We start from the raw sequence: 230,686 nt of genomic DNA, 5'->3' as shown, positions 1-230,686 counted from the left end.
TCTTGGTTATTTCATTGCGGGCAAAAGCAAAGGTTGCTCCGGCATAATACTCGATGTTTGTTTTTATTTGATCCCGGTATTGAAGTGACACCTCAACTCCTTTATTTACTACTTCGCCGCTATTGGTGCTTCTAAGGTCAAAACCTGTATAGGCAGGCACACCAACCGGTGCTTCTAAAATGCCTGTACGTTTTTCCCTGAATACATCGATCGTAGCATTCAGCTTTTTCAGGAGGGTTAATTCAACACCGATATTGGCTGTTTGCTTTTCCTCCCAGGTAAAGTCGGCATTGGGATAAGCGCCTTCGCTACGTCCGCCAACTCCGGCATTATTGGTTCCGAGGATAATACCGGGAGCGGTGATGCCCCATCTTTCAAATAAGAAACGGAAGTCTTCATTGGTGTTGGCTGTTATGCCATAAGAAGCTCTTACTTTCAGGAAGTCGATCACTTTGTTGTTCTTCAGGAAGTCTTCCTTGCTGGCTATCCAGCCCAATCCCAAGGCAGGGAATATACCGTAACGATCACCTTCCTGGAAATCGCCTGAACCTGCATAGGAGAAGGAAAGATCAGCTACGTACTTCTGATCATAGTCGTACGTAAACGCTCCGCGTACTCCCTGCTGAACCACTGCGTATGTCTGACCATCATGGTTGTAGCTGGAGCGGTTTACCTGCAACATACCGGTGAAAGTATGTTTGTCGAAGGTCCTATCGTAATTGAAGCCCAGCTGGATGCTATTCCTGTTCCAGTGTGTGTTACCGCCGTCGTTGATACTCTGACCTACCGCTCCTAATACTTTGTACACCACATTTCCATTGGCGTCAAGTACCGGATTATCAAAGGCGTCTTTCGTTACTTCATTGGAAGGTACCGTAAACCGCTTTTCATACACACCTATGTAGAGGTTGCTGTAGGAAATACCACCATTCAGTGATAAACCTTTAACAAGGGCATCCAATCGTTGGTTAAAGCTCACGTTGGTCTGCAAACTTCTCGTGTGGGAGTTGTAGATACCGTTTTGTCTTAACAGCTGTACGGGGTTGAAATTGTATACCGCATTATTTCCCCAGGTACCATTCAAATTTTTCACTGCAAATGCTGCTGCCGGTATGCGTAGCAGATTGGAAAAAAGTGATGAAGCAGTAAAGCCTGCCGGAGTGCTACGGTCTTCGGAAATACCGGAGACTGTTGCTTTGATGGACAGGTTCTTCGTTGCCTGCACATTTACATTGGCTCTCAGGTTAAGCCTTCTGTACTTGGCGTTGGTACCAAAATCAAGGTCTATCGCATCGGCATCTTTGTAGGCGCCGGCAAAATCCGTGTATCCGCCCAGTACAAAAAAGCGGGCTTTGTTGTTACCTCCGCGGAAGGAGATGCTATAATCCTGTGTGGTAGAGCTATTGTTCAATACTTTATCATACCAGTTTACATTGGGATGAAAAGGATCGTCTTTGGCTTTGTACAATTCCGGGTTGTAATACTTAATGGGTAATCCATCATTCTGCAATGCTTTGTTGTAAGCGGTCACATAGCCATAGGCATCCATTACTTTGGGCATGGAAATAGGCCGCAGGTTTCCGTAGCGTGCATTCACTTCGATCTTCGTTTTACCAGTCAATGTACCTTCTTTGGTACGAACGCTCAATACACCCGTGCCACCGTCGAATCCATAAATAGCCAATGCGGCGGCATCTTTCAACAGGGAGATCGTTTCAATCTCGAAGGGTGAAAGGGCCTGCAGGGCATTCAGGTCTACCTGGAATCCGTCCAGGTAAATAGCGATGGCGTTACCAGCTACGTTCCAGCTGCTTTGTCCACGCATGTATAAAGTTGGGTTATCATACCCGGGCTCACCAGAACCTGTAGCTACTGTTAAGCCCGGTATTCTTCCCTGTAAAGTATTCAGCAGGTTACCGGCATTCGTCCTCGCCAACTCTTCTCCGGTGATCGTAAATATGGCGCCGGTAGTTCTCCAGCTTTGCTCTGACCTAAGCCCCTGGTCAATGAGGTTGCCAGTAGGTTTCGTGGGTACAACGATCGTATCAGGTAAGCTGGCACTGGTTGATTGTGCCTGGGTTACCGTGAACCCACACAAATACACCAAGCAAGCAAGACTTATATTTTTATATTTCATTGTTTTCGGGTTAATCTTTCAAATAAGCAGTTATTACCATGAAGGGTTTTGACCATCCCAGTCTTTTCCACCGAGGTATTTCATACTCACTTCGCTATAAGGGAAGGGTACATAGTAATACTTGACGGGGAATGTTCTGTTACCATAAGAAACGAGGGTCCAGTTCAGGAATGGATTGGTTGGTTTTGGTGTAACGCCGTTTGTGGAAGCTGTTACTGCAAATCCATTGAGCGGCTTATTCAGCACCACGTGTGCAGTGAGCCAACGGTGCAGATCGTTGTAACGATGATCTTCAAAAGCCAGTTCTATCGAGCGCTCATTTTGAATAGCGGTTCTGAAAGCAACCTGGTCGGGCAGCATGGATGCATCTTTATTGGGCATACCTGCGCGTTGCCTGATCATGTTCAGGTAATTGAATGATTCAGCCGTAGGTCCTTCGTATTCGTTCAGTGCTTCTGCATAGCTCAAATAGAACTCTGCCAAACGGAATACGGGCCATGCGAAGTGTCCGTCGTTGTTGTTGTCGACACGGGCAATAAACTTGGCGCACTCAACAGCGCTACCGGTGTTGTCACCAGCATTGGTATCATCTGCCAATCTGCCTTTCGCATAAGAAGCAGGGTTATCTGTAGAGGCTTTATAATAAGCCAGGAATGTTTTACCGCCATTGTACCATTGACCACCCCAAGCCAGTGATTGATAAGCGCGGGGATCGAGGTTCAGGCCTTCGAAATAGGCTTTGAAATCGTTTCCGGAAGGTGTGGCAGTCCATTTGGTACCGTCTCTTTTCTCATACATCTGCAGGAACTCAACGGGCACATTGTTTTTAGCGCCCCACTCCTGCATACGAACTTTGGAGGAGTTGTACCTGCCCCAGTCGGCCCATCCATCACGGTTAGGGTCGTTCTGGTGGTAAGTATTTACGAGGATCATTTCGGGATTGCCATAGGTGCCGGCAGTACCGAATACGTTGTTGAACACCGCTTCGTAATCTCCCAAACCAGCATAGTTGTCTGTTCTGACGGTAGTGGTCGGCTTACCTGTATTGTACAGCTGAACGCCTGAGGCTCCTGCCCCATCGATCACTGCTTTGATAGCTTCGGCAGCTCTCTTCCAACGTTCTTTGCTGTAAGAAGCATAGGCTAATAGAGTATCTCTGCCATCTCCATAGCGAGCGGCCGCTATGGAAGCTTTCATACTTTCAGGCGTATTGTACAACGGGCTGGCTGCATATAATAATATCCTTGCCTTCAATGCCAGCGCAGCGAGGCTGGTGACCCTGCCATAATCGTTGGTTGGTCTGGTAGGAGGCAACATAGTGGCAGCCACATCGCACCATTTAACCAGCGTATCTACCAGTGATTGAATGGAGGCGCGGGGAATATCGATCTTTCCCTCGCCCGATAATACCTCAGATACGATGGGGATGCCACCGTATAAACGGAAGGCGCTGTAATGGGCCATAGCACGACAGAACATCGCCTGCCCTTTTACATCGGTCTTCCATTCGGTTGGCGCATCTATCACCTTGTCGATGTTCTTCAGGACAAGGTTGGATTTCCGGATGGCTTTATACCAATTTACAAACGCTACAGCAGCGGTGTTGCCACGCTGGGTAATTGGTCCGCGGTCAATGCTTGACGAGGGTCCCATACCACCTGCGATGTAATATTGGTAGTTTAAGTTACCTGCTACCCAGTTGGCGCCGGGCAACAACAGGTGTACCTGATCAGTAAGCACATCTTCGCGGCTATCGGCGGAGTTGTTCATTACAAAACCTGTAGGTATGCTCCAGCCGTACATATCAGCCACTGCATATTGTGCCTGCATCATCGTATGAAAAATGGTGTCTACGGTAACGTCACCACCTTTCGGTTTTTCAAGGAAATCTTTTTTACAACTTGTCATTATGCCAGCCGTCATTAATCCGGCAATCAGCATAAGAGGTATATATGATCTTTTCATTGTTTTTCTTTTTTCTGTTCAGCAATTAAAATCCAACATTGATACCGGCATTGAACGTGCGGGTAAGCGGATATCCCATGAAGCCCATGTTCTCGGGATCGCCCCAAATCTTGTTCTTGTTCCAGGTATACAGGTTGAATCCGTTGGCATACACGCGAACGCTGCTGGCGCCGATCTTGCCGAGGATACCGCGTTGGAAAGTATACCCTACTTCCACGTTCTTTAAACGCACGTAAGAGGTATTCAGGTTGAAGAAGGTATTTGCATATGCCTGGCGATTGTAGGCGGCAATGGGGAAGTTGATATCTTCACCGGCAGCATAACGCTCGGGCGTGAAGCGCGTCCAGTCTACTTCAAACAATGCTTCGGTGGTACCGTTGAAGTGCAGGTTGGTAGCGGGCATAGGATTGGCCGATACGCCTGAAGCTCCCTGGAACAATACCGACATATCAAATCCTTTGTAGCTGAAGCCTGCTGATATACCGTAGGTCAATCTTGGAATAGCGGTGTAACCGGATCTTTGGTAATCCCTGTTATCGATCACGCCATCGTAGTTGATATCTTTTAACTTAATATCACCGGGTTGCAAAGGCACACCGTTGAAGGTGAGGTCTTTTTGATAAACATCCTGACCACCGGCATTTTTATAAGCCTTACCATCAGCACCCTGGGCCAGTACTGGTTTAGATAAAATAGGATTGTTGTTGGCATCTACTTCATACAATTGAGCCCAGGAAGTGTAGAGTCCATCTGCTTGTAAAAAGTTGCCCTGCCTGATCGGCTTACCGGTTTGGGCCTGGTATTCCAGTCCTGTGAGGATGGCTTCATCCTGGAAGACAACTTTGTTCTGGTTGGCGCCATAATTGGCCTTTACCCAGAAGTTAAAGTTCTTGCCGATCTTATCGCGGAAAGTAAGGTCCAGTTCAGTACCCCAGTTCCTTACTTTACCTAAGTTATAGAAGGGCAGATCAGCCGCCACGATACCAGGTACTGTTCCTTTTCTGCTGAAGATACCTGACCTGTCTTCATTCCATATGTCGAACTCTGCCGTGATCTTATCTTTCCAGAAATTAGCCACGACAGCCAGGTTGGCTTTCTGGGCGGTTTCCCAGGTTACCATGCTGTTGCCCAACCTGCTTTCATAAGCTGCCCGCACATTCGTACGGTTGGAGCCGTACTGACCAAAATAATAACCCTGCATTACGGCGCCGCTATAAGCCCACACGTCGGGCAAATACAGGAAGCGGGCGTTGCCGATCACATCATTACCTACTTTACCAATCGATCCTCTTATTTTCAGGAAAGTAACAACATCATTCTCTGGCCAGAAATCTTCTTTGCTGGCTATCCAGCCCAATGACCATGCGGGGAACCATGCAAAGCGCATCCCTTCCGGGAAGTTCTCAGAGCCGTTGTAACCTACGTTAAACTCGGCAAGGTATCTTCCTTTATAAGCGTATGTAGCACGACCTACAAGACTTTGGTAAGCGTGGGGAAGGCTAAACTGGTAGCCTGGATCAAATCGCTTACTGAGGTTGCCCATGGCCAGTGCTGTGAAGGCATGATCGCCAAAGGTGCGGTTGTAGTTGAGTGCGGCTTCTGCATACCAGGTACGCCACTTACCGGAATTCCAGTTGGCCCAACGTTGAGAAGGGGCTTCATTGTTGAGCTGCACGAGGATCGGGTTGAGCTTATCTCCATTGGGATTCTCACGCGCGGCATACATTACCGGGTACGACTGACCACCAGCGGTGTTGGAGAAATAGCTGTCGTAAGAACCTTTTACGTTGAACGTAAGGCCTTTTGTAACGAAATCGAGCTTATGAATAATGTTGAGCGCAGAGTTGAGCGTACTGTTATTATTAATATTATATGCATTGCGCATAGCCAGGCTGTACAATGGGTTGAACTGCTCGGCGGTGCGCTGCCAGATAAATACAAACTTACCATCGATGTAACCGGGAGAGCCCATGGGGTTGGTCCACATCAGGTTCTTCTCATAGTTGTATCCATCGTTGTTCATACCGGATACCTGTACGAACTGGGTACCAATATCTACAGACACTTTAAGGTTATCGTTTACCTGGAAGTCGAAGTTGCCTCTCAGGTTATAGCGATCTTTTCTGTAGTCCATCTCTTTGGAGAAAGGCATGTAATCGGTTTTGAACAAACCTCTTTGCGATAAGTAACCAGCTGAGATGAAGTACTTCAACCCTTTGGTGCCACCCGTAACGTTGACGTTGGCCTGGGTTTGAGGTGCAAAGTTTTTATAGATCTGCTCCTGCCAATCCTGGTCTGGATGGAAATAAGGATCATAATAAGGATTGACAGAACCATCGGCCAGTTTAGGCGTATGGGCATTCTGAAAGTATTTCAGGTCTTCATCGGAGTACTGTGGTACGTAGCCTGTTTGTCTTTTCTGCACGAATGTTGCCCAGCCATTGGCCAACCCTACTACATCGGGATCGTTGGCATGTTGCTGCCAGTAGGTTTCAAAGATCTGCTCATTACGCAGGGTGGCGTATTGATGCGAGTTTACATAGTTAGGCAGTCTGGTAAACTGGTTGAAGGCGCTTTGAACTGTAGCACTGATCTTGGGCGTACCTTCTTTACCACGTTTGGTAGTGATGAGGATCACCCCGTTGGCGCCACGTACCCCAAACACCGCCGTAGCAGAGGCGTCTTTTAGGATACTGATGGTCTCCACTTCGTTGGGGTCGATATCGTTGTAGGTATCACGAACGATACCATCGATCATGATAAGGGGCGCCGTGTTGGTGCCGTACGTACCAATACCCCGGATGTACAGGGTAGAAGCATCTGAACCTGGTTTACCAGTGCCTTGTAAGGAGGTCAAACCTGGTAAACGGCCAGCCAGCGAGTTACTGATATTGGCAACAGGAGACTGTACAATTTCCTTCGCGCTGATCGTACTGATGGCAGCGGTTACGGAAGCCTTCTTCTGCTGACCATAGGCCACCACGATCACGTCTGTCATGTTATCCACATCGCTTTTTTGAAGGGTAACTGAAAAGACAGATTTGTTGCCTATCGTTATTTGCTGTGCCGCAAAGCCCAGATTGGTTATTATTAATATCTTATGGGAAGCATCAACGGTTAATGAGAAACTCCCCCTGGAATCTGTAGTTGTTCCAATGGTAGTGTTTCCGATCAATACGGAAGCATCGGCAACAGGAGCTCCCTGCTCATCTTTAACGGAGCCGCTGATTTTTCTTGTTTGAGCAATACTTTCCTGTTGAACGACAATCGCCAGAAGCAATAGTAGCAGCCGGCACAAAAGTTGTCTTTTGTTCATAAAGCGCATTGGGGGTTGTTTTGGTGATAAATGAAATTCTTACTGTAAGGCTTCGCGTTAAACCGTAAAATCGTGTGTAGAAAGAATAGTCCTATGAAGGAGGCCGGAGGTGCTCCGGAATAAGTTTGTGTAGATTACAAGCATTTCGTTAGCGATTTAGCAAGTGTTAAAAAATAATGATACTGGCGCTGAAATGCATTGCAAGGCATCACAGCTGTTGAGTAACAGCTGTAAAAAACTCATAAGCATTCTAAGCAGCCGATGGGCAATTAAACGTTATGCAATTTTGCATTAGTATGAGAGATAGCCAAAATCAGGGGTACGTCAAAACCTCTACACCACTAAAAAGAATAATTGATATTCAATCACTTGCGTTAATTCACTCATAAAATGGGTACTTCGAAAGCTACGATTGGCAGAATAATGCCCCATTACATACCACTGATCTTGTTTATTTCTACTGTAGTTGTGTTTGATGGATTTAAGCAGTTATCAAACCGTTTTGTTTTAATTTGCAGCAAAAGCGAATTACCTGCGCATTGAATGATCAGCAATTACATGTAGACTCTCCCGTGCCGTCTGAAGATCTTTATAATCGCATTGCCACCGGAGATGAGCAAGCCTTCAGGCAAGCGCACGACTTGTTCAAAGCGCGGCTTTTTTATTATGCGAAACGATTCCGGCTGGAATGGGAAGAGGTAAAAGATGTGGTGGCGGAGGCTTTTCTGCATCTGTGGAATGGCCGGGCTCAGCTTCAATCCAACGAACACCTTAAGAACTTCCTCTATTTTGCCGTAAGAAATCAGGCGCTTAAAACCTTAGACGCCCGGGACCGGCAACAATCTTATCTTCATAAACTTCCTGCACCGGAAGAAATTTCAGCGGGCAACGAGCTTATCAGCCACCGGATCGTGGAGGCTGAGATGGGCCAGTTACTGGCTGATGCTATTGCTCAACTGGCACCTGATTACCGCCAGATCTTCGAGCTTTCTTATTATGAGGGCAAAAATCCCCGGGAAATCGCTGTCATGCTGGGCATGAACCCTGCCACCGTCAGGAGCCAAAAGCGCCGGGCTATCGAAATGCTTCGCACCTGGATACGCAAAAGGTCTTTCCTCCTTTTCCTACTGACTTACATTTTTAGCGCCGACCTGGCTCTCCTAAAAAAAATATTGACTGTTTTGGCACGAAAGGGGTAGCCGGCGGTAATACTATATACCGTATTATATATTATGCCTTATTCAGAAACTTATATAGCACACCTGTTGCTGAAACAGGCCGGTGGTGAATTGACACCGGAAGAATTGCTTGCCCTGCAGGAATGGCGCGCCCTTTCTGTTGAAAATGCGCAGTTGTATGATAGCCTACTTCAACCTGGCGCCTGGCAAACGCATCTCCGGGAGTTTGAAGAGGCGGCGGCTCAGGCTGCATTGGTTCAGCCGCCCACTATACATGTGGCCGAACCCGCAGTGGAGCACAAGCGTGTCTTTTTACTCCGTCGTTCCTGGTTGCGCTATGCGGCTGTCTTGTTTATTGTGCTAAGTGCGGGGCTTTTGTTATGGACCACCTTGCGAAAAACAGGATCAGGGGAAGTGGGTAACACGCCTGCAACGACAGAGATCGCAGCTGCCGGTCAGAAGGCCACGCTCATATTGGGTGATGGCTCCGTCATCTCACTTGACAGCAGCACTGGCGGCGGGACCATTGCAGAACAGGGCAATTCATCCGTGGTTAAAACACCGGATGGAGAGATCCGCTACGAAAAGAAGGGTTCGGCGGATAATGCCGTGCTGATGAATACCATGCGGACGCCTAAAGGTGGACAATACCGACTGACCTTACCGGACGGGACAAGGGTTTGGCTGAACACAGCCAGCTCTGTGACATATCCTACTGTTTTTGCAGGCAACTCCAGGCGTATCACCATGACCGGCGAAGCCTATTTTGAAGTGGTAAAGGATAAGGCGAAGCCTTTCTTTGTTGATATCAATGGTGAAGGCGCCGTGGAAGTATTGGGTACGGAGTTCAACATCAACGCTTATAAGGATCACGGCACTATCAAAACAACGTTGGTTACGGGTAAACTCCGCGCTGTTGGCAAGGCTTCCAACACACAAACGGGTACCGGCGGTGTAGTGTTATCGCCCGGACAGCAGGCTATCCAGGATACGGAAGCAGGCAAAACGCCCGGCAACAACGGTTCTTCGGTTTCGATAGCGGACAACGTAAATATGGCGCAGGTGCTGGCCTGGAAGAATGGCATTTTCGATTTCACCGGCGCCAACTTTCAAACGCTTATGAAGGAAGTGGAGAGATGGTATGATGTAGATGTGCGGTATGAAGGTGCTGTACCGGATATCAGGTTCAAAGGTAAAATGGACAGGGCAGTGAAATTATCAGGGCTCATTCGCTTTCTGCATGATTATGGTGTGGAGGCTCAACTGGATGGACGAACCCTGGTTATTAAATGAGATTAAACTAATCAATGCTTATATAGAGATAGACAAACTATTTATCCAACAAAAAAGCCAGTAATGCTACGAACATCACTGGCTGTATAGCTGGATAATGTAACAACAAGTCTTCGCGGACTGCTTTTTCATCACCCAAACAGCAACAAAAGTATGCTAAAAACTGCTCATTGCAGATGGCCGGCTCGTGGGAGCAACTGTCGCATCACCAAAACTTTGTTAGTTATGAGGCTAACGATCTTTTTCCTTTTAGCGGCGTGTTTATCTGTGAGCGCCAAAGGTCTATCGCAAAGTGTCACTTTTTCAGGAAGGAATGTGTCTCTTGAAACGGTAATATCAATTGTAGAGCGGCAGACCGGTTATGTATTTCTTTATCCGGAAAATGCTTTATCGGTCGCAAAGCCAGTGACGATCCAGGCAAAGGATAAACCTTTGTTACAGTTCCTCGAAGAAGTTTTTGCCCGCCAACCTTTCCGCTATTCCATCGAAAGCAAGACTATCAATATTACCACGGTTGTGACACCGGGACTGCCGGGCAGGAAACCTGCTTATGAAATTCAACCGGTTGCTCCTCCCCCACCGATCACAGGGCGCGTGACCGACTCTTTGGGCAAACCTATTGCCGGCGTTACTATTTCCGTGGTTTCACCGGGCAGGGGTACTTATGCGGCCACTACTACCGACAGTAAAGGCAACTTCGAGATCATTGCGGCCAAAGGGGACAGGCTCACTTTTTCTTTCGTGGGCTATCAACCGGTCACTGTTACAGCAGGTAATCAAACGGAGTTCAACATAACGTTGAAAATGAAAGCGGCCGAGCTCGATGAAATTGTCGTTACGCCTGTCAACACCGGCTATCAGCGTATCCGTCCGGAACAAAGTACCGGCGCCGTTTCGCAGATCAGTACGAAAGAGTATGAGTCGCGGGTCAGTACCAATTTTCTTGATGGATTGGTAAACAGGCTACCCGGCCTGATGATCAACAACAATGTATCTTTTACAAGCATCACGCCCAACGGCTCTTCCAGCAGGCCATTATTCAACATCCGTGGCATCAGCACCATGTCTGCCAATCAAAATCCCCTGATCGTTGTGGATGGCTATCCTACCGAGCTCACGCTCGACATGATCGATCCCAACGAGATCAAATCGGTTACTATTCTGAAAGATGCCGCTGCCGCTACTGTATATGGGGTACGTGCATCGAACGGCGTGATCGTGATAGAAAGAAAACAAGCCTCGCAGGGTCAACCCAAATTTGCTTTCCGGGCTACTACCGGCATCACGCCGAAAGAAAACTATAGCCGCTACCGATGGGCCGATAATGCGTCTTCTATCGTTAGCAACTATTATAAAACGCTTTATGGCAGCAGCATCAACGATGCTACCTGGGGGCAACTGGCAACTGCCAGCGCCGGCACCGTAGCGCGCAATCCCGTATATTATATACTTGCCCAATCGGCCGCCAAGATGATCACGCCCGAACAAACTGCCCAATCTTTTGCCGATCTGGAAAACTATGACAACATCGACGACTACAGCCGCCTGTTCCTCCGGTCGGCCCTCACTCAATCTTACAATCTAAATGTATCGGGTGGCAGCGGCAACGCGCTGTATTATATCACGGCTAATCATACACGCAATAATAGCAACTCGGTAAGGAACGACAACAACAGGACCTTACTTTCCGCCCGTAGCACGTTGAAATTTTCAAAGAGGCTTTCTTTGGAACTGACCACTGACTACCAGGAGCAACGCTCCAACTGGACGCCAGTGCCAGGCCCCACTTCTACCTCGCCTTACGAACGGTTTCAGGATGTGAACGGAAATGCAGTGCCTGTTATCAGCAATAGTATTTCGCCTTACTATAATACCGTGCTCATGTCTCAGGGCCTGTACAACATGCTCTATTATCCGCTGGTAGACCTAAACGAGATCAAAGAAAAAAACCGGACCGTGAACAACCGATTCACCGGCAACTTTAATTTTATCATTGGTGGCGGGTTCGACCTTTCTTTTGGCGGCATTTATGAAACATCACGTTTGGAGACACGCTATCTTGCTTCTGAGAACTCCTCCGTTGCCCGGCGCAATGTGAACAGTTATGTAACTATCAATACCGATGGAACGCTCAAGTATAATGTTCCCCGGGGTGGCTACCTGCGCCAGGAAAGTGACAATATCTCCAGTTATACAGGCCGGGCGCAGTTGAACTACAACAAGCGGATCGCTGGTGCACATTCTATCAATGCCATACTGGGTGCCGAGATCAGGAATGTGATCACCAATGCCAACTTCGCTTCTTACTTTGGTTACAACGATGAGACCTTGTTGCATCAGCCTGTTGATTTCGCCTCTATCAACACTTCTGCCATCAGGGGTTCTTTCGGACTCTCTCAGCCGTTTGCGAATGCTTTTACCAATTACTTCACGCAGTTGTATGCGGAGGATAGATTTTTATCCGGCTACTCTAACATCGTGTATTCGTTTAAAAATATCTATTCGCTTACTGGTAGTGTACGCATCGATCAATCGAATCTGTTTGGCACCAATCCAAAGTATAAATACAAGCCGCTCTGGTCGGTTGGCGCTGCCTGGAACATCCATAAAGAAAGTTTTGTACAGGATATCGACTGGATCAAACTGCTTAAGTTGCGTTTGGCCTATGGTTTCAATGGCAACGTAGCTAAAATGTCTCTTCCGCAGGTTATTGCCCAGGCAGGTATGAACCCCTATACTTCACCTGCCAGCCCTTCTTTGCGCCTGTTCTCTTATGCCAACAGCAGCCTGCGCTGGGAACAAACGAAGAACTTAAACATTGGTCTGGATTATCATATTTTCAAGCATATCTCCGGCACGGTCGACTTTTATCAGAAAAGAAGTACGGACTTGCTGGGTAATGCACAAATCGATCCCACCATCGGCGTTAGTCCTTCGCTGGTCAACAGGGCTACTATCAATAATCGTGGTATAGAGATCGGCCTGCATGCGGACTGGATAGCCACGGCCAAACTGAACTGGAATACAGGGCTTGTAGTTGCCCGCAACACCAGCAAGGTGCTGGAAGTATACCGTAAAGGTGATTTCAATCCGCAAACGTTGAATGAACTGGGTTATGTAAAGGACTTTCCTGTCGGCGCTCTGTTTGCTTTCAATTATCGCGGGCTCGATAGTACCGGCCATCCTCTTGTATACAATTCGAAAGGACAGGTTTATCATACCGATAAAACCGGCTCTACTACTCCCGGCGCTATTGCCATGAAAAGTGATACTTCCGGTCTTACCCGCTATATGGGTTCTTCCATTCCTACCATCAATGCAGGATTGAGCAACCGCGTCGATATCGGTAATTTCTATTTCTTCTGCATGGTCAACTATTATGGTGGATTTAAGGTGAGGGTACCACGGCCCAATCCCGCTGCGTCGAGACCACTGGAAGGGGCCGGCAATTACTGGAGGGCCAAAGGTGATGAGCTGACTACGGATGTGATGGCGCTGGCTGGTTATAATAATTACAACGCCGTGAATCCTTACAACTTTGCCGACAAGTATGTGGTGAATGGTGATTACATCACGCTGGCTGACGTGACTGTTTCTTATAGTCTTGATAACACACCATTTATTAAAAAAGCTGGTTTTACGCATTTTGAAGTGAAGTGCCAGGCTTCTAATGTATGGACCGTTGGGCTCAACAAATACAACTATAGTATGGCTACCAACAGTTATCAGAAATCGTATCTGACGCCTACTTACACCATCGGCATTTTTACCAACTTTTAAATTGTACGCAAGTGAAACTTCATCAATATTCTTTCATCGGGTTGCTCGTTTGTGGTGTCCTTTTCACCGGATGCGACAAATACCTGGACGTTACGCCCAAAGGAAAAAAGTTATTGTCCACCGTGGCCGATTATGACCAATGGCTGAATGACGAAACGCTTATATTGGGTTATGGGCAACCTTTTTGCTGGGCCAACTTCCTCAGCGATAATGCTGATGCACCCAATATTCCTGTTCCTCCCACACAGCTCTCCGAACTGATCTATACATGGGCGCCACAATTCTCTACCGATCTTGGTGCTGCTCCTACATTCTGGGGTGAACATTATGCAAAAATCAATTTGTTCAATACCGTACTGGCAGGGATCGATAATGCTACGGCCGGTACCGTTACTCAGAAACGTGGTCTTAAAGCTGAAGCTTTGCTGGGTCGTGCGCTGGAATACTTCTACCTAGTCAATGAATATGGTAAACCATATGACTCAACTACCGCCAATCAGGACCTGGCAGTTCCTTTTGTTATCTCCAATGATGTGACGCAGGAGGTACCCGGCCGCAGCACCATATCGGAAATCTACAAGCGGATCATCGACGATCTGAATGCAGCTATTCCCGACCTGCCGGCTGATAACAGCGCCAACCGCTTTCGCGGTTCTGTTGCCGCTGGTTATAGCGTACTGGCCAGGGTATACTTTTATGCCCGTAATTATGCAGATGCACAAAAGTATGCGGCTCTTGCTTTGGTGCATGGCAAGGCAACGATGATCGACTTCAATGGTACGCTTCCTTCTACCAATTTATTGGGCACGCATCCCGATGTAATCTATGGCAGAATGGTGCTTGGACAGACAGCTGCTACGTTGGACTTTATGCGTTCTTTTGCCAGCAATGATCTTCGTGTGAGAAAGCTGTATTACAGTACCGACAGTTATAAATTCACTACCCGGGGTGCTACGCTTTACTTTCCCCCGGCTATCAATCCGATCTTGTATTATACCAACACGGGCACTTCCGTACAGGAAATGAAGTTGATCGTAGCTGAATGTGCAGCACGCGGCAATAATCTATCTCTTGCGCTGGAACAACTGGATGAAGTGCGCAAGAACAGGTTTGCAACTGCCAGTTATGTACGTTATCAATCCGGTGTCCGAGAAGAAGTGCTGCAGGAAGTTTTTACGGAAAGGAATCACGAGCTGGGTTTCTGCGGGCTACGCTGGTTCGACATGCGCCGTTTGGACAAAGAAAACAGGATGGATACCGTGCGCAGGTATAATGCGCAGGGAAGCGTGATTGCTACTTTGCCACCGCACAGTGATCGTTACACTTTGCAAATACCGGTGCAGGTTATCAGTTTTCACCCGGATATGCAACAGAATCCATAACACTAAATTCTTCTCCATGCGTACTATTTATATTGGACTATTTTATTGTTTTATCCAGGCATTAACTGCCTGTAGTAAAGATGATGCACCGCCTGCATTACCTGAGAACAGTATATCGTTTCAACTTGCTGCCGGAAAGGATACTGTTGAAATGCCTCTTTCTATATTGAAGGATTCGACCATTACACTGGGTTTACGGGCAGCCTTATCCGGCGACGCCGCTTCTCACGATCATTGGATAGGCTTCAGTGTCGATACGAACAAACTACTTGCATTCCGCGCGCAATATGGTAATGCTTCTTTATTGCCTGTTACTTCTTATTTGTTTTACAGGTCAATGGCGCGTATTTCCGCCGGCGCTACGTTATCCGATTCTGCCATTATCAACATCGGGCAACAGACCAAACTCAAAGAGTATACAACATACGTGCTGCCACTGGTGATCCAATCTGTGGATGGAAAGGTGGATGGTACTGCCAGCAACCGGGTAGTATATTTTGTGTTCAAGACCGGCAAACCATTGTTCATCAATAAAACGGGGTGGACCATTGCCGGCTTCTCTTCTGTAAATGGCACTTCAGCTGCTACTACTTTGCTGGACGACAATAATACTACTACATTCTGGGCCAGCAATATTCAGCAAAATATGCCGCAGTGGGTATCTATCAACTTCAACAGGGAGGTCATTTTTACTGCGCTCAATTATTACCTGCCAACAGCGTTGAGGTACCCTACCCTGGGGGGCTATCCTACTTCTATCAAAATAGAAACGAGTATGGATGGAACCAACTGGATTGACAAAGGAACGTTTGCCGGCAATATCATCAACAATATGCAGACCATCGATATTGGGCAAACTACTGCGAAATACCTACGTTTCACATCACTGGCTGTTGTTAAATACAATGCTGCTTATGACGCGGTATTTATCAGTGGCATATCACTCGTACCCTAAACATTTTTCCCATTTATTAAATAACATAACGAAATAAAAGATGACAAAGAACATTATCCTGGCAGTGGCCTGCTGCCTCCCTGTATCTTTATTGGCCCAAAATGGCTTTACCATCAATGGCAAAATCGGGTCGGTCGACGCACCCGCCATCGCTTATCTCAGCTACAACAAGGATGGTCAAAACGTGAAGGACTCTGTTGTAATGCGTAAGGGAAGCTTCACTTTCACCGGCAAACTCGACGGACCTACCATGGCTGTCATTTCCCTGAAGCATGATACCGTTACCAGGGCAAAGAACGGCCGTGTCGATGCGCTGTATTTTTATATTGAAAACTCCAATATTACCGTTACCGCCAAAGACTCCGTGCAACACGGCATTGTCAAGGGCTCTACAGCATATGATGATGACAAGGCGCTCAGAGTATTGCAGAAACCTTACCGCGATAGTGCCAAAGAGCTCATGGCTGTTTACAATGCCAAGACACCAGAAGAACGCAAAGACAGTGTATACCTGAAGTCTGTCAGAAAAGTAATGGCTACCACGCAGGCAGGGTATGACAGTGTGAACCGTGCTTTCATTGCTGCACACCCCAATTCTTATATTTCCCTCGTCACTTTTCAAGAAGTGGAACTCGCTTATAACTTCAATCCGGATACGGCAGCATTCAAGTTTGCAAAGTTATCTCCTGACTTGCGTGCGTCTTACGCCGGGAAAAAAGTAGTAGACGTTATCGAGACGGCCAGGAAGACCATGACAGGTGTCATGGCCATGGACTTTACGCAAAATGACACTACCGGTAAGCCTGTCAAGCTTTCTGATTTCCGCGGACAATATGTACTCGTAGACTTCTGGGCTTCGTGGTGTAAGCCCTGCCGTGCTGAAAATCCTAACCTGCTGGCAGCGTATAAAAAGTATAAGGACAAAAAGTTCACCATACTGGGTGTTTCTCTTGACGAGGAGGATGGCAGAAGGGCGTGGCTCGGCGCTGTCAAAAAAGATGATTTGCCCTGGACGCAGGTTTCCGAACTGAATGGGTTTAAAAGCAAGGCTGCTGTTATGTACGGGGTTAGTGCTATTCCCACCAACTTCCTGGTAGATCCCAGTGGCAAAATAATCGCGCGAAATCTTCGTGGTCCGGACCTGGAGAAAAAACTGGCAGAATTATTCTCCCTATAGAAAGCGTGTGTCAACAGTGATGAAATGCCTCCAAAGGTTCAATACTTTTGGGGGCATTTCTCTGTATACCGGTCATATATGTACTTAATGTCCCCGCCGCTGATATACCAATGGAGAGACACCCATCTGCTGCCTGAATTGGCGGTTGAAGTAAGAAATATTGTTGAAGCCACATTCAAAACATATTTGTAACACACTCATTTCGCGTTGTTGCAACAAACGGCAGGCATAGCTGATGCGCAGCTCGTTCACAAACTCCGATAATGTTTTACGGGTGTGCTTCCGGAAGTAGCGGCAAAAGGCTGATGGGGAGAGATGGGCCACTGCTGCTATCTCATCGAGACCGATCTCTCTTTTGAAATGATCGAGCAGGTAATGATATATGCGGTTCATACGCTCTGTATCTTTTTGAATGCTCGCTGCCGGCTTCTCCTGCATGGATAATAATTCGTAATCATCGGACCTCGACAACAGGTTCAGCAAGCTGAGTAAAGACGCCGTCGCTTCTACTTCATCGGCATTCGCCATCGCTTTCATGATACCTGCGGCCTCTTCACGAACGGCGCCACTGAAAGCCATGCCGTGCAGCGAACGCTCCAACATCAACTTGATGCGTTTGAAGGGTCGCTTATCGAAAAAACCTTCGCCCAGGCAATCTTCACTGAACTGGATAACGACCTGGTGCACCTCCCGGTCGCCGGGTAAATGCTTATTATAAAATGTATGTGGCAGCTGTGGACCGAAAAGGCAAAGATCGCCTGCAAAAAAGTTGGCGATGTGGTCGCCCACGTAGCGCTTGCCGCTGCTTTTCATGACGAGGATCAGCTCATATTCCGGATGGATATGCAGGGGGAAGTCATTGTAAGGAAAGGTTTCTTCCTTCACCACAAACAACCTGTCGCCGGCAATGATCTTTTCCTCGAAAATCTTCATATAGTCAAATTTGTACAAGAAATGGGCAAACTGGTGCCAGAAGTTACTGGATTAATGGCTCATTTTTGACAAAATAACACATAGTTTGCATACTTGCTGCCCAATCTATCATATGACCTTACGTATCCTTTTGCCCATCGTGCTACTGCCGTTGCTTGTTCAGGCCCGTCAATCTTCCATCACTATCGATGCTTCGCGGGTGCTCAACCGTATTCCCGAAAAGCTGTATGGAGCCTGTATAGAAGATGTTAATCATGAAATTTATGGTGGCTTATATGATCAACGCCTATATGGTGAAAGCTTCGAAGAACCCCGGACCAGTGCTTCTTTTGCCGGGTGGAAAGTACTTGGCGGCCAATGGCAGCCGGCAGGCAAGGGTGTACAAGTAAATGCCGGACCGGGCTACAAACTGGTGTTTGAAAAAGCGCTTGCGCCAGCAGCTACCATACAGGTGCAGATCAGCTTTGGTGCTTCCCAAACAAATGCCGGTCTGCTTACGCATGTCAATCATGAACGCACCGGCACCGATAACTTTTGGGGATATGAGATCAGCCTCGATCCCAACAGGCAGGTGCTGGTATTGGGCAAACACCGGAACAACTGGGCTTTGCTGAAAGAAACCAAGGTCAGTTTTGTGCCGTCGGAATGGAATACGCTGAAAGTAACTACTACAAGTGCACGCCTGCAGATATGGCTCAACAATGTTGCCGTACTGGATTATACTGATACCAACGATCCGTTACCTGCCGGCAAAACAGCGTTGCGTACTTACAATACTGCTGCTTCTTTTCAACACATACTCATCCGGCAGGGGCAACAGCAGTTGACACCCGGTTTTATACCTACACCGGTGCAAAATGTCAGTAGTATGTGGACCGGCATCAATACCACAAAAGCCGGTGGCTTTGCACTTGATACAAGCGCTGCTTTCAATGGCAGGCAGGCGCAGGTCATTGTACACGATGGCAGCGCTGGTATTATTGGTGTTGCCAACAGCGGCCTCAACCGCTGGGGCATTGCGGTACGCCGGCAACAACAACTGGCAGGCAGCATCTGGCTGAAAGGTGAAGGATTGCAAGGGCCGGTTACCGTGGCATTGCAAAGCGCCGATGGCAGTAAGGTCTATGCTTCTCAACAACTCAATGGCATTACGCAACAATGGGAGAAATATAGTTTCCGTCTTACGTCAACTGCTACTGATCCCAAAGCCCGTTTTGTATTTTATCTTTCCAAGGGAGGAAAGCTCCGGGCCGATCAGGCGACACTGCTATCGACAGGTGAAGACCGATTTAAAGAATTGCCGCTGCGTGCCGACATTGCTCATACAATGCAGGAGCAGGGGCTCAACTTCCTGCGTTATGGCGGCACCATGGTCAATGCGCCCGGCTATCGCTGGAAGAAAATGATTGGTGAACGTGATCGCCGACCTCCTTATACCGGACACTGGTACCCCTGGTCTACCAATGGCTTTGGCATCGAGGATTTTCTGCAATATTGTGAAGCTGCCGGTTTTGAAGCTGCCTTCGCCGTCAACATCGAAGAGACACCACAAGACATGGCAGATATGGTGGAATATCTTAAAGGTGATACAACTACTTATTGGGGAAAGCAACGGGCAAAGAACGGCCACCCAGCTCCTTACAAAGTGAAATACTTCGAGATCGGCAATGAAGAAGTGTTGTTCAATGGCGATGTTGCTGCAGAGTATGATCATTATATAGAACGATTCAACCTACTGCATGCAGCCATGCGTGCAAAAGATACTTCTATCCAATTCATCAACTCCGTTTGGTGGCGGCCCAACTCACCCAACTCCGAAAAACTTTTCCGCGCACTGAATGGCAAGGCTGATTATTGGGACTTGCATACGGATGCCGATGATCCACGCGCAGGCATTAAAGTAGACAGTATTCTTACCCGCATGCGGGAACTGTTCCTGCAATGGGACCCCAACACGCGCATGCAATGCGCCATCTTCGAAGAGAATGGCGGCCTTCACAATCTTGCCAGAGCGCTGGGGCATGCTACCACGCTCAACGCCGTGCGCCGGCATGGTGCGTTTGTTATTACTTCCTGTGCGGCCAATGCGCTGCAACCGCTCGGCCAGAACGACAATGGCTGGGACCAGGGGCAAATTTTCTTTACTCCTTCCCAGGTGTGGGGCATGCCGCCTTTCTATGCACAACAGATGGCCGCACATCATCATCAGCCTTTGCGGGTGGCAGCTTCTGCAACTCATGTACTGGACATCACTGCTACGCGCAGTGAAGATGGAAAGGTGTTGGTGCTGCATGTGATCAACGCTTCCGGAACAGCCGAAGCTACCTCATTAACGATAGAAGGATTTATAGGCAGAAAGCCTGCTGTAAAGGCAACCACACTATCGGGTGAGCTGCGCGCCATCAATACGCCTGAACAACCTGAGCGGATCAGATCTGTCGAAACGAAACAAGTACTGAATGGCGAAAAGCCTTTATATACATTCCCTGCTTACTCTTATACCATTCTTCAATTTGAAAGATAAAAACCTGTATGCTTAAAACTGCCTTATCATTAATTATAGTGAATGCTTTGTTGATGGGAAGCGCATTGGCGCAAACATCAGCTACCTTGACGCCATTGAAACTGGAATCGGTGAAAGTGAAAGATGCTTTCTGGTCACCGAAGCTGGCCATCTGGAACACTAAAACTGTATATGATGTATTGAACAAACTGGAGGGACATTATCAACCAGACCGTGAAGACCTCATCAAAGAAAAAGCAGAACGTGGCCGCACACGCAACGCCTTTCTCAATTTCGACCTGGTGGCACAGGGAAAACAAAACACCGGCACCAGTGATGGCCCGCCCTGGTATGATGGATTGGTATATGAAACCATCCGCGGTGCCGCTGATCTACTGATCGCTCATCCTGATGCAGCGTTGGAAAAGAAGCTCGATGTTTATATCGATCGCATCGTGGCGGCACAGGCTATAGACCCTGATGGTTATATTAATACCTGGACCACTTTGAACAAACCAGGTCAACGATGGGGACTGAACGGTGGCAATGACCGCTGGCAACACGATGTGTACAATGCGGGTATGTTGATAGAAGCAGGTGTACATTATTATAAAGCCACCGGCAAAACGAAACTATTGGAAGCGGCTGTGAAAATGACCAATTATATGTGTCGCCTCATGGGGCCTGCTCCGAAAAAGAATATTGTACCGGCTCATGCAGGGCCGGAAGAAGCGTTGCTTAAAATGTATCAGCTGTTTAAAAATGAACCGGCGTTGAAGCAACGCATCAGCGCGCCAGTACAGGAAGAAAACTACTACAGCCTTGTCAAGTTCTGGATAGAGCAACGTGGCCATTATGCCAATGGTGATGGCACCAACCGCCACAGCGATGGAAGTTACAACCAGGACCATCAGCCAGTCTTTGAACAACAAACCATAGAGGGTCATGCCGTGCGGGCCACCTTGCTGGGCACCGCTGTTGCGGCTATGGCTGTGCACAATCATGATCCACGCTACAGTAATGCAGCCAACCAGTATTGGAATAACATGATCGGTCGCCGGCTCTTTATTACCGGTGGGCAGGGCGCCATTCCTGAAGATGAAAAATTTGGCAAGGATTATTACCTGCCCGAATCGGCTTACCTCGAAACCTGTGCATCGTTGGGAGCTGCTTTCTTCAGCGAACGCATGAACGAGCTACAGGCCGATGGTAAATATGTAGATGAACTGGAGCGCGTGTTGTACAACAACATGCTGTCGAGCGTGGCACAGGACGGACAGCATTATCATTATGAAAACCCTTTAGTAGCTACGCAGCACAAACGATGGGAATGGCATAGCTGTCCTTGCTGCCCGCCCATGTTCCTGAAAATGATTGGCGCGCTGCCGGGATTTATCTATGCGCAAACGGATAAGGATGTATATGTCAATCTGTTCATAGGCAGTGAAGCACGGGTAGCATTGCAGCATAATTCAGTGTTGTTGAAGCAGGAAACACAATACCCGTGGAAAGGAAAAGTGCAGGTTACGGTAACGCCTGAACAGGCATCTTCTTTTACTATACACATGCGTATTCCCGGCTGGGCTACAGGAAAAGAAAATCCTTTTGATCTCTACACGTCAACTGTGAAGGGTAAACCTGTTATAAAAGTAAACGGAAAGACTGTTCCGGTAAATGTGGTGAACGGATATATTGCGCTGAACAGGCCATGGAAAAAAGGCGACCGGATAGAATTGGACCTACCTATTGAACCGCGATGGGTGGCGCCAGCTGCTGCCGTGGAAACCATCGCAGGAAAACGGGCGCTTGCTGCCGGTCCACTGGTGTATGCCGTAGAAGGCATCGACAATCCGGATATGAACAGTTACAAAGTTGATGAAACCACTTCTTTACAAGTAGTGAACCAGCCGGCCATTGCAGGTGGCGTAAACGTTATTACAGGTGTCCTACAAAGCGGTAACAAAACAGTCTCTTTCCGGGCACTACCCTTCTACGCCATCGGCAACCGGGGTGTATATCCTTATATGGTGTGGATGAAATGATCGCTTATTCTTCTTTTAAACTTTTTACAGGATTCATGAGTGCCGCACGTATCGACTGAAAGCTGACTGTTGCAACACAGATCACTAAAGCTGTTATCGTTACCCCCACAAATACGCCAGGTTCCAGATCAACGCGGTAACTATACCCGGCAAGCCAATCCTTTAAAAACCAGGTGGCGACGGGAATGGCAATCATTGCGCTAAGTCCTACCAGCAGCATAAACTCTTCTGACAACATCAACCAAAGTTGAAATACGGATGCTCCCAGTACCTTGCGAATCCCAATTTCTTTGGTACGTTGTTCAGCAGTAAATGCGGCAAGTCCGAACAATCCGAGACAGGATATAAAAACGGCGAGAATGGCGAATATGGCTGCTAATTTTCCTACCAGCACTTCGGACTTGAATTTGGCTGCGTATTCCTGATCTACGAATTTATAGAGGTAGGGGTAAGCAGGATTGTATTTAGCAAAGATCGGCGCCAACCCCTGCAATCCTTCCTGTGTACTTACGGCCGGGGAAATCCGGTAGCTGATAAAGTTTGCCCAATTGGGATCATAGGCAAAGAGCATTGGTCTTGCATCACCAAAGGGTGAACCCATGATGGCATTTTTAACAACCCCAACGATCCGCGACTGCACAATTCCATTCCAGGTGATCAACTGATTCAAGGGTTCTTTCAACCCCATCTGTCTTACAGCTTCTTCATTAACGACTACATTCGATGAATCTCCGGCTCCTTCGAATCCCCTGCCTTTGAATAGTTGCATACCCATGGTGGTAAAATAGTCCTTGTCTGTTACACCGACCGTTGCAATCATGAATGCTTTATCTTCTTGTTGGCCGGGCCAACGATCCATGCTGGTGAAGCTCCAGTTGTCCGTAATAGGACTGGATGATTTGGTGACGGAAGTAACCAGGCCACTGGCGAGCAGGTCATGCTTGAGCGGTTCATAGTTCCTCTTCAGGTCCTTGCTTGCATCCGTCATGATAAGTGCTTTGGGATCGTATCCTGACGGTCTGTTTTGCGCATGTTTTACCTGCTGGTAGACAACCACCGTTCCGATGATCAATGCAATGGAGCAAACGAATTGAAGCGTTACCAGCGTCTTCCGTGGAAGCCCGGCACTTTTGCCCAGGTTCAATCGTCCTTTCAATACTTTAACGGGCTTGAAGGATGACAAATAAAAAGCGGGCCTGCTGCCCGCCAGGAAGCCTGTAAACAAAACATACCCCAACATGATCAGCCAGAATGAAAGCGATTGGTAAGGTAATACGATAGGCGCATCCACCACTTTTCCAAATGCCGGCAATGCAATAACGACGATGAACAGCGATAAGGTAAATGCGCAAAACGACATCAGCATGGCCTCCATCATAAACTGCATAATCAAAGATATTCGTGAGGAACCGATGGCTTTTCTGACTCCTACTTCTTTGGCGCGCTTTTCGGACCTTGCGGTAGACAGGTTCACAAAGTTGATACAGGCAATTACCAATACCAGCACGCCAATCAGCGCAAACAGGCTGACATAGGTGATGAAGCCGTTGGCTCTCTTTCCATTTTTAAATTCGCCATACAGGTGCCAGTCTGTCAATGGCTGGAGGATAGTCTCGGTTTTGTCGGAGGCGTACTCCCGTGGATGATATTTGGCGAAGATCTTCTCCAGGGCAGGTTGCACCTGCTTGTAAGTAACATTTTTGTCGAGTGCCAGGTATATATTCGATGTAACCTGATCCCAATTGACTGCTGCGTTTTTGAAGCCTTCATTATTGATTATACTATATGCTAAAGGCACTACATAATTGAATTGGAGTGTTGAGTTGGCCGGTACATTTTTCATGATCCCTGTTACCTTCAGGTCATGGCTGTTATCGAAGCGGACCATCTTTCCTATGGGATCTTCCGTTCCAAAGAGTGCCGCGGCTGTGGTTTCATTCAATACGATCGAATAAGGGTCCTGTAACACCTGGCCTTTGTCTCCGCGCAGCAACGGGTATTGAAAAATGTTGAGGAAATCACTGCCCGCTATAGCACCGTTTATATAAAGTTGTTTTTCGCCCACTACCAGTCCGTGCGACCTCAGCCAATCGGTGGCAGCCACATATTTTACACCCGGAACTTCTTTTTTGATTGCTTCTGCCAGTGGCAGCGGCGTAACCATCGACACCCGTTTTTCACCATCTTGCGTAACTCGCTTGCCAACCTTATATACTTGTTTATTGTCCGGCAGAAACTGGTCGAATGAAACCTGGTACTGCACCCACAAGCCAATTAACAACGCTACTGCCATTCCTGCTGCCAGGCCCACAATATTCAGTAAGCTATATGCTTTGTTGTTTACCAGGCTTCGCCATGCGGTTTTGAAGAAGTTGCGGAACATACACTTGTTTTAAATGATTCGGGTTAAATATTCAATCGATGTGCCGCCCACACATAAAACTGATAATCAACAGGTTAATATTCACCCTTATCAATAGTGCTGTCCGGTAGCGATACAACAGGCTGCTCTTTGTACGCTGGTGATACAGGAAATCATGGTGAGGGGCTACGACATATCTCTCCCATATATCCCTCATATCTGCTCCCTGTCAATCTAACGTTTCCTTAAGGTATTGAGCGTACCATAAGCGTATCAGGAGCGTATGTCGAGCGTACTTTAAGCGTAGGTAAAAGTGGGAAACCGGGACCGTCCGGACAAGTTGGAGTATGCAATGTTACTAACGTGGAGCTTGTACAACATTCTACACTGCGTTTTATTGGTAGCTTTTTTCAACGGGTTCAAATACTTTGCGTACAGTCCCATATTAACATTGATAACCTTACAATTGTTTGCTTATGAAAAAAAGTCTTCTTTTTTTCCTGGGAGTCTTATGTGCTCTCGGGTATTCTTCCTGCGCTAAAAATGCCGTTGCTGAACCAGACCTGCTTGTTGATGTAGATGGCCGTGGACGGCCTCCTGTTTGTGAATGTGTTCAGCCCGAAGGCAGCACTATCTTCGATCCTACCTGTCTTGTTTCTCCCCATGCTCATGGAAAATTAGACACCATTCAAAAAGGTTTTAGTTTCACGGAAGGTCCCGCTGTTGACAAACGGGGCAATGTATTTTTTACCGACCAGCCTAATGACCGTATTTATCGTTGGGATGCCTACTCTGGTAAGGTGACTTTGTTTTTACAAGGTACCGGCCGTTCAAATGGTATGGCATTCGACAAGCAAGGCAATCTTATTTCCTGTGCGGATATGCATGGTGAACTATTGCGTATCGACAAGTATGGCAATCGTAAAGTACTTGCTAAAAATTACAATGGCAAATTGTTGAATGGCCCGAACGATGTTTGGATCAATCCCGTAACCGGTGGCATGTACATTACCGATCCCATCTTCCCACGCGACTATTGGGATGCTTCTGATCCCCGCAAACAAGGATGGCCACCCACTCACTCAGAACAAGCTGCCACCGGCAAGGGTGGTTATGTTTATTACCTGGCGCCTGGCACCAACAAGCTGGTAAGGGTAACGACTGAAAGCATGGGATGGGACGCAGACGGATGGCCCAATGGCATTGTTGGCACCCCAGATGGAAAGAAGCTGTATGTCAATAAATGGGCGCCCGATAACCTGGGTGGCACCTGGGTGTTTGATATCAAACCCAATGGCACACTCAGCAATATGAAGAAGTTTATCGATATGGGTGGTGATGGTATGTCGATGGATGAGAAGAGAAATATTTACATCAGTAATAGTGAGGGTGTGACTGCTTTCGACCCCAAAGGCAAGAGGATATTCAATGTTCCTACGAATGGGGCCACCAACAATGTTTTTGCCGGCAAGGATAATAAGCTCTTATTCATTACCGGTGCAGTTGACAGGATTACTTCGCTTAAAATGAATGTAGAAGGTGTTGAAAGATTTGATAGCCCGGGTGGACATCGTTAGTCACCTAAAACAACCAGCAGTTTCATCAAAGAAGCCCGGGCCGTCGCCCCGGGCTTCTTTAGTTCGTCGCAATCTGCCTCTTAGAAAGCCGCAAATGCCCTACCCCATTGTGGGGCAGGCATGGTAATTTTAGGTTGCTTAACCGATCACTTAAATCAATTTGTTATGGTAAATCAGCAACGTTTTACGCATTGCCTTTGGTATGATGACCAGGCTGAAGAAGCAGCAAAGTTCTATACTTCTATTTTTCCCGACTCCAGCATTGGCGACATCACCCGGTATGGTGCGGCAGGCTATGAAACGCATAAGCGTCCGGAAGGCTCAGTGATGACGGTAGAATTCAACATCAGCAACCTGCAACTCCTGGGATTGAACGGTGGTCCTATATTTAAACCCAATCCTTCTATCTCGTACTTCGTGGTATGCGAAACGGCGGAAGAGACAGACGCGCTCTGGCAAAAGCTGTCTGAAGGTGGCATGGTGATGATGGCGCTCGACAAATATGACTGGAGCGAAAAATATGGTTTCCTTACAGACAAATACGGCCTTTCCTGGCAAATCTCGAAAGGAAAGCTGTCCGACACCAATGGTCAAAAGATCACGCCTTCTCTCCTCTTTGTTGGTGACCAGGCTGGCCGGGCAGAAGAAGCACTCAACCTATATACTTCAATTTTTGACAACTCAGCGATCAGGGGCATCCTGAAGAACGGTCCGGGTGCACAGGACCCGGAAGGCACGGTGATGCATGCACAGTTCAATATTGCCGGGCAGGAGTTTATGGTCATGGATAGTTTTGCTGCGCACAAATTTGCTTTTAATGAAGCGATATCATTCGTTATTCCCTGCCACTCACAGGACGAGATCGATTACTACTGGAACAAACTGACAGCAAACGGTGGCGAAGAAAGTATGTGTGGATGGCTGAAGGATAAGTTCGGGGTATCCTGGCAGGTAGAGCCAGTGCAGCTGGGCCAAATGCTAAAGAGCAAAGACAAAGCAAAAGTAGAAAGGGTGACGAAGGCCTTTTTGCGTATGAGGAAGTTTGATCTTAAAAAGCTGGAAGCAGCGTTTGCTGAGTAAGTTCAGAGTCTGGAGTTCAGAGTAAAGAGTCAAGGCAACGAGGCAGCAAGGCATTAAGGCAACGAGGTTTCGTTGACTTCTTCCTGCCTACTACATTGCCAAGGATGGCTCTATACTAAGGCCTTCAATAAGTTGATGGCAACGACACCAGCTGTTTTAATATTATCAGTCAGGTAAGCGAGTTTATTATCCATGTCGGTATCTGCTTCTACCTGCTCCATCAACTTTACAAAAGCTTCTTTGTCTTTTTTGGTGGGTAATATCTCATTGATGGAATCGCGGCTAAAGCTGCTGACAGCGGCGATTTCAGTAGCCAGTTCTTTATTGGTAGCTTCCCTTGCCGCTTTTGCAGCTGGAGTAAAACGGTTTGGCATATTGTTGTTTTTAAATTATTAAGGTTACTGTTATTTGAATGCGTCTTTGAAGGCAGAGATCACTCCTTCACCATCTTTCAGTTTTTTAACAGCAGTATTAGCTGCTCCCAATCCTTTGTTGACCTTGTTAGTAATATCCGTCATTTTATCTACCAGCTCCTTGGGCACCTGGCCAACTCCCAGTTTGTTGAGTAACTCATCCTGTTGTTTGCTACGCCTTGCAGCAGCTTCCAGCCTTCCGGTGATCGTGCTCTGTCCCCTGATCAGTTCAGCATAAGCTTCACTCAGGGAAGCAACAGCTTCGGCACGAGCCTGCTCGATGGGCGCCAGCATTTCTTTTCTTTGGGCCAGCATCTCTTCGTGAGCAGCTTCTGTGAACTCCATGATAATGCGTGCAGGCTCGTCCGTACCCAACAGTGAGCTGATGTGTATAACAGCTGCGTCGAGTTTATTATTCTCTACAAATTTGGTAAGCACTGTTCGTACAAGGCCATCTTCTCCTTTTCTCGTTTCAGTGAGTTTGGCCACCAGTTCTTTGGTTGCCCGCTCCGCTTCGCTCGTATCTGTCAAATACCTTGCAATGCCACTCTTGATGGACCTTCTTCCTCTATCGTCGATCTTTGACACATTTTGCAGCATATCCAACACTTGTGAAGTGCCCAGGAAGTTTTTCAGGAACTGTGGCTCCCAGGTGTTGGTGAGAAAATCTTCTACCTTCTGCTTCTCCATATCGAAGTATTTCTGAATGGCCAGCTGATGGATCTTCTCCATCTCACTTAACCGCTCTCCTACCTGTGCAGAAAGCTGTACAGTTGATGGCTTAATGGATACGCAACCAATAGCGAGGGAAATAAAAAAGAAGCCTGCGAGGAGACGCAGCACTCCGCTTATGGAGAAGATTGATTGTTTCATACAATGGGTTATTAATTATGCAAGGACAAGTTACTGATAGTTTAGTCTTCAACAGCGCGGAAGCCACTGAAATTTTACCGTGTTGCAACAATAGTGTATTCAACACGCTTTATTATTACCACATAAGGGTATTGGCTATGTCAGCCGAATGATGTATGCAAAATGTAAGAGGGTGTCATCACTGGTTGTGCACACCAGGAGACACCCTCATTATGTCAGGACCTTGTACCCTTTTACTTAGCGGCCTTTCTGCATGGCATCTGAAAGCCGCTGATGGAGGCCTTCGAGATGGGCTTTCATCAGTTCATCCTGACTCGTCGTAGCTGCCTTTTTACTGAGCGCCATCAGTTCGCGGGCCTGTTGCCTGATCGCTGCCCCGGCATCGAGGTACAGGTTGGTTTGCAATGCCATCAAAGCTACCAGCTCGTTGGCATACGCATTCTGTACAAAACGCCTGTTGGCTGTGATGGCCTTACCGGTGCGCAGTTCAGCGAAAATGCCCGTAGCCATACCGTTTAGCAAGTCAGTTACTGTATAAGCATTCGAAGCGTCGGCCAACTCCTGCGAACGCAGTTTTGCAAATACTTTGGGGTCCAGCAATTGTTTGATCGCATTACGCTGGATATTTTCGATAATACTGAAATCGGTCTTTGTATTGCGATAGATGAATTCATCACCAAGCCAGGTGGGTGTACTAAACAACTCCGTATTGAGGAAGCCAATAGCTCTTTGTTCTTTTTCTTTCGAGAAGTAGCTATATACTGCTCCCGGCTGCTCTATTGTTTTGGGTGTAAAATACTCGCCACCGATATTGGCGGTTACATGTTTAACGTACCATTCGTATTGACTTACCAGGCTTTTGTAGGTATCCTCCAGCCTGTCATAATTTTCACCCGGCACCTGCACCCATTTCACGAGGTTGTTTTTTATACGCTGCAGGTTTTTAATGCCGTACGTCCCTGCCAGCATCGCATCATCACCCATATCCTCGCGCTGGTTGTCGGGATATTTGGCAGATGGATCGTCTCCAATACCAAAACGGTAGCGATCGCTTTTGTTGAGCTTATCGATAATCCATTGGTTCAGAGCTGTCTTTTCGGTAGCAGCACTGGCATCCCGTGGCAATAGCTTATAACCCCATTCAATGGCCCATTGATCATAATCGCCAATGCGGGGAAATATACCAACGCGGTCGATATGATCTTCCGGCTGCGCTACATAGTTGAAACGCGCATAGTCCATGATAGAAGGCGTATGACCGTGTTCTTCTACCCACTGTTTGTTGCGCAACATTTCAACGGGTGAGGTGGAAGATGAACCCCAGTTGTGGCGCAATCCTATGGCGTGGCCTACTTCATGGGATGAAACAAACCGGATCAGCTGTCCCATCAGTTCATCGGAAAACTGAGGTTTCTGTGCTCCTGTGTCAATAGCGCCCGCCTGTGTAAAATACCATTTATACAGTATCTCCATCACGCTGTGGTGCCATTGTATGTGCGACTCGATGATCTCGCCGCTGCGTGGATCTTGCAGCGTATGCCCCATGGCATTGCCGATGGCGGATGCTTTATAGACTACTACGTTGTGGCGAGCGTCATTGATATCGAACGTAGAATCGGAAGGGTCTACTTCTTTTGCCAGCACTGCGTTTTTAAAGCCGGCTTTCTCAAAGGCTTTCTGCCAATCGTTCACACCGGCTATGAGATAAGGCACCCATTTTTTAGGTGTGGCCGGGTCGATATAAAACACAATGGGCTTTGCAGGCTCCACCAATTCACCCCGGTAATATTTATCGAGGTCTTCGGGCTTCGGCTCCACGCGAAAGCGCCAGATGTTGGCTTTGGGCAATATGCCACCATTGGCATCGAGCTGCTTATACTCGGAATACACTACAGCCAGGTAACCTACGCGCGGATCGAAGTTGCGCCCCTTCATAGGTTCCTTCGGCAACAGGATGATAGAACTGTTGTAAACGGCCGTGAGTGTAGCAGCTCCTGCTGCATAGGTACGTGTAGAAGCTACTTCCACATTCATCGGGTAAGCGCGGACACTGTTGATAAAAGAACGATCAGGAGCAAAGGTACCGGGCATGGCAAGCGCTCTCAGTTCAGCCAGGTAGCCAAACACCGGGTTATCACTGTTGAAATAATCCGTCATATCGATCACCGCCGACAGCCTGTCTTTTCCATACGCTTTGACCGGAAAGGCTGCATATACCGGTGAAAGGTTGTTCTGCACCATTGCGTCATAAACTCCTTCCTCACCCGTATCGCTCCGCTCGGTAGTGCTTATCACTTGCAACATCAGTTTATCGCCTTCTTCTTTGGTGAAGCGAAAGAGCGACTGACCAATCCAGTCGTTGCCATAGCTACAGAGTCCGCCAAACGGATGACGCCAATCCTGTGGCGATTGTGTAATACGGTTTACCGTAAACAGGTCACGGTTCAGTACACTGTCGGGCAGCTCCAGCAGATACCGGTTGTTCACTTTGTGCACGGTAATAAATCCTTTTGAAGTAGCTGCACTGGCCGGCACTACTGTTTCATAAGGCTTCACAGAGTCTTTACCTGCGGCCAGCCCGGGAAACTGCCGGGTGGCGCCGGCCATTGCGGCTTGCGGCACAACTAATAAGCTATACGCTGTCAGCAACAGGGCGAGTGGCACCACTGTCTTTGTTATTTTGATCTTGTTCATGGCCATGTGATTAATTTTTCTTTGCAGTGGATGCGTTTTTATAAATACCTGTATACAGGCGCTCATATAGCATGCTTACGTGGGCCTGGTTGATGCCTGTGTACAATACCTGTTTTTGTTTCAACAGGCTCAGTAATTTCCGGGCATGGGCACCCAGCACAGCAGGCAGGTCATTATCGGCTTTGGCGAATGCATCTGTCAGCGCGATCAAACGCGTGATGTATTCCTGTTGCAGTTCACGACGCGGCAGACTCACAGGCTGGTTGTTGTTCACCTCCGAAAAGATGCCGGCACTCAGGTCATTCAGGAATGTCATGGGCGTATAGGCAGCGGCAGGATCATTCAGGACTACGACTTGTAATTTCGTCAACACGCCACGGCTCAATACTTCACCCAACAGAGCACGCTGAATACTCAGCACGGAATCAAAACGCCAGGTGGTGCGGCTGTATACATTTTTATCGGCCAGCCAGGACGGTGTTTCAAAAACCTGCTGATGCAGAAACAGCAGGGACTTTTTTTGCACCGCCTGCGGCACGAAAGAAAATACATGGCCCGGCTGGTCACTGTTGCGCACATTGGTATATACGCCACCAAGCTGATTCAGCACATAGCGGGTGTAGGCTGTATATTGATTTAGCAATGCTTCATACATATCACCGGCGCGTTCATTACCGGTTGCTGGTTCACTGGTCCATTCTACCAGGTGTGGCACTATCTTTTTCAGGTTGTTGATACCCAGTGTGGCTGCCTGTATAGCATCATTGCCAAGATCGCCCAACTGGTTGCGTGGGTCTGCTACCAGGGTCAGGTTCAACGGGGCATCGCCGATATAGGGTTCGGCAGTCTTTACAGGAAACTCTTTGATCCATTTATTCAGTGATGTGCTTTCATTACCTGGCATTACACGATATCCCCAGTTGAGCATCCATTCATCTGTTGCAGAGATACGGGGCAACAGGTTTTGTACCTCCACTTTATCCGTTGGCTGTACCACATAGTTCACCAATACAGGATCGGTGGCAGAACCATTAAAGGCATGATCCGACAACCAGCTATTACTCCGGAGGTCTGCAATCTTATTACCAAAGGAAGCACCGGCATTGGCTTTCAACCCCAACAGCCGACCCATTGTTTGCATGGCATAGGCTTCTACCAGCCTGCCCATGAGCGCATCATCAAACACCGGCTTATTAGCTGCTTTATCAAGCGCACCGGCCTGTATAAAATATTGCTTGTATAAAGTATCAAGTGTGCTGAGGTAAAAATTAAGCTGCACCTGTAGAATCTCGCCACTGCGGGGATCAACTACCATGCTGCCTGGATTTTTACCGTCACCCGGCATGAATACAACTACGCTGCGTTGCGCATTGTCGAGGAAGGAAACGCCTGTTGATGCAGGGGCTTGTATAACCTCGATGGCATTTTTAAATCCTGCTTTTTCAAATGCTTTGTTCCATGCTTCTATCCCTGCTTTTATAGCTGGCTTCCATTTGGCCGGCATAGCAGGATCGATGTACATCCTGATGGGTTGTGCCGGCGCAGTGAGTTTGCCGGAGAGATAAGCTTCCTTATCGGAAGGCTCCAAGCGCCAGCGTACGATCACTTCTTTATTGACAACACCAATAGGATTGTTGTCGAAGTCGATGTAAGAAATGTCCTGCCAGCCTGTGCGCTTATCAGCAAAACGGGCAGTCATCGGCACAGCAGGCAACAGGATCATGCCTGTACGTAGCTGGAAGGTATAGGGCTGTGGCTGCGATCCTAACCCCCGCACCCTGTTGTAGGTACGCATGAAAGTAAACGCAAGATTATCCTGGTAGCTTTTTACGCTGTCGAGGAACGACCTGTCGGATAATACCATTTGCAGTCCGGTTACATTCTTTGCCGTTGCAGAAAAGCCAAACAGGTTATTATCCTGACCCAGCAGGTCGGTAATTTCAATCACCGACGTATGGGTACTATCATTGACTGCTCTCACTACGAAGCTGTTGACGATCGGCTCCATGTTGTTCCGTTCCAGGGAACGCGCCAGGCCATTGGCCGAACTATCCATTGCCCGCTCTCTGTAGCTTTTGGTGCGGATGAACAACCGGTTGCCATCTCCTTTTGCAAAGTGGAATACCTGCTGCCCGATAATATCGCCTGCATAACCGATGGGTGTAGTGGCACTCCGGAAATCGGCCGGGGCCACACCAATGCGGTTGATGACCAGTATTTCGCGGCCCAGCATAGCATCGGGTACTTCCATGAAATACTTTTCGTCGATCTTGTGCACGGTCAGGAAGCTCTTGTACGATACTGCCTTGGCAGTGATCACTTCCTTGTAGGGTTTAGGCCCGTCATTACGTGCATTCAGGAGGGCAGTTGCTGCTCTCATGGCAGCGCTGTTGTCTTTTTTCTGGCTGGTATCGCGAACAACCGGTTGGGTATTGTTGCGCCTGCGATCTCGTTGTTGGGCTATCGTGCCGGTATGGACACAGCAAATCATAGCCACAAGCATGCCTCCGGAGAGGAGCTTCTGTACTTTTTTTGACATGGTTTTACTTTAATAAGCCGGCCTTCCGGACGGCGGCCGGCTGTTTGCTATGAATGATGAATTGTGATGAGATTTAGAATTTGAATGCGATGTCTTTTATTTTTCCAAATTGCTCGTATACTGCTGCAGGCTGGGCCTGTAAAGTACCGGAGGTTACATTGGCTTGTAACATGTATACTTTGCCCATGCCTGTACTGTTGTTGTAAGTACCTACCATCAGGTATTTGTCTACTGCATTTTCCGATAAGTTCCTGCCAGGATGTGGACAGGTTTTTATACAGGTGATCTCTTCGCCCACAGGGATATGAGGCCATGCATCGATGCTTTGAGACGCTGTTCCTGTAGAAAGATCAAACACGATCTGGTAAATCTTGTTGCCTGCTGCATAGTACATCAGCTGGCCACGCATACCCAGGGCAAATAGTTTTGCTTCTGTGATCCTGTCGAAAGCAGAAATATCCATGATATACTTCGCGGTGGAAGTGGCAAAGTCCATTACATAGATATAGCGTGCACCATCGTCGCCAGGATTTTTAAAGAAGCCATAACCCATTGCTATGCTTCCATAACCATATCCCAACCAGATGAGGTCTTTACCAATGTTATTGAAATTGAAAGGTGGTGTGCCGGCTGTTGAACTGGAATATGCGCTCAACGTAGTGCCTAAAGGACTGGCCTGCAGGAATCCCCTGCTCTGTTCATCAAATACCACAATCCTTCCGGGAGCGAACATAGTGTAAGGCGATGCTTTATAACTGCCTGAAGCTTTTGTCAGCAGGGAATAAGCTGATTCACGGCCAAAGGCAAATAACACCATATTAGCATAGAATTGCCCGTTATTTACCAGGAACTCATACCCGGCACTGGTTTCGTAGTTATTGGTATTAAATCCAAGTGGCGCAAAATATCCTTGCGGCTTTTGAGCATTGGGTGGCAGGAAAAACAGGTCTTTAAATTTCTTATTGATAACCATATCAGCCGGAGAAACAGCAACGCCATCATTGCTGCTAAACAGGCTAATGTATTGTACACTTCCTGATTTGAAAGCATTGATCCCTATTGCTTCACCTGTCAAAGGCATAGTAGGATTAGCTAAGGAATACAGATTTCTCACCACTTCATCCGCAGGCAACAACCCTTCCAGCAACTTCGTTTTAATGAGATCGCAATCCACCTGGTTATTTTTCTCATACAATACCAGCAAGCCCGCTCCGATGCTTTCTACATTCATCGTATACCTTGCAGCGGCACGGCGTCCGGTAACAGGATCGGTAGCTGTAAATTCCAGGTAATACTTTTCCGGGAAAAGTGGAATGGGAACAGACAGGTCTTCAGTGGTAGACAGCGTATCTGCTTTATTACCGTTGAGGCTCGGTTGAACCAGGTAAGCACTCCAACTGTATTTCAATTTAGAGCGATCGCCTGCATACACCAGGCCCGATTTCAATTTCAGTGTATCGAACTGGCCTACAATAAACTCCTTCCCCACCTTTATGGAATCCACATAAAATTGCTCCAGTTCATTGTAGTCATAATTTCCTTTATCCTTGTAACAGGCAGCCAACATCAATGTGCCGGCGCATACAAGGCAGGTGATCAGTATTATATCGACTGTATATTTTTTCATGATCGTTTAAGCATAAGTGATTTAAATTGTCAGCGGAGTACCGTTGTCATCGAGATAAGGCCAACCCTCCGGTCTTCCTGCGTTGGCAGGATTTTCATTGTATTCTTTCAGTGCATTTCTAAGCGCCGCCTGTACTGCCAACAGGATATTGAAATTGCCCTGGTACCTGGTAAACTCCGTGACACCCAATACATCAATAATGAAACGGTACTTGGCCTGGGAGAAATTGCCTACCTGAGGTTGAATGACAAACCAGGAGGCCGGTTGCGCCAGGAAATCGTACCATACTATGCGAAACATATTCCTCGTTGGTTCTCCCTGCAGGAAATGTTCATTGGGTACAAAGCGAAATACCAGTTTGGCTCTTTCCTTTTTCAGGTTCAGTCCCGGTACATTCTTCTTTACGATAACCGGTATTTGTGCGGTAAAAGAATTAGCCGGCATGATGGTGGCCCCGATCGTATAATCAGCAGCGGTGACATTGGTGCTGTCTTTTACTACTTCCAATGTAAACGGACGATCTGCAGGCGCCGTTTTACCAGTAACATTGGCTACTACGTATAGCGTATCGAATTGAGCAGTGGCAGGTTTTAGCATGAAAGATGTTACAACAGAATCCCTCGTGTAGGTAATATTGCCTTCCACCACCTTTTGTCCCAGCCAAATGCGGGTAGAGACATCCTGGTACAGGTATTCCTGCTTATCACATCCCGGCAGCAGGCTAACCACCAGGACCGTGAACAATATGATTAATTTTCTCATTGTCGAATAATTTTAGTCGATGCGGTTAGCGGAATTGTGTTTCATCAACCGGGATGGGCAACACATATTTCTGTTTATCAAACACAGCGGGTCCCCACTCCATCCTGCTGGCATCGATCCGCTTATAGTAATAAAATAATATTCCTTCGCAAACAAACTCCCGGCGATACTCCAGCAACAGTTCATTGCGGAGAGCCGTAGCAGCTGTACCTGCAGGTATGTCCACTTCAAAGCCCCTGTTGCGACGTAGTGTGTTGATGCGGCCACGTGCTTTTTCAGGGTCCGTATCGAAAGCTGCTTCTGCAGAGATGAGGTACAACTCCGGCAGGCGAATCAGCGGCAGGCGACGGGCCAGGTTAATGGGTATCCCTTCGGGTTGCCGCAGCTTCAGGTTATACCGGTCGGGCTGTGCACTGGAGCGCTCGGGCGACCAGAAATACAATTTGCGCCAATCGTTGGCAAACGAATACAGGGTGTTGATATCTGCACTACGGAAATACAACGACACAGAAGAAGCGGTGTTGAATACCGATTCCTGCAAGCGGTCGATGATATTGTTCGATAGCTGTGCCACGTCCAATACAAACACCTGCTCAGCGGTGAACGATCTGTCCCTTTTCGATTCATCCAATACGGCGATGGCATCCAGTTTTGTCCAGGTAAACTGTGTGGCGGTAATGATCTCGTCAGCACACAAGGCAGCATTGGCCACATCGCCTTTGTATAAATACACCCTTGCCATTGCCGCTTTTACTGCGAAATAGTTCAGGCGATAATTACGGTTCAACAAGTAGCCATCATCGACATTGGCAGAGATCACCCGGCCTGTTTTGATGGGATCAGATTGTTGCAACAACTCTGCAGCCGCTTTCAGATCGGATAACACACTGTCCAGTACAACACCCACTGTGGAAATGGGCGTAGGGTTAAAACTATACTTCACCACATAGGGAATGCCCGGTGCTGCTGCATTGGCTTTAAACGATGGAGCAAACAGGCGCAGCATATCGAAATGTAAAAAGGCACGCAGCCCCAATGCTTCTCCTTTGATCACATTGTAGTTGTCGGTCTTGAACATGTTCCTGTCGGCCGTATTTAAATGGCTGATCAGATTATTGAGATTAGCGAGGGTCTTATAGGTGTTGGTCCACATCGCAGTGATCAGCGGCTCCACCTGTATATTCGTATAATCATTGTTGCGCACCTGCTGGTAAAAAGAACCAGTATTCGGGTATACGTTTCCTACCGCATCTACAAAACCAAAGGTCATTTCCCGGCCATACAGGTTGGCTGATGCCATGGTTACATACGCTCCATACAATACATCTTTGAATCCCGACTCACGATCATACATCACATCGGCATCCACCTGGGTCTTGGGTTTTACGTCCAGCCACTTGTTGCATCCTGTGAATGCCAACAAGACCGGCATCAGTATAAGGAGATAGTTGTTTTTTCTCATAACGTTCATTTTTTAGGTTAGAACATGGCTGTCAAACTGAAAGAAACAGTGCGGGCAAAGGGATACGAAGTCCCCCGCTCGATCTCTACCGTAGACACACGAGCTACATCGTTCATATTGACACCCAGCCTTAAACGGCTAATACGTTTGCTTTTGAAAAAGGCAAGCCTGTTGAGGTCATAAAACATGCTCACCGAAGAAATCTGCCATTCGTCCTGGTCTTCCACAAAACGTTGTGTGGCACGTGTGGTAGCCCTGTCGGCAATATTCTTGAAGCGGGATACATCACCAGGTTTTACCCAACGGTCGGAGAAAACGCGACGGTCTACGTTGTAGCGCAGGTCGGCATTTTCTACTTTATCCACGAGCGTCTGGTTATAGATCTGTCCTCCAAACCGGTACAGCATACCTGCATTCAGACTAAACCCATTGAATTCGAAATTGAATCCTACGTTTCCTTTGAACGTTGGCTCTGTATTACCTACTACTGCCAGGTCATTGGCATTCCAGGCATGCACGATCGTTCCATCCTGCCTAACGAATATCTCACGACCGCTCGCTGGGTCGATACCATAAGAAGGAACTGCCCAGATAGCGGTGAGCGATTGCCCTTCGGTATAGCGAACCACTGGCCTGTTGGTGATCGTAGCTGTTTGCTCTTTATTGAATGTCTCCAGGGAGTTGGATATCTTTCTCACCTTATTCTTGTTTTGCGTGCCGGCAACATAGAAGCTGAAGTAATTGCCTGGTCGCTTCTTGTCGGCCCACACCCTATAGTTCAACTGAAACTCTACACCCGTATTCTGTACTTCACCCAGGTTCTCTTTGTAAGAGGTGAAACCTGTAGAGAGCGGCACAGATACATCCGTCAACAGGTCATCCGTATTGGAGATATAATAATCGAAACGGAAGTTCAACCTGTTGTTCAGCATCGCCAGGTTCAAACCAATATTCTGATCGAACTTGCGCTGCCATTGGAGTGATGTGTTTTCCAGGCCCAGCAAAAAGGCGCCGAAGTTGCCCAGGTAATCATCCGTGGAATTGTAATTGAACGTTGCCCTTGATTGATAAGAGTTGAATTGTTGTGAACCGGTATACCCTACCGATCCCCTCACCCTCAGCTGATCGATGAACTTAATATGGTCCATAAACCGCTCCTTGTGCAGGTTCCACCCCAGGCCAAAAGACCAGAAGGGCCCCCAGCGCTTGTCTCTGCCAAATTGGGAAGAAGCGTTGGCGCGGAAAGAAGCATCCATCAGGTAGCGATCGGCAAAGGAATAGTTGGCAGCAACGGAACCACCCAGATCGCGTGTCGTATTCTCTGAACCTGTAGGACGTCCGTTCAACGCATACTGACGTGCAAAGATGATGTCCTCCATGTAATCATTGGGAAATCCTTCTGCTGTGAAATCAGTATTGCGGTTCATTTGTTCACTGATATTCCAGAGCAGGTTGAGGCTCACGAAATGATCACCAAACATTTTGTTGTACGAGCCGATCAGGTCGGCAGCAAATTTGGTGATCCTGCCGTCCCTGTACACATACTGCCCTTTACGGCGTATCAGCTCAGGCGTTGTGTAGCTGAGAAAGGTAGTATGGCTGGCAGGATAAAATACCTCGTTATTATTTTCTTCCGAGCTGATGCCCACACGCCCTGTGATCCTTAACTCTGGTATAGGCATAAAATCAGCCTGGAAGTTGTTGTTGATCTGTGCGTATTGTAAAAAGTCTTTCGTATTGATCGTAGCATTCCACATCGGGTTGCCTACCGGCGATCCGATGATGATATTCTCTCCGGCAATTTTCGTAACATTCCCGTTTTCATCCGTAGGTCTGAAGTAGGGATTCATGCGCGTGTAATCGGAGAAGTTGCCCCAGGGAGAGTTGGTGCCCTTGTTGAATACTACATCGAGGATATTGCGCACCATCCATTTTTGTGTACGATAAGAAAGGTTCACGCCACCTGAAATAGTGGTACGGTCAGAACCCTTCATCGCACCGGGCACTGTATTGTATTGAAAGTCGACTCCATACCGGAGCTGATCGCTGCCACCCTCAGCATACAGCGTATGCTTTTGACCAACGGCTGATCTCACCGGTTTGGCTTTCCAATCAGTATTTACGCCACGCAGCACTTCTTCCAATATGCGGTTGTACTCCTGGTCGTATGCATATTGCTGGTCGGCATAAAACACACTACTATTACCTTGCGCTTTGTAAAGCCCTGCATTTTTTTCTACGGTGAGTTTTTCCGCAGCGTTCGTGAGGTTGTAACTGTCTAGATCGGGAAAGGCTGCGTTCACGTTGCCGGTATAGGTGATCTGTATTTTACCGGCTTTGGGACGTTGGGTCTCAATGACCACTACCCCATTGGCTGCTTTGGAACCATAAATGGCTTTCGCAGCCGCATCTTTCAACAGTGTGATGCTGGCCACCCGCGTCATATCGAGATCGATCACCCGCGTGAGCGATACTTCAAATCCATCGAGAATAAATAAAGGCTGGTTGGGATTGGTCTGGTACTCGCCCCGCAGATCAGGAAAGCCTGACTGGCCACGCAATTGAATTTCGGGCAATGCATTGGGGTTGGAACCTACAGCCAGATTATCCACCAGCGCAAAAGTAGGATCAAGGTTCTTGAGACTTTGGATCACATTGACATTGCCTACTTTCATCAACTCATCGCGCGTGTAGGTTTGTGCAGCACCGGTAAAACTTTCAGCCCGGCGATTGAAGATACCGGTCACCACCACATCGTTCAGCTTTGAAGAAGCTGTTTTCATTTCGATGGTGATGTTGCCTGGTTTTATATCTACTTCTTTGGTCTCAAACCCTACATAACTGATCTGTAATTTTCCGCCCAGCGGGATCAGTGCGAATATAAAATTACCTCCCTGGTTGGTGGTGACACCCCTGGCTGTGCCTTTCAACATAACGGAAGCGCCCACAATGCCTCCTCCTTTTTCGTCTACTACTTTTCCGTATACGGAAACCAGCACTTTCGGCGTATCGGCTGGCGCCGGCGCCGGTCTGTGCTCAATCACAATAGGCACTGGCTTTCGCGACAGGATGATAGTCTTTCCTTCGATCAGGTAGCCTACCGGTTGATCTTTGAATGCCAGCTGGAGGAAATTGTTCAGGGGCATATCTTTAGTAGAAAGCGTGACGGGTTTAATATTGGTCAGTACTTCCTTGTTAGCAAACACGAAATAGCCTGTTTGCTTCTTGATGACCTGAAACACTTTGGTAAGCGGAACATTTTCTCCCGAAAACGTAATGCTTTGTGATATGCCTGTAGCATATACATTCAGAAAGACAGTTGAGAGGAATACCGCAGTTAGGTTGATTTTCATCAGCATTCTCCTTTTTAAAGTTGGGTCCGGGCCTACAGCGATCAGGCCCGCTACTACTTGTTTGGTGCTGTTTAAAAAGACCCTGTACCACCAGCGTTCCGCACATGCGGAACCCTTACGGGACCAGGGCCCATAAGCAGTTTTTTGCATAAATTGCATTGTTTGGTTGTAAAAAAACGGTATCGAGTAAACCTGTTTTGGCTCAACTGAACATCCCCGGAAGTGTTAGCGCACTTCCGGTTCTGTTTTGTGGGGATTGTGTTTGCTTGCTATTTAATCATATTTTATTATACCTGTTTTTGACTGTTTAGGGTTCTACAACTAATCGCCTGTTTTCTACAATACGAAAATGGACATTGGTAGCATCGAGCGCCTTGAGTACCCCTGCAAGGGTCATGTCCCTGCTCATCTCTCCGAAAAACTGGATATTGGGAATACCTTTTTCATACACCACCTCGATATCGTACCAGCGGGCCAGCTGACGCATTACTTCCTGCAGGCTGGCATCCTCAAAGTTGAAGGCGCCATATCGCCAGGCCATCACCTTATCGATATCTGCCTGTTTTAAAGTCGATGTGGTTACTGCATCATTTGCGATCTGCGCCTGTTGACCAGGTTTCAACACAACGCTGCGTTCCGCCTGTCCTGCCTGTTGCTTGCTGCTGTTGCGTACCTGTACACTGCCTTCCAGCAGCGTTGTGCTGATATTTGGTTCATCGCCGTAACCATTGACATTGAAACTTGTACCCAATACTTGTACTTCCGCCTGGTCATTTATTTTTACGAAGAATGGCTTCGTTTTGTCTTTCGTCACTTCAAAATAGGCCTCGCCTGTCAACTGAACGCGGCGCTCATTCCCGGTAAACGCTGTAGGAAAAGTGATGGAGCTGGCAGCATTGAGCCACACGCGTGTACCATCCGGCAGGGTTACATTGAACTGCCTGCCTTTGGGTGTGTACATGGTATTCCACTGTTGCTCCGCATCGCCTTTGCCAGCTGCCGCTTCATACTTCAGCTGCCCATTGTTCAGCACTACCTCAGTTCCGTTCTGGTTAGCGATGGTGCCATTGCCCAGGCTGTCGAGAGTAATTTTTCTACCATCTGCCAGCGTAAGGATAGCACCATCGCGGCCCGGCGCCACATCCGTGCCAACCTGGGATAACGGGGAATCCCGGTCAGCAGGGGATAAATAAGATCGCCAGATATAAGCACCGGCCGAAAGCATCACCAGAATTGCGGCAGCCCAACCCCATTTGCGCAGGAACGGGAGCCTGCGTACGGGGGCCTGCCCAGTCATTTCAGGTTTATCTGCCAGAGGCGCCCGCTGCAACAAGGGCAGCAGGGTTTCATCTGCTTCTTCCGAAGCATACACATCCCCTCCCAATGTTTCGAAGGCAGCCAATACGTTAGGATAATGTTCAGCATCGTTCAGCAGCACATGGAATTCCTGCTGTTCTTCTACGGTCAGTTGGTTGTTCATGAACTGCCCAACCAGGTAATGTAATCGTTGTTGATTCATAAGATTGTATAAAAGATGCGCGACACAACAGGAGTGTCATGTCCGTGGAAACAATTTTTTAATAAATAATTAAAATTTAGTTGGCAGGAGGATGGATAATAATACATAAGGCAGCGGGCCGAGGTGGTCGCGAATGCTTTTGAGCGTGGCGCTCAGCGTGTTGCGCACATGACCATGAGAAAGGTTGAGCCTTTCGGCAATCTCTTTGGCCGAAAGCCCTTCCACCCGGTTGAGCTCATAGATCATCCTTCGTTGCTCGGGCATATCCCTGATAAAGTCCCGGATCTTCTGTTGCAGCTCTTTGAAGCCAATGGTTTGGGAAACGTTCTCTTCTTCAGCATGAGGTAATACGAGGTCAGCCAGCCGTTTGTCGTAAACTGCATTTTTGCGCAGGTACATCAGCGATTCGTTCAATGTCACCTTCTTCAGCCAAGCCGGCAGGTATTGAATATTCGGCAATTCTTCGCGATGGAGCCAGAGCTTGATAAATACTTCCTGCATCACATCCTGCCGGGCCGCCTCATCCTGCAATACCTTATTGGCCAGTATACCCATAGAAAAGGAGTAACGCCTGAAAAGCGCGGTAAATGCCTGTTCATCGCCCGTCGCGATGCGCAGGATCAATTCCTTTTCCTGGACTATGCCGTCCCCGTCAATCTCCGGCATGCAAGTGATTTTGGTAAAGTTTCAATGTTACCACAATATTACCGCAAACAGTGCAAAAAGGTCTACTTGAATTTTGCAGCATGCTGCTGCAAAATTACCTGATTCATAGGTGAATAGGATATCTTTGCCCTTGCTGGTAAAGAATTTGTAGCATTAACCGTAAAACCAATTATATGTCAAAGCTTAATCTTAATATACCACACGAACTTCCCAAAGCAGAAGCGCTGGACAGGATCAAAAAATTGTTGACTAATCTGAAGGAAGAGCAGAAAGGCACCATCTCGAATGTGAAAGAACAGTGGCAGGGTGATGGAGGTAATTTCAGTTTCAGTGCCAAAGGGTTTGACCTCGCGGGTGATATCAAAGTGAACGACTCGAATGTAGAGATCAATTCAGACTTACCTTTCGCCGTATCTTTTTTCAAAGGCATGATCAGCTCCGTGATCACAGAAAAAGCGCAGGAGTTGTTGAAGAAATAAGGTTTTACTTATCGATCCCGAACTCAAATACGGTTTTTGAGGTATAAGGCTCGTCCGGGCGCACAATGGTATTGGGGAAATGGGCTTGGTTCACGCTGTCGGGATAACCTTGTGTTTCCAACGCCACAGCACCATGTTGCTGATATACTATCCCCTGCTCACCACTGCTGGCGGCATCCCAAAAGTTGGCGGTATATACCTGCATGGCTGGTTTGTCTGTATACACTGTTAGCGTGCGACCTGTTGTTGGCTCACTGAGCACAGCTGCTTTTACAAGCCATTTGCCCTCTTGCCTGTTCAAAACAAAACAGTGATCATAGCCCCTGTCTGCCACGAAGCTGCCAATACCCCGGCCTATTGGCGCAGGCTTTGTAAAATCCAGCGCCGTGCCATTCACGCTTAGCAGCTTGCCAGACGGAACATTGTTACCATTCTTTTCGAGGTACTGGTCGCCATATACCTGCAGTTCATGTTGCAGGATAGTGCTTTGCTCAAAACCAGTTAAGTTGAAATAACTGTGATTGGTAAGATTGACTGGCGTGCTTTTATCGGTCACTGCCTTATAAGTGATCGTAAGCCTGTTGTGATTGTCCAATACATATTGTACCCTCACCTGCAGATTACCAGGGTATCCTTCTTCACCATCAGGGCTATCATAGGAAAATACAACACCGCACTCTTCCTCTTTTTCAATAGTGGCTTCCAGCTTCCATATCTTATGGCTCAGCCCCTGCCAGCCACCATGTAAGTGATTGGGCGGATTGTTGGTACCCAGCTGATAACGTTTTCCTTCCAGTGTAAAGGCGCCATTGCTGATGCGGTTGGCATAGCGCCCCACCACACAACCAAAATAATCTTTGTTTACTTTATACTGTTCCGGGTCTTTAAACCCCGCTACGATATTCTTTTTTTTATTGTTCCTGTCGGGTGTACGAATGGCAGCAATAGCGCAACCAATATTGGTGAGCTCTACTGTGACAGCCCCATTATTCAGTACAATAGTATAGATCGTTTCATTTGCCTTATCTGTATACGACGATACGGCAACCTTCAATATCCCTTGTCTTGTCAATTCCATAATCCTGTTTTAATTAACCCACTGCAACATTACCAGCAAAGAAGGGCGCCATGTTCAAATGTATGGCTGCGCCCTGGTGGTTGACCTCCATGGTCAATACATCCCGTAGCAAAGTCAATGCCCTCGCTTCATTGCCCAGCCCCAGGTGGCCCAATGCCACAAGGTACATGCAATGTATTTTATTGCGCCGGTTAAGGTCGATGTCAAACACCAGCATATCGGGCAGGGAAACAGCAAAGTAGTCGATGCGGATCTGATCGTTCATATGCTGCTCACCAAAAGCAATAAACTTCTTAAAGATAACATCCGCTTTCGCGGGCTCACCCAGCTTGCGCCATGCCAGCGCCTGGTACACGATCTTATCGGGTTGCGGATCGTTATAATAGATAGCCTGCACCGGTTCACTGATGCCTACTGTTGCCTGCCTAAAGTATTCGTTGGCTTTTGCATCCTGCTGCAAGCCTTCATAAGCACAACCCAACAGGTAATGAATATCGTTTTCCTGCGCACCGTACAACTTTCCTTCGCCAAGGTTTTCAGGATACTGTTCCAGCGCCTTCAGCAGGTCAATAGTTTTTTGATAATCCCCTTGCAACAAAGCCAGCTTCGCCAGTTCGAGGTGGCACAACAGGAACTGCCCTACCACTTTTCCTTCACCGCCTTCCCAGGGATGAAAACGACGTGCGGCCAACAATGCTTTTGCATTTTCAAATCGTCCCAGGCTATTGAGTAAAGTTATCCGTTCCAGATATAGGTCATCCCGTTGTTCTACCAGGTGCGGAAACTGATCCAGCAGGGCAATTCGTTGCTCAAAGGAACGTCCGGATAGCTTGTACAACTGGTCCAGTTCCATCAGTACCCGCGCATCGGCGGTATCGAGTGCAAATGCTTTTTCCAATAAAGCCAATGCTTTGCGCTTATCCTGCAGCTTGTTGTAATAAGCCAGCGACAGATTACGATGAACAGTTGGGAAAGTATCATTTGCCTTTGCTGATTGTTCCCAGCATTCAACAGCCTCAGCATACTGCCGCTTATCGTACCAGAAATTGCCCAGCGCGTAAGCAGCTACCGCATCGGCAGGGTTCATGGCCAAAGCAGCCTGCAATACCAGTACCTCTTCAATTTTATTGGGGAAACAACCATCCGCCTTTTGCCGGCTGGCCGTTGCAAAAAGATCGGTGGCAATGGCGGGTAGTTTATCCTGCAAAGCATACCAGCCTTTGTAATAATATACCAGCGGCGAAATGGCGCCGTTGCTGTTGATGAACAGGGAAAGTAGTTCGGCCGCTTCGGCATACAAGCCTGCATGTGCATAATCCAGCGACAGCTCGATGTAATTATTGCGATCGTTGCGCAACAGGCGTTGCACTTGTTGCAGGGTATTCGTTGCTTCCTGCTGATCGCCCAGTTGTTTAAGGATTAGGTATCGTTCGTAATAACAACCGTTGTTGAACGGATCGATGGCAATGGATTCAGCAATTACCTGCAAAGCATCCTGTGGCCTGTTCAGCTTACGTAGCAAAGCAGCCTTTACGTGGCGGGCTGTATGACTATGGTAATTCCTGATCAATGCTTTGTTGATGTGTGTTAATGCCAACTCATATCGTTGCTGCTTTGCAGCGATGCGTGCCAACATCAGGAAACCACTGTGTTGCCAGGCATCGTTCCAGGTGGCTTTGAAAAAAGCTTCATACGCATCGTTGAGCTTGTCCTGCATCAGCAGCGACCAACCAAGATTGTAGTAAGGCTCTCCATCGTAAGGGTTCGGATTCCTTGACGTAAGTGTGGCGATTGCTTTCCTGAAATAAGGTTCTGCATTTTCGAATTGCCCCCGACGTAGCAGCAACAAGCCCATGGCATTGTTGCAACGCACATCACCCGGACTCCTTCTCAATGCTTCTTCATAATAATCGATGGGGTTAAAAGTAGCATGTCGATATTGCTCCAGGTGCAGGCCGTTCAGGAACAGTTCTTCTACCTGCTCAATCTCGGAAGGCAGCTTCGCCGCTGTAGCAGCAGCCGGTATTTCTTTTTTCTCAGTCGTTGCTTCAGGTTGCCAGCTTACCAGTTCATGACCACTGCTGTCGGTGACAGACAACTTCCATTCTGTAATATTCACCGGGGCTCCTGTAGCATACTCCTCCATAAATACCTGTGCAGGCGAAATATCCGTCGTATACTTTTTTACTTCCTTGCCATCCCGATACAACGTGATCTGTGCATTCTTATACAGGGCAGTAGCATATACTTTCACCTGAAGCGTATTGCCTTCCACTTCAAGGTTCAGCATGGCTTCCTTCGTAGCGTTCTTCACCGCGCCCACCAAAGCATAGGGCATGAAGTATTGCTCAAAACTTTTTACTTCATTAGGTTGCAGCCAGCTGAAGTCGGGCTGATTATCGGTAAACACGCCCGTCATCAATTCGATGTAAGGACCATCCTCATCAGTCAGGTTCCTGTCCCACGCAAATCCAAAGTCTCCATTGCCCCAGGTCCATTGTTTTTTGCCGGGCGATACATGGTGATCAGCCACGTGCAGCATTCCGGCCTGCGTATCGTGTTCATAACAGCCCATGAAATCATAACCCGAACGAATGGCCATGTAAGAAGTAGGTACCGGGATCGTGCTATATCTTGAAATGTCGGTGCCTGGTGCATAATCTACTTTGTAATAAGTACCAGTAGCAATGGGGAAGTCTGACACATCGCGCTTGCCATGATCGAACACGGCATATACATCCGGTGGAAATACCGATTGGTAGTGTTCATTCACTTTCACGGCGGGGTTGGCCCACCACAGGAAAGTTTGTGTAAAAGGCGAACGGTTAAACAACCGGCCTTTGATCTCCAGGTAAGCCTTGCCCGGGTACAGGGTAAAGCCGGCCATACCTTTGGTACGGAACATCAGTTCCGTTTCATTGACCCACACGGTTTTGGTACCGTCTTCCTGTTCTTCTATCGTATAGTCTACCGGACTGAATGTGCTGGGACGGTGGTGCTGCGGCCAGTTGAATTCGATGCCGCCGGATATCCAGGGGCCTGCCAATCCTACCAATGCCGGCTTCACCACCTGGTTATAATATACAAAATCACGTTTGCGTACTTTGTCGTAAGCCCGCTGAATGCGGCCACCCAGTTCGGGCAGCACCATGATCAGCAGGTATTCATTTTCAAGGAACACAGCCGTATACTCCTGGTTGTGTTTTTCGTCAGCGATCTTCTCGATCACCGGGTGGGGATATACCACGCCACTGCTGCCCTGGTACACGCGTTTCTCTAAAAACATCGGATTCTTTTCCGGCTCGCCAATTCCGTAAGTAGGTAAGGTTATCTTTTCAACCCATGCTTTTACACTCATAACACTATTATTGATTAGGAACAAGTTTGATCATCACTGCATCTTTCACCGGTACTTCGATCGTAAAGGAGGTTTGTCCTTTGCTGACCTTCCCCACTTCCTTCCCGGTTAACAGATCCTGCAATACATATTCTTTATCCGGCCATTGTAGCGCCGCCTGTTGAAACGTTTCTTTAAAAGGTTGCTCGCTATCAAAATTGAAAGCAGCCACCAGTATTGTATCGTCGGGCAGGTAAAAACTCAACCGCTGGTTCTGTGCATTACCTACCGGGAAGCGCAGTGGCGTAAAAGCCTTCGGCTTGCTGAAGAATTCACATACAGCAGGATTGTTCAGGTATTTCTTTGCCCGCTCTGCCACTTCTTTATTCCGGTAATCACTACCATCACCAAAGATGCTGCCGAATACCATCATGGAGAATATCCGCACTTTCACGTCCTGCTCTGAGATATCTTTGTTCTTCTGAAAGTTCTTCATCACCACCACATCCATATTGGTGTAGGGCCACAGACTACCTTGCGTCCACCAGAAATGCGTGGCGCTCACCATCGAGGCTGACGTGCTGCCATAATGCGGGAAACCTTGCTGATCATTCCGCAAATGAGAATACACATCTGTAGAGAGGAACCGTGTATGTGCATATTGATGCGGGAATAAAGGAGAGATGGCTTGGGTAATGAACACATCAGGTCCCATGATGGAATCCACCAGGTGTTTCAACATCTTCATGCCATAGTCGTATGCCTGGATGCCCGAGCGAATAGCAGGATTGTAGCGCCTGTTCGATTCGAGCGCCCCAGCCGACAGGAAATCTATTTTGATAAAGCTGGCATCGATGGCCTTTGCTTTCTTCAATTGCCCAATGATATAATCCCGGGTATAAGGGTGCGTGGGATCGATGGGAAAAGCGCCCCAATCTCCATCTTTGTACGGAATATAATTGCGCTTCTCATCCAGCAGGATCACCTCACTCAATGGGTGATCCGTATTGGTGAGTTTTGAATTATTGATATTGTTCTTCCAGGTCCACAACGCGAAGGGAATAAAATAAAAGCCCATCTGCTGTCCTTTCTTCTTGCCATATCGGCTGATCGACTTCAACACTTCCGTTGAATAAATGCCCTGATCGTAAGAGTCGACACTCAGTACCGGTTGCGTGGTCTTATTGAAGTTGTCCAGCGAGTGAATGAAGTCTGACACCTTCGCCACATCCAATGGCATCATCACCTTTTCGTAGCCCAACACACCTTCCACACCAAAGCTGTTCCAGTAAAAAGGAGCAGGTTTCTTCCAGCTCAGGCTGCCAGCCACTTTCTTCACCGTACTGCCAAATCCGGTAAGATCATTGCGTATATCTGAAGAAGCAGACAAATAGATCAGCGGTGCATACACCGACTCTCCTGCCTGCGTGCCATGCGCCACGTAATCATGCGTACCATCTTTACCGCCATAGGAATCAGGCAGTGCCGGATTGTCTTTGGTGGCAGCACCGCCATACACGATGAAAGAATCTATTCTACTGCTGGTTGTTCCGGTGGCATAGCGGATACCTGTTTTCCAGAAATCATGTACCAGGCTACCTACTGCAAAACCATTACGGGTGTTCTCGTCGTAAGCAGATGCCAGCTCGTAACTAATACCATCAACACCTTTCTGATCAGCAGGCCAGCGGCGGGATATTACATCCACCCAGTTGTCATTATCAAACGGGTAATCGGTAAAGAGCGCTCCACTGCCGGGCAACATGATCTTTCCTTGCTGGGCTGGCAGCACTGTCAGCGGAGAAATATTCCTCGTTTCTATCACACTTCCTTTCTCCCGGCCCGATGCCTCCACCGTCAACAGCAGGAAGGGTTGCGATTCATAAATGGTAATGTATTGTACCAGCTTCACCGGCTTATCGGCGGCCTCATGCACAAGATTAATACAAATGCCTTTCCCCAGCGGGTCGTTGATATTATCGGTCGTAAAGCTGTGCCTGGAAAGGCTGGTGGAGCTAAAGTATCCTGCTTTCACCTCTTCCACGTATGCAGTAGTGTTTTCAAACTGCGTACCGGAAGCAAACCGGTAATGCACAACACCCGAATGCAGGTTGGCCACGACCCGAACATGCTGGTTGCTCACCACCAGGCTATCGCCCGCCACCTGCGTTTGCTGGGAGGAGACAGTTTCCGTTCCAATGATGAAGCACAGTATAAAAAATAACGTTCTATTCAATGTAAGATTTTTATTGGCGAGTGGTAAGTGGCGAGTAGCCAGTAGTGAACAGCAGTCCTATTACTTGCCACTTACTACTCTCCACTTGCCTGCTATTAAAATCCCGGATTCTGATCGCCTGGTTTCAGCGCACGGTTCAACTCAAACTCACGGGCCGAAATGGGATACAACGCATTCTTCTCTGCTATATAAGGCGCCGCATCGGGATTGTTGGCCTTTGTTTGCGTGATCAGCTTACCGGTCCTTTTAAGATCGAACCAGCGCCATCCTTCAAAGCCCAGTTCACGCATGCGCTCTTTCAACAACTCGTCGCGCAGCTCCTGCTGCGTGGGCGTATGTCCCAACTTCGTTTCCCAGTTCACCAGTTTGGCCCGGTTACGAATTTTGTTCAGGTAAGTAAGTGCCTCCGATGTAGCATTCTGTTCATTCAACACCTCAGCATACATCAGTACCGCATCCGCATAACGCAGGAAGTACAGGTTACGAGAAGAAAGGCCACCGTTCAAAGACTTGCCATCCGTAATATCATACTTCTTCACGTGAGGCTTGGTCACGTCCGCCCACCACCAATAGTCTACTACATTGCCATTGGCATCATAAAACTTGTAGCGGATAGAAGCATCTTTACGGGCGTCGCCATCTTCAAAACTGTTGGCATAATAATCAGTAGGAATTACCACGTGTCCGCCACCACCGGAGTCGGTGTTGGAGATATGCCAGCCACCCAGGGTATTGGCCTGCGCGTTGGTATTACCATTCTCATTAGTGTACTGTATCTCAAACAGCGATTCGATATTGTTCTCATTTACTTCCTTGAACAGGTCAGCATAATTGGCCATCAGCGCCGTAGCGGTGGTGTTCATCAAAGGTTGCAAAGCAGCTTTGGCATTGGTATAATCCTTTTGCGTGAGGTATACCTTGCCCAGCAAAGTTTGCGCAGCTTCCTTGTTCACCCGGCCCACTTCAGCAATGCTTTTGCTGTCGAGATTACTGGCAGCGAAGGTGAGGTCGGCAATGATCAATGCATAAACAGCATCCACCGCACTGCGTGGTTTACCACCATTGGCATCCGCCTGTGGGTCTTCCACTTCCGTAGGCAGGGGCACACCACCAAAGAACTGCACCAACTTAAAATAAAAGACAGCCCGTAAAAATTTCGCTTCACCCGTCAGCCTGTCTTTCACTTTCTGTGAAGCACTGGAAGTAGGAATGTATTTGATAGCCGTATTGGCATTAATGATACCCTTGTACAAAGAATTCCAGGTGCCCTGTACCAGTTGGTTCTGTGCACTCAACAAGCTGTTGTAACTGTTGATGCCATCATAGTGTTGCCAGTAGCCACCCCAGGTAGGCACGAACGAACTTGTTTTACCTTCATCAGTACCCACTATGCCCATGAAATAATAATCACCATTATTAAATTCCATCATCTTCCGGTAAACACCCGTCACCCCGGCAATGGCGCCCTGCTCATCTTTATACAGGTCTTCGGGAGAGACGAAGGTCTCGGGCGTGATCTCCAGTTTCTTGTTGCAACCGGTAGCCAGCACTGCTGTCAGCAGTAAGGCAGGCATCAATCGTTGTTTTAAAAAATGTATGTTGGCAAGCATAGCAATGCTGTTTAATAGATTATAAACTTAATTGTAAACCAAAGAGGAATGTGCGATAGCGGGGATACACATCGTATTGCCCCACGCTGATCTCAGGATCGATGCCTTTGTATTTCGTAAACAGGAAAGGCTCTACTGCCTGCACATATACCCTCAGGGAATTGATCTTTGCTTTCGTCAATAATGAAGAAGGAATATCATAACCCAGGGTAATATTCCTGATGCGGATGAAATCACCCTTCTGCACCATGAAGCTGGAAGTGCCGGATTGCAATGCCCTTAAAGAACGGCCAAACTGGTTGGGACGCGGCACATCGGTATTCGTATTCTCAGGCGTCCAGTAATTCAATCCATCCTTGATGGTACGCGTAGCTGTTTTGCTCGAATAGTACAGGTAATCCTGGTAAGCCTTGTTGCTGATCATATGCCCGTAGGTATAGTTGGCAAAGGCAGTCATAGAGAATTGTTTATAACGAACGTAGGTCCAGATACCACCCCATCCTTTGGGAACAGTGCGGCCAATGATCGTACGGTCATACTGGTTGATGCTACCGCTCTTGTCAAGGTCTTTCACGCGAATATCACCAGGTCTTGCATCAGGGTTCAGAGAGACATCGTCGCCCTCCTGGTACAATCCATCATACACATAATCCACGATCAGGCTGTTGGGCGCTTCGCCTACTTTGAGGTAAGGACTTAAAGAATCCACGCCCGGCAGCAAGCTGGTGATCTTCGATTTGAACTTAGACCAGTTGATGTCCATCTGCCAATCGAAGTTGCGGGTCTTGATGATATGCAACTTCAATCCGATATCGATACCACGGGTATTCATTTCAGATATATTGATCCATTTGCTGTCGAAACCCTGAGAGGGCGCCAGCGGATTGTTCATCAGCAGGTCGCGGATATTCTTATTGTAATAATCAAAAGTGAGGCGGATGTGGGAATCAACAACAGCGAGGTCGAAGCCAACGTTCAGCTGGTGCTGGCTCTCCCATTTGAGTCCGGGGTTACCTTCTGTACCAGTATTGAGCTGGAAGCCGGAAGTTTGCTGATTGCCATTATAAGGATAAGCGCCGGGACTCATTTGTGTGTAGATAGCGGGGATGGGAATTTCCTGGTTACCCACCACACCATAACCAACGCGGATCTTGGCGTCATTGATCACCGACCTTGTTTTCAAACCAATGAAAGGCTCGTCGATCAGGCGCCATGCAGCACTCACAGAGGGGAAGTAACCATAACGGTTCTCGCTACCAAACCTGGACGAACCATCACGGCGTATCGTTCCATTGATGATATAGCGGTCTTTAAACTTATAGATCACACGGCCCAGCAGTGAACCTACCGACCAGTTGAAGTAATCACTGGCAATTACATCGCGGTTGCTGGCCAGTCCCATATTCTTGTATGTCAATTCATCGGTAGGGAAACCGGAACCTTCTTCATAATTCCATTCCTGCCTTCTGCGCTGGTAGGTAGCACCCGCCAGGAAGTCGAACACGTGATCGGCAGAAGGAGAATAATTATAAGCGAGTGTGTTTTCCCACAGGTAATCGCGCCAGCCGAAGTTCTGGATCTTCGCTACACCCTTCTTGGCAAAGCCGGCACTGGTGGTGCGGGGATAATATTCGAAACGTTGATTCTTGTATACGTCCAGGCCAAAGCTGCTCCGGAAAGTCATTCCTTTTATGATCCGGTACTCGGCAAAAAGGTTTCCGATGAAGCGATCATCCACATTATGCTGCGGCGTTTGCGTAAGCGTAACCGGGTTGTTGAACAACAGGTTGCCGCTGGAAGGATCGATGTTCGCAGAAGGCTTGCCCAGCGAATCATAGATCGACATGAGCGGACTGATGGTTACCGCATTATAGAATACTTCATTACTGACTACATCATTGGTGATATGAGAAAGGTTGGTATTGACGCCTACTTTCAATTTGGCGCTTACTTCCGATTCCATATTGGCTTTTACAGAATAGCGCTCGAAATTGGAACCCTTGATAATACCATCCTGGTTGAGGTAGTTGCCACTGAGGTAAAACTTATTCTTACCAAAACCATTGGAGATGCTGATGGTATGACTTTGCTGAGGAGCAGTTTGTGTAACAGCGCCTACCCAGTCTGTCCACCGGCCAGCCGCCATGTTGCGCCGCTCATCGCCGTTGAACAACAGCGTATCGATGCCGGGACCATAAGGCCAGGCCACCGGATCTTCATCACTTAACCCGCGACGGCGCAGGTTTACATAATCAGTAATATTATCTACAAAATCATACGTCTTGATCATTTTCTGTAACCCGTAGTAAGCATCATAGTTTACGGTAGTGCGGCCGCTGCTGGCACGTTTGGTGGTGATGATCACTACACCTTCTGCTGCACGGGAACCATAAATGGCTGCGGCAGAAGCGTCTTTCAACACATCGATCGACTCGATATCGTTGGGGTTGATCTCCCGGATATCATAACTCACCACTACCCCATCTACTACATAAATAGGACCACTGCCCTGCGTAATGGTATTGATACCCCTGATGCGCACGTTGGTGCCGGCGCCAGGTTGGTGACCAGCCGTTACGACCTGCATACCGGGAATGCGCGCCTGCAATGCCTGGTTGACGTTGGTGACGGGCAACTCTTTCAGCTCTTTACCCGAAATGCTGGAGATGGCGCTGGTAATGTCTTTCTTTTGTTGCTTACCATAACCAATTACCACCACTTCACCCATGGCTTCGGAGCTGGGTTGCAGCAATACATTGATGAAGGTATCAGCTTCGGCCACATTCAGGCTTTGCGTTTTGTAGCCTACAAAGCTGATAACGAGGATCACTTTTCCCTGTACAGAAAGGGAGAATTCGCCGTCTGCGCCTGTCTTCTGCGCAGCGGCATTGCCAATGGTGGTCACTGACGCACCGGCCAGCGCGAGCTTCGTGTCCGCATCGGTCACTTTGCCCTTCAGCACCCTTGTCTGTGCCTGAATACCCATAAAAGCAATAAGGGAAAATAAAAGGAGAGTCGACTTTTTCATTGCAATCGTTTTAGGCTTTTTTGTTGGTAACCGGGGAGCAAGAAATACCGGTACCTAACTTGTCATCAAAATTCGTATTCCCCTTTTGCACAGGAAATAGGTTATTTTCTGAAAAAGATGGACTTTTATACGGTCATCTCAAATAGCTTAAAACAGGAATATGGCCCGGCAATCATCCAGGAAAAAAGAAGGCTTTGAAGGTCAGAAGCTCATTGTACTGCCACAAAAAATACATTCAGGCTTCCTGATGAAGGATGCTATTACGCGTCAGATATACATTACCGACATTGGCTATTATCCCAAAGCCAACCAGCATTACATCGAGCGGCCCAATGGCGTGAACCAGCATATTATCATCTATTGCGTGGAAGGTCGCGGATGGGTTACCATCAATAAAAAACGGATGGACATTTCACCTTCTCACTTCATTGTAATACCTGCCCGCACACCTCATCGTTATGGAGCACTGGAAGGCGATCCATGGACTATTTACTGGGTGCATTTTAAAGGGGATATTGCTACCTATGTGGTAAACCTCATCACCAACAATTCACAGAACTATCTGCCGTATCTTTCTTACAATGAAAACCGTATCAAGCTTTTTGAAGAAATATGTTACAACCTGGAGCGGGGTTACAGTGCCGACAACCTACGCTATGTAAATATGATCTTCTATCACTTCCTTTCATCCCTGTTGTACGAAGAGAAGTACAACCGTGCGGGGAATACGCAGGATAAAGATGCCATCGCACTAACCATCGAAATGATGCAGCAGAAGATACACAGCAACCCCACGCTGAATGATTTCGCTGCTTTCTCTCATTTATCCGTGTCCCATTTCTCCAGCATGTTTCGCACAAGAACAGGCTTTTCGCCGGTTGAATATTTCAACCACCTGAAAGTGCAGCATGCCTGCCAGGCATTGGCCTTCACCCCCAAGGCCATCAAAGAGATTGCGGACGACCTGGGCTTCTCGGATCAATATTATTTCTCGCGGATATTCTCCCGCTTCATGGGCATGTCGCCATCAGAATACCGCCACCGCAACAAGACTGCTTCCGGAAGTTAAATAACCAGCGGACGGATGGCAGTGTGACGAAATTGTCCTAAATTATATATCAGATGCACCATACATGAGACGCTACAAAAAGATACTATCGATTGCCGCCTTTGTCCTAACTGCACTCACCGTTGCCGCCAACGATGTTCCTTTACGCTCCCTCGGCATCGAAGATGGACTGAGCAATAATGCCGTGACTTGCATTTACCAGGATTACCGGGGCTTCCTGTGGTTTGGCACTTACGATGGATTGAACCGCTACGACGGATATGAGTTCAAAGTATATCGCAACCGGTTTGGCGATGCCCGCTCATTGATCACCAACAGTGTATATACTATTGAAGGGGATGAACAACACAATCTTTGGATAGGCGGACAAAAAGGGGCCTGCATCTTCGATCCTGCACAAGCCGCTTTTACCACGCTCACCTTTCTGCCTTCCGCACAACGCACAGCAAAACCTTTGCAGGACAATGTACATGTGATCAAGGCCATCAATAAAGGAGCCGTATTGATAGGCACCAATCATACTGGTTTGTTGCTGTTCGAAAACAATGCCCTTACCGGCACACAAATATTATTACCACAAGGGTATCCCAACCGCGATAGCTACGATGTTACAGCCATAGAAACCAACACCGATGCTTCATCGATATGGATCTTTGTGCAGCAGGCTGGTTTATTCCTCTACAACAGGCATGACAAAAGCCTGCGATTGGTAAACAAGGATATCGGGCAGGCCAATTGCCTCCGGATGACGAAAGCAGGCAAAATGTGGCTGGGCAATGAAAAGGGACTGTTTGCTTATGATGTACAACAAAACAAGTATTCCGACAATCACCTGACCCGAAACTACAAGGTGGTCAACATCTGCGAAGACAGAAATGCCGCATTGTGGATCGCTACAGATGGAGGCGGTTTGTTGGTGCAGCAGCCAGGCGAAGCAGTGGCCCAGCCTTTTACCGGAAGGGATGGTCATTCACTGGTCAACAGCAATGCTGTCTATTCCATTTATGAAGACAAGGAGGCGCGGAAATGGATTGGTACTTTGCGCGGCGGCATCAACATCATTGAAGTACGGGGCACTGCATTCCGGCAAGTAAAACATCCCGACAAAGGACAGAGCAGCCCTGCCAACAATTTCATTCTCTCTTTCTGTGAAGACAACCAACACAACCTGTGGGTAGGCACCGATGGCGCCGGCCTGCGCTATTGGGACCGCAACAATAACACCTTCACCGAGTACCGGCATGAGCAGGGCCGTGACAATACCATCAGTAGCAACTTTATCACCAGCATTGTACGCGATGCAGCCAACCGCACCTGGATATCTACCTGGTTTGGCGGCATCAACCGCTTCAACCCTGCCACCAATAGTTTTGAACATTACACCTGCTACAATCCAGTTACCCGCTCTGCGGAGAACAATGTGTGGTGCCTGTATGAAGATGCGCAGAAAACCTTGTGGGCAAGTGCTACCAACGACGGCTCATTGTACCGTTTCAATCCGGCCAGCAATTCATTTGAATTATTTGATGAGCATATTCAGAATCTGCAATGCATGACCGAGGATAAGCAAGGCGATCTGTGGGGTGGCAACTACACATCACTTATCCGCATCGACCGGCTACACAAACAACACCAGGTATACCCCATTGGTTATACCATTCGCAGCATTCATGAGGATCGCTACAACAACCTGTGGGTAGGCACGCAGGAAGGAGGACTATTATTATTCGACCGCAAGACTGGTCAATACCAACGTTACAGTACCAATGAGGGATTGCCCAACAATACGATCCTGCGTATGCTGGAAGACAACAAGGGGCATCTTTGGCTGAGTACTTTCAATGGTCTTTCGAAATTTAACCTGCGCGATAAAACCTTCCGCAACTTTTCACAGCTGGATGGCCTGCAAAGCAACCAGTTTAGTTTCAATGCAGCACTCATGCTGTCTAACGGAGAATTTGCCTTTGGTGGCATCAAAGGCTTCAACATCTTTTATCCTGATAGTGTGCAGGACCTAAAAGCCATGCCCGCTGTTTTCCTCACCGGCCTCTCCATCGACAGCAAACCTGCCGCTGCCTCTGCACAATACATTACCAACCGCCAGCTCGAAACTATCCGCGAAATAGAAGTACCATTCGATAGAGCCGTTTTATCACTCGACTTCCTTGCACTTGCTTATACTGGTGCCGATAAGATCAGTTATGCTTATAATCTTGAAGGATGGGACAAGAGCTGGAACTATGTCAACAACATTCGAACAGCCAACTACTCCAGGCTGCAGGAAGGGCAATATGCCTTCCGTGTGAAAGTGAAGAATCCCGATGGACAGTGGAGTGAGCCACACTTACTGTTGAACATTGTGGTGCTGCCCCCATGGTACCGCACCTGGTGGGCTTATGCTTTATACATCATGGCTTCGCTGCTGCTTATTTATTTGTATCTCCGTTATTCAAGACGGCAGGAACGCCTGCGGTATGAAATAAAACTGGCTCACATCGAACATGAAAAAGACAAAGAACTTGCAGAAAAGCAACTAAGCTTCTTTACCAATATATCTCATGAGTTCAGGGCGCCGCTTTCGCTCATCATCAATCCGCTGAAAGAGATCGTACAGAAGAATACGGCGCAGGATGAGCGTGGGCTGAACATCGTATACCGCAACGCCCGTCGGCTACTCAGCCTGGTGGATCAATTGTTACTGTTCCGCAAAGCCGATAGTGGCGCCGATGTTTTGAAGATATCGAAGCTGGACATTGTTCACCTTTGCAATGAAGTATTCCAATGCTTTGCCCAGCAGGCAAAGGCTAAGAATATTCATTACCATTTCACGGCACCCAGTGAACCAATAGATATTTATGCCGACCATGAAAAGCTGGAGATCGTATTGTTCAACCTCCTGTCGAATGCTTTTAAGTTTACACCCGATGGTGGCACTATCGAGTGCAACATCCATCAGACAGCCGATACAGTTGTAGCCACCATCAGCGATACAGGTTGTGGTATAGAATCGGCTGCCATTAACCGCATCTTCGAAAAGTTCCAGCAGGCCCGCACGCAGAAGACCGGTTTTGGTATCGGTTTATACCTGTCTAAATATTATATAGACAGTCACAAAGGCGCCATCACGGTAACCAGTGAGCCGCAAAAAGGTGCCGCCTTTACCATCACCCTGCAAAAAGGCATCGCCCACCTGCCACACAATATTATCAGGGAAGAGGCCAACACTACCCACCAATTGCTGGATGAGCTGATTGAAGAAGAAACACCAGCTACTGCCGATCAAAAACAATTGGTACCTGTGACCGAAGGAAGAACTGCCGGGGAAATGATCACCGATAAGAAAACGATCCTGGTAGTAGATGACAATCCCGAGATCAGGAATTACCTCGAACTGATTTTCCAGGAGCAGTACTTCTTATTCATGGCACAGAATGGATTGGAAGGATTGGAACTGGCCAAACAACACCTACCGGACATCATCATCAGTGATATCAATATGGATGGTCTCGACGGCCTGGAGCTCTGCCGTAAGATAAAACAGTCGGAGACGCTGGGCCATATCCCTGTGATCCTGCTCACCGCCGCTTCGTCTGCCGACACCCAACTAAAAGGCATTGAAGGTGGCGCCGACGACTACATCACCAAGCCGTTCGACACCCAGTTGTTGCTGGCGCGGGTGAGCACCATGCTCAAGAACCGAAACCTGTTGCAGCGTTACTTCTTTGACAACATCACCTTGCAGGAGTCGGCGGTGAAGGTGCCGGCCGAGTATCGTGAGTTCCTGAAAAAATGTATTCAGGTAGTAGAAGAAAACCTGGACGCCGAACATTTTACCATCCAGCAGTTTGCCAAAGCAATGGGCATGAGCCGGTCGGCCTTGTATAATAAAGTGAAACATATCTCCGGGCAGTCGCTCAATGCCTTTGTACGGTCTATCCGCTTACGCCGGGCAGCTGTACTGATGATCAGGGAACAAATGAACGTGAACCAGGCCGCCTTCCAGGTGGGCATCGGTGACGTGCGCTACTTCCGCGAACAGTTCGTCAAGCTCTTCGGCATGACGCCGTCGGATTATATAAAGAAGTACCGGCAGTCGTTTAATGGGGATTTGAATTTGTTGAAAAAGGAAGAATAGCGTTTACAAATTAAGAATCACTATAAATAATTATTTATTCAAAGTTTAACTTTTCCGCACAACAACTGCTACTCAAAGCAACATTTACTATAGTCGGATAGCATCCGACCCGGTTTATATTTTTAATTGATCCCTTCAAAGGATTCGACTCATTAAATCCAGCACCTATCATTTCTTCGGCTGAAAAATCCATCGAAAATCCTTTAATTGAACCCCAATATAAACTACTCCTAAAAGAGAGATGCGACGAAAAAACAGGATACCCTGCTATCTGAATTTTACTGGTTGCAGCCCAGGGAATAAAGGGCTTAAAATCATTTGAAAATCTGTAAGGGTAATCGATGAACATCTTTCCATTAAAGAAACTGCCAACATAGTAACCATTGGCACTTGTTAGCTTTGATTTAAATTCGTTAATAGTCGACGCAGAGCTTGAGAAGCTGCTTATCGCATTTCCCACATTCTTTTGATCAATAATATTACTTCGACAAATTAACTCCACATTTGATTTCGAATAATATTCCAAATTCATTAATGAGTCTTTTTTATCCTTAACGTTTTCAAATGAAGTAATGGGAGTACTGGCTTTAGCAATCTGCTGAAACTCAATATTCCTCTTTTTAATTTTCGCTCCTAAAAATGAGTCATTTTTAGAAACATTCATGTTCACATCACTTGTGACTTTCAGTTCATTTTCTACAAACGCCGGACCTATATTTGGTTGTACTGAACTATGTAAATCTCTTCCATGAGAATCTGAAAAATACTCTTTAACAGGCATCCAAACCAATATCAAGACTGCAACTGCTATAACAAATCTCTTCACCCAACTATAATTAGATGGACAGATGTTAATCACTTTACCTGGTAAGATTTTATCCTCTTCCTCCCTTGAAATACAAAATCCTTCATAGGCAGCAGCATTAAATTTTGAAGCCGCAAGAAAGCGTTTGAACTCCCTGCATTCATCAGGAGCCATCTTATTAGCATAATATTGCTCAAAATCTATTGTTGAGTATTCCATAAGAAGATAATTTTATTTAATTAGTATAGATTTCATTTTTTTAATTGCAGACTGCAATTGTCCGCGAACAGTTGAAGCTGGGACACTTAATTCCTCTGCTATTGCTTTAATTCTCATTTTCTTAAAGAATCGCAATTCCACTATTTTCTTTTTAAGCGAATCCATTTCGCTAATTATAATTACAATTCTATAACTCGTTTCATCCCAGTAAGCCTCACATTCTTCACTCCACACTTCTACAACTTCATTATAAATATCTTCCATAACAGGAAATGAACGGGGCAAATTTTTTACTTGCTTTATAGCATCGAAAGCACAATGTTTTGTAACTACAAATAGCCAACTCTCGATATTTCCTATTTCGGAAAATGATTTCTTTTGAGAATACTTTACTATTTTATAAGCAACATTTGACCTTACGTCCTTTGCAAGCTCTATTTTATTGGGGTGTTCCTTCAGCCACTTTATAGCGTTATAATAAATTGCTTCACTATACTTTTTATACAATTCTGAAGCTGAAAATTCTGTGTTTCCATTATCCCCGCCGTTGGAGCCTTGATTAGGCAGACTGATTCCATCCACGCATTTAGACATAGAAATAGTGTTTAATGATTATTCAAATAAGATTTGAATTTTCTCATCAGCGGTTATAGTAATTGACTTGAGAAAGTGAAAAATGACACAACAATCTCAAAAAAAATGAAAACTATTAGAGGCTTAACACGTGAGGGTAGCGGGAGATATTGGAATGGGTTCAGAATGAATAACCTATCTCCAATTATTATATCGAAGAATATTATTCGTGAAAAATTAAAACGTCAATGAATCGAAATCGTTATGCCGTTCATCCCTTTCGTTTGTTAGGAGATTGTTAAATAGAGATTTGGCTTATTCCTGTCTTTTTTACTTATGACTTTAATCAACGATCTGGGTTTAAAAAGATTATTACAATAGAAGCTATTCGACATTATTTACAATCATTCCAAAAAAGAGGGCAATATCTTCTGTCATTTCGAATCATATCCACTCTATATAATATGCGCATCGATATAAAATTCAAAAAATAAAACTCCTATTTTATGTACTACATAGATAAAATCATAGAAGTTATAAAGCTATTGTTCACTACTATTAAAATTAGAAAAGTGAAAATTAGCATTGCATCTATAGACATGGTATTTAACACCATTAATTCTGATAAAAAAGATGGTACACTTTTAAACATAGTATTAAAACGTGCTAATGATATGGTAATCGCTGAACGTAGAAGGATCAGTGGTTATTGGGCTGTTCATTCTTCAAACAGTGTCGCTTTGCCTGTTATGGGCACTCATTATAAGAATGAAATTGGTGGATCTGTATTACGGTTTACGATTTCACCATATGGAAATGAAAAATGGGAATTTGATTATACTCTAATTATCAAATGGTCCGATGGATCTATGACACAAAAAGAGTTCACTTACAATGTTCTCACGCGGAATAATCCGGATTTAACCGTAGCAATCCTTTAACCAGATCTGCATACTATGGCTACATGATTGATCAGGCAAAAGCCAACAGTTTTATTAACCGTATCTGGCATAATCATATACCATAAAATTGATACATATTCATAATTTGAGACCTGACAGCTTTACTCTGCTCTATGCCCGGCAAAAACCTGTCAGGTCTTTTATTATTGATTATCAACACTAATCATAGGGGACAATTTCTAAAATAGCAATTTACCCCCCTCATTTTAGCTGTTCATCCACCATCCATCCCCTCCGCTCGCTTTTACCTTTAGTCTCGCCAACAGGCCATCGTATGTATGGACCTGTTTCGGCACTTCGACTTATTACAATATCTAAAACCTGCTTGTTTTTATGAGACGATCTTTGCCATGTCCTCCGCATGCGGGTGCCCTGACCGGCTACCGCAGGACCCTACAACTGTTCCTCACTTGCCTCTTCTCTTTTATCAGTTTTTCCGTTTTGGCCCAGCAACGCGTGAGTGGCGTTGTTCAATCGGGCGGCGCACCGGTGGCGGGAGTCACCGTTACGGTGAAAGGCACCACCACGGTGAGCACCACCGATGATCAGGGTAAGTTTTCCATCGCTGCCCCCGACAGGGCTACCCTGGTGTTTACCCACGTAAACTATACTACCAGAGAGCAAATCGTTGACGGTACCGACCTCAACGTGCAGCTGGAACTGCTAAACGGCAGTCTCGGTGAAGTAGTGGTGGTAGGTTACAACACCCAAAAGAAGGCCACCGTAACAGGTTCCGTTTCAGTGGTCAAAGGATCTGACCTGGTCAAGAGCCCGCAACCTAATATTTCCAACTCGCTGGCAGGCCGCTTCTCCGGTATCGTGATCAACAACCGCAGCGGTGAGCCGGGTTATGACGGTTCTTCCTTCACCATCCGTGGTCTGGCCACTACCGGCAACAATGATGTGCTGATAGTAGTAGATGGAGTGCCCGGACAAATTGGTGGCCTCGAAAGGCTGAACCCGAATGATATTGAAAGCATCTCTGTGCTGAAAGATGCCTCCGCTGCTATTTACGGAAGCCGCGCTGCCAACGGTGTTATACTCGTTACTACCCGGCGTGGTAAGAGTGGCAAGCCAACCATCAGCGCCAGCTTCAACCAGGGTTTCTCCTCTCCCACCCGCCTGCCTAAAATGGCGAATGCTGCTACCTATGCTACCATCGCCAATGAAATTGCTTATTATAATAACAGGGCCGGTGGTTTGAACCAGCAATACTCGGCAGAAGAGATCACCAAGTTTGGCAACGGAAGCGATCCACTGAATTATCCCAATACCGACTGGACAGACGAAACATTGAAGAAAAGCGCCTTGCAAAACCAGGCCAACATCTCCATCGCGGGTGGCTCGGACAATGTGCGTTATTATGTATCTGCCGGCACTGTTTACCAGGATGGCCTTTACAAAGATGGCGCTACCAAGTACAAACAATACAGCTTCCGTTCCAATGTAGATGCCAATATTACCAAAGACTTTAAGGTAGGCTTATACCTCTCGGGCCGTGAAGAAAACCGTCAGTTCCCGATCAGTGGCGCAGGCGATATCTTCCGCTCTATTTACAGGGCTTATTCCACACTGCCTGCACGTTATCCCAACGGACTCCCCTCAAACGGTATCGAGGGCAACAACCCGGTGATGATGGCTACCAGCATAGGCGGCATCAATAAAAATCCCACGCAGGTATTCAACGGCATCCTTAAAGGCAGCTACAACATTGCCGCTGTTAAAGGATTGTCCATCGATGGATTTGCAGCTTTCGACAGATCATGGTCATTCGCAAAAGCCTTCAGCACACCTTATTTATTGTACAATTACAATAAGAGCACCGGCGCCTATGAAACAAGGATCGTTGGAGGCTCCAACAACGCCGCTACACTGAACGAAAGTCAGCAAAACATGTCGCAGGCTACCTACAATATCAAGCTCAACTATCAACGGGCCTTCGGTAACCACAACATCAACGCCTTCGTAGGTTATGAGCAAAGCAAGATCAACCGCGAGACCTTCGGTGCTTCACGCATCAACTTCCTCAGCGTGCTGACGCCGGAACTTTCACAAGGCGGTACGGCTGCCACCGACCGCGACAACAGCGGCAGCAGCTACAGCTTCACGCGTAAAAGTTATATCGGCAAGATCGCTTATGACTTCAACGAGAAATACCTCGCAGAAGTACAGATGCGTATCGATGGCTCGTCTACTTTCCCGAAAGGCAACCAGTATGGTTACTTCCCCTCTGTATCAGCAGGCTGGCGTATTTCAAAAGAAGCCTTTTTCAGCAATGTCTCTTTTGTCAACGATCTGAAACTACGCGCTTCTTATGGAGCATTGGGTAATGACAACGTGGGTCTGTTCCAGTATTTCACCAACTACTCGCTCAAGAACCAGTACGTGGTACAAACGAGCAATGGGCCAGTGATCGTGCCTGGTCTTGACCTTACCAAAATTGCCAACGAAAACATCCACTGGGAAGATGCCCGCAAACTGGACATAGGCCTCGAGGGTGTTATCATGAACGATATCTCTTTTGAGTTGATCTACTTCAGGCAACAACGTTCCAATATCCTTGCCGTGCGTAATGCATCCATTCCTTTTGTATCTGGTATCGTGAATCCGTTCTCCGGCGACCCGCTGGTGCCTTCTGAGAACATTGGTAAAGTAGACAACAAAGGCATTGAAGCTACCGTGGGTTACAATAATCGGAAAGGCAAACTGCATTATGGTATTAGCGGCAACTTCACGTATGCCAAGAGCAATATCGTGTTCATCGATGAAGCACCCGGCGTATTGCCTTACCAACGCCAAACAGGTCACCCGCTCAACTCCTACCTGCTGTACAATGCCATCGGTATTTACCGCACACAGGATGAGATCGATAAGACGCCTCACCTGCCCAACACACAACCCGGCGACCTGATCTACCAGGATTACAATGGCGACAACAAGATCACAGCCGACGACCAGGTGAGAACGAAGTATGGCAACATTCCGCAGATCATGTATGGCGCGGTATTCTCGCTCGACTATTCCAACTTCGATCTGTCGATGGTGTTTTCCGGACAGGCGCAGGTAAGTCAATATGTGCTACCTGAGTCAGGAACGGTGGGCAACTTCTACAGCAGCTGGGCCGATAACCGGTGGAGCCCTACCAACATCAACGGCAGCTATCCCCGCGTAGATACCCGTACATCCTCCTCCATCAACGGTGGTTTGTACAACAACACCTTCTGGCTGAATGATGCTTCTTTCCTGCGACTGAAAAACGTGGAGCTGGGGTACAACCTCACCGGCAACCTGCTATCCCGTGTACACATGCAGTCGGCCCGCATCTACGTAAACGCCTTCAACCTCTTCACCATTACCAAGGTGAAGGATTATGATCCGGAAGGCAACAGTGGCAGCGGCCAGTTCTACCCGCAGCAACGCATCATCAACGTAGGTGTAAACGTCAGGTTCTAATTCTAAAAATGCAAACAATGAAAACCAAACATATTTTTTCTCTCCTTTGTGCAACAACACTGGCAGCCGGTATGGCTTCCTGCAAAAAAGATTTCCTGGAGATCACGCCCACCGATAAGATTGCTGAGACCGCCGTACTGGCCGACTCCGTGGTGTTTGAAGCATTTGTAGTGAACCGCTATATCGGCGCCAGACTACAGGACAAAGAAGGCGATGGTACCGATCCTGGTTTTGGAAGAGGTTTCGAGTACAGCATGTGGAGCTCCATCACCGATGAATCTATTTATAACAACGACGACAATACCTGGCTCATCCAACGTGGTCAGCTTGCACCGGAAAACCTCGGCATGGCCGGCACCATCTGGCCACGCAGCTACCGCAGCATCCGTGAATGCAACTTTGCCCTCAATGGTTTGGATGGTATGAAGATGAGTGACGCCCGCAAAGCAAGGCTAAGAGCTGAGCTGAAGTTCATTCGCGCTTTCCGTTATCATGACCTCATCCGCAATTATGGCGGTGTAGTACTGATGGGCGATAAAGTATACTCATTGAGCGATAACCTGCAGGATGATGCACTGTTCCAACGCGCCTCACTGAAAGCAAGCATCGACTACGCCGTGGCGCAGCTGGATGAAGCAGCAGCGGGATTGCCAACAGACAACAACGACAGCTGGCCGCTGGGCCGCGCCACCAAAGGCGCTGCGCTGGCTTTGAAAGCAAGGTTGTTGTTGTACGCTGCCAGCCCACTGTATAATGTAGGCACCTGGGCAGCAGCCGCTACTGCAGCACAAGCTGTGATCGGCATGAACAAATACAATCTTTACCAGGGTGGTTATGGCAACTTGTTCCTTGGCACAGATAATACGGAATTGATCTTTGCACGTCTCTATACCAGGAACGCCGGCCACACGCACCTTGAAATCGCCAACGGTCCCAACGGCTATGGTGGCTGGGGTGGCAACCTGCCCTTGCAGAACCTGGTGGATGACTACCGCATGATGGACGGTAAACCCATTACTGACCCTACTTCCACTTACAATCCCGCTACTCCTTATGTAGGTCGTGATCCACGTTTCGCTGCCACCATTCTCTACAATGGCGCGAGCTATCGTGGTGGCACAGTTGATCTGTATGTACCCGGTGGCAAGGATAGTAAAGATGGTCCTGATAACTGGAATACTTCCAAAACGGGCTACAACCTGAAGAAGTTTATGAACGATGCTTATCCATTACAGAACCCCTGGGGTAATGCAGGCTTTCAGCCGTGGTACTATGTGCGCTATGCCGAAGTGCTGCTCAACTATGCAGAAGCAGCCAACGAAGCGTACGGTCCCGATGTGCTACCAGCAGGTGCTACAATGACAGCCCGTGCCGCAGTTAACCTGGTACGTGCCCGCACAGGCGTGAACATGCCCGCTGTGGCTGCCGGAGTTTCACAGGCTAACCTGCGCGATGTGGTACGATATGAGCGAAGAGTAGAGCTGGCTTTTGAAGAACACCGTTATTACGATGTAAGAAGATGGCAGATAGCGGATGTTACCGAAAACAAACCGGCGACAGGCATCATCGTTACCAAAACAGGCAATACCTATACTTATACACCGAAAGTAGCATTGGACGGACGTCATTTTGAAACCAAACATTACTGGCTGCCCATTCCAAGAGCGGAAATACTTTCATCAAACAACAAACTGAAGCAGAACGATAATTATTAAAATAGTTTAACTGTCAGGTTGAGCCTGTCGAAACCCTTCGACAAGCTCAGGGTGACACTCTATATCATTTGCCATTAATTATTAAACCATCCTAAAACGATTGCTATGAAGCATGCAAGCTCGTATGCCATTGCCCTGCTATTGCTGGCGGGCTGTACCAAAAACATCAAAGAACAAACGCCGGGTGATCAACCGCAGCCTGCAGCGGCTGCGGTAGCACCCCTCGCAGTGACCAGTACCGCCAGTTTCAAAGGATTGAACTGGGCCGACCCGGATGATAATTTCGAAGATGGCTGGGTAGTGATCAGCGGACTGAATTCTGCTGACAACTATGCCACCACCAAGTCAAAAGCAGGCAATATCATCAATGCATTTCAGCAACGGGGCGCCAATACGGTGCGGCTGCCCATCAACCCATCCACTGTGCTGGAATCGTGGTGGAATGCTTACACCGGCGCCATCGATACCATTGCCGGCAAAGGCATGAATGTGATCCTTGCCTACTGGGAAGGCGCCAGTTCGAGAGATGGATTGGTAGACAATACCACGCAGTTCTGGAACATGTGGCAGGCGGTGGTTAATAAATACGGCAACAACAGCCGGGTGTATTTTGAAGTGTTCAATGAGCCACATGGTTACAGCACTACCGATCTGAACAACCTGTATGCCACCTGGCTCAACAATTATCCATCTGTGCCCGATGAACGCGTGTTGCTGGATGGCCAGGGATATGCACAAAACGTGAATGTGGTGGGTGCCGATAGTCGTTTGGTCAATTGCATTTTGTCGTACCATAATTATACCTGGTTCGATAACAACAAGACCACTGTGGGCGATTGGGAAGCAGCTATTGAGTCGATTGCTTATCCGACACGCACCATCGTTACAGAGTTTGGTATACCCATGACCAATGGGAAGAATTATATCAACGCTGCTGGTACCGACAGGGAGATCGCTTACTTTCAGGGCATCACCAACCGGGTGCGGGCAAAAGGCATAGGATGTGTATACTGGCCGGGGCTGCGCAATGGCGACAGCTACAGCTTGCTCACGTTGAGTGGTACCACGCTTACCACCAACAATGCGTCGGGCTTGTCGCGCCTGCAGTATGCCTGGAACAATACCACGGTTACACTGCCAGCGGGCAGTTTCAACAGCAGCGCATGGTATAAAATCATATGCCGTCAAAGCAACAAGTCGCTCGATGTGAACGGATCATCCACCGCCAATGGCGGCACGATCATCCAGTGGGATTATTGGGGTGGCAACAACCAGCAGTGGAAGATCACGAGCCTGGGCAATGGCTACTTCAGTATTATCAACCGCAACAGCAACAAAGCGCTGGACGTAAATGGCAGTGCTACCACAGGCGGGGCCGGCATTGTGCAGTGGGATTACTGGGGCGGCAACAACCAGCAATGGCAGATACTGGATCAGGGCTTTGGTTATTTTGAAGTGATCAACCGCAACAGCGGGCAATCGCTCGACGTAAATGGAGCCTCTACCACCAATGGTGCAGGCATCATACAATGGCCGTGGAATGGCGGACGCAATCAGCAGTGGCAGATAGTTCAACTATAATTCATAATATACAGGTTAATTCACCACGGCTCATGATGATAAAACATTATTTAAAAGGAGTATTAGCAACAGGAATGTTCCTGGGCAGTGGCCAAGCAGGTGCACAATCAACCACGGCTCCCCTTACCCTGACCATCGACACCCGTACCACTTTCCAGACCATCGACAACTTCAGTGCCTCAGATGCATGGGCAGGCCAGTTCGTTGGCTTATGGCCGGATGCGCAGAAAGACAGTATTGCCGATTGGCTATTCAGCCTCGACACGCTGGCCGATGGCAGCCCCAAAGGCATTGGTCTTTCCATGTGGCGGTTCAACCTCGGCGGCGGCAGCACGCAGCAAGGCGATTCCAGCGGCATACGTGATGAATGGCGCCGCGCTGAATCATTTACCGGTACAGATGGGCAATTTGATTTCAACCGGCAGGCCGGTCAGCAGTGGTTCCTCAAAGCGGCGAAGCAAAGAGGCGTACCACAGTTCCTCATTTTCCTGAATAGCCCGCCCGTACAATACACCAATAACCAAAAAGCCTATACGCAGGGCAGCATATGCAATATTGAACCTGCTGTGTATGGCAAGGTGTCCGACTATATCGTTCAATCAATAGAAGGATTACAAAAAAAGAATGGCATACGTATTCAATACATCAGTCCGGTCAATGAACCACAATGGGATTGGAGTGATGGCGGACAGGAAGGTAATCCTTATAACAACACGCAGATCGCCGGGCTGGTAAGGACATTGAATGATGCCCTTGTCAGCCGCCGGTTGTCTGCTAAAATACTCGTCTCCGAAGCAGGCCATCTTAAATACCTGTTGCGCGATGATGACAAACCCGGCAAGGGCAACCAGGTGCAGGACTTAATGGATCCGGCAGGCGCCAATTACATTGGTGGCCTTCCGACGGTGAGCAAAACCATTGCAGGACATAGTTACTTCAGCACCTCCCCTTTTCGCGATGCCATCACGCTTCGCCAGGAACTGGCCAACCGTGTTGCTTCCGTAAAAGGACTTTCCTTCTGGCAATCGGAGTATTGCATACTGGGCGATAACGGTGGAGAGATCAACGGCAGCAGGCGCGATACCGGCATGCGGTCTGCCCTCTACGTAGCACGCACCATCCATACCGATCTGGCTATTGCCAATGCCACTGCCTGGCAATGGTGGTTGTCTATTTCGCCATACAACTACAAAGATGGATTGGTGTATATCGACAAAAGTAAAACCGGTGGTCACTACCAGGATAGTAAACTGATGTGGGTGCTCGGCAACTACAGCCGCTTCATCAGGCCCGGTATGCAAAGAGTCGCCACCACCTTATTGTCCCCTGACAGCACCTGCCTGGCCACCGCTTACAAAGATGTGAAGACAGGCACCGTAGTAGCCGTGCTGATCAACACGGCCAGGACCACACAAACCGTGCAACTAAATGAACACACTGGAAAAACATTTACGCGTGTACGCGCTTATGTAACCAGCCCCAACAAAAAACTGCAACCACAATCCGTCAACAATCCCCTTTTGCTGGAACCCGAAAGCGTTACCACACTTGTGATCGCCGCACCACGCAAAAAGTAATACATAAAATACCCTACAGGATCATGATCTACAAAAAACGAATAGTCACAAAGCAAGCTGTTGGATGGATAATAGCGACCTTGTTGTTAGTATCCCCTTTATTTACCACGGCGCAAAGCAAACATCAGTTCGGTTATGACGACAATAACTTCCTGCTCGATGGTAAGCCCATGCAGATGATCTCGGCTGAGATACATTACCCGCGTGTGCCCAAAGAAGCCTGGCGCCAACGAATGAAGATGGCCAAGGCCATGGGTATCAATACCATTGGTACTTATGTGTTCTGGAACCTGCACGAACCACAAAAAGGTGTGTTCGACTTCTCGGGCAACAATGATATTGCTGCTTTTGTAAAAATTGCACAGGAAGAAGGTCTTTGGGTAGTGCTAAGGCCCAGCCCTTATGTATGCGCCGAGTGGGAGTTTGGCGGATATCCTTATTGGTTACAGAATGAAAAAGGCCTGATCGTTCGCAGTAAAGAACCACAATACCTGAAAGAATATAAAACTTACATAATGGAAGTAGGCAAGCGCCTCGCGCCCTACCTCGTTACCCACGGTGGTAATATCCTGATGGTACAAATTGAAAACGAATATGGCTCTTATGACTCCGACAGGGAATACCTCGATCTCAATAGAAAAATGTTTATCGAAGCCGGATTCGATTGCCACCTGTATACCTGTGATCCGGTAAAAGACCTGTCCAAAGGTTATCTGCCCGGACTGTTGCCTGCCGTGAATGGCATCGACGATCCGGAAAAAATTAAATCACTCGTTCGCCAATACAACAATGGCAAAGGTCCCTTCTATGTATCGGAGTGGTACCCTGCCTGGTTCGATTGGTGGGGAGAGAAACACCACACAGTGCCCGCCCAACATTATGCCGACAGGCTCAACAAAGTATTGGCAGGCGGCGTCTCCATCAACATGTACATGTTTCATGGCGGCACCACACGCGGCTTCATGAATGGCGCTAACTGTTATGATACCGGCTTCTATGAACCGCAGACCAGCAGCTACGATTACGACGCCCCATTGGACGAAGCAGGTAATGCCACACCCAAGTTCATGTTATTTCGCGAGGCCATTCAAAAGAACCTGCCTGCCGGACAAACACTGCCGGAAGTACCTGCCACGAAGCCTACGATTGTATTACCCGCTATTACATTCAGCAAGCCAACCGGTATCTTCTCTATACTGCCTGCTCCCAAAGAATCCACTACGCCACTCTCCTTCGAGAAGCTGAACCAGGCTTATGGCTTTGTTGTGTACCGTACAAAACAAACCGGTGGACAATCAGGTATGTTGTCAATCAAAGAACTGCGCGACTTCGGCATCGTGTTCGTCAACGGCAAAAGAGTGGGTGTGCTCGACAGACGTCTGAAACAAGACAGCCTGCAGGTTGATCTGCCCGCCGGCACCGTTACCATCGACATATTGGTAGAAAACATGGGACGCATCAACTTTGGTCCCAACCTGCTGAAAAACAACAAAGGCATTACGGAAAGAGTAACCTTCAACGGCAAGGAGTGGAAAGGCTGGCAACAATATTCGCTCCCCTTCGACAACATCAATAAAGTATCCGGCACTCCCAAAGCAGCGGTGGCCAATGAGCCGGTATTGCAGAAGGCGACGTTTGAGTTGAAAGAAACAGGCGACACCTACCTCGATATGCGCAGCTGGGGCAAAGGTTGTGCATGGATCAATGGCCACCACCTTGGTCGCTACTGGTCCATCGGTCCGCAGCAAACGATATATGTGCCTGTTGAATGGCTTAAGAAAGGGAAGAATGAAATAGTAGTGTTGGAGCTGTTGAAACCGGAACAAAATGAATTGAAGAGTTTACATAAGCCGATATTGGATCAATTGAATGTGGGTAATCAATAATTTTTTATCCCCCTCGCTCGCCTTCCCGCCGGAAGGCGGGATGAGGGTATTACAAGCGGCTGGCTTGTCGACGCAAGCCGGAGGCTTGCCAATACCCGTCACCAGCGAGACGCTGGCGACTGTAAAACGTAGAACATTAATGCCCCGTAAAAATATTCTCCATATCCTCCAGTGATTTCCCTTTGGTTTCTTTGACCTTGCGCCACACAAACCAGAAGCCCAGTAAACAAATAACAGCATAGATATAAAAGGGAGTAAAGGCGCCCATCTTGCGCGCCAGTATCGGGAAGGTAAATACAAGTAATGCATACGCCAGCCACAACGAGATCACTGCTACTGAAGTAGCCACACCACGCACTTTATCAGGAAATATTTCAGAGATCAATACCCAGGTTACCGGCGCCAGCGACATGGCATAGGTGGCAATGGCTGCCAGCAAAGGCCACGCTGCAGCAGGAGACTTTTGCTGCAACATAAAGCCACTCACGACATACAATAAAGCCAACGCTGCCGCACCAAACAACATCAGCGGTTTCCGACCTATCTTATCCACCTGCCACATGGCCAGGAAAGTAAAAGCCAGGTTGATCACCCCTACAAACACTGTTTGCTTCAACTGATCGTCCTGGTTGAAACCCACACTTTCAAAAATGGTAGTGGTAAAGTTGAACACTACATTGATGCCACAGAATTGTTGGAACACTGCCAGACCAATACCAATGATCACAGCTGGTAAAACCGACTTCTCCAACACAGAAGCATAATTCACTTTTGTAATGCTCTTCACTGTATTGGCAATAGAAGCCATCGTATCTTTTGCATATTCACTGCCGCCAATCTTCGACAGGATGGTAGCTGCTTTCGAATGATGTCCCATCGTCAACAGCCAGCGCGGGCTTTCCGGCAACCAGGCCACACCTATCAGAAAGAGCAACGAAGGAACTGCCCCAAGCCCTACCATCCAACGCCAGGCATCTACCCCATAATTGCGCAAGGAATAGTTGACAAGGTTGGTAACCAATATACCGATCACGATGGTCAGCTGGTTGATGGCCACCATCCTGCCACGGATCTTTGCCGGTGCTATCTCGGCAATGTACAGGGGTGATAACATAGACGCCATGCCCACGCCGATACCAGCCACAAAACGTGCGCCGATGAATAAACCTCTTGTAGCAGAAAAAGCCATGGCAAGGGAAGAAACAAAAAAGATAGCGGCAGCTATCATCAATCCCGGCCTGCGACCATATTTATCAGCAACATTGCCTGCCACCAGGCAACCAAGCACACAGCCCAATGCCAGTGAAGCAGTGGCAAAGCCTTCCCAGTATTCATTAAAAGCAAATTGTTCTTTCAAAAAAGGAAGTGCACCGGAGATAACGGCAAAGTCGAAACCAAACAGATAGCCACCCAAAGCGGAGATAAAAGAGATGGCCAGAATATATCCGTGCTTAAACGCGTATCGTGTTTCCATAACAGCAAGCAGTTGAATAACAAAAATCAGCGTATTCAATCCAAACGACAATGGACAAAAAGCGGCAAAAGATGGACATTATTACGGAATTCTGCAAATATTATAGCCATCCCGCACTTCACTATTGCAGGCAAATTAAAAATAACGACCATATCAGTAGAGCGTAAATAAGAATAACTACGCGGAAAAACAGGTGTTTTAACGGTACTATACACTTAGTTCATAATCTACTTTGCGCTTACCTAAATACTCAAAATACAAACCAAACATCATGACTGTAAATAACACAAGTGCAACGATAATCATCATTGCTGCATTAGGAATTGGAATTGGTGCAGGGATTGGAATTAAAACACTCCTGGACACAAAAAAAACTAATCCAGTTATCGTCGCACTAAATGAAAAAAAATCAAATACACTCCCTTTTGTTAGAGCACAATACATTAAACAAAAGTATGAAGATGAACGGAGAGCACAACGACGAATACAATTAGAACGACAAATATCAGACATGCCAAAGAGGCCCGAGACAGAGTGTATTGTACATAACATTGATGACTTTGTCGCATACGCTAAAAAATTAGAAACCTTCTTTAGAGACTATGAAGACAGCATACAAAAAAATAAAAAGCAGGAATTCCCCACTAAATTCAAGCCAGGGGTGGCATTATACTTTTCCAAAACCTATGACTACAATTATATGCAAATAAACTCAAAGGATACAAATTTCCTATTAAGAGATAAGTACACAATTTTCATGGCCCCTGTACATTTCTCCGAAGTACGCCAAGAAATACCCTTTCATGAAATATCAAATGGAGACGACTATTGGCAAGGAGATGACGGCAAAAATTTAAAGGTATTAATACTCGATTCGTTAATATCGCCATTTAATAAAAATGCGGGTATAACACAAACTTATTTCTATAAAAAGGCATTTAAATTTTTCAACGAAGATCCCGGAGCTTTCGACTTATCCCACACCAAACCATGACGATATTAGGTTTTATAACATTATCAACAGAAGTGGTGGCCTGCATCACTTCTGTTATTTTATTCAGGTCATTACCTGGGAAATGGGTTTTGTGGATACCCTTTCTTGTTTATACCTGTATTACAGAAATATGGGCAACCAGCATTGCCTACTCTGCCCTGGAGTCCTACAATGCCTGGTTGTACAATCCATACATTATTATTTCTTTCACTTTCTATGCGTGGTTCCTTGTCTACATTTCAATTTTATCGTCTAAATACAAATCACGAATATATTATACCATATTCTTCCTGGGAGTTCTGATCATGATCTGGTATCTGATATGGGGTGACAGAGATAACCTCATTAACATTACGCTCAATATTGGCTCTTTCCTCATTTGCCTGTTGTGCCTGCTATTCTTTTATACCCATATCAGGAATCCGTCCCACCACCAATCCCTCCCCAAAGTGCCAGGATTCTGGATAGTGGCAGGTCTACTCATTTTCTATACCGGTTTTTCTTTGTGTGCTGCCGCGTATGATTTTTTAGCAAAAAGCAAGATACTTGTTATCAACTCAACGATTCAAAACATCATCTCGCAGGTATTATCCTTATTTTTATACAGCAGTATAACGATCTCAATCATTCAATGCAGATCTCAGTCAAAGATATCATCAGCATCCTGATTACGGGTTCCGCATTCCTAATCTTGCTGGCAGGATTTATTCTCCTGCTGGTGAAACTATTCGACAAAGCGAAGAAAAACTTCGCGCTGGAAAAAGAAAACATCAGCCGGGAATACGAAACACAGATACTGCACACCCAACTGGAAATACAGGAACAAACACTGGAAAAAATCAGTCAGGAGATCCACGATAATATCGGGCAGACATTGAGCTTTGTAAAGCTCAACATCAATACCATCGACCTGAACAAGCTAACAGAAACAGAAAGAAAGCTGGATGAATCAAAAAACCTGATCACCAAAGTGATCCAGGACCTTCGCAACCTTTCCAAAATACTCAACACCAGTTTTATTAATAATGTAGGACTTGCCACCAGTGTCCAATACCAGCTCGATTACCTGCAAAAAACGGGTGTGTATGAAACCACCTTTATAACATCGGATAATATACCCAATCTTCCTGCAGATGTGGAAATGGTGCTTTTCCGTATTGTACAGGAACTGCTCAATAATATTGTGAAGCATGCAGCTGCCAGCAAAATAGAACTGGAACTCACCTACACAGAGAATAAACTGGCGATCAAAGTACAGGATAATGGTAAAGGATTCGATAAATCACTGCTGGCCGACAAAGCCAATACCAAAGGGCTTGGATTATCCAATATGAAAAAAAGACTTGATCCCATCGGCGCAGTGATCAACATCGACAGCGAAATGGCCGTAGGTACCTGCGTGATAATTACTCTTCCCATACAGTCATCCCATCCGGAACAGGCAACTGTATAAAATAACCTTGTTAAGGAACGAAACTGACGACCGTGTTAGGACCAGGACGCTGCTTGATGATCTCAGTTCGTTGCACAGGTGTCCAGGGCATTTTACCAAACTGCCCAAAGTCGGGATAAGCACCCAACTGATAGAACTGTATAAATTCAAAAGGTACTCCTTCCGCTCCCAGCGGTGAGTTGGCGTTGGCAATATGAAAGTGAAGATGTGGTCCGGTAGTTTGTCCGGTAAAACCAAGCGCAGCAATTACATCTCCCTGGTTTACCCGCTGTCCCGGCTTCACCCGGATGCTGCCGGGTTTCAGGTGTTCATAGAAAGCAAAGTAACCGTTGCCCATGTCGATAGAAATATAATTGCCCGTTGCTTTATCAGCAGCGTAAGCAGGATGTCCCGATAAAGTGGGGCTTTCCGGAAAGTCATCACGCACAGATGCCACTACGCCATTGGCCACCGCTTTTACAGCTGCTCCATATCCAAACCAGTTTTTTATGGAGTCTTCTGCACCTGCGGCATAGCGACCTGACGAATCGAGCAATATAAAGTCGATGGCAAACCGCCCGGGAATACGCTCTTTCCCATCAACCGCGTATACCACGCGCCGGTGCCCACGCTTCCAGGAAGGATCATACACCGCCGCCCATGCGCCACCACTTAGCGGCGCACCGATCAACACAGGCGTTAATGGCAAATGACCAACACTACCACCGTAAGCAGTTGCCGTCTTTTCTTTTTTGGGATGTATCGTTGTGTAAGTAAGCCGGTGGTTTAAACCAGCAGGCACAATGTGCAGGTCGGCCTCTATGTAAACGAGGCCGGTTTCATGCGGGGGCAATACGGCTGTTCCGGCTTGCGATATATCTCTGCTGAATCTTTTGCTTAATTCATCACCGCTCATTGACTCTACCAGCACTTTGTCCTCAGTAAGTATATCCAGTTTTTGCAGGACAAGAGAATCTTTGCTGTTGTTGGTGAGCTTAAGTTCGTAATACACGGTTAGCCAACCGTCGATCATAACTACTTTGGGATCATACAATACCTGCATGCCCACCAGTTCCTTCGACTGCTGACCGAATGTAGTTGAGAGACCAGTGATACAACCCACGGTCAACAAGAGCCATACTTTTATCCGCTTCATAACTGATAAATGTACCTTCTTTGAACTATACCGGCAAAACACATGGACACCCCGGCATTTTGATCTCCTGTTGCAGAAAAATCTTCCGCCGTCAATGATGAACCCCGCCAGCGGATTTCGTAAATTCAAACACCACCACCAGTCAGGCCGCTCCAGGCGGCCAGACCCAATTTGGATTGAAAATCCGACAGTTATGAAATTAAGGGATTTACTTCCTGACAACTCCTGCCACCGATCAGCCCCACTTGGCTGATACCCTTATCGAGACCTTACCGAGACCTTACCGAGACCTTGTCGAGACCTTATCGAGACTTTATCGAGACCCAATTCTTCAGCAATTCCTACTCAATCCCCTACCAATCCCCTGTCAGACCTATTCCACATCTATCCACGTTCTCCTCCTTCTTATCAGTTCAGTAATCTTATTGCCAGAACTGGCATACTGACGATTCAGCCTCTATTGACCAACAACAAAAAGCCCCTCCCGGTAATCCGGAAGGGGCGTATAAATTAAAATGTCTTAGTGCCCGATTAAACTACCTTTTTCCACAAGGTATTGAAGCCACCCGTCATGTTGTAAGGCAGGATCTCGGCAATCTGGCAATCCAGTGATTGCAGGGCCTTCACTCGCTTGGTGACGAGGGAGAAGGGGAATACATCTTCCACAAAATTGGTCTTGCTGAAGCGTATGATCTTAAACTGGTTGGCGGCAGCCAGTTTTTCCAGGTCTTTTTGGGTAAAGAATTGCACGTGGTCGAGGTTATCAGCCTGAGACTGTACAGTAGTGCCTTTATAACCCAACATCCGCTTTATCTTATTGATGAAGTTTTGCAGACCGGGGTTCTTGCGGGCACGCAGCATCGGCTTTGTCACCAATGCCTCACGTGGTCCTTTGCCGTTGGGCACTGTTACCACAAGCGTACCGTCATCTTTCAATGACCTGTATAATGTCTTCAGTAAAATTTCGGGCTGGTGAAGATGCTCCAACACTTCGCTGCAGATCACTGCATCGAATTGCTTACCCTGGGCAATCAGGTCTTCGGCGCTGATCACATCAAACCGCACATTGGGCAGCTTGTTCTTGCTGCGGGCTACTTCGATCGTCTTCTGGCTGATGTCGATACCCAGCACATTGTAGCCAAACTGGCCTAAGTGCCTGCTGATCACACCATTACCACAACCTACATCGAGGATGTTGCCACCTGCGGGAATTGCCTTTGCAAGGCTGTCTACAATGAATTTTAAGCGTTTAATATCGGTAATACGCTCGTACTCATAAGTGATTGCTGACTGCTCCATACAGCAAAGTAACGACGGAGAATAAAGATATGCAACTGCTAAATGATTTTTTTCTTAAAATACTGAAAATCACTTAACAGCGAGCTGTGGAATAAATAACCGTAAGATAATACCGCGATACCCAAAGACCCTATTTTTCGACGGGTCGGGGATTGTATTTTGCTGTGAAGTATTGGGCTTCTTCCTGTAGCAGCTGTAATACATCGGGAGGAATATTGTCGTTGTATTGACTACTTACAAACTTGTACAGACTGTTGAAATCGTGATGTGCTGTTCTTACATCGGCGATGGCTTTCATACGTGCTGAAGTTTGAGGAGTGGCTCCTTCCAGGAAACTCTTTACTTCACTATTGGTAATTAAACTCATAGGGATAAGCGTTATGCAGTGAAATTACAACAAACAACCTTATGAGCAACAAGTCAACGAAGTATATAGTAAAATACCGTATTTCTCCCGTACTGTTACCCCGTAAAAAGGTCCAACGCTTATCCCCGTGAGATTTTTTTATTGTTTAATGAACCTGATCGCACTGTTTTTGTTACCGTCATACCACACTGCCTGATATATGCCTGCCGGCAGTTGGTGCACATCGATGGTTCGCACCTGGTTGCCAGGTTGTAGTTGCCATTGTATCCGGGTCATCAATTTGCCGGTAGCATCATAAATGATCATCGGTATTGATTTACTGACGGGTGAATAGATCGTAAAGATGGCCTGACTGCCCGTCACCGGATTGGGTGTTAACTGTATGCTGACTGATTGTCCTTGGCCACGATCCAGCAGGATGATGTTGGAATAAGTAACATTCCCACCCGCCTCTTTCATTTGTAAGCGATACCAGGCTTTGCCCTGTGGCGGTTGTTGATCGGCAAACTGGAAAGGATTCCCGCAATCAACTACAGTAGCTGACACCACACCTATCTGACCGAAATGGATCCCATCGGTACTGCGCTCGATGATGAAATCTGTTTTCTCTGTACAGGAAGCTTTCCAATGCAGCCTGCTTACCGACGCCTCTATCACTCCTTTAAAATACTCCAACTTCACAGGCAGCGCCGAATAGGCTTCACTGGCAACATAAAAAGTAGAGAAAGAGCTTACCTGCGCGGTATATACATAATCCAATCCCCAGGTAGTAACAGTAGATGTCAGTGGAGCAGCCTTATATACTATTGCCTCTCCGCAAGCTTCGCTGTTTTTAAAGAGCGTAAGATCGCTCACGTTGATGATCCCTGAACCGGGTGTATTTTTCAATGACTCAAATTCTGCTTTGCGAATGTAGAAGCGAACACTCACCGGCGTGGCAGGCTGATTATCTACTTTGATAGTGATATTACGATCCAGGTATAGACGGCCTGCTTCATCTTTACGTGTAGTGCCATTGTGTGTATAGAATTGTACCTGCACATTGCCGAGCACATTACCATTGGCATTGATCTCCAGCACCGCGTTGCCGCCTTCATCTGTAAAAGGCACCCACTGGCTGGCATTGGCCGCATTGATAGGCGTTGTACCAATATCCGTGCAGGAGCCCGGTGTGCCACGCGCTACCAACGCCGGCACTGTTATAAGTTGCGTAGTCAGCGGCTCGCGCCCCTCCAGCGAAGTGAAATTGGTTGGTTCACTGAAAGTATTCGATACAAGATCATACTCGAATAAAGTGCCACCATAAGCAGCACCACCATTCGTCATAGTTCCATACAGCTTGTTGTTGTACAATAGCATAGTGCCTTGCGTATAGGACCCTCCGGGAGACAGGAACTGATGTTTTTCGGTATAGGTATTGGTCGCCAGGTTGTACTCAAACAGCACCCCATCTATTCCCTGAAACATATCAGGATTGGTAGTGCCATACAATTTATTATTGTACACAACCATGCCGGCGTTATACACCTCTCCTGCGCCGGGCAAAAAATCGTATCGCTTGATAAATCCATTACCGGCAGGTATATACTCAAACAAAGTGCCGTTATTATTAGCTCCACCTTCGGTAGTAGTGCCATACAGCCTTCCATTGTGCAGGGTTAATGCTGCACGTGGGTATCCACCAAAAGATCCGCCGAACGTAACCCGTACAGCGTAGGTATTCGTGGCCAGGTCATACTCATATAAAACACCCTGACCATTATTGCCACCGCCAATAGTGATCCCATAGAGTTTATTATTGTATTGCACGGGAGCGCCTTCAGGGAGGTAACCAGTAGCCTGACTGAAATGGTGCTTCACCGTATAATTATCGTTCAGGGGATCAAATTCATACAATGCTCCACCAATAACAGTACTACCTTTCGCAACGCCATATAGTTTATTATTATACAGCATCATTCCACCCAGGTCACTGTCAATGGTACCCACATAACCAGTAGCAGCTGTCATGTGCTGACGCACTGCATAGGTGCCAGTAGCCAGATCGTAAGAGAAGATCACTCCTTTGTCATCGCTGCCGCCGTTTTCAGTAATACCATACAATTTACCGCTGTAATAAGTGAGCTTTCCTTTGGGAACGTGGCCTGTAGCAGAAGTGGAGAGGTCAATCTTTTTGGTTATTCCGTTAATGAGCGGATTGTATTCAAACAAAGCGCCCAAGCTGGCAGATCCTCCATCATAAGTAACGCTATAGAATCTGTCGTTCAGTAATAGCAGCGGAGAACTTGGATGTGAGCCCATCGTCGGGCCATTGAAGTTTACCTTCTTCAGGTAGGTGTTGGTAGCTGGATCATATTCGAACAGGACGCCTTCATCGTTTGTGCCACCATAAGCAGTAAGACCATAGAGTTTATTATTGTACAGCAGGAAGGGGCTGTAGAACGCATTACCATTTGCCGCCGACATATCAACCTTTTTGACGAATGTGTTTTGCACAATATCGTATTCGAAGATCGCGCCCTCATCATTGACACCTCCCCGCCAGGTGCCGCCATATAGTTTGTTATTGATCCTTACCAATCCACCAGCCGGTGACTCCGCGCCGATGGTGCTCATATCAGCTTTTTTGGTGATGATATTATTGGCCGGATTAAACTCAAACAAAGTACCCTTACTATTCAACCCTCCATTGGAAGACACTCCATACAACCGGTTATTGTAAAGCAGCAACGGGCCTTCTGACGTAAACCCAACCGTACTGTTGAACTCAGCCAGCTTTGCATATACATTATTCACCGGGTCATAAGAAAAGAGTACTTCATCAAAAGTAGTTCCATACAATTTATTGTTGTATACCACTAATCCCACGTTCGGACTTGTGCCGGAGCCGTCCTGGAAAATATGCTTGGCAGATAACGTATTGGCAACAGGATCATATTCATACAAAACACCATTAAGATCGTCCGTAGTGCCGGAAGTAACGCCATACAACCGGTTTTGAAATATCACCATGCTGCCATTTGGATATCTGGCGCCGATCCTGTAAAAGTCGATCAGCTTGGTATACGTATTGGTAGCAGGATTGTATTCATAGATAATGCCTGCATTGCGTTCGCCCGCACCAGACATTACACCCAACAGCCGGCCATTATAATTCACCAGCCCCTTATCTCTCGGTGAGTTGCCGGGCACGCTTAATTCAAATGCTTTATGCGGCCTCACACCAGTGCCATCATACTTGGAAGAGAACAAAACGCCCTGTCCATCAGTACCTCCAACCTCTGTAGTGCCCCAGAACTGGTAGATACCCTGTGCATGGCTATGCAGGGTGCCACACAACAGGAGGAATAAGGCTGTGTATATTTTTTTCATATCAAGTGTGTTTTAAGGAGCCACCAAATTAGGTTGCGTGGCGAGGCGCCAAAAGACACGCTTAACGGATGAGGAGTTTGGATTAACGGAAGTGGAATCGGGAATTATGTCAGAATATAACACGCACAGGTTAACTCATTATTATGCTTTACCTTGTATGGCATCGCGCAAAAGCTACCTGCACGGAAGTAGATATATTACACCCCATAAAAAAATTTGTACATGGATACAAGAAGGGAATTCCTGCGCAAAGCAGCCTTGCTCTCTGGCGGCACTGCTTTCTTTAATACGTTACCACCTGTTATTCAAAAAGCACTGGCCATCGACCCCGATGCCGGCACTACTTTCTATGATGCTGAACACATCGTTTTCCTGATGCAGGAAAACCGCTCTTTCGATCACCAGCTGGGTATGCTGCAGGGCGTTCGCGGCTTCAATGATCCACGCGCCATTCAGTTGCCCAATAAAAACCCCGTATGGTTGCAAACCAACAAAAATGGTGATACCTATGGTCCGTTCCACCTCAATGTAAAAGATACCAAAGTGGCCTGGATGGGCTCACTGCCGCATGGCTGGACCGATCAGACCGATGCCATGAACAATGGTAAATATGACCAGTGGCTGGAAGCAAAACGCGCCCGTAACAAAGCGTTTGGTGATATGCCATTGACGATGGGTTATTGCGATCGTAAAGATTTCCCATTTTATTATTCATTGGCTGATGCCTTTACCGTATGTGATCATAACTTCTGCTCCAGCATTACAGGCACGCACCCCAACCGTCATTATTGGATGACCGGCACCGTAAGGGAGCGTAATGAAGCGGCTGCTGTTGCCCACCTGTGGAACGTGAGTAACTATGAATACCCCGAACTGGATTGGAAAACATATCCCGAGCGTCTCGAAGAAAATGGTATTTCCTGGAAGGTATACCAGAATGAACTGACGATGGGTTATACGCTGAAGAGTGAAGAAGGTTCCTGGCTGAGCAACTTCGGCACCAACATCCTCGAATATTTCAAGCAGTACAATGTTCGTCTGCATGCCGGTGGCATTGCCAACCTGCAAACGAAGAAAGAGAATATCCTGAAACAGATCGCCGACCTCGAAAAGCAAACTGGCGATGAAAGAACTGCTACACGACTGGCTGCCGCTAAGAAAGTGCTGGAACGCATTGAAGTGGCGCAGCAGAAGTTCACAGCTGAGAGCTATGACAAGTTGACCAAGGAGTTGAAGGCTCTGAATGAAAAAGCATTCAGCACCAATACCAATGATCCCTTCTTCCATGAGATCACTTCGATGAAATATGCTGACAATGGCACAGAAAGAACGGTGAACGTTCCGAAGGGTGATATCTTCCACCAGTTCCGTGAAGATGTAAAGAATGGTACACTGCCTACTGTATCCTGGCTGATGTCTCCCGCCAACTTCTCCGATCACCCCGGCAACCCCTGGTATGGCTCCTGGTATGTGAGCGAAGCGATGGAAATATTGTTGCAGAATCCCGAAGTATGGAAGAAGACCATTTTCATTTTGACCTATGATGAGAATGATGGGTATTTCGATCACATGGCGCCTTATGTAGTGCCCAATCCTTATAAAGAAAACACCGGTAAAGTTTCAGCAGGCATCGACCCAAAACTTGACTTTGCTACCAAAGACCAGCAAACAAATCCTTCTGCTAATCCTGCCAGCATCCGTGAAGGCTCCATCGGCTTGGGGTATCGCGTGCCAATGATCATTGCTTCTCCGTGGACAAGAGGCGGCTTTGTAAACTCAGAGGTATTTGACCACACTTCTTCTTTGCAGTTCCTCGAAAACTTTTTGGCAAAGAAGTTCAACAAGCAGGTTAAAGAAGAAAACATCACTGAATGGCGCCGTACCATTTGTGGTGACCTTACTTCCGTCTTCCGCCCTTACAATGGAGAAAAGACAGAGCGTCCTGCCTTCCTGGAAAGAGATGCTTTCATAGAAAGCATTCACCAGGCACAATACAAGGAGATGCCTGCCAACTATAAGAAGCTGTCTGCTGCAGAACTGGAAGCAGTGCAAAACAATCCCCTCAGCTCTTCCTTTATACCCAAGCAGGAAAAGGGTGTGCGGGCAGCTTGTGCCCTCCCGTATGAGATGTATACCGACGGGCAATTTGATAAAGCTACCGGGCAATTTGCAGTAAGCTTTACTGCGGGCAATAAAGTGTTTGGCAACAAAGCTGCTGGCTCGCCTTTCCGGGTGTATGCTGTGAATGCTTATGAGCAGGAAGTGATGCGCGCCTGGGATTATTCGGTGAAAGCCGGTGACCGCTTGCAGGACGAATGGAAGTTGAGCAGCTTCAATAATGGATTGTATCACCTGCGCGTGTACGCTCCCAATGGCTTCTTCCGAGAGTTCAAGGGCAACAATGGCAACCCGCTGCTGAAAGTGGCTTGCACTTACGAGCAGGGAAGCAATCAAAAGCTCACCGGTAACATCGTGATCACCATCATCAACAACGATACCAAAGCGCATACCATTACGCTCAACGACAACCATTACAAAACCGGCAAGCAGGTAAAGACGATCGCTCCGGGCGCTAAAGTAGCTGTGCCCGTGAAGCTTACTACCTCCTTCCACTGGTACGACGTCAGTGTATCAGTGAAGGGTTATGACCAGTTTGAAGAGCGCTTCGCCGGTCACGTGGAAACCGGTGTTGTTTCCAAGACCGACCCGCTGATGGGAGGCGTAGTATAAATAAATACCCACTAAGTAGTATAGTAAAGGGCCTTGCAAATCAATATTTTGCAGGGCCTTTTGTTTTTATGTAATTTTTCAGGCGTGTTTACTACTAACTGTATAAATTAGTTACCTTTCTCCAATTAAAACAACTTCATATGGGACTGTTTGATTTTATCAGGAATGAGTTTATCGAGGTCATTGAATGGGTAGATGATACCACTGATACCGTGATCTACAAGTTTCCGGACAAGGGTAATAAGATCATGAACGGTGCGCAACTTACCGTACGGGAATCGCAGGTGGCCGTGCTGATGAATGAAGGTGAGTTTGGCGATGTGTACATCCCCGGCCGGCACGAACTGAGCACGAAAAACATGCCCATCACCACTACATTGAAGTCGTGGAAATACCTGTTCGACTCTCCTTTCAAAGTTGATGTATATTATGTAAACACCAAGCAGTTTACTAACCTGAAGTGGGGTACTTCCAATCCCATCATCGTACGCGACCCTGAGTTCAAGCAAGTACGCCTTCGATCTTTTGGTACGTACACCATGCGGGTGATCGATCCCAAGAAGTTCATCAAGGAGTTTGCCGGCACCAATCCCTGGGTGCGCATCGAGGGCGTAAGTGAGCAACTGCGTAATACCATCGTGAGCAAGCTGGCCGAAGGCCTGGCTGAAGCCGGTGTTTCTGTGCTTGACCTTGCCGCCAACTTTACCGAGATCGGTGAGAAACTGAAACCTGTATTCCAGAAGGAGTTTGATATATGGGGCATCAAGCTGGGCAAGTTCTACATCGAGAATGTAACGCTTCCCGAAGAAGTGGAGAAGATGCTCGACAAGACCACGCAGTTGAATATGTTGTCTGACAAGCTAAACCAGTTCAACCAGATGCAGGGTGGTATTGCGATAGAGAATCTGTCCAACAATCCCGGTGCGGCAAGCACTGCAGGTATCGGCGCAGGTGTGATATTGACCAACCTGTTGCAGCCTCAGCAGCAACAAGGTAATAACACTGCTCCGGCCAATGATCCGCAGGAAAAGCAAAAGCTGGTAGACCTGCTGAAGCAGCTGGGCGAACTGAAAGCGCAGGGCATTTTAACGGAAGATGAATTCAATCAAAAGAAAGCAGAAATACTCGGCAAGTTATAATAACCAGGGTGAGCCGTCCCGACTAAAGTACGGGACGACCCACTCTGTATGAGACCATTCCATGGAAACAGCAACCCAAGAACCTCTTTTATTATTCCCGTGCCCGGGATGTAATTCACAGTTGTATTTCAGTCCCAAATTGCAGCAACTGGAATGTGAACACTGCGGCACCAAGGTAGCCATCGATAAAGCCACTGATCTTATCAAAGAAAACCTTTTGCGTCAGCAAATGGCAGGCACCACCGACCCTGCCGTTACGGTAGAGCAATTGGTGTATAAATGTGAGCGTTGTGGTTCTCAGTCTGTCTTCACTACCGAAACGCCGACTTTCACCTGTAGCTTTTGCAACTTCGAAGCCGTCAATCCCGTAGCTTATAAAACCCGCATCATCCAGCCATCCGGTATGGTGCCTTTCAAGGTCGACAAGCAGCAATCTATCGATGTTTTCAAAACCTGGGTAGGCAAAGGCTGGTGGGCGCCCGGCGACCTGAAGCAATTTGCCCGCCACGATGCACTGCACGGCATATACCTCCCCTTCTGGACCTACGACGCACAGACCAACAGTGAATGGAGTGGTTATGGCGGCCGTTATTATTACGAAACTGAATACTATACCGATAGTGAAGGCAAACGGCAATCGAGGCAGGTGCAGCGTACGGAATGGATATACCGCAGCGGCTCGTTCGATCATTTCTTTGACGATATACTGATCGGCGGCGCTACGGAATTATCCCAAAACGAATATGAAAGCATTTTCCCTTATCAACTGCAAGAGCTGGTGAACTTCGACGCGAAGTACCTGTCTGGCTGGAAAGCCGATGTATATGATATCGCTGTAAATGATGGGTATGACAAGGCGGAAGCCATCATGAAAGATGCCATCTATGAAGCCTGCGCCGACCGCTGCCGTATCGACACTTACCGCAACCTGAATGTGGATACTGTTTATTCCAGCCAGACTTACAAGCATATTCTTTTACCGCTCTGGATATGTACGTATGCTTACAAGAGCAAAACCTATCACTTCCTGATCAATGGACAAACCGGCAAGATCCATGGTAAAAAACCGGTATCAGCCTCAAAAGTAGTGTTGGTGATACTGCTCGCGTTGCTGGTCATTGCTGCGATCGTACTGTTGTCGCAGCAGGGATAGAAGTGAGACGTGAGAGACGTTTACTTCGACAACAGGTAGTAGCAGGCTTCTTAATAAAAGAACTGTTCCAGCACAATCTTCCCATCTTTTACTTCATACATCATGATCTGGTGGATCTTTATCCTGCCATGTGGCCGCACTGTAAGTTCTTTCTCTCTTACCACTGCAAAATGATTACCGGTAACAAGTGGTTCGCTGGTATATAAACTGTGAACAGCCTCTATGCGGGTTACAAACTCCTGTCCTTTTTTACCAACATCGGTCTTACCTTCTGCATACCCAAAATAGGGTGAGTTGGCTGGCTCTACGCTTTTAACGTTCTCTGCAAAGAACTCTTCCTGTATTTCAAACCATTTTTCCTGTTGGGCGAGTTCATGGAAGCGGGCTGCCACTTCCTGCGTGGTCATTGTTTTTTGGCTTTGTGTTGTCATTGTTTTCGTTTTTATTTTCTTATATTGTTATTGACAGAACAAAAGTATTGTCCAGATTCATCTTTGGCAGGGTGGTAAATGGACTTTGCAGGAGGGAGATTTGGACAACGTATCTTTTTAACAATACAACGTATTATAGCCTGTATGCTTAAGTGGAGTTTTATATTACTGATCCCGGTACTCTTGATGGCGGATAACCTTCAGAAAGATGGCATTGACGTTAAGGCTGAAGCCCCTGCTCCTTGTAAATCTTATTATAATAGTACGCTTAAGAAGCAAGTGTACACACAAGTGGAGATTGAACCCGAATATGGTGGAGGTACAGCTGCCTATCAACGATTTCTCAACAAGAATATGCAGTATCCGCAGGAAGGGATTGATGAGCATAACCCACAAGATAGAATAGAAATGAAATTCATTGTAGATACCGATGGAAGCATCATTCAGCCACGCATAAATGATAAAACTGACACTACCGATTTCACACCTTTCGAAAAAGAAATGGTGAGGGTACTTAAACTGACGGGTAAATGGCAACCCGGCATCTGCCAGGGCAAGAAGGTGGCTGCAGAAAAAAAGGCATCTATGGTCGTATGCTTTAGTACAGAATAAGAACACACACCTCTTCTCTCGTCTCGTTTGAGGTTTCAAATTGAAACCTCAAAAGCTCGTCTAAGGTTGCAATTTGCAACCTTAAAGAATCTGCTCATTCACTATCAATCCTTTACAGCTTCTTCAATCGCCTTTAATAATGATTTAGGTTGGTCGGATGGGATATCCTGTGTGAGTTCCCAAACCATGACGCCTTTGAAACCTTTTCGTTTGGCGTAACTGGTTTTCTCTTTGATCAGGTCGGGGCCATTGAAGACAACAAGGTTGTGTTCATTGACAGCTGGTGTAAGAAAAGGGAACCAACTTGCAATGTCTTTATACGGTACCTGGTCGGCGAGGCCACCGGCATCGCTCTTGAATTTATATCCGTAGAATGGAAGGCCGATCACCATCTGGGATGACTTGGTATAGCCCTTGCGCTTCCAGAAATCAACGGCATCCAACACATGCTGAAAAGTGGCGTGATTACCATAAGGACTGGCAGCCCAGGCGCCAGCCTGATCATAGGCCATGAGTTGTATCCAATCGGCATACTTCAACGCACGCGCGGTATAAAACTCACCGCCCCATCCGTGGGCTACGGTGGCTACCAGTAGTAATTGTTGCAGATGTAACTTTTCGGATAATACTTTCATCAATGCTTCATAGTTGGCAGCATTGGTATTGTCTCTTATTTGTTCCCAATCCATATCCACGCCCTGCAGGTCATGGTCTTTACAGAATTGAACGCAAGCGGCAGCAAACTTTTCGCGTGCTGCTTCTGTGGCGGCCATTACTGGCAAAGTTTGATCACTGCCACCACCGAGGCTGATAAATCTTTTCTTACCAGCGGAGCGGGTCTTGAATGTGTTGAAAGCTGCCTGCTCTTCGGGTGTGAAGGCAAGGAAACTCCCGTCGGGGTTTGCTTTGATGAATGCAAAGAATATATGGGTCAGTTTGCTGTAGTCGATGGCGGAACCGTCCTTCCATGATGGCACATAGCCGCCCACCATGAACTCCTGCTTCTGTGCCGTGCTTTTGGTGCAGGTAAACAGAAGCAGGAAGGCCAATAAATAGGTATTCTTCATTGATTCATTTAATTCAATGCTCTGAAGGCAGTACGGAATAATGACTTGGTGCTGTCGGCAGCATCGGCGTCCATGTACCAGCCATACATTCCTTTGTAGTTAGTTGTTTTAATATGGTCGGCTTTCGCTTTGATCAAAGGAACGCCGTTGTAATAGATGCCTTTGGAGGAGTTCACGAACTCTTTAACATTGGCAGCAGCATCCAGTGTCAATATGTTTTTGTAGGTGGTGTAATCATAAGCACCCCAGCTGGCACAATTGCCGTTTGCATCCAGCTCGTTGTAGCGCAGGCCAAATGCAGGGAACCCTACTACGATCTTTTCTGCAGGCACATGGAACTGGCGCCATAGGTCGGCTGCTGTTTTCATAAAGTCGAGGGAAGAGGCCTGACCTACCGGTGCGCCCGGCCCTACGTGTACCCCATCTTCAAATGCACGCACATTCACCCAGTCTACAGGTGTGAGATCGGGATACTCCCAATGCTGCCAACCTGTACCTGCTGAAATGGTAATGATGCTATTGGCAGGCAACGCTGTTCTCAACTCTTTAATAAAGAGGCCCAGCGCTGCAAGGTTTGCACTATAATTTGGCGAACCATTGAAGTCGGTCATCATTACTTCCACGCCATCCATCTTCGTAGCGGCCAGGTAATTCTTAACCTGTGTTACCAGACCAGCGCGAAGTGATGCGTTACGCAAGGCTGGTCCCATGTCATCGCTTTCATAGAAAGCCCAGCCATCTACAGGAGTCAATCTACCAAAGAGAGCCAGCAATACAGGTATACCACGGATATGCCCTCTCGCCACCAATTCATCAGCAAGCTGATTAGCATTGCCTCTCGTGATATCCAATGCTCCATCGGAACTTACTCTTCCGATCTGTGCGGCCAGGTGGGTAATGAATGGCCACTTAACATCGGTTCCAAGACCATCATAGCTCAGATACCCCATGACCACTTTATTGAAATTCTTTCGCGTATAGGTAGCAGGTTTTACCACTACCTGTGAACTGCGGGTTGATATCAGGCCATTGAGCTCTACTTCCAGCTTGATGTTGTACTCACCGCCTGCGGTGGGCACAAAAGCAAAGCTGGTATCGTTCGACTTTACCTGATCGTTCACTTTCCAGCTGATCTTTACTTTGCCGGCCGGTGAATAGGTGATGCCGCCATATTTAGCTGTATCGTTCTGATTGATGATGATGGCTTGTGGAAAATTGCCTTGGGCATAAAAGATCCTCGGGTAATCGCCTTCGCCGAATTCGGGATCTTCAGCTATATCCTTTTTACAGGCATACAGTAGTGTGATACCAGTTATCACAACTGCTATGCGGGTGAGGAGGGAATATATTTTACGATTGATAAGTTGCATACTGTGTTGATTGATGTTGTTCATAAATGTGAACCGGTGCTACTTCAGGATGAGCCGTCCCGACTAAAGTACGGGACGCCCCACATTCTTGCATTACGGCATATCCCACCATACCCGGCTGTTCCAGTCATCTTTACCACCCATGCGGGTAATGGCCTCGCCGGCATGTTTTGCATTGAGTGATTTTTCTGAAATGGGGTATTCCATGCGTCTTGGCATCTGGGTGGCATCTGAATAACCAGACTTGAATCCTGACGGCAACACGGGGAACCCGCTTCTGCGTATGTTGGCATAGGCTTCGGGGCCATTCATGAACAGGGCAATCCACAACTGTGTGTTGATCTGTTGCAACTCTCTGCCGGGCTGCAAAGCATTATCGGAAATGAACTTGGTGATATCGGCATCGCTGATGGCAGGTGCGTTGGGATAAATGGCCAACTGGCGGCAGGCTGCTGCCAATCCATTTTTATAATGTTCTTCGGCTGTAGCGCCCAATTGCATGTTGAACCTTATGGAAGCGTCTGCCAGCAGGAATTCGGTTTCTGCATATCCGAGGTGAAGGAAAGGTGCGCCTGGGGCAATCAAGTAATTAGATACTTGTATGAACTGCTCGTTATTGGTAACGGGTACGCCTTGCGCATCAGGTGTATTCACATAAATAGTGTTCTGCCAGTTGTCCCAGATGAAGTCGGCAGGACGCACACCAAATGAACCTACCTGTGCTTTTACCTGTTCGGTGATATCCACCCGCTCGAAGGGTTTGAATGGTTTATCGAGGTAGTTGCGCGCCATCACGTAGAGGCGGGGATCGTTGGAGTTTTGTAACTGGGTGATGAAGGTGCTCGTCATCCTGTAACCAATCAGATCACCCTGATTGAGGGCTGCCGATAAGCCATTACCACGGAGATCACTGTAATCATTCTGCACATTATCATGGCGCATCAGGCAGTTGTCGTCCTGTGATGCAATGACTCCTGCGTTGAATGCTTTCTGTACTTCTTCTTTTGCTTTGGTGGGGTTTCGCTTTGCAATGCGCAGCGCAAGACGCAGGCGCAAGGAGGCGGTAAACTTTTTCCATTTAGCAGTGCTGCCTTTGTAAAAGGCGTCATTGCTCACAAGGTCCTGTCCTTCATTGAATTTAGTAACAGCCGTATCCAGCTGTTTGAAGAAGTCGTTGTAGATATCTTCCTGCTTGTCGTACGCTGGCGCCGGTTTGCTTTTGCTGTAAGCGGCCGAGGCATCTGTATAGGGTATATCGCCATACAGATCGGTGAGGCGGGCAAAGAGATACACTTTCATCACGCGGCACATGCCATTGAGGTTTTTAGCCGTATTGTTGTTGCGGCTCCGCTCTTCCGCATCGATTATGTTCTTGATCTCGTTCACATAATTGTCTTCCCACAGCAGTGAGGCGTAACGTTCCTGTTTTACATAGAACTGGCCGTATTGGTTGGCCCATGCTCCGCCGATATGGCCTACCAGTGGCATCGTGAGTATCACGCCCAGACGCTCCTGCACATTGAGGTCGCCGGAGAACTTTTGTTGTGCGTAGCCCAACTGGATAGCGGGGTCAAGGTTGGAAGATTTTGTAGGATCGATATTGGTGTCGCCAAATTTCTTACAGGCTGTTGCCAGCATCCCGGTAAGTAATATGAGGCATATATATTTTTTCATAACAGTTTGTGTTGGTATTAAAACTTTATGTTCAGGTTGATACCCCAGCTTCTTCTGCCGGGCAATGAACCGTATTCGAGGCCCTGTCCGTTGCCATTGTTGTAATTGGAGTCCGGATCGATGTTGGGCACTTTCTTATGAATGATGAAAGGGTTGCGGCTCACTGCTGACAATGAAATGGACTGGGCATTGATCTTCTTCGATAAGCGCGCAGGTAGTGAATACGACACTACGATCTCGCGCATCTTGATGTAGCTGGCATCGTAAATGAATGGCGGTGCAATTCCTTTATCATCGCCATAGTACAGGGGCCAATACACGTTGGGATCCACAGGTTTTGTATTGGCAGTGTAAACGGGTTTACCATCCGGATCGGTGCCTGTTTGTACTACACCCTGTGGCACATATCCTTTTGCATTGCCGGAGGCCATCCACGCTTCGAGGGTTTGCCCTGCTGCCAGCCTTGCTTCTTCTGATTGTATCCATTCTTTGCGACCGGCCAGTGTCATCTTATGTTGTCCGCGTGTTACGGCGAAGAGGTTCGTCATAGAAAATAAATCGGCGCCGGTTTTTATATCGATCACTGCTGTCAATGAAATGTTCTTGTAGCGGAAGGTGTTGGTGAGGCCGCCTGTCCAATCCCAGGTACCCTTTCCTACTGGTACGCGGTTGTCACCAGCCAACGGTTGTAGGGTAATGGGGTCGAGAATGAATTGTCCGGCGGGTGCACGCTGGTAATCGTATCCCAGTATCGTACCGTAAGGCATGTTGGGTTCTGCAATCACGGAGATACCCAGCCATCTTGCATCGGAGAGGGTAATGTAGGCAACGCCTTCTGCCAGCGACTTGACTGTATTTTTATTGTGTGCAGCATTGGCGGCGATGTCCCAGCTGAAGTTTTTGGTCACTACCGGTTTACCCGTCACTAATATTTCCACGCCGGTGTTGGTGATGTTGCCTGCGTTGATGATCTGTGTGGCAAATCCGCCGGAGAAAGGAATATTAATAAGGTTGATCTGGTCTCTTGAGTTTTGGGTGTACCAGGTAAACTCCAGCCCGAGCCTGTTGTTCAGGAACTTTGCATCTACGCCTGCTTCAAAGCTGCGGGTACGGGTTGGTTTCAGGTTAGGGTTGGGGTTGGCCGCGTTGGCAATGGCTCCGATAACCGTATTGGAAGGCTGTAATGGATTGAGTTGATAGTTCAGGTTGAGTTGGTAAGGATCGGTATCATTACCTACTTCTGCTGCCGAAGCGCGCACCTTCAGGTAATTCAGGAAACTGCTCTTGATATCAAACGCATCCGATACGATAAAGGATGTACCGAGCGAAGGATACCAATAGCTATTGTTGGCAGTGGGGAGAGAAGAAGAAATATCGCGCCGTATAGTGGCATCCAGGAACAGGTAGCCTTTGTATCCGAGGCTGAGGGTGGAATAGAATGAATTATTCCTTTTCCTGATATTGGTTTCTGTAACGGTGTTTGTTTTGAAACTGTTGAAGGCAACGGCATCTGTTACCACCATGTTGGTGCCGAGCTTGGCCGTGCCACGGTTGCGATAGAACTCCATGCTACCACCAATGTTGACTGATCCATCAAAGCTGCCCACTTGCTTCTTCATGGTGATCAACATGTCTGCCGAAGTATAAGAGAAGCGGGTGTCGGTGCCATCCAGGCGACCGGTCAATGCGCCGGGTGTGGTAGGTGGACTGAATTTCTCAAAGCCCAGGAAGGTAAAGTCGTTGTTGATCCTTCCTTGCAGGGACAACCAATAGGTGGGGTTGTAATTGAGCTGTATGATGCTCATGAGCCTGTCTTTACGGGTAGTGTTGCTCATGCGGTTGATAACCCAATAGGGATTCAGGTGGTATTGGCCTCCACCCCACTCTACGTATTGGCCAAACTGATCCTGGTATCCTTTTTCAAATACTTGTTGGTCTACGTTGTTGGCAAGGCCCACAAAGTTGAACCCGATGTTGCTGGGATCGTCGGCAAGACCGGGCCTGTTCTTTACGTATTCGTTCATGTATGTGGCCCGCACGTCGATGCTCAGTTGTGAACCTATTTTGCTGGTACCGCGTAAAGTAAATGTGTTACGATTGAGGTAGCTTTTAGGAACAATGTCATTGTTGTACAGGTTGCTGTAGGAGAAACGGAAGCTGCTGATCTCATTACCACCTGTAAGTGCAATGTTGTTGGCAAAGGTGGTGCCTGTGCGGAAGAAATTTTCGATGTTGTTCTTGACAAGGCCATAAGATGCCGTACCGCCATCGAAGGATGGTATCTTAAGATTTGGATCGAGTCTTGCGCCGAAGTTGGAGAATAGGGTGTTGCGGGATATCAACTGACTGGTAGGAATGTTTCCATTCATGCCTTGCCCGTATTCATATTGGTTATCATCGGCACGGGTGAGTAATGTTTCGAAGGTGGCAGTTGAGTTCACTTCTATGCCCAGGCTTTTGCGTGCTGTGCCTTTTTTGGTAGTGATCATGATGACACCGTGACCAGCGCGGCTGCCGTAGAGCGCAGAGGCTGCCGGGCCTTTGAGGATAGAAATGGTTTCGACATCATTGGGGTCGATGGCTGAGATGGCATCGCCCAGGTCAAATCCTGAAGCATACTTATCATTGCTGGATGCACCGTAATTGGAATTGTCCATGGGCACGCCATCTACCACATATAGGGGTTGGTTATTACCGGTAATATCTGTGTTGCCCCTGATGAGCACTTTGGCTGCTCCACCGGGGCCACCTGCTGTATTGCTGATGATGAGGCCGGGCACCCTGCCTGCCAGTGTGTTGATGACGTTGGGCTCGCGGGCTTTGTCGATGGCCTCGCCTTTTACTTCGCCTACCGCATAGCTAAGGGCTTTTTTCTCGCGCTTGATACCAAGGCCGGTAACGACTACCTCACTCAGGTTCTTAGCGGAAGAAGTGAGTGCGATCGTCAATGGCTGCGTCAGTGATTCCACCTGCATCATTTTGTCTTCATAACCAATGCAGGTAAACACCAGGCGCGTCCTTGGCTCGGCAGGGATTTCAAAGGCGCCTTCTTTATCGGACACCACGGTGACTTTCAATTTGGCGTTGTAGATGCTTACTGATGGTAGTGGATCGCCTGTATCGGTAACTACTTTGCCTTTCAATGCCGTGTTGACTTCTGTTGCGTCTGTGCTAATTGTCTTTACTGTTACCGTGTTGTTCTTCAACTGGTAGGTAAGTCCGCCCAGGGCACATACTTTATCCAGCAGGTCTTTCAATTTGTAACTGGCGGTGGGGAGTGTAATTTTTTTGGTGAGGTTTACTTTGCCTGCATCGTAGGCAAATCGAACGCCTGCTTTTTGGGTGATCTCTCTGAATACTTTTTCCATGGGTGCATCTGTGAATCCTATCTGCACCGTTTGGTTTTCCTGGGCAATGCCCTGCAAGGGAAGTAGTGAGAACAACAGCAAGACGGTACTGATGAGCAAAGTGGTGACTTTGCCCACAGCGTTGGTTGTGTAGGTCATAAGCAGTTTTGTTTAAGCGGCCTGGTTAAAAGGCGATGTTGACGGTTTGGTTTTGGATCGTGTATTTTAAATCATAGGTAAATTCCAGGGACGATAAGATGGATTCCAACTGATCGGCCTTGAACTCTCCTGTGAAACTGATATCCTTTGGATTGCTGGTAGTAATGACGAGCTTCTTGTCGAAATATTCTTCTATGATACTTTTTACCTGTTCCCAATTGGCCTTTTTGAATATGACCAATCCTTTTGTCCAGTTTACGAGCGCGTCGTTATCGAATGTTGACTTTACCAGTTCTTCTTTCTGTTGGTAGCTGGCCTTTTCGTAGGGCACGAGGTGTACGGATGACTGACCTTTTACATCTACTCTTACTTTGCCGGTAAGGAGTGACACCGTGGTAGGGGCTGCATTGGACGACTGGTGTATGTAAAAGGAGGTACCCAATGCTGTTGTACTCACTGATCCGCTAATCACCGTAAACGGTTTGTCGGGATTCTTCGCTACCTGGAAAAAGGCTGTTCCAATGAGCTGTACTTCTCTTTTTGTTTTGTTGAAGCCGGGCGCAAGGTTAATGGATGAGTTACCATTTAATATTACTTCACTGCCATCGGGCAGGGTAAAGCGCTGGATATTGTTTTGTGTGGCTGCGAAGGCCATGAAACTCTTATCGGGTGTAGCGGATTCGATGTGTGAGGGATAGAAATACCAGGTAGCGGCTGCGATGATAAGAACTGCCGCAGCGGCTGGCCAGGCATAGCGGAGGAATGAACGCTTGCGACGGCCTTCACCCTGCATGGTGATTACAGGCGTTGCTGCGGCGCCAATCAATTGCTGCAGCTTTGCCAACTCCTCCGCTTTATTAGCACTGACTGACTTTTGCTGCTCTTTTAGGGCAAAAAACAGCTGGGTAGCCTGCGCCAATATTGCCGGGTCCAACTGGCCGGTTTCTTTCCTGCTTTTCCACTGCGCTACGTCTGCTTCATTCTGCTGAAGCAGGTAGTTCACGAAGGACTCGTCGGCCAGGTAATCTTCTATGGTGTAATTATTATAGTCAGGCATACAATGGGTTACAGGGGTAAAACGCTGTGCCTGTGCCGGCAAATCATGACCCTGTATTATATAAGATACATTGAGAGGGGAAGTTTTACCGTCTGGATGGGAACTTTTTTTGAAAAAGCTGTGAGTTGTGAGACGTTTTCTTCGATAGCAGATTTCTCACTCCGCCGCCATTACCTGCTTTCAAGAGTCCCTAATGGCTCCGTTCGAAATGACAGAAGGGGGATACGTAATTATTGCCCGAAAACCTTTTTGAGGGTCTTGATGCTTTCGTGGATGCTGTTGTAGACGGTGCGGACGGAGATGTCGAGGTGGAGGGCGATCTTCTCGTAGCTCATTTCTTCTATGAAGCGGAGTCTGATCAGTTCCTGCTGGCGGGGGGTGAGCTGGCTCAAAATCTGTGCAGCCCGTTGTTTAAGCTGTTCCTGCTCCTGTAGTTCGATGTGCATTTCTTCTACGGAGGCGGTGGAAACAAGGCTTTCGGCAGCCGTATCGATGGGCACTAACTTATGTTGCTGTTTCTGCAGGGTGCGCAGCATCCTGTTCTTAAAGCAGGTGAAGAGGTAGGCTTTGGGATGGGTGACCTGGGGCAATTGCTGGCGGTTGGTCCACAGGCTGGCAAATACAAGGTTGATGGCATCTTTACTGTCGTGGGTGTTGGCGCAAAGCCTTAGGCCATATTGCAGTAATTCATCATAATATAGTTGGTACAAGGCATATAATGCTTTTTCATCCCCATGGCGTAGCTGATCCCATAAAGCAGTGTTTGTTGATGATGTCATATTACAGGCCTACGCCTAAAGTAATAAATCTTTTTAGTTCTGCATCATGCAATCTTTATAAGCGCGGGGGGTAATGCCTTCGGTCTTTTTGAAGAGGCGGATGAAATAGTTGACATCATTGAAGCCACATTGTATACTTACCGAGTTGACGCTGTTCTGAGGATTGCCCAGTAATTGCTTGGCCAGCTTGATGCGTTCGTTGTTGATATAATCCAGCGGGGTGATACCTACCTGCTCCTTGAACCATTTGAAGAAAAGGTTGCGGCTTAAGTAGGCTTTTCTGCTCAGGGCATCCACTGCTATTTTTTCTGTCAGGTGTTCATGTATGTAATGAAGGATGTAGTGCATCCTGTCTTTGTTCTTCTGTGTATCGCTTTCGATGGCCACCTGCTGCATGTGCTGGCTTTGCACCAGCCTGATCAATAATTCTTTCAAGGTGAGATCAGCGAATACATCTTTTGCTTTATCGCTGCTGCTGCAAACACGGATGAGTTTATTGATCAATCCTGTTACTTCGGTATCGTTGGCAAAATGGTATTGGTTGAACTGCAGTTTCCACTCGCGCATTTCTTCTTTGTGGTTGTAATAATGGTTCATGTAGGACATCGTCTCGGCAACATACTCAGCATCCACTGCCAGGGCAATGCATTGGGTAGGATTGTCTTGTTGCGCCTCGGGGAAATCAATCACCATTGTTTCGTGTGCAGGCACAATCACTGTTTCGCCGGGCAGGTAATCAAACGCCGGTTTATCGAACAGGTGCATTATTTTTTTACCTCTCACCATACTGGTGATCACAAAATCGTTAAATGTCAGCGGGATATGAAAGGCATCCTGGTAGGTCTCGAAGATGTTCAGTTCACAATTCTGCAGGTTGAAAACGCGCCGGTTCTCCACCAATGTCTGTAAATATTTAGGATGCGTCAGGTCTACTGTACGCAAGAGATTTTTGGATGGCATGCGCAATCTTTTACTACCTACAATTTAAACAATAATGCCGCCCTTTACAAAAAGAAAAGTACGATCGTCCTATTTTAAAAGACGATCGTGTGTGCCTTCTGCCGCTGTAAGGTGTGAAATTCAGTGTCTAATTTTCTAACGATAAATCTTCCATTATGAGTACTGCAACAGCGTCTGCACCAAAAGGCAATGTGGCCGCCCGGCCATCATTCAAAGAAAAATATGATCACTATATTGGGGGACAATGGGTTGCCCCTTCCAGCGGTGAATATTTCGATAATGTATCTCCTATCGATGGGAAGGTTTTTACCCAGGCTGCCCGGGGTAATGCCAAGGACATCGATCTGGCGATCGATGCGGCTACCGAGGCTTTCAAAACCTGGAGTAAGACTGCCGCAAGTCATCGCAGTAACCTGCTGCTGAAAATTGCGCAGGTGATCGAGGATAATCTTGAATACCTGGCTATTGTGGAAACTATCGACAATGGCAAGGCCATTCGTGAAACAAGGGCGGCTGATCTTCCGCTGGTTATCGATCATTTCCGCTATTTCGCCGGTGTGATCCGGAGTGAAGAAGGAACTATCAGCGAACATGATGAAACTACTGTGAGTATCAACTTGCATGAACCAATTGGCGTAGTAGGTCAGATCATTCCCTGGAACTTCCCGCTACTAATGGCTACGTGGAAAATAGCGCCAGCCCTGGCAGCAGGATGTACAGTGGTTGTGAAGCCTGCCGAACAAACGCCTACCAGTATTATGGTGTTGATGGAACTGGTTGGCGATATTCTTCCTAAAGGGGTGTTGAATATTGTAACTGGTTTTGGCGTAGAGGCTGGCAAACCACTCGCTTCTTCTCCACGGGTAAACAAGGTAGCGTTCACCGGTGAAACTACTACCGGCCGCCTGATCATGCAATATGCTTCTGAAAACCTGATCCCTGTGACGATGGAACTGGGTGGTAAGAGCCCTAATATCTTCTTCGAGTCTGTTGCGGATGCCGATGATGAGTTTTTCGATAAGGCTGTTGAGGGTGCTGTGATGTTTGCGTTGAACCAGGGTGAGGTTTGTACCTGTCCGTCAAGGATATTGGTGCATGAAAATATTTATGACAAGTTCATGAGTAAGGTAATTCAACGCACTAAGGCTATTAAAATGGGTAACCCACTTGATGGCACCGTGATGATGGGTGCGCAGGCGAGTGAAGACCAGTATAATAAAATCTTAAGTTATCTCGATATCGGCAAGCAGGAAGGTGCTGAAGTGCTGTGTGGTGGTGAAGCTTTTCACCAGAACAGCGGCCTTGAACATGGCTATTATATCAAGCCTACTATTTTCAGGGGCAACAATAAGATGCGTGTTTTCCAGGAAGAAATATTCGGGCCTGTTACCTCTGTAACCACTTTCAAAACAACGGAAGAAGCTATTGCGATCGCCAATGATACGCTGTATGGTTTGGGCGCCGGTGTGTGGACCAGGGATGCGCATGAAATGTACCAGGTGCCAAGGTCTATACAGGCTGGCCGCGTGTGGGTGAATTGTTATCATGCTTATCCTGCGCATGCTCCTTTTGGCGGTTATAAGAAATCAGGTTTTGGCCGTGAGACGCACAAGATGATGCTGAATCATTACCGTCAAACCAAGAATATGCTGATCTCCTACAGCAAACAGAAATTAGGATTCTTTTAAGTGTCAGGGATGTAAAGATCAGAGGCTGATACGGCGGCGCGTGGCGCTGCCGTATTCTTTTATTTAAATGTATGTTATGGCTATACCAAGAATACTATCAACTGATAAGGCTAATGAACTGATTGACCGGCTGAGGGCTCAAAATGGGCCTTTAATGTTTCACCAAAGTGGCGGATGCTGTGACGGGAGTCAACCCATGTGCTTTCCTGTGGGAGAATTTAAAACCGGTGGCAGTGATGTTTGCCTGGGTGAAGTGTATGGCTGTAAATTCTTCATGGGCGCGGATCAGTTTGAATACTGGAAGCACACGCAACTGATCCTCGACGTTACGCCGGGCAGGGGCAGCAGTTTCTCTTTAGAGATCCCCCTGGGTGTACGGTTCTATATTCAGTCAAAGCTTTTTACTGAGGCGGAGCTGGAAGACCTGGAGCCGTTGTTGGAGGTTGCTGCTACCAGTTAACCAAGGTGACCTACCTTTTGAAAACCCTTCGACAAGCTCAGGGTGACAGCATTCGGCTTCGGCAGGCTCAGGGTGACAAAGAAATCTATCCGCCATTCTTCATGATGATGAGGTTGGCGACGAGGCCTGTCCAACCGGTTTGGTGGGAAGCACCGAGGCCTTTGCCGCTATCGCCATGGAAGTATTCGTGAAACAACACATAGTCTTTGAAATGGGGATCGGTTTGCATTTTTTCATGATCACCGAATATCGCTCTCCTGCCTTTCTCATCGCGGAGGAATATTTTTAGCAGACGATTGGCAATAGCAGTACCCACTTCTTTCAGGGTAAGGTAATGCCCTGAAGCGGTTGGGTACTCTATTTTAAAATCATCGCTGTAATAGAAGTGGTATTTGCGGAGGCTTTCGATGATGAGGAAGTTCATTGGCATCCATACCGGCCCCCTCCAGTTGGAGTTGCCGCCGTATATATTGCTGTCGCTTTCTCCGGGAACGTATTGTACTCTCAACTCCCCGCCGTTGATGTGTATGCTATAGGGTTGTTCGCCATATCTTTTAGACATAGACCGTATGCCGTAATCGCTGAGGAATTCTGTTTCATCCAGCATGCGGCTCAGTAATCGCTTCATGCGGTGGCCGCGCAGCAAGCCCAACAGGTGTACATCGCGTTTTCCTTCTTCGAACCAGCGTGATACCAGCAACGCGAGATCGGGCCGGTGCCTCAGGAACCATTGCATGCGCTCGGCAAAAACCGGATTGTTCTTCAGCGTTTCTTCGGTGATCACTTCCACAGCAAACAAGGGTATCAGTCCCACCATGCTCTTCACTTTCAGCTTTACAATGCTCCGGTCTTGTGCTCGTACCTGGTCGTAGAAGAATTCATCTTCTTCATCCCAGAGTCCGGTATGTTCTTTACCCATGCTGGCCATGGCTCCTGCGATGTAGAGGAAGTGTTCAAAGAATTTGGTGGCCATGCCGGTATATGCTTTATTGCGCGTGGCCAGCTCCAGTGAAATGTGGAGCATGTTGAGCGCATAGATCGCCATCCAGCTCGTGGCATCTGCCTGCTCGATCGTGGCGCCGTCGGGCAAAGGGGCACTTCTGTCGAATACGCCAATGTTATCCAACCCCAGGAAGCCGCCTTCGAAGATATTGCTGCCCATCCTGTCTTTTCGGTTTACCCACCAGGTGAAGTTGATGAGTAGTTTGTGGAACACTGATTCGAGGAAATCATAATCCTTGGTTCCTTTAGCTCTTGCGTCCTGGCGGAACACCCGGTACACTGCACCGGCATGTATCGGAGGGTTGGCATCCCCCAACGACCACTCATAGGCGGGCAGCATGCCGGATGGATGCATGTACCACTCTTCTGTCAATAACTGCAACTGGTATTTGGCAAAGTCGGGATCTACCATACCAATGGTTACGCAATGAAAGCCGAGGTCCCAGGCGGCATACCAGGGAAACTCCCATTTATCGGGTACTGACAGAATGTGTTCGTTGTTGACCTGCCGCCAATCGGCATTGCGTCCTTTCAATCGCTGGGGCGGTGGTGTGGGCATGGCCGGGTCGCCATCCAACCATTGTTGTACTTTATAGGAATAGAATTGTTTATTCCACAGCATGCCGGCGATTGCCTGCCGGTGGACTAATTTCTCATCTTCGTTCTCAATGGTATGTTGCAGGTGGTCAAAGAAATTATTGGCTTCTGTTATTCTTTTCGCAAAGATGGTATCGAAGTGATCAAATTCTCCCTTTTCCTTATGATCGCACAGCCTTAAACGGATGGTGTGGGATTGGCCTGCAGGTATGGTGATATCGTAATCTATCGCTGCTTTAGTGCCTTCTTTTATGGGGTTGACCGAATCTTTTTTATGTATCAGGAAGTCATTGATGCCATCCTTACGCCAGGGCTTTTTGTTGTCGTAGTTGTATAAACGGAGGGTGTTGGTCTCATTGTCACAATAGAGGGTGCGGGCATTGCCTTCGTAATGTAGACAGGTCATGGCCATGTCCTTGTGGGAAAGGCCGATGGTATTGTCTCCTGCCTGGTATAAGGTGGGTTTGTAATCGTGCCTGCCCCAGCACCAGGTGTTGCGAAACCAGATGGTGGGCAACACGTGGAGGCTGGCATCTTCGGCACCCCGGTTGTGAATGGTGATCTTGATGAGTATATCGTCTGTGCCGGCCTTGGCGTATTCTACAAATACATCGAAGTATTTATTGTCGTTGAAAATACCAGTGTCTATCAATTCAAACTCTTCGTCCTGCTTGCCACGACGCGCATTTTCGCGTACCAACCGTTCATAGGGAAACTCCTGCTGTGGGTATTTGTACAGCATTTTCATGTAGGAGTGGGTGGGCGTAGCATCGAGGTAGTAGTACAGTTCTTTCACATCTTCGCCATGATTGCCTTCCTGATTACTGAGGCCGAAGAAACGCTCTTTGAGGCAGGCATCGCGCTTGTTCCACAGGGCCAGTGCAAAGCATAGCAGTTGGTGATCGTCGCTGATGCCGGCAATGCCTTCTTCGCCCCAGCGCCAGGCCATGCTGCGGGCCATATCGTGTGTGGTATAATTCCAGGCATCGCCATTGGCACTATAATCTTCACGCACCGTACCCCATTGCCTGTCTGACACATATGAGCCCCATCTTTTCCAGCCTTCCTGTTGTAATCGTTGTTGTTCTGCGTTCATTACGTAATGCTTTCTTGTGACAAGGAGCAAGGTGAGCCGCCCTCGCTGCGCGGGTTATGCAGCGCTGCAGGGCGACCCACCTTTGCCTGAATAACAAAGATAGCCTCCTAAGGTTGAAGTCTTAAAATAGCACTAACTTTCGGGTATTAAAGTTTTCTAATGCAGACACATGCTGTGATAACACGCACCATCCGGAGAGTAGAAGGGGGACAGGTATTGGTGGCTGATGATGTGCTGGCCATTGAAGAACCGCTGGAAATACAATTGTCTTATGGTCCGCAACCGCTGCACCGTAATGTTTCTATTACCATGCGCACGCCTGGCAACGATGAGGAACTGGCGGCGGGCTTCCTGTTTACGGAAGGGATCATTCAACAACGGCAAGCTATCCAACATATATCGCCTGTATTGCCCGGCATGAACAGTGTGCGGGTAACGTTGCATCCTGATATTCAACCACGGTTGCAACAAGCCGACCGTAATTTCTACACTACTTCGAGCTGCGGGGTCTGTGGCAAGGCCAGCATCGACGCCATCAAAACGGTATCGCCCTTCCTCAGCAATTCCAATGATTATTTGCTGATCGCCGAAGGGATGCTGCATGGGCTGCAAGCCAGTTTGCTGCAACAGCAAGCCGTGTTTGACAGTACCGGTGGGCTGCATGCTTCCGGATTGTTTACTGCTGAAGGGGAGCTTTGTATGCTTCGTGAAGATGTGGGCCGTCACAATGCGCTGGACAAACTCATTGGCGCTGCGTTGTTGCAAGACCTGTTGCCGCTGGATAACAAGGTGCTGCTGCTGAGCGGCCGTGCCAGTTTCGAGCTGATACAGAAGGCCGCTATGGCTGGGATCAAAGTAGTGGCGGCAGTGGGTGCTCCTTCCAGCCTGGCCGTGGAGCTGGCGCAGGAGAATAATATGACGCTGGTGGGCTTCCTGCGTAATCATCGTTTTAATATTTATTGTGGGGAGGCACGGATTGAAATGCAAGGCAACGAGTAGAGAAGGCAACGAGGCAGCAAGGCATTGAGGCAACGAGTGGAAACTCTTTTAACAACATAATAGTGGTGTTATGAATGAAGAGAATACATCTCCGATACAGGGGGCGGAAAATCCGGATTTGTTTACAGGCCTGAAGCTTGGATCTGTGAAAACAAGTGCTGCAGGGTTTCCCGCTGTGCTTCATGCCTTCCAGCATGTATTTGGCGAAGCTGGTGTTGTGCGTGGGTGGAAGGCATTGAGTAAACTGAATCAGAAGGGTGGTTATGATTGTCCCAGCTGCGCCTGGCCTGATCCGGACGATGAACGTAGTGGGGTTGCTGAGTACTGTGAGAATGGCGCCAAGGCTGTGGCAGAGGAAGCTACGGCCAAAAAATTAACGCCGGATTTCTTTGCTCAACATAGTGTGCAGGAGCTGGCCGCGCTTACCGATTATGAGATCGGACGTAAGGGCCGTATTGCGCAACCTATGTTCCTTCCTAAAGGTGCTACGCATTATCAGCCTATTTCCTGGGATGCAGCTTTCAGTAAGATCGCGACAACGCTCAACGGTTTATCTTCTCCCAACGAGGCTATCTTTTATACATCAGGACGCACCAGTAATGAAGCGGCCTTCCTGTACCAGTTGTTTGTTCGTGCCTATGGCACCAACAACCTGCCTGATTGCAGTAATATGTGTCATGAAAGCAGTGGTGTGGCGCTTGGCGAATCACTGGGGATCGGTAAAGGGAGTGTGAAACTGGAAGACCTTTATGAAGCGGAGGTGATCATCATCATGGGCCAGAATCCTGGCACAAATCACCCGCGTATGCTTTCTGCGTTGCAGAAAGCGAAAGCTAATGGTGCGCTGATCATCTCTATCAATCCATTGCCCGAAGCGGGATTGATGGGCTTCAATAATCCGCAGCAACTGAAAGGGATGTTGCACATGACTACCCCACTCTCTGATGTATACCTACCGGTAAAGATCAATGGTGATATGCCGCTGCTGCAGGCATTGGAAAAGTTATTGTTGCAGGCCGAGGAGCAGGATCCAGGTAAGGTTTTTGACCGTGGCTTCATCCGGGTCCATACATTGGGTTATGATGAGCTGGTGCAACACCTGCGTGAGCTCGACATGGACATGCTGGTGCAAGCCTGCGGCATCGATCTGGTGCAACTGCAAGAAGTAGCCAATCTTTTGAAATATAAAACGAAGATCGTTGCATGCTGGGCCATGGGTCTTACGCAGCATAAAAATGCTGTAGATACCATCAAAGAGGTTGTGAATCTATTATTGCTCAAAGGCAGCATTGGGAAGAAGGGGGCCGGCACTTGTCCTGTGCGCGGACACAGTAATGTGCAGGGTGACAGAACCATGGGCATCTATGAGCAGCCATCGGTTCGCTTTCTTCAATCTATTCAGCGGACATTCGGTTTTGAACCGCCTGCCGATCACGGATTGGACGTTGTTGACTGTATCAAAGCCATGCACAATGGTAAAGGGAAAGTATTCTTTGCCATGGGTGGTAATTTCCTCTCTGCGACTCCTGATACACTATACACTGCAACGGCGTTGAGCAAATGCCTGCTGACTGTGCATGTATCTACCAAATTAAACCGCAGTCACCTGGTGCATGGTGATGAAGCGTTGGTCCTTCCCTGCCTTGGCCGCAGTGATAAGGATATACTGAATGGTGAAGCGCAGTTTGTGAGTTGTGAAAACTCTATGGGTGTTATTCAATCTTCGCAAGGAATATTAACGCCCATATCCGATGACCTGCTGAGTGAACCGGTGATCGTGTGCCGCCTTGCCAAAGCCACGTTGGGCAACCGCAATCCGGTGGACTGGAACAAATACTTACAGCATTATGATCATATCCGCGATGATATAGAGCGTACCATTCCGGGCTTTGATCAATATAATAAACGGGTGCGCCTGCCTGGCGGCTTTTATCTTCCCAACTGTAACCGCGAAGGCCATTTCGATACAGCTACCAATAAAGCGCATTTCAATGTTGCTATGCAGGAGCCACTTGTATTGGGTCAGGATGAATTACTAATGATGACTGTTCGCAGTCATGACCAGTTCAATACCACCATCTATGGCCTCGACGACCGTTACCGCGGTGTTTACCATGAACGCCGGGTGATCTTTATGAATCAGGGTGATATGCGACAGCGGGGCCTGCAAAGTGGCGATGTGGTGGACCTGTTCAATTATCATAACGAGGTAGAAAGGGTGGCGCACAGGTTTATTGTAGTGCCGTATGCTATTCCTGCCGGTTGTACTGCTACTTATTTTCCTGAGACTAATGTGCTGGTGCCGATTGACAGTGTGGCAGAAAAGAGTAATACGCCTACATCGAAATTTGTAGTGATAGAGGTGAGGAAGAGTTCGGAGTAGAGAGTCGAGAGTTCAGAGTCAGGAGACGAAGCAGTCTGGCCGCTGGAGCGGCCTGACTAATTGAACAGCCGATCGGTTCGGCGGCCTGATTGGCTAAAATAACAAAAGGCTGTTCGTGGGGAACAGCCTTAGCGTTTTGAATATAGCCTATCGGTTTAAATGCCTGTCGGTTTATCGTAATTCTTTACTTCCTGTTTTATGAACAGCGGCTTGAGTGTAAACCAACCCAAAGCCGGGAAGAAGTGCATAGGAACAGTTAGTCCGGGGAACAGCTCGGGCATTTCAGCTTCCAGGGGAAGCTTCGCAGCCAATGGGGCCAGGATGCTGGCAAAGCTGAGGATGGTGAAGAGCAGGTTGAAAATAATTTCTCCCTTGTCTTTCAGGAATCTATACAACAGCCAATAGCCCAGTGCCGCCAATACGCCGCCTCCTATGGAACCGGCGAAAATGGAAGTGGTTGCTGCCACCGCAGAGAAATCAACTCCCAGTGAATCGTGGTATACTTTGGCATATATGAGGGATGCCGCGCCGGCTAATGCGCCGGATACTATACCTAACAGGAATGCTCTTTTAAACATGTGTGTACCTTTTATTTTTTGGTAACAGGTACATACACTTCAATCTTCACTAATGCTCCCGTACCTGTGGCTGGTTTGCCGATGCCGTAATCGCTGCGGTTTACAGTGAACGTGCCGGAGAATACCGCTTCATTTCCTTTGGGTACAAAGGCGAATGGGATATTGATCTCTTTCTTCACGCCGTGCATTTCCAGTGTTCCGGTAGCCTGCCAGCCAGTGCCTGTCTTAGCGATCTTTGTTGAATTAAAAACGATCTGCGGATATTTTGCTGCATCAAACCACTCGTCGCCTTTGGCATGTTTGTTCTGCATGCCATTACCGGTATTGATGGAGTTTACATCAATATTAACAGAGAATTTGGAGGCAGCAAGGTTCTGCTCATCAAACACAATGCTTCCGGTGAAGGTTTTGAAGATGCCAGCAGCATCGTCGTTGGTAAACTTAATGCTATAGTCTTTCTTGATCTCCCAGCTCTTCGCTACGGAGAAAGCGAACACTGCTGTTAATGCCAGCAGTGTTGCGAATGAAAATATGATCTTCTTCATTTGACTAAGTTAGTCTTTTATGAATTCAAAATCACCTGCCAGGGCAACTTCGTCGGCCAGGGCTGCAGTGGGGAATCCGGTAGCGATACCGAAATCGGAACGCTTGATGGTGCCGCTCACTTTAAAGCCTACCATGTCTTTCTTGCTCTGGGGGTGAACTGCCTTTCCTATCAGTACGGCGTCCAGCTCGATCTTTTTGGTAACACCATGCAGGGTGAGGTCGCCGGCAACTTTATAGTTGTTACCAGACACTTTCTTGAAAGATGTGCTTTTGAAAGTGAGCTGAGGGAATTGGGCAGCATCGAAGAAATCTGCGCTTTGCAGGTGCTTATCGCGCATTTCGTTGTCGGTGTTGATGCTTTTCACTTCAGCAGTCATTTCTACCACAGCATCTGAAAAATCTTCTGCATTATGGCTGATGGAGATCTTGTAATCTTTAAAGCTGCCATTAAAGGTGGCAATGCCCATGTGCTTCACACTGAATCCGAATCTTGAGTGTACATTGTCAGATTTCCAGGATATTGCAAATGGCAGGGTAAACGATAACAGCGCTACAGCTGCTACAACAGTAATTGCTTTGAACTTGAACATTGGGTGATTGTTTTTGTTTTTAAAAAGGCGTCTCTCTTTTTCCATCACAAAAGTATTTACCTTTACTATACAAAAGTAAGCACTATACAAAAGTATACCGGTATATTTTAGTATAGTGATCCCCCTAAAGACCGATTGTACTTAAATTTGCTCATTATGTCGCCGTTCGAAAAAGAGTTAAAAAATGTTAAAAGCTGCTCAACAGAATTCATCCTTGCGGTGAATGACACACTCAACGTGTTGAGTGGCAAATGGAAACTGCCGATCATAGGTACTTTACTGTTTGGCAAGAAACGTTTCAAGGAAATAGAGCGCGGTATTCCCAATATTACTGCCCGCATGTTGTCCAAAGAGCTTAAAGAGTTGGAGCTGAATGGTATGATCAAACGCACCGTGTACGATTCTATTCCTGTGTGTATTGAATATGAACTTACGAAATCGGGAAAATCGCTCACCATGGTACTGGACAGCATGGCTGTTTGGGGTTTACGGCATCGGAAACTTACGATGGTGGAAGAAAAGGTATAACGCTCTCTCTCCGTACCTTTACAGTATGGCAAACCACGATCATCCTACTCATTCTCATGAACATGGTAACTGTTCTCATGGTGACCATGACCACGCCTCCTCTACCCTGCATATTCACCCTGTAGTTAAAAATATGCGTGTGGCGCTGGTGCTTAATGTGCTCTTCACTATTATCGAGTTTATCGGTGGCCTGTATACTAATTCTGTAGCTATTCTTTCTGATGCTATTCATGACCTGGGCGATAGTATCGCTATTGCAGCGGCGCTGGTGCTGGAAAAGCAATCGGGCCAGGGCAGGACTTCGACTTTCAGTTATGGTAAAAGAAGGTTCTCTACACTGGCGGCCTTTCTCACTTCTTTAATATTAATGGCTGGCTCTATCGTGATCTTAACGGAGGCTATTCCCCGTTTTTTTGCTGTAGAAGCAGTGAAAACGACCGGTGTGTTGTGGTTGGCCGTAGCGGGTATCCTCTTCAATGGGCTTGCCATTCTGCGCTTACGTCAGGGCGAGCGTCAATCGCTGAATCAGCGGGCTGTGATGCTGCACCTCGTGGAGGATGCACTGGGATGGATAGCTGTGTTGGTGGGCGCTGTGATCATGTATTTTACGCATTGGTACTGGATCGATCCGCTGCTCTCTGTTGGCATCGCTTTATTTATTCTTTATAATGCTACGCGTAATATCCTTGCTACTTTAAAGATCTTCCTACAGGCTGCCCCTGCTTCTGTAGATGAACAGACTATCATTGCCGAGTTAAAGAAGCTGCCTGAAGTGACCGGCGTGCATGATGTGCATAGCTGGACAATGGATGGTGAAAAGAATATCCTTTCGCTTCACCTTGTTGTGAAGCAACCCATCGATACTATCCGACTCAGCAGCCTGCTGGAAAGGGCGCGGGAGATCATCGTGGCGCAGAATGTTCAGCATCCCACCATCCAGGTGGAGCCTGATGGCATGCCTTGCGGGCTGACGAATTGTTAGAAGTCGTTATATTTATATATGAATTGCCTGATCATCGACGACAACAAGATCGCCAGAACTACGCTTAAACAGTTGGCCAGCCAGGTGAAGGACCTGAACGTATTGGGCGAATGCAGTAATGCCATGGAAGCCTGGAACTTCATCCGGGAAGAAACGGTAGATCTGCTGTTGCTGGACATCGAAATGCAAGGCATGAGTGGTCTGGAACTAACGCGCAACCTGGGCGATAATGGGCCTGTCATTGTTTTTACTACCTCCAAGAAGGAATATGCCGCTGAGGCGTTTGAGTTGAATGTAGCTGATTACATCGTGAAGCCCGTCACTCCTGCCCGCTTTATACAGGCTATCGACCGCGTGCGGGATATCCTCGACAGTAATAAGGAAGAGGTGAAGCTGGCTGAGGATGAGTTTATTTTTATCCGCGACTCCAATATTGTTCGCCGGCTGGGCCTCGATGATCTTTTGTATGCCGAGGCTATGGGCGATTATGTAAAATTGTACACACCTTCGAAGTTCTACGCCGTCCACACCACGCTGAAGGCCGTGGAGGAGCGCTTGCCTGCGGGGAGGTTCCTGCGCGTGCACCGTTCGTACATAGTGGCTGTGGGCAAGATCGAGACGATCCAGGATGGCGCCTTGATTATCAATGGCAAATCTCTCCCTGTGGCGGATGCCTACCGCAGTGCGCTGAATAAGAGAATGAATATACTTTAAGCAAAGCCGGAGGCTTTGAAATACCCGTCACCAGCCAGAGGCTGGCGACTGTGTGCAGTACGATTGGGGTTATGGTTAGTTTCCACCGACCGGATTTCCGGATTCACCGACTCATTGTGCCTAATAGCCGCCTTGCTATTGGCGGGCGCGGGATTTGATTGCATCTTTACATCAGCAAATGCGATAAAGCAAAAATGCAATAGAGCAGATACGCATAGTTCTTTAATCTTTTTTCATAAGCAGTTAGTTTTGGTTAACGGCCCCGGTTTCTACCGGGGCCTTCTTTTTTAAGGTATGAAATCTTTTCTCATCATATTATTCATTGCAGACACTTGCTTACTTGTTGGTCTGACGTACTTATCCCTCAGAAGGGTTGGCAAAAGGAAGCATAGGCAGGGGTGATCATTTTTAAACTACATTAGCCTATTATTTAATAGCAATGACCAGTAAAAAGATCATTTATTATATACTGGCTGCCTTTATTGCCGGCAACTTGCTGCTGATCTATCTGCAATACAATTCCGCTAAAAACATCAATGGTCTTATTTCGGGTAATGAACGCCTCCTGTATGAGTTTGGGGTAGAGAATGAACTGCGTGCGCTGGAAAAAGGGGTACATGCCGTGGAGAATGGTGTGCTTCAAACTATTACCAAACGTGATAGCGTTGACCTGCCGGGCATAGAGCGCCAGGTGGCCGAAGTGGAAAAGGACCTTGGCATGCTACAGAAGATCAATGATGACGACAACTCTGTGAGGTTCATCGATGAACTGGATACACTGGTAAGACAAAAGTTACTTTTCAGTCACCGCATATTGGATACTTTTCACAGCACCGGCAAGACTGCCGCGGAAGACCTGTTTGCTACTCCTCAAAATGCACAGCTTACGCTGGATATCATGGCTACGGCCCGCAAGATCGACAGCAGCCGGCAACAGTTACTGGGCACGCTTACCAACGAGGTTGATAAGAACGGACGTGAGGCGCGGACTGCCGGTATGGTATTGATCATCCTGGTACTCATCAGCGGCGCTGTTTTGTTCTGGTTCATCATTAATCGTATCGGGCAGCAGAATCAACTGATCCGTCAACTGGATGCTTCGGAGAAGAAGGTGCGTGAGGCTGCGCGTATCAAGGAAAACTTCATGGCGAATATGAGTCATGAGATCCGCACGCCCATGAATGCCATCATGGGTTTTACCAGTTTGTTGCAAAAGCGGGAGACAGACCCTGTATCAACGGGTTATGTGCAAGCCATCCAAAGTTCGGGCGATAGCTTACTCACTATTATCAATGATATTCTCGATCTCTCCAAGATCGAAGCGGGCATGATGCGCATAGAGCCTACACCTTTCAGCATACGGGAATTGCTGTATTCGGTAGAGACTATGTTTCTTGAAAAGGTGAAAGAGAAGGGTTTGCAATTCACCACGCAGGTGGACAACTCTATTCCTGATACACTGAATGGTGATGCCACCCGGCTGACGCAGGTGTTGGTAAACCTGATCGGCAACGCGGTGAAGTTCACGCAACAGGGAAGCATTGCTGTGGTTATCAGTAACGAAGGTGTTCAGGAGAAGAATATTTTACTGGGCATCACAGTAAGTGATACCGGTATTGGCATCGACCCAGATAAGCTGCCTGGTATTTTTGAGCGGTTCCGACAGGCTGAAGATTCTATTACCCGTAAATATGGCGGCACAGGTCTTGGCCTTTCCATTGTGAAAGACCTTGTAGAGCTGCAGGGTGGCTCCATCGATGTGACCAGTGAGCCTGATAAGGGAAGTATTTTCCGCATCGTGATTCCTTATAAGATCACGCAGGAAGTGATCAACAATCAACGCAAGTGGTCTGACGCTTCGCTTAGAAATGCTGCGCCTGTTGATGTGCGCATTCTTGTAGTAGAGGACAATGAGATCAACCAGCAACTGATGCACCACCTGCTTGGCTATTGGGAACTGCCTTACGAGATCGCCGCCAATGGAAAAGAGGCGCTTGAAAGGTTACAGCGTGCGTCGTATGACCTGATACTCATGGATATTCAGATGCCTGGCATGGATGGCTATACTGCCACTGCGCAGATCAGGCATACGTTGCAACTGTCTACACCCATCATTGCCATGACCGCGCATGCGCTGGCGGGAGAAAGGGAGAAATGTCTCAGTGCCGGTATGAACGAATATATTTCCAAACCAATACAGGAAGAGGAATTGTACCGGATGATCGTCCGGTTTACGGGGCGGCAACAAACGGAAGCGCCGGTTAAGAAAGGGTTGTACCAGCCACCACCCACCAACTACCGGCACATCGACCTTGGGTATATGCGCGAGGTGAGTAATGGTAATAAGGAGTATGAGAAAACGGTAACGGAACAATTCCTTGAGATGATACCGGAAGACCTGAAGGGTCTGGAGCTTGCCCTGAAAAGAAAGGACTTTATTATGCTACGTGTGCTGGCTCATAATATGAAGACTTCCGTATCGGTAATGGGGCTTACTGAAAAGCTGCAACCTCATCTCGACATTCTTGAACAGCAGGATAATACCGATGAAAGTATTTTATTGATGCATATCAAAGCCGTGCAGCATATCTGTATTCCTGCCTTGAAGGAAGCACGGCACTTCTACGCTTCTTTGTAAGAACTACCTTTTTGTCGCAAACAGATTTCTCACTACGCCCAACCTTCCTGTGGGTTTAAACCCCTAATGGCTCCGTTCGAAATGACAGCGTTATATGAATGAGTTTCCTGCAGTAATATACTGCGCGTATCGCTCATGCCTTGTCGACGACTGTTTTGGCCTGTTGGCCGACTGGCGCTTTTCAAGGGGTTTTGCGGTGTGTAGCTTTACATCAGCAAATAATTCAAAACCAATTAAAATAGTTTACAATGAAAAAGCTGATGATCTCCTCACTGGCCCTTTTGCTGGCCACCGCCTCTATGCAGGCTCAAAATGAGTATGCCACTGTTAAAAAAGACATACAACAATCTAATAAAGAAGTAGCCGCCGCCAAAAAAGAAAAGAAGGAAGAACGTAAGGAATTAAGGAAGCTGGAAGGTAAGGAAGTGACTTATCAATCGAAGCAACAGTTTGGCGCAGACTTTGGCAATAATATTACAGATGTAACCTGGAAACGTACGAAGTATTTTGATGAAGCCACTTTCATGCTGGACGGGAAAAAGACAACGGCTTATTACGACATCAGGAATCAACTGGTAGGCACTACACAGGCAAGGGCTTTTGCTGATCTTCCTGCTGCTGCTCAAAAGTATATCAACAATAAATACAAAGATTATAAGGTAGGTGACGTGATTATGTATGATGACAATGAGAATAACGATACGGATATGTTAATGTATGGCCGCCAGTTTGCAGATGAAGATAATTATTTCGTAGAGCTGCAACAGGGAAGTAAAGATATCATTGTGCAGGTAGACATGGCTGGTCAGGTATTTTTCTTTACTAATATGCAGTAATCAACAATCTTACAATTGTTCCACTTTTCATAAAGGCGAGGTTAGGGTTATCAGGAAGCCTTCCCCAGATGCGGGAAGGCTTTTTTATTTCTTAGCTTTGCTCCAAAGTTGTGTTATGGCCACAGACCTTTCTTCGCTTGATCCTACGGGCAGGTTTTCGAAAAGAGTGGATAATTATGTGAAGTATCGCCCTTCTTATCCGGAAGCGGTGCTTACTTTTTTCAGGGAGCAGTTTGGGCTGACGCAAGATCGTACGATTGCTGATGTAGGTGCGGGTACGGGTATTTTTGCGGAGCTGTTGTTGAAGAATGGCTACCGGGTAACTTGTGTGGAGCCTAATGATGCTATGCGTGAAGCAAGTGTCGGCCAGTTATCGCATTATCCTGGCTTCAGTAGTGTGAAGGGGCAGGGTGAAGCAACGGGGCTGGCTGCTCAATCTGTTGACCTGATCACCGTGGCGCAGGCTTTTCACTGGATGGAACCTACGGTCACTAAAAAAGAATTTCTGCGTGTTCTTAAACCTGGTGGTCATATTGCGCTCATCTGGAATATCCGGCTGCAGGAGTCTCCTTTCCTCGTAGCTTATGATAAGCTGAAATCGGATTTCGGAACTGACTATACTACTTCCGGCCGTGACGTGCGGAATGTGTTGGTCGACTTCTTTGCGCCGGCTGCTATGCAGCTGACCATATTTCCTCACCAGGAGCAACTTACCTGGGAAGCACTGAAGGGTCAACTACTTTCTGCTTCTTATATACCTATGCCGGGTCATGAGCGATATGATGCCATGATGGGCGTACTTACGGAGCTGTTTAATGCCTACCAGCAGGATGGAATGATCACGATGGAGTATGAGACAAAGGTGTACTGGGCGTAATGAAACAGGTGCCTACCTCAATAGTTACCACCTGCTACCTCAACCCACTTTACCCATTTATCATTTTCTTTACGGTAGAAGCAAAAGGAGGTGGCTCCACCTCCATATGTACACCACATAAAATGAAATAGGAGTATGGTCCTATTCCTCATATAAATGGGTCTGGTAAAATAAATAGCATTATACATCGATCTGGCTACTTTGTACCACACACTGGCTATTGTATGCCTAAGCACTTTCAAGGTATCCCTCAGCCGCATGTTAGCACGGTACACAAAATCCATGATACTATCCGCTTCGATCCTTTTAGAATCAGGTAGCAAATTGTCATCTAATTCAATGTTTGCCGAATCTTTTAATTGTTCCAGTAAATACTTTCGTTCAGTAACCGTTAATTCGATACTGTCTTTTGGCAGGCTAAGGTTTACGACTACTTGTTTTGACAATTCTTTTACTTGCCTACGGAGTACGCCAGGTATGGCATGATTGCTATAGTAGATTGTGCCTGATGGTTGATAACGACGTATGACACTATGAACAAACTGCAGGTCGGTACTGTCCCACTGGGCTTTGAGGGGGTGAATAAAAAGAGAGAGCAGAAAGCAAATGATGTATATTTTCATAAATCAGTCGATTAAAGAGTATTGGTCATTAGTCAAAATGCGCCTCCGGTTACACATATCCATTCTGTCCATTGTCCGTTTTCTTTCTTGTAAAAAGACAGGGAAGTTTCTCCACCAGCAGTATCAGTGAGCCACATGAAATGAAACAGCATGATCGTTCCATTCCTGATATAAAGGGGTCTTGTAAATCTAAATGACTTATACGATGATTTACTATTTATATATTTTACTGCTGCTTCAAACCCCGCTGTAGCCACTAATGAGTCGTACACCTGCCTGTTTTTACGATGAAGGAACGTGAAGATACTGTCTGTATTTACCATTTTTGAATCATGGAATAAGCTATCAGCAAACCGGGTAATAGTTGGCTTTTTCAGTTCCTGCAACAAATAGGTTTGTTCTTTGGCAGTGAGCAGAATACTGTCGCCCCTGCGGTTTACCATTAACCGCTTTGTAAACTCTTTTACTTCTCTTTTAAAGACAGCATCCTCCGGACTGCTACCATAGTGAAGGGTTCCTATTCTCTGGTATTTGCGCATGAGGTCATGTATGAAATGTATTTCAGAACTGTCGAGCTGGGCCATGAGTGGCTGCATGAAAAGGAGGAGTAGAAAGCAGGTAGTGTGTATTTTCATAAATCAGTGGCCCGGGGGATGGGCGGTTTTGGCCTTTAATAGCGTGGGCGGTGCAGGAAAAATTGTTTGCGGGGGTTACTTTAACATTCCTTTGCGTGGTTGCTGGTGGAGCCGTTGGCGCAATTGCCGGGTAGTGTTACCTTTGCGGCCATGGAATATTTTAAGAAGCTGCAGGAGTTATTGAAGATCGAGCAGGAGGAGGATAAGCGATTGTATCAACAGCAGGCTGAAACGCTTTCGGTAACGGAGCGCCGGGCTTATGGGCTTACCTGGTACCCTATCGCGATCAGGGATACGGAAATGACCCGGGGCGATTATCTTTCTGTGGAGGTGGAGCGCACTACTCACCAGGATGTAGTGCATCAATTGCGGTTTGGCGCTTCCGCAGCGCTGTTTTCCAACCATGATCCCAAGGCTGACCGTGTGGAAGGTGTGGTTACTTTCCAAGGGGGTAATAAATTGAAGATCACTTTACGTACTGATGAATTGCCCGACTGGGCCCGCGATGGCAAGCTGGGCATCGACCTGTTGTTTGACGACAACAGTTATGATGAAATGCAGCAGGCGCTCAAGCTGGCTATCGTGCGGAGTGAGAAGAAAGAGGAAGGGAGGTTGATACAGGTGCTCTCCGGCAATGCCGCTCCCACTTTTGAGACAGAACATTTTCCTTATACCATATCCCGGCTGAATGCTTCACAGCAGGCGGCGGTGCACAAGATATTATCGGCCAATGATCTCGCTATCGTTCACGGTCCTCCCGGTACCGGCAAGACCACTACGCTGGTACAGGCTATCAAAGCGCTTATTAAGCAGGAACCGCAACAAATATTGGTAGTAGCGCCCAGCAATGCTGCCGTGGACCTGCTGAGTGAAAAGTTGTCGGATGAAGGATTGAGTGTGCTGCGCGTGGGTAACCCCGCCCGTGTATCGGAGAAGTTAACGTCGTTCACGCTGGATAGCAAGGTATCGGAGCATCCCAGTATGAAGGAGGTGAAGCGACTAAAAAAGCAGGCTTCTTCGTACAAGGACATGGCGCATAAGTACAAGCGCAACTTTGGTAAGGCGGAGCGTGAGCAACGGAAGGCGCTCTTTGATGAGGCTCATAAGATCATGAAGGAGGTAGAGAACACTGAGCAATATATTGTGAATGATCTGCTAACGAGGGCGCAGGTGATCACCGCTACGCTGGTGGGCGCCAATCATTATACTGTACGCCACCTTAAGTATAGAACTGTTGTGATCGACGAGGCTGGTCAGGCATTGGAGCCGGCTTGCTGGATACCTATATTGAAGGGAAGAAAAGTAGTTTTGGCTGGCGACCATTGTCAACTGCCGCCTACGATCAAGAGCCAGGAGGCTGCTCAGAAAGGACTGGCCACTACTCTACTGGAAAAATGTGTGCAGCTGTATCCCGAAGCTGTGGTACTGCTGGAAGAGCAATACCGAATGCATGAAATGATCATGGGTTATTCTTCGGGTGTGTTTTATGGCAACCGGTTGAAGGCGCATGAATCAGTAGCGGGGCATTTGTTGTTTGATGCAGACAGGCCGTTGTCGTTTATAGATACGGCTGGTTGCGGGTATGATGAAAAGCAGGATGGCACCAGCACTACCAATCCTGAAGAGGCAGCCTTTTTGTTCAGGCATCTTACGCAACTGGTGGCTGACCTTTCGACCAGATATCAACCCGGCAACTTTCCCACCATTGCCGTGATCTCTCCTTATAAGCAACAGGTTGAATTACTGAAAGAGCAATTGCAGCACTCTCCTGCTTTGAAGGAGTACAATGGCAATATTACTGTGAATACCATCGATAGCTTCCAAGGTCAGGAACGGGATATTGTGTACATCGGCATGACCCGTAGTAACTCTGACAATAAGATCGGGTTCCTTTCTGATATCCGCCGTATGAACGTGGCTATGACCCGGGCAAGGAAAAAGCTCGTGGTGATTGGTGACAGTGCCACGTTGAGTCAACTTCCTTTTTATTCGGATTTCATTTCTTATGCCGAGCAACGGAATGCGTGGCAGAGTGCGTGGGAGTTTGTGGAGGAGTAAATTCGGTTTGCTTCTTGTTTCTCAGCAACCAGCTGGTGCATTGGTAATAAGCTATGGCTTGATTGACCAGGCTATCGTCGAGGCGGGAAGCTGTGGCATTGCCTGTTTTCAGATCGGGCGTATATTCCTGTATGGTCTTAACGGGTGATTGTATTACCAGCTTACCGTTTCGCATGTATCCCAATCCCTGGTAGGTGCTGATAAATGCGCGCTGTTTTTCAGCGGGTGTATTGAGTATATCCTGTCCGAAGAATTTTGACTTGTATTGTAACCTCAGCATGCCCAATATGGTGGGTGCTACATCTATCTGCGCGGTAAGATCGCTGACTGTGCCCGGCTGTAATATTTTAGGTGCATAGATAAGCATCGGGATATGATAACCCGTTACGGGCAAATCCACACTGCCGGCGCTGCTGGCGCAATGGTCGGCCACGATCACGAATATGGTGCTATCGAACCAGCTTTTTGAGTGAGCTTCTTTCAGGAATTTATTGATGGCATAGTCCGTGTACTTTACAGCACCATCTCTCGACTGGATGGATGGTGGTATATCAATGCGGCCATCAGGATAGGTATAGGGCCGGTGGTTGGAAACGGTCATGATGTGGGTAAAGAAGGGCTTGCGCGTGGCTTCATTGGAATCGAGGGTGTGGAGGGCCAGTGTAAAGAGGTCTTCGTCGGCCACACCCCAGATGTTTTGGTAGTGTACATCTGCCGGCTTGATGGCCGACCTATCTATGACCGTATATCCGTTGCCGCCAAAGAAGGTTTGCATGTTGTCGAAATAGCTATAGCCGCCGTAAATGTATTGGGTGGTATATCCTTTTGAACGGAAGACGCTGCCCAGTGAAAACATGTTCGCATTGTCGGGGCGCTTTACAATGCTTTGTCCGGGCGTGGGTGGTATGGAAAGTGACAGTGCTTCAAGGCCACGGACGGTCCGTGTGCCGGATGCATATAAATTGGTAAAGAAGAGGCTATGGGATGACAGTGAATCGAGGTAGGGTGTAATGTTCTTGTCGCTGCCGAATGCCTGCATGAAGTTAGCACTCAGGCTTTCTACGCTGATGAGCACTACGTTTAGTTTTCTCTCCGGCTCCGGATAGGTGATCTCTCTTTCGATGCTGTAAGGATCGTTGCCAACAAAGCGGGCATTGGGTGACTGTAGTTGCTGCCTTACCAACTGGAACGCTTTTGTATCGGGCAGGGTTTGGTAGAACTGGTAGAAGTCGAGCTCGTTTTGGGTGAAGGCTACTGCAAATTCGTACATGCCGTTGCCGGCGAGTGAATTGGCATATTCGTTCTTGCTGAAATGGCGCCATTTTTCGGGTACTCCAATATATACCAATACCGGCATCAGCAACAGGCAGACGGCTAACAGGGTACGCCGGCCAAATGATAAGGGCTGGCTAACGCTGTGGCGAATGAGCTGCCGGCTCATGAACGTAAGGGCTACTGCTGTGAGCACCAGCACCGTCATGATCCAAACTATAGGATAGGACTCTGCGATGTTGCCCAGGACTTCGGTGGTATACACCAAGTAGTCCACGGCGATGAAGTTATAACGGGTGGTGAACTCCTGCCAGAAGAACCATTCGCTTACTACATTGAGCAATAGTAGAAATGTAACTAATACGAAGCCGAAGTATAAAACGCCTGCACGCCAGCGGGAACGGAAGGAAGCTGGTACAAAAAAGAGGACCAAGTATATTGCCCATCGCAGGACAATGTAACCGATCAACGCTGTATATAATTGAGGGCTGAAATCTTTGGGGACTATTTTGGTGAACATCAACAGGGACAGCAAGGTCGCGAAGAACAAGCATACAAACGGCAATGCTCCTTTCCGGTAGATGTATTCATTCTGCAGCCACAGGTGTAATACGAAGGGGATGATGACAAAAGATGCGATGGCCAGATCGTACACGATGCCAATGGAGAAGAGCCCTGTAAACTGGCCAACGGTGATGCCTGTGCCTGTAGTTGCGAATAGTAATCCTATACGGGTAAGGGTGGACAAGATGAGGTATAGGCCAATGATTACCCAAACGAATGAAAACCTGTTACGGAAAATCTTATTGTACATGCTACTAACGGGGTTTAAATATCTTTACAAACTTCCGCACTGATTCTATCGGAATTTTAAAGAAAACGGGTGATCAGTGGTTTCCCCTATTGTGTGTACAATAAAAATATTATTGTGGATGTCAGCTGCTTTTTCTCTTCAGCTTTTCTTCAGGTTTCACTTGTTGATTTGTGTTAATACTTTAAGTGTATTATTTACATTAACCAATCAATAACATCATGTGGAGATATTATGCGATGTGCAGGTGAAGTGTCAGGCATGTCTTTACTGTTACTTTCTTCATTTTACTTTCTGCTTATGCAGGGTTTCGCGCTTCTCGCGCGGGATTGTCACTTTCTTTTCCTTGATGAAAAGAAAGTAACCAAAGAAAAATCAAGTCAGGCCCGATCGCTCCGCGCGGCCTGACGGGCTAACGCCTCTCCAAGGTGTAGCTTTCCTTATTTTCTTTAGGCTCCCAGTCACTTCAAGTGTAGCATTCTTTATTTTTTACAGACTCCCAGACACTTCAGGTGTAGCATGCTTTACTTATTATTGGCAGCAAGTCACTTCTGATGTGGCTTGCTTTATTTGTTATAAGCAGCGGGACACTTTGGGGGTAGCATTCTTTGCTTATTACAGCACCCAGATCGGTTTACTCGCTGCGGAGGCTTTTGACGGGGTTGGTGAGGGCTGCTTTGATGGATTGGAAGCTAACGGTGGCCAGTGCAATGGTGACGGCCAGCAATCCTGCAATGGCAAAGATGCTCCACCCCATGTTGATGCGGTACGTATAGCTTTGCAGCCATTGGTTCATCGCGTACCAAGCAATGGGCGACGCTATTACAAAGGCGATCAATACCAGCTTGATGAAGTCCGTTGATAATAGTCTCGTGATGCCAAGGGCCGAAGCTCCTAATACTTTGCGCACTCCAATCTCTTTGATCCTGCTTTCGGCCATGTATGCGGACAGGCCAAACAAACCAAGGCAGGAAATGGCTATGGCCAGGAAGGCGAATAAACCGGCCAGCATTTTAGTGCGCTGCTCATTGTCGAAGTTGCGGGCATACTCTCCGTCTACGAATTTGTAATCGAATGGCCAGCCGGCATTGTACTTCTTAAATATCTGTTCTGCTTTCTGCAGGTTATCTGCCATTGACCGATCGGCGCTAAACTTGATGTGCATGGTGCTGTACCAGCTTGCTGGTCCCATGATCACCAACGGCGGTACTTTCTCATAGGGTGAGTTGAGTATATAATCTTTCACTACGCCTACTACCTGCCAGCTTCTGTTGTCGGCAGGCTGGTTGATGATCTGTCCTATGGGGTTGGTGAAGCCCATCTTCTTTACTGCTGTTTCGTTGAGGAGGACAGCCAATGAGTCGGTAGCATATTTGTTGATGTCGATATCTCTGCCGGCGATCAACTGCAAGCCTGTTGTTTTTATGAGGTCAGCGTCTGTACTGTACAGTGCAATGGTTTCATCGTCGTTGGGGTTTCTTCCCTGCCAGCGCAGGCCCCAAGTGTTGGAACCCCGCTGTGTGATGGTGGCCATGTTTTTGGTAACGCCGGTAGCTATGCCTGTACTGATCAGTTCCTGCTTGATGAGCGGGTAGTTCTTTTCTATGTCGCCTACAAAGTTGACATGGATGAGGTTGTTGGCTGTGTAGCCTGTTTGCCTGTCCTGGGCGTAACGAACCTGGTTGTGCACTACGACTGTAGATATAATGAGGATGATGGCAAAGGTAAATTGGAGTACCACCAATGCTTTTCGTGGTGACAGTAATGACTGGGCTTTTTTGAATTTACCCTGGAAGATGCCTACCGGCTTAAAGGACGACAGGTAAAATGCCGGATAGCTGCCAGCAAGAATACTGGTAAAAGCTATAAAAGCAAGTGCCCACATCCAGAAGTATCCGTTATTGAATGGAATGGTAAGTTGTGCGTCGATGAGTGTATTGAATGGAGGTAATACAAATTGCACCAGGATCAATGCGATGATGCCGGATGCAAGGGCCAGGACAAAGGACTCAATAATAAACTGGCGTATCAGTATGCCTCTTCCCGCGCCTGCCACTTTGCGGATGCCTACTTCTTTTGCCCGCTTTTCGCTGCGGGCTGTGCTCAGGTTCATGAAGTTGATGCAGGCAATGAGTAATATAAACGCAGCGATGATGGCAAAGAGCCGTACGGTGGTGATGCGACCACTTACTGCCTGTCCGTTTTCAAAGGTTGAATACAGGTGCCATTTTTCAAGTGGATGCAGGAAATGGGTCCATACTTCGGCATGTCCTGATTTGTGGCGGGTGAGGTCTTTGATCTTATTGTTAAAGGCTGTGGTGGATGTGTTGGGTTGTAATTGTACAAAGGTGGTTGTGTTGTTGCTCAACCAGCTGTCGTTGCTCCAACCTAATTGTTTTAAATAGGCCCAGGGCAAGAGGTAATCGAAGTGGAAGCGGGTGTTGGCGGGCAGGTCTTTGAGTATGCCTGTTATTACAAAGTTGTCTTTGCCATCGAGGCGAATGGTTTTATTGTAGGGGTTAGTGCTTCCGAAGAGTTGCTTTGCCAGTTTTTCGGTGATGACGATTGTATTTGCTTCTTTCAGTTGTGGCTGTGCTGCGCCATGTGTGAATGGAAAACTAAACATGTTCAAGAATGCGGGATCAACAAAGCTGCCTTGCAAGCCGGTAAAGCTTTTCTCTTCTACCGTCATCAGCAAGCTGTTTACTTCAGCAAAGCGTGTGTTGGCTATTACTTCGGGAAAGTCTTGCTGCAATGCCGGTCCCAGTGGTTGGGAAGTCATGTTGATGGCAAACTGTTTTCCATCGGTTGTGGTCAGTCCGTATACCTGATAGAGATTGCCTTTGTTTTTATGGAACTTATCGTAGCTGACTTCGTTTTGCAACCAAAGCAGGATCAGGATTGCTCCTGCCATGCCAATGGCTAATCCTGCAATGTTGATGGCGGAAAAGCTTCTTCCACGAACGAGGTTTCTCCAGGCGATCCTGAAATAGTTTAATAGCATAGCTGGCGTTTGTATCTTACTGTATACCAGCAATATGCCAAACTACTAATTCATTAGGAGTCAGGAGATTGATGATTTACTTTTAATGGGATAGTGTACGGTTTTGATACGGGCAGTGTTCGATTGTTTCGGCTTACTTGCGCAGTAAGCTTTTGCGTCGCCATTCGACGCTTTACTTTCTTGCTTTACATTTTTGCACGGCGTGCAGGGCTTTGTTGTCACTTTCTTTGCCTTGACTTTTTATGCTTACGCAAAGGTTTCGCGCTTTTCGCGCGGGGCTGTCACTTTCTTTTCCTTGATGAAAAGAAAGTAACCAAAGAAAAATCAAGTCAGGCCCGATCGCTCCGCGCGGCCTGACGGGCCACGCCTCTCCAAGGTGTAGCTTTCCTTATTTTCTTTAGGCTCCCAGTCACTTCAAGTGTAGCATTCATTACTTATTATTGGCAGCAGGACACTTAAGGTTTAACAACGTACTATTTTTTTGAGATGGCTATTCTATTCTTAAAATACATCATGGGCAGAGGCAACGAAGCTGAGGATTTCGATCTGTGGTTCTGATTCGAGGCCGCTTTCGTCGCGGTGTTGCTGGAAGGTTTTAAAGGAGGGTACTTCCAAGAGTTGTTTTTGTATTGCTTCGTTTTTGTATTGTGATAAATGCACAAAGGTCTTTCCGTCTTTTTGGATCAATACGGTGTAACGGAAATCATCGCCAAGGGTTTTGAAATCTTTGATAAAGGTGTTGATGTTTTCTTTGTTCTTCTCGACAAATGTGTCTTTTACTGTGTATGTTACTTTAACGGTGATCATAACGTTTGTTTTTACGTGTTTTATTTTCTGTGTGTGTATTTACATTAATAAACACGGCAGCGATGTAAAACGTGACAAGGGTTTATGCGGGGTAGATATTTTTTAGTTTATCGGGATCTACCATGGAATAGATGTGTACTATTTTTTGTGTATTGGGATTTATATCAGATACCTGGCAGTTGGTGAGTATTCCATCACTGTAGAAAAGGATGGCTGGTTGGTGATTGACAAATGACAACCGCGCGGTGCTTTGTTGCTGATAGTTGGTGTATGCATAGAACATGAGCCCGGCTGTGGCCTGCCAACCTTCGACAAGATCTTTGACGATGCTGACTTTTCCTCCTCCATCGGTGATGACAGTGACTTCCTGTGCCAGTAGTTTTTCGAGCGACTTCATATCACCGCTCTTGATGACGGTGATGTAATTTTCGAGGTAAGTTTTTGTATCGAGGGATGTTTCCTGTACCTGCTTTGCGGGCGAGGCTAATTTGCTCTTTGCACGACTAAGCAGCTTGCGTGAGTTTTCGACGGTAATGGAAAGGGCCTGGGCAATGTCTTCGTGTGAATAGTCGTAGGCTTCTTTGAGGATGAATGTGGCCCGCTCTCTTGGGTTGAGGTTTTCGAGCAGGACCAGCATGGAGTAGCTGATGATCTCGTCGCGGTTGATGCCGGCGTCGGCATTTTCGGTGGCTACGGGTTCGGGGAGCCACAAGGGGTCGCCGGCTATGCGCTGTTTCTTCTTCTTGATGTTGATGGACTGGTTGATGACTCCTTTGATGAGGTAGTTCTTTTCGTTCTCAATTTCTTTTGGGGGGCCGGCAAGGTAGCGGGTCATGACGTCCTGAATGGCATCTTTGGCATCTTCGGAGGAGCCCAAAATGTTGTAGGCGTAGGAGAACAGTGTACGTTGATAATCCTTAACCATATCTTTTAATTATCCCGGGTAGACAAAGCTACCGGGAAAAACGTGACGAGATGGTGGATACAATCCCGGAAGAAGTTGGATTTAGATAAGATTACGTGGAAATGGTGACAGGACGGATTTGATAGAGCCCGATCATGAAGCAAGGGCGGCTGAGCCAGTTTGGCAGCTTTGCTTATTATCGGTTTGGCTGATGAATACTGGGAATGGTAGGGGAAGACGAGTCTGGTGGGTGTCTGGTTGGGGGCAGGTACTTGCCTGATATGGAGGGGATCAGGGGCAGGGTCCGGACAAAGTCTGGATAAGGTCCGGATAACCTCCGGAAAAGGTCCGGATAAGGGTGTTAGCCAAATGGGGCCGGGTGGCGACTGGTGTTTAACCGCTGGTTATTGGGACCACTGCGATCAGGTCAATTAGCTCCTCTTGATCCCAATAACCTCTGCCAGATTTACAGCTCTACTTGTAATTTACGAAATCTATCGAGCGGGTTTATCGTTTCCATTGAGGGGTTTTTCTGCAACGTTGGGGCAAATTTTCAACCCACTTCTGGCGCAAACCCGAGAGGCTAAGTTCCTGTTATGCGTTCTATATTTTTTGACAAATCATGGCCAAAGGGTGATTGTTCAAGCGTTATTTAGAACCGCTTAAAATAAGTCAAAAAAGACTTTATCAGATTTCTTGTAGTCTTCCATTTAATGATTAGTATTGCGCATCAGTTTGGCCTCCCTTTATTTCTTCGGCCTTTCTACATTAGTGACAAAAGTTATAGCAGCATTCTCTACAGCACTACGCTGGTTTTTCAAAAAGTGATATTGAAAGGTATGTGTCGTCTTCCTATAGAGGGCGTGCTATTGAATTATACATCTATTGGTACAGTTCGATGTGGGATTGTATTGCTCAGTTATGAATCAAGAAGCTGGCAACAGGGGGTGTAGAACTCTTTTAAAAGTTGCCGGGGATTAGATATGGAAATAAACTCAACAAAAAAGCCCGGAGGCTTCGAAAAAATTCTCCAGGGCCTTATTGGAGTGTTGCACTGTGTTCGCATTGCGATAGACATTATACGCCTGCTTAGGACAGGTTTTGTATAATGATCGCGCTGGACTGGTATGTATGATGTGTTGCGCCTACGCGAAGCCGGTATTTACCGGCTTTTTTTGGCTCTCCGCTAAGCCGATCGTTCTAACGGGCGCTCGTTCAAGTATTTCTTCGTAAGTTAGTCCAGTCATTTGTGTGATGACCTCCATCGCTCCCAAGGTAGTGAGTGGTCCATTGTGTTCGTTTGCGCGAATGTAACGGATGATGGTTTGCTCCGTGCGTTGCAGTACGCCTGATAATTGGTGCCGCACCGCAGGGGTATTGACTTTGGACAAAGCAATTGTGGTAAGCTTCATGGGCTAAGGTTATTGGTCTAAAAAGTGACAATAGCCAGTACAAATATAGGTCAAATATGACATGATTGTAATTTTTAGTGACATTTTTTATAAAATTTTATTTCATTCTTTTTGAAAGGGAAGAACAGATTAGGAGAACTGCTCGATAAACTTAAACTGCGGAAAGGCTACACGATTAAGAGGGTAGCTGAACTGTTGGGAGGAGAGTATACCTATGAAACCCTTCGAAATGAGAACTCGAAAAGAGTTCCCAGCCCATACGTAATAAAAGCAATTGAGGAAAAGTTCCAAAAGGACTTAATTGATAAGGAGCCTGTAAATTACCCTACTGATGACTCCCTGGATAGTTCAATAGTTCCCCGTGAAGGAGAAGTTCAATATGGTAAGATCCACGAAGTTCTTGCTGAATTAAAAACTATCCGTGCAGAAAATAAAGAAAGGGATTCTTATATAAAGGCATTGGCTGAATATCTTGTAGGTAATACCGTAAATGGAGATAAGCAACGAACTAAAGAAGTTCTCGACAATCTTGAGCAAGTAGCTAAAAAACAGTCGACTACAAATGATGTGACTAAAGCCCCTACTTCCAACAATCGCTCCGTCGACAAGAAAAAAAAATAATTATTTGCTTTTAGGAAGTGGGCCATCGTAGTCGAAGAGGTCCATGATCTCTACGCCTAAGGCTTCTGCCAGGCGTGCAATGGTATTAAACTCAACATTTACCTGACCGTTTTCAATTTTGCTGATCTTACTATTGTGCATTCCTGTAACAGCCTCCAGGTTCTGAAGAGTCAATTCTTTGCATTTGCGAATCTCTTTCATTCGCTGGCCGAATCGCATTAACTGGTATGTTAGCTTCTCAGGTTCCATCTTTATTAAAGATAATACGTGAACTTTCTTTTAGAATAATTCAGTCTTATAAAACTGAATCCATAGACTGCTCGTATATTAGATTGATACTTGATTAAATCGCTTCAATAATGCATGCATAGTAACTGAAAAGGCTTTGGTTTTGGCGTTGTGTTTTTCTTTGGCAAACAGAGACATAGTCTTTAATAGCTAAAGGATTGTTTCACTTTCCAAAATTAGTATACATGAAAAAGAGTCATCCAACATCTTCAAAAACCAATGAGCTTGCGCGGCTTACGAAAGAACAGAAAGAAAATCCTCTATCGGTATTAGATAACTTCTTTGATACGTATCATCTACACGATGTGCGTGAAGTGCTTTGGGAGTGGTTGACGGCCGGGCTTACCAGTGACCGTGCTTTCAGTAGTGCCAGGGATCGCAGTAACCTGATTTTCCTTTATGAGCATATGGAAACACTGACCGAAGCGGCATACCTCATACTAAAAGATAAGAAAACCAAAAGCTGCAATCCCCAAGGTTAGAACTGTTCCCGGATCACTTTTTCTTTTGGTGCGCCGAGTTGGAGGAGGGTTGCTTCGAGCTCTTCGACCATGGCGTCGGGACCACAGATGTAGAAATACTGGTTGAAGTCACCCACCTTTTCTTTGAGATAGGTTGCATCTATTTTACGGTTGTCATATTGTGCCGTGCTCTGCTTGGTGAGGGTGTTGATGAAACGATCGCCCAGCATAGTTGTAAACTCATCTTTGAGGATGATGTCTTTTTCCGTGCGGTTGGAAAAGATCAGTTTATTATTATCGAGCTTGCCTGTTTTGTGCAGCTGGCGCAGAATAGCTATGAAAGGTGTAATGCCTGCTCCACCAGCAATGAAGGTGCCGGGGCCTGCATAGTGGATGGTTCCCCATACATCATGTAACAGTAATTCATCGCCGGGCTGCAGCTTGCCCAATTCGTTGGTGACGCCGTTGTGATCGGTGTATATTTTTATAGTGAACTCGAGGTGATCCCACTCATTGAGGCTGGTGAAGGTGAATGGCCGGCGCTCGTTTTTCCATTCGGGTTTATTGATGCTTAGCTCCGTGGCTTGTCCGGGCTCGAATTTGTAACCGGCAGGTTTTTCCAATGTGAACCGGCGCACGTTGTGGGTAACGAATTCAGCGGCCAATATTTTAACGATGTGCTCTTCTGCAGCCATAATCTTGTGTTTATACCGGCAAAGATATATGGGCTACGCAGGCAAATAGTTGTATATATCACTGTTTTTATTTGCCGTATTGTGGCTATTGTAGTTTATGGCCGGTACCTCAATGGTTGCCGTGGTACCCTGCCCAAGGGTGCTATCGATGTGCAGGCTGCCTTGTATGATGGCGATGCGTTTTTTCATGTTGCCAAGGCCCAGCCCTTTGTTTCCATCGGCCAGGATTGCTACGGGTTGTAGAAATCCTTTGCCATTATCGCTTACAGTGATCTGGAGTTTGCCGGGGTTGCATTCCAACCTGACTTCAATGACCGAGGCTTCGGCATGTTTCACTATGTTGTTCAGTAATTCCTGTATTACGCGGAACAGCACCAACTCTTTCTCCGGCTGGCTTTTGCACCATGTTTCGGCCATCTGGAAACGGGTGGTGTATAATCCTGTTTTTTCGAGGAAATGGAGCTGGTATTGTATGCAGGCTGCGAGGCCGACTTCGTTGATGAAGTCTGTATTGAGGCTTTTGGCTACGTTGCGCAAATCCTGTATGGCTTTTGTGATCAGCTCTTTCGACTCGGCGAGCTTGCTTTGTGTTTCTTCTACCTTGTAAAGATCAATGGTGTTGATGTTGAGCTTTACGAAGGTGAGTGCCTGTCCGATGTTGTCGTGGATCTCCTGGCTGATGTGTTGGAGGGTTTGCTCCTGCAATTCCAACTGTGTCTTTAGAAGCTGGGCTTCTATTTCGCTGCCTGCTATTTGTCGATTGCGCGCTGCCTTGTTGCGTGTACTTTTCAGAAATCTTATCAACAGTACAATACTGAAGGCTACAGCGATGACAAAATAGGTGGCTGCATAGATGATCTTAATAATGTCGTTGTCGGGCATAGGTGTTTAATAGTTAACAGTTCCTTCGTGTGTTAACAGGTAATGCAGGCGTTGCAAGCATTAATCACAGACATGGATGTGGGACGTGTGTTTTCGTTAAAGGGGTAGGATAACTTAAAAAGGAAGGTGATACTAATGCAGGGCCGAGAGATTTGCACCACTAATATAAGTGTATGCCGCAATACATACAAACGTAAAAGCACGCTTTTTATACAACGGGTATGCCTTACAGGGGTATAAAGTTAACAAGAAGCCGAAAAGTGCCGATTAAATGATTTCGGTCAATTCGAATATTGGTTGATATTCTAACTGTAACGGTCGTTTCGCCAAGGGTAGGCAGTGCTGGAGTATCCGCGCTCTTCCCAAAATCCTAATTCGTTGTGGGGGAGGAACTCTATCCGGCTGATCCACTTAGATCCTTTCCAGGCGTAGAGTTGTGGTGTGATCATGCGTACCGGTCCGCCATGTTCTTTGGGTAATGGCTTGCCTTCTACCGTGTGTGCCAGCAACACATCGGGCTTGAGCGCTTCTTCGAGGGCTACATTGGTGGTGTAATCATCGTACCCGTAGCAGAGTATGTGGGTGGCTGTTTCTTTGGGTTGCACGAGAGCAGCAAGATCGAGCAAGCGTACGCCGCGCCAGTTCATATCGAGTTTGGACCAGGTAGTGACGCAATGAAAATCGGAGGTATCGTCGGTTTGTGGCAAGTCCATGAATTCTTCCCAGGTGAGGGTGACGGGATGTTCCACTTCTCCATCGAGGGTGAGCCGCCATTCGCTCAGGGGGATATTGGGCTGGGTGCCAAGATCGAGCACCGGCCATTTTTGCGTAACGATTTGTCCGATTGGTACCACGGGCATTCCATGCCTGTTTGGCTTGCCGGAGCCGAGTGGTTTGTTATCGGCCACTGAGGGTGTGGTATTTATTTTTTCTTCGAAGCGGGCTTTTAGTTTCATACGCGCTTCTACTACTCTTTTTAGCTTGTCGGACTCTTCCATATACGACCATTTTTGCTTCATGAATTTACTGCTATTTCCCGGGAGTTATCTCTCTTGTTGATGTATTGGCATGATTGGGACATGAAATGCCGTAGGATGTACAAGGAGTTCAAGTCGAGAGGCGTTTGCTTCGATGAGCTTGAATTGGGCTAAAGCCCAAGGAAGATGGTTGATCTTTAACCCGGCCCTGAAGGGCCGGGCAATTCGGTCGCGGCAGGGCGTTTGCTTCGATGGGGCCACAAGCCCCGTAATAAAACTGCGAGGCTACAAGCCTCGCAGAGCATACAAGCGTTTACTTCGAGATTCTTTTGCGTCGATAGCAGATTTCTCACCCTGTACACTGGCTGTGAAGGCATGGACGCATGGCAGGGTTCGAAATGACAATAAAAAGGAGGCACCTTTTGAAAAGGTGTCTCCTTTTTTGGGTGCGTTTTCTTAGTTCTTCTTCAATATTCCGGCGGGGACTTTGGAGGGTGTGAACTCCAAGCCTAATAATTGTGCAATGATGGGCGCTATGTCGGTGAGGTTCATTTCGTTGATGATGGTTCCTTTTGCCAGACCGGGGCCAAAGGCTACAAAGCCGGTTTGGATCTCTTTAAAGTCGGGGTAAAAGCCATGGGTGCCGCCTTTGGCTGGCTTCACGATAGCGCCAGTTGTACCGCCGCCAATCGTAGCATTGTTCAATGCTGTGATGGCAAGGGCTGCATTGGGATCGGCGCCTATTTCATCTAATTGTTTACGCTCTATTATTTTGAACAGCTTCTTTTGTTCTGTCGGCAGGTTGTTGAGGAGCTGGCGTACCTGGTTGAGTGTTTGCTGATCGCTCTTGTCTTTGAGGTGCAGAAAGGCTGATCCGCCAGAAGTATGGAACTGGGCTTTCCAATCGTCTTTCTTAATGTCTTTAATCAATCCTTGCTGCGCCAGCAATACATTTGGCTGGAAGGAGGTTTTGATATCGACAAATCCATGATCGCCGGTGACGATGATGACTGTGCTGTCCATGATGCCTGCGCGCTCCAACGCTTCGATGATCGTCCCCAATCCTCTATCGGCACCAGCCACTGCTTTTCTTACGAGGTGTCCTTCCCTACCCTGCTCGTGTTCATAATGATCGGTGCAAGCAAGGTGAAGGGTTGTGAATGCCGGCTTGTATGTTTTGATGATGTAGGCTCCCATGCGGGCCACGTTTTCATCCATGATGAGTTCTTCGCCCACCATATTGAAGTCGGCCGCTTCTAATGTTCCGGTGGCTTTTTCCTGTATCTCTTTCCACAATCCTGCGGGCGTTGTGTTGGCTCCTGTGATCTCGCGTCGATCTGTCTTCAATTTGGGTGACCAGATATCGGGTACATTGTAATCGATCGGTGCGCCTACTGATACGGGCCATATCACGTTGGCTGATTTTTTTCCTGCCTTGCGTACTACATCGAACAGCGTAGGTACTTTAATGGAATCGTAAGTAAAGTACCACAGGCCGCTGGCTCCTTTTGGCTCAAAGGGTGCATTGTAATAAACGCCATGTTTAGCAGGCGGAACGCCTGTGATGATGGTAGTATGGTTGGGATAAGTAACGGAAGGAAAAACGCTGTTGACGCCACGTGCACATACGCCACTGTCTTTCATCTTACGCAGGTTGGGCGTGCCCCAGGATGGGTCCATGTAGAAGTCGGGGCGGAATCCATCAATGGTTACCAGGACTACATATTTGGCTTGTTGTGCATAGGTGTAACTGGTTAACAAGGCTGCGCAAGCTATTAGTAAGTATTTCTTCATTGTTCGTGGTTCGGTTGTAGAAAAGCCTGCAATTTATTCTATACGAACCTGGGATGGCATTGTTTACGATAAATTAACGCAATCGTTTGTTGGAGCTGGGGCTCCTTTTGAATGTAGCACATCCGCGGACAAAGCCAGAGGCTTTGAAATACCCGTCACCAGCCAGAGGCTGGCGACTGAATACAAAAAAGGTGAGTCGCCCTCCCGCAGAGCGGGACAAGTTTTGAGGGCGACCCACCTTTTGAAAACCCTTCGACAAGCTCAGGGTGACAGTGTGGGTTATTTATCCTGAATGAGGTTACCCTGGATCGACCAGGCGAAGTCTATTTGTATTTTGTCTTTGAAGATGGATGAATCCATGCTGATATATTGATCGGAGGAGTAACCAATCAGGCTTTCCATGGTGGCAAGGCTGTGACAGGTCATGCAATTGGTTTGTACTCCAAAGGGTGGTCCCGCTATCAGCAAACTGGGTATATTGAAGTCTACATTTTTATCGGTGATCGGTCCCAGGCCAGCAAACCCAGCTTCGAGGTAAGGGTTGTACCCGAGCATTGGTATTGCGCCTTTGTTGGTCCCTCCTACAATGGGCTGGTTCGGTAGTACCATGGCATAAGCGCTGGTTGCCGCGTAGTGTGCAGCTGCTCCTCTAAGTAGTGCAGGTCTCAGCTTTGCTGCGAGTTTGGAACTGGGCTCAAAAGGCATATCGGGATTGGGATCCCAATAGTAGGACTGCCATGTCCAGTTGCTGATCTCTTTGGTGGTTACGTGCATCGCTACCAATATGGCTACTTGCCCAGCCTGTGCTGTGGTAAGTCCTTCTGTGCTGTCGGACGCATTCATGTAGGCTGCCATTGCCGAATCGATCTTGAAGTTGATGAAGTCGCTCAGGTTGCAGGTGGCTGCAGCAATGCGTACGGGATCTGTATCGCTCGTATCTGCCGGTATTACTTTTTTATTGGGTTGTTGCTTGTTGTTTACATCTGCATAGACTATCGTTTTCCAGACATTGAATCCATAAGCCTGCAGTGTGGGTGGCGGGCCGGGCCATACAGGTATTCTAATCAATCCATCTTTTTGTTCGCCTACGAAGTAAGTAGGTTTTATAGTGACCGCTTTTTGAGGGAATTTAGGTATCGAACCTATGCCTCCTTTGACGCGGTATTTCTCTACTACAGATCTTTTGAGTATCTGGTTGTTGGTCGCATAGCAGGCTGCATTAGGATCGTAAGCAACGGTGACCCAAAAATCTACCGGGTTGCTGATGGCATTGCCTTGCACTTTTCTTAAAGCTGCAAGCCTGACCGGATCGGAACCGTGTTCGAACTGATGGGGTACATGGAGCTGGGCACGCGTTTTTTTAACGGCCGTACTTCCGCATCCACTTCCTCCGGAAAGGATAAGGTTTCTTATATCTGTGATGCCTAACCAGGTTTCGAATATCAATAATGAATCGCCCTGGTATACTTGTCCGGAAGGTTGAGTGAGCCCTGCCCAGATGCCCCATACGTGTTGGTATACGCTTGCGGAGTCATAGTTGTTGGGCATGCTGGTATTGTTCAACCAACTGTAAATAGCACTGGAATCTTCGGGGAAGTGAAAGCCGTTGAGCCCTGGAATTGTTGATGGAAGTTCGACGGGTGTGATACCTGTTCCGTCGTTGCCTTCGGTTTTAGGTGGGCCGGGATTGCAGAGTGTGACGATGGTTACAATGGCAAGTAATGCCAGGATGGTGATGGCAGTCTTTCTGTTTTTCATAAATGTTTTGGTTTAACAAGGAAATTGTTAACGGTATATTGCAACCTAAGTTAGAGACATTTTAAGTTGCTGACAAAACATATTATGAACTGTTATTATTATAGACTATTCTACCGGGTTATGCATGACCGAATTTAGCGCGTTATAGTTTTATTTAGCAATGATTGATGGAATTATGACTGTATTAGCGCTGGTTGTTGTCAATTTTATTTTTTTATTATTTTCTTTTTGCCCCATCTTTCTTTGACGTAGGCGTAGGCTTTTTTCTCGTCGGCTTCGATGGGTTTTGCGAGGGCGAGGTATTGGGTAAAGTACTTGCGTGCGAGTGGCTCGTTCTTGAGTTCTACTTCATAGATGCGACCACAGTTGTATAAAGCGATCGGGCTTTTGTATAAATAGAATGCTGTGTCGTAGGAGGCTACTGCTTTTTTGTATTGTTTGACAGCTTCATAGTTTTCACCCAAAGTGAAGTAGTACATTTCTCCATTTTTAGAGATGGCTTTATCGAGGCATATTTCCAATAGTTCGTTGCTCCTATCGTATTGTTTTAGTTTGGCCAATGCTTTTGCTTCGTAGTAATACACGGCTTCGACCTGTAATTCCATACTCAGCATGTATTCGCATACGCGTACACAGTTTTCATATTGCTGCAGGTTGTAATATCCTAAGACTACTTTGGTAAGAACACTCAAGCCCAACTCCTGCTGGCTGATCAATCTTTCTCCATATGCCGGAATACTTTTATAGTCTTTGGCATCATAGGCACTTCTGATTCGTGATTTGAGCAGTGAAGCGTTCATCGAATCGCGTGTCAATCCTATTTCGAGCAAGCTATCTGCTTTAGCATAGTCTTTAAGATCTATCAATGTTTCTGCCCATGCTACGGTGTTCTTAAAATCGCCGGGCGCCAGCTTGTATGCCTGGCTCAGGTACTGCAATGCGGAGTCTTTCATCTTCGCCCTGCTAAGTTGTTCGCCCAGTCCACGGTAGTAGTTGGCGTTGGCAGGCTGTAGCCGGATGAGGCGAGCCAGAAAGCTCATGGACAGATCGGGATCGCGGTTGTAGTAGATGGAAGCGAGGTAATGATTGGCGGTGATGTTATCGGGCTCGAGGCTATGTAGTTTCAGAAAGCAACGTTGTGCATGGAGCATATCTTCACTCATATAATATGCATAGCTCAGGAGTCGCAGGGCTTGTGTGTTGGAGGAGTCGATGCCAATGGCAGGCTGCAGGTAGTTGATAGCTGCTTCGTACTGCTGTTCCTGCAGCATGTCGAGTACTTTGTTTTTATCGGGCGCCGGAGGCTGCGCAGCAGCTATGAACACGAACAGGAAACTGATCGCAAAGGATAGTAATGGTTTATTCATATTTCTGTTGCTGGGTTAATAAACCGCTTTAGACTGGGTGAGATGCGGATGACTCTTTATTCCATAAAAGAAAAGTGCTTTTTTCTTTTTAGTCTTATCTTTGCGGTCTTACAACTCGAGGGGTGCCTTGTTTTCCCGTTTCGGCGGGAGACTGAAATAAAGGCTGAGATTATACCCATTGGAGGGAGTTGAAAAGTTGAGAGGTTAATAGGTTGAAAAGGCTATTGACTCGTAAAGCTTCGCTTCTTTCAAGCACCTGATCCGGATAATACCGGCGTAGGGATGAGGAATAATAATTACCGGTGCGTGGTGAGCGCATTTGTCTCCCTTTGGGTTCGTACGATCATTTTTAATTTATTTCGTATGAACATTTCTGAGTGGTTTACTTTATTAGGTCAGCAGTTGGCGGAAACGCCGTTTATTCAGTGGGTAGCCCTGGCGCTGGGCGTATCGGAAGTACTTTTCGCCAAAGCCAATAAGATATGGCTCTACCCTACCGGCCTTGCCGCTACCAGTCTTTCTATTTTCATTTTGTTTAAAGCGGGGCTGTATGCCGAGTGTCTATTGAGCTGTTATTACATTGTAATGAGTGTGTATGGGTGGTGGTATTGGGTGAAAAAGAAAAATGAGCCGCCCATCAAGATCACGCGCAGTAACCGGCAGGATTGGATCACCGTATCGCTGATCGTGGTGATTGGCTTTGTGTTGTTGTCTTTCGCACTGAAGCAATTCACCGACTCGACTGTTCCTTTCTGGGATGCGTGGGTGAGCTGTACTGCCTGGGCCGGGATGTGGCTGCTGGCCAAACGTAAGATCGAGAACTGGGTCTTGCTGAATGTATCGAATGCTTTTGCCATTCCTTTATTGTTTCATAAGGAGCTTCCGCTGTATGCAGGGCTGACGTTGTTTCTGTTTATTGTAGCAGTGTTTGGATATTTTAAGTGGAGTAGAATTTTGAAGGGAGAGCAAAGTTCGGAGTCAGGAATTCAGCACAGGGAGTTGGGAGTTGAGGGTTAAAGCTTGCGGTTACAAGTTTCAGGTTGCAGGACTAATGTTCACAGTTGTCGATTATCAGATGCAAGCTGTGGTATTGGAGGAGGTTCAATTTCACGTTTAATCTTTTACTTATTTTATTATGACTATAGCGGTTCATCCATCGGAGGTTTTATCAAAGGAGTTTGTTCAATCGATCAGGTCATTATCCCCTGAAGCGGAGACTTTGGGACGGTTGCATGATGAGCAACTGGCAATCATTTATCAGCAGGGCTGGTTCAACTTATATGTGCCGAAACAATATGGCGGGCTGGAGCTTTCTCTGCCTGAAGCACTACGCATAGAAGAGGCGCTGGCCTGGGCGGATGGCAGTGCCGGCTGGACCGTGACGTTGTGCAGCGGGGCCAACTGGTTTGTTGGGTTCCTGCCACCTTCGGCAGCACAGGAAATTTATTCTGATGCTAAAGTGTGTCTGGCAGGTAGTGGTAAACCTGGTGGCGTTGCCCAGCTTACTGATGATGGTTATGTGATCTCCGGGCAATGGAATTATGCTACCGGTGCTATGCATGCTACTGCTTTCACGGCTAATTGCCGTATACAAAAAAACGGTGTGCCGCTGGAAGATGCTGCCGGTAATCCGCTTGTGCAATCTTTCTGGTTCCTACCGGATGAAGTATCGATCATCAAGAACTGGAGCAGTATTGGCATGGTTGGCACGGGTAGTCATGGTTATTCTGTGCAGGATGTTCACGTGCCTTTAAACAGGACTTTCGTCGTTGAACCGGACAAGGCTGTTTTGCCGCATCCCGTGTATCATTTTCCTTTCTTACAATTTGCTGAAGCAACGCTGGCGGTTAATTATTCAGGTATGGCTATTCATTTCCTCGATCTTTGCCGTGAATTGTTTGAAGAGAAAGTCAATCGCCCCTTTCCCAGCAACCGACCTGCCGTTCCCCCTCTTTTATCTATACAGCAAGCCGCTGTACAGGAACTTCAGCAGGCCCGTAACTTATTTTATACTGCTATCGAGCAATCGTGGCAGGCTATGGTTTCGGAGCAGCAGGTATCTGATGAATTACTGAAATCGATCAGTCATACCAGCCGACGGCTGGCAGCTATTGCACGGCAGCAAGTAGATATGTTGTATCCGTTTTGTGGTATTGTTGCGGCTGACCCTTCTACTGAGATCAACCGCGTGTGGCGTGATATGCATACTGCCAGTCAGCATTCGTTGTTGGTTTTTCCGCAGGAGTAATTACAAAGTAGCCAGAGGCTACGGAATACCCTCACTCGCCAGAGGCGAGCGAGTGAAAATATTCGCATCCCGCTATTCGGCGGGCAGGCGAGCGAGTTGTTTATTCCTATTTAGCTGGTGGTGGCCAGTTGTCGGTACGGAAAGGGCCGGCAGGCAGGCCATCTTTGTTGAAGAGGTTGCCGGGCGGATTGTCGGTCCAGTTGTAGCGAACTGCTACAGGATTCCTGATGGCGTCGCTGGACACTATTACTTTGTTTCCTTCGATGCGGGCCTTGGCCCATACAAATTGTCCGTCTTCGCCGGCGATGCCAAAACCATACAATGGTGGATTGGGTAGTGACATTCTCATTAATGTACGTGCTTCCAATCCCCCGCCAATGTTTTTGAAGGTGATGTGTATTTCATTTCCTTTTATCTGCATGGAACGATAGACTGGTCCTTCGTAAATGAGCTTTTTGTGGTATGCTACTGATCTTGCAGCGATGGCTAATCGTAAACCTACATCCATCTTGTTGGTAGGGTGTATATCCTTCGCATCACCAATGTCGGTGGTTACTGCCATGCCTGTATTGGGGAGTGATAATGTTTTGGTTTGTGCTTCGCGTACCCATGGCCAGTTTCCTTCTGACGGCGTTTTGGCTGCCGGGCGAAAGCTCGTGAGTTGCACAAAGAGGAAAGAAAAATCTCCCTGCTTCCATTGTTGCCGCCAGTCTTTGATGAGACGCGGGAATAATGTAGCGTATTCCAATGCAGCGGGCAGGCGATCGCCGTTACTTTCTCCCTGGTACCAGATCACGCCTTTGATAGCATATGGTATCAAAGGTGCAATCATTGCGTGGAAGAGGTTGGCTGGTGCTCCAAAGCCACCATTGGGTGATGTGGGCGCCTGTGGCCGTGGGCCAATGGAATCTATCAACCATTTTTTATTGGCCGCCTGAAAGGTTGCCTGCTTTTGCGGATACTCTTTTTGTGTTGTTTCATAATTATCGATGATCTCCTGTCTTCTCCTGAGGTAGTGCGCCAGCGCGGTATCTTGTTGTAAACCTTCTACGCTGGTCCATGCCTGCGCGGGTGTGCCACCTTTGTAACTGCCGATCATTCCTACGGAGTTACCTGTGGTTATTCTTATTTGTTGCGCAAAGTAGTAACCTGCCGCAGAGAAACCACTCCAAGCCCATTTGGCAGCCATTGTCGCAGGTGAACATACAACCCACTTCCCATGAAGAGATCCGTCGGGTACTGGTGCTATATCTTTTTCTCTCTTGAGTGATGCTGCCATTGGTACGTAGAAAAAACGTATGAGCGAATCCGTGGCCTGAGCAATGGCTGCTGCTCCGTGTTCTTCTTTCTGGATGCCAAATTCCATGTTGGACTGTCCGGAAGCTAACCAGACTTCGCCTATGAGGATATTATTTATTGTTTTTTCTTCAGCAGTTCCTTTTATGTTCATTTCATAAGGACCGCCGGGTTTGTAGCTGCTTAGTTTTACCGACCAACTGCTATCGCTGCCTGTAGTGGTGGTGAAGATTTTTCCGTTGAATGTAATGGTGATCTTTTCTCCCGGCGTGGCCCAGCCCCAGATTGGTATGGGCTGACTGCTTTGCAATACCATGTTGTCGCTGATGATAGCTGGCAGCTTCAACTGGGCTATCGTGCTATATGTACATAAGAGGCTTATCGTAATAAGTAAAAGGGTACAGCCTGTTGTTTTATTCATATGACGAGTGTTTATTGTATGTGCCCTTCGACAAGCTCAGGGTGACAAAGATCGTTATGGTTTTTGTAAAGCTGATTCCAGATCGGCGAGGAAATCGGGTTGGTTGCAGGTGAGGCGTCCGGTGAATTTCCATTCTCCTCCGAGTTGGATCACTTTGATGAGGAAGTGGTTCCAACCCTGGTGGAGTTTGAGTGCATCTGCTTTTGCCTTGCCGTTGTCCAGATCGCCATTGCGAATGTTGTTGATGATCTGTTTTCCATTGAGCCAAACCTGTACTGCATCATCTGCTGCCACTTCCATGTTCACCACCGGAATGTTGGGCTCTATCAGCAGATCGTCCAGAGCGCGCGGGCTCGATACCCAAAAGCTAAGGTAAGCGACGGCATTGTTTTTAGGGCCTTCCATTTTTACTTTGGTAAAATCAACCAGCCCGCTTTCTTCGTGTAAGAGGCTCCAGGGCTTGCCATTAGGATTTGTATTTAGTTTGATAATATCGCCTGTGGCTGGATCGATAAAGTTTTTACCGGCCCCGTCCTGCAGGTTTTCTATCGGCCAGGTTCCTGACAATAATGTGCGTACGATGGTGCCGTTTTTCAGCAAGGGTTTACCTGCATCGCTACCTGTGCCCAACGGTGTGCCCAGGTTGGCCAGTAACATGCGGATCGTTTTCTCTGCTTTAGCGAGACGTGGTGCGGCAGGTAGTGTGGTAACCAATAAACGACCTTTGCCCATTTCTTTTGCTATGAGGACTGCGCCGGCTGGTTTGGCTTCCACTTCGGACCTGAACACCATACCTGTCTTTGCATATTCAGGTTGTTTGTTCCAACGCATCCAGTCTGTTTCATTGGCTCTTAAAAGCACGCGACTTTGTTGAACGAGTGGACCTGTCAGTCCCTGCGTTGTGATCTCTGCCGGACGCAGTTCTGAAAAATACAAATCGGGGGCGGTGATGCCTGTAACAATGCTATCGAGTGGATTCTTAAACTTGATATGGGCTGTAGAAGATTGTGCAAACTTCACCAATGAAGTAGCTGTGCGATCAGTAACCTGTAATGATGCAGGCAGCAGCTGGCTCAATGCGTCTTGTTTATTTTTATCAACTCCCCACACTACCACCGTGCCGCCATTGTTTGTTACTTTTTCTATCAGTGTACGGCTATCGGCTGCGGGTGGATTGGCTCCGTCAATGAAGAGCAGATCAGGAATGCCTTGCAGTTCTTTGGTGAATAAAACACCGGTTTGTTTCAATGATGATGCCAGTGTACCTCCTGTTCCTGCCAGTACCTGTACTTGCTTTACTGGTTGTACTGTCAGGAGTTTTTCTGCTGCCGGTTTCGGCGCCATCCATTTATCTACTACTTTATCTGCTGCCGCATCGCGTATGGCGTCAAACAAAGGCCATGTAGTGTATACAGGGAACGAGGGATCGTAACCTGGGTTGAGGGTTGAGCTGTAAGGTCCCAGTCTTTCGGGCTGCACGCCGGGCTCGCCTTCTTTAAAGTGTGTGAAGTAAACTCCGTCATTGAGTGTCGGGGCTTTGGTGGGATCTTTCATACCGAAGGGCACAGGCGCGAGGCCATACCACACCATGTTGAAAACGCTTTGGTATACGGCTTTCCTTTCTTTCTGTGCTATGAGGGATTGGTATGATGAAGCGGCTACTCCTTCCATGCGACCGAGGAATGATTCATAAGCGCGGTCGCCATTGGTAGCGGCTACCTGTTCTGGTGTACCATAGTATGCATTGCCCGCCTCCCCTACTCCCCATGGTTTACCGCTTTTCTGTGCGCGGTTCATGGCATCGAATCCTCCATAATGGACTACGTATACCGGCAGGTGGCCTTCGCCATCGTCTTCTCCGTCGGCTGATATCCATGGGCGTGAGGGGTCGAGTTTGCGGCAGATGTCGGCCCATACTCCGTAGTATTTGACGAGCGTGTCTTTCATGCCGGACGGGTTGCGCATTACGCCGCGCACAATCGGCATGACCTCATTGGATACGCTCCATCCAAATACGCTGGGGTGGTTGCGATCGCGCAGGATCAGCTCGCCCAGGTGTGTGCGGCTATCCTGCCAATAGGCAGGATCGTTCAGCTTTGGTCCACCATCGCTGGCCCATACGGCTGTTTCGTCTAATACCAGTATGCCCATTTCGTCGGCCACATCGAGGTAGAAGGATGGGTATGGCTGCGCGTGCAAGCGCACTGCATTGAGCTTTGCATCGCGCATAGCCTGATACCAGGCCGCCGCATAGCGGCGGGTCATTTGTGGTATGCCGAGAAAATGCCATGAGTCGCCACGCATGACGATGGACTTTCCGTTGAGTAATACTTCTCCGTTCTGTAGTTTGATCTGGCACCAGCCGAAGCGGGTGTATTTGTTGTCGATGGTTTTTCCGTTGACTGTAGCTTGTACTACGAGTCCATATAAATTAGGATTCCCCAGTGTCCATTGTTTCAGCTGTCCTTTTACTATTGCTGTTAAAGTAATCTTTGTTTCTCCTTTTGCAGGAACTGTAGCCGTGACTGGCTGTGTAGACAAAGCAGGTGTAGCACCTAGCTTGCCTGTTGTGGCCACCCAAGGGAATACTTTGCCGCCGAGTGATATGTTTGCAGTGGTATTGCTGTTGTTGGCTATGGTGATCTCTGCTTCGAGTGTACCGGCATCGACTTTCGGCTGGACGTATACATCTGTGATGTGGACTTGCGGTAATGCCACGAGGTATACGTCCTGCCAGATGCCTGCAATGTGCTGGCCCCAAAATGATCCTGCCTGGTAGGTGCGGCGGCCGTAATCGCTGCGCTTGTCGAACAGAGAAGCCTTGCGCACTCCGATCAACAGTTCGTTTTCTTTACCTACCTCTATGGCATCGGTTACGTCGACATTGAATGGCAGGAAGATGCCAAAATGATGTGCGATGCTCTTTCCATTGACAATGATCTCTGCATCGCCGGCCACTGCTTCGAAGTGTAATTGCATTCTTTGTCCTTTCCAGCTGGCAGGCACTGTGAATGTTTTGCGCAGCCAGCCCATTTTTATGTTTTCCCATGTGGCGGGATAGCTGGGGTATGTGCGGAAGTCACCACCTTGTCCGTTCCTATCGGCAAAGCTGTTGACGTTCCAAGGTGAAGGTATCCGGATGAGTGTTTTTTCCCAGCCTTGTGCATTGGGCGCCGGCAGCACAGGTACTGCGTCAACTCCTTCTCTAAATCCTGCCGGCAAGGCTATCGGCTGGAACTGCCAATGGCCATTGAGACAAATATCCTGACGGTAAGGTTTCTCGGCTTGTTTTACCCAGCTTTCGGTGGGGGCAAATGTTTGTTTGTATTCGGTACGTTGGGCCTGTGTGAGGCATGGTAGCAAAATAGCACTTAGCAATACGTTGTTCCTGATCTTTCTGATGGCACTCATTATTTCCTGTTGTTTTAAAAAGTGGTGAGCCGTTTACTTGCAAAAACGACCCACCTGATTGACACCCATTCAAAAAAAGAGTTTGCAGCTTATCGTCACCTGCAGAGAGCGACAACTCTACAAGCAACACTGCAGAGGATGGCAGGATGCAATTAAAGATGGAAGGCTTAACAGGAGGATTAATAAATGCTTAATTGAGGGAAAGAATTTAGAATTCAGGAAACAACTTGTTCGTAAGCGTACCCGATAGGGCCAAAGGCCCTGGAATAGGGCTGCGAGGCTACAAGCCTCGCAGAGCGAAAACACTTTTACTTCGAAGGGCCAGAGGCCCTACAATACCCTCACTCGCCAGAGGCGAGCGAGTGAATACAGGAGACCATTAGTTTTTATAGGTGATGCTGAAAAAAGAGAAGGCGGCGGGGGCGGTGTTGCTGCCAAAGTGGAGAAGGCCGGGGCGTGGGCTTCTGTCCCAAGGTGGGAGGTGCCTGCCGTCGTAGTAGGATTGGTTTCCTGCTTTGAGTTCGTTCCACTGGTTGCCGTCCTGGCTCCAGAAGAACCGGCATTGGTAACCTGCCTCGACCTGCATGCGCAGGCGGACAGGCTTTTTATTTATTGCTGCTTCTGTCAATATGTTTTTTTGATTCTTCTTTACTTCCCATACCTGTACTTTATCGTTCATCACTGCTATGCCCACCGATTGGTTGGCATCACCGTACAGGGTAAGTCCTTTAAGGGAGGTGTTGTTATTGACGACTTCGGTGTTCAATTCGTAATCTCCAGATACAGGTCGCACTGTGATGGCTGTACCTGTGTGGTTGCTGGTATCGGCGTTGCCTGACAGGTATAATGTTCCTTTAGTAGTTTTTGTTATCGGTGTTGTGTGGCGGAAGTCCCACTGCCAGTAGAGGGGAAGTTTAGCAGTATTGAAATCGTCGCGGATATTGGAGGAAGCTATCTGCGCAACACTACTTACCGGTGCCTGTACTGAAGGGCTTTTGCCGTTTTTAAATTGTGGCCAGCCAATGTATTCATTCCATACCAGCTCATCCAACAATCCCTGACGGCCCGTGTACACATCATCTTTTTTGCTGTAGGCGTGGTAGAGATAGAAGTATTTATTGGCCTCTGTTTGTACAAAGGTTCCATGGCCGGGGCATTTCCATGCTTCGCCTTCGGCAAGGATGGGATTGCTTTCGTAATTGGTATATGGCCCCTGAATGGTGGTAGCTCTCGCTACGCGCACATTGTAACTACAGCCAAGCCCACAGCAGCCTCCGGCTGAATAGAACAGGTAGTAGTGGTTGTTCCATTTCATGAGCACCTGTCCTTCCAGGCCCTGCCGGGCATCATCGCGCAGGAGGCTGAAGTAATCACCTTCTCTTTTCAATCCGTCGGCGGATAGCTTGCAGGCCAGTATTTCGATGGGCCGTTTGTCGAGGCCATAGGCTTTGAAGGTCATGTAGAGCGTGCCATTGTCGTTGAGTATATAAGCGTCAATGGCTTCTTTGCCATGTTCGATGATCACTCCGTGATCGGTGAATCTTTTCAGCGGGTCTTTGGAGGTGGCTACTCCTATGCAGGAAATGTTATCGCTTTTTCTTCTGGCCACGTAGTACACATAGAATGTGTTGTTGTGGTAGAAGAGTTCGGGCGCCCAGAAGGATGAGCCTGTCCAGGCGGGTTTTGTATTGAATATATATCCTACCTGTTTCCAGGTGACCATGTCTTTGGATGTGAATAATGGGAAGTGTGGCGCCCATTCGGATGAAGTGCCAGTGGCATAGTAAGTGTCACCCACTTTGATGATGGAAGGGTCGGCACAGTCGCCGGGGATTACGGGATTGGTGTTACCGGCGGCTTTGGTAATTACGCTTAATATGATGAGGCAAGCAAGCATGGTATGACGCACGAACTTTGTATTCATAGTACTCGCTAAGATAACTGTTTTCGTGGTAAACATTCCATTGGGCTAAAGCCCGAAGGGAGTACCTGTTTTTAACCCGGCCCTAAAGGGCCGGGCAATTCCGTTTGCTTCGATTCACCTCTTTACTTAGTTGTCCACTGAGTGTTGGGTTTATTGCCCATGCGGATCTTTAGTATGCCGCCTTTGATGAGGTCGCTGTGGAGGAGGTAGTTGTTTGTGTATGGTTGTCCATTTAACTCTACGCTTTGGATATAGATATTATCAGCGCTGTTGTTGATGGCTTCTACGGTAAACTTTTTGCCATTGGGCAGGTTGATGGTGGCCTTATCGAACAAAGGACTGCCAAAGATGTATTTGCCAGAGGCCGGGAATACGGGATAGAAGCCCAGTGATGTGAATACGTACCAGGCAGACATTTGTCCACAGTCTTCATTGCCAATGATTCCATCGGGTTGATCGTGGTACATGTCTTTCATGATGTGGCGGACTTTCTCTGCTGTTTTCCAAGGCTGGCCTACCATCGTGTATAAATAAGTGATGTGGTGGCTGGGTTCGTTGCCATGTGCGTACTGTCCAATGAGACCCGTGAGGTCAACCAATGCGTTGGGATCATGTGGCGGCACCAATGTGAAGAAGGTATCTAACCTTTTGATGAATGTTTCGCGACCTCCCAATAGTTTTTCCAATCCTTCTACATCGTGTGGTACCAACCAGAGGTATTGCCAGGCGTTACCTTCTGCATAGTCATCGGCCCAGGGGCGGTAGGACTTAACCGGATCGAAGGTTGGTTTCCAGGCTCCATCGGAAAGGCGGCCTTTGAAGAACTGGTATGCCGGATCGAAGTAAAGCTCGTAGTTTCTGGCCCGCTTTGAAAAGTACTCATAGTCTTCTGTTTTGCCCAGTGCCTTTGCCAACAGGGCTATGCTGCCATCGCTGATGCCATATTCCAACGCACGGGCTACTGAACGGGCAGATCGATCTGCGGGTATGGGTTTCAGGTTCTTCACATACATCATGCCCAGTGAATCGGACATGGCTGTGCCTTTCACTGCTTCGTACATTTTTTCTACATCGTAGCCTCTTATTCCTTTCAGGTATGCTTCGACCACTACCTGTAAGCTGCTAATGCCTACCATCGTGCCCGTCTCATTGCCCATCAAATGCCAGATGGGTAACCTGCCTTGCTGCTGGTAAATGCCCAGCATCGTATTCATCATATCGCTGACGCGATCCGGATGGGTGATGGTGAATAATGGATTTGTAGCGCGGTAGGTATCCCACAATGAGAATACGCTGTAGTTCTGGAACTTTGCGCCGGTATATACTTTTTTATCTGCGCCACGGTAATCTCCATTGTGATCATTGAACAGGGCCGGGTTGATCATCGTGTGGAAGAGTGCGGTGTAGAATATCTTTTTATCTTTTGTGCTCTTCGTTTGAATACTGATGCGTGAAAGTTCCTTGTTCCATTTATTATCTGCTTCTTTTGCTACTTTACTGAAATCCCAATGTGGCACTTCGGCGGTGATATTAGCCAAGGCGTTTTCAGGGCTCACCGGTGAGATGCTGACTTTCAGCTGCAAGGTAGCCGGGGCTTTATCGAAGCTAATTAGTCCTTTGATGGCTTTACCAGTGCCGCTATCGGCCTGCAATGACTGGTTGTTATCGTATACATTGAAGTTGCTGAGTGGTATGGAGGAACGAATGGCAAAGTAAAGCCATTGATCTTTGGCCCAACCTTTGGAGTGTCGACGGCCCAACAGGGTGTAGTCGTCGATCTTCCTGATATAGCTATCAGTGGTTTGATCATTGATGCCTTCTTTGAGGTCGATGATCACGTGTGCTTCTTTACCTACCGGAAAATGGTATTTATGGAAAGCCACCCGCTCCGATGCGGTGAGCTCTACTTTGATGTTGTAATCGGCCAAGGTGACCGCGTAATAACCGGGGCGGACTTTTTCTGTAGCGTGTGTGTAGCGGGAAGCGTAACCACTGCCGGGTTCTTTTTCTCTTCCTTTGTCTGTTTTTATGGGTCCGGTGTAAGGCATGATGAGCACATCGGCCAAATCGCCAATGCCGGTACCATTGAGGTGGGTTTGTGAAAAACCAATAAGAACACTATCGCCATAATTGTATCCTGAGCACCAGTCCCATCCTTTATAGAAGTTGTTTGGGCCGGGTTGTATAGCTCCGAAGGGAACACTGGCGCCTACGAATACGTGGCCGTGGCTGCCGGAGCCGATGAGGGGATCGACGTAGGAGGTCAATGACTGGGCCTGTGTATTGAACGTTGCTATTCCAAGCAGGATGCAAGCGCTGGTACGGATCAATGTTTTTGTGTACGAGAACATATTGTTGATTATGGTGATTGCGGATCGTATACGGCTACTGCCACGCGTGAGTCGGCACAGCCGTAATAGAGAAACCATTTGTTTTTATAATATGCCAGTCCTTCTATGAATACTGTACCGGCAGGATACTGGCCGCTTTTCTCAAAGCTTTCCGAGGGTACCAGAAAGGGCTTATCATCACGCACGATGACCTTGAAGGGATCTTTTGCATCCATCAGTACACGTCCTGCACAATAGCTGTTGGGCGTATAGCTTTTATCGCCATGCTCTTTGTTGTTCTTACCATTGTACAGGAGCAGGATGCCTTTATCAGTCAACAGTGCGGGCGGGCCGCATTCTGTGAGATCGCTGTCGAAATATCCTCGACGCGTTTTAATGACAGATTTTAGCTCTCCTTTTTCATCCAGCACAGGCTCCCAGTTGATCAGGTCTTCTGATGTGGCCATGCTCACTTGGTACTCGCCCCAGTACATGTGGTACTTGCCCTGTATTTTAGCAATGACCAGTTTACCATTTTTCAGCGTGGTAATGATCGATGCTGATTTTGTTGGTATGTTAAAGAACTTTCCTCCGTGGGCTTTTTTAAATGCCGGACCGTGCTTGGTCCAATTTACCAGATCACGGGAGGTGGCTACTCCAATGCGTGGCACTTTTCTATTCCACTGTGTATATAAAATAACATAGGTTCCGTCTTCAGTTACTGCAATACGCGGGTCTTCGCATCCTCCGGGCCACTCCATGTCCTTCTGCGTGTCTTCTGCCGGATATAATACCGGTGCTGGCTGCCGGGTAAAATTCAACCCATCTTTGCTTGCTGCCAGTCCAATGCGCGAAGTACGGAAGCCAATGCCAATGCCGTATTTGTCTTCCGCCCGGTATAAAACATAGAGTGTTCCATCTTTTGCTATTGCCGCCGGATTGAAGGTGTCGTTCGACTCCCAATCTACCTGCTTCTTATTCATCGGGCAATAGAAGCGGCTGTTGCTATCGGGTGCGATGACCGGATTGACATTGGCCGGGCGGACAAAAGTGCCCAGTGGCCATGGGTTGTTGTTTGTTGCCTGTGCACAGGCTGATATTGTTACTCCTGTCAGTAGGAGTTGTACGAGTGTTTTTCTTATGGCGTACATACAATCGGGTTTTAACCCGAATTTACTTTTTTGTCAGCAGAGTTCCTTCGGGATCTCTCCTTTGGGAGGCTGAGAAAAATTGGGCTAAAGCCCAAAGGGACTTTGTTTTTTTAACCCCGGCCCTAAAGGGCCGGGCAATTCCGTTTGCTTCGATATGCCTTTACATCGATATACCTTTACTTCGATATGCCTTTGCTTCGATATGCCTTTACTTAGATACACCTTTGCTTCGATAGCAGATTTCTCACTACGCTATCGCTCCGTTCGAAATGACAAAGAAGTGTGTTGTTACTTCTTTACCGGTGGCGGCACTGCTGTTTGCAGGGGCTGTTGCTTCCGTAGCATGCGGCCAGCCTGGCCGGTGAGGTACAGGTAGTAGTCTTCCGGGATGTCTTCTTCGAAGGTCACGAAGCGACTTTTACCTGTGGGTGGATTTTTGGATACTTTAAAGATGGCTGTCCCTTCATCTACTTCATCGAACATAGCGATGTAGAGCATAGGCACGTTTTCCTGCAGGGCTGCAACGATCTGCTTCCAGAAGAAATTACCGCGGTTGCGTGGTATCTGGTTCTGCGGACTGTTGGGGTACATGTTGTGCCAGGTGAAACCGGGATAGATGACCGGTACAAAATCTACTTTATTGGCTGTGCACCATTCCATATCTCCTTTGACACGGGCCTGCATCTGATCGAGGTTCTTTTCGGTGAACCGGCCAACGAACCAGGGCTGTACTATGTCTACCTGCCTCAATACCTTGTGCAGGTTGCTATCGCTATCCGCATCTCCCTGTAATTCGCGCCAGCGCGTGGGAACACCTAACATCACAGCGCATCCTCCATATACCGGATCGTTCTTCAGGAAATCGATCACCGGCTGTACATCGGCCAATTTGTATTCACGTCCTGCAAAGCCCACTCCCCATAGGGTAACCAGTGGCTTGCCATTGTGGTAGATGTATGGCTGTTTCTTTCCGCCGGTAGTCATGTTCATTTTATCTACCAATGCTTTCCAGTCTTCTATTATTACTTTCACTCCATCACCGGGTTTCATACCGCTGAGGTCGTACATAACGCCAATAGCGCGGTCGTATTTACGGGCCGACTTCAGGGCGTTGGCCAACACCACATTATTGTGGTTGAGGCTACGCGGGTTCTTCAGGTTGCTTATAAAGCGTTGTACAAACACGCCGTCGAGCCCGTATTGTTTCATCCATTTGAAATGGAGATCAACCGTGGAGGCGTCGTAAGAACTGAAGAGTTTGGCCGGGCTTCCATCGGGCAGGGTGAATGGCGATTCGTAAGTAATCTTGTATTCACGGGTATCGGGCCACATATCGAACTTGCAGTTGCCGTCCTCGAATTTATTTCTGGCTACATAGTGGTTCCAGCCACGGTTGGCACTATCTCCCGGGGCGTTGAACCATCCCTGGTAGCCAGCCATGACCAGCCCTTTGTAGCTGGTGTGGGCGGAGGTTGGGCTGTGTTTCTGCGCGAAGGCAGTGGTGATGGTGAATAAGAGTATGGTTAAAAGATAGCGATACATATTTTTTGTGTTACAAGTTTCAGGTTGCAGGGTATGGGTTGTTGTTCACGGTTACTGTTCGCGGCTCCAAGCCGGAGGCTTGGAAATAGGCGTCACCAGCCAGAGGCTGGCGACTGTTGAATTTTAAAAGCCGTGGCTTTGTTGTGGGGCGGTGCCCCAGGTTTTATTGGGTTTTGGGCCCATTTCCAGTTCCAGTTTGCCGCCGGCCATGAGTTGGGCGTGGGTGAACCAAGGTGTATTTAATGGCTTGCCGTCCAGCTTTGCGCTCTGGATATATTTGTTGACTACAGATGCTTTGTTTGCTATGACTGTGAATTTCTTACCGTCTTTCAGGTTGATGGTTGTTTTTTCGAAGAGGGGGCTGCCGATTGTATATAACGGTACGCCAGGTGTCACCGGGTAAAAGCCCATCGCCGAGAATACTACAAAGGCTGTCATGCCTCCACCGTCTTCATCGCCGGGTATACCAAAGATGTTATCCTTGAACCAGGTGTCGAGCAGGAAGCGTATGCGCTTCTGTGTTTTCCAAGGTGCGCTTGTAAAGTTGTACAGGTAAGGAATGTGAAAGCTTGGTTCGTTGCCCATGGAATATTGTCCTACGTTGCCCGTGGCATCGGGGAAGCTGTTCCAGAATACATATCTGCTTAATCCCAATCCTTCACGAAACAGCTGGTCGAGTTTTTGCTCGAAGGCGTCAGTGCCTCCCAATAATTTCTTCAATCCTTCCACATCATGCTGTACCTGCCAGAGATAGGTCCAGCCGTTGTTTTCATCGTAGTAATCGCGTCCTCCTTTGCCTCCATCCAATTTTGGATTGATGTTGACCCAGTTACCTGCCGCATCTTTTGGCATGAAGAGTTGTTCTTTTTCGCTCCACAGGTTTTTGTAGTTGTAGCCGCGGGCGTTGAAAAACTTATAGTCTTCCTGTTTGCCCAACTCTTTTGCCAACTCTCCTACTGCCCAGTCGTCATAAGCTCCGCCCAGTGTAACGGCTACTGCCTGGCGCTTTTCAAATGGATGTACAATGGATACGGTTTCTTTCTCTCCCGGATGTAATGCGGGGAAATAACCTTTCGTGTGATAGATATCGTCCAATTCACACTTGGGGCCATTGCGCCAGGGCACCATTGTGGCTTCGTTGGCATTTTTCTTCATGCCTTCGTATGCTTTCCGGATATCGAAGTTTTTCAATCCTTTGCGGTGTGCATCGAGGAAGGTAACGGACGAATGGAATCCGTTCATGCAGGCATGATCTCCAAAGAGTACGGGAAAGGTAGGCATCCAACCGCTTTGTTCGTACATCTTTACATAGGAGTTGAGCATGTCTTCTTCCTGCGCAGGATTCAGTATCGTTCTCAATGGATGATGAGCGAGGTAGGTGTCCCATGACCAATCATCTACGTAAAACGGGCGTTTGGTATCGTGAATCTTTTTATCAAATCCACTATAATATTGGTTGTCTTCTGTGATGTCGACCATTCTTTCGTAGCAGCGGTAGAGTGCGGAGTAGAATGTACGTTTCTGTGCCGGGGTGCCGCCTTCTACCTGTATCTGGTTGATGACACCTGCCCATGCTTTTTCTCCGTTGGCTTTTAACTGCTCAAAGGTGGTGTTGGTCAACTCTTGCTGAAAGTTCTTCTTTGCTTGTTCGGGGCTGATGTAGGATATGGCGTACCTGAATTCTATTTTGCCGGTAGTGCTTACCGGAAAGCTGATCATGGTTTTGGGTGATGTGCCTCCACTGGTTTGTACTGCACCAAGCTGGTTGTTTGTAACCACCTGCACAGAACCATTTGCGCTCAGCATTCCGTAGAGATATATCTTAATATCATCATGGTAGGTTTCCATGGCTTCTACTTCGCGACCGCCTGTCAATTTCCAACCTCCTGCGCCTTTGTTGTAAATATCCAGCAGCAGGGCTTTTTGTGCAGCGTTACGCGGGAACTCAAACCGGAAGATGCCCGTCTTTTTGCCGGGTGCAAATTCCACCGTGATGTCCTCATCTATGAGGAAGGTGGAATAGTACCATGGGCGTGTGACCTCCAGGTCATGGTCATAAGTTAGTTCCTGTTTCCAGCTATCTACTGTGACCTGCTTACTAAACGGCTTCATGGAGAATGCTTCGCCGAGTCGATGTGATACCACCAGCATGGGAAAGCTGCTGATCTGATCGTCCATGTAATCGGGGCGAATGGGAAACATGCGCATTACCTGGTTGGGTAATTGTACCGTGGGCCTTGTGGGCTGCAACAGTGTGCCCACATTGCCGATGGTAGGATCGATGTAATCAAGTGCAGTGACCTGTGCCTGGATACGAACGACGGAAAGGGTAAGGTACAGGGCTGTGATTAAGGCGCAGCGCCTTGCTGATGGTATCATCCGGGTACGTGTATTTATTTTTTGAATTGTGATTTAGTGAGCTCCAGGTATTTTTTACCGTAGCTGAGTGCAGGTTCCAACTGCAGGTCTTCATCCCATTTGTTCCAGGAATCGATGAGGATAAGACGGGTTGTTTCGCTGGCGTTCATCTTAGCTACGTTACAAAGTTTCTTGTACATCTCTCCGTTATCGGCTCTGCCTACTATCGGGTTCGTATTAGCCGGATTGGTGATGGTGCCATTGTATGCCGGGCTGATGGTTGGGATGTAATCGACATTGGCCGAGTCCTTGAAATACTTGCGTGAATACTGCCAGTTTTGATCCATCATTTGTGGCAAGAGGTAGAATCTGTCGTACTGGTTGAGGTTGGATACGTATGACTGATGGAAGATAGCATCTACTCCTCCTTTGTATCGGAAGATGTAGCGTGCCGGTGGCGTCCAACGGTCTTGCATGCCTCCTATGTACAGTTCAAAGCCCATTGCGCTAAGGCGTGTACGCAGTGTATTGTACACCACTTTTGCATCAATAGTAAAGAGCTGGTGTGCGTTCATGATGTACAGGAGTGTTTTGCCATTTACTTTCATGTAGTTGGCATTCTGGAACCAGGAAGCGAATTTTTCGATGTCTTTGCACCACTGGTCGAGGCGCACTGCACTCGTGTCGAGCATATTGGTAGCGCTGAGGCTATAGCTGCCTGTAGAGAAGTTGTAGGCTACTGCAAACTTCATCTTGTTGTCTGTATTGGCATCAATGAAACGTTTTACCATCAGGGAGTCGAACCGGAAGTTATTTAGGTCCCTGCTGACGGAACGTACCTGGAATACGAAGTAATCCAATCCTCCTGTGCTGGCCGTATCGATGTGTTTTTTCATGATATCGACCGGAATGTTGCCATTGGGTGATTGGTACTTGCCTACTGTGGGTACTTCTTTGATGTTGGCATTGAAAGTGCCCCAGGAATAATAGAAGGCGCCTACCGTGTAATCGCTCGTGACGGGTATTTCTTTGATCTCATAGTTTAGGAAATAATCGTCTACTGAAGGGCCATCGTTTTTCTTACAGGCGAATAAACAGGTGGCTGCTATTATGAGTGTGTATATCGTGTGTTTGTTCGTTTTCATACAACAAGCTTGAATCAGGGTTTGAAAGTTGAGATGAGGGTATAGGTAACTCCTGCAGCAGTAAGATCCTGCACGTAGTCTCCATACCATTTTTGCATGTAGCGTGTGCTATAGGCAACGGGTACTGCATTCCAATCTTTGGAGGTGTGTTGTTTTGCAAACCTGAGTGGAATGAGCGGGTTTACGTCGTTCTGCAATCCTCCGAGTTTCACCAATCCCTGCTGGTAACCAGCCGGATTGAGGTTGATCACTGACGTAGGATAGCTGGCGCGCATGGGTATTTCCAACCAAGGTGTGGCTACTACCCCACTGCCGGGATTGGTGTGTGGTGAGAAATCGAACGTACGGGTGCGACGTTGAATGCACCATACATCAAAGGCCTGATCGGGAAAATAGTTGAGCCATTGCTGTGTGTATATTTTAGCGAGGGGATCAGCAGGAATATCGGCGCGCACGATGCTTACGTAATCGGTAAAGCCTACTCCCACGGTACCCCATTTCACACCATCTCTTGCTTTATAGGCATCGCGTGCAGTGTTGCTTATTTTCCAGTAAGCGAAGTTGGCATCTATGCCTTCGTTGTAATATTGTTCGGCTGTTTTAGAACCGCCGAAACCTTTTGCTGCGGCTTCTGCTTTGAGTAATTGTGATTCGGCATAGGACAGGATGATGAAGGGTCTGTCGGGCGCCAATAAGCCTGTGGCGGGATCAATGGCCTGGTTGTTGGGTCCCCAGCCATATCCTTTCATGCGCGAGTATGTGGTGAGCTTCACGTTTTGTCCGAGGGGATCAATAAGACCGTTGAGGGCTGACCATCCCGGTAGTTTTGCAGGTGATTTGACTCTTCCAAAGTGAGGTATTCTGTAATCTACCACGCGCAGTGAATCATCGTTCCTGCTGGGCATGGTATCTCTCAGCAAATACCTGTCGGCTGCATTGGCGGTGGGCACGGAATCAAAATAGGCATCGATGCGTGGATCTTTATATGACCTGAAGTGTACAAAGAGGTAATCGTTCATGCTCGGCGGATCGAGTGTATAGGAGCCACGTTTGAAGCGTTGGTATTGGGGGTTCTCATTACCGATCACGTTTTCATAGAGCATTTTAGTGGTTTCACTTTCGGCAATGATGGTATTGGCCTCATTGCTCATGACATCACGAATGTGCTCTTCCGATACCTGGGGCAGGTTGATGGTGCAACGCAATGCTATTTTCAAGCGTAAGGTGTTGGCAAATTTCCTCCAGTTAATCAGTGAGGTAGCTGTTGCTCCATAGATCGCATCGTATACAAGTCTGTCCTGTGTTCGTGCGACATCCATTTTGGCAGCCGCATCTTTGAGTGTATTGAGTATATAGATGTATACTGAATCTTCATCGTCGAACTTAACGGAAGCGAGGTGATCACGGTTGTTGGCCTCGCTGCAAGGCATAGGCCCGAATGTGGCCACGAGTATGGAATAGGTGTAAGCCTCCCAAATACGGGCTATCTGTACCCGGTTGTTAAAGTCGGGCTGGCTGCCATAGATGAGTTTTACCTGATTAATAGGTTCGAGCACATTGACGTACATGTTTTGCCATAGTCCTCTTTCTTCACTGCCGTAACGGCTACCTGAATTAATAAGGTTGGCCATATCCCAATAGGCGTTGTAATTGCCGTTGCACATGAAATCATTGAGTCGTTTAAATGTACCCTGGAGAGCAGCTTCGGGCGTAACCTCCGTAAACTGTGTGGGGTCTACGTTCATCTCCACAAAGTTCTTCGCACAGGAGTTGGAGAGTACGGTTGTTATGACAAGTGTTATCGCTATGATGTAATTTCTCATTGTTGCGGGTTTAGAAGTTTACTTTAACATCAAATCCATATTGCGCATAGGGGAATGATCCGCCTGATTCTATTCCCTGCGCGTTGCCCGATGTGTTGGCTGATTCGGGATCTATTCCGCGTGGTGTGTTGCGGTGTATGAGCCAGAGGTTTCTGCCTACGATAGCTGCACGCACACCTTTTACAAAACCATTTTTGAATACTTTGTTGGGAACGGTATATCCGATTACCAGCTCTGTGAGCCTGATGGCGCTGGCATCGTAGGTAATGTATTCTGTGTTGTTGAGGGTATAGTCGCCGGCCAGGAGTGTGGGTTCGGCCCAGATGTTATTGGGCTTGCCGGGTATCATGCGGCCATTTTTGTCGAGTACAATGGCGCCGTTGGCATCGGTGAGGGGGAAGTATGAGTTTTTATATCTTCTTCCTTTTACCCGACTGTCTGCATAGGGCACACGGTTAGCGCCTACCTGCTGGCCAATTCCCATTCTTTCATCTCCGTTCTCACCAAGGATGAAGTTGCTGAAGAACCATTCTTCGCGGCCTTCGAGGCTTTCAAGTGTATTGCCCACTCCATTGGCACGGCCATAAGAAGCTGAATAAAGGCTTCCTCCGGATTTGATATTAACGAGGAAGGAGAAGTCAAAGGCTTTGTAACGTATTGTAGATCCGATAGAGCCCAACCAATCGGGACGGTATGAGCCCACATATTTATTGATATCGGGATAGAGGCGGCCATTGGACTGCACTAAAATGGTATCGCCTACATAGTATGGAATGGTACCCATGATCACACCATAGGGCATTCCCACTACGGCATTGACAGTGGCGCCGAGGTTGCTACCCAACTGAAGTGTAGGCACGCCATCGAGCAATGATATAACGAGGTTATCGTTCTTCGACCAGTTGGCTCTTACATCCCAACTAAAATTTTTCCTGCGCATCACATTGACGCTGGCAGTGAGCTCAATGCCTCTGTTGCGCATTTCTCCTGCATTCACTACGCGCTGGTTAAATCCTGTTTCGTTGGGTGTATTGGCGGTAATGATCTGGTTGGTGCTATTGGCCTGGTATACGGTAGCGGTGATGTTCACCCGTTGTTTAAACAATCCCAACTCTACTCCTATTTCACGAGAAACGGTTTGTTCCGGTTTCAGTTCGTAGTTGTTCAAACGGGTAGAATAGTTGAATGTTGGGTTGCCGAGGAAAAGGCCACCATTCGACCAGTTGGTGGTAAGGGAGTTTGGTGGTGCTGAGTTACCCACTTTGGCCCAAGAGGCTCTCAACTTACCATAGCTAAGCAGGTCTTTGTTTTTCACGAAGTTGCTGAAGATAAAGCTGACGCCTACTGATGGATAAAAGTAGAGGTTGTTTCCATCGGGCAAGGTGGTAGACTTATCGGCACGGGCTGTGACATCTGCATACAGGAAATCCCTGAAGCCTACTGTGGCATTGCCGTACACTGATCCTATTTGTCTTCTCACCAGTGCTTCGCTGGCCCTGGGTTGGGTATTGGCATTGTGAATGCTGGGTTTATCATGTACCAGTAGTCTATCCATAAACGCTTCTCTCACTACTGAGTTAAAGGTTGCGAGGTTGGTGGCAGCGTTGGCTGTAACGGTGAAGTCTGCGTTTATCTTCTTATTGAATTGGAGCATGGCTTCAAAGTTCCAGTTGCGCTCTTCCTGCATACGGTTGGAGAAGAAGCCATCTTTTTGTCTTAATGAACCGAGCTCGCGGTATTCGTATCCCTGGAAGGTGCCGATATCGCCAGTGGCCTGTCCGCGGAAGCGTAATCCTTTGACGATCTCTACCGTAGCGATAACGCCTCCGATGTAACGGTTCCTGGTATCCCTGTTCTCATTTTCATAGAGCATCCAATAAGGATTTTCTACTGTACCATAGTTTCCAAGGCCCGGAGCATTGCCATTGGCATCTGCCCAGGGAGTAAGGGCGGAGAGATTAGTACTGCGTGGCAGGTATACATAGGCCGACATGGGACTGGACGGATTGAGGTTGCGGTAGGTACGGTTCTTCATATCGTCCATGGTGAACAAGAGCCTCGCATCCAATGTCACTTTGGTGCCCAGCTTGCGGGTAGCATACAGGTTCAGGTTATGCTTGTCGCGCTTGTTTTGGTTTTGCAGTACATCATCACTTTTTGTGTAGGTATAGGAAAGCCTGAATGAGGATACTGCATCCGACTTGCTGAGGGCAATATTGGAAGTATTGGTAAGACTTGTTTTATAAAAGTCGGTAACATTCCCTGGCTGTGGGCTATAGCCACCGGACAGGGGTTTGCCTGAAAAGTCATTGTAGGGCTGGCCTAACATGGGAGCGCCCCAGGACCTATCGTTGGTGCCCATATTGATAGCGCCGGTACCTGGGAAAAGCTGGTTGGCACCGCCCACCAATCTTCCTCCGCTGCCTTCTCCATATACATTCTGGTAGGCAGGGAACTCGGTGATGGTGTACCACATCATGTTCTGGTTGACTGAGATGCCCAGGTTCTTATCGCCGGGTTTACCTTTTTTGGTGGTAACGAGAATGGCCCCGTTGGCAGCCATGGAGCCATAGAGGGCTGCCGCGTTGGGGCCTTTCAGCACTTCGATGGATTCTATATCGTCGGGGTTAAGGTCGGCGGCAGTGTTGCCATAGTCGAGGTTGTTCCTTTCGGAAATGTTGTTGGCAATGGGTACGCCATCTACTACCCAGAGTGGCTGGTTGTTGCCGGTGATGGAGCCTTCGCCCCGGATAACCACGCGGCTGGATGAGCCCGGTTGTCCGGTAGTAGTGACCTGGAGGCCGGCTACTTTACCCATCAGTCCGTTTACAATGTTTACATCACGAGCTTCGGTAAGCCGGTCAGCATCTACGCTTTGTGATGAATAGGTTACTGATTTGGCTTTCCGGGTGAGGCCGAGGGCCGACACCACGACTACTTCATCCATATTGTCGGCAACCGGTAACAGGGTAACCTGTATCAGCTCGTTGCCGGTAACCGGCATTTCCCTGCGGGCGAAACCGGAGTGTGAGATAATGAGGACGACGTTGTCGCCGGTGACGTTGAGGCTAAATGATCCGTCGGCTTTGGTGCTGGCACCGTTGGCGGTACCTTTCACCACAATGCTGACGCCCTGCATGGGCTTTTTTGTTTCGTCGGTAATGATGCCCCGAATGGAGCGGGATTGGCTAAAGGCCTGGGCGCTCATGAGCAACAATGCCATGAGCAAGGGGAGGCAGATTCGCATAATCGTTAGTTTAAATATAAAAGCGGGTTGTTTTTTTCATAATAGCAAATCGTTGATTATAAGCAGTAACCCGCATGCCGGTGGTGAGGCCGACAGCGGGATAAGGCTTACGTGTTACAAATGTGGGATGTGGTTCATAATGAATGATTAATAAAAGATTAATGGGGCTTTATGGGATGAAAAAAGTTTGACTTAAACGATTAAGTGATGAGTTAAAAGGTTAATAAGTTGACAGGTTGAAAAGGCGAACTCTTCGATGGTTTCCTTTAGACCAGGGTGAGCCGCCCTTTGAGGGCGACCCACCCTTTGATAACCCTTCGACAAGCTCAGGGTGACAGCTCAATGAGGGTGACAAAATTTACCGTAACAGGGTCAGGTTTCGAGGATGGACTGGAAGTCGCGGGGGAAGTTTTCGCCGTAGAGGGTTTTGTACTCTTTGGCGAAGTTTTCGAAGGCGGTCTTGGCGAGGGAGTGTTTGCCCTGATGGACGAGCGCCCGGCATTTGATGGCCATGGCGTCTTCGTTGACGGGATCAAAATGGAAGATGTCGTTGGCCAGTTTGACCAGGAACTCAGGGTCGTCGGCTATGGAGATCGTACCTGCGAAGTTGAGGTAGGTATCTATAATGTCGTTGGAAACATCGGCCTTGAAGGTCGCCAGCCAGGGGTATTCGAGGTGACTCAGGAACCCACCGCGCCGGGTAATGGCTGCAAGGTCGTTAATCTTTTGGCGTGTGAGGGTTGTTTTACCCTGTACGATCTGGAGGTACTGTTGGTAGTCGACATAGATATTTTCGTAATCTATTTCTATTTTCCAGTTTCCCGTTTCATTGGATAGCTGGCAACCGGGGAGTTTGTCGAGAATGGCTTTTAGCTTGGCGATGTTGACTGAACGGTTGTTGCGGGCGCTCTGTGTGGACTTATCGGACCAGAGTAGTTCAGTAAGTTTTTCCGAACTCACTCCTCTACCTTTTCGAATGGTATAGAGTAATATGATGAGGAAAAGTTCTCTAACGAGTGGTGTGAACTGTTTGGTGATGTCTGCTCCTTCCTGATCTACGACCTGCATTTCGCCGAAGAGGTAGATCGCGTTGGCGGAAGTGGCCGCTGCTGATTGCAGGTTAGCAGGTACAGGTTGCAGGTTACTGGTTGCAGGTGGTGGTATGTTTTGCGTCACAGGCTGTGGATCGGCTTGTGGCGACAATGGTTGCCGGGATCGTTTGTTTTTGCGCAGGATGTAATAAGTTATGGCTGCACCGATGATGATCGCGATCAATAGGTATATCCACCAAGATAAGCCGGCTGTGTTGCCGATCGCGGTATCGCCTGCTCCTACCGGCGGTGCGGCGAGTGCGTATATATTAATAGTGTAAATGCCGTCTTTATCGCCGGTGGCTTGTAATGATGTTGCTGCTATGAGTTGTTTGCTAACCGGGCAATAGAAAAGATCGGCAAAGGAGTTTACATCGCGAAAGGAAAAGGGTATGGCATTGCCCACCAGGGTATAATCTGCTTTATCGAGTGATCCCTGTATCAATTGTAGCTGGCTGCTGTATTTGTAGTTGGGAAAGGCAAGACCGTAGTATCTATTGGCCTTTTCGTCGATAACCAGTGTATTGGCAAATACCACATCTTCTTTGCCGGGTTTAATTTCAAACAGTTTTTTAAAAGTGCGTTTTCCTGCATCGAAGTAAAGCATATCGTAATAGCTTTTCGGTGCAAGGATCTGCTGGCCCGTCTCGCTGCCATAGCCTCCCAATATATAAATACCATCGCCCTGGGCTGTGGCTCCTGCTGCTGCCAGGTAGCGTGGCAATAGTTTATCACCTGTAACCGGTATTGTACTCCAGGTTGCCGTTGGTATATGATAGCGTCGAACAGTATCGCGGTACTGGAAATGCCCGTATCCGTTCAGCAGGTAAATGGATGTATCGTGTGGTGAATAAAACTTATTAAAGTGCCAATAGTCGGTAACTGGTCCGGGCTGAAATTTTTTATCCCAATCGTTGTGTGCAAAATCGTACGTAGCCACGAACCGGTGGTCTATGTACATATTATATAATTTTCCTGTGCTACTGTCGTACAGGGATTGATTGCCGCGCAGCAAGGGTTGCTGTCCGGATGCATATGCAGTGGCTGTGATCTCTCCGCTGAGGGTGGCGTAATTGTATAACGAGTCGGCTGTTACGAGGTAGAGTGTTCCCTGTTTTGGATTGAACGCGAAACCAGGGGCACGGTGTACGGTAAACTGTCTGACGAGGCGCCACTCATAATGGGTATTTTTAATCCATACCGGATTTATGACTGCCGCATCTTTATCGTGTTTATTTTCATGTACACTGTTACCTTCGCGTTCATCCAGCGGCCACCAGTATTTCACTGTTCCCTCCTTCATGATCTTCACGTCTCTGATCTTCATGGGTGGAACGTCTGTAATCTTTGCCTGTTTGTACTGGCTGGCGCCGAAATAATATTTAAAGCAGTCACCCGCTTTCAATCCTACCTTTTGCTGTGTTTGGGTGATAGCGCCATTGTTGAGGATGATCTGATCGTTCTTAAAATCGAACTGTAGTCTGAATTGGTTCCAACGATCGTAGAGGTGGAGTGAATCGAGGGTAAATGCAATGTTGGTGAACTTACCTCCGATAACCAATTTGAACTGGTTGCCGCCTGGTTGCACATCGTAGATGAGGTCAATGTGCTCCTGTTCATTTTTAATCACTCGCAATATATAACCAAAATAATCCCTGCGTCCGGGCAGTATAGTAAGGTCAAAGGTAAGTTCAAAGTCTTCTTGTGCACAGTAATCGCCTCCCGGCAGCAGTTCCAGTGAAGTCCTCTTATCCTGTATGACCTCATGGCTGGCAAAACCCAGGCCATAGGATTGTGCGCTGGCCACGACGGCATGCAAGGTATGGATCAATATAAGCAGTAAGCAGAAAAGTATCTTTCGCGGTCCGGTGTTCATTAATGTTTGTTTGGCAGCATTCACTGTAAATATAACAGTGGTTGTGTTCATAAAAAAGTTGGGTGTTTGGAGGGGGGGTGTTTGTTATTGTGCAACGAGGCCACACTATAAGCGATCATTCATCCGTTTACATTACTCGTTAAAACCCTTGAACTTGTACAGCAGCATTTTTAAGGACCAGGCTAAGAAACCTGTCCATAAATTATTCCGCGAAACGCTGGACGATACGTACGACTACTGGTCGGACATCAGGGACTATGTGTTTCAAAACCGGCCGGGTGCCGAAGAGCTCTGGCATTTTTATCCAAAAGTGGGCTGGCATATCCGTATCAGGTACAACAAGCGTGTTATCGTGTATTGTATTCCTTGTGATAACTTTTTTGCTATCCTGCTCGTGTTGGGTGAAAAGGCTGTACGTGAAGCGCTCGACAGCAGTATTTCGGATGAAGCCAAGCAAATGATCCAGGATGCCGGCGCTCATACCGAGGGTCGAAGTTGCTACATTAAAATCAATGATGACTGTTTTGTCAAGGATATCAAGAAGCTATTGGCTATTAAGTTGTTTGCGAAATCGTGATTATGTAAACTTCCTCTTCTTATTTGTCTTTCTTCACCTATTGCGTTAGTCCCACTTGTTTCTATTATGCCTTTGCTTTGACAGCAGATTTCTCACTCCGCTATCGCTCCGTTCGAAATGACAAAATAAAGGGCGTTCCGTTCGAAATGACAGGAAGGATGAACGAGGTAATAAGGGTCAGGTAAAAGTATGAGGAAGGTCAGTCTACAGGCTGCGGAGGAGTAGTATCTTTGTTGAAACTTCGTTGCTATGGAAACGATCCTGGTTGCTACGGATTTTACCAATGCCTCGCACAATGCTTTTCTGTACGGGCTGGGAATGGCAAGGGCCTTCGGCGCCAAACTCATCCTGTTTCATGCCTGTCAACCTCCTGCTGTGGTCAATGTGGAGCCCGTGATAACATTACCGGAAATAGAATCGGATATCGTGGTGCAAGACCGGCTTCGTCAACACGTACTGGCCGTGGATATTACTGGGATTACCGTGGAGTTATTGCAGGCAGCCGGACCAGTGTCCTCTTCTATCATAGAAACAGCTACTGCACATAAAGCTGGCGTAATCATCTGTGGCATACAGGAAGGAAGCCGCCTGTTACGGAGATTGTTTGGCAGCACTGTTACTGACCTCGCTACCCACACTCCTATTCCGCTTATTGCCGTCCCCGCTTCGGCTCATTATCAACCTCCACATACTATTGCGCTCGCCAGTGATATCGTTCCCGAAGATGGTGAGCATACGCTCGACATGCTGAGTGAGATCGGGCTACGCTTTCATTCCAAAGTATACATCGTGCGCGTGCTGAGTGACCGGTTTGATGAGGTGTATGAATTAAAGCATCATCCTACGCATCTTCATCGCCTGCCACGGGCGCTGGAAACGCAATATGCTTATACGCAACATAAGGATGTGAGTGATGCGTTGTCGTTCCTGGTGCAGACTATGCCGGTGCAGTTGCTGGCTATTGTGCCGCATCAGCATTCGATGTTGGAGAAATTGTTTTTTGGTAGCACTACCAAGGCGATGATTGCTAAGACGACTGTGCCGTTATTAGTGCTTCCGGAGGAGAAGTGATTGTTTATTTTGATGCAGGCTTTGGCCTTATGCATCGTGCTACGATGTTATTATTTTCTTTGCACTTTATTTTTTGCTTACGCAAGGGTTTCGCGCTGCACGCGCGTTGCTTGTCACTTTCTTTTTATTACAGGCAACCAGTCACTTCGCTTTGTAGAAGGCTTTGTTTTATTTGATAGTTGCGGATGGTAACGTAGGAAATGACAGCATTCTACAAATTAAGTTATCTATACAAAAGGGTGAGCCGCTTTCCAAAAGTGGCTCACCCTTTTGTAGTTAGGTTTATATAATTGGGCTAAAGCCCAGAGAGATTTATCGAGTTTAAATCCCGGCCCTAAAGGGCCGGGCAATATGAAGAGATCCATTCTCTTAAATTTTCTAAACTCCGCGGGAGGCGTTGTAGAGTTCGTACCAATCCTGGTTGTCGAGGTCGATGTTGAAGGCATTGACGATGTTGCGAATACGTTGTTCGCTGGTGGTACCAATGAGTGGCAATGCTCCCAGCTTTACTAACCATGCTACTGCTATCGACTCCTGGTCGGCGTTGTATTTCTTTCCTATCTCCTGCAACTTCGTTCTAACACGTATTGCTTTTTCGCTTTGCCCAGTAGCAATCTGTCCGGCTGCCAGCGGTGCTGAAGCCAGCGGACGCATGTAGCGTTGTTTGCTGTAGTCTACCTGTCCGTTGTCAAGCGCCGTCGTGTTGAGCAAGTTCAGCTCAACGTGGTTGGTAACGATCGGCGTTTTGAGGTATGATGCCAACAGCTGGTGCTGGAACACAGAGAAGTTTACCACACCTATGTTCTTCACCTTGCCCGACTCTTTCAGTCTTTGGAGCGTAAGTGCCGTTTCTTCCAGATTGGAAATGGGATCGAGGTTATTGAGCAGGAAGATATCGATGTAATCGGTGCGGAGTTTTTTCAGTGAATTCTCCACACTGGCCAAAATATGTTGTTTTGACGTATCGCAGTGGCGTACGCGTACGTTGGGACGGGCCGGGTGTGGCTCCAACAGTCCGCACTTGGTGAATATTACCAGGTCTTCTCTTTTGATGGAACCTTGTGCGATGGCATTTCCAAACAATTCTTCACACTCATAGCCGCCATATATATCTGCGTGATCGAAAGTATTGATGCCGAGTTCGAGGCAAAGGTTGATGGTCTTCTCCATTGCCTTTGCTTTGTTGTCTACTTCGTGCCAGCGGTAAAATCCATAGATCGCCGGGGATACTTTAGGGCCGGCGTCGCTCAGGTATATCTTATTCATCTTGTTGTTTTTCTGGTTAATATGGATACGCAATTAAGGGCGTTAAGATAGGAAATTCTACTGAAATGGTCGGCAATCGGCAGTCGACAATCGGCAATGCGTTTGCATCGATGGACCAGAGGCCCAGCTACCTATTGGGCGAGGCGGACTTCTTCGCCGGCGGGATCATCGTTGCCATCCTCATTGAGAGAGGGGTTGGCGGATAATGGGTCGGTGACGGATTGTTCGCCAAGTTCGCCTTCTGATTGCTCCACACCGTCGTCGGCTCCGATGGTAGCCAGCTGTTCTTCAAAGGGAACGGGTGTGGCTATGGGGAGTGGTGCAAAACGGGATTCCTGTACGGCACGGTCGGCCTGTACAAGCTGGGTGAGTTCTTCCATGTTGCTGCGGGCTGCCGTGATGTACTCTTCATCATTACGAATAGTGGAGAGGTATTTAAGTGCTTTTTCGTCGTGGGTAAAGAATGTTTTGGCGGCGGTGTCGGCCACTTCGGCCCTGAAGCCTAATATTTTCATCACATCCACTCCTACTCTCAAACTTGTATCGAGGGTTTCGCGGTAGATGTGCAGCATACCCGCATTCATGAGGTCGTATGCATCCCAACGGTTAGATGATCTTACCAGCATCTGCAGGTTGGGGAAATGGTTTTTGATGGTATCAATTACCTCCAACCGCTTTTTAGCATCGCCTATAGCAATTACAATGAGCTTTGCTTTGTGAGCTCCAGCTATTTCGAGGAGGTTGTGGCGGCTGGCATCGCCATAGAATACTTTGTATCCGATTCTGCGCAACCAGTCTACGTTGTCGCTATCGGTATCGAGGATAGTGGTGCTAATGTTATTGGCCCGGAGGAAACGACCGATCGTGTTACCAAAATGGCCATAACCCGCAATGATGACAGGATTGTTCTGTTCGACGATATCGCTTTCTCTTTCTACCAACGTGGCTGCAGCGACAGCACATAGTCGTGGGGTGATGTATTTTTCATTGACCAATATGGCGAGCGGTGTAAGGGCCATCGTAATAGCGACCACTGCTGTTAGCGGATCTGTGACTTCTTTGGGCAAAATGCCTCCCTGTACCGAAAAGCTGATTAATACAAAGGCAAATTCACCGACCTGGCTGAGGCTGAACGTGAAAATGCTGTTTTGCGCTGTGCTCATGCGGAATGCCCTGCCAACGATGAAAAGTACAATCATTTTAAGGAGCATGACTCCCAGTACGAGACCCAATATGAGCAGGGGTCGTTCTATGATCAGTGAAAAGTTGATAGAGGCACCTACAGCAATAAAGAAGAGTCCAAGGAGGAGTCCTTTGAAGGGGTCGATATCGGTTTCGAGCTCATGGCGGTATTCGCTGTTGGCCAGCACAACGCCTGCGAGGAAGGTACCTAATGCCGGGCTAAGGCCTACTGCCGTCATGAGCACTGCGATGCCCACCACCAGGAGCAGGGCTGCTGCGGTAAACATTTCGCGCATGCCTGTTTTGGCAATCAGGCGGAAAAAGGGTGGAATCAAATAGCGGCCTGCCACTACGATGAACAATACTGAACCAAGTACCATGAGGGTTTGTGCCCAGGCAGGCAACGTGCCTGCAAGTCCTGATTGATGGCCTGTAGCAGCTGCATCAGCTCCGTGTGCTCCGAGCAATGGAAAGAGTGCCAGCATGGGGATGACAGCTATATCCTGGAAAAGCAGTACGGCAAAGGAGCTTTGGCCAGAAGCAGCCTGCATCAATCCTTTTTCCTGTAAAGATTGCAATACGATGGCCGTGGACGAAAGGGCAACGATCATACCCAGGGCGAGGGCTTCGCGCCAGGAAAGTCCGATCAGCATGGCTATTCCTGCCACTGCAATGGTGGTAAGGGTAACTTGCATACCTCCCATGCCTACGATCGTACGGCGCAGGCGCCAGAGACGGGATGGCTCCAGTTCAAGGCCTATCACAAACAACATCATGACCACGCCAAACTCGGCAAAGTGGAGCAGATCTTCTCCTTCGGTGCCAATGAACTTGAAGCAGGCCGGTCCTATGATGATGCCCGCGATCAAATAGCCCAGCACAGAGCCGAGGCCAAACCGTTTAGCGATGGGCACCATGATCACTGCCGCTGCGAGATAGATCATGGCCTGGTAGAAGAATGTTTGTTGCATGAACAGGTTTTGCTATTACAAATTTAGTTGTTTATGCCCGCAAGTTTGACGCCATGCTTTTGTACCGGCCGGAATGACAGTTGGTCCAGCATGTGTGGCCTTTGTAGCTGCCAAACCAGATGGTGAAATTCAATGTTCCTGCCGTGGCTGCAGGGTGGGCACTTGCAATGGCCGTTATTTTTGTATAGTTTTAAAGTCCCTAAACCTCCCTTTTTTACCATGGGCATGAAATGTTCTATGATCACTATCAGCCAGCCCGGCACCGTAAACGAGCGTGCTTTGCTGGACAGCCTTGGCTTTACCGATTATACTTTTGTAGAAGATACTACGCTGGAGGAATGTATGTATCCCCGGGACAAATCCATCAATATCGGGTATTTCAACAATCATCTTGTTATTTGTGATGATTTCCAATGTACGGAAGCGCTGGACCAACTGAGGCGACTGGAAACATTAATGGATTACGAGCATGTGCTCACTTCTTTGTTCCCTCAATCGGAAATCCTAACGACGGTTTGCCACAGCGTGGTGAACTATCATGCTTATGCACTGGTGCGGAGCAGCAAGCGGCTTCGCTTCAAATCGATCAGCGGGGATATTCCTGTCACCTCCTATGGTGAACCATTAGCTGAAGAAACTCCTATATATGCTCAATCGTCCATGACAGGCGAACGCCTGTTGTTTCGCAGCTCTTTTGGCACACCTGATGGTCCTTACGAGTATACGGAAGACCAAATGATGGAGGCCTTTGCTTTTGGGGTAGCGAAGCGACATCTTGGTGTGCAAATCAGCACGGGAGAAGACGAGGTGCTGATGTTCAATACTACTTTCAGGAAATACAAACGTGTAAAGTCTGGAAGGGCCGTTTCGCGGGAATCTATTCCTGCTACTATTTCGGCTTCCACTCAAGCAGCAGGCGGCTCCTGGCTGGGCCGTTTGTTGAAATCGTTCCGTGGCAAGGAGTGATCTACAGGTATTGTATTTTGTCGCATTTCCCTCCTACGTTTGTCGTTTTCGCACATCCTGATTCATGGATGGAGGTTGTATTTTTATGGTAGTTGTTTCACTTTTAACTCTTTTGCATATGGCTACCAGTATGAAAAATGCACCGACGACTATCGATGCTTATATTGCCAGCTTTCCACCGGATATTCAAAAGATATTGCAACAGATACGTGCAACTGTGCGAAAGGCAGCGCCCAAGGCCGAAGAAGCAATCCGCTACGCCATGCCTGCTTTTTTGCAGGACGGTCACCTCGTGCTTTTTGCCGCGTTCAAAAATCATATCGGCTTTTTTCCTGCGCCAACAGGTGTGGCCAGTTTCAAGGCAGCGCTTGCCCCGTATAAGACGGGCAAGGGTTCTGTTCAATTTCCGCTCGATCAACCCATGCCTGTTGGCCTGATCACCAATATCGTTAAATATCGCATCAAGAAGAACGCTGAGGCTGCTATGGCCAAGGTTGCCGGGAAGGTGAAGGCTGTGCCTGGGAAAAAGAAAGCGGCAAAACGTAAGCAATCTTAATGGGTTTACAAGTTGAGAAGTTGACAGGTTGAAAAGGGAAATCTTCCTGTTCAATTTCAAAGAACTACATTTATAATGAAGCAGGGGCACCAGCAGCCCTGCTGTTTTTGGTAAAAACTGCACTTTTAATCAACTACGCTATTTTAATACTCTATCTATACCGTATCTATAGGGCATCTATACCTCATCTATACTCTACCCTGCCTTGATCTTCGACCGATCCGTTTGTCAAATCGTCTTTTCTGTCATTTCCGCTGTCCAATTGTCACTCATAGTGTAGTCAATCAAATGTAGTGCTAAAATGTAGTAACAGTAAATGTGCATGAGCCGTTTCCGGTACAGGTAAGGCCAGATTATTCGTTTTGATCCCTTTCGGTATTTTTGATACGAAAGGACGAGAACTATTCCAGCTACAAGTGCGCATGTGTACGAAAAAGTATTATCTCTATTTTATAGTTGGACCTCTCAACAAAGTAATATTAGCCTTTCAACAAAACCGGTTATTTGTTTTTTATAGAATTTTGTGTGTTTAAGTGAAAGAAAAATTACAATATCAATACGATGAAAGTAATTATTACAGGAGCAACTGGTTTTGTAGGTGAAGGAGTATTGCTGGAATGCCTTCATCATCCGGCTATTTCAGCAGTGCTGGTCGTGGGCCGGAGGACCTGCGGGTATACCGATCCCAAGCTAAAGGAATTGATCGTGCCCAACTTCTTCCAGCTTGATCAGTTTACTGCTGCATTGTCTGGTTATGATGCGTGCTTTTATTGTGTGGGTATCAGTTCTGTTGGTATCAATGAGCAGGACTATTCTAAAGCTACTTACGATACCACCGTTTATTTTGCTTCTACACTTGCCCGTTTGAATCCGGCGATGATCTTCAACTTTGTATCGGGCCAGCGGACTGATAGCAGCGAAACCGGCAAGGTAATGTGGGCAAGGGTGAAGGGTAAAACTGAAAATGCGCTACAGCAACTGTCCTTCAAAGCCGCGTATAATTTCCGTCCCGGCGCTATGATAGCCACCAAGGGTCAACGCAATGCAAAGGCGCTGTACAAATTCATCGTCAGCATCATGGTCTTATTTATTCCCAGGCAGGTTTGTACTTTACATGAAGTAGGTCTCGCTATGATCAATGCCGCGTTGCATGGCTATTCGAAGCGGACGTTGGAAGTAGCTGATATCAAGCAACTGGCAAACAGGTAAGTAATTACCATTATCTGTGATAATACAAAGTATGCGTATTGGTTGAATACCAGTTCTATTTGTTGGATCATGCGGCATTTCGGCGCAACTTTACAATGTCAATCAAGCGTTGCTTTTCATAATTAGTGTAGTGTGTGTTTTCCCCTAACCTTGTCCGTTGTAATTATGGTTTATTTGGTGAAGGCGATATAGGTGATGTTAGTTTTTCTTCTATTGCAAGATAGAAGGCAACCCTCCAGATCCCCCGGAGGGTTTTGTTTTTATTTCAATATCTTCTCGATTGCTTCGAGTTCGTCGCTGGTGAATGGTTTGCTTTTCAGACACTGCAGCGAGTCGGTGAGTTGTGCCGGGCTGCTGGCGCCGATGAGTACAGATGTCACACGCGGGTCTTTCAGCAACCAGGCCAGTGCCATCTGTGCAAGTGATTGTCCACGCTGTATGGCGATCTCGTTCAGCTTTTGTATCTGCTGCACTCGTTGTGGCGTTACTTCTTCTTCTTTCAAAAAGCCGTGGGCTTTAGCTGCACGCGAGTCTGCAGGAATACCTTTCAGGTACTTGTTGGTGAGCAACCCTTGCGCCAGTGGCGAGAAGGGAATGCATCCCACTCCTTCTTCTTCCAACACATCGAGTAATCCTTCTTCAACCCAACGAACAAACATGGAGTATTTGGGCTGGTGGATAAGGCAAGGTGTGCCCAGCTGACGCAGGATCTTAATGGCCTTCCGTGCCTCTTCTGCCGGGTAGTTGGAAATACCTGCATATAATGCTTTGCCCTGGCGCACAATCAGATCGAGCGCGCTCATGGTTTCTTCCAGCGGTGTATTGGGATCGGGACGGTGGTGATAGAAGATGTCCACGTACTCGAGGCCCATGCGTTTGAGGCTTTGGTCGAGGCTGGCCACCAGGTACTTTTTGGAACCCCAGTCGCCATAAGGCCCTGCCCACATGGTGTAGCCTGCTTTGGATGAGATGATGAGCTCATCGCGGTAGCCGGCAAAGTCTTCTTTCAATATTTTCCCGAAGTTTTCTTCAGCGCTACCGGGGGGCGGGCCGTAGTTGTTGGCCAAGTCGAAGTGGGTGACTCCGTTATCGAATGCGAGGCGCAGTATCGCGCGGGAGTTTTCCAGTACGTCCACATGGCCAAAGTTGTGCCAGAGGCCCAATGACAGTGCGGGTAACTGGATGCCGCTTTTTCCGGAACGGCGGTATTGCATGTTGCTGTATCTGTCGGCAGCAGGTTGATAGTTCATATAGCTCATATAGCGGGTATTAAAAAATAAAACAAGGCAAAGAAAAGCCTTGTTTTATTATAATGCAAATTCGTTGTAGCTGATTGACATACCCCCTTCGACAGGCTTCCCACGGAGCGGGACAGGCAGGTCGACAGAGGGATACTACTCATTTAATAATGAGCTTACGATCTCCTCAAATTCTTTTTTGAATGCTTCGTGGTGCTGGCCCGTGGCTGGCCCATCGTAGCCGGTATGTATCTTGCGGACGTTGCCTTTTTTGTCGATGAAGATCGTGGTAGGGAACCCCTTTATTGGCTCGATCTGCGGCAGGGTCTTCTCTGTACGTTTGGGATCGGATACTGCGGCTGATGCTACCAGCACCGGATAGTTTATACCGAGACGTTTTTGGAATCCTGCCAGTGCTGTTTTGGAACGCTCAAAATCAGTAGTGCGCTCGTAAGCCAGTCCCAGGAATTCAATTCCACGTTGTTTGTTCTTTTTGTAGTAATCGACCATGAACTTTGTTTCGTCCATACAGTTGGGACACCAGGAGCCCATGATCTGTATAACGACTACTTTATTATTGAAGCGTGCATCGTTGATGCCGATCTCTTCACCATCAGTAGAAGGGAAACGGAAGTTGAGCTTGCTTTCGCCGGGGCGCAGTTTCACCGCATCGAAACCATCGGGTAATTTGGCGTTGATGTCTTTATGTGCCACCCAGCTTTCTTTTCCTGTTCCGCTGGCATAGAACGTAGCCTGGGTGATGGTGCTGTCGTTATCGAGCTTCGCTGCAAAAAGATAGACGTGGCTACCATCGAATGCCGAGAGCTTGAGTGTATCTTTCAGGATGCTTCCTTCGAGGTAACGGTAATCGCCTGTTGGCGTGAGGAAGGTGCCTGTCACTTTTCCATTGGCTCCCTGTACAAATTCACCTACTGCTTCGGATGCACTTTTTCCTTCTCCAAACGTTACTGCCCAACGGCCGGTAACTTTATAAGCTGGCTTGGGAGTAGCCGGATAGCGCTCTTTGTTGTTGGGCAATGCATAGAAGGGTATTTCCGAGCGACGGTCGCCGCTGAACTTGATAAACTTGCCTTCGAGCCTACCATCGCTTTTGATCACAGTAGCAAAGTGCGCATCGAAGAATGGCATGGTGATCCACAGGGAATCGCCTTCCTGGCGGATATCATCTACCAATAATCTCTCTGTAGCGTTGAGCACATATAGTACCGGTTTACCATTGAGGGGTTTTACTTCAAAGTTGAAGACAATCTGTTGTCCGTCTGGACGCTGTATGACCGCTTTCCAGATGCCGTTTTTCAGGACCGCTTTTGTTTCGCTGGCCGTGGCCGGAGTGCCTGCAAAGCTGCTGAGGATCAATAGAATTGGTAGTAGTTTTCTTATGTGCATGGCACAAAGATACCAGTCGGTCAGGTTTTGTCAAAATATTGCCTACTATTTTGATAGAGTATTAACAGGAGGCTTTGTAGTCTGCTCCTGTTGCTGATGTTGCAGCTCTTTCATTTCAGCTTTTGCTTCGTGGAATTTGATGATGTAGTAGATGAGGAATCCGAGGAATACTTTAGAGAGTATAAATACAACCAGGAATGCGAGGCGCCAGTATTTGTGCACGCGTATGTGTGTGGAGGAGACCTCTGCAGTGATGTATTGCTTTGTCTGTTTGGTTTCGGTAAAGGGCGGCACTTCGCGGTTGTCGGTCCGCAAAGCCGGCAATCCTTTTATGAATTCATACAGGTGTTCCTGGGCACCGGGCGGTGGTGGTACAGCTTCATTTGCGGCCAATGCTTCCAGCTTTCGCTGTGTATCAGCAAGTGCCAGCTGAAGTTCGGGGTATTGCAGTACCAACTGTTCGAACCCGTTCTTTTCAACGGGTGTCATCAGCCCCAGTACGTAGGCTTCAATGGTACCATCGTTTATATATGAGTGCGGGTTCACTGTAAATTTTTTCTTATGATGAGCAGGCTTTCATTGAGCAGCCTGTTAATATCATGCACATTTGTTTGCAATTGTACGGCCAATTCGTCTTTGCTTCTACCGTGCAGGAATATTTCACTGAACACCATGCGCTGTTCGGGTGAAGCATCGCGTAACAGGGTAAGGTAATAAGCGTTCTTATTATACCCTCCGTTTTGTTGCGCGCCGTTGACAGGTCTTTGCTTTTTGTATTCCAATATCAGCTTCCGTGCTTCCACCTGCATCCACATATAGATGCTGAGGGGTGAGCCAAAGGCATCTTGCAAACGGGTAGCCAATGTACCGAATACCAGCACCAATACTTTTTCTGCTTCTTTTTGTTCGGGAACGAATTGCAGGATATAGCCATAGAGCATGGGGCTATAATTGGTATACAGGAGTTCAATGGCAGGTTCAACGCCTGCATTGAGTTTGGATTTCAATGTCTCTTTAGTAATAAGGGTTTCCAAATTGCTAATGGTTTTCTCTACAACTAAATTTCATAAGGTCTCGCACCGTTGAAAATAAGTAATATTCATCAACTGTTTTACAAAAAACGGATAAAAATGATGATTTACAACACTTAGCGCAACCAGTGCCACCAAAATATCCCGCCATGATCAATTCCTACCCAGAATCCCGTACCGTGTTCACGGTATAGAATAATTGTATCCCGCGTAGTTATACGTGTTTTGCAACCCGACCGGCCATTTTGCTGGTTCATCCACCGCTTTTGTCATTTTGTAGCATTGTACCCATATCCGCTCACCACTGCCTGTACTTTTACGCACTATATCTCTTTAATTCTTTAATAAGTATACCATGAAAAAGATGACCCGCATTGGGGTAGTGTGCCTGCTGGCATTGTCCACGATGGCTTTTGTTGTTGTTAAAAATGTTTTTGATCAACTGGAAATGGCTGAGGATGAAGCGCGTGAATATATTTTCGGCAACTTCAAAGAGGGTAATCTTTCTTTCCCGCATTCTTCTGTATTGAAAGGTCTTGCCAGTGGCAAACGTGCCGGCGTAGTGAAAGAACTGGGTGACTATATCCGTAAGTACAGTAGTTCGCCTGACTTTCTACAGGTATACAAAGAAGCGCGTGAATCGGCCAAGCCCGCTGCACCAACCGATAAAGCTGCGAAGGTGAAGGCAAGGCTTGAGGAGATCAAAAATGACATTGCCTCCAATGAAGAAGGCATGAAGGGAGCCGCTGGTGATATGAAGAAGCTGTATGAGGCCACCATCAAAATGCTGAAAGCAGAGCAGAAGGCTTTACAAGACCCGAAAGACCCACAGCATGGCCTATACATGAGTAACCTGAGTGAAGGTAATGATATGGATGCTTCGCAATATGCTGAGGCTGTAAAGGAATTCGAAAAGGAATACCCCGCGAATGTGCAGGTGTTGATCAAGCGGAGATTGCAAGAATTCCTGGCGCTTACGGCCGATATGGACTTCGATGCGAAGCTGGTGGAGAAGGGTGGCAGTAAACGTTTTGCCGATCCCAAGCTGGAGGCAAAGGATGAAACCTGGAAGCGCTGTTTCCGCTGCGGCCGTGAAACGATCACTGCGGCCAGGTCTTTTGCTCAACAATGGCTGACTGAATTGAAATAACTCTTCAACAATCTATTATTGCTGCATCAACCTGTTTGCGACTTCTTTACCGCTGGTAAGCGCTGCTTCTACCGTGCCGGGGTGGGCACCGGTGTAGAGGGCTTCGCCGGCGAAGTAAAGGGTGTTGGCAACGGGTTGCTGCAGTAATTGTCGTGCTGCCTGTGATGGCAGCATATCGTAGGAATAAGCCCCAAGGGTGTAAGGATCGACACCCCAATCGGTGACCTGTGCAGCTACCAGTTGTTGTTCGAGGAATACCAGTGGTAATCCAAATATGCCTGCCAGTGAGTAGAGGGCGTATTGCTGCATTTTTTGTGGTCCTGCCTGTGTAAAGGAAGCAGCCTGGGGGCCGTTGATCCATCCTGTAAGGAGTGGTGCGGGATGTGGATGTTGTGTCCACCAGGTAGGAAATATTTCTTCGCTGAATATAAAGCCAAGTTCTTTTTCGTACTCCTGCCAGAAGGGTTGTTTGAATTCGAGGCTTATTTTGATCACCGCACTGAAGCCAATCTGTCGGAAGGCCTCCATTTGCGGATCGATGGCCGGTGATATGGCGATGCTGCTCTTAGCATTTTCCTGTTGCCATACACCCAGCGGTATTGTGATGATTATTTTATCTGCTGTAAATGTGCGTCCATCTTCGGCCACGGCTTCTACGCTCCCCTCCTTCCACCGGATATGCTTTATTGGTGTATTGAGCTGCAACTGGCAACGTTGTCGCACACACTGTGCTACGAGGAAATCTGTCAGCTGTTCGTACCCTCCGGGAATATGGTATTGTTCTTCTTCCTCTTTTTCCCATTCGCTACGCAAAGCTAACGTGCTGGCCTTGCTGATGTCGGCGCCATCGTATCCTTCGGCAAAGCGTTGTACCGAGCGGCGCAATGCATCGTAGCGGGAACCGGGAAAATGTGTTTCCAGGAATTGCTGTACAGTCACATCCTGTTGAAGTTGCTGCAACCGCTCCATGAGGGTGTCCCAGCCGTCAATGAAATGTTCTTGCCTGTGCCAGTGTCCATTTTGCACTTCAATCATACGGCCTTCCACCGGTGTATATCGAATGCCAGCTTCGTGTAGTAATTGTAAGGTAACGGGCAGTTTGCCATGTACGAACTCGGCTCCTGTTTCCACGGGAAGGGAGAATGCGGGTGTCTGTATGGTATGCATACGTCCTCCCGCGCGGTTGCGGGCTTCGAGGATGGTGACGGCATGGCCACGGGCCGATAGTTCACGGGCTGCCATCAATCCGGCAGCACCCGCACCAATGATCAATACTGATGAAGGCATGAATAGGTGTTGATGTCCTTTATCCTGCAAATGTACGGCCAACAGCGATTTATATTAGTTTCCTGCCGTTTTGCCGGGTTGTATGCCTAATGCCTGCATGATCTTATTAAAGATGGCGGTGTTTTCGTACACGCCGCTGAACAGCCGGGATTGTGGACCGTAGGCAAATACCGGTACGGGTATAGCTGTGTGGTCATCAGTAGAAAACTGCCCACCGATGTATCCGCTTTCGTAATTGCCATCCATCAAGGTCAGTCCACCGGTTTCATGATCGGCTGTAACCACTACCAGGGTTTCGCCATTGGCATCTGCAAACTGCATAGCCTTGCCTACCAGGCGGTCAAGATCCATGGCTTCGGTAGCCAGCCAGGAGAGGTCATTGTCGTGGCCACCATGATCTACCTGTGCGCCTTCGGCCATGAGGAAGAAGCCGCTCTTATTGTTGGATAGTACTTCCAATGATTTGCCGAAGGCTTGCTGCAACCATTCTCCACGTCCTTTTGCTACTGGTTGTCCTGCACGCTTATCCATTACCACCCATTTATGGGGTGCATTGGGACGTACGCTATCTACTGAATTGACAACACGAAATCCATGGTGTTTAAGGCCGCTCTCTATCGTGTTGTTAAATGCGCTGTTGCCCGAACCCATGATCAACTGTACCGGCGAAGTGCCGAGGTCATTGAATATGCCGGCGCTGTTGCTACGCTCTGCACTGTGGCCATAGAATGATGCCGGGGTGGCATCGGTCATATCGCCTGAAGTGATCAAACCAGTGCTCATGCCTTTCTTCGCTACGTAATCAGGAATGAGTGAGAGGGCTACGCCGGTATGGTCTACGCCTACGGCGCGGTTGTTTGTTTTTTCACCTGAGGCGAGGGCGGTAGCGCCGGGCGCCGAGTCGGTAATAAAGTTATCGTATGAGCTGGTTTTCGATAGCCCGATGCTGCGCATGTTGAATACATTGAGCCGGGCGTGGTTGGCCGTGTATCCGCTGTACCATTGTGCCAGACCAGTACCATCGCCAATGATGAGGATAACGTTCTTCACCTTCTTTACCAGGCCATCATTTTTATATTGTGGTTGATACAGCTCGTGCGCTTTATCATTTTTGTGTATTGTCTTCGGCAGCTTTTTCAGGAAAGCGCCCAACTCTGCTATGCGATCTGTATTGAGGTAATCTACTTTCAGTTTCATGAGGTGGTACCATGCATTCATATTATCGGGCGTAGCCCAAAAGCGAACGGGCTTGCCCAGTGCATGGGCGCCTGTGATCATTTGTTGTATGGTATCGAGCTCGCGGGCCGGTATACGTCCCTTGCCATTCCATTTGGAGTATTTGGTGAAGCCTATGCTCATCAGGCCTATCTTTTCCAGCACCGCTGCAGAATAGGTTTGGTTGAGGTTGCCATCAAACCAAATGAATGCTGGATATTTTGGCCAGCTTGCCGGATCGGGCCTGCTGCCTGAGATCACAAACCGGATATTAGCGCATGCAGTAAGTGTTGGATATTTCTGCAGTAGGGTGACTACATTATCAAGTACAGGCTTTTTAAGATCGATGAGTAACTGCAGTTTTTTGGTATGATCTGCATAGGGGTAACCATTGTTCTTTGCTACTGCTTTTTCCAGTGGCTGCAGGTATAGGGACTCGAAGGAAGGATTGACGCCTGCAATGGCAGTATCATGACCTACCAACAAAACATCGTTGACCAGGTACAGGTCTGCTTCCATGGAGCCGAAGCCTTCATTGTACGCTGCCTGAAAAGGGAATGGCTTTTCGTAATCGTTGTGTGAATGGGCATTGGCCGTGGTGTATGCAGTGGGCTGGGCCATGGCCATTATACTGTAGCAACTGATCAAACTGAGCAATAATCTTTTCATACCGGTAAGTTAAGGAGACCGGCGCAAGTTACTGTTGGTGGCAGGAGATTATTGGGAGGATGTAATTAATAAATTATTATCATACAGCGGGAGCCAGAGGCTCCCCAATAGGCGTCACCAGCCAGAGGCTGGCGACTGAGCGCAATATTCAATGTGCATGTTTTTCTAAATATCGTTTGCCTTTGCGGGCGGCAGCAATGACGGTAAGGATAAAAGTGCCGATAGCCGTGTACAGGGCGGCCTGCGCCAGCCGGGAAGATTCGCTTTGCAGGGATACAAAGATGGCGTAGGTGGCCCAAGCTATAACTGCCGGGTAGATAAAGTTTTTGTACCGAATACTGATAAAGATGGATAGTATCAGTGCGGCAGCCAACAAAACCATGGTCCAGGCGCCTTCACTGATGCCGCCTCCCTGCCATCCCATCGCTACCAGCCACAGGGCTATGTTTGCCATCGTGGCCACGCTGATCCAGCCGAGGAACAGTGAAGCCGGCACCATCAACCAGGGATTGCGGTGCTGTGTCCACACGCCTTGCTGCGCTCGGATAAACAGCACCATACCTGCCACCAACATTACGATGATGATGAGCACGCTCAGACTTACCTGGTTGTAGCGGAATGCGAATTGCCAACAAAGCCCCAGCAGATTGATCGCTATTACAGGCACCGCCAACGCATCATAGACAGGTTTATCTTTTTGTGCCGGCAACAATTGTATAATGGCGTAAATAATAAATGCGAGGTAGATGAGTCCCCAGATAGAAAATGCATATCCTGCCGGCACAAATAGGCTATCATAGCGGTCCGTTACTTCGCGCATCGATTGCCCACCAATGTCGATATAATCCTGCAGGCTGCTAAGCGCTACATTAACGATCACACTGAAGAACGTAAGCCAACGCAGGAACATATTAGGTGTTTTCATCTGCTGTGTTTTCCCAAAAAACATAAGAACCGTGCCAGACTACTATGTTTTGGCAGCGTTTTTGTGGCAGGGGCTGTTTTTCAAAACCAACGTTATGAAATATGTATTCCTGCTGCTCGCCCTATGCAGCATCCGTCTCTATGCTCAGGATAAAACTGTTCAAGGTTTACGCTCTGAATCGAGCCGTACCATTGCCAAGAATGCCAGTGATACCAGCAAACGCACCTGGAAAACCGGTGGCAGCATCGCGTTAAACCTCAACCAGGGCGCTTTGAGCAACTGGTCGGCTGGGGGTGACAAATTTTCTCTTTCACTGACATCTTTGGCAAATGTGTTTGCTCATTACAAGCATGGCCGTAATTCGTGGGATAATAATCTCGACATGGCTTATGGTATGGTGAATACCACCAGCCTTGGTCAGCGTAAGAGTGATGACCGCATCGATCTTGTTTCCAAGTACGGTTATGAACTCGACAAGAAATGGTACCTGAGTGGTTTGTTAAACTTCCGGAGCCAGTTTACCAAGGGTTATGCCTACCCTACCGACTCGACCAAGGTGCTTACTTCTAATTTTGCGTCGCCCGCCTACGTGGTGTTATCAGCCGGTATGGATTATAAACCTGATGAGACTTTCTCGCTGTTCATGTCTCCCATTACTGCCCGCTGGGTGATCGTGACGAATGATTCACTGTCGGCTGTGGCTGCTTATGGTGTTGACAGTGGCAAGCATGTGAAGATGGAGATTGGCGCCTATGCTTCTGTGAACTGGAACAAGAATATTACGCCTACTACCAATTATAAAACGAAGCTGGACCTGTTCTCCAATTACCGCCATGATCCTTTCAATATCGATATCTTCTGGACAAACGTGCTGACGGTAAAGGTGTCGAAGCTGATCAACATGAACGTTTCTGTGGATGTGATCTATGACAATGATGTGCCTACCGTAAAGGCCGATGGTACTGCGGGCGGACCCAAGCCACAGATCAAGCAGGTGCTGGGTGTGGGCTTCCTGGTCAAGTTTTAACAAGGTTTGAGACGTATTGTAGAAGGTTTGTAATTGCCGGGTGGTATATTGCAGGCTTAATAATTATTTTATACATGAGATATCTGTTTCTGGCCGGTTTGATGGGTCTTGGATTGGTAGCAGGTGCACAATCTAAAAAGACTTCCGGCAATCCTATTTTCGAAGGCTGGTACGCCGACCCCGAAGGTATCATCTTCAACAAGCAATACTGGGTGTACCCTACTTATAGTGACCGGTACGAGCAACAGGTGTTCATGGACGCGTTTTCTTCGGATGACCTGATCACCTGGACAAAGCATCCGCGCATTATCGATACTGCTTCTGTGAAATGGGCCAAGAAAGCGATGTGGGCACCGGCTATTATCGAGAAGGACAAGAAGTATTACCTGTTCTTTGCTGCGAATGATATCCAGAATAACGAGCAGGCCGGTGGCATCGGCGTGGCCGTAGCCGATAAACCTGAAGGGCCTTTCAGGGACCTGCTGGGCAAGCCGCTGCTGGACAAATTTCATAATGGTGCGCAGCCGATCGACCAGTTCGTATTTAAAGACAAGGATGGCCAGTATTATATGATCTATGGCGGCTGGCGTCATTGCAATATTGTGAAGCTGAAGAATGACTTCACCGGCTTTGTTCCTTTTGAAGATGGTACTACTTTCAAAGAGATCACGCCGAAGGGTTATGTTGAAGGGCCATTCATGTTTATGCGTGACAATAAATATTATTTCATGTGGTCGGAAGGTGGCTGGACCGGCCCCAACTACCGCGTGGCTTATGCTATCTCCAATTCTCCTTTCGGGCCTTTTGAAAGGATCGGCACTGTACTGCAACAGGACTCTACTGTAGCCACCGGCGCGGGCCATCACTCCGTGATCCCCGTGCCTGGTAAAGATGAGTGGTACATTGTATATCACCGTCGCCCGCTGAGTGAAACGCATGCTAACCACCGGGTAACTTGTATTGACTATATGCGTTTCGACAAGAATGGTTTAATACAACCAGTGAAGATCACGTTCGAGGGTGTAAAGCCTAAGAAGTTGAAATAGGAAGACAAGAATTCACTAAATAACAAACCCGCTGAGCATATCAGCGGGTTTTGTATTATTAGCTATTTGCTAAAAGGCTGCTGCCAATTCCTTATTTCTTTTCTACTACAAATCCATTAAAGGTGATCGGCGTACGGTTGGTACTGGTGACCTGCAAGGTAGCCGAGCCATTGTTGAATATGGAGAAGAAGAACTGTTGCACATCGCTTACGTCACTGGGCCTGATGGTAATCTGCCATCCTTTTTTGATCTCCTTCACGTCGTAAGTGAATTTGGTGGAATTGAACTGTATGCCTCCTTTCGTAGGGTCGATAGGTGCGGAGAATGAGCGGCCAAAGTAAGGCAGATCAGACACGAGTGTGTCCTTACCTACTTTCACCATGTAGTCTGTGGTCAGCTGCACCGTGCGGCCACGCGTTGGCAGCGCAGTCTGTGCTTTGAACACATACTGTTGTGCATTGATCATTGCCGTAACGGCTGCTGCTTTTTCTTCCTGTTTTGTTTTCTTGTCGTCCTGCGCCATCAGCGTGGTGGTTGCCAGGGTGCTCATCAACACCAGGGTCAAGGCCAGTATACGCTGCATCATCCGGTTTATCTGAATTGTTCTCATACTTATTTATTTTAAAGCATGAACTAATACATATTAATATACAGAAATATGTTTATTCAGTAATACTATGTACCAATTTCATTCCACCTGATGGGGTGTGCCGTTATACAGACCGGGAATTAACAGGCCGTTTGGTTAAATACGTCAGTATGTCATTTTTGCCGCAGGGGACCAGGTTGCAGAACGGTCAACCCGGCTTATTATCCTGCCAATCGGGAAGAATTTGCAGCTGCCTGTTTGATCTATCTTAAGGGTATTCTTTCATTATTAAACCTTTTATCTATGACCTCTAAGCATGTACTGCCGGTAATGGTAGTCCTATTCATTGTATTGGCGGGCTTTACGCACGCCCCTTCTCAGCACCGCTCTTCAGCAACAAACAATTCAGCCTGGATCTCCAGTCCTTATGAATTCCGGGCTTGTCCCGGGCAGACTTATTATGCCGTAGGTCTGCAGCCCGGCGACGTGATCGGCTGGTATGTGGATTACGACAATCCATCTTACCCTTCGCAATATCTCGGCTCTTCCACTGTATTGGAATGGGAACTGGAGCCGTATGACAAGATCACTTTGAAAGTGAATGAAGGCACTGAAGGGGAATATGAGTATTATGAATACGCACAGCCTTGTGAGTAGGTTGCAATGAAAACAGGTGATACCTTCTTTTGCTATGCAAACGAAAGGTGTCACCTGTTTTATAAATATTCAGTGTAAAGCTTTTTATTTTACTTCAACTGCATGGTCGGCCGGCATATCCTGTCCGGTCCAGACTTTTACAGCAGTCCATGGCTCGGCAGGTGCTGACCAGAAGGGATCTGTATCAGGCAAGCCGAGTGGTAAAAAGATTGTGGTGCAGAGGTATACGCTACCAGTATTGATATAACCTTCAGACAGTCCGGGTTGATTGCCATAAAGGCCAATGTTGAGCCAGCCAGTTGCTGTGAATGTAGTGGCCGGTTCAAAGGTTTTCTTTATCACTGCGGTTAATGCGCCTCTTACCTGTGCAGGTTTTAATTCCTGTGGCAATTGTTTGCGCAGGGACATATCGGCCAGGTGATGGAAAGCGCCACCGCGGTAGCAAATGCTGCGGCCAGTAACAGGGAATGTTCCATCGGTGTTGATGAGTCGCTCCTGAATCACCGCATAGCGTTTGCTGATCTGATCGAACTTAGGCACATACCAATCATACGCACGTGCATTCTTCGTGCGCAGGGCATCGAAGATGTTGCTCATGTAAGGTTGGATCACATAGCTGTTGTAATAATCCCAGTGGTATTGCATGCCATCGGAGTATACGCCATCGCCTACATACCAGTGGTTGGCAAATTCGCGGATGCCGTATTCAAGACGCACGCCATCGTATTCAAATCCATATTTGCAAAAGAAGGCTTCTATCATGCCGGAGAAAAGTATCCAGTTGCTATAACCCGGTACAATGGTGCGGGTGGCTCTGAATGCACGTACTACATCCTGCTGTGCTTTGGCATCAAGATGCTCCCATAACCAGGGACAACGCACCAATCCCAATGCCATGAAGGAGGCATCAACCAGTGGTTGTCCGCCCGTGAAGCGCATGTAATCTTTACTCGTTGTGTCTACTGCATTGGCGATGCCTTTGAGCGCCCATTCGCGGTACTGGTTGCGCAAGGCCACTTCATCTGCATCTCCGCTTTCGAGGTTGAGCCAGGGTGCAATGCCTGTCAATACCCGGCCAAAGGCTTCGAGGTAGGCCACCTGTGCACGATTGGCTGCATTGTCGACTTTGGGCGACAGGGTAACCGGCATTTTTTCGCGCAGGGTGCCGGCGGCGAGATTTGACAAAACCGGGCGCGCCAGCTTGTCGAGGTGCTGTAACCACAGCTTTCTATCGCTGACAGGGGCTGTTTCTTTAGCAGCTGTCTCCTTTTGGGCTGCCTTTCTTTTAGCCGACTGGCCAAAAAGGGATATTGAACAGGAAATCAATACAATAGCGAGGGATATCTTTTTCATACGGGCTTGTTGTAAGGGCAACAAGATACGAAGGAAAGGGGTTCTAATTGCCCCAGCCTTTATTTGGCTCTGGTCCCATCTCCAGTTGCAGGGTGCCGCCTGTGGCAATCTGTTTGTGATCGATGTAGCAATGTGTGTAGGGTTTGCCGTTGAGGGTGGCGCTTTGAATGTATATGTTTTGTGGTGAGTTGTTCTTTGCGATGATGGTAAAGGTTTTGCCGCTGGCATATTTGGGATCGAGGCGGATGGTGATCTTATTGAATACCGGGCTGGTGATCTCATAGCGTATGTCGCCGGGACATACCGGGTGCAGCCCGCTGGCTGCGAGTACATACCAGGCCGACATTTGTCCCACATCTTCATTGCCTACCAATCCTTCTACTGAATTGTTGTATGCACGTGTGCAGATAGCTCTTGTCCACTTTTGGGTGAGCCAGGGCGCCTGCAGGCGATTGAACAGGAAGGGCACATGGTGCACCGGTTCATTGGCATGGTTGTAATAGTCGTTCCACATCATGTTCTCCGGCACTTTTTCGAAGAAGGTAGTGAGGTCTGCTACTGTCTTTTCACGGCCGCCCATGAGCGCAGTCATGCCCGGTACATCGTGGGGCACGAACCAGCCTTGTTGATAAGGATTGGACTCTACGCTGCCGTAATCGTGCTTCATTCTTCCTGCTGCGGGCCAGGGCTCCCAGCTTCCATCCTGTTTCCGTGGACGAAACCAATGCATGGAAGTATCGAATATGTTTTTGTACGACTGGCTGCGTTGGGCATATTTGCCGGCTATTTCTTTTTTGCCGAGGTAACCGGCCAGCTGCGACATTGCCCATTCGCTATAGGCATACTCCAATGTATTGGAGATAGAGCCACCACCTGCACAGTATCCTCTATCGCCATTACCAAATTTCTCGCTGGTGTTGACAGCATAGGTAAATGCTTTCTCTACGTTGAAATTCCTGATACCTTTTGCATAGGCATCGGTGATCATGGAGATCGCAGGGTTGCCGATCATGCAACCGCTGTAGGCATTGAAGAACTCCCAACGCTCGAGGTATTTATTACCGCTTTGATCGGCCAGTTCTACCAGCGAGTTGATCATATCGTTTACGACCACGGGGTTGATGATCGTTTGTAAGGGCATCTGGCTTCTGAACACATCCCAACCACTGAATACGGTGCGCTTGGTAAAGGTCTTTGTGCTGTGTATTTGTTGATCGCCACCGGGGTATTGTCCGTCCACATCTGCCATGGCGCGTGGGTCGATCATCGTGTGGTATAGGGCCGTGTAGAATATTGTTTTCTCGTTTTCACCAGCGCCTTCTACGCTCAGTTTTCCCAAGGCTGTGTTCCAACGCGTATGTGCTGCTTTTCGCACGTTGTCGAAGTTCCAGTCTTTGATCTCTGCCTGCAGGTTCTTCTTTGCACCTTCTATACTTACGAGGGAGATACCCGCTTTCAGCAGGACGGTTTCATTGGCAGTAGTGGCAAACTCGGTATAGAAGCCAAGGTGTTTACTTTCTCTTTCTTTTACGCCTTCTAATATAGTAGCGGCTGCTACCTTTTGTTGGTAAACATCGCTCTCTACGTTTTGCAGGTTCTGTTTCCAGTCGCCGGGAATATCAGCGCTCCACAGGCCTACTTTCTTCAATGGCTTGCTGAATTGCGCATAGAAATACACCGTGTAGTCGGCTTTGCCGGCACCGTTGCCCCATCCACCTCCTTCGGGTGTACATCTCATCCATCCTTGTATGGTATGATCGTCTACGACTTTTATGTATTGCAATACGGACGTACCTCCTACCCTGCGGGCCAGGTCGATCTGAATGCGTGATTGCTGGTGTTGCGGGAAAGTGAAACGGATGATGCCGCTGTGGGGTGCAGCGGCCAGCTCTGTTTTTATATTATGGTCTGTCAACTGTACGCTGTAATAACCTGCCGATGCTTTTTCACTGGCTTTGTCGTAAGCAGAGCGGTAACCGCTGCCGGGGTTATTGGGTTTGCCGGCGGCCGTATATAAAGTGCCCGTGGATGGCATGACGAGGAAATTACCGAGGTCACCATACCAGCCTACGCCGCTCATTTGGGTGAAAGCGAAGCCTTCGATGGTGGTGTGCTCATAGCTATAACCGGAACCATTGTCGCCGCCGGTGATCGTGTTGGGGCTCAACTGTACCATGCCAAAGGGCGTAGCTGCTCCGGGAAATGTTTTACCGAGGCCGTGATAGACACCGGCCTTACCTGCGCTGGTGCTGGCGCCGATAAAGGGGTTTACATAATCAGCTGGTTGCTTTTGCTGTGCAGCAATGGATAAAGTGTGGGTAACAGCAATGATAATGAACACGTACTTTTTCATGCAAAACGGCTTTCTTTTCTGCGCCGCGTGTAAATATACGTGCTAATAAAAAGCTATAATGCTGCTAAAATTTCACTACTTCGTAATATACTTTTTTGGGCTTGAGGTCTTTGTCGAATAATAAGGGATAGTCTTTTCTTCCGCGCACGGGAAAGTTATCCAGCCAGCTGTTCCTGTCGGAAATATTCCAGAAGGTGACGCCGGTAATGTGTTGTTTGTATTGGCGCAGCAGCTCAAAGAGCATCTTGTATTTTTCCAGCTGTGCCTGTTCGCGCTCCGGTGTAAAAGCTGCGTTGTTATCTTCCGGTTTGCGTTCGCGGGCGTTGTGTTCTTTGGGATATACAGAGATATCCAGTTCGGTGATCTGCATCTTAAGACCCAGCTGTGCAATGTCGCGGAGTGTGCTGTCGAGTTGTGCGCGGGAAGGTTCGTTCACTGCCCAGTGGCCTTGCAGGCCTACACCATGAATGGGAACGCCTTTGCTTTGGAGGTCTTTGATCAGCCGGATCATCTTAGCCCGTTTAACAGCATTGATCTCATCGTAGTCGTTGTAGAATAGTTGTGCGTTGGGATCGGCTTCATGCGCCCATTGAAAGGCTTTAGCGATGTACTCCTCGCCAATGATCTCCAACCATTTTGAAGGGCGCAGGTATTCATTGGGCTTATCGGAAATGGCTTCGTTCACCACATCCCAGGCATAGATGGTCCCTTTGTAGCGGCTAACTACTGTGGTGATGTGTTCTTTCAAACGTTGCAGCAATACTTCTTTGCTCACGTTCTTACCCGTGCTGTCAACAAATAGCCAAGGGGGCGTTTGGTTGTGCCAGCAGAGGGTATGTCCGCGCATCTTCAGTTGATGGCGTTTGGCAAAGGCTGCAATGGAATCGCCGCCTGCCCAGTTGTATTGCTTTTCAGTGGGATGGATAGGCCCCATCTTCATCGCGTTCTCCGGCGTGAGGCTATTGAACTGTGAAAGGATCAAACCTGCTTCATCTATTTTCAGTGCGCGTGGCGATACGGCTACGCCCACGGAGAAGTAAGCTTTGTAATAATCTTTTAAGCCTTTTTCACCGGCAGGAACTGATGTGCCTGATTGTGCGTAGCTGGCGAAAGGCAAAATGCCTGTCAACCAAAGTATGACAGGCATTAATTGCTTCCAACTACTATTCCGGAGGATTTTAATAGTATGCATTTCTTCCGGATTATTTTTGGGCACGAATTGTTACGATCGTTCCATCAGGATTGTATTTCAACTCCGTTACTTTCACGTTGCGCAAGTGGGTTTTGCCGGATAGCTGTACATCGTGGTAGAACAGGAACCACTTTCCATCTTTTTCGATGATGGAATGGTGGTTGGTCCAGCCTTCCACGGGCTCCAGTATCACACCTTTGTAGGTGAAAGGTCCGTAGGGATTATCTCCGATAGCGTACACGATGTTGTGTGTATCGCCGGTAGAATACGAGAAGTAGTACTTGCCATTGTACTTATGCATCCACGCAGCTTCAAAGAAACGTTTGTCGTTGTCTTTCTCTTTGAACAGGTTGCCCGCACTGTCCACGATCTTAACTTCCTTCACCGGTTCGGCGAAGCTTTTCATGTCAGCGTTCAGTTTAGCTATACGGGGCAACACAGCCAGCTCATCTCCTGTGCGGAGCTTGCCGGCAGAATCGTACTTGTTGTTGTTCCAGCGTTGCAGCTGTCCGCCCCAGATGCCACCGAAGTACATGTAGAATGTACCATTGTCATCTTTGAACACCGTGGGGTCCATGCTGTAGCTGCCTTTGATGGGCTCTTTCTCCGCTACAAACGGCCCTTCGGGTTTCTGGCTTGTGGCCACGCCTATCCTGAACACATCCTGCTTGTCTTTGAGCGGGAAGTACAGATAGTAGGTACCATTGGCAAAAGCTGCATCGGGCGCCCATAGCTGGCGGCCAGCCCAGGGAATGTCCTTAATGTGCAAAGCAACACCATGATCGGTTACCGGTCCGCCCACGGAATCCATGGACAGGATGTGGTAATCCATCATGTTGAAATGATCACCATTGTCATTCTCCGGCGTACCTGTAGCGGTATCATGCGAAGGATAGACATAGATGCGGCCATTGAATACATGGGCCGACGGATCGGCTGTGTATATCTGGCTCACCAACGGCTGGGAAAGGTATTTCTTTCCGGTAGCCGAGTCGGCAGCCGGTGTTGCTTCGTTGGTTGTTGTGTTATTGCCGGCATCGCTACAACCTGTGATGGCAAGGGCTGCGATAACAGCCGGCAGAATCGTTAGTTTGTTCATCTTATTACAGATAGTTGTTGATGATGTTTTCGATGTGTTCCTGTTTGCCGCTGCGTACAGCTGGTTCACCATTTTTGATGGCATAAGCACGCAGGTCTTCAAGGGAAGATTTACCGGCTTCGAATGCTTTGGCTTCAGCGCTGTCGTAAGAGCTGTAGCGATCTTTACGCATCTTTTTGTAAGCGCTCTTTTGCAGGATCGCATCGGCTGTGATGAGTGCGCGGGCAAATGCATCGATACCACCGATGTGGGCAATGAACAGGTCTTCGGGATCGGTAGAGTTACGACGGATCTTGGCGTCGAAGTTGATACCACCGCCTTTGAAGCCACCGCCTTCGAGGATGATGAGCATAGATTCTGTCAGCTCATTAAGGTTGGTAGGGAACTGGTCGGTATCCCAGCCATTCTGGTAATCGCCGCGGTTGGCATCCATGCTACCAAGCAAACCGGCATCTACGGCTACCTGCAGCTCATGTTGGAAGGTGTGACCAGCCAGCGTAGCGTGGTTAACTTCGATGTTCAGTTTGAAATCATTCAGCAGGTCATACTGACGCAGAAAACCGATCACCGTTTCGCAATCATAGTCGTATTGGTGCTTGGTGGGTTCGCAAGGCTTGGGCTCGATGAAGAACGTGCCTTTGAAACCATTCTTTCTTGCATAATCTTTTGCTGTGTGGAGGAAGCGCGCGAGGTGTTCTTTCTCGGCTTTCATGTTGGTGTTCAGCAGGCTCATGTAGCCTTCGCGACCGCCCCAGAATACATAGTTCTCACCACCCAGTGCGATGGTAGCATCCAACGCTGCCTTTACCTGTGCAGCCGCATGGGTGAGCACATGGAAGTCGGGATTGGTAGCCGCACCGTTCATATAACGGCGATTGCTGAAGAGGTTGGCAGTGCCCCAGAGCAACTTAACGCCGCTGGCATCCTGCTTTTCTTTTAAATATTGAGTGAGTGTAGCCAGTCTCTTATCGTTGTCTTCCACATCATTGGTATAATCTACCACGTCCACATCGTGAAAGCAATAATAAGGCAGACCCATTTTGGTGATAAACTCAAAAGCCGCATCAGCTTTGTCTTTGGCTCTTTCGATGGGGTCTTTCTTCGCATCCCAGGGGAAGATATGGGTAGGTTCGCCAAAGGGATCGGCACCTGATCCAACGAATGAGTGCCAGTAGGCTACTGCGAATCGCATCCAGTCTTTCATGGGTTTGCCGGCTACCACTTTGTTCTCATCGTACCAGCGGTAGGCCAGTGGATTTTCGCTTTGCAAGCCTTCATATTTAATGGCGGGAATTCCTTTAAAAAACTCTGTTGCTCCTGTAACTATTTTCATATAATCGTTTTATGTGTTCGCACAATGAGCAAATATTGCTGGATTTGCCGCCGCATACAACCGCTATTATGAAAAGAAAATATGCTATCTTATCAAATGATAGTACATTTATGGCCAAAGTTTGATAAAATCCTTTCTATTTACCAGTGAAGACGCTTATTCAAAAAGTAGAGCCGGATGTGAACCAGAGCTTTGCCTGCCGTGTGTACGAAACGCCCAACTTCGAAACAAACTGGCATAAGCATCCTGAGTATGAACTGATCAGCATTCTGAAAGGGCATGGTACTGCCCTGATCGGCGATCACGTATGTGATTATAAAGTGAATGATGTATTCTTCATTGCGGGTAACCTTCCTCACTGGTTCCGGAAGCATCATGCTAAAATGAACTGTGCTGTGCTGGTGGTGCACTTTACCAGTGATTGCTGGGGAGAAGGGTTGCTGCAGATGCCGGAGATGAAAGTGATCGAGGCACTGCTGAAAAAGAACAACGGTATTCTGTTGCAAAAGAAGTTGAGGAAAGAGATCCTGCAGGATATGCAGACGCTACATGAAGCGAAAGGTTTTGAGAAGTTGTTGCTGCTGATCCAATCGCTGCACAAGATCGGTTCTTCGCAACAATATAAAATGCTGACGGAAGATTTCCATGATCCAGCCAACTCCGTGAATCCTGCCATCGAGAAGATCATCGATTATTCTTTCAAGCATTTCCTGGAACCCATTACGCTGGGAGAGATCGCCAACGTGGCCAATATGACCATCCCTACTTTCTGCCGCTTTTTCCGGAAGAATATCAAGAAGACGTATTTCGATTTTATCCGCGACCTGCGCATCAGCCATGCCTGTAAATTGCTGGCCAATACCGACAAGCCTATACTGGAAGTGTGTTATGAAAGTGGTTATAAAAGCTGGGCGCATTTCAGCAAACAGTTCAAGGAAGTGAAGCTTCAAACGCCCAGCCAATACAGGAAACAGTTTACGTATGCCTGATGTTCGTTACCAGTCATGCGCCAGGCACTGGTATCGGGGAGATGAAGGCTGCTCCTGACCAAGTTTGCTCGTTGAAGAAAACAACATTCGTTGAACCAATGATACGCCAGTAGAACAGAATATCTATATCTGTTCCTTCTTTGGGTATCACATAAGAACCTTGTAGGGAGACAATCGTATTGATATAATCAAAGCCCGCCAATACAGCCGATGCGATCACCACTTCTTCCTGTTGACTTGATTTCAATCTCATTTCTACTGTCAAAGTACAGTCGCGACCTTCAGCTGTATATCCCAGGTTTAAAGTAGCCAACACAATAGCTGGCTGATCAGTTGAGCCAGCTTGCAGGATACCAATGTGAGGAATCAATGTAAAATCACTGGATGTTGGTCCGATACTTTCACCAGGTTTCAACCGGTAGTTGTTGGCATAAACGAAATTCTGCATAGTTTAAGGTTTTAATAATTAATAAGAATAAAATTATGCAGCACTGCTTACTTCAACACTTCTATTTAGTAAGCGGGAACGGCGTTTTATATTATCATTAAAACAAACTATTTACATAGATGATGTCCTGCTCAATTATGCGATTGGGATGATAATAAATGGCAGTTGCATTAAGAATATGTAAAGATTCTTTATCTTACTGTCTTTAGTTCGGGATTTCCGCAACTTTGTACGATTGCAACCATGTCTACAGGAAAATTGACACACGAAAGAGAGCTCCTCCTCCGGGTGGCTGATGGCGATGAACCTTCCTTCATTACCATCTTTAATCATTATCAACCTAATATATATCATACAGCGCTTCGCCTCACTGGCGATCAATGGGTAGCTGAGGAGATCGTTCAGGATGTATTTCTGAAGGTGTGGCTCAAAAGGGAAACACTGCCGGAGATTGAAGTTTTCTGTGCCTGGCTGTATACGATCGCTCAAAACCACGCGCTTTCTGCGCTGAAGCAACTGAAATATAAGCGGGAAAACATCACCAGCTGGGATGGACAGGCGCCTTCGGCCTGGGAAGATGCCAACCTGGACCTGGAAGAAAAAGAGTTCCGTAAACTTATCCAGGAAGCTGTTAACAGGCTCACGCCCAAGCAACGGGAAACATATGTATTAATTAAAGAAAAGGGGTATAAAAGAAATGAGGCGGCCGCCATTTTACAGGTTTCGCCCGAAACCATTAAATGGAACCTCGACCAGGCTATGCAAAATATCAGGGCTTATTGCCTGCCCCGGATGGGCCAATCTTACGCAATTGTTATGTCTCTGGTTATTTTTAAAAATTTAGGCTGATCGTCCCCCCCAAAGTATTCTCTCCAATAGTCTTTATGGTGCACGCGGAAATTAAATTAACAGCATGTCTGAGGAACTGATCGTTTTGTATACTAAATGCATGGAGGGCACTGCCTCTGAAGCCGAGTTAGCCCGGTTCCAGGACCTGTTGTTATTGCCTGAAAATGAAGCTTTGTGCAAGCAGCTGTTGCAGGATGCTTTCAATAGTGATAAAGAGGCGCCGCTGTCGCTAACGCCGGAGAGATCGGCCGTCATCCAGGAAAATATTTTCCGGATCGGCAGTATGCACCAACCGGCGGAGAAGAAAAATACAGCAGTTGTACTTCCGCTGAAAAAGAGGAATACGCTGTGGTGGGCAGCAGCGGCGGTCATCATACTGACCGGCAGCGTGCTCTTCTTCAACAGACCATCCCGACCCGATAGTATTACCAAACAGGATAATGCTTCACCTGTACAAGTGATCAGTCCGGGTAAAGATGGTGCTATCCTTACATTGGCAGATGGAAGAAAGATCGTACTCGATAGTCTTAATAATGGCCTGGTGGCCATGCAATCGGGCGCGAAGGTAGAATTGGAGAACGGCCAACTGTTGTATAAAAAAGAGGCTACCGATGATGAAGTAATAGCCTACAATACGATCAGCACACCACGTGGACGCCAGTTCCAGCTATTGTTGCCGGATGGTTCGCGCGTGTGGATGAATGCTGCTTCTACCCTGCGGTTCCCGACAAAGTTCACCACTAAGGAACGGCGCGTGGAGCTGACCGGTGAAGCTTATTTCGAAATAGCGAAGGCGAGTGAGCAAAATGGTTTCGCCCCTTTCATTGCTGCTGTGAACGACATGGATGTGAAAGTATTGGGTACTCATTTCAATATCAAGGGTTATAGTGATGAACCACAGATCAAAACTACCCTGCTGGAAGGTGCTGTGAGTATTAATAAGCCTGGCATACAAACGGTGCGTTTAGCTCCGGGACAACAGGCAGTGGTGGCTGCCAACCAGGGCATAGAGGTGCATGAAACGGACACGGAAGAGCAGGTGGCCTGGATCAATAATATTTTCCATTTCAACAATGAAGAGATCACTTCGGTAATGAAACAAGTGGAAAGGTGGTATAATGTGGAGGTAGTTTTTCAAAGTTTGCCAACAAAACATTTTACGGGTATGATATCCAGGAAATCGGATGTAGAAAGCCTGCTGAAGAAACTGGAAATGACAGGAGGTATGCACTTCAGGATGGAAGGAAGAAAGATCATCCTTTTTCATTGATAACCTTATCATAAAGAGCTTCGACAAGCTTTATTACCTGCCAGGCGGTTTGTTCCTGCGCATTCAACACTTTATTTAAACACGTAATGAAACTGAAAACTTTACCAAAAGTGCCGGGGGATGTCATGCCCGGTGGCGAACGACCCACCCGTCGCGCCTGGACGAGAAGTACTTTGATGGCGTCGTTGCTGTTGATCTTTTTCCTGCCGGCCATGGCTATTACGGCGCAGGAAAAGATAACGCTGACGCTCAAGAATGCATCGCTTGGAAGAATATTTAAAGACATACGCCGGCAAACGGGCTTCCTGTTCATTTACACGGAAGAAACGTTGAAGACAGCCAGGACAGTCAATATCGATGTTAAAAATGCCACACTAAAGGAGGCGCTGGATATCTGTTTCTCGGGCCAGCCGCTTACGTATGTGATCATGGATGATGCTGTGGTGGTGAAACAAAAAGAACAGCCTATTATCAAAGCAAGCGCACCTCTTGCCGATACTACTATCAATGGCCGTATCCTTTCTGCCACTGGTGAAGGGCTCTCTGGCGTGAGTGTACGGCTGAAGAACAGTGCTACCGGTACTGCCACCGACGACCGTGGAGGATTCAGTTTACGGGTCCCTTCCACTGGCACGCTGGTGATCTCCTATGTAGGTTATACCACACAGGAGCTGCCTGTGAACGGCCGCAAGAACTTCAATATTCAATTACAGGTCGCATCGGACCCTATGAATGAAGTAGTGGTCGTAGGTTTCGGACAACAAAAGAAGGTAAGTGTAACGGCTGCCGTATCTTCTATGGGTACCAAAGAATTATTACAGCGGCCGCAGGCCAACGTGAGCAACCTGCTGGTGGGTAACCTGCCCGGCGTCATTGCCGTGCAACGCAGCGGCGAACCCGGCAACGACCAATCTACTATCCGCATACGCGGTACAGGTACTTTTACCGGCAGCGCCGATCCGCTGATCATGATCGATGGTATCGAGCGCCCGGAATACAACAGCATCGACCCTAATGAAATTGAATCGATCAATATATTGAAGGATGCATCGGCTACCGCCATCTATGGTGTACGTGGCGCCAACGGTGTGATCCTGATCACTACACGCCGTGGTAAGAAGAATCAAAAGCCTTCGCTGAGCTATTCGGGCAATGTGGCGATGCAAACGCCCACGATGCTACCGCATTATTTAAACAGTTATGATTATGCCCGGATGTATAATGAAGCGTTGAAGAATGATACTTTCTTAACCGGCTCTCCTTATACGCCGAAGTACAGTGACGCCGACCTGGAAGCTTACCGCAACGGATCGGACCCTGTTTTTCATCCCAACACCAACTGGATGGATATCTTTCTGCGGGATAATTCTTTCCAGACGCAACATAATTTCAACATCAGTGGTGGTGGCGACCGGATGCAATATTTTATTTCCGGTGGTTATCTGAAGCAAGAGGGTATCTATAAGTATACAGACCTGAGCCCCGACTTCAGCGCCAACGCCAAAAACACCCGCTACAACTTCCGCAGCAACCTCGATTTCACCATCACCAAACGCTTCACGGCCAATGTGCAGCTGGCAGGGCAGATAGAAGACCAGAACTTTCCCGGCAACTCTGCTTCTACCATCTGGCGTGATATTTCCTGGACCAACCCCTTGGGCTCTCCGGGATTGATCGATGGCAAGGTGATCCGCCTGCAGGGACAGACTTCTGTTGTGAACCCTTTCTGGACTTTGCTCAGTGCCGGTTACTACCAGCAATACAGAAGCAACCTCAACAGCACCGTGAAGTTGTCGCACAACCTTGACTTTATTACACCGGGGCTTTCCGTGTACGGTACAGCGGCATATGATTTCTTTTATAGCCAGGCCATCACACGCTCACGGAATATTCTTTATTACATCGCTACAAAAGACCCTGCCAACGCCAACAATATCCTGTATATACCGCAGGGAGAGGAAAGTCCGCTGGGCTTCAGCGAATCGATGGGTAAGAACAGAAGGGTGTATGCGGAAGCCGGTGTGAACTACAGCCGCAGCTTTGGCGATCATACTGTAAGTGGTTTGGTACTTTATAATCAAACGAAGTATTATTCTCCCGACCTCGCTTTGCTGGTGCCGAACGCCTACCAGGGCATGGTGAGCAGGATCACTTATAACTATGACAATCGCTACCTCGCTGAATTGAACATGGGGTATAATGGTACGGAGAACTTTGCCAAAGGAAAACGTTTTGGTCTTTTCCCTGCCTTCTCGCTGGGATGGGTAGCCTCGCAGGAAAAGTTCTTTCCGCAAGACGGCATCGTGAGTTACCTGAAGATCAGGGGCTCTTATGGTGAGACGGGCAATGATAAAGTGGGTGGCCAACGATTCCTGTACCTGCCTTCGTCGTATGGATACAGTGGCAGTTATTACTTCGGTACGGTAGGTCAGAATTATCAGTCGTATCAGGGATCGGTAGAGAATAAGATCGGCAATCCTGATCTTACCTGGGAGCGGGCGCGTAAAAGCAATATCGGTCTTGAAATAAATCTGCTGAATGACCGCTTCACTTTTGTGGGTGATTATTTTCAGGAGCACCGCAACAACATCCTCGCTAACCGCGGTACTATTCCTTTCATCGTAGGCGCCGACCTGCCTGCGTATAACCTGGGGCGTATGAAGAACAGTGGATATGAAGCTGAAGTGGGTTACAAAGATAGAGTGGGCGCTTTTCAATATTGGGTAAAAGCCAACTACACGTTTGCGCGCAACAAGATCCTGTTCATGGATGAAGCGCCTAAAACGTATGCTTACCAGAACTCTACCGGCAACAGAACCGGACAGCTTTTCGGACTGCTGGCTGATGGCTTCTACAATACCTGGGACGAGATCAATGATCCCAAGCGCCCTGTAAGCCAGTGGAATAACAACAAGCTCCAACCCGGTGATATCCGATACATCGATGTAAACAATGATGGCAAGATCAACATAGACGACCGGATGCCGATCGGCTATTCCAACATCCCGGAAAAGATATTCGGTCTTTCTTTTGGTGGTGCTGTAAAGGGTATCGACTTCATGGCCATGTTGCAGGGGGCGGATAATGTTTCCATCCAATATTTTGGCCGTGCCTTGTGGCCTTTCATCAATGGACAAGAAAGCGCGAAGGAAGCCATTCTTGAACGCTGGACACCTGAACGCTATGCGCAGGGTCTGCCCATCAGTTTCCCCCGCCTGTCTATGAACCCCAACCGCAATACCGATCACAACTTCCAGGAATCCACCTTCTGGACACGCAGCGCCAGCTACCTGCGCCTGAAGAATTTGCAAGTGGGCTATACGCTGCCTGCTCAATTGACGGGCAGATTGAAAATACAAAGCATACGGGTATATGTGAGCGGCGCCAACCTGATCACCTGGAGTGATGCGAAGGAGTTTGACCCCGAATCTCCTTCCGCTGGTGGCAATACGGAGATCACTGCTTACCCGCTTCAGAAAGTATACAACCTTGGTGTTAACATAAAATTTTAATGTACGGTCATGAAAAGAGTATTTGTTTTTGCAGGGCTCACTTTACTTTTTATCTCCTGCAACCGGGACTTCCTCGAGAAACCACCCGGCGTGGAGATCACAGAAGATGTTATCTTCTCCAACATGGCGCAAACAGAAACGTTTGTTGCCGCTACTTACCAGGCATCTGTTCCCAACGGTTATCCACTGAGTGGTGCGCTTGAGCGCCGGCTGAATGGTGGTATCCTCGCTGCAGCCTGTGACGAAGGGGATATGGCCAATACCTGGACGAACGCGCAGGGTTGGAATAAAGGTTCTATTCCCAACAACAACATCATCTGGGATGAAGATGAGCGGGTAGCTTCCCGCTGGCAGGCTATCCGTAAATGCAATATCCTGCTGGAACGTGTGGACGGTGTGCCGGGCGCTACTGAAGAGTTCAAGAAGCAGGTAAAGGGTGAAGCGTTGTTCATGCGTGCGCTGTTGTACTTTGAAACGGTGAAGCGCTATGGTGGTGTTCCTATCGTGAACAAACGCCTGCAGCCTGATGATGAAATATTGATCCCCCGCAGTCAACTCGATTCCTGCATTGAATTTATCATCAAAGATTGTGATGAAGCAACCAACCTGTTGCCTCCTTCCCAGCCTGCCGCTATGCGCGGAAGAGCTACCAAGGGCGCTGCACTGGCTCTCAAAGCAAGAACACTGTTGTATGCAGCGAGCCCGCTGTTCAACACCGCTACGCCTTATATGAACTTTGGCAACAACAATAAGCTGATCTGTTTTGGCAACTATGATAAGAATCGTTGGAAGCACGCAGCAGATGCAGCCAAAGCAACGCTCGACTGGGCGTCAGGCGCCGGCTGCACACTGGTAAAGCAATATAGTACTGACCAGAATTATGAAACGATGTGGACGCAGCCGGATAATGAAGAGATCATTCTGGCCAGCAAAGCGTATGGCGCCTGGGGCCGGGGCACACGTCCTATGCAGGTGATCCTTCCTGCGTGGGCAGGTACCAGCTGGCAGGATGGTGGCGTAACTGTTCCGTTCAACTTTGTAAAGTTTTATGAGAAGAAGGATGGCACTCCCCAGCAATGGAATATGAATGGCGGCAACGACCTCATCGCTAAATACAATGAACTGGACCCGCGCTTCAAGCAAACCATCGCCGCACATGGTGATACCTGGAACAGTTCTGTAGGCAAGATATCGCTGATCACCGCTCCGATGAACACCTATTGCCGTGGCGGTCACTGGATGCGCAAAACCATTCCCCGCCAATTATCAAGGACTGGCTCCGATACGTATGTGATCAACTGGATCGTCTTCCGTCTTGGTGAAGTATACCTCAACTATGCTGAAGCGCTCAATGAATTCAATGATGCGGCTCCTGAAGAAGCATATGCTGCTGTGGATGAAGTGCGCAAGCGTTCGGGCATGCCTACGCTACCGCGTGGCCTCACGAAGGAACAGTTCCGCCAGCGTGTGCGCAACGAACGTGCTGTAGAGCTGGCTTTTGAAGAGCATCGTTTCTGGGATATACGCCGCTGGCTGATCGCCAATGAGGAAGGTGTGATGAAAGGCGCCTTCTATGGCTTTACCATCACCGCTGTTTCCGGCAATGCCAATGAAGCTGCTTACAAACCAACCGTATTCGAGAACCGGGTTTGGAACGACAGGCAATACCTGCATCCCTTCCCTTCTGCAGAGATATTTAAAGGCTACCTGCTGCAAAATCCCGGCTGGTAATTATTTACGAACCATTGTATTTAACAAACATGACGCGCAGACCTATCCATTCAATTCATACATGGTTACTGGCCGCCGGTATCTTTTATGCTCCGCAGGGAGTGCTGGCACAGGAACCCGTTAAGGATCAAGAGCAGGCTATTACGGTTGATACATTACCGATAGCTTATGGCAAACAGGCCACTAAAAGAATAACGGCCGCTATTGCCACCACTACCGGCAATGACCTTATGAAGACGTTTGCTCCTTCATTGGGCAATGCCTTATATGGTCGTATCCCCGGACTCATTGTGATGCAAGGCAGCGGAGAGCCGGGTTATGATGCGCCCGCTTTATATGCAAGGGGCAGAAGCTCATACCGCGATGCAGGCGTCGTTACCATCATCGATGGCTTTGAAGCGCCTTTCAATCAATTGGTAGCAGAAGAGATCGAGACGGTATCGCTGCTGAAAGATGCAGCAGCTACTGCGCTGTATGGCATGCGTGGCGCCAACGGTGTATTACTGGTGACCACGAAGAAGGGTACCAACAGCAGAACGCAGATCAACTTCAGTGCACAAACGGGCTGGCAAAGCTTCAATGATTTCCCCAAACCATTGGGATCTTATGATTATGCAAGGCTATTCAATGAAGCGCTGGCCAATGAAAACAAGCCTTTGCTGTACACAGACGCTGATCTCGAAGCGTACCGTCTCGGCACCGATCCTTATTTTCATCCCAATGTGAACTGGTATGATGAGGTGCTGCGCAGCAGTACGCCTGTGCAGAACTTCGACCTCAACTTCCGCGGTGGCACCAAAGGGGTTCGCTTTTTTGTATTGCTGAATGCGCTGATCAACCAGGGCATGTACAAGAATACAGACAAGGAAAGAAGGGAGAATGCGAATGCCCGTTTTATGAAGTACAATTTCAGGACGAATGTAGATATCGACATTACGAAGCGGCTCACTGCCTCCTTGTATATGGGTGGCCGTATTGAAGACCGCAGCTCACTGAATGGCACTACTGCTTCTCAGCTGTTCGACATGCTTTCACAAACGCCTCCGAATGCGTTCCCCGTTTATACGCCTGGTAAAGTGTACGGTGGCTCTTCGGTTTACAAGAACCCGGTGGCTACCGTGCTGGGTACCGGCATGTACAATAACCACAACCGCAACTTCCAGGGGATATTGACCTTAAAGCATGATCTTGATTTCTGGCTGAAGGGGCTTAGTGCCGAAGGTACCGTTGCCTTCACGAACTTCTTTGCCGGCACTTCTACGCAAAACCGTACGTATGCAATGGCCAGCATGACGAAGAATGCCAATGGCGATACCGTGTATACCACCATCGGGCAGAATACACCTTTAACGCCTTCTGAAGGATATGGCGATCAGTGGAGGCGTTCGAATGTTCGCTTCAACCTGAACTACAACAACAGTTTTGGCTTGCATGACATTGGCGCTATGGTGCAGTATGTGCAGGACAAATACACGATCGCGGGCAACAATGTTCCTTTTGCTTATCAGAATTATGCAGCACGCGCCACGTATGCTTTCAATAAGAAGTACATGGCTGAGGCCGTGTTGAGCCTGATGGGTACAGACAACTTCCCGAAAGGCAATCGCTTTGGCTGGTTTCCCGCTGTATCGCTTGGCTGGATGCTTTCTGAAGAATCGTTCCTGAAAGAGCTGTTTAAAGATGGCTCGTTGAAGCTGCGTGCTTCTTATGGCAAAAGCGGCAACGACCAGATCGGTGGACAGCGGTTTATGTATGATCAGTATTATTTCATGCAGGGTGGTTATCCTTTTGGCAATAACAATACCTCTGCCGGTGGCATGCAGGAAGGCAGTCTTGCCAATCCCGGTGTGACCTGGGAGAAGAAAACCACTGCCAATATCGGCATCGATGGTACTTTCCGGAAACGCTGGCATTTCTCTGCCGATGTGTTTGCTGAAAAGCGTTATGATATTCCTGCCACACCCGAAGGCACCATTCCCGGTTTCCTGGGCGCAACCCTGCCTATGCTGAATGTAGGTGAAGTAAGCAACAAGGGTTTTGAATTATTGCTGGGTTATCAAAGCGAACCCTCCAAAGCTTTCCGCTATTCACTTGAAAGCAGTGTGCTGTATGCCCGCAATAAGATACAGGACATGTCGGAAGCCGCACAGCCTTATGAGTACCTGAAGCAAACAGGTCGTGCAGTGGGTCAACCTTTTGGATTGGTATCGGATGGTTTTTATCAGGCTGGTGACTTTGAAAACAATGGTCAGTTGAAAGCTGGTTTACCTGTACCACAATTTGGCCAGGTGCGTCCCGGTGATATCAAATATGTAGATCAGAACAATGATAAGCTGATCGACATTTACGATTACAAAGCGTTGGGTTATGCTACCGTTCCTCAATGGAATTATAGTTTCAGGCTTGGGCTCTCTTACAAACAATTTGACCTCGATGCCTTGCTGCAAGGTGTGGCCGACCGCAGTGTGTACCTGAATGGTGCACGGGTATGGGCTTTCCAGAATAATTCAGGCGCCACTGAAATGAGCCTCGGCAGGTGGACACCCGCTACGGCTACTACTGCTACTTACCCACGCTTGACCACCAGCGCTAACGACAACAATTACCGCTTCTCCGACTTCTGGCAGCGCAATGGCAATTTCTTTAAGCTGCGGTCGCTGGAACTGCGGTACAGGGTGCCGGCTTCGTGGACCAATAAGGCAAAGCTGGACAATGCTTCGCTGTTTGTATTAGGCAATAATCTTTTTTCTATCGATGCATTACCGGGTATGGACCCGGAAAGTTTATCGGGTTATCCATCGCTGCGCACTATTACTGTGGGCGTGCGTGTGGGCCTTTAAACTCTTTTGCTGATCTAAATTATTTATTACGATGAAATACACTTATAAAAGCACCCTGGTGCTGGCCGGATTGCTGCTGACGCTGTATAGCTGTAAGAAGGATTACCTCGACAGGCAGATCGGTACGCTCTTATCAGAAGACGAAGTGTTTGTCTCTTATTCTTATTCGGAAAGGTTCCTAAATGATACTTATGCCTGGCTGCCCGGTGGCTTCGACCGCATCGACGGCGCCATGGCCGATGCCGGCACGGATGATGCAGAGCATACGCGGGAAGGATCGACCATACAGCGGTTCAACAATGGCAGCTGGAATGCTTTCTCCAACCCGGATGATCAATGGAATTTCTTTTATGCAGGTATCCGGAAGACCAATATCTTCCTGCGGGGTGTTGACAGTGTTAACCTCGATGCCTTCCGGCTGGACCCTGCCGGACAAACTGAATACCAGAACCGCCTGGGTGATATCAAACGCTGGAAAGCGGAGGCTGCTTTTTTACGCGCCTACTTTTATTTTGAATTGGTAAAGCGTTATGGTAGTGTGCCACTCATCACCCGCGTACTGTCGCTCAATGAAGACCTCACCAAGATCCAACGTAACTCACTGGATGAATGTGTACAGTTTATCGTAACGGAATGCGACAAGGCTGCTGCCGACCTGAATATCTTCCCCGGCCGTATTGCCAATGATGCCAACGCATCGGGCAAGGCCACGAAAGGGGCAGCCCTGGCATTGAAGAGCCGTATGTTATTATACGCTGCCAGTCCGTTGTACCTCGCACCAGATGATCTTTCCAATGCTAAACCTTCGGACAACAATAAATGGCGGGCGGCCGCTCAGGCAGCCAAAGCCTTGATCGACCTTGGCCCGAATACTTATACGCTTGTAACCAGCTATACAAGTTTGTATAACAGTATTGCCAATACGGAACTGATCCTCGCCCGTCGCTATACTGCTTCCAATGGTTTTGAACGTGCCAGCTACCCCGTGGGTTATGAACAAGGACAAAGTGGCACCACGCCTTCACAAAATCTGGTGGATGCTTACGAAATGAAAGATGGTACTGCTTTCGACTGGAGCAACCCTGCTCACGCAGCAGCGCCTTATACCAACCGCGATGACCGGCTGGGGCAGACCATCCTGCTTAATAACACCACATGGAAAGGCAGAGCGGTAGAAGCATGGACTGGCGGCCGCGATGGCCGTGGCGTAGACCGCGCTACCAAGACGGGTTATTACCTCAAAAAGCATGTGGCAGAAGATGTAAACCTCGTGACCAATACCACGAAGGTGCATGCATGGCCTTTGTTCCGCCTGGCAGAAATATACCTGAACTACGCAGAGGCATTGAATGAAGCCGACCCTACCAACACGGATATCCTGCTTTACCTGAATAAGGTACGCACCCGTTCCAAACAGCCGGCTTTATTAGCTGGTCTGTCGCAGGATGCGATGCGTAAAAAGATACAGCAGGAAAGACGCATCGAACTGGCATTTGAAGAGCACCGCGCCTGGGATGTACGTCGCTGGAAAGAGGGTGTCACTTTCCTCAATGTGCCACTTCGCGGAGTAGAGATCACACGTGCAGCCAATGGCAGTTTTCAATACGAACCCATCATCGTTGAAAGCAGGACTTACGAGCCTAAGATGAACTGGTTTCCCATTCCTCAAAATGAACTGATCAAATCGGGCTGGAAGCAGAATACTGGTTGGTAAACCGGAGGCAAAGCCAGAGGCTTTGAAATAGCCGTCACCAGCCAGAGGCTGGCGACTGTAAGGGACAAGTTTTGAGGGCGACCCACCCTTTGGACTACCCTTCGACAACACTTCGACAGGCTCAGTGTGACAGAGGGTGACAACTTTAACAATACTTAATTAAAACTGATGAACAGAAAAATATTATCTGTGCTACTGGGTAGTTACGTCTTATTGGCAACCCAAGCTACAGCACAAACAACTACAACACCTGCTATCGACATCTGGACGCCGCGTGCACACAACCCTGCTTTCACTGAGCCCGGCGGCAGCTTTACAGTAGAAGTGAAAGGAGCAGCTACGCTTGCTGCTTCCGGCTGGAAAGCCACTTTGCGTAATGACATTGCAGCGTGGCCCTGTGTAGTGAAAAGTGCTTCTTACGGTCGTATTCATCATGATACAGAAGATGGCTGGCAGGTAGTGGTACAAACGCCTGCTACTATTTCTCCGGAGCTTATGACGCTAGAATTAACGCAGGGCAAAGCAACTGATGTATCATTAAGAAGTATACATGTAGTACCTGATTTTGAAAAAGACTTCTATATCCTGCATCAGTCTGATCAACATATATCAGGCCCACTGGCTGTGGAACCGGGTGGCAAATCGAGCAAGAAATGGGGTGAAGGCAGTAAGCAGGCGCTCGAATGGATGACGCCCGTGGTGAACCTGATCAATCCCCGGTTCATGATCGAAACGGGTGATAACATGCACTTGTATTTTGAACACAACTACTGGTGCGGGCTGGACAGCGCCAAAATACGCGTACAACGTTTTCTCGATGGCCTTGCCGGGTTATCTGTTCCTTTTGTGATGAGCACGGGCAACCACGACATTGGTTTCTCTGACTATGTAGATATAAAAGAATGGCGTGCCGCTTATGCCATCATCATGGGTCAACGCGCCTTCTCTTTCAGGATGGGTTCTTTCTATGTGTTGTGTACTGAATGGACTGCTCCCGATTACCTGCCCTGGGCCAAAGCCAATTATGCGCAGGCAAAAGCCGACACCGCCGTGAAGTTTCATTTATTGATGTCGCATTACTATGATGGACCTTCCGGTTATACCACCGTAACACCCACCGGCGATAGTACCGATCTGATTTTAGTAGGCCATAATCACCGTACAAAGACGTTGCAGACGAGTCCCTATTATGCATTGAGTGTGGGAACTGCACAGGATCACCAGCGCACAGGGTTTTACAACTTCCATCGCACCACTGCCGGCTGGACTTCTCCTGAAGTGAAGACGCATGCCGATGGCGTGAATGTCCATCACCTGCTGGGTGACAATGGTGTACCCAAAGTATCGGCCAGTTACTCATCGCTCAATGATGGAACAGCAAGCTCCAATACTATTACTATTAAAAACGAACTGCCCAATAACTTTTATGATGGCAGAGTTCGGTTGCTGTTGAAGAAAGGGAAATACAAAGTTACCGGCGGCACCATCCTTTCACAATACGCTTACAACAAAGGGAAGAATACGGCGGTACTGGTACAGGTAAACATTCCCGCCAGCAACTCCACTACTCTATCTGTCAAACCTCAATAACCATATCATGAGAACCTACGCTATCAGCTTTACGCTGTTCCTGACTATTGCTTCGCTGTATGCTTTCATGGAAGCACCCAAAACACTGACCATTGCTTTTGGCTCGTGCAGCAAGACTACTTTACCACAACCTTTGTGGAAACCCATCATCGCCGACAAACCTGATATCTGGATATGGCTGGGTGATAATATTTATGGCGACTCGGATGATACGGCTGTATTGCGCGCCAAGTACAATACACAGCTGGCTAACCCGGAGTACCAACAGCTCGCCGCTCAAACAAGGATCATCGGCACCTGGGATGATCATGATTACGGACGTAATGATGGCAACAAGACTTTCCGTATCAAGAAGGAAAGCCAGCAAATTGCACTGGATTTTTTGGGTGAGCCGCAAAACACCGTTCGCCGTAAGCAGGAAGGCATTTATACTTCTTATGATTATACCATCGGCACGAAGAAGCTGAAAGTGATCCTGCTCGATGTACGCTATCACCAGGATACGCTTTCCCGCGACAAGAAAGGTTATATACCTAATCCCAAAGCCGATATCCTCGGTGAACAACAATGGAAGTGGCTGGAGGCAGAACTGAAGAACAGCAAGGCTGATGTACACCTCATCGGCTCCGGGCTGCAATTCTTTCCCAATGAGCATGCTACGGAAATGTGGGGCAACTATCCTTCTTCGCTCGATCATTTTACACGGCTCATCGCCACACACCGTGTAAAGGGTGTGATGCTGCTTACCGGTGACCGCCATATCGGTGAATTCACCAAGGTCATGGTGCCCGGGGTGAACTATCCTATTTATGAATTTACCTCCAGTGGTATGACGCACTCTTCTACACAGGATACGCTGAACAGGAACCGGCTGCGCATTGGCAACCTCGTGACGCAAAAGCATTACGGGTTATTACAATTCACCGAGAAGGACAATACGCTGGAAGTAACCGCCAGCCTGAAAGGGGAACAGGGACAAACCTATACCACCGAAACGGTGCGCATCAGTCCGACCTTTTAGCTCCGGTCAAACTATTAAACTTTATTCTATCACATAAACAAATCCACTGAAATGAAACAACGCATGTTTTATCCATTATTATTAGCAACACTTGTACAGGTTTCCTGTTCGAGGAATAATGCCGACACGGCCATTACAGACAATACTAAAAAGGCATCCGACATTGAGCTGATCACGCTCAGCGCCAACACGCTTGCTGTTATCGACAACAACTCCGTGTGGCTGGATGTGAACGGACAGGAGATCAAAGCGCAGGGCGGTTACATTATACAGGAGAGTGGCGTATACCACTGGTTTGGCCCGCAGTTTGGCAACAGCGGCGATTATCAGTTCTATGCCATCAATCATTACACTTCTGACGATCTGCAACACTGGACGAAAGAGGCGGCTGCTTTAACGCCCGGCATGGCTGGCATTCCTTTCACCAGCGGCAGTTGGGTTGGCCGTCCCTGGGTGATCAAAAATCCCAATAACAACAATTATGTGATGGGTATTGAATGGGGCAGCAGTGGTATAGCAGGTGTCCGAAACCGGTATGCTTTCCTCACAGCTACTTCCATCAATGGCCCCTGGACTTACCAAAGCAGTAAGCTGATACAAAAGCTACCCGATGTAAGCAATACTTTATACTCGTTGGGCGATATGGGTGTGTACACAGAAGGCAACCGCGCCTGGATCATGTACACGTTCGACAAACCGCAGGAAAACTATGCGCAGGCGATCGTAGAACTGGACACTGATTTCATGACACCACTCCCCCACTCTGTCGCCGGCAGCTATACTGAGTTTTCGGGTGGCAGCTGGAAAGCAGGCGTACAGGAAGCTGCTGCCATCATCAAACGGGGTTCTACTTATTACTACTTCACTTCTCTTTGCAATGGCTGGAATTCCAGCGAAACGCGCTACCGTACTGCCAGCAGCATGGCCGGTCCGTGGACTTCCAATCCTTTAGTATCGACTAATCCTTCTTCTACCAATTCCTTCAACACCCAGCATGATTTTATATTGCCGGTGACTGGCAGCGCAGGCACTACTTATATCTTCTGTGGAGATCGCTGGAGCAATTTTACCGGCAGCGGCGTTGGTCGTTATGGCTGGTATCCTTTAAGCTTCGACGCTTCCGGCGTGCCCACCATCAATGCACCTGCTTATGCTACCAATGGTGGCGATTGGGTGCTGGACCTTGCGGCCGGCACCTGGAGTGCGGTTTCCGCCAACCTGTTGCTGAACCCCGGTTTTGAAAGTGACTTTTCCAACTGGACGTATACAGGCAATGCCACTATAGCCACTGCTGCCGCAGAAATACATTCGGGCAGCAAGGCGGTGAAGACGTGGAGCACTTCGGCTTATACCACCACGATGCAAAATACGGTTACCAACTGTGCCGCAGGAACTTATATGGTGAGTGCCTGGTCGAGGGCGGGCGGCACTTTCACCCAGCGGGTGTTGCAGGTATATGTGAATAATGTAAAAACCCACGAGCTGGCCCTTCCGGCCACCACTGCCTGGACGGCTTATACCATCAACAACATTACGGTGCCTGATGGCGCCACGGTAAAAGTGGGTATTGCGCTCAATACGGCCGGCAGCGCCTGGACCCAGTTCGACGACTTCTCGCTCGTGAAACAGTAGCCGATGAGCGCATCTATTAAACATAATATATCCAATGAAACTCCTTTGTTTCTCCGTTCATCCTTCATCCTGTAACGGAGGATGAACGGAGGATCAATGGAGGATGAATGGAAAATGACCGGAGAAAGAAGGTAATCAGAGTGATCTCATACGGGTATTTCCCGACCTATTGGTATCCCTGGTTTTGTTTGAATTCATCTTTATTGGTGACGGCATCTATCTGCGCCTGGGGTATGGGACGTAGTATGTGGTGGTCCTGGATATTGATCGCATTATCGGGGCTGTATGCTTTCACTCTTTGTATGAGCTTACCGGTGCGCTTGAGATCGAACCAGCGGAGCTGTTCTCCGGCCAGTTCGCGGGCGCGTTCATCGAGTATGAAATCGAGTGTTACCTGCGCCGGCGTGATCTGCATCTCCGCCGTGCGGCCTGGCTTGGCAGCGCGGGTACGGATGGTATTAATGTATCCCGCAGCAAGATCCGTGTGACCAAGATTCAATTCGGCTTCCGCAGCAATAAGGTATACTTCTGCCAGACGAATAACGAATGCATCGCGTGCGCTCTGCGCTTCGCCGGAGTTAGCACGCGTAGGGTCCATGAACTTGGACAATTGTTCATAGCGGTTGTTGTCTTTCACCGATCCGTCGGCATTATAAGTCTTGCTGCGATCGTATATCTGGTATTTTTTTGTTGCTTCCAATGCATTGTCTATCTCTTTCACCGTACAGTACACTGCCGTGTCGCCCACTTTCAGCAGGCTGGTAGCCGTATTGGCAAACCAGTATTGCCAAAAGGAGCCTTCATGCCGTGAGTCGGCATCCGGGTACAGGTCGAGCAAAAAGCGGGTAGGCATGTAGCGTACAAAAGGACGTCCATTGGCAAGGTCTCTTACTATGCCAGGCAAGTTGTCATATTTCATCAGAAACAGCATGTGCCCACTGTTGCTGCCGCGACCATGACCATAGGGATTCAGTGCTCCATTGGAAAGGTCGTTCAATGCAAGGTCTTCATTGTAGTTCACCGCATATACTACCTCTTTATTCTTCAGGTTATTCATCTTCCACAGGTCGGCATATACAGGTTGCAACTGATATGCTTTGTTATCGATCACCGCTTTGGCCATGTTCAATGCTTCCTGGTTCTTACCTCTTGTCAGGTACATGCGCGCCAGGAATGCCTGAGCGGCGCCTTTGGTGGCACGGCCATATTGAGGTTGGGTGGCAGGCAGGTTATTGATCGCCACATCGAGGTCACGGAATATCTGGGCATAGAAGGTATCTACCGGCTTACGGTTGGCAGTTGATACAATACCGTTGGTATTCTCCAGTGTGAAATGTACGCCGCCCCATGTTTCTACAATATGCCAGTAGTAAAAGGCGCGCAGGAAGCGCAGCTCTCCTTCCCGTGTTGTTCTTGTGGTTGCAGCCAGTCCTGCTTTATCTATGTTAAGTAGTCCGCCGTTAATGAGATTGATACCGGCATATAACTCACGCCATTCCGAAGCCAATGCTCCATTACCAGCCTGCAGGTTGATGTATTTGGTAAGATCGAGGTAAACGTCGCCACTACCACTGGTCCACAGATCGGTACCAGTTTCGGAAATATTGTATCCTTCTTCTTTGCCATACCACCAGCGCTGGTATGTATATGCTGCATTAACGAGGGTTTCAAAACCTTCCGGTGTGGTGTATACTGATTCGGCAGTGAGGCCACCGGGGTTGTATTCTTCGAGTGTTTTATTACAGGCGGAAGTTCCGGCTATCGCCAGGAGAAGTAGTATGTTGAAGTATTGTATGCGTTTCATGTGATGATGCTTTGTGAACATTAAAAATTAATGTTGAGGCCAAATACGAAGAGTTTGGTCATGGGGAAGTTCTCCGACCCGCCACGTTCCGGATCGTAATCGAGGTTGGCCTTCGTCCAGGTGTACAGGTTCTTCGCGGTAACATAAGCTCTGATACCGCTGACAAAAGAGTTCTTCAACAAGTGAGACGGCACCGTGTAACCCAATGATATATTGCGTAAGCGTAAGTAAGAACCGTCTCTGTAGGGCAATGTCGACAGATACAGCAGGTTGCTGTTCTTATTGGGACGCGGATAATCGTTAGAAGGGTTTTCTGGCGTCCAGTAATTGATGCCCGAAGTACTGTTGCCTAAACCCTGTGCATCAAAACGGCCGTAACGGTCGGCATTGATCATTTGTCCCATACGGGCAAAGACAAAAATGTTCAGGTCGAACCCTTTGTAACGGATGGTATTGTCGAACCCGCCGCTCCACTTCGGCCTGGGCGTGCCCAGAATCACCCGATCATTCTGTGTGTCGATCGACCCATCAGTGTTTTGGTCTTTCACCCTGATCTCGCCTGGCTTTTGTTTATATTTTGCTGCTTCAGCAGCATCTTTGGTTTGCCAGATACCAATCTTTGCGTAATCATAGTATACATTGATCGGGTGGCCTATGAACCAGCCGTTACCAATATCATCTTTACCTGTTACCAGTTCTACAAACTCTTCTTTGTTATGCGTAAAGGTGATATTGGATGTCCAGGTAAACTGACTGGTTTGTATGTTGGTAGTGGCGAGGGTGATCTCTATACCACGGTTCCTCGTTTTACCGATGTTCTGCACTACTGTGGTGACACCTGTAGTGGGTGGCAGACCACGTGTCAGCAGCAGGTCATCCGTTTCTGCATCATACACTTCTACCGAACCGGTGATGCGATTATTCAGTATACCGAAATCGAGACCAATATTCTTAGAGGTGGTCAGCTCCCAACCAAGCGCGGTATTGCCTACAGAACGGGAGTAGGTATAAGCCTGTGCCGCCACATTATCCCATCCAAAGGCAAGGCGCTGCAACTGACTTTGAGTGCTATATATAAAAGCATTGCCCGGATCGTTGCCAGCAACGCCATAACTTAAGCGCAATTTCAAATCGCTCAATGCGCCCACGGTCTTCATGAATGATTCATCAATGATGCGCCAGGCGAATGCTGCCGAGGGGAAGAATGTCCATTTATGTCCTTGGGCCAGTTTGGAAGAACCATCAGTACGGCCGGTTAACGTGAGAAGGTATTTATTTTTCCAGCCGTAGTTGATACGTCCGGCAAAAGATACCAGGTCCGACTTGAGGAAATCGGAACTGATCTTTATTTCTTCAGAGTTATTTTCCAGTGCATAGAACAATTGGGAAGGCAACAACTGGTTCACACCGGTAGCGGTAGCTTCTTCCGACTGAAAGCCAACATAGCTGGCTACGCCGGTAGCTGTGAGGGAGTGGTCTCCAAAGTTTTTGATCCAGGTCAGCACGTTCTCCCAGTTAAGGTTACGGCCATTGCTCATGCTGTATGATGATTGTGATTTGCCTTGTAATCCCCTGTCAAGCGATTTGGGAGAAGCATAGATTCCATTCCTTCCGTTGGAAGTGCTGGCCCCGAAGGTACTGCGGAAAGTAAGGCCCGGCATTGGCCTCAATTCAAGATAGGCATTGGCCAGTACGCGCGTATTCTGTACAGCGTTTTTATAGACGTTCGGTTGTTGGTCTGCCAATGGACTTCCGGTTTGTCCGTCAATGAGCAGGAAATTGAAATTCCCCAACGAATCATACAGCGCGCCCAATGGGCTTACTTTATTGGCCTGATTGAGCGGGTCTCTTCGTATGCTTTGGTTGTAATAAGTGTATTGACTTTGCATGCCTACCGTCATCCACTTGTTGACGGTAAAGTCGAGGTTGAGGCGTCCCGTATATCTTTTCAGGTCATCCATGCGCAGGATGCCTCTTTCATTAAAGTAATCGAGTGACATATAGGCTTTGAGCTTATCCGATCCGCCGCGGAGCCCTAACTGATAGTCCTGTTGTAATCCCGGCCTTATCAGGGCTTCTTGGTAGTCGGTCCATATTCTTTTCTGTACGGCATTGAGCTCGCCATTACCGGCAAATGCTACGGGATCATCGGCAGCACTGTTCCACAGGCCTGCTGCGCGATAGGCTTCCCGCCGCATGGCGGTAAACTCATCGAAGTTCATGGCCTTGGGATACATAGTAGCCTGTGACGTACCTACATAAGAGTTAAATGTGACCTCCGTTCTGCCGCTGCTGCCTTTTTTGGTAGTAATCAGTATAACGCCGTTAGCAGCGCGGGAACCATAGATGGCTGTGGAAGAGGCATCTTTCAATATCTCCATCGATTGTATATCGTTGGGGTTGATGTCTTCTATGCGCTGGTATTGTATGCCATCCACAATAATGAGGGGCTGATTGCTGCCGCCTGCTACGGAGCGTACGCCTCGTATCTGTATAGAAACACCGGCACCTGCCTGTCCGCTGCTGCGTACGATATCAGCGCCCGCTATTTTTCCCTGGGCCGCTTCGAGTACATTGGTAGAAGGTACTTCTTTCAGCTCTTCGCCTTTGAGGGATACCACAGCACCGGTAAGGTCTCTTTTGCGTACGGCGCCATAACCAATGATCACCACTTCATCGAGGCTGGTTTTAGCACTATCCAGGGTGATGGACAGCTGCGCCTGTCCGGACAGTTTCAATTCTTTGGTCTGATAGCCAATATACGAAACAACCAGTGTTGCATTTGAACGGGACACATCGATGGAGAAGGTGCCATCGTTTTTCGTCATTGTATTGTTGTTGGTTCCTTTCTCGGATACCGAAGCACCGAATAGTGGTTCTGCCTGGCCATTGACTACTTTACCTGTCACCACCTGCAGTAGTGGCTTCTCCGGTGCCGGAGTCGCTGGCTTTTCCTTGATCACGATGGTTTTGTCAACGATTGACCAGGCAAGTCCCTTGCCTTCCAGGCAAAGGTTAAGCGCCTGTTCGAGGGTAGTATTGATCGCCTCTACCGATACATTGCCTGTTTTATCGAGCAAACCATCGGCGTAAAAGAATACATACCCTGTTTGCTTTGTAATAGACTGGAAGACTTTTTCGAGTGGCGTATTTTTCTCGCGCAGGGTAACCGTCTGGCCGGTCGTTGTAGCGCCTGCATTAAGGCAGGCAATCGTTAACAGAATGGCAGTTAATTTCATAATGGTGCACTTTTTAATTCCTTCCGGTATGGCACACGACAAGGAGAAGCGTTTGGTCAGCAACGCCTTGCTGCAAGCAATCGACAACATGATGGTGTACAGTTTTGGTTAACTACTTATTGCATTTTCTCTTTTACGGTGATTTTACTTTGATCTTTCGACCTGTGATCCCGAAGCGTACCTTACCGGTGAGCTCCAGTATTTGCAATAGCTGTGAAGCATTTACATTGCGGGATATTTGCCCGGAAAAGCGTTGATCGATCATTTCTTCATTCTCGATATCTACATCATACCAGCGCGCTGCCTGCCGCAGGATGGTGGAGAGGTCGGCGCTTTTAAAATAGAACAGCCCATTCTTCCAAGCCATCACTTCTTCTATGTTTGCCGCCAGCACTCCGATCTGCAGGGCTTCACTGGCTGTTGTGGAAACAGTAGCCTGCTGACCAGGTGTAAGTATTACGGATTGTGGCTGTACTGCATTTGATGATTGACGATTTACTACTTTCACACTGCCTTGCAGTAAAGTGGTGCGAATGGCTGGTTCATCGACATAGGCATTGATATTGAAGTGTGTACCCAATACCTGCACTTCTATACCATTTACTGTTACATAAAATGGCATCGCTGTATTGTGGGCGATCTCAAAGTATCCTTCTCCTGTCAATTCCACTTTCCTTTGATGGCCTGTAAACGACACCGGGTAGCGCAAACTGGAGGCTGCATTAAGCCATACCTTAGAACCGTCTGCCAACAACAATTGGTATTGGCCACCGCGGGGTGTCGTTATCGTATTGTAGAGTATTTCTTTAGTTGCTTGCTGGGCAGGATCATAACTGATGCTTCCATCGCCTTGTTTGATAACCTTTACCTCTCCCTGATGTGCCAGCGTTCCCTTGTCTGCGTTATTGAGTGTAATCTCTGTTCCATCTGCCAGTTTCAATACCGCTTTCTGTCCACCGGGTTGAACATCGTTATCTATAGGTGCTGCAGTTTGTTGTACTGTTTCCTGCTTTGCCTGCCTTGGGGTCCACCACCATGCAGCTAAAACAGCCATAACAAGTGCGGCCGCTATCGATACTCTCCGGAAAGTAAAGAATGCCGATCTGTCTCTTTGTGCCGGATGACGGATCTTTTCTTTGATATTCTTTTGTATCAACGTCAATAGCTGATCATCTTCCGTTGCTTCAAAAGCATGTTCACGCATTTCCCGGTCGATAATGGCTGCTATTCTATCCCGTTGTGCAGGATCCTGCAACAGGGTATGTAACAGTTGTCGTTCTGTTTCCGCCAGTGTTCCGGACAGGTATTTCTCCAACAATAATTCAACGGGTGTATTATCCATAATGACCGGATGGGTGTTGCGGTTATGTCTGTAATTAAAGACGCATGGATTTTAAATAAGGGGTACTCGTTTTAAAAATTATTTCAGGAGGCGATGGTAGATAAAGAAAAAGATGAGCAGCAAAATATTGATGCCTGCCCGGTTATGCACGTATAGCCTGATCGCATTGAGTGCGCGACAGATATGCTTTTTCACTGTTTCTTTGGACAGCCCCATCTCGCCTGCAATAGCTTCAAAGGACAATCCCTGTTCGCGGCTTAGCAAGTAAGCCGTCTTTTGCTGGGCAGGCAGTCCATTGACAGCTGTTGCCACATGTTGTTGCAATTGTTTGAAAGAAAGTTGCTTATCCGGCAGTGCGCCTTCTTCTTTGACCAGTTCCAATACTTCTTTTTCGAGGGGGAGGGCTACTTTCTTACGAAGTTCACTGATAATATGGTTGCGGGCGATGATGAAGAGATAAGCGTCGAAGTGTTCCACATTCATTAGTGCCTGACGCTTCTCCCATAGTTTTATAAATACTTCCTGCACAATGTCCTGTGCGTGGTGGGATGATTTGATGTAAGCAAGGGCCTGTCCATATATTGTGCGCCAGTAACGCTCAATAAGTATGGCAAACGCTTTTTCATCTCCGGCAGCCACCTGTTGGCATAAAAGCCTTTCGTTAGCAGAAGAGGCATTTCTATCCATGTGTCTATGCGCTCTTTTGTACCGAATGTAACAATTAGCTACAGATTCTTTATCCCGGTGCAACCTGCCAACATCGTTTTGGCCAACCTTGCTCCTTACCTCCAACAGGGCACATGCATCATGCCCATTTGCCTGTAATCCGCTACCAGACTACATTCTATCGAACAAGCAGATTATCTGCCATTTTCATCATCCTGTTCCGGGAACGATTGCGTAAAAACTTATGACACTGCAATATTTCATGCCCTAAATAACAAAGTCCTCCCCAAACAGAGGAGGACTTTGTTGCTATAATGTGATGATCTCAAGAATTATCTTTTTTAAAGCCCCCCATAGACATAAGGGGCCAAACGATTGCTTGCTTATGTAAAAACTGCTTATATCTGTCGTTCAAGTAAGGGTGAACCCTAAAGTTCCTTATATCTTTTCATTGCCTCTACATAGTAATAATCGGCATACGTGAGAGGTACGTCCACCTCTGATTTGGCAGGCAGGTGGCCTACGCAATGCTCGATAATGAAACCACCATTGGTGCCTGGCTTCGCTTTGTAGGCGGGTGAAGACAAGGAGCGCAACATTGTCTCGGCAGCGCTGAAATACTCCTTCTTCTTATCTGCGGCTACATATCCCTGCAGTTCCAGCAGCGCCGAAGCCGTGATGGCGGCGGCAGAGGCATCGCGCAAGGCGTTGGGAATGCCGGGGGCATTGAAATCCCAGTAAGGCACTTTATCGGCTGGCAGATTGGGGTTTGTCAGGATGAACTTCGCGATATGATTCGCCTGGTCCAGGTACTTCTGCTCTTTGGTAGCACGGTACATCACCGTAAAACCATACAATCCCCAGGCTTGTCCACGCGCCCAGGCTGATTCGTCGGCAGCGCCCTGTGCGGTACGCTTTTGTTGTACAGCACCGGTTTCGGGATTGTAATTGATCACGTGATAAGAGCTGTAATCGGGCCTGAAATGGTTTTGGATGGTTGTATTGGCGTGGGTAACTGCGATCTTATAGTACGTAGAATCGCCGGTGACCTGGGTGGCCCAGAATAGCAGCTCCAGGTTCATCATGTTGTCGATGATCACCAGGAACTCCGCCTTTTTAGAATCCCAGGACTTGATGCAACCTACTTTGGGGTCGAAACGGGTGATCAGTGATTTGGCACTATTGATCAGTATTTCTTTGTACTCGGGTTTGGGTTGCATGATATTGGCGTTGCCAAAGCTGCAGAACATCATGAAGCCCAGGTCGTGGGTGCTTTTGTTGTACTGCTCTTTTTTGAGTGGCTCCAATATCCGCATGGCCTCTGTGTATAAAGCCTGGTCTTTGGTTTGCTCGTGGAGGTACAACAACGTGCCGGGGTAAAAACCACTGCACCACCAGCCGGAATTGCTGTATTCATGTTTGCCAGTAGTGGGAAAATACGTCTTCGGGAACTTGTCAGCGGGGAGGTCTTTTGCCAGTATTTTATACTGGGCGGCCGCATCGGTAAATTCTTTATTGAATGTTTGAACAAGGGCTTTATCCGGAGAAACGGTTGCTTTCTTTGGGGTGTTGCAGGCAAGGCTTGTCATCAACAGGGAAACGGACATATAACTTAACCAACTAATACTTTTCATACTTGCATTTATCGTTTTATGGGTTGCTAAAATAGCAACCTATGGGGAAACAGGAGGGGGATAATTCATTAAAAAGGGGGGCAAAATTGACTTTTGCACCCCTTCAAAACTACTACATGGGTTGTTTTTAGCAGTATGTTATAATATTTACCCATATGGATCTTATTTTTCTTCCGCCGGCCTCCATGGCCAGCCATTTATAAGATAGATCAGTTTCCAGATCAACTCTTTTGACTCCAGGTTCTTGTCTATCCTTTTCTGGTCGATGTGCTCGAACCGGAGATAGTCCTGGTCTTTTTGCAGGTCTGCTGCCTGTGTGAGCTTTCCCATACCGTTCAGCCGACTGTTGAGCTGGTCGTTGCTGATCACTTCCAACCTGATGTTTTTATACTCGCCTGGCTTTACGCCTGCCTGGGTATAATAAAAAGCCTGTTCACCTTTATATCCAATGACCACGGCATTGTACTGTATCAGCTCGTTCAGGTTCTCTGCGTATTTTCCATCAATACTACTATCCACCCGCATAAAGCTGCTCAACTTATCCGGCAGCAGGTACACATACAGTCGTTCGTATTGTTGCGGTTGCTCTACTTCAAACGATACTGGCTGGTATTGAATAACGGCTCTTTTGCCGGTGGCCGGGTCGGTAACATCCAATGTTGTGCGGTTTGCAGTGGCTTCCAATACTTCCCTGTCGATATTGTTCCAGCCAGTGTTGGTTACTTGTACCTGATAGACCTCGGGAGGTGGAGGTTGGAATGACTTGCTGGTATCATATCCTAATTGCCGGTAAGCTTCTTTCAAATTCAACTGGAATTCCTGTTGAAAATTGTCTGCCTGCCGTTTTACTGCTTTGTCATTGTATTGCTCTCTTTTGCGCTCAGCCGACGAGTCGAGCTCTTTTTGTTTTGCCCAGTATGAGTCATTGGTTTTAATAGCGGCCGCCCGGTAGGCTTTTGATCTTACCTGGTAGTAATCGCGGAGGGATTGCAGGGAAGTGACACCTTTTTTGACTTTACCATCTTTACGGGCGGCAAAGGCTACAAACTTTTCTTTGACATAATCAAAGCTGATCAGCAATGCAGCCATAGAATCGATCTCCCACAGGTTCCTGTCCAGATTATTAATATACAATTCAAGTACATCGTTGTCTTGTGATGCATGTATCCAGCACATCCTTTCTTCGAACTCACGGGTGGCCAGCAACGTATTTTGAAATTCGTTGCTCCATATTGCCTGGATGGTGGAAGGGCTGACAGCATAACTAAAAGGAATATATACTTCATCAAACTTCGGCCAGATTATTGAATCGCCCTCATGCGCTCTTACTGCGTCTGACCTTTTGCCGAAATAAGGAGACAACGAATAATAAAGGCTATCGGTGAATCCTTTATCACTGCTATTGTAGCCCCATGCCTGTAGCGATTTGAGGTACATGGGCGGGTAAAAATCAAGGGAAAGAATATCGACTGCCACCAGGTCTTTTTCCAGCGAAACAGGGTTTATCCAATCGATCCGGCCATCGGGTAATCGTTTACCGCTGTACAATTGCATACCCGGTCTGATGGTATCCGTTGGCACTTCTGCATGAATACCGGCAGCAGGATTTATTTTTAATTGTTTATCTCCCTGCCGGGCATCTATGTAAAACATGCCACCGGTTTCCAACAGTTGATCGCCACTCATGGTAGAAAATCCGGCCTGCATGACGGTAGCGGCGTCCAATGCTTCCTTTACTACCAGTGACATGCTGCCTGTAAAGGGTTTATTGTCTTCGTCAAGAAATCCATTGGCAGGCACTGCCAATACAATTCCCTTTTTAGTTTCAATAACGGTATCCTTACCTGCCTGTATCGTAAACACCTGCGCGGGAATATGTTTATCAGCATCGGCCCACAGTTGTTCGCCCGCTTCATTAAAAGCAGGCAGTTGCGTGCCTTCATAGCCAGTGGTCTGCTTTCCGCTACCAATTGTTACATATAATGCTATTGCTCCAATGATGACAACACTTAAACCGCCCAGGCCCCAGCGGGTAAAGTTTCTCCAACGCATGAATTGTTGTCCTGCCTGTTGTACTTGTTGTTTTAAAGCAGCTCTTTGCACGCCCTGCATTACTTGCTGCTGCAACTGTACCGCTTCTTTTAATTGAGGATCGTTGGCCAGTTGGTCTTCGAACCGGGCCTTTTCTTCGGCAGACAACCGGTTTTCGAGGTAGTCTTCTATTGTTTTGATTTGTTCAAGTTCTTTACGCATCGCAGAAGGATTAAAGGGTTTGCACTGTTTGTTTCAGTTCCTGCAACCTATTGCGGGCTGCTTCGAGGCATTTGTACTTCTGGTTCTTAGCGGTGTTTTCGGAGCTGTAGCCCATCTTCGTGGCAATGTCCCTTAGCTTTAAACCACCATTGTAGAACAGCAGCAATAATTCGCGGCAGCGCTCTCCCAACTCCTGCAGGGCTTTTTCGGCCAGGCTGGCCTGCTTCTCCGTTTCCCGGAAGCCTGCCAGCGCCTCCTCTTCTGCGGCTGTGAAGCCTGTGTCGAAAGCAGTCAATGCAAGTCCTTTGCGTTTCTTTATCTCATCTTTCCACAGGTAACGGCAAATGCTAAACAGGTAGGTGCTGAGTTTGGCAGTCAGCTGCAGGTCTTTCGTGCGCACCTGCGTGCAAAGGATGATCAATGCTTCCTGAAAAATATCTTCGGCATCCTGCCTGCTGCCACCGTGGGTACGCACCATCTTTTGCATCATAGGGAAATGCCTGTACAGAGCGGCCAGCGCCTTGCTGTTGCTGCCGGAACGTATCAGGTCAATGATCTTGTGGTCATCCATTTTACCAGGGTTTTAGAGATATATGGTCAAAAACGAAAAATGTCACCCCAATGGGATGACATTTCTTAAAGATATTGATAAAGACCTGATTAATAAGGGGGAGAATCGCTCTTTAACGCTCATCGAGTACATCGATGGCTTCCTGCACTTTTTCCCGGATGAGGGATTCAGAAAGCTGGTCTACATCTATCTGGGTGGCATCTTCATAGTTCCATTCATTGTTCTTATGGATCAACGTACGCATGGCCACCTTGCCATCGCTTTCGAGGGGGGCCAGTAAAAACATACAGTAATTCTGCCGGTCGTAGCGAATGTCGAGCGACACATTGGGATGTGCCCGGTTCATGCGGTTTACTTCCTGTGCTTTGATACCATACCTGTGAAGGGATTGTACACATTTGCCGAATGCCGGCATAATTACCTGTTCCATCTTCTCCCGGAAGCTCCTGAGAAAGCAGGCCTGCTGTGCCAGGTCACGTTTGTTTTGTTCCTGTGTTACCTGTTTTTCGAGTTGGTCAATGCGATGCTGTATCTCCAGCCTCTTTTTTCTGCTGGCTAAAAAATCTTCCCACATCATAAACGAGTTATTAATGGTTAAATAATGATCACTGGCTATTGTAGCTTTTTCGGGAGGATAGAGGGGAGATCGAAACGCAATCGTTTGCATCTGCTGTATACTTTAAGATACAGCTTTTTATTGACATAGGAACCAGCAGAATTATGGCACCAAGTTCCGGGTTTCGCACGCATAAAACCGCAACTGAACAAAAAATTAAACATTTGGTAAAATAGCTCCCGCCACATCGTTACATTTGGATACTAAGTTTGCCGCCAATATGAACTATCAGGACTTTACCCCCGATGAAGGGATGTTGCTGGCGCAGTTGCGGGCGGGGGACAAAACTGCTTTTGATGAGATCTTCAATCGTTTTTCTGAACCGGTGCATACCTACATCCGCATGCGCCTGAATGGTTCGGAAGAAGCAGATGATGTATTACAGGAAGTGTTCATACGCCTTTGGCACAAACGCCAGTCTATCGTTATCCACTCTTCATTCCGCAATTACTTATATACCATCGTTCAGCATTGCATCAGTGATCATATCCGGGCTACCAAAAGAAGAAAGTATACCCTAACCGATGACATGCCCGAACACCAGGAAGTGACCCCCTCCCCTGATGAGCAGTACCAATACAAGCAGGTATATTATATGTGGCGCGGCGCCATGGAAAAGCTGCCCGGCCAGATGCGCCGCATCTATGCTATGAAAATTGAAGAGCAGCGCTCCGTGAAAGAAATAGCCGCCGAACTGCAGCTCAGTGAGCAAACGGTAAAGAACCAGCTTCACACTGCGGGACAACGCATTGTGAAGATCTTAAGACAGGTACAGTTGTTCTTTCTGTAACCGTGCCCACGGCCCCAATATGACCAAATCGTTAACTCCCCTATTTTCCTTAAAAAGGTATAGTACCAGATCTTAACAGCGAACGTCTATTATGGAAAGACGTTTTCATGCCCCGTAAATCAAGACGAACTCATTCTCCTAACGATGATCAGCAATGGCAGCAGGCATGGGAACGCCCCAACGCGATGGATGCCGACCGCAAGCAGGACCTGCTCACCGGTATCCATCAACGGATCGACCATACCCGACGGAAGAAGAAACAAGTATTTTATATTGGCCTTAGTGCCGCAGCAGCTATTATGGTAGCAGTACTTATAAAAATGCCCTGGGCGCAGCAGGAACTACCTGTAGAATCATGGACAGAACTGGCTTCCAACGACAGCTCACACAAAGTAGAACTGGAAGATGGCTCTGTACTGTGGCTGGCGCCTCATTCTACTGTACGTGTGTATCCCGATTTCAAAAACAAACGCAATACCGTACTCACCCGCGGAACGGTATTCTTCAGCGTTGCCAAAGATGCTGAACATCCTTTTGCCATTTCTGTCAATAAACAACAGGTAACGGTGCTGGGTACTGAATTCACCATCAACCGGCTCGACTCGACCGATCTTCAACTGACCGTGAAGGAAGGGAAGGTAGCGCTGGACAATGCAGGCGGCAGGAATGTGCTTACTGCAGGACAACAGGTGTTAACGCATATCGGACAGACCAGTCCCATCCAGGCCATCGATCCTGTTATTGCCGACTGGTGGGCGCGCACCGATGTTCGCCTGCACAATATTTCATTGGGAACTTTGCTACGCTGTATAGAAACTTATTACGGAATCACATTAACGCACGATCGCATTGACCTGGATATGAAAGTTAGCTTGACCTGGGACATGACCATATCGCTAAACGAGAACCTTAAAGTAGTAAATGCGTTGACGAGCTACAATATCCACTAACCTATCATTTCAATAACGTTTTTCCATACACTGCCTCGCATGGCTGCGGGGTCAGCAGGCTAACCTATTGTCTATACTGTAATGTAAAAAACATGCAAAACGCGAAACTAAAAGCAAGAATCAGTTTTTTGGTACTGCTGCTAACAGCAGGGTTACTGCAGGTGCAGGCCCAGGGTACCCAGCTCAAGTTCCGGCACCAGGCCGGTAACCTGGCTAAGATCGTAGAGGAATTTGGTCGCCACTTCAAAGTGCAGTTGGCTTACGCCAATGATGAGTTATCCGCCGTGCGGGTAACATCAGCCAGCTATGAAGCGCCCAATGTGGGAGAGTTGTTGAACAAAGTACTGGCTCCTGCCAATTTTAAAGCGACAGCCAGCGGCAATAGCTGGGTGATCAAAAAATCAGAAACGCCCATCAAACAAACTGTGGCTACCATGATCTTTCAGGCCAGTATCATGGAGGGCGACGTACCTGTTCCCAGCGCCACGGTCATTATCAAGCAGGCTGGTCAAGGGACCTCTATTGCTGTGGCTAATGAGAATGGTTTCTTAAGTAAAAAGATCCCTTTACTGGAAGGCACTGTAGAAATATCAGCGGTAGGTTACCTTCCTGTGAACAGGAAATTCAATGCTGCTGAAATCCAGAATCTGAAGATAGATATGATCAAGGATGAGTCGCAAATGCAGAACGTAGTGGTAACCGCCCTGGGCATCAAGCGTGCAGAAAGAGCATTGGGTTATGCCACTACTACTGTTGACGGCAAACAATTAACTGATGCCATGAGCGGCAACTGGACCGACGCGCTCTCGGGTAAAGTAGCCGGTTTGAATATGATCCGCTCCAACGCAGGTCCTACTGGTACCAACAAGATCATTCTGCGTGGTGAAAACAATCTGACGGGTGATAACGAGGCGCTCATCGTAGTGGATGGTGTGGTGATCAACCACGGCAGTGGCCGTCGCACCGGTATTGGTGGCGAAGAAGCCTACGGCACCAGCAGTGATAACATGCCTGCCGACTATGGCAGCGGCTTAAATGATATCAACCCGGAAGATATAGAATCAGTAACTGTATTAAAAGGCCCGGGCGCCGCAGCCTTGTATGGCCAGCGTGCAGCCAACGGCGCCATCGTCATCACTACCAAGTCGGGCAGCAATAAAAAGAAAGGATTAGGGATTACGCTCAACTCCAACGTATCCTGGGAGCAGATCAACCGCTGGCCCGATCTGCAATGGGAATATGGTATTGGCCTGGACGGGCAAGCAGACTATGATTATGGCCGCTCCGCCAACTCCAGCTCCAGTTCTTCCTACGGTCCCCGGTTCGATGGTCAAATGTTTTATCAATATAACAATGGATTACAGGGTCGCGACACTGTAGCTACTCCCTGGGTGCCCTATAAAAATAAGATCCGTGAATTCTTCGATGTAGGCAATACGATCACCAACACCATCAGCGTGGATGGTGGCACGGATAAAACAACTGCCCGCTTTTCTGTAACGAATGTTCGCAATAACTGGATCATTCCTAATACTGGTTACAAGCGTAATACAGTATCCTTATCCGTTAACTCCAAGGTGAACGAAAAACTACAGGTTAGCGCCAAGGTAAATTATACCAACAAATGGAGCGACAACCTGCCGGGTAGCGGATACGGTAATCAGTCTATCATGTACTGGTATATTTTCTGGCAACCGAACGCCGACCTCGATTGGCTGAAGAATTATTGGGTAAAGGGTCAGGAAGGAAAAAGGATTTTCTATCCTTACAGCTCATTCCCGGAAAACCCTTATGCCATCGTGAACGAGTTCATCAACAGAACGAACCGCCACGGTGTAACGGGTAACGTTCAGGCCACTTATAATTTTACCAAAGAGCTCAGCCTCATGATGCGCACATCTATGGACATGGGTTATGACCAGCGTGCGCAGGAGCGTCCTTATGATGCAGGCTCCAAATACCAAAAGGGTAGCTACCGTACTCAAAGCATCTTCTCCATGGAAGCCAGCGCCGACTTCCTGTTGAAATACACCAAAAAGATCAACAAGGATTTCGAGTTCTCCGTTACAGGAGGAGGAAGCACGCTGAGGAATACGTATAACCGTGAAGAGCAACGCGCAGACTCGCTCATCAATCCCGGTGTATATACATTTGCGAACGCTGCCGGTCCTTTGATCACGCTTCCCTATAAAACCAAAGTAGAGATCAACAGTTTTTATGGCATTCTCACTACCAGTTATAAGAACATGCTGTATCTGGATATCACTGCCCGCCAGGACTGGAACAGTGCGTTGGCTACCCCCCAACGTACAGAGAATACCGGTTTCTTTTACCCATCGGCCAATCTGAGCTTCGTTGCCTCAGAAGCATTGACCATGCCTAAAGACATCAACTTCCTGAAGTTCCGCTTCTCTGCTTCGAATGTGGGCAGCGCTCAAATGATCCCTTACCGCACTGCCTTTTATTATTCTTCAGCGGGTAGCTTATATGGTGGCGGCCTGGAAAACCCTTATGCACTTAACAACCCCAACCTGAAACCACTGAGAACGATCACTTATGAAGCGGGTGTGGCGATGAAGATGTTCAAGGACCGTTTAGGTGTCGACGTTGCTTACTATACAGGGTTTACGAAAGACCAGATCCTCAATCGCCAGCTTGATCGTGCAGCCGGTTATCAATATGCCGTTATCAACATTGGTAAAGTATTGAACAGGGGATTGGAGATCGCGCTCAATGGCACGCCGATTACTTCTAAGAATAACGGCTTCAAATGGAATACCAATATCGTATTTTCTACCAATGCCAACATCGTAAGAGAACTACCTGATAGTTCTATCGTACTGCAAAACGGTCCTGTTGGTGGCGGTCAGATAGTAGCCAAAGTAGGTGGTAGCATGGGTGACATGTATGGCAGGGGTTATGTACGCTCTCCTGATGGCCAGATCGTTTACGACAAACAAAGTGGCGTAGCATTGATCTCCCAGGAAGTTGTTTACCTCGGTAACACCATCCCTAAATGGAAAATAGGTTTCACCAACGAGTTTAGTTATAAACAATTCCGCCTTAACATGCTGTTCGATGCGCAATACGGTGCAGTAGGACATTCTCTGATGCACTATAAACTGGCAGAGCAAGGTAAGCTCGCCACTACCCTGCCGGGCAGGTACAGCGGCATCATCGGTAATGGCGTGGTGCAGGATGTTGACGGTAAGTATCGTAAGAATGATGTGATCGCCAGTGACATCGATGAATACTATCGTTCACACTGGGGCACTGATAATGCTGAGGGCAACACTTTCCGCACCGACTATATCAAGTTCAGGGAGGCCCGTCTCGATTACACGATCAAGCCACAGCTTGCCAAAAAGCTCGGTTTGCAACGTGCTACTATCGGTGTATATGGCCGTAACCTATTTATCTGGTCCGACTGGCCCATGTTTGATCCCGAGTTTGGAACGCTTAATGGCAGCGACATTGTGCAGGGTTTCGAGATCGCACAGTTTCCTTCTACCCGCACATTTGGATTTAACCTTGTTGTAGGATTCTAATTCTTGAAAAATGAAAACGACTATCCATAAATTTATACTGGCAGTAGTGATGTTCAGCATGGTGCTTGCATCCTGCACCAAAGATTTTACCGACACCAATACTGATCCGAACAATACGCCTTCTTCGCAACCACACCAGTTGCTGGCGCCTGCACTGGTAGGCATCATGGGCTATAACCAACTGCGCAACCGCAACTTCAACAACGAGTTGATGCAGGTTACCGTAAACAGGAATGATGGTGAAGGCACTGTATTCAGGTACGACTACCGTTCCAACTGGTCTGACAACCTTTACAATGGCTGGTATCTTGAAATGACCAACCTGAAAGACATGCACCGGATTGCATCGGATACAGCCACGCTGAATAAATCTTATCAGGCTATTTCACTCATTCTGCAATCGTGGGTATACTCCATGCTCACCGATACCTACGGTGATGTTCCTTACTTCCAATCGAACCAGGCTAAAGACACGCTTCGTTTTGAACCAGCTTTCGATACACAAAAGGATATCTATACCGATATCTTTAAAAAGCTGGAAGAAGCCAACACGCTGCTGGGCAGCAGCCCACCCGCTATCGTAGCATCCAGCGATCCTGTATATAATGGTGATGTTGCCAAATGGAGAAGGTTTGGTAATTCGCTTTATCTGCGGTTGTTGCTCCGCATCTCCGGCAAAGCCGAAGTAGCCGCTGCTACTATTGCCAAGATCAAAGAGATCGTAGATACGAAAGCCTCTACTTATCCCAAGATATCCAAAAACGACGAATCGGCTATTTTAAGGTGGACGGGTGCCGGCCCCTATGTTTCTCCTTTCATCACTGTGCGCGAACAGGATTTCAGGGCGCCGAGCCTCGGTAGCTTTTTCATCGAAACGCTTGGAAAGTGGAATGATCCACGTATCAATATCCCGGTTTATGGAACCGGTACGCCTACCAAAACCAACCGTTGGGGCATCGCTCCTTCGCAGGGTAACTTCATAGGTGTACCGAGTGGTTACCTGCCCGGACAAGATCCCGGTCAGAAAGCCTACTTCTATTCCAACACGAATAATAGTGGCGCCGGTCCTTCCTTAATGAACGACCCTATGACCGGTATGATCATGAACTTTGCGGAAGTGAACCTCATGTACGCTGAAGCAGCCGTAAAAGGATGGATCAATGGTACCGCCAAGACATTTTATGAAAACGGTGCAGACGCCAGCATCAAGCTGTGGTTGCCCAACTGGCCCGATACTTCTACCAAGATCTATAACATCCAGGATCAACTGGCGGCAGCCGATATCGACTGGGATGATACCTATACTGAAGATCAAAAAATGGAGCTGATCCATCTTCAGAAGTATTATGCACTGTTTCTCGTGGATCTGCAGCAGTGGTTTGAATACCGTCGTACCGGTCACCCCAACTTACCCAAGGGACCAGGCTTAAAGAACAATGGTGTAATGCCGGCCAGGATGACCTACCCGGTATATGTTCAATCTACTAATCCAACCAATTACAAAATAGCTGTTGCCAACCAGGGGCCTGATGCGATATCCACGCAGGTGTGGTGGCAGAAACCGTAAAACAGTTACAAAAAACAGAACAATGAAAAAGATCACCTTATATACGCTCTTTTTGCTGTCATTGATCTCTTTGTGGGGTTGCCAAAAGGACAAGTATCCCGGCGGAGAGGTAAGCCCTTATCTGGCGCTATACGATCTGAGGAATATATACAAAGGCCAGGAAGTTACACTTACCAAAGAAAACATGCTGGGTTCTACCTCGCTTGCCTGCATGGTGGTATCTGACCACTCAGGCGGCAACCTGCCTGCCGGCTTGCTAGTGGTACAGGATATCCGCCGGCTTAATTTACTGCGTGGTATTTCCATCAACCTTGGAGCCGATGCCGCCAATTACAAGCCAGGCGACTCACTTCATATCAAGGTAGAAGGGAGTATCTTGAAAAGAGAGAATGGCATTCTTCAGATCACCGGCCTTACGAACAGCGCCGTTACCAAAATCTCTTCCGGTAATCCATATCTTGCTTTGCGGGTTCCCATCAGCTCCATGCTGAGCAAGCCAGGCGATTATGAAAGTGTTTTATCTGTTGTCGTGAAGGGTGGCTTCGACCCTCTGCCTGCTCCTGGCGATGTGTTATCCGGAGACAAAACACTGAATGACGGGTTTGGTAATATAACACTTCATACGGAAGCGAGTTCCAACTTTGCCAATACGCCGGCTCCTGTACTGGCTAATTTCTATGGTATCGTATTCAATATACCTGCCGGCAAAGATTCGGTAGCGCCCCGCTTTCACCTGCGCACCGGCAACGATGTAGTAGTACTCAGCTCCGTTATCGAGATACCGCCAATTATCATTACCGGCTTTATGGCCGATGTGTCTGGCGGTGATGGCAACTACGAGTATATTCAAATGATGGCTACCAAGGATATCAACTTTGCCACTACTCCTTTCTCTGTAGTAGTGACCAACAATGCCAACGCTTCTAACCCGTCGGGTATTCCGTCCAACGGATGGGGTACCGGCAATCAGCGTACTTACAAGTTCAATATGACTACAGGTACTGCTACCAAAGGCACTTACTTTTATGTTGGCGGCAGCAACAAAAGGATCAATGGCGCCAGCTCAACCAGTATGACTACTTCCAACTGGGTTCGTGCTTTCAACTACACCACTACCGATGGCGATGGATTTGGGGCTAAGACTGGTGGCTTGTTTGCCAACAGTGGTAACGCATCCGGCCTCGCTGTATTCGAAGGCACTACTGTAAATGCCAGCACAAGACCTGTCGATGTGATCTTTGTATCTAACGGGGGTAGCTTGTTCAGCGCCGGACCACCAGCTGCCGGCTATCGCATCACCAACAACGACTGGTATGATGTGAAGAACCCCATCACGCTCGCTGACCAGCCTTTCTACCGTCAGGGATCGAATACGCTTTGCCTCACCTACCCTACCGCTGACCAGGGTTATTTTCAACTGCTGGGTGGCGAGTACAATCTTTCCCTGGGCAGATGGACAAAGGCTCGTACGCAAACGAATCAACAACTCACTAAAGAATCTTTGGTTGCAGAGATCGAAGGAGAGACTGCAACGAAGCTGAAATAAATATCATTTTAATCAATATGCTCAACAGAAGAAGTTTTCTTAGAACATTCGGCCTTGCAGGGGCTGCATTTTCCGCACCCACCATGATCGCACAGGCTGCCGGCACTTCGTTCATTACCGGTCTTGTATTGAAAGGACGCGTGCAAGCCAATGGCAACGGTATTGCCGGTGTGGCAGTAACTGACGGCTTTAGCATAACCACTACTGATAAAAAAGGTAACTATAGCCTCAATGCCCACTCGGCGGCAGAGTTCGTATACATCAGCCTGCCTGCGGGTTATGCTTTTCCCAACAACAAAGGGATTGCTCAATTCTACCAACCTATTACACAAAAGGAAGGTTCTTTCAAGGCTGACTTCAATTTGGAGAAACTAACTGTTGACGATACCAAGCACAACTTCGTGGTATGGGCCGATACGCAGATCATTTCCAAGAAGGATGCTGAACAACTCAAAGCAGAAGCAGCGCCCGATCTGAAAAAACTGGTAGCAGGCTATCCTGCAAACACGTTGTTTCATGGCGTTGGTTGTGGCGACCTCGTGTGGGACCACTTTGAATTGTTCGACGATTACCGCGAAGCGGTTGACATTGCGGGTATTCCTTTCTTCAATGTGATCGGCAACCATGACATGGATATCGACGGTGGTTCGGATGATGTATCGGCCAGGACCTTCAAAAAGCAATTCGGCCCTACTTACTATTCTTATAACCGCGGCAGGGTGCATTACGTGGTACTGGATAATGTGTTCTTTATCGGCACTGCCAAGAAATACATTGGCTATCTCACGGAAACTCAGCTGCGCTGGCTGGAGCAGGACCTTGCGCTGGTGAAGCCCGGTTCTACCGTGGTGGTGAGCAACCATATTCCTACGGACACCGGCAACCAACGGAGGAACAAGCTGACGGAAGAAGCCATCGGCGGTACTGTGGCCAACAGGAACCAGCTATATAAACTATTGAAGAATTATAAAGTGCATATCATGTCGGGCCACACGCATGTGAATGAGAAGTGGGAGAAAGACAACCTGATGGAGCACGTACACGGTACTGTGTGCGGCGCCTGGTGGACCGGGCCCATCTGCAGCGATGGTACTCCCAATGGTTATGGCGTGTATGAAGTAGATGGCGACGACATTAAATGGTACTACAAATCCACTGGCAAGGAGAAAGACCATCAGTTGCGTGTCTATGGCAAAGGTAAACTGACCACCGCGCCCGATGAAATTGCCGCCAACGTGTGGAACTGGGACCCGAAATGGAAGATAGAATGGTGGGAAGATGAGGTGGCCAAGGGCGCCATGGAGCAGCGTGTTGAACTGGACCCCTGGTCGGTAGAATTGTATGCCGGACCTCAACTGCCCAAAAAACACAAGTTTGTAGACCCTACATTGACCGACCACCTCTTCTTTGCCAAGCCCTCGCCCACGGCTAAAAAGATTACCGTAAAGGCAACGGACAGGTTTGGGAATGTGTTTACGGAGGTGCTGCAGTTGGGATAGCGCGATAGTTGGCATAGTCCGATAGTTGACGAGTTGATAGGTTGAAAGGTTAATAAGGAAAACACCTCTCCTTGCTAACTTTTCAACCTATTAACTTTTTAACTTATAAACTACCCTTGGCATTTTGTTATTCCGAAAAAGCTTGTTTCCTTTGGTGAACAACCAACCAAGATAATGGCCGAAAACCGGGAAGTCACCATTTACGACATTGCCAAGCACCTTAACATCTCCGCCGCCACGGTGAGCAGGGGCCTGAAGAACAGCCCCTCTGTCAATAAAAACACCCGGAAGAAGATTGCCGAGGCCGCCGTAGAGCTTGGTTATCAGTCGAACACCTTTGCCAGCAGCCTCAGAAGTAAAAGTACCCAAACGCTGGGAGTACTCGTGCCGCGCCTCAACAGTTATTTCATGTCATCCGTGCTGGCGGGCATGGAAAACGCCGCCAACAGACACGGTTACAACCTCATCATTGCGCAGTCTCTGGAAGACGCGGAAAAGGAAAAGCAGAATGCTTCTACCATGTTCAACAAACGGGTGGATGGGCTGCTGATCTCTCTTTCTTATGATACCCAGAATATCAACCACCTGGAACCTTTCTTCAAACGCAAGATCCCCGTGGTATTCTTCGACCGTGTTCACCCGCATAGTGCCAGCACTTCTATTGTCATCGACAACTATGGCGCTGCTTATAATATTACGAAACACCTGATCGACCAGGGCTGCCGCCGCATTATGCACCTCGGCGGTAATGTGCTCAGGAATGTTTACAAGGAGCGTTTCGATGGTTACCGGCAGGCGCTGAAAGATCATGACCTATCCTTCCAGGAGAAATTGCATTTTGTGAGTACGCTGTCGGAGAAGGCTGGTGAAGATGCGGCGAAGCATATTCTTAATCTCGCTCCGGCGAAGCGGCCCGACGCGGTGTTCTCCGCCAATGACACAGCTGCTGTCTATTGTATGATCGCGCTCAAAAATGCAGGGCTTCGTATTCCTGAGGATGTGGCCTTTGCGGGCTTCAATAACGATCCTATCAGCAAGGTCATCGAG

At 47.8% G+C, this 230,686-nt stretch carries 154 protein-coding genes and 1 pseudogene (2 of these 155 only partly in view); 67 read left to right on the top strand and 88 right to left on the bottom strand.

Annotation, left to right across the window (positions count from 1 at the left end; all coding sequences use genetic code 11):
• The 3 genes in view from AC5JBY_RS11765 to AC5JBY_RS11755 are tightly spaced (at most 33 nt apart) and all read right to left on the bottom strand, a layout consistent with a single transcriptional unit that may run on beyond the window.
• Positions 1–2,137, bottom strand: partial view of a SusC/RagA family TonB-linked outer membrane protein gene (locus AC5JBY_RS11765; protein ID WP_495904786.1) — the 5' portion only. The gene continues 713 nt to the left of window position 1, outside the view; the window shows 2,137 of its 2,850 coding nt (coding positions 1–2,137); its start codon is at positions 2,135–2,137; its stop codon lies beyond the left edge, outside the window.
• Between the two features lie 33 nt (positions 2,138–2,170).
• On the bottom strand, positions 2,171–4,102 hold the full coding sequence (locus AC5JBY_RS11760) for a RagB/SusD family nutrient uptake outer membrane protein (RefSeq protein ID WP_495904785.1): 1,932 nt from the start codon (positions 4,100–4,102) through the stop codon (positions 2,171–2,173).
• A 25-nt stretch (positions 4,103–4,127) separates the two neighbouring features.
• Positions 4,128–7,418: a SusC/RagA family TonB-linked outer membrane protein gene (locus AC5JBY_RS11755; protein ID WP_495904784.1), complete on the bottom strand. Its 3,291-nt coding sequence runs from the start codon at positions 7,416–7,418 to the stop codon at positions 4,128–4,130.
• A 512-nt stretch (positions 7,419–7,930) separates the two neighbouring features.
• Between AC5JBY_RS11755 and AC5JBY_RS11750 the strand changes: the two genes are divergently transcribed.
• The 6 genes from AC5JBY_RS11750 to AC5JBY_RS11725 all read left to right on the top strand — a co-directional run bounded on the left by AC5JBY_RS11750 (position 7,931) and on the right by AC5JBY_RS11725 (position 17,183).
• The gene (locus AC5JBY_RS11750; protein WP_495904783.1) at positions 7,931–8,617 is read left to right on the top strand and encodes an RNA polymerase sigma factor; all 687 of its coding nucleotides are present in this window, start codon (positions 7,931–7,933) and stop codon (positions 8,615–8,617) included.
• 33 nt (positions 8,618–8,650) lie between these two features.
• A complete protein-coding gene (locus AC5JBY_RS11745; RefSeq protein ID WP_495904782.1) occupies positions 8,651–9,889 on the top strand; it encodes a FecR family protein in 1,239 nt (412 codons plus the stop codon).
• A 225-nt stretch (positions 9,890–10,114) separates the two neighbouring features.
• On the top strand, positions 10,115–13,669 hold the full coding sequence (locus AC5JBY_RS11740) for a SusC/RagA family TonB-linked outer membrane protein (protein ID WP_495904781.1): 3,555 nt from the start codon (positions 10,115–10,117) through the stop codon (positions 13,667–13,669).
• A gap of 11 nt (positions 13,670–13,680) precedes the next feature.
• Positions 13,681–15,051 (top strand): RagB/SusD family nutrient uptake outer membrane protein, encoded by a 1,371-nt coding sequence (locus AC5JBY_RS11735; protein WP_495904780.1) that lies wholly within the window; start codon positions 13,681–13,683, stop codon positions 15,049–15,051.
• Positions 15,052–15,067: 16 nt separating this feature from the next.
• Positions 15,068–16,006 carry a discoidin domain-containing protein gene (locus tag AC5JBY_RS11730; protein WP_495904779.1) on the top strand — a complete coding sequence of 313 codons (939 nt, stop codon included), beginning with the start codon at positions 15,068–15,070 and terminating at the stop codon, positions 16,004–16,006.
• Between the two features lie 40 nt (positions 16,007–16,046).
• A complete protein-coding gene (locus AC5JBY_RS11725; protein WP_495904778.1) occupies positions 16,047–17,183 on the top strand; it encodes a redoxin domain-containing protein in 1,137 nt (378 codons plus the stop codon).
• A gap of 84 nt (positions 17,184–17,267) precedes the next feature.
• Here the strand turns inward: AC5JBY_RS11725 and AC5JBY_RS11720 are convergent, their stop codons facing one another.
• Complete coding sequence (locus AC5JBY_RS11720) at positions 17,268–18,116, bottom strand: AraC family transcriptional regulator (RefSeq protein WP_495904777.1); 849 nt, start codon at positions 18,114–18,116, stop codon at positions 17,268–17,270.
• A 112-nt stretch (positions 18,117–18,228) separates the two neighbouring features.
• On the opposite strand from AC5JBY_RS11720, the gene AC5JBY_RS11715 reads away from it, so the two are divergent.
• On the top strand, positions 18,229–20,640 hold the full coding sequence (locus tag AC5JBY_RS11715; RefSeq protein ID WP_495904776.1) for an alpha-L-arabinofuranosidase family protein: 2,412 nt from the start codon (positions 18,229–18,231) through the stop codon (positions 20,638–20,640).
• An 8-nt stretch (positions 20,641–20,648) separates the two neighbouring features.
• Positions 20,649–22,661: a glycoside hydrolase family 127 protein gene (locus AC5JBY_RS11710; protein ID WP_495904775.1), complete on the top strand. Its 2,013-nt coding sequence runs from the start codon at positions 20,649–20,651 to the stop codon at positions 22,659–22,661.
• A 4-nt stretch (positions 22,662–22,665) separates the two neighbouring features.
• Here the strand turns inward: AC5JBY_RS11710 and AC5JBY_RS11705 are convergent, their stop codons facing one another.
• Entirely contained in the window at positions 22,666–25,044 is a 2,379-nt protein-coding gene (locus tag AC5JBY_RS11705) for an ABC transporter permease (protein ID WP_495904774.1), read from the bottom strand.
• 455 nt (positions 25,045–25,499) lie between these two features.
• On the opposite strand from AC5JBY_RS11705, the gene AC5JBY_RS11700 reads away from it, so the two are divergent.
• A complete protein-coding gene (locus AC5JBY_RS11700; protein WP_495904773.1) occupies positions 25,500–26,600 on the top strand; it encodes an SMP-30/gluconolactonase/LRE family protein in 1,101 nt (366 codons plus the stop codon).
• A 165-nt stretch (positions 26,601–26,765) separates the two neighbouring features.
• Entirely contained in the window at positions 26,766–27,680 is a 915-nt protein-coding gene (locus tag AC5JBY_RS11695; protein ID WP_495904772.1) for a VOC family protein, read from the top strand.
• 110 nt (positions 27,681–27,790) lie between these two features.
• Here AC5JBY_RS11695 and AC5JBY_RS11690 read toward each other — a convergent pair whose 3' ends face one another.
• From AC5JBY_RS11690 to AC5JBY_RS11645, 10 genes are all read right to left on the bottom strand, one after another.
• Positions 27,791–28,054, bottom strand: a complete 264-nt coding sequence (locus tag AC5JBY_RS11690) for a hypothetical protein (protein WP_495904771.1) — start codon at positions 28,052–28,054, stop codon at positions 27,791–27,793.
• 30 nt (positions 28,055–28,084) lie between these two features.
• Positions 28,085–28,966 carry a hypothetical protein gene (locus AC5JBY_RS11685; RefSeq protein ID WP_495904770.1) on the bottom strand — a complete coding sequence of 294 codons (882 nt, stop codon included), beginning with the start codon at positions 28,964–28,966 and terminating at the stop codon, positions 28,085–28,087.
• A gap of 237 nt (positions 28,967–29,203) precedes the next feature.
• Positions 29,204–31,660, bottom strand: a complete 2,457-nt coding sequence (locus tag AC5JBY_RS11680; RefSeq protein ID WP_495904769.1) for a zinc-dependent metalloprotease — start codon at positions 31,658–31,660, stop codon at positions 29,204–29,206.
• Between the two features lie 10 nt (positions 31,661–31,670).
• The gene (locus tag AC5JBY_RS11675) at positions 31,671–34,199 is read right to left on the bottom strand and encodes a zinc-dependent metalloprotease (RefSeq protein ID WP_495904768.1); all 2,529 of its coding nucleotides are present in this window, start codon (positions 34,197–34,199) and stop codon (positions 31,671–31,673) included.
• Positions 34,200–34,272: 73 nt separating this feature from the next.
• Positions 34,273–35,826, bottom strand: coding sequence for a PKD-like family lipoprotein (locus AC5JBY_RS11670; protein ID WP_495904767.1), 1,554 nt, complete (start codon positions 35,824–35,826; stop codon positions 34,273–34,275).
• Positions 35,827–35,847: 21 nt separating this feature from the next.
• Positions 35,848–36,588, bottom strand: coding sequence for a DUF4843 domain-containing protein (locus tag AC5JBY_RS11665; protein ID WP_495904766.1), 741 nt, complete (start codon positions 36,586–36,588; stop codon positions 35,848–35,850).
• Between the two features lie 25 nt (positions 36,589–36,613).
• Positions 36,614–38,050 (bottom strand): RagB/SusD family nutrient uptake outer membrane protein, encoded by a 1,437-nt coding sequence (locus AC5JBY_RS11660; protein ID WP_495904765.1) that lies wholly within the window; start codon positions 38,048–38,050, stop codon positions 36,614–36,616.
• 17 nt (positions 38,051–38,067) lie between these two features.
• On the bottom strand, positions 38,068–41,403 hold the full coding sequence (locus AC5JBY_RS11655; protein ID WP_495904764.1) for a SusC/RagA family TonB-linked outer membrane protein: 3,336 nt from the start codon (positions 41,401–41,403) through the stop codon (positions 38,068–38,070).
• Positions 41,404–41,710: 307 nt separating this feature from the next.
• Complete coding sequence (locus AC5JBY_RS11650; protein WP_495904763.1) at positions 41,711–42,922, bottom strand: FecR family protein; 1,212 nt, start codon at positions 42,920–42,922, stop codon at positions 41,711–41,713.
• A 69-nt stretch (positions 42,923–42,991) separates the two neighbouring features.
• Positions 42,992–43,588, bottom strand: coding sequence for an RNA polymerase sigma factor (locus AC5JBY_RS11645; RefSeq protein WP_495904762.1), 597 nt, complete (start codon positions 43,586–43,588; stop codon positions 42,992–42,994).
• 173 nt (positions 43,589–43,761) lie between these two features.
• Between AC5JBY_RS11645 and AC5JBY_RS11640 the strand changes: the two genes are divergently transcribed.
• Positions 43,762–44,067 (top strand): polyhydroxyalkanoic acid system family protein, encoded by a 306-nt coding sequence (locus AC5JBY_RS11640; RefSeq protein WP_495904761.1) that lies wholly within the window; start codon positions 43,762–43,764, stop codon positions 44,065–44,067.
• 4 nt (positions 44,068–44,071) lie between these two features.
• Here the strand turns inward: AC5JBY_RS11640 and AC5JBY_RS11635 are convergent, their stop codons facing one another.
• The 5 genes from AC5JBY_RS11635 to AC5JBY_RS11615 form a co-directional block, all read right to left on the bottom strand.
• Positions 44,072–45,145 (bottom strand): aldose epimerase family protein, encoded by a 1,074-nt coding sequence (locus AC5JBY_RS11635; RefSeq protein WP_495904760.1) that lies wholly within the window; start codon positions 45,143–45,145, stop codon positions 44,072–44,074.
• 13 nt (positions 45,146–45,158) lie between these two features.
• Positions 45,159–48,503: a DUF5107 domain-containing protein gene (locus tag AC5JBY_RS11630; protein WP_495904759.1), complete on the bottom strand. Its 3,345-nt coding sequence runs from the start codon at positions 48,501–48,503 to the stop codon at positions 45,159–45,161.
• A 7-nt stretch (positions 48,504–48,510) separates the two neighbouring features.
• A complete protein-coding gene (locus tag AC5JBY_RS11625; protein ID WP_495904758.1) occupies positions 48,511–50,718 on the bottom strand; it encodes an alpha-amylase family protein in 2,208 nt (735 codons plus the stop codon).
• 95 nt (positions 50,719–50,813) lie between these two features.
• Positions 50,814–52,328, bottom strand: coding sequence for a RagB/SusD family nutrient uptake outer membrane protein (locus AC5JBY_RS11620; RefSeq protein ID WP_495904757.1), 1,515 nt, complete (start codon positions 52,326–52,328; stop codon positions 50,814–50,816).
• 19 nt (positions 52,329–52,347) lie between these two features.
• Positions 52,348–55,356 carry a SusC/RagA family TonB-linked outer membrane protein gene (locus AC5JBY_RS11615; RefSeq protein ID WP_495904756.1) on the bottom strand — a complete coding sequence of 1,003 codons (3,009 nt, stop codon included), beginning with the start codon at positions 55,354–55,356 and terminating at the stop codon, positions 52,348–52,350.
• Between the two features lie 160 nt (positions 55,357–55,516).
• On the opposite strand from AC5JBY_RS11615, the gene AC5JBY_RS11610 reads away from it, so the two are divergent.
• Both AC5JBY_RS11610 and AC5JBY_RS11605 read left to right on the top strand, forming a co-directional pair.
• On the top strand, positions 55,517–56,425 hold the full coding sequence (locus tag AC5JBY_RS11610; RefSeq protein ID WP_495904755.1) for an AraC family transcriptional regulator: 909 nt from the start codon (positions 55,517–55,519) through the stop codon (positions 56,423–56,425).
• 64 nt (positions 56,426–56,489) lie between these two features.
• Entirely contained in the window at positions 56,490–60,560 is a 4,071-nt protein-coding gene (locus tag AC5JBY_RS11605; RefSeq protein WP_495904754.1) for a hybrid sensor histidine kinase/response regulator transcription factor, read from the top strand.
• A 34-nt stretch (positions 60,561–60,594) separates the two neighbouring features.
• Here AC5JBY_RS11605 and AC5JBY_RS11600 read toward each other — a convergent pair whose 3' ends face one another.
• Both AC5JBY_RS11600 and AC5JBY_RS11595 read right to left on the bottom strand, forming a co-directional pair.
• Positions 60,595–61,584 (bottom strand): hypothetical protein, encoded by a 990-nt coding sequence (locus AC5JBY_RS11600; RefSeq protein WP_495904753.1) that lies wholly within the window; start codon positions 61,582–61,584, stop codon positions 60,595–60,597.
• 12 nt (positions 61,585–61,596) lie between these two features.
• Complete coding sequence (locus AC5JBY_RS11595) at positions 61,597–62,178, bottom strand: sigma-70 family RNA polymerase sigma factor (protein WP_495904752.1); 582 nt, start codon at positions 62,176–62,178, stop codon at positions 61,597–61,599.
• Positions 62,179–62,663: 485 nt separating this feature from the next.
• Between AC5JBY_RS11595 and AC5JBY_RS11590 the strand changes: the two genes are divergently transcribed.
• The 6 genes from AC5JBY_RS11590 to AC5JBY_RS11565 all read left to right on the top strand — a co-directional run bounded on the left by AC5JBY_RS11590 (position 62,664) and on the right by AC5JBY_RS11565 (position 73,331).
• Positions 62,664–63,098: a hypothetical protein gene (locus AC5JBY_RS11590; protein ID WP_495904751.1), complete on the top strand. Its 435-nt coding sequence runs from the start codon at positions 62,664–62,666 to the stop codon at positions 63,096–63,098.
• Positions 63,099–63,452: 354 nt separating this feature from the next.
• On the top strand, positions 63,453–66,572 hold the full coding sequence (locus AC5JBY_RS11585) for a SusC/RagA family TonB-linked outer membrane protein (protein ID WP_495904750.1): 3,120 nt from the start codon (positions 63,453–63,455) through the stop codon (positions 66,570–66,572).
• Positions 66,573–66,589: 17 nt separating this feature from the next.
• Positions 66,590–68,287, top strand: a complete 1,698-nt coding sequence (locus AC5JBY_RS11580) for a RagB/SusD family nutrient uptake outer membrane protein (RefSeq protein ID WP_495904749.1) — start codon at positions 66,590–66,592, stop codon at positions 68,285–68,287.
• A gap of 105 nt (positions 68,288–68,392) precedes the next feature.
• On the top strand, positions 68,393–69,868 hold the full coding sequence (locus tag AC5JBY_RS11575; protein ID WP_495904748.1) for an RICIN domain-containing protein: 1,476 nt from the start codon (positions 68,393–68,395) through the stop codon (positions 69,866–69,868).
• Positions 69,869–69,900: 32 nt separating this feature from the next.
• The gene (locus AC5JBY_RS11570; protein ID WP_495904747.1) at positions 69,901–71,445 is read left to right on the top strand and encodes a glycoside hydrolase; all 1,545 of its coding nucleotides are present in this window, start codon (positions 69,901–69,903) and stop codon (positions 71,443–71,445) included.
• A gap of 23 nt (positions 71,446–71,468) precedes the next feature.
• Positions 71,469–73,331 carry a glycoside hydrolase family 35 protein gene (locus tag AC5JBY_RS11565; protein ID WP_495904746.1) on the top strand — a complete coding sequence of 621 codons (1,863 nt, stop codon included), beginning with the start codon at positions 71,469–71,471 and terminating at the stop codon, positions 73,329–73,331.
• A 136-nt stretch (positions 73,332–73,467) separates the two neighbouring features.
• Here AC5JBY_RS11565 and AC5JBY_RS11560 read toward each other — a convergent pair whose 3' ends face one another.
• Positions 73,468–74,805 (bottom strand): sugar porter family MFS transporter, encoded by a 1,338-nt coding sequence (locus AC5JBY_RS11560; protein WP_495904745.1) that lies wholly within the window; start codon positions 74,803–74,805, stop codon positions 73,468–73,470.
• Between the two features lie 271 nt (positions 74,806–75,076).
• Between AC5JBY_RS11560 and AC5JBY_RS11555 the strand changes: the two genes are divergently transcribed.
• The 3 genes from AC5JBY_RS11555 to AC5JBY_RS11545 are packed head-to-tail and all read left to right on the top strand — an operon-like array spanning position 75,077 to position 77,252.
• Complete coding sequence (locus tag AC5JBY_RS11555; protein WP_495904744.1) at positions 75,077–75,799, top strand: hypothetical protein; 723 nt, start codon at positions 75,077–75,079, stop codon at positions 75,797–75,799.
• Positions 75,796–76,467, top strand: a complete 672-nt coding sequence (locus AC5JBY_RS11550) for a hypothetical protein (protein WP_495904743.1) — start codon at positions 75,796–75,798, stop codon at positions 76,465–76,467. The genes AC5JBY_RS11555 and AC5JBY_RS11550 overlap by 4 nt, the downstream gene beginning before the upstream one ends.
• Positions 76,431–77,252: a sensor histidine kinase gene (locus AC5JBY_RS11545; protein ID WP_495904742.1), complete on the top strand. Its 822-nt coding sequence runs from the start codon at positions 76,431–76,433 to the stop codon at positions 77,250–77,252. The genes AC5JBY_RS11550 and AC5JBY_RS11545 overlap by 37 nt, the downstream gene beginning before the upstream one ends.
• Positions 77,253–77,262: 10 nt before the next feature.
• Here AC5JBY_RS11545 and AC5JBY_RS11540 read toward each other — a convergent pair whose 3' ends face one another.
• The 4 genes from AC5JBY_RS11540 to AC5JBY_RS11525 all read right to left on the bottom strand — a co-directional run bounded on the left by AC5JBY_RS11540 (position 77,263) and on the right by AC5JBY_RS11525 (position 83,425).
• Positions 77,263–78,387 carry a M23 family metallopeptidase gene (locus tag AC5JBY_RS11540; RefSeq protein WP_495904741.1) on the bottom strand — a complete coding sequence of 375 codons (1,125 nt, stop codon included), beginning with the start codon at positions 78,385–78,387 and terminating at the stop codon, positions 77,263–77,265.
• A 531-nt stretch (positions 78,388–78,918) separates the two neighbouring features.
• Entirely contained in the window at positions 78,919–79,686 is a 768-nt protein-coding gene (locus AC5JBY_RS11535; RefSeq protein ID WP_495904740.1) for a class I SAM-dependent methyltransferase, read from the bottom strand.
• A 130-nt stretch (positions 79,687–79,816) separates the two neighbouring features.
• A complete protein-coding gene (locus AC5JBY_RS11530; RefSeq protein WP_495904739.1) occupies positions 79,817–80,053 on the bottom strand; it encodes a hypothetical protein in 237 nt (78 codons plus the stop codon).
• Positions 80,054–80,191: 138 nt separating this feature from the next.
• On the bottom strand, positions 80,192–83,425 hold the full coding sequence (locus AC5JBY_RS11525) for a choice-of-anchor tandem repeat GloVer-containing protein (RefSeq protein ID WP_495904738.1): 3,234 nt from the start codon (positions 83,423–83,425) through the stop codon (positions 80,192–80,194).
• Between the two features lie 222 nt (positions 83,426–83,647).
• On the opposite strand from AC5JBY_RS11525, the gene AC5JBY_RS11520 reads away from it, so the two are divergent.
• From AC5JBY_RS11520 to AC5JBY_RS11510, 3 genes are all read left to right on the top strand, one after another.
• Positions 83,648–86,155, top strand: coding sequence for a phosphocholine-specific phospholipase C (locus AC5JBY_RS11520; RefSeq protein WP_495904737.1), 2,508 nt, complete (start codon positions 83,648–83,650; stop codon positions 86,153–86,155).
• 140 nt (positions 86,156–86,295) lie between these two features.
• Positions 86,296–87,294, top strand: coding sequence for an SPFH domain-containing protein (locus AC5JBY_RS11515; protein WP_495904736.1), 999 nt, complete (start codon positions 86,296–86,298; stop codon positions 87,292–87,294).
• A 139-nt stretch (positions 87,295–87,433) separates the two neighbouring features.
• Positions 87,434–88,447, top strand: a complete 1,014-nt coding sequence (locus AC5JBY_RS11510) for a TFIIB-type zinc ribbon-containing protein (protein WP_495904735.1) — start codon at positions 87,434–87,436, stop codon at positions 88,445–88,447.
• Positions 88,448–88,497: 50 nt separating this feature from the next.
• Here AC5JBY_RS11510 and AC5JBY_RS11505 read toward each other — a convergent pair whose 3' ends face one another.
• The gene (locus AC5JBY_RS11505; RefSeq protein WP_495904734.1) at positions 88,498–88,878 is read right to left on the bottom strand and encodes a SnoaL-like domain-containing protein; all 381 of its coding nucleotides are present in this window, start codon (positions 88,876–88,878) and stop codon (positions 88,498–88,500) included.
• 144 nt (positions 88,879–89,022) lie between these two features.
• On the opposite strand from AC5JBY_RS11505, the gene AC5JBY_RS11500 reads away from it, so the two are divergent.
• Positions 89,023–89,490 (top strand): energy transducer TonB, encoded by a 468-nt coding sequence (locus AC5JBY_RS11500; protein ID WP_495904733.1) that lies wholly within the window; start codon positions 89,023–89,025, stop codon positions 89,488–89,490.
• Positions 89,491–89,594: 104 nt separating this feature from the next.
• On the opposite strand, the gene AC5JBY_RS11495 is transcribed toward AC5JBY_RS11500, so the two are convergent.
• The 7 genes from AC5JBY_RS11495 to AC5JBY_RS11465 all read right to left on the bottom strand — a co-directional run bounded on the left by AC5JBY_RS11495 (position 89,595) and on the right by AC5JBY_RS11465 (position 99,903).
• Positions 89,595–90,557 (bottom strand): glycosyl hydrolase family 18 protein, encoded by a 963-nt coding sequence (locus tag AC5JBY_RS11495; RefSeq protein WP_495904732.1) that lies wholly within the window; start codon positions 90,555–90,557, stop codon positions 89,595–89,597.
• Positions 90,558–90,565: 8 nt separating this feature from the next.
• Positions 90,566–91,927, bottom strand: a complete 1,362-nt coding sequence (locus AC5JBY_RS11490) for a glycosyl hydrolase family 18 protein (protein ID WP_495904731.1) — start codon at positions 91,925–91,927, stop codon at positions 90,566–90,568.
• Positions 91,928–92,020: 93 nt separating this feature from the next.
• Positions 92,021–93,601, bottom strand: a complete 1,581-nt coding sequence (locus AC5JBY_RS11485; protein ID WP_495904730.1) for a SusD/RagB family nutrient-binding outer membrane lipoprotein — start codon at positions 93,599–93,601, stop codon at positions 92,021–92,023.
• 17 nt (positions 93,602–93,618) lie between these two features.
• A complete protein-coding gene (locus AC5JBY_RS11480; protein WP_495904729.1) occupies positions 93,619–97,107 on the bottom strand; it encodes a SusC/RagA family TonB-linked outer membrane protein in 3,489 nt (1,162 codons plus the stop codon).
• A gap of 25 nt (positions 97,108–97,132) precedes the next feature.
• On the bottom strand, positions 97,133–98,164 hold the full coding sequence (locus AC5JBY_RS11475; protein ID WP_495904728.1) for a FecR family protein: 1,032 nt from the start codon (positions 98,162–98,164) through the stop codon (positions 97,133–97,135).
• A gap of 230 nt (positions 98,165–98,394) precedes the next feature.
• A complete protein-coding gene (locus AC5JBY_RS11470; RefSeq protein ID WP_495904727.1) occupies positions 98,395–98,943 on the bottom strand; it encodes an RNA polymerase sigma factor in 549 nt (182 codons plus the stop codon).
• Positions 98,944–98,976: 33 nt separating this feature from the next.
• The gene (locus AC5JBY_RS11465; protein ID WP_495904726.1) at positions 98,977–99,903 is read right to left on the bottom strand and encodes an AraC family transcriptional regulator; all 927 of its coding nucleotides are present in this window, start codon (positions 99,901–99,903) and stop codon (positions 98,977–98,979) included.
• Between the two features lie 155 nt (positions 99,904–100,058).
• Between AC5JBY_RS11465 and AC5JBY_RS11460 the strand changes: the two genes are divergently transcribed.
• Both AC5JBY_RS11460 and AC5JBY_RS11455 read left to right on the top strand, forming a co-directional pair.
• Positions 100,059–101,591 carry an aldehyde dehydrogenase family protein gene (locus AC5JBY_RS11460; RefSeq protein ID WP_495904725.1) on the top strand — a complete coding sequence of 511 codons (1,533 nt, stop codon included), beginning with the start codon at positions 100,059–100,061 and terminating at the stop codon, positions 101,589–101,591.
• Between the two features lie 76 nt (positions 101,592–101,667).
• Complete coding sequence (locus tag AC5JBY_RS11455; RefSeq protein ID WP_495904724.1) at positions 101,668–102,051, top strand: DUF779 domain-containing protein; 384 nt, start codon at positions 101,668–101,670, stop codon at positions 102,049–102,051.
• An 85-nt stretch (positions 102,052–102,136) separates the two neighbouring features.
• Here AC5JBY_RS11455 and AC5JBY_RS11450 read toward each other — a convergent pair whose 3' ends face one another.
• A complete protein-coding gene (locus tag AC5JBY_RS11450) occupies positions 102,137–104,746 on the bottom strand; it encodes an MGH1-like glycoside hydrolase domain-containing protein (protein WP_495904723.1) in 2,610 nt (869 codons plus the stop codon).
• 159 nt (positions 104,747–104,905) lie between these two features.
• On the opposite strand from AC5JBY_RS11450, the gene fdhD reads away from it, so the two are divergent.
• Both fdhD and AC5JBY_RS11440 read left to right on the top strand, forming a co-directional pair.
• Positions 104,906–105,745 carry a formate dehydrogenase accessory sulfurtransferase FdhD gene (gene fdhD, locus AC5JBY_RS11445; RefSeq protein ID WP_495904722.1) on the top strand — a complete coding sequence of 280 codons (840 nt, stop codon included), beginning with the start codon at positions 104,906–104,908 and terminating at the stop codon, positions 105,743–105,745.
• Between the two features lie 70 nt (positions 105,746–105,815).
• On the top strand, positions 105,816–108,128 hold the full coding sequence (locus AC5JBY_RS11440; protein ID WP_495904721.1) for an FdhF/YdeP family oxidoreductase: 2,313 nt from the start codon (positions 105,816–105,818) through the stop codon (positions 108,126–108,128).
• Positions 108,129–108,283: 155 nt separating this feature from the next.
• On the opposite strand, the gene AC5JBY_RS11435 is transcribed toward AC5JBY_RS11440, so the two are convergent.
• Genes AC5JBY_RS11435 through AC5JBY_RS11425 form a run of 3 tightly spaced genes read right to left on the bottom strand, consistent with a single transcriptional unit; the run spans position 108,284 to position 109,842 of the window.
• Positions 108,284–108,706: a hypothetical protein gene (locus AC5JBY_RS11435; protein ID WP_495904720.1), complete on the bottom strand. Its 423-nt coding sequence runs from the start codon at positions 108,704–108,706 to the stop codon at positions 108,284–108,286.
• A gap of 11 nt (positions 108,707–108,717) precedes the next feature.
• A complete protein-coding gene (locus tag AC5JBY_RS11430) occupies positions 108,718–109,251 on the bottom strand; it encodes a YceI family protein (protein ID WP_495904719.1) in 534 nt (177 codons plus the stop codon).
• A 9-nt stretch (positions 109,252–109,260) separates the two neighbouring features.
• Positions 109,261–109,842 carry a YceI family protein gene (locus AC5JBY_RS11425; protein ID WP_495904718.1) on the bottom strand — a complete coding sequence of 194 codons (582 nt, stop codon included), beginning with the start codon at positions 109,840–109,842 and terminating at the stop codon, positions 109,261–109,263.
• Positions 109,843–109,998: 156 nt separating this feature from the next.
• On the opposite strand from AC5JBY_RS11425, the gene AC5JBY_RS11420 reads away from it, so the two are divergent.
• The 6 genes from AC5JBY_RS11420 (at position 109,999) to AC5JBY_RS11395 (ending at position 116,417) form a co-directional block, all read left to right on the top strand.
• Positions 109,999–110,370: a winged helix-turn-helix transcriptional regulator gene (locus AC5JBY_RS11420; protein WP_495904717.1), complete on the top strand. Its 372-nt coding sequence runs from the start codon at positions 109,999–110,001 to the stop codon at positions 110,368–110,370.
• A 25-nt stretch (positions 110,371–110,395) separates the two neighbouring features.
• Positions 110,396–111,352, top strand: coding sequence for a cation diffusion facilitator family transporter (locus tag AC5JBY_RS11415; protein WP_495904716.1), 957 nt, complete (start codon positions 110,396–110,398; stop codon positions 111,350–111,352).
• An 18-nt stretch (positions 111,353–111,370) separates the two neighbouring features.
• Positions 111,371–112,066: a LytR/AlgR family response regulator transcription factor gene (locus AC5JBY_RS11410; RefSeq protein ID WP_495904715.1), complete on the top strand. Its 696-nt coding sequence runs from the start codon at positions 111,371–111,373 to the stop codon at positions 112,064–112,066.
• Between the two features lie 439 nt (positions 112,067–112,505).
• Complete coding sequence (locus tag AC5JBY_RS11405; RefSeq protein WP_495904714.1) at positions 112,506–114,704, top strand: ATP-binding protein; 2,199 nt, start codon at positions 112,506–112,508, stop codon at positions 114,702–114,704.
• A 248-nt stretch (positions 114,705–114,952) separates the two neighbouring features.
• Positions 114,953–115,540 (top strand): hypothetical protein, encoded by a 588-nt coding sequence (locus tag AC5JBY_RS11400; RefSeq protein WP_495904713.1) that lies wholly within the window; start codon positions 114,953–114,955, stop codon positions 115,538–115,540.
• 115 nt (positions 115,541–115,655) lie between these two features.
• Positions 115,656–116,417: a class I SAM-dependent methyltransferase gene (locus AC5JBY_RS11395; protein ID WP_495904712.1), complete on the top strand. Its 762-nt coding sequence runs from the start codon at positions 115,656–115,658 to the stop codon at positions 116,415–116,417.
• A gap of 17 nt (positions 116,418–116,434) precedes the next feature.
• Here AC5JBY_RS11395 and AC5JBY_RS11390 read toward each other — a convergent pair whose 3' ends face one another.
• The gene (locus tag AC5JBY_RS11390) at positions 116,435–117,040 is read right to left on the bottom strand and encodes a hypothetical protein (RefSeq protein WP_495904711.1); all 606 of its coding nucleotides are present in this window, start codon (positions 117,038–117,040) and stop codon (positions 116,435–116,437) included.
• A gap of 32 nt (positions 117,041–117,072) precedes the next feature.
• Positions 117,073–117,636 (bottom strand): hypothetical protein, encoded by a 564-nt coding sequence (locus AC5JBY_RS11385; protein WP_495904710.1) that lies wholly within the window; start codon positions 117,634–117,636, stop codon positions 117,073–117,075.
• 189 nt (positions 117,637–117,825) lie between these two features.
• Here AC5JBY_RS11385 and AC5JBY_RS11380 point away from each other — a divergent pair, with 189 nt between their 5' ends.
• Complete coding sequence (locus tag AC5JBY_RS11380; protein WP_495904709.1) at positions 117,826–119,733, top strand: AAA domain-containing protein; 1,908 nt, start codon at positions 117,826–117,828, stop codon at positions 119,731–119,733.
• Here AC5JBY_RS11380 and AC5JBY_RS11375 read toward each other — a convergent pair.
• From AC5JBY_RS11375 to AC5JBY_RS11355, 5 genes are all read right to left on the bottom strand, one after another.
• Positions 119,672–121,819, bottom strand: coding sequence for an LTA synthase family protein (locus AC5JBY_RS11375; RefSeq protein WP_495904708.1), 2,148 nt, complete (start codon positions 121,817–121,819; stop codon positions 119,672–119,674). The genes AC5JBY_RS11380 and AC5JBY_RS11375 overlap by 62 nt on opposite strands.
• A 631-nt stretch (positions 121,820–122,450) precedes the next feature.
• Positions 122,451–124,820, bottom strand: a complete 2,370-nt coding sequence (locus AC5JBY_RS11370; protein ID WP_495904707.1) for an ABC transporter permease — start codon at positions 124,818–124,820, stop codon at positions 122,451–122,453.
• A gap of 501 nt (positions 124,821–125,321) precedes the next feature.
• Positions 125,322–125,627 (bottom strand): hypothetical protein, encoded by a 306-nt coding sequence (locus AC5JBY_RS11365; protein ID WP_495904706.1) that lies wholly within the window; start codon positions 125,625–125,627, stop codon positions 125,322–125,324.
• An 82-nt stretch (positions 125,628–125,709) separates the two neighbouring features.
• Positions 125,710–126,552 (bottom strand): sigma-70 family RNA polymerase sigma factor, encoded by an 843-nt coding sequence (locus AC5JBY_RS11360; protein WP_495904705.1) that lies wholly within the window; start codon positions 126,550–126,552, stop codon positions 125,710–125,712.
• Between the two features lie 1,124 nt (positions 126,553–127,676).
• Positions 127,677–127,943, bottom strand: coding sequence for a hypothetical protein (locus AC5JBY_RS11355; protein ID WP_495904704.1), 267 nt, complete (start codon positions 127,941–127,943; stop codon positions 127,677–127,679).
• A 111-nt stretch (positions 127,944–128,054) separates the two neighbouring features.
• On the opposite strand from AC5JBY_RS11355, the gene AC5JBY_RS11350 reads away from it, so the two are divergent.
• Positions 128,055–128,564 (top strand): hypothetical protein, encoded by a 510-nt coding sequence (locus AC5JBY_RS11350; RefSeq protein WP_495904703.1) that lies wholly within the window; start codon positions 128,055–128,057, stop codon positions 128,562–128,564.
• On the opposite strand, the gene AC5JBY_RS11345 is transcribed toward AC5JBY_RS11350, so the two are convergent.
• Positions 128,565–128,783, bottom strand: coding sequence for a helix-turn-helix domain-containing protein (locus AC5JBY_RS11345; protein ID WP_495904702.1), 219 nt, complete (start codon positions 128,781–128,783; stop codon positions 128,565–128,567).
• A gap of 254 nt (positions 128,784–129,037) precedes the next feature.
• Between AC5JBY_RS11345 and AC5JBY_RS11340 the strand changes: the two genes are divergently transcribed.
• Complete coding sequence (locus AC5JBY_RS11340; RefSeq protein ID WP_495904701.1) at positions 129,038–129,334, top strand: hypothetical protein; 297 nt, start codon at positions 129,038–129,040, stop codon at positions 129,332–129,334.
• On the opposite strand, the gene AC5JBY_RS11335 is transcribed toward AC5JBY_RS11340, so the two are convergent.
• From AC5JBY_RS11335 to AC5JBY_RS11310, 6 genes are all read right to left on the bottom strand, one after another.
• Entirely contained in the window at positions 129,331–130,008 is a 678-nt protein-coding gene (locus AC5JBY_RS11335; RefSeq protein WP_495904700.1) for an FAD-binding oxidoreductase, read from the bottom strand. The two genes, AC5JBY_RS11340 and AC5JBY_RS11335, sit on opposite strands and share 4 nt — an antisense overlap.
• Before the next feature lie 33 nt (positions 130,009–130,041).
• On the bottom strand, positions 130,042–130,890 hold the full coding sequence (locus AC5JBY_RS11330; protein ID WP_495904699.1) for a sensor histidine kinase: 849 nt from the start codon (positions 130,888–130,890) through the stop codon (positions 130,042–130,044).
• Between the two features lie 305 nt (positions 130,891–131,195).
• Positions 131,196–131,888, bottom strand: coding sequence for a sulfite oxidase-like oxidoreductase (locus AC5JBY_RS11325; RefSeq protein WP_495904698.1), 693 nt, complete (start codon positions 131,886–131,888; stop codon positions 131,196–131,198).
• Between the two features lie 435 nt (positions 131,889–132,323).
• Positions 132,324–133,661: an alkaline phosphatase family protein gene (locus AC5JBY_RS11320; RefSeq protein ID WP_495904697.1), complete on the bottom strand. Its 1,338-nt coding sequence runs from the start codon at positions 133,659–133,661 to the stop codon at positions 132,324–132,326.
• Between the two features lie 279 nt (positions 133,662–133,940).
• On the bottom strand, positions 133,941–135,419 hold the full coding sequence (locus tag AC5JBY_RS11315; protein WP_495904696.1) for a hypothetical protein: 1,479 nt from the start codon (positions 135,417–135,419) through the stop codon (positions 133,941–133,943).
• Between the two features lie 206 nt (positions 135,420–135,625).
• On the bottom strand, positions 135,626–136,786 hold the full coding sequence (locus AC5JBY_RS11310; RefSeq protein ID WP_495904695.1) for a tetratricopeptide repeat protein: 1,161 nt from the start codon (positions 136,784–136,786) through the stop codon (positions 135,626–135,628).
• 363 nt (positions 136,787–137,149) lie between these two features.
• On the opposite strand from AC5JBY_RS11310, the gene pnuC reads away from it, so the two are divergent.
• Positions 137,150–137,803 carry a nicotinamide riboside transporter PnuC gene (pnuC, locus tag AC5JBY_RS11305; protein ID WP_495904694.1) on the top strand — a complete coding sequence of 218 codons (654 nt, stop codon included), beginning with the start codon at positions 137,150–137,152 and terminating at the stop codon, positions 137,801–137,803.
• A 118-nt stretch (positions 137,804–137,921) separates the two neighbouring features.
• Complete coding sequence (locus tag AC5JBY_RS11300; protein ID WP_495904693.1) at positions 137,922–139,034, top strand: acyl-CoA dehydrogenase family protein; 1,113 nt, start codon at positions 137,922–137,924, stop codon at positions 139,032–139,034.
• A 106-nt stretch (positions 139,035–139,140) separates the two neighbouring features.
• Here AC5JBY_RS11300 and AC5JBY_RS11295 read toward each other — a convergent pair whose 3' ends face one another.
• The 11 genes from AC5JBY_RS11295 to AC5JBY_RS11245 all read right to left on the bottom strand — a co-directional run bounded on the left by AC5JBY_RS11295 (position 139,141) and on the right by AC5JBY_RS11245 (position 162,700).
• Positions 139,141–140,751, bottom strand: coding sequence for a sialate O-acetylesterase (locus tag AC5JBY_RS11295; RefSeq protein WP_495904692.1), 1,611 nt, complete (start codon positions 140,749–140,751; stop codon positions 139,141–139,143).
• Positions 140,752–140,805: 54 nt separating this feature from the next.
• The gene (locus AC5JBY_RS11290; protein WP_495904691.1) at positions 140,806–144,162 is read right to left on the bottom strand and encodes a glycoside hydrolase family 2 protein; all 3,357 of its coding nucleotides are present in this window, start codon (positions 144,160–144,162) and stop codon (positions 140,806–140,808) included.
• A gap of 379 nt (positions 144,163–144,541) precedes the next feature.
• A complete protein-coding gene (locus AC5JBY_RS11285; protein ID WP_495904690.1) occupies positions 144,542–146,086 on the bottom strand; it encodes a family 43 glycosylhydrolase in 1,545 nt (514 codons plus the stop codon).
• 122 nt (positions 146,087–146,208) lie between these two features.
• Positions 146,209–148,437 (bottom strand): GH92 family glycosyl hydrolase, encoded by a 2,229-nt coding sequence (locus AC5JBY_RS11280; protein WP_495904689.1) that lies wholly within the window; start codon positions 148,435–148,437, stop codon positions 146,209–146,211.
• Between the two features lie 8 nt (positions 148,438–148,445).
• Entirely contained in the window at positions 148,446–149,567 is a 1,122-nt protein-coding gene (locus AC5JBY_RS11275; protein WP_495904688.1) for a beta-1,2-mannosidase, read from the bottom strand.
• 288 nt (positions 149,568–149,855) lie between these two features.
• On the bottom strand, positions 149,856–151,109 hold the full coding sequence (locus AC5JBY_RS11270) for a glycoside hydrolase family 99 protein (RefSeq protein WP_495904687.1): 1,254 nt from the start codon (positions 151,107–151,109) through the stop codon (positions 149,856–149,858).
• 123 nt (positions 151,110–151,232) lie between these two features.
• Positions 151,233–153,488 carry a GH92 family glycosyl hydrolase gene (locus tag AC5JBY_RS11265; protein WP_495904686.1) on the bottom strand — a complete coding sequence of 752 codons (2,256 nt, stop codon included), beginning with the start codon at positions 153,486–153,488 and terminating at the stop codon, positions 151,233–151,235.
• Between the two features lie 14 nt (positions 153,489–153,502).
• The gene (locus AC5JBY_RS11260; protein ID WP_495904685.1) at positions 153,503–154,612 is read right to left on the bottom strand and encodes a glycoside hydrolase family 99-like domain-containing protein; all 1,110 of its coding nucleotides are present in this window, start codon (positions 154,610–154,612) and stop codon (positions 153,503–153,505) included.
• 14 nt (positions 154,613–154,626) lie between these two features.
• Positions 154,627–156,435 carry a SusD/RagB family nutrient-binding outer membrane lipoprotein gene (locus tag AC5JBY_RS11255; RefSeq protein WP_495904684.1) on the bottom strand — a complete coding sequence of 603 codons (1,809 nt, stop codon included), beginning with the start codon at positions 156,433–156,435 and terminating at the stop codon, positions 154,627–154,629.
• A gap of 10 nt (positions 156,436–156,445) precedes the next feature.
• Complete coding sequence (locus AC5JBY_RS11250) at positions 156,446–159,682, bottom strand: SusC/RagA family TonB-linked outer membrane protein (protein WP_495904683.1); 3,237 nt, start codon at positions 159,680–159,682, stop codon at positions 156,446–156,448.
• Between the two features lie 372 nt (positions 159,683–160,054).
• Complete coding sequence (locus AC5JBY_RS11245; protein WP_495904682.1) at positions 160,055–162,700, bottom strand: AfsR/SARP family transcriptional regulator; 2,646 nt, start codon at positions 162,698–162,700, stop codon at positions 160,055–160,057.
• A 103-nt stretch (positions 162,701–162,803) separates the two neighbouring features.
• On the opposite strand from AC5JBY_RS11245, the gene AC5JBY_RS11240 reads away from it, so the two are divergent.
• Together AC5JBY_RS11240 and AC5JBY_RS11235 are read left to right on the top strand one after the other, a co-directional pair.
• The gene (locus AC5JBY_RS11240; RefSeq protein ID WP_495904681.1) at positions 162,804–163,226 is read left to right on the top strand and encodes a DUF3788 family protein; all 423 of its coding nucleotides are present in this window, start codon (positions 162,804–162,806) and stop codon (positions 163,224–163,226) included.
• Between the two features lie 249 nt (positions 163,227–163,475).
• Positions 163,476–164,297 carry a universal stress protein gene (locus tag AC5JBY_RS11235; protein WP_495904680.1) on the top strand — a complete coding sequence of 274 codons (822 nt, stop codon included), beginning with the start codon at positions 163,476–163,478 and terminating at the stop codon, positions 164,295–164,297.
• A 378-nt stretch (positions 164,298–164,675) separates the two neighbouring features.
• Here the strand turns inward: AC5JBY_RS11235 and AC5JBY_RS11230 are convergent, their stop codons facing one another.
• Both AC5JBY_RS11230 and AC5JBY_RS11225 read right to left on the bottom strand, forming a co-directional pair.
• Positions 164,676–165,563, bottom strand: a complete 888-nt coding sequence (locus AC5JBY_RS11230; RefSeq protein ID WP_495904679.1) for an aldo/keto reductase — start codon at positions 165,561–165,563, stop codon at positions 164,676–164,678.
• Between the two features lie 131 nt (positions 165,564–165,694).
• Positions 165,695–167,716, bottom strand: a complete 2,022-nt coding sequence (locus AC5JBY_RS11225) for a monovalent cation:proton antiporter-2 (CPA2) family protein (protein ID WP_495904678.1) — start codon at positions 167,714–167,716, stop codon at positions 165,695–165,697.
• Between the two features lie 219 nt (positions 167,717–167,935).
• Here AC5JBY_RS11225 and AC5JBY_RS11220 point away from each other — a divergent pair, with 219 nt between their 5' ends.
• From AC5JBY_RS11220 to AC5JBY_RS11210, 3 genes are all read left to right on the top strand, one after another.
• On the top strand, positions 167,936–168,682 hold the full coding sequence (locus tag AC5JBY_RS11220) for a DUF6928 family protein (protein ID WP_495904677.1): 747 nt from the start codon (positions 167,936–167,938) through the stop codon (positions 168,680–168,682).
• Positions 168,683–168,800: 118 nt separating this feature from the next.
• Entirely contained in the window at positions 168,801–169,238 is a 438-nt protein-coding gene (locus AC5JBY_RS11215; RefSeq protein WP_495904676.1) for an iron chaperone, read from the top strand.
• A 561-nt stretch (positions 169,239–169,799) separates the two neighbouring features.
• The gene (locus AC5JBY_RS11210) at positions 169,800–170,447 is read left to right on the top strand and encodes an NAD-dependent epimerase/dehydratase family protein (protein ID WP_495904675.1); all 648 of its coding nucleotides are present in this window, start codon (positions 169,800–169,802) and stop codon (positions 170,445–170,447) included.
• Positions 170,448–170,707: 260 nt separating this feature from the next.
• Here the strand turns inward: AC5JBY_RS11210 and mgrA are convergent, their stop codons facing one another.
• The 4 genes from mgrA to AC5JBY_RS11190 form a co-directional block, all read right to left on the bottom strand.
• Positions 170,708–171,706 carry an L-glyceraldehyde 3-phosphate reductase gene (gene mgrA / locus AC5JBY_RS11205; RefSeq protein ID WP_495904674.1) on the bottom strand — a complete coding sequence of 333 codons (999 nt, stop codon included), beginning with the start codon at positions 171,704–171,706 and terminating at the stop codon, positions 170,708–170,710.
• Between the two features lie 135 nt (positions 171,707–171,841).
• Positions 171,842–173,092, bottom strand: coding sequence for a peroxiredoxin family protein (locus AC5JBY_RS11200; RefSeq protein WP_495904673.1), 1,251 nt, complete (start codon positions 173,090–173,092; stop codon positions 171,842–171,844).
• Between the two features lie 45 nt (positions 173,093–173,137).
• Complete coding sequence (locus AC5JBY_RS11195; protein WP_495904672.1) at positions 173,138–173,638, bottom strand: hypothetical protein; 501 nt, start codon at positions 173,636–173,638, stop codon at positions 173,138–173,140.
• On the bottom strand, positions 173,635–174,126 hold the full coding sequence (locus tag AC5JBY_RS11190) for an RNA polymerase sigma factor (protein WP_495904671.1): 492 nt from the start codon (positions 174,124–174,126) through the stop codon (positions 173,635–173,637). Before AC5JBY_RS11190 ends, AC5JBY_RS11195 begins: the two co-directional genes overlap by 4 nt.
• A 352-nt stretch (positions 174,127–174,478) precedes the next feature.
• Here AC5JBY_RS11190 and AC5JBY_RS11185 point away from each other — a divergent pair, with 352 nt between their 5' ends.
• Positions 174,479–175,273: a hypothetical protein gene (locus AC5JBY_RS11185; RefSeq protein ID WP_495904670.1), complete on the top strand. Its 795-nt coding sequence runs from the start codon at positions 174,479–174,481 to the stop codon at positions 175,271–175,273.
• Between the two features lie 15 nt (positions 175,274–175,288).
• Here AC5JBY_RS11185 and AC5JBY_RS11180 read toward each other — a convergent pair whose 3' ends face one another.
• The 3 genes from AC5JBY_RS11180 to AC5JBY_RS11170 all read right to left on the bottom strand — a co-directional run bounded on the left by AC5JBY_RS11180 (position 175,289) and on the right by AC5JBY_RS11170 (position 179,369).
• Entirely contained in the window at positions 175,289–176,560 is a 1,272-nt protein-coding gene (locus AC5JBY_RS11180) for a flavin monoamine oxidase family protein (RefSeq protein ID WP_495904669.1), read from the bottom strand.
• 54 nt (positions 176,561–176,614) lie between these two features.
• On the bottom strand, positions 176,615–178,444 hold the full coding sequence (locus AC5JBY_RS11175; RefSeq protein ID WP_495904668.1) for an alkaline phosphatase: 1,830 nt from the start codon (positions 178,442–178,444) through the stop codon (positions 176,615–176,617).
• A gap of 148 nt (positions 178,445–178,592) precedes the next feature.
• The gene (locus AC5JBY_RS11170) at positions 178,593–179,369 is read right to left on the bottom strand and encodes a TspO-related membrane protein (RefSeq protein ID WP_495904667.1); all 777 of its coding nucleotides are present in this window, start codon (positions 179,367–179,369) and stop codon (positions 178,593–178,595) included.
• Positions 179,370–179,463: 94 nt separating this feature from the next.
• On the opposite strand from AC5JBY_RS11170, the gene AC5JBY_RS11165 reads away from it, so the two are divergent.
• Positions 179,464–180,396 carry a DUF3078 domain-containing protein gene (locus AC5JBY_RS11165; protein WP_495904666.1) on the top strand — a complete coding sequence of 311 codons (933 nt, stop codon included), beginning with the start codon at positions 179,464–179,466 and terminating at the stop codon, positions 180,394–180,396.
• Between the two features lie 74 nt (positions 180,397–180,470).
• Positions 180,471–181,442, top strand: a complete 972-nt coding sequence (locus AC5JBY_RS11160) for a glycoside hydrolase family 43 protein (protein ID WP_495904665.1) — start codon at positions 180,471–180,473, stop codon at positions 181,440–181,442.
• Positions 181,443–181,533: 91 nt separating this feature from the next.
• Here AC5JBY_RS11160 and AC5JBY_RS11155 read toward each other — a convergent pair whose 3' ends face one another.
• Positions 181,534–182,052, bottom strand: coding sequence for a DUF4251 domain-containing protein (locus AC5JBY_RS11155; protein ID WP_495904664.1), 519 nt, complete (start codon positions 182,050–182,052; stop codon positions 181,534–181,536).
• Between the two features lie 282 nt (positions 182,053–182,334).
• On the opposite strand from AC5JBY_RS11155, the gene AC5JBY_RS11150 reads away from it, so the two are divergent.
• Positions 182,335–182,688, top strand: a complete 354-nt coding sequence (locus tag AC5JBY_RS11150) for a hypothetical protein (protein ID WP_495904663.1) — start codon at positions 182,335–182,337, stop codon at positions 182,686–182,688.
• A gap of 84 nt (positions 182,689–182,772) precedes the next feature.
• Here AC5JBY_RS11150 and AC5JBY_RS11145 read toward each other — a convergent pair whose 3' ends face one another.
• The 5 genes and pseudogenes from AC5JBY_RS11145 to xylA all read right to left on the bottom strand — a co-directional run bounded on the left by AC5JBY_RS11145 (position 182,773) and on the right by xylA (position 190,018).
• Positions 182,773–184,041, bottom strand: coding sequence for a DUF2264 domain-containing protein (locus tag AC5JBY_RS11145; RefSeq protein ID WP_495904662.1), 1,269 nt, complete (start codon positions 184,039–184,041; stop codon positions 182,773–182,775).
• A gap of 43 nt (positions 184,042–184,084) precedes the next feature.
• A pseudogene (locus AC5JBY_RS11140) lies at positions 184,085–186,397 on the bottom strand (GH92 family glycosyl hydrolase); the annotation flags it as partial.
• 61 nt (positions 186,398–186,458) lie between these two features.
• A complete protein-coding gene (locus tag AC5JBY_RS11135) occupies positions 186,459–187,586 on the bottom strand; it encodes an endo-1,4-beta-xylanase (protein WP_495904661.1) in 1,128 nt (375 codons plus the stop codon).
• 10 nt (positions 187,587–187,596) lie between these two features.
• Positions 187,597–188,685 (bottom strand): glycoside hydrolase family 43 protein, encoded by a 1,089-nt coding sequence (locus tag AC5JBY_RS11130; RefSeq protein WP_495904660.1) that lies wholly within the window; start codon positions 188,683–188,685, stop codon positions 187,597–187,599.
• A 4-nt stretch (positions 188,686–188,689) separates the two neighbouring features.
• A complete protein-coding gene (gene xylA, locus AC5JBY_RS11125) occupies positions 188,690–190,018 on the bottom strand; it encodes a xylose isomerase (RefSeq protein ID WP_495904659.1) in 1,329 nt (442 codons plus the stop codon).
• A 146-nt stretch (positions 190,019–190,164) separates the two neighbouring features.
• Between xylA and AC5JBY_RS11120 the strand changes: the two genes are divergently transcribed.
• Entirely contained in the window at positions 190,165–191,007 is an 843-nt protein-coding gene (locus tag AC5JBY_RS11120) for an AraC family transcriptional regulator (protein ID WP_495904658.1), read from the top strand.
• Positions 191,008–191,020: 13 nt separating this feature from the next.
• On the opposite strand, the gene AC5JBY_RS11115 is transcribed toward AC5JBY_RS11120, so the two are convergent.
• Positions 191,021–191,455, bottom strand: a complete 435-nt coding sequence (locus AC5JBY_RS11115; RefSeq protein ID WP_495904657.1) for a hypothetical protein — start codon at positions 191,453–191,455, stop codon at positions 191,021–191,023.
• A 243-nt stretch (positions 191,456–191,698) separates the two neighbouring features.
• Between AC5JBY_RS11115 and AC5JBY_RS11110 the strand changes: the two genes are divergently transcribed.
• The 9 genes from AC5JBY_RS11110 to AC5JBY_RS11070 all read left to right on the top strand — a co-directional run bounded on the left by AC5JBY_RS11110 (position 191,699) and on the right by AC5JBY_RS11070 (position 207,614).
• On the top strand, positions 191,699–192,304 hold the full coding sequence (locus AC5JBY_RS11110; protein WP_495904656.1) for an RNA polymerase sigma factor: 606 nt from the start codon (positions 191,699–191,701) through the stop codon (positions 192,302–192,304).
• A gap of 64 nt (positions 192,305–192,368) precedes the next feature.
• Complete coding sequence (locus AC5JBY_RS11105) at positions 192,369–193,574, top strand: FecR family protein (protein ID WP_495904655.1); 1,206 nt, start codon at positions 192,369–192,371, stop codon at positions 193,572–193,574.
• Positions 193,575–193,660: 86 nt separating this feature from the next.
• A complete protein-coding gene (locus AC5JBY_RS11100) occupies positions 193,661–197,086 on the top strand; it encodes a TonB-dependent receptor (RefSeq protein WP_495904654.1) in 3,426 nt (1,141 codons plus the stop codon).
• Between the two features lie 9 nt (positions 197,087–197,095).
• On the top strand, positions 197,096–198,817 hold the full coding sequence (locus tag AC5JBY_RS11095) for a RagB/SusD family nutrient uptake outer membrane protein (RefSeq protein WP_495904653.1): 1,722 nt from the start codon (positions 197,096–197,098) through the stop codon (positions 198,815–198,817).
• Positions 198,818–198,846: 29 nt separating this feature from the next.
• Positions 198,847–201,657: a SusC/RagA family TonB-linked outer membrane protein gene (locus tag AC5JBY_RS11090; protein ID WP_495904652.1), complete on the top strand. Its 2,811-nt coding sequence runs from the start codon at positions 198,847–198,849 to the stop codon at positions 201,655–201,657.
• Positions 201,658–201,688: 31 nt separating this feature from the next.
• Positions 201,689–203,371, top strand: a complete 1,683-nt coding sequence (locus AC5JBY_RS11085; RefSeq protein ID WP_495904651.1) for a RagB/SusD family nutrient uptake outer membrane protein — start codon at positions 201,689–201,691, stop codon at positions 203,369–203,371.
• A gap of 168 nt (positions 203,372–203,539) precedes the next feature.
• Positions 203,540–204,961, top strand: a complete 1,422-nt coding sequence (locus AC5JBY_RS11080; RefSeq protein ID WP_495904650.1) for a metallophosphoesterase family protein — start codon at positions 203,540–203,542, stop codon at positions 204,959–204,961.
• Positions 204,962–204,968: 7 nt separating this feature from the next.
• On the top strand, positions 204,969–205,982 hold the full coding sequence (locus tag AC5JBY_RS11075; protein WP_495904649.1) for an alkaline phosphatase D family protein: 1,014 nt from the start codon (positions 204,969–204,971) through the stop codon (positions 205,980–205,982).
• A 51-nt stretch (positions 205,983–206,033) separates the two neighbouring features.
• Positions 206,034–207,614 (top strand): family 43 glycosylhydrolase, encoded by a 1,581-nt coding sequence (locus tag AC5JBY_RS11070; protein WP_495904648.1) that lies wholly within the window; start codon positions 206,034–206,036, stop codon positions 207,612–207,614.
• A gap of 166 nt (positions 207,615–207,780) precedes the next feature.
• Here the strand turns inward: AC5JBY_RS11070 and AC5JBY_RS11065 are convergent, their stop codons facing one another.
• The 8 genes from AC5JBY_RS11065 to AC5JBY_RS11030 all read right to left on the bottom strand — a co-directional run bounded on the left by AC5JBY_RS11065 (position 207,781) and on the right by AC5JBY_RS11030 (position 219,790).
• On the bottom strand, positions 207,781–209,418 hold the full coding sequence (locus AC5JBY_RS11065; protein ID WP_495904647.1) for a RagB/SusD family nutrient uptake outer membrane protein: 1,638 nt from the start codon (positions 209,416–209,418) through the stop codon (positions 207,781–207,783).
• Between the two features lie 20 nt (positions 209,419–209,438).
• Positions 209,439–212,657 (bottom strand): TonB-dependent receptor, encoded by a 3,219-nt coding sequence (locus tag AC5JBY_RS11060; RefSeq protein ID WP_495904646.1) that lies wholly within the window; start codon positions 212,655–212,657, stop codon positions 209,439–209,441.
• Positions 212,658–212,790: 133 nt separating this feature from the next.
• Entirely contained in the window at positions 212,791–213,999 is a 1,209-nt protein-coding gene (locus tag AC5JBY_RS11055; protein ID WP_495904645.1) for a FecR family protein, read from the bottom strand.
• A 78-nt stretch (positions 214,000–214,077) separates the two neighbouring features.
• A complete protein-coding gene (locus tag AC5JBY_RS11050; protein ID WP_495904644.1) occupies positions 214,078–214,686 on the bottom strand; it encodes an RNA polymerase sigma factor in 609 nt (202 codons plus the stop codon).
• A 407-nt stretch (positions 214,687–215,093) separates the two neighbouring features.
• Complete coding sequence (locus AC5JBY_RS11045; RefSeq protein ID WP_495904643.1) at positions 215,094–216,299, bottom strand: glycoside hydrolase family 88 protein; 1,206 nt, start codon at positions 216,297–216,299, stop codon at positions 215,094–215,096.
• 162 nt (positions 216,300–216,461) lie between these two features.
• Entirely contained in the window at positions 216,462–218,552 is a 2,091-nt protein-coding gene (locus AC5JBY_RS11040) for an anti-sigma factor (protein WP_495904642.1), read from the bottom strand.
• Between the two features lie 10 nt (positions 218,553–218,562).
• The gene (locus tag AC5JBY_RS11035) at positions 218,563–219,123 is read right to left on the bottom strand and encodes an RNA polymerase sigma factor (protein WP_495904641.1); all 561 of its coding nucleotides are present in this window, start codon (positions 219,121–219,123) and stop codon (positions 218,563–218,565) included.
• 112 nt (positions 219,124–219,235) lie between these two features.
• The gene (locus AC5JBY_RS11030) at positions 219,236–219,790 is read right to left on the bottom strand and encodes a hypothetical protein (RefSeq protein WP_495904640.1); all 555 of its coding nucleotides are present in this window, start codon (positions 219,788–219,790) and stop codon (positions 219,236–219,238) included.
• Between the two features lie 145 nt (positions 219,791–219,935).
• Here AC5JBY_RS11030 and AC5JBY_RS11025 point away from each other — a divergent pair, with 145 nt between their 5' ends.
• From AC5JBY_RS11025 to AC5JBY_RS10995, 7 genes are all read left to right on the top strand, one after another.
• Positions 219,936–220,529, top strand: a complete 594-nt coding sequence (locus AC5JBY_RS11025; protein WP_495904639.1) for an RNA polymerase sigma factor — start codon at positions 219,936–219,938, stop codon at positions 220,527–220,529.
• A 107-nt stretch (positions 220,530–220,636) separates the two neighbouring features.
• Positions 220,637–221,479: a FecR family protein gene (locus AC5JBY_RS11020; protein ID WP_495904638.1), complete on the top strand. Its 843-nt coding sequence runs from the start codon at positions 220,637–220,639 to the stop codon at positions 221,477–221,479.
• Between the two features lie 92 nt (positions 221,480–221,571).
• On the top strand, positions 221,572–225,027 hold the full coding sequence (locus AC5JBY_RS11015) for a SusC/RagA family TonB-linked outer membrane protein (protein WP_495904637.1): 3,456 nt from the start codon (positions 221,572–221,574) through the stop codon (positions 225,025–225,027).
• Between the two features lie 10 nt (positions 225,028–225,037).
• Positions 225,038–226,594 (top strand): SusD/RagB family nutrient-binding outer membrane lipoprotein, encoded by a 1,557-nt coding sequence (locus AC5JBY_RS11010; RefSeq protein ID WP_495904636.1) that lies wholly within the window; start codon positions 225,038–225,040, stop codon positions 226,592–226,594.
• A gap of 22 nt (positions 226,595–226,616) precedes the next feature.
• Complete coding sequence (locus AC5JBY_RS11005; protein ID WP_495904635.1) at positions 226,617–228,140, top strand: DUF5689 domain-containing protein; 1,524 nt, start codon at positions 226,617–226,619, stop codon at positions 228,138–228,140.
• A gap of 17 nt (positions 228,141–228,157) precedes the next feature.
• A complete protein-coding gene (locus tag AC5JBY_RS11000) occupies positions 228,158–229,639 on the top strand; it encodes a calcineurin-like phosphoesterase C-terminal domain-containing protein (protein WP_495904634.1) in 1,482 nt (493 codons plus the stop codon).
• A gap of 174 nt (positions 229,640–229,813) precedes the next feature.
• Positions 229,814–230,686: the 5' portion of a LacI family DNA-binding transcriptional regulator gene (locus AC5JBY_RS10995; RefSeq protein ID WP_495904633.1), read on the top strand. Its footprint extends 165 nt past the window's final position; only the first 873 of its 1,038 coding nucleotides appear in the window; its start codon is at positions 229,814–229,816; its stop codon lies beyond the right edge, outside the window.

It is taken from the genome of Paraflavitalea sp., assembly GCF_059502485.1.
Note: the sequence above shows the minus strand (reverse complement) of the source record. Positions and strands in the feature narration are given on the sequence as shown.

What these genes read in the sequence shown, in the direction of transcription:
- AC5JBY_RS11760 (WP_495904785.1), bottom strand. Translation starts at nt 4,102, where the DNA reads ATGAAAAGATCATATATACCTCTTATGCTGATTGCCGGATTAATGACG.
- AC5JBY_RS11755 (WP_495904784.1), bottom strand. Translation starts at nt 7,418, where the DNA reads ATGAACAAAAGACAACTTTTGTGCCGGCTGCTACTATTGCTTCTGGCG.
- AC5JBY_RS11745 (WP_495904782.1), top strand. Translation starts at nt 8,651, where the DNA reads ATGCCTTATTCAGAAACTTATATAGCACACCTGTTGCTGAAACAGGCC.
- AC5JBY_RS11740 (WP_495904781.1), top strand. Translation starts at nt 10,115, where the DNA reads ATGAGGCTAACGATCTTTTTCCTTTTAGCGGCGTGTTTATCTGTGAGC.
- AC5JBY_RS11730 (WP_495904779.1), top strand. Translation starts at nt 15,068, where the DNA reads ATGCGTACTATTTATATTGGACTATTTTATTGTTTTATCCAGGCATTA.
- AC5JBY_RS11725 (WP_495904778.1), top strand. Translation starts at nt 16,047, where the DNA reads ATGACAAAGAACATTATCCTGGCAGTGGCCTGCTGCCTCCCTGTATCT.
- AC5JBY_RS11720 (WP_495904777.1), bottom strand. Translation starts at nt 18,116, where the DNA reads ATGAAGATTTTCGAGGAAAAGATCATTGCCGGCGACAGGTTGTTTGTG.
- AC5JBY_RS11715 (WP_495904776.1), top strand. Translation starts at nt 18,229, where the DNA reads ATGACCTTACGTATCCTTTTGCCCATCGTGCTACTGCCGTTGCTTGTT.
- AC5JBY_RS11710 (WP_495904775.1), top strand. Translation starts at nt 20,649, where the DNA reads ATGCTTAAAACTGCCTTATCATTAATTATAGTGAATGCTTTGTTGATG.
- AC5JBY_RS11705 (WP_495904774.1), bottom strand. Translation starts at nt 25,044, where the DNA reads ATGTTCCGCAACTTCTTCAAAACCGCATGGCGAAGCCTGGTAAACAAC.
- AC5JBY_RS11700 (WP_495904773.1), top strand. Translation starts at nt 25,500, where the DNA reads ATGAAAAAAAGTCTTCTTTTTTTCCTGGGAGTCTTATGTGCTCTCGGG.
- AC5JBY_RS11695 (WP_495904772.1), top strand. Translation starts at nt 26,766, where the DNA reads ATGGTAAATCAGCAACGTTTTACGCATTGCCTTTGGTATGATGACCAG.
- AC5JBY_RS11690 (WP_495904771.1), bottom strand. Translation starts at nt 28,054, where the DNA reads ATGCCAAACCGTTTTACTCCAGCTGCAAAAGCGGCAAGGGAAGCTACC.
- AC5JBY_RS11685 (WP_495904770.1), bottom strand. Translation starts at nt 28,966, where the DNA reads ATGAAACAATCAATCTTCTCCATAAGCGGAGTGCTGCGTCTCCTCGCA.
- AC5JBY_RS11680 (WP_495904769.1), bottom strand. Translation starts at nt 31,660, where the DNA reads ATGAACAAGATCAAAATAACAAAGACAGTGGTGCCACTCGCCCTGTTG.
- AC5JBY_RS11675 (WP_495904768.1), bottom strand. Translation starts at nt 34,199, where the DNA reads ATGTCAAAAAAAGTACAGAAGCTCCTCTCCGGAGGCATGCTTGTGGCT.
- AC5JBY_RS11670 (WP_495904767.1), bottom strand. Translation starts at nt 35,826, where the DNA reads ATGAAAAAATATACAGTCGATATAATACTGATCACCTGCCTTGTATGC.
- AC5JBY_RS11665 (WP_495904766.1), bottom strand. Translation starts at nt 36,588, where the DNA reads ATGAGAAAATTAATCATATTGTTCACGGTCCTGGTGGTTAGCCTGCTG.
- AC5JBY_RS11660 (WP_495904765.1), bottom strand. Translation starts at nt 38,050, where the DNA reads ATGAGAAAAAACAACTATCTCCTTATACTGATGCCGGTCTTGTTGGCA.
- AC5JBY_RS11655 (WP_495904764.1), bottom strand. Translation starts at nt 41,403, where the DNA reads ATGAAAATCAACCTAACTGCGGTATTCCTCTCAACTGTCTTTCTGAAT.
- AC5JBY_RS11650 (WP_495904763.1), bottom strand. Translation starts at nt 42,922, where the DNA reads ATGAATCAACAACGATTACATTACCTGGTTGGGCAGTTCATGAACAAC.
- AC5JBY_RS11645 (WP_495904762.1), bottom strand. Translation starts at nt 43,588, where the DNA reads ATGCCGGAGATTGACGGGGACGGCATAGTCCAGGAAAAGGAATTGATC.
- AC5JBY_RS11640 (WP_495904761.1), top strand. Translation starts at nt 43,762, where the DNA reads ATGTCAAAGCTTAATCTTAATATACCACACGAACTTCCCAAAGCAGAA.
- AC5JBY_RS11635 (WP_495904760.1), bottom strand. Translation starts at nt 45,145, where the DNA reads ATGGAATTGACAAGACAAGGGATATTGAAGGTTGCCGTATCGTCGTAT.
- AC5JBY_RS11630 (WP_495904759.1), bottom strand. Translation starts at nt 48,503, where the DNA reads ATGAGTGTAAAAGCATGGGTTGAAAAGATAACCTTACCTACTTACGGA.
- AC5JBY_RS11620 (WP_495904757.1), bottom strand. Translation starts at nt 52,328, where the DNA reads ATGCTTGCCAACATACATTTTTTAAAACAACGATTGATGCCTGCCTTA.
- AC5JBY_RS11615 (WP_495904756.1), bottom strand. Translation starts at nt 55,356, where the DNA reads ATGAAAAAGTCGACTCTCCTTTTATTTTCCCTTATTGCTTTTATGGGT.
- AC5JBY_RS11610 (WP_495904755.1), top strand. Translation starts at nt 55,517, where the DNA reads ATGGCCCGGCAATCATCCAGGAAAAAAGAAGGCTTTGAAGGTCAGAAG.
- AC5JBY_RS11605 (WP_495904754.1), top strand. Translation starts at nt 56,490, where the DNA reads ATGAGACGCTACAAAAAGATACTATCGATTGCCGCCTTTGTCCTAACT.
- AC5JBY_RS11600 (WP_495904753.1), bottom strand. Translation starts at nt 61,584, where the DNA reads ATGGAATACTCAACAATAGATTTTGAGCAATATTATGCTAATAAGATG.
- AC5JBY_RS11595 (WP_495904752.1), bottom strand. Translation starts at nt 62,178, where the DNA reads ATGTCTAAATGCGTGGATGGAATCAGTCTGCCTAATCAAGGCTCCAAC.
- AC5JBY_RS11590 (WP_495904751.1), top strand. Translation starts at nt 62,664, where the DNA reads ATGTACTACATAGATAAAATCATAGAAGTTATAAAGCTATTGTTCACT.
- AC5JBY_RS11585 (WP_495904750.1), top strand. Translation starts at nt 63,453, where the DNA reads ATGAGACGATCTTTGCCATGTCCTCCGCATGCGGGTGCCCTGACCGGC.
- AC5JBY_RS11580 (WP_495904749.1), top strand. Translation starts at nt 66,590, where the DNA reads ATGAAAACCAAACATATTTTTTCTCTCCTTTGTGCAACAACACTGGCA.
- AC5JBY_RS11575 (WP_495904748.1), top strand. Translation starts at nt 68,393, where the DNA reads ATGAAGCATGCAAGCTCGTATGCCATTGCCCTGCTATTGCTGGCGGGC.
- AC5JBY_RS11570 (WP_495904747.1), top strand. Translation starts at nt 69,901, where the DNA reads ATGATGATAAAACATTATTTAAAAGGAGTATTAGCAACAGGAATGTTC.
- AC5JBY_RS11565 (WP_495904746.1), top strand. Translation starts at nt 71,469, where the DNA reads ATGATCTACAAAAAACGAATAGTCACAAAGCAAGCTGTTGGATGGATA.
- AC5JBY_RS11560 (WP_495904745.1), bottom strand. Translation starts at nt 74,805, where the DNA reads ATGGAAACACGATACGCGTTTAAGCACGGATATATTCTGGCCATCTCT.
- AC5JBY_RS11555 (WP_495904744.1), top strand. Translation starts at nt 75,077, where the DNA reads ATGACTGTAAATAACACAAGTGCAACGATAATCATCATTGCTGCATTA.
- AC5JBY_RS11550 (WP_495904743.1), top strand. Translation starts at nt 75,796, where the DNA reads ATGACGATATTAGGTTTTATAACATTATCAACAGAAGTGGTGGCCTGC.
- AC5JBY_RS11545 (WP_495904742.1), top strand. Translation starts at nt 76,431, where the DNA reads ATGCAGATCTCAGTCAAAGATATCATCAGCATCCTGATTACGGGTTCC.
- AC5JBY_RS11540 (WP_495904741.1), bottom strand. Translation starts at nt 78,387, where the DNA reads ATGAAGCGGATAAAAGTATGGCTCTTGTTGACCGTGGGTTGTATCACT.
- AC5JBY_RS11535 (WP_495904740.1), bottom strand. Translation starts at nt 79,686, where the DNA reads ATGGAGCAGTCAGCAATCACTTATGAGTACGAGCGTATTACCGATATT.
- AC5JBY_RS11530 (WP_495904739.1), bottom strand. Translation starts at nt 80,053, where the DNA reads ATGAGTTTAATTACCAATAGTGAAGTAAAGAGTTTCCTGGAAGGAGCC.
- AC5JBY_RS11525 (WP_495904738.1), bottom strand. Translation starts at nt 83,425, where the DNA reads ATGAAAAAAATATACACAGCCTTATTCCTCCTGTTGTGTGGCACCCTG.
- AC5JBY_RS11520 (WP_495904737.1), top strand. Translation starts at nt 83,648, where the DNA reads ATGGATACAAGAAGGGAATTCCTGCGCAAAGCAGCCTTGCTCTCTGGC.
- AC5JBY_RS11515 (WP_495904736.1), top strand. Translation starts at nt 86,296, where the DNA reads ATGGGACTGTTTGATTTTATCAGGAATGAGTTTATCGAGGTCATTGAA.
- AC5JBY_RS11505 (WP_495904734.1), bottom strand. Translation starts at nt 88,878, where the DNA reads ATGACAACACAAAGCCAAAAAACAATGACCACGCAGGAAGTGGCAGCC.
- AC5JBY_RS11500 (WP_495904733.1), top strand. Translation starts at nt 89,023, where the DNA reads ATGCTTAAGTGGAGTTTTATATTACTGATCCCGGTACTCTTGATGGCG.
- AC5JBY_RS11495 (WP_495904732.1), bottom strand. Translation starts at nt 90,557, where the DNA reads ATGAAGAATACCTATTTATTGGCCTTCCTGCTTCTGTTTACCTGCACC.
- AC5JBY_RS11490 (WP_495904731.1), bottom strand. Translation starts at nt 91,927, where the DNA reads ATGCAACTTATCAATCGTAAAATATATTCCCTCCTCACCCGCATAGCA.
- AC5JBY_RS11485 (WP_495904730.1), bottom strand. Translation starts at nt 93,601, where the DNA reads ATGAAAAAATATATATGCCTCATATTACTTACCGGGATGCTGGCAACA.
- AC5JBY_RS11480 (WP_495904729.1), bottom strand. Translation starts at nt 97,107, where the DNA reads ATGACCTACACAACCAACGCTGTGGGCAAAGTCACCACTTTGCTCATC.
- AC5JBY_RS11475 (WP_495904728.1), bottom strand. Translation starts at nt 98,164, where the DNA reads ATGCCTGACTATAATAATTACACCATAGAAGATTACCTGGCCGACGAG.
- AC5JBY_RS11470 (WP_495904727.1), bottom strand. Translation starts at nt 98,943, where the DNA reads ATGACATCATCAACAAACACTGCTTTATGGGATCAGCTACGCCATGGG.
- AC5JBY_RS11465 (WP_495904726.1), bottom strand. Translation starts at nt 99,903, where the DNA reads ATGCCATCCAAAAATCTCTTGCGTACAGTAGACCTGACGCATCCTAAA.
- AC5JBY_RS11460 (WP_495904725.1), top strand. Translation starts at nt 100,059, where the DNA reads ATGAGTACTGCAACAGCGTCTGCACCAAAAGGCAATGTGGCCGCCCGG.
- AC5JBY_RS11455 (WP_495904724.1), top strand. Translation starts at nt 101,668, where the DNA reads ATGGCTATACCAAGAATACTATCAACTGATAAGGCTAATGAACTGATT.
- AC5JBY_RS11450 (WP_495904723.1), bottom strand. Translation starts at nt 104,746, where the DNA reads ATGAACGCAGAACAACAACGATTACAACAGGAAGGCTGGAAAAGATGG.
- fdhD (WP_495904722.1), top strand. Translation starts at nt 104,906, where the DNA reads ATGCAGACACATGCTGTGATAACACGCACCATCCGGAGAGTAGAAGGG.
- AC5JBY_RS11440 (WP_495904721.1), top strand. Translation starts at nt 105,816, where the DNA reads ATGAATGAAGAGAATACATCTCCGATACAGGGGGCGGAAAATCCGGAT.
- AC5JBY_RS11435 (WP_495904720.1), bottom strand. Translation starts at nt 108,706, where the DNA reads ATGTTTAAAAGAGCATTCCTGTTAGGTATAGTATCCGGCGCATTAGCC.
- AC5JBY_RS11430 (WP_495904719.1), bottom strand. Translation starts at nt 109,251, where the DNA reads ATGAAGAAGATCATATTTTCATTCGCAACACTGCTGGCATTAACAGCA.
- AC5JBY_RS11425 (WP_495904718.1), bottom strand. Translation starts at nt 109,842, where the DNA reads ATGTTCAAGTTCAAAGCAATTACTGTTGTAGCAGCTGTAGCGCTGTTA.
- AC5JBY_RS11420 (WP_495904717.1), top strand. Translation starts at nt 109,999, where the DNA reads ATGTCGCCGTTCGAAAAAGAGTTAAAAAATGTTAAAAGCTGCTCAACA.
- AC5JBY_RS11415 (WP_495904716.1), top strand. Translation starts at nt 110,396, where the DNA reads ATGGCAAACCACGATCATCCTACTCATTCTCATGAACATGGTAACTGT.
- AC5JBY_RS11410 (WP_495904715.1), top strand. Translation starts at nt 111,371, where the DNA reads ATGAATTGCCTGATCATCGACGACAACAAGATCGCCAGAACTACGCTT.
- AC5JBY_RS11405 (WP_495904714.1), top strand. Translation starts at nt 112,506, where the DNA reads ATGACCAGTAAAAAGATCATTTATTATATACTGGCTGCCTTTATTGCC.
- AC5JBY_RS11400 (WP_495904713.1), top strand. Translation starts at nt 114,953, where the DNA reads ATGAAAAAGCTGATGATCTCCTCACTGGCCCTTTTGCTGGCCACCGCC.
- AC5JBY_RS11395 (WP_495904712.1), top strand. Translation starts at nt 115,656, where the DNA reads ATGGCCACAGACCTTTCTTCGCTTGATCCTACGGGCAGGTTTTCGAAA.
- AC5JBY_RS11390 (WP_495904711.1), bottom strand. Translation starts at nt 117,040, where the DNA reads ATGAAAATATACATCATTTGCTTTCTGCTCTCTCTTTTTATTCACCCC.
- AC5JBY_RS11385 (WP_495904710.1), bottom strand. Translation starts at nt 117,636, where the DNA reads ATGCAGCCACTCATGGCCCAGCTCGACAGTTCTGAAATACATTTCATA.
- AC5JBY_RS11380 (WP_495904709.1), top strand. Translation starts at nt 117,826, where the DNA reads ATGGAATATTTTAAGAAGCTGCAGGAGTTATTGAAGATCGAGCAGGAG.
- AC5JBY_RS11375 (WP_495904708.1), bottom strand. Translation starts at nt 121,819, where the DNA reads ATGTACAATAAGATTTTCCGTAACAGGTTTTCATTCGTTTGGGTAATC.
- AC5JBY_RS11370 (WP_495904707.1), bottom strand. Translation starts at nt 124,820, where the DNA reads ATGCTATTAAACTATTTCAGGATCGCCTGGAGAAACCTCGTTCGTGGA.
- AC5JBY_RS11365 (WP_495904706.1), bottom strand. Translation starts at nt 125,627, where the DNA reads ATGATCACCGTTAAAGTAACATACACAGTAAAAGACACATTTGTCGAG.
- AC5JBY_RS11360 (WP_495904705.1), bottom strand. Translation starts at nt 126,552, where the DNA reads ATGGTTAAGGATTATCAACGTACACTGTTCTCCTACGCCTACAACATT.
- AC5JBY_RS11355 (WP_495904704.1), bottom strand. Translation starts at nt 127,943, where the DNA reads ATGAAGCTTACCACAATTGCTTTGTCCAAAGTCAATACCCCTGCGGTG.
- AC5JBY_RS11345 (WP_495904702.1), bottom strand. Translation starts at nt 128,783, where the DNA reads ATGCGATTCGGCCAGCGAATGAAAGAGATTCGCAAATGCAAAGAATTG.
- AC5JBY_RS11340 (WP_495904701.1), top strand. Translation starts at nt 129,038, where the DNA reads ATGAAAAAGAGTCATCCAACATCTTCAAAAACCAATGAGCTTGCGCGG.
- AC5JBY_RS11335 (WP_495904700.1), bottom strand. Translation starts at nt 130,008, where the DNA reads ATGGCTGCAGAAGAGCACATCGTTAAAATATTGGCCGCTGAATTCGTT.
- AC5JBY_RS11330 (WP_495904699.1), bottom strand. Translation starts at nt 130,890, where the DNA reads ATGCCCGACAACGACATTATTAAGATCATCTATGCAGCCACCTATTTT.
- AC5JBY_RS11325 (WP_495904698.1), bottom strand. Translation starts at nt 131,888, where the DNA reads ATGGAAGAGTCCGACAAGCTAAAAAGAGTAGTAGAAGCGCGTATGAAA.
- AC5JBY_RS11320 (WP_495904697.1), bottom strand. Translation starts at nt 133,661, where the DNA reads ATGAAGAAATACTTACTAATAGCTTGCGCAGCCTTGTTAACCAGTTAC.
- AC5JBY_RS11315 (WP_495904696.1), bottom strand. Translation starts at nt 135,419, where the DNA reads ATGAAAAACAGAAAGACTGCCATCACCATCCTGGCATTACTTGCCATT.
- AC5JBY_RS11310 (WP_495904695.1), bottom strand. Translation starts at nt 136,786, where the DNA reads ATGAATAAACCATTACTATCCTTTGCGATCAGTTTCCTGTTCGTGTTC.
- pnuC (WP_495904694.1), top strand. Translation starts at nt 137,150, where the DNA reads ATGAACATTTCTGAGTGGTTTACTTTATTAGGTCAGCAGTTGGCGGAA.
- AC5JBY_RS11300 (WP_495904693.1), top strand. Translation starts at nt 137,922, where the DNA reads ATGACTATAGCGGTTCATCCATCGGAGGTTTTATCAAAGGAGTTTGTT.
- AC5JBY_RS11295 (WP_495904692.1), bottom strand. Translation starts at nt 140,751, where the DNA reads ATGAATAAAACAACAGGCTGTACCCTTTTACTTATTACGATAAGCCTC.
- AC5JBY_RS11290 (WP_495904691.1), bottom strand. Translation starts at nt 144,162, where the DNA reads ATGAGTGCCATCAGAAAGATCAGGAACAACGTATTGCTAAGTGCTATT.
- AC5JBY_RS11285 (WP_495904690.1), bottom strand. Translation starts at nt 146,086, where the DNA reads ATGAATACAAAGTTCGTGCGTCATACCATGCTTGCTTGCCTCATCATA.
- AC5JBY_RS11280 (WP_495904689.1), bottom strand. Translation starts at nt 148,437, where the DNA reads ATGTTCTCGTACACAAAAACATTGATCCGTACCAGCGCTTGCATCCTG.
- AC5JBY_RS11275 (WP_495904688.1), bottom strand. Translation starts at nt 149,567, where the DNA reads ATGTACGCCATAAGAAAAACACTCGTACAACTCCTACTGACAGGAGTA.
- AC5JBY_RS11270 (WP_495904687.1), bottom strand. Translation starts at nt 151,109, where the DNA reads ATGTATCGCTATCTTTTAACCATACTCTTATTCACCATCACCACTGCC.
- AC5JBY_RS11265 (WP_495904686.1), bottom strand. Translation starts at nt 153,488, where the DNA reads ATGATACCATCAGCAAGGCGCTGCGCCTTAATCACAGCCCTGTACCTT.
- AC5JBY_RS11260 (WP_495904685.1), bottom strand. Translation starts at nt 154,612, where the DNA reads ATGAAAACGAACAAACACACGATATACACACTCATAATAGCAGCCACC.
- AC5JBY_RS11255 (WP_495904684.1), bottom strand. Translation starts at nt 156,435, where the DNA reads ATGAGAAATTACATCATAGCGATAACACTTGTCATAACAACCGTACTC.
- AC5JBY_RS11250 (WP_495904683.1), bottom strand. Translation starts at nt 159,682, where the DNA reads ATGCGAATCTGCCTCCCCTTGCTCATGGCATTGTTGCTCATGAGCGCC.
- AC5JBY_RS11245 (WP_495904682.1), bottom strand. Translation starts at nt 162,700, where the DNA reads ATGAACACAACCACTGTTATATTTACAGTGAATGCTGCCAAACAAACA.
- AC5JBY_RS11235 (WP_495904680.1), top strand. Translation starts at nt 163,476, where the DNA reads ATGGAAACGATCCTGGTTGCTACGGATTTTACCAATGCCTCGCACAAT.
- AC5JBY_RS11230 (WP_495904679.1), bottom strand. Translation starts at nt 165,563, where the DNA reads ATGAATAAGATATACCTGAGCGACGCCGGCCCTAAAGTATCCCCGGCG.
- AC5JBY_RS11225 (WP_495904678.1), bottom strand. Translation starts at nt 167,716, where the DNA reads ATGCAACAAACATTCTTCTACCAGGCCATGATCTATCTCGCAGCGGCA.
- AC5JBY_RS11220 (WP_495904677.1), top strand. Translation starts at nt 167,936, where the DNA reads ATGGGCATGAAATGTTCTATGATCACTATCAGCCAGCCCGGCACCGTA.
- AC5JBY_RS11215 (WP_495904676.1), top strand. Translation starts at nt 168,801, where the DNA reads ATGGCTACCAGTATGAAAAATGCACCGACGACTATCGATGCTTATATT.
- AC5JBY_RS11210 (WP_495904675.1), top strand. Translation starts at nt 169,800, where the DNA reads ATGAAAGTAATTATTACAGGAGCAACTGGTTTTGTAGGTGAAGGAGTA.
- mgrA (WP_495904674.1), bottom strand. Translation starts at nt 171,706, where the DNA reads ATGAGCTATATGAACTATCAACCTGCTGCCGACAGATACAGCAACATG.
- AC5JBY_RS11200 (WP_495904673.1), bottom strand. Translation starts at nt 173,092, where the DNA reads ATGCACATAAGAAAACTACTACCAATTCTATTGATCCTCAGCAGCTTT.
- AC5JBY_RS11185 (WP_495904670.1), top strand. Translation starts at nt 174,479, where the DNA reads ATGAAAAAGATGACCCGCATTGGGGTAGTGTGCCTGCTGGCATTGTCC.
- AC5JBY_RS11180 (WP_495904669.1), bottom strand. Translation starts at nt 176,560, where the DNA reads ATGCCTTCATCAGTATTGATCATTGGTGCGGGTGCTGCCGGATTGATG.
- AC5JBY_RS11175 (WP_495904668.1), bottom strand. Translation starts at nt 178,444, where the DNA reads ATGAAAAGATTATTGCTCAGTTTGATCAGTTGCTACAGTATAATGGCC.
- AC5JBY_RS11170 (WP_495904667.1), bottom strand. Translation starts at nt 179,369, where the DNA reads ATGAAAACACCTAATATGTTCCTGCGTTGGCTTACGTTCTTCAGTGTG.
- AC5JBY_RS11165 (WP_495904666.1), top strand. Translation starts at nt 179,464, where the DNA reads ATGAAATATGTATTCCTGCTGCTCGCCCTATGCAGCATCCGTCTCTAT.
- AC5JBY_RS11160 (WP_495904665.1), top strand. Translation starts at nt 180,471, where the DNA reads ATGAGATATCTGTTTCTGGCCGGTTTGATGGGTCTTGGATTGGTAGCA.
- AC5JBY_RS11155 (WP_495904664.1), bottom strand. Translation starts at nt 182,052, where the DNA reads ATGAGAACAATTCAGATAAACCGGATGATGCAGCGTATACTGGCCTTG.
- AC5JBY_RS11150 (WP_495904663.1), top strand. Translation starts at nt 182,335, where the DNA reads ATGACCTCTAAGCATGTACTGCCGGTAATGGTAGTCCTATTCATTGTA.
- AC5JBY_RS11145 (WP_495904662.1), bottom strand. Translation starts at nt 184,041, where the DNA reads ATGAAAAAGATATCCCTCGCTATTGTATTGATTTCCTGTTCAATATCC.
- AC5JBY_RS11135 (WP_495904661.1), bottom strand. Translation starts at nt 187,586, where the DNA reads ATGCATACTATTAAAATCCTCCGGAATAGTAGTTGGAAGCAATTAATG.
- AC5JBY_RS11130 (WP_495904660.1), bottom strand. Translation starts at nt 188,685, where the DNA reads ATGAACAAACTAACGATTCTGCCGGCTGTTATCGCAGCCCTTGCCATC.
- xylA (WP_495904659.1), bottom strand. Translation starts at nt 190,018, where the DNA reads ATGAAAATAGTTACAGGAGCAACAGAGTTTTTTAAAGGAATTCCCGCC.
- AC5JBY_RS11115 (WP_495904657.1), bottom strand. Translation starts at nt 191,455, where the DNA reads ATGCAGAATTTCGTTTATGCCAACAACTACCGGTTGAAACCTGGTGAA.
- AC5JBY_RS11110 (WP_495904656.1), top strand. Translation starts at nt 191,699, where the DNA reads ATGTCTACAGGAAAATTGACACACGAAAGAGAGCTCCTCCTCCGGGTG.
- AC5JBY_RS11105 (WP_495904655.1), top strand. Translation starts at nt 192,369, where the DNA reads ATGTCTGAGGAACTGATCGTTTTGTATACTAAATGCATGGAGGGCACT.
- AC5JBY_RS11100 (WP_495904654.1), top strand. Translation starts at nt 193,661, where the DNA reads ATGAAACTGAAAACTTTACCAAAAGTGCCGGGGGATGTCATGCCCGGT.
- AC5JBY_RS11095 (WP_495904653.1), top strand. Translation starts at nt 197,096, where the DNA reads ATGAAAAGAGTATTTGTTTTTGCAGGGCTCACTTTACTTTTTATCTCC.
- AC5JBY_RS11090 (WP_495904652.1), top strand. Translation starts at nt 198,847, where the DNA reads ATGACGCGCAGACCTATCCATTCAATTCATACATGGTTACTGGCCGCC.
- AC5JBY_RS11085 (WP_495904651.1), top strand. Translation starts at nt 201,689, where the DNA reads ATGAAATACACTTATAAAAGCACCCTGGTGCTGGCCGGATTGCTGCTG.
- AC5JBY_RS11080 (WP_495904650.1), top strand. Translation starts at nt 203,540, where the DNA reads ATGAACAGAAAAATATTATCTGTGCTACTGGGTAGTTACGTCTTATTG.
- AC5JBY_RS11075 (WP_495904649.1), top strand. Translation starts at nt 204,969, where the DNA reads ATGAGAACCTACGCTATCAGCTTTACGCTGTTCCTGACTATTGCTTCG.
- AC5JBY_RS11070 (WP_495904648.1), top strand. Translation starts at nt 206,034, where the DNA reads ATGAAACAACGCATGTTTTATCCATTATTATTAGCAACACTTGTACAG.
- AC5JBY_RS11065 (WP_495904647.1), bottom strand. Translation starts at nt 209,418, where the DNA reads ATGAAACGCATACAATACTTCAACATACTACTTCTCCTGGCGATAGCC.
- AC5JBY_RS11060 (WP_495904646.1), bottom strand. Translation starts at nt 212,657, where the DNA reads ATGAAATTAACTGCCATTCTGTTAACGATTGCCTGCCTTAATGCAGGC.
- AC5JBY_RS11055 (WP_495904645.1), bottom strand. Translation starts at nt 213,999, where the DNA reads ATGGATAATACACCCGTTGAATTATTGTTGGAGAAATACCTGTCCGGA.
- AC5JBY_RS11050 (WP_495904644.1), bottom strand. Translation starts at nt 214,686, where the DNA reads ATGGATAGAAATGCCTCTTCTGCTAACGAAAGGCTTTTATGCCAACAG.
- AC5JBY_RS11045 (WP_495904643.1), bottom strand. Translation starts at nt 216,299, where the DNA reads ATGAAAAGTATTAGTTGGTTAAGTTATATGTCCGTTTCCCTGTTGATG.
- AC5JBY_RS11040 (WP_495904642.1), bottom strand. Translation starts at nt 218,552, where the DNA reads ATGCGTAAAGAACTTGAACAAATCAAAACAATAGAAGACTACCTCGAA.
- AC5JBY_RS11035 (WP_495904641.1), bottom strand. Translation starts at nt 219,123, where the DNA reads ATGGATGACCACAAGATCATTGACCTGATACGTTCCGGCAGCAACAGC.
- AC5JBY_RS11030 (WP_495904640.1), bottom strand. Translation starts at nt 219,790, where the DNA reads ATGCAAACGATTGCGTTTCGATCTCCCCTCTATCCTCCCGAAAAAGCT.
- AC5JBY_RS11020 (WP_495904638.1), top strand. Translation starts at nt 220,637, where the DNA reads ATGCCCCGTAAATCAAGACGAACTCATTCTCCTAACGATGATCAGCAA.
- AC5JBY_RS11015 (WP_495904637.1), top strand. Translation starts at nt 221,572, where the DNA reads ATGCAAAACGCGAAACTAAAAGCAAGAATCAGTTTTTTGGTACTGCTG.
- AC5JBY_RS11010 (WP_495904636.1), top strand. Translation starts at nt 225,038, where the DNA reads ATGAAAACGACTATCCATAAATTTATACTGGCAGTAGTGATGTTCAGC.
- AC5JBY_RS11005 (WP_495904635.1), top strand. Translation starts at nt 226,617, where the DNA reads ATGAAAAAGATCACCTTATATACGCTCTTTTTGCTGTCATTGATCTCT.
- AC5JBY_RS11000 (WP_495904634.1), top strand. Translation starts at nt 228,158, where the DNA reads ATGCTCAACAGAAGAAGTTTTCTTAGAACATTCGGCCTTGCAGGGGCT.